General features: G+C 41.5%; 218 protein-coding genes, 1 tRNA gene, 12 pseudogenes, 3 riboswitches and 1 other annotated feature (2 of these 235 running past the window's edge). Of the genes and pseudogenes, 83 read left to right on the forward strand and 148 right to left on the reverse strand.

Annotation, left to right across the window (positions count from 1 at the left end; translation table 11 throughout):
- The 3 genes in view from FNL97_RS13030 to FNL97_RS13040 are tightly spaced (each overlapping or abutting the next) and all read left to right on the forward strand, a layout consistent with a single transcriptional unit that may run on beyond the window.
- On the forward strand, positions 1–509 hold the final stretch of the coding sequence (locus FNL97_RS13030; RefSeq protein ID WP_062753678.1) for a sugar ABC transporter substrate-binding protein. 637 nt of this gene lie to the left of the window's left edge; only the last 509 of its 1,146 coding nucleotides appear in the window; the start codon falls outside the window, past its left edge; the stop codon is at positions 507–509.
- Positions 506–2,053: a sugar ABC transporter ATP-binding protein gene (locus FNL97_RS13035; protein ID WP_143415914.1), complete on the forward strand. Its 1,548-nt coding sequence runs from the start codon at positions 506–508 to the stop codon at positions 2,051–2,053. The genes FNL97_RS13030 and FNL97_RS13035 overlap by 4 nt, the downstream gene beginning before the upstream one ends.
- On the forward strand, positions 1,998–3,008 hold the full coding sequence (locus FNL97_RS13040) for an ABC transporter permease (protein ID WP_143415915.1): 1,011 nt from the start codon (positions 1,998–2,000) through the stop codon (positions 3,006–3,008). Before FNL97_RS13035 ends, FNL97_RS13040 begins: the two co-directional genes overlap by 56 nt.
- Positions 3,009–3,185: 177 nt before the next feature.
- Here FNL97_RS13040 and FNL97_RS13045 read toward each other — a convergent pair whose 3' ends face one another.
- Positions 3,186–3,683: a methylated-DNA--[protein]-cysteine S-methyltransferase gene (locus tag FNL97_RS13045; RefSeq protein WP_062677651.1), complete on the reverse strand. Its 498-nt coding sequence runs from the start codon at positions 3,681–3,683 to the stop codon at positions 3,186–3,188.
- Complete coding sequence (locus tag FNL97_RS13050; RefSeq protein ID WP_143415916.1) at positions 3,658–5,892, reverse strand: PAS domain-containing sensor histidine kinase; 2,235 nt, start codon at positions 5,890–5,892, stop codon at positions 3,658–3,660. The genes FNL97_RS13045 and FNL97_RS13050 overlap by 26 nt, the downstream gene beginning before the upstream one ends.
- A 195-nt stretch (positions 5,893–6,087) precedes the next feature.
- Here FNL97_RS13050 and FNL97_RS13055 point away from each other — a divergent pair, with 195 nt between their 5' ends.
- On the forward strand, positions 6,088–7,860 hold the full coding sequence (locus FNL97_RS13055) for a B12-binding domain-containing radical SAM protein (RefSeq protein ID WP_012749516.1): 1,773 nt from the start codon (positions 6,088–6,090) through the stop codon (positions 7,858–7,860).
- Between the two features lie 9 nt (positions 7,861–7,869).
- Here the strand turns inward: FNL97_RS13055 and FNL97_RS18035 are convergent, their stop codons facing one another.
- The 3 genes from FNL97_RS18035 to FNL97_RS18045 are packed head-to-tail and all read right to left on the reverse strand — an operon-like array spanning position 7,870 to position 8,314.
- Entirely contained in the window at positions 7,870–8,016 is a 147-nt protein-coding gene (locus tag FNL97_RS18035) for a hypothetical protein (RefSeq protein ID WP_172713556.1), read from the reverse strand.
- A complete protein-coding gene (gene ykzP / locus FNL97_RS18040; RefSeq protein WP_012749514.1) occupies positions 8,013–8,174 on the reverse strand; it encodes a protein YkzP in 162 nt (53 codons plus the stop codon). Before ykzP ends, FNL97_RS18035 begins: the two co-directional genes overlap by 4 nt.
- Positions 8,174–8,314 (reverse strand): hypothetical protein, encoded by a 141-nt coding sequence (locus FNL97_RS18045; RefSeq protein ID WP_167317820.1) that lies wholly within the window; start codon positions 8,312–8,314, stop codon positions 8,174–8,176. The genes ykzP and FNL97_RS18045 overlap by 1 nt, the downstream gene beginning before the upstream one ends.
- Before the next feature lie 104 nt (positions 8,315–8,418).
- Between FNL97_RS18045 and FNL97_RS13060 the strand changes: the two are divergent.
- Together FNL97_RS13060 and FNL97_RS13065 are read left to right on the forward strand one after the other, a co-directional pair.
- Positions 8,419–8,586, forward strand: a pseudogene (locus tag FNL97_RS13060) (DUF3905 domain-containing protein); the annotation flags it as partial.
- A 251-nt stretch (positions 8,587–8,837) separates the two neighbouring features.
- Positions 8,838–9,047 carry an alpha/beta-type small acid-soluble spore protein gene (locus FNL97_RS13065; RefSeq protein WP_012749511.1) on the forward strand — a complete coding sequence of 70 codons (210 nt, stop codon included), beginning with the start codon at positions 8,838–8,840 and terminating at the stop codon, positions 9,045–9,047.
- A 37-nt stretch (positions 9,048–9,084) separates the two neighbouring features.
- Here the strand turns inward: FNL97_RS13065 and FNL97_RS13070 are convergent, their stop codons facing one another.
- The 3 genes from FNL97_RS13070 to bcaP form a co-directional block, all read right to left on the reverse strand.
- Positions 9,085–10,341, reverse strand: coding sequence for an anti-sigma factor domain-containing protein (locus FNL97_RS13070; RefSeq protein WP_143415917.1), 1,257 nt, complete (start codon positions 10,339–10,341; stop codon positions 9,085–9,087).
- Entirely contained in the window at positions 10,338–11,084 is a 747-nt protein-coding gene (gene sigI / locus FNL97_RS13075; protein WP_233131633.1) for an RNA polymerase sigma factor SigI, read from the reverse strand. Before sigI ends, FNL97_RS13070 begins: the two co-directional genes overlap by 4 nt.
- 161 nt (positions 11,085–11,245) lie before the next feature.
- Complete coding sequence (gene bcaP / locus FNL97_RS13080; protein ID WP_143415918.1) at positions 11,246–12,676, reverse strand: branched-chain amino acid transporter BcaP; 1,431 nt, start codon at positions 12,674–12,676, stop codon at positions 11,246–11,248.
- Positions 12,677–12,975: 299 nt separating this feature from the next.
- On the opposite strand from bcaP, the gene FNL97_RS13085 reads away from it, so the two are divergent.
- Positions 12,976–13,317, forward strand: a complete 342-nt coding sequence (locus tag FNL97_RS13085) for a DUF485 domain-containing protein (protein WP_143415919.1) — start codon at positions 12,976–12,978, stop codon at positions 13,315–13,317.
- Positions 13,317–14,858, forward strand: coding sequence for a solute symporter family protein (locus FNL97_RS13090; protein ID WP_012749506.1), 1,542 nt, complete (start codon positions 13,317–13,319; stop codon positions 14,856–14,858). Before FNL97_RS13085 ends, FNL97_RS13090 begins: the two co-directional genes overlap by 1 nt.
- 182 nt (positions 14,859–15,040) lie before the next feature.
- On the opposite strand, the gene menC is transcribed toward FNL97_RS13090, so the two are convergent.
- The 11 genes and pseudogenes from menC to FNL97_RS13145 form a co-directional block, all read right to left on the reverse strand.
- The gene (menC, locus tag FNL97_RS13095) at positions 15,041–16,156 is read right to left on the reverse strand and encodes an o-succinylbenzoate synthase (RefSeq protein WP_143415920.1); all 1,116 of its coding nucleotides are present in this window, start codon (positions 16,154–16,156) and stop codon (positions 15,041–15,043) included.
- A 16-nt stretch (positions 16,157–16,172) separates the two neighbouring features.
- Positions 16,173–16,997: a GNAT family N-acetyltransferase gene (locus tag FNL97_RS13100; protein WP_143415921.1), complete on the reverse strand. Its 825-nt coding sequence runs from the start codon at positions 16,995–16,997 to the stop codon at positions 16,173–16,175.
- Entirely contained in the window at positions 16,972–18,141 is a 1,170-nt protein-coding gene (locus FNL97_RS13105; protein ID WP_143415922.1) for a M20 peptidase aminoacylase family protein, read from the reverse strand. The genes FNL97_RS13100 and FNL97_RS13105 overlap by 26 nt, the downstream gene beginning before the upstream one ends.
- Positions 18,142–18,327: 186 nt before the next feature.
- Entirely contained in the window at positions 18,328–18,759 is a 432-nt protein-coding gene (locus tag FNL97_RS13110; RefSeq protein WP_143415923.1) for a threonine/serine exporter family protein, read from the reverse strand.
- An 18-nt stretch (positions 18,760–18,777) separates the two neighbouring features.
- The gene (locus FNL97_RS13115; protein ID WP_143415924.1) at positions 18,778–19,530 is read right to left on the reverse strand and encodes a threonine/serine exporter family protein; all 753 of its coding nucleotides are present in this window, start codon (positions 19,528–19,530) and stop codon (positions 18,778–18,780) included.
- Positions 19,531–19,604: 74 nt separating this feature from the next.
- Positions 19,605–19,964, reverse strand: coding sequence for a fluoride efflux transporter CrcB (gene crcB / locus FNL97_RS13120; protein WP_143415925.1), 360 nt, complete (start codon positions 19,962–19,964; stop codon positions 19,605–19,607).
- A 12-nt stretch (positions 19,965–19,976) separates the two neighbouring features.
- Positions 19,977–20,375, reverse strand: coding sequence for a fluoride efflux transporter CrcB (gene crcB, locus FNL97_RS13125; protein WP_062677664.1), 399 nt, complete (start codon positions 20,373–20,375; stop codon positions 19,977–19,979).
- Positions 20,376–20,433: 58 nt separating this feature from the next.
- Positions 20,434–20,493, reverse strand: a riboswitch (Fluoride riboswitch).
- A 374-nt stretch (positions 20,494–20,867) separates the two neighbouring features.
- Positions 20,868–20,957: pseudogene (locus tag FNL97_RS18755) on the reverse strand (hypothetical protein); the annotation flags it as partial.
- Positions 20,921–22,249 (reverse strand): MFS transporter, encoded by a 1,329-nt coding sequence (locus FNL97_RS13135; protein ID WP_143415926.1) that lies wholly within the window; start codon positions 22,247–22,249, stop codon positions 20,921–20,923. The gene FNL97_RS13135 and the pseudogene FNL97_RS18755, both read right to left, overlap by 37 nt.
- A gap of 104 nt (positions 22,250–22,353) precedes the next feature.
- Complete coding sequence (locus tag FNL97_RS13140) at positions 22,354–22,698, reverse strand: DUF6176 family protein (protein WP_012749497.1); 345 nt, start codon at positions 22,696–22,698, stop codon at positions 22,354–22,356.
- Positions 22,699–22,963: 265 nt separating this feature from the next.
- A complete protein-coding gene (locus FNL97_RS13145; protein ID WP_143415927.1) occupies positions 22,964–23,905 on the reverse strand; it encodes a diacylglycerol/lipid kinase family protein in 942 nt (313 codons plus the stop codon).
- A 357-nt stretch (positions 23,906–24,262) separates the two neighbouring features.
- Between FNL97_RS13145 and FNL97_RS13150 the strand changes: the two genes are divergently transcribed.
- On the forward strand, positions 24,263–25,522 hold the full coding sequence (locus tag FNL97_RS13150) for a Glu/Leu/Phe/Val family dehydrogenase (protein WP_143415928.1): 1,260 nt from the start codon (positions 24,263–24,265) through the stop codon (positions 25,520–25,522).
- 116 nt (positions 25,523–25,638) lie between these two features.
- On the opposite strand, the gene murB is transcribed toward FNL97_RS13150, so the two are convergent.
- Together murB and FNL97_RS13160 are read right to left on the reverse strand one after the other, a co-directional pair.
- Complete coding sequence (gene murB / locus FNL97_RS13155) at positions 25,639–26,571, reverse strand: UDP-N-acetylmuramate dehydrogenase (protein ID WP_012749494.1); 933 nt, start codon at positions 26,569–26,571, stop codon at positions 25,639–25,641.
- Between the two features lie 25 nt (positions 26,572–26,596).
- Positions 26,597–27,049: an OsmC family protein gene (locus FNL97_RS13160; protein WP_143415929.1), complete on the reverse strand. Its 453-nt coding sequence runs from the start codon at positions 27,047–27,049 to the stop codon at positions 26,597–26,599.
- Between the two features lie 676 nt (positions 27,050–27,725).
- On the opposite strand from FNL97_RS13160, the pseudogene FNL97_RS18920 reads away from it, so the two are divergent.
- A pseudogene (locus FNL97_RS18920) lies at positions 27,726–27,986 on the forward strand (transposase); the annotation flags it as partial.
- Between the two features lie 175 nt (positions 27,987–28,161).
- On the opposite strand, the gene FNL97_RS13170 reads toward FNL97_RS18920, so the two are convergent.
- Complete coding sequence (locus FNL97_RS13170; protein WP_143415930.1) at positions 28,162–29,244, reverse strand: RNA-guided endonuclease InsQ/TnpB family protein; 1,083 nt, start codon at positions 29,242–29,244, stop codon at positions 28,162–28,164.
- A 605-nt stretch (positions 29,245–29,849) separates the two neighbouring features.
- Here FNL97_RS13170 and FNL97_RS13175 point away from each other — a divergent pair.
- The 4 genes from FNL97_RS13175 (at position 29,850) to FNL97_RS13190 (ending at position 33,149) form a co-directional block, all read left to right on the forward strand.
- On the forward strand, positions 29,850–30,338 hold the full coding sequence (locus tag FNL97_RS13175) for a PH domain-containing protein (RefSeq protein WP_143415931.1): 489 nt from the start codon (positions 29,850–29,852) through the stop codon (positions 30,336–30,338).
- Positions 30,335–31,822, forward strand: a complete 1,488-nt coding sequence (locus tag FNL97_RS13180; RefSeq protein ID WP_143415932.1) for a PH domain-containing protein — start codon at positions 30,335–30,337, stop codon at positions 31,820–31,822. The genes FNL97_RS13175 and FNL97_RS13180 overlap by 4 nt, the downstream gene beginning before the upstream one ends.
- Positions 31,823–31,973: 151 nt before the next feature.
- Positions 31,974–32,852 carry an IS982 family transposase gene (locus tag FNL97_RS13185; protein WP_143415933.1) on the forward strand — a complete coding sequence of 293 codons (879 nt, stop codon included), beginning with the start codon at positions 31,974–31,976 and terminating at the stop codon, positions 32,850–32,852.
- A 51-nt stretch (positions 32,853–32,903) separates the two neighbouring features.
- Positions 32,904–33,149, forward strand: coding sequence for a hypothetical protein (locus FNL97_RS13190; protein WP_205729471.1), 246 nt, complete (start codon positions 32,904–32,906; stop codon positions 33,147–33,149).
- 305 nt (positions 33,150–33,454) lie between these two features.
- Here FNL97_RS13190 and FNL97_RS13195 read toward each other — a convergent pair whose 3' ends face one another.
- From FNL97_RS13195 to FNL97_RS13205, 3 genes are all read right to left on the reverse strand, one after another.
- A complete protein-coding gene (locus tag FNL97_RS13195; protein WP_502707746.1) occupies positions 33,455–34,765 on the reverse strand; it encodes a PBSX family phage terminase large subunit in 1,311 nt (436 codons plus the stop codon).
- Positions 34,762–35,496 (reverse strand): phage terminase small subunit, encoded by a 735-nt coding sequence (gene terS, locus FNL97_RS13200; protein WP_143415935.1) that lies wholly within the window; start codon positions 35,494–35,496, stop codon positions 34,762–34,764. The genes FNL97_RS13195 and terS overlap by 4 nt, the downstream gene beginning before the upstream one ends.
- Positions 35,497–35,579: 83 nt before the next feature.
- Positions 35,580–35,936 carry a hypothetical protein gene (locus tag FNL97_RS13205; RefSeq protein WP_143415936.1) on the reverse strand — a complete coding sequence of 119 codons (357 nt, stop codon included), beginning with the start codon at positions 35,934–35,936 and terminating at the stop codon, positions 35,580–35,582.
- A gap of 480 nt (positions 35,937–36,416) precedes the next feature.
- Here FNL97_RS13205 and FNL97_RS13210 point away from each other — a divergent pair, with 480 nt between their 5' ends.
- Positions 36,417–37,784, forward strand: coding sequence for an ISLre2-like element ISGsp4 family transposase (locus FNL97_RS13210; protein WP_143415937.1), 1,368 nt, complete (start codon positions 36,417–36,419; stop codon positions 37,782–37,784).
- A 243-nt stretch (positions 37,785–38,027) separates the two neighbouring features.
- Positions 38,028–38,219 carry a DUF1828 domain-containing protein gene (locus FNL97_RS13215; RefSeq protein WP_143415938.1) on the forward strand — a complete coding sequence of 64 codons (192 nt, stop codon included), beginning with the start codon at positions 38,028–38,030 and terminating at the stop codon, positions 38,217–38,219.
- A 56-nt stretch (positions 38,220–38,275) separates the two neighbouring features.
- Here the strand turns inward: FNL97_RS13215 and FNL97_RS13220 are convergent, their stop codons facing one another.
- The gene (locus FNL97_RS13220) at positions 38,276–39,457 is read right to left on the reverse strand and encodes an IS701-like element ISBsm1 family transposase (protein WP_062678816.1); all 1,182 of its coding nucleotides are present in this window, start codon (positions 39,455–39,457) and stop codon (positions 38,276–38,278) included.
- Between the two features lie 156 nt (positions 39,458–39,613).
- Positions 39,614–40,492: an IS982 family transposase gene (locus tag FNL97_RS13225; RefSeq protein ID WP_143415144.1), complete on the reverse strand. Its 879-nt coding sequence runs from the start codon at positions 40,490–40,492 to the stop codon at positions 39,614–39,616.
- A 103-nt stretch (positions 40,493–40,595) separates the two neighbouring features.
- On the opposite strand from FNL97_RS13225, the gene FNL97_RS13230 reads away from it, so the two are divergent.
- The 7 genes and pseudogenes from FNL97_RS13230 (at position 40,596) to FNL97_RS13250 (ending at position 45,402) form a co-directional block, all read left to right on the forward strand.
- Entirely contained in the window at positions 40,596–41,165 is a 570-nt protein-coding gene (locus tag FNL97_RS13230; RefSeq protein WP_143415939.1) for a DUF1829 domain-containing protein, read from the forward strand.
- Between the two features lie 185 nt (positions 41,166–41,350).
- Positions 41,351–41,527 (forward strand): ImmA/IrrE family metallo-endopeptidase, encoded by a 177-nt coding sequence (locus FNL97_RS18760; protein WP_353652916.1) that lies wholly within the window; start codon positions 41,351–41,353, stop codon positions 41,525–41,527.
- A 417-nt stretch (positions 41,528–41,944) separates the two neighbouring features.
- Positions 41,945–42,121: a hypothetical protein gene (locus tag FNL97_RS18050; RefSeq protein ID WP_157778190.1), complete on the forward strand. Its 177-nt coding sequence runs from the start codon at positions 41,945–41,947 to the stop codon at positions 42,119–42,121.
- Positions 42,102–43,319: a site-specific integrase gene (locus FNL97_RS13240; RefSeq protein ID WP_143415940.1), complete on the forward strand. Its 1,218-nt coding sequence runs from the start codon at positions 42,102–42,104 to the stop codon at positions 43,317–43,319. Before FNL97_RS18050 ends, FNL97_RS13240 begins: the two co-directional genes overlap by 20 nt.
- 504 nt (positions 43,320–43,823) lie before the next feature.
- Positions 43,824–44,012, forward strand: a complete 189-nt coding sequence (locus FNL97_RS18160; protein WP_205729472.1) for a hypothetical protein — start codon at positions 43,824–43,826, stop codon at positions 44,010–44,012.
- A pseudogene (locus FNL97_RS18925) lies at positions 43,976–44,179 on the forward strand (hypothetical protein); the annotation flags it as partial. The gene FNL97_RS18160 and the pseudogene FNL97_RS18925, both read left to right, overlap by 37 nt.
- Positions 44,180–44,523: 344 nt before the next feature.
- On the forward strand, positions 44,524–45,402 hold the full coding sequence (locus FNL97_RS13250) for an IS982-like element ISGsp1 family transposase (RefSeq protein ID WP_004439648.1): 879 nt from the start codon (positions 44,524–44,526) through the stop codon (positions 45,400–45,402).
- A gap of 235 nt (positions 45,403–45,637) precedes the next feature.
- Here FNL97_RS13250 and avs4 read toward each other — a convergent pair whose 3' ends face one another.
- The 3 genes from avs4 to FNL97_RS13265 form a co-directional block, all read right to left on the reverse strand.
- A complete protein-coding gene (avs4, locus tag FNL97_RS13255) occupies positions 45,638–50,338 on the reverse strand; it encodes an AVAST type 4 anti-phage nuclease Avs4 (RefSeq protein ID WP_143415941.1) in 4,701 nt (1,566 codons plus the stop codon).
- A 290-nt stretch (positions 50,339–50,628) separates the two neighbouring features.
- Positions 50,629–50,760 (reverse strand): DNA adenine methylase, encoded by a 132-nt coding sequence (locus FNL97_RS13260; RefSeq protein ID WP_143415942.1) that lies wholly within the window; start codon positions 50,758–50,760, stop codon positions 50,629–50,631.
- Positions 50,741–50,845 carry a transposase gene (locus tag FNL97_RS13265; RefSeq protein ID WP_286173378.1) on the reverse strand — a complete coding sequence of 35 codons (105 nt, stop codon included), beginning with the start codon at positions 50,843–50,845 and terminating at the stop codon, positions 50,741–50,743. Before FNL97_RS13265 ends, FNL97_RS13260 begins: the two co-directional genes overlap by 20 nt.
- A gap of 313 nt (positions 50,846–51,158) precedes the next feature.
- Here FNL97_RS13265 and FNL97_RS13270 point away from each other — a divergent pair, with 313 nt between their 5' ends.
- On the forward strand, positions 51,159–52,721 hold the full coding sequence (locus tag FNL97_RS13270) for a helix-turn-helix domain-containing protein (RefSeq protein ID WP_143415943.1): 1,563 nt from the start codon (positions 51,159–51,161) through the stop codon (positions 52,719–52,721).
- A gap of 186 nt (positions 52,722–52,907) precedes the next feature.
- Here FNL97_RS13270 and FNL97_RS13275 read toward each other — a convergent pair whose 3' ends face one another.
- The 3 genes from FNL97_RS13275 to FNL97_RS13285 form a co-directional block, all read right to left on the reverse strand.
- A complete protein-coding gene (locus FNL97_RS13275) occupies positions 52,908–53,162 on the reverse strand; it encodes a helix-turn-helix domain-containing protein (protein ID WP_286173379.1) in 255 nt (84 codons plus the stop codon).
- A gap of 82 nt (positions 53,163–53,244) precedes the next feature.
- Positions 53,245–54,006, reverse strand: a complete 762-nt coding sequence (locus FNL97_RS13280) for an ATP-binding protein (protein WP_143416337.1) — start codon at positions 54,004–54,006, stop codon at positions 53,245–53,247.
- A complete protein-coding gene (locus tag FNL97_RS13285) occupies positions 53,996–55,054 on the reverse strand; it encodes a hypothetical protein (protein WP_143415944.1) in 1,059 nt (352 codons plus the stop codon). Before FNL97_RS13285 ends, FNL97_RS13280 begins: the two co-directional genes overlap by 11 nt.
- Positions 55,055–55,222: 168 nt before the next feature.
- Between FNL97_RS13285 and FNL97_RS13290 the strand changes: the two genes are divergently transcribed.
- Positions 55,223–56,659: a DDE-type integrase/transposase/recombinase gene (locus FNL97_RS13290; protein ID WP_143415945.1), complete on the forward strand. Its 1,437-nt coding sequence runs from the start codon at positions 55,223–55,225 to the stop codon at positions 56,657–56,659.
- 818 nt (positions 56,660–57,477) lie between these two features.
- Complete coding sequence (locus FNL97_RS13295; RefSeq protein WP_286173381.1) at positions 57,478–58,797, forward strand: replicative DNA helicase; 1,320 nt, start codon at positions 57,478–57,480, stop codon at positions 58,795–58,797.
- A gap of 136 nt (positions 58,798–58,933) precedes the next feature.
- Here the strand turns inward: FNL97_RS13295 and FNL97_RS13300 are convergent, their stop codons facing one another.
- On the reverse strand, positions 58,934–59,386 hold the full coding sequence (locus FNL97_RS13300) for a ribbon-helix-helix domain-containing protein (protein WP_172713578.1): 453 nt from the start codon (positions 59,384–59,386) through the stop codon (positions 58,934–58,936).
- Positions 59,387–59,874: 488 nt separating this feature from the next.
- Between FNL97_RS13300 and FNL97_RS13305 the strand changes: the two genes are divergently transcribed.
- Entirely contained in the window at positions 59,875–61,131 is a 1,257-nt protein-coding gene (locus FNL97_RS13305) for a replication-relaxation family protein (RefSeq protein ID WP_143415948.1), read from the forward strand.
- A gap of 193 nt (positions 61,132–61,324) precedes the next feature.
- Here the strand turns inward: FNL97_RS13305 and FNL97_RS13310 are convergent, their stop codons facing one another.
- From FNL97_RS13310 to FNL97_RS18935, 3 genes are all read right to left on the reverse strand, one after another.
- A complete protein-coding gene (locus FNL97_RS13310; protein ID WP_013401412.1) occupies positions 61,325–61,567 on the reverse strand; it encodes a hypothetical protein in 243 nt (80 codons plus the stop codon).
- Positions 61,568–62,368: 801 nt separating this feature from the next.
- Positions 62,369–62,539 carry a hypothetical protein gene (locus FNL97_RS18930; RefSeq protein ID WP_502707751.1) on the reverse strand — a complete coding sequence of 57 codons (171 nt, stop codon included), beginning with the start codon at positions 62,537–62,539 and terminating at the stop codon, positions 62,369–62,371.
- Positions 62,529–62,750 (reverse strand): ATP-binding protein, encoded by a 222-nt coding sequence (locus FNL97_RS18935; protein WP_502707752.1) that lies wholly within the window; start codon positions 62,748–62,750, stop codon positions 62,529–62,531. The genes FNL97_RS18930 and FNL97_RS18935 overlap by 11 nt, the downstream gene beginning before the upstream one ends.
- Positions 62,751–64,579: 1,829 nt before the next feature.
- Between FNL97_RS18935 and FNL97_RS13320 the strand changes: the two genes are divergently transcribed.
- Positions 64,580–64,768, forward strand: a complete 189-nt coding sequence (locus FNL97_RS13320; protein ID WP_047818379.1) for a hypothetical protein — start codon at positions 64,580–64,582, stop codon at positions 64,766–64,768.
- Positions 64,769–65,631: 863 nt separating this feature from the next.
- On the opposite strand, the gene FNL97_RS13325 is transcribed toward FNL97_RS13320, so the two are convergent.
- The 4 genes from FNL97_RS13325 to FNL97_RS13340 all read right to left on the reverse strand — a co-directional run bounded on the left by FNL97_RS13325 (position 65,632) and on the right by FNL97_RS13340 (position 73,438).
- Positions 65,632–68,694 carry a type I restriction endonuclease subunit R gene (locus FNL97_RS13325; protein ID WP_143415949.1) on the reverse strand — a complete coding sequence of 1,021 codons (3,063 nt, stop codon included), beginning with the start codon at positions 68,692–68,694 and terminating at the stop codon, positions 65,632–65,634.
- A gap of 34 nt (positions 68,695–68,728) precedes the next feature.
- Complete coding sequence (locus FNL97_RS13330) at positions 68,729–69,964, reverse strand: restriction endonuclease subunit S (protein ID WP_143415950.1); 1,236 nt, start codon at positions 69,962–69,964, stop codon at positions 68,729–68,731.
- A complete protein-coding gene (locus tag FNL97_RS13335) occupies positions 69,961–71,508 on the reverse strand; it encodes a type I restriction-modification system subunit M (protein WP_143415951.1) in 1,548 nt (515 codons plus the stop codon). The genes FNL97_RS13330 and FNL97_RS13335 overlap by 4 nt, the downstream gene beginning before the upstream one ends.
- Before the next feature lie 232 nt (positions 71,509–71,740).
- Complete coding sequence (locus FNL97_RS13340) at positions 71,741–73,438, reverse strand: phage lytic cycle repressor MrpR family protein (RefSeq protein ID WP_172713579.1); 1,698 nt, start codon at positions 73,436–73,438, stop codon at positions 71,741–71,743.
- A gap of 180 nt (positions 73,439–73,618) precedes the next feature.
- Here FNL97_RS13340 and FNL97_RS13345 point away from each other — a divergent pair, with 180 nt between their 5' ends.
- Positions 73,619–74,809, forward strand: a complete 1,191-nt coding sequence (locus FNL97_RS13345; protein ID WP_143415953.1) for an ISL3 family transposase — start codon at positions 73,619–73,621, stop codon at positions 74,807–74,809.
- Positions 74,810–75,079: 270 nt separating this feature from the next.
- On the opposite strand, the gene FNL97_RS13350 is transcribed toward FNL97_RS13345, so the two are convergent.
- Complete coding sequence (locus tag FNL97_RS13350; RefSeq protein WP_143415954.1) at positions 75,080–75,538, reverse strand: NUDIX hydrolase; 459 nt, start codon at positions 75,536–75,538, stop codon at positions 75,080–75,082.
- A gap of 327 nt (positions 75,539–75,865) precedes the next feature.
- Between FNL97_RS13350 and FNL97_RS13355 the strand changes: the two genes are divergently transcribed.
- Positions 75,866–76,066, forward strand: coding sequence for a helix-turn-helix domain-containing protein (locus FNL97_RS13355; protein ID WP_013401416.1), 201 nt, complete (start codon positions 75,866–75,868; stop codon positions 76,064–76,066).
- A gap of 199 nt (positions 76,067–76,265) precedes the next feature.
- Positions 76,266–77,456, forward strand: a complete 1,191-nt coding sequence (locus tag FNL97_RS13360) for a site-specific integrase (protein WP_143415955.1) — start codon at positions 76,266–76,268, stop codon at positions 77,454–77,456.
- A gap of 562 nt (positions 77,457–78,018) precedes the next feature.
- On the opposite strand, the gene ynzI is transcribed toward FNL97_RS13360, so the two are convergent.
- Positions 78,019–78,183, reverse strand: a complete 165-nt coding sequence (ynzI, locus tag FNL97_RS18055; protein ID WP_013401418.1) for a small membrane protein YnzI — start codon at positions 78,181–78,183, stop codon at positions 78,019–78,021.
- 718 nt (positions 78,184–78,901) lie between these two features.
- Between ynzI and FNL97_RS13370 the strand changes: the two are divergent.
- Positions 78,902–80,038, forward strand: a pseudogene (locus tag FNL97_RS13370) (site-specific integrase).
- A 130-nt stretch (positions 80,039–80,168) separates the two neighbouring features.
- On the opposite strand, the gene FNL97_RS13375 reads toward FNL97_RS13370, so the two are convergent.
- The 3 genes from FNL97_RS13375 to FNL97_RS13385 form a co-directional block, all read right to left on the reverse strand.
- Positions 80,169–80,241, reverse strand: a tRNA-Val gene (locus tag FNL97_RS13375).
- Positions 80,242–80,537: 296 nt separating this feature from the next.
- On the reverse strand, positions 80,538–81,722 hold the full coding sequence (metC, locus tag FNL97_RS13380) for a cystathionine beta-lyase (RefSeq protein ID WP_143415956.1): 1,185 nt from the start codon (positions 81,720–81,722) through the stop codon (positions 80,538–80,540).
- A 4-nt stretch (positions 81,723–81,726) separates the two neighbouring features.
- Complete coding sequence (locus FNL97_RS13385; RefSeq protein WP_143415957.1) at positions 81,727–82,830, reverse strand: methionine biosynthesis PLP-dependent protein; 1,104 nt, start codon at positions 82,828–82,830, stop codon at positions 81,727–81,729.
- A 76-nt stretch (positions 82,831–82,906) separates the two neighbouring features.
- Positions 82,907–83,019, reverse strand: a riboswitch (SAM riboswitch).
- 231 nt (positions 83,020–83,250) lie between these two features.
- Here FNL97_RS13385 and FNL97_RS13390 point away from each other — a divergent pair.
- From FNL97_RS13390 to FNL97_RS13400, 3 genes are all read left to right on the forward strand, one after another.
- Positions 83,251–83,979 (forward strand): GTNG_0744 family esterase, encoded by a 729-nt coding sequence (locus tag FNL97_RS13390; protein WP_062679093.1) that lies wholly within the window; start codon positions 83,251–83,253, stop codon positions 83,977–83,979.
- Positions 83,980–84,043: 64 nt separating this feature from the next.
- Positions 84,044–84,565, forward strand: a complete 522-nt coding sequence (locus FNL97_RS13395; protein WP_012749484.1) for a YjcG family protein — start codon at positions 84,044–84,046, stop codon at positions 84,563–84,565.
- 1 nt (position 84,566) lies between these two features.
- Entirely contained in the window at positions 84,567–84,998 is a 432-nt protein-coding gene (locus FNL97_RS13400) for a GNAT family N-acetyltransferase (protein ID WP_012749483.1), read from the forward strand.
- Between the two features lie 439 nt (positions 84,999–85,437).
- On the opposite strand, the gene spoVIF is transcribed toward FNL97_RS13400, so the two are convergent.
- The 3 genes from spoVIF to FNL97_RS13415 form a co-directional block, all read right to left on the reverse strand.
- On the reverse strand, positions 85,438–85,695 hold the full coding sequence (spoVIF, locus tag FNL97_RS13405; protein WP_012749482.1) for a sporulation-specific transcription regulator SpoVIF: 258 nt from the start codon (positions 85,693–85,695) through the stop codon (positions 85,438–85,440).
- A gap of 119 nt (positions 85,696–85,814) precedes the next feature.
- On the reverse strand, positions 85,815–85,964 hold the full coding sequence (locus tag FNL97_RS13410) for a YjcZ family sporulation protein (RefSeq protein WP_012749481.1): 150 nt from the start codon (positions 85,962–85,964) through the stop codon (positions 85,815–85,817).
- A gap of 76 nt (positions 85,965–86,040) precedes the next feature.
- Positions 86,041–86,280, reverse strand: a complete 240-nt coding sequence (locus FNL97_RS13415; protein ID WP_012749480.1) for a hypothetical protein — start codon at positions 86,278–86,280, stop codon at positions 86,041–86,043.
- Positions 86,281–86,412: 132 nt separating this feature from the next.
- Here FNL97_RS13415 and FNL97_RS13420 point away from each other — a divergent pair, with 132 nt between their 5' ends.
- Entirely contained in the window at positions 86,413–86,733 is a 321-nt protein-coding gene (locus tag FNL97_RS13420; RefSeq protein WP_143415958.1) for a thioredoxin family protein, read from the forward strand.
- Between the two features lie 147 nt (positions 86,734–86,880).
- On the opposite strand, the gene FNL97_RS18060 is transcribed toward FNL97_RS13420, so the two are convergent.
- The 12 genes and pseudogenes from FNL97_RS18060 to FNL97_RS13470 all read right to left on the reverse strand — a co-directional run.
- Positions 86,881–87,042: a hypothetical protein gene (locus tag FNL97_RS18060; RefSeq protein ID WP_172713580.1), complete on the reverse strand. Its 162-nt coding sequence runs from the start codon at positions 87,040–87,042 to the stop codon at positions 86,881–86,883.
- Between the two features lie 16 nt (positions 87,043–87,058).
- Positions 87,059–87,919: a DUF421 domain-containing protein gene (locus FNL97_RS13425; protein WP_062679094.1), complete on the reverse strand. Its 861-nt coding sequence runs from the start codon at positions 87,917–87,919 to the stop codon at positions 87,059–87,061.
- Positions 87,920–87,931: 12 nt separating this feature from the next.
- Entirely contained in the window at positions 87,932–88,138 is a 207-nt protein-coding gene (locus FNL97_RS13430; RefSeq protein ID WP_012749476.1) for a DUF1657 domain-containing protein, read from the reverse strand.
- A gap of 12 nt (positions 88,139–88,150) precedes the next feature.
- Positions 88,151–88,507 carry a stage V sporulation protein AE gene (spoVAE, locus tag FNL97_RS13435; protein ID WP_062679095.1) on the reverse strand — a complete coding sequence of 119 codons (357 nt, stop codon included), beginning with the start codon at positions 88,505–88,507 and terminating at the stop codon, positions 88,151–88,153.
- Positions 88,504–89,520: a stage V sporulation protein AD gene (gene spoVAD / locus FNL97_RS13440; protein ID WP_062679096.1), complete on the reverse strand. Its 1,017-nt coding sequence runs from the start codon at positions 89,518–89,520 to the stop codon at positions 88,504–88,506. The genes spoVAE and spoVAD overlap by 4 nt, the downstream gene beginning before the upstream one ends.
- Positions 89,520–89,999, reverse strand: a complete 480-nt coding sequence (gene spoVAC / locus FNL97_RS13445) for a stage V sporulation protein AC (RefSeq protein WP_062679097.1) — start codon at positions 89,997–89,999, stop codon at positions 89,520–89,522. Before spoVAC ends, spoVAD begins: the two co-directional genes overlap by 1 nt.
- A gap of 11 nt (positions 90,000–90,010) precedes the next feature.
- Entirely contained in the window at positions 90,011–90,478 is a 468-nt protein-coding gene (locus FNL97_RS13450) for a YhcN/YlaJ family sporulation lipoprotein (protein ID WP_286173383.1), read from the reverse strand.
- A 107-nt stretch (positions 90,479–90,585) separates the two neighbouring features.
- A complete protein-coding gene (locus tag FNL97_RS13455) occupies positions 90,586–90,792 on the reverse strand; it encodes a DUF1657 domain-containing protein (RefSeq protein ID WP_012749471.1) in 207 nt (68 codons plus the stop codon).
- A gap of 131 nt (positions 90,793–90,923) precedes the next feature.
- On the reverse strand, positions 90,924–91,127 hold the full coding sequence (locus FNL97_RS13460) for a phage holin family protein (protein WP_012749470.1): 204 nt from the start codon (positions 91,125–91,127) through the stop codon (positions 90,924–90,926).
- A gap of 32 nt (positions 91,128–91,159) precedes the next feature.
- Positions 91,160–91,378, reverse strand: a complete 219-nt coding sequence (locus FNL97_RS13465; RefSeq protein ID WP_012749469.1) for a hypothetical protein — start codon at positions 91,376–91,378, stop codon at positions 91,160–91,162.
- Between the two features lie 81 nt (positions 91,379–91,459).
- Positions 91,460–91,582 carry a hypothetical protein gene (locus tag FNL97_RS18545; RefSeq protein ID WP_286170450.1) on the reverse strand — a complete coding sequence of 41 codons (123 nt, stop codon included), beginning with the start codon at positions 91,580–91,582 and terminating at the stop codon, positions 91,460–91,462.
- A 228-nt stretch (positions 91,583–91,810) separates the two neighbouring features.
- A pseudogene (locus FNL97_RS13470) lies at positions 91,811–92,068 on the reverse strand (DUF1360 domain-containing protein); the annotation flags it as partial.
- A gap of 446 nt (positions 92,069–92,514) precedes the next feature.
- On the opposite strand from FNL97_RS13470, the pseudogene FNL97_RS13480 reads away from it, so the two are divergent.
- Positions 92,515–93,696, forward strand: a pseudogene (locus FNL97_RS13480) (IS701 family transposase).
- 84 nt (positions 93,697–93,780) lie between these two features.
- Here the strand turns inward: FNL97_RS13480 and FNL97_RS13485 are convergent.
- Together FNL97_RS13485 and fabI are read right to left on the reverse strand one after the other, a co-directional pair.
- Positions 93,781–94,206, reverse strand: coding sequence for a CotO family spore coat protein (locus FNL97_RS13485; RefSeq protein WP_012749466.1), 426 nt, complete (start codon positions 94,204–94,206; stop codon positions 93,781–93,783).
- A gap of 194 nt (positions 94,207–94,400) precedes the next feature.
- The gene (fabI, locus tag FNL97_RS13490) at positions 94,401–95,177 is read right to left on the reverse strand and encodes an enoyl-ACP reductase FabI (RefSeq protein ID WP_143415960.1); all 777 of its coding nucleotides are present in this window, start codon (positions 95,175–95,177) and stop codon (positions 94,401–94,403) included.
- Between the two features lie 172 nt (positions 95,178–95,349).
- Here fabI and FNL97_RS13495 point away from each other — a divergent pair, with 172 nt between their 5' ends.
- Both FNL97_RS13495 and prpE read left to right on the forward strand, forming a co-directional pair.
- Positions 95,350–96,522, forward strand: coding sequence for an FtsW/RodA/SpoVE family cell cycle protein (locus tag FNL97_RS13495; RefSeq protein ID WP_012749464.1), 1,173 nt, complete (start codon positions 95,350–95,352; stop codon positions 96,520–96,522).
- Between the two features lie 78 nt (positions 96,523–96,600).
- Positions 96,601–97,338 (forward strand): bis(5'-nucleosyl)-tetraphosphatase PrpE, encoded by a 738-nt coding sequence (gene prpE / locus FNL97_RS13500; RefSeq protein WP_143415961.1) that lies wholly within the window; start codon positions 96,601–96,603, stop codon positions 97,336–97,338.
- Between the two features lie 12 nt (positions 97,339–97,350).
- Here the strand turns inward: prpE and FNL97_RS13505 are convergent, their stop codons facing one another.
- Genes FNL97_RS13505 through FNL97_RS13520 form a run of 4 tightly spaced genes read right to left on the reverse strand, consistent with a single transcriptional unit; the run spans position 97,351 to position 100,148 of the window.
- Positions 97,351–98,247 carry an RluA family pseudouridine synthase gene (locus FNL97_RS13505; RefSeq protein ID WP_143415962.1) on the reverse strand — a complete coding sequence of 299 codons (897 nt, stop codon included), beginning with the start codon at positions 98,245–98,247 and terminating at the stop codon, positions 97,351–97,353.
- A 58-nt stretch (positions 98,248–98,305) separates the two neighbouring features.
- Positions 98,306–99,100: an NAD kinase gene (locus tag FNL97_RS13510; protein WP_285754780.1), complete on the reverse strand. Its 795-nt coding sequence runs from the start codon at positions 99,098–99,100 to the stop codon at positions 98,306–98,308.
- A gap of 23 nt (positions 99,101–99,123) precedes the next feature.
- Positions 99,124–99,756, reverse strand: a complete 633-nt coding sequence (gene yjbM, locus FNL97_RS13515; protein WP_012749460.1) for a GTP diphosphokinase — start codon at positions 99,754–99,756, stop codon at positions 99,124–99,126.
- A 17-nt stretch (positions 99,757–99,773) separates the two neighbouring features.
- The gene (locus FNL97_RS13520) at positions 99,774–100,148 is read right to left on the reverse strand and encodes a UPF0738 family protein (RefSeq protein ID WP_012749459.1); all 375 of its coding nucleotides are present in this window, start codon (positions 100,146–100,148) and stop codon (positions 99,774–99,776) included.
- 128 nt (positions 100,149–100,276) lie between these two features.
- Here FNL97_RS13520 and FNL97_RS13525 point away from each other — a divergent pair, with 128 nt between their 5' ends.
- The 5 genes from FNL97_RS13525 to FNL97_RS13545 all read left to right on the forward strand — a co-directional run bounded on the left by FNL97_RS13525 (position 100,277) and on the right by FNL97_RS13545 (position 103,309).
- The gene (locus tag FNL97_RS13525; protein ID WP_062753735.1) at positions 100,277–100,870 is read left to right on the forward strand and encodes a CYTH domain-containing protein; all 594 of its coding nucleotides are present in this window, start codon (positions 100,277–100,279) and stop codon (positions 100,868–100,870) included.
- Positions 100,867–101,457 (forward strand): lytic transglycosylase domain-containing protein, encoded by a 591-nt coding sequence (locus tag FNL97_RS13530; protein WP_062753737.1) that lies wholly within the window; start codon positions 100,867–100,869, stop codon positions 101,455–101,457. The genes FNL97_RS13525 and FNL97_RS13530 overlap by 4 nt, the downstream gene beginning before the upstream one ends.
- Before the next feature lie 94 nt (positions 101,458–101,551).
- The gene (locus tag FNL97_RS13535) at positions 101,552–101,965 is read left to right on the forward strand and encodes a globin domain-containing protein (RefSeq protein WP_012749456.1); all 414 of its coding nucleotides are present in this window, start codon (positions 101,552–101,554) and stop codon (positions 101,963–101,965) included.
- The gene (gene spxH / locus FNL97_RS13540; protein WP_012749455.1) at positions 101,958–102,851 is read left to right on the forward strand and encodes a ClpXP adapter protein SpxH; all 894 of its coding nucleotides are present in this window, start codon (positions 101,958–101,960) and stop codon (positions 102,849–102,851) included. Before FNL97_RS13535 ends, spxH begins: the two co-directional genes overlap by 8 nt.
- 260 nt (positions 102,852–103,111) lie before the next feature.
- Positions 103,112–103,309 (forward strand): hypothetical protein, encoded by a 198-nt coding sequence (locus FNL97_RS13545; RefSeq protein ID WP_062753739.1) that lies wholly within the window; start codon positions 103,112–103,114, stop codon positions 103,307–103,309.
- 18 nt (positions 103,310–103,327) lie between these two features.
- On the opposite strand, the gene pepF is transcribed toward FNL97_RS13545, so the two are convergent.
- From pepF to mecA, 4 genes are all read right to left on the reverse strand, one after another.
- Entirely contained in the window at positions 103,328–105,142 is a 1,815-nt protein-coding gene (gene pepF, locus FNL97_RS13550; protein WP_143415963.1) for an oligoendopeptidase F, read from the reverse strand.
- A gap of 97 nt (positions 105,143–105,239) precedes the next feature.
- Positions 105,240–106,487 (reverse strand): competence protein CoiA, encoded by a 1,248-nt coding sequence (locus FNL97_RS13555; protein ID WP_286173384.1) that lies wholly within the window; start codon positions 106,485–106,487, stop codon positions 105,240–105,242.
- A 110-nt stretch (positions 106,488–106,597) separates the two neighbouring features.
- The gene (cls, locus tag FNL97_RS13560; protein ID WP_108430284.1) at positions 106,598–108,106 is read right to left on the reverse strand and encodes a cardiolipin synthase; all 1,509 of its coding nucleotides are present in this window, start codon (positions 108,104–108,106) and stop codon (positions 106,598–106,600) included.
- A gap of 73 nt (positions 108,107–108,179) precedes the next feature.
- Positions 108,180–108,866 (reverse strand): adaptor protein MecA, encoded by a 687-nt coding sequence (gene mecA, locus FNL97_RS13565; protein WP_012749450.1) that lies wholly within the window; start codon positions 108,864–108,866, stop codon positions 108,180–108,182.
- A 215-nt stretch (positions 108,867–109,081) separates the two neighbouring features.
- Between mecA and FNL97_RS13570 the strand changes: the two genes are divergently transcribed.
- Complete coding sequence (locus FNL97_RS13570) at positions 109,082–109,753, forward strand: TerC family protein (protein ID WP_012749449.1); 672 nt, start codon at positions 109,082–109,084, stop codon at positions 109,751–109,753.
- A gap of 77 nt (positions 109,754–109,830) precedes the next feature.
- On the opposite strand, the gene spxA is transcribed toward FNL97_RS13570, so the two are convergent.
- Positions 109,831–110,229 (reverse strand): transcriptional regulator SpxA, encoded by a 399-nt coding sequence (gene spxA / locus FNL97_RS13575; RefSeq protein WP_003252337.1) that lies wholly within the window; start codon positions 110,227–110,229, stop codon positions 109,831–109,833.
- Between the two features lie 258 nt (positions 110,230–110,487).
- Between spxA and FNL97_RS13580 the strand changes: the two genes are divergently transcribed.
- Positions 110,488–110,670, forward strand: coding sequence for a hypothetical protein (locus FNL97_RS13580; RefSeq protein ID WP_012749448.1), 183 nt, complete (start codon positions 110,488–110,490; stop codon positions 110,668–110,670).
- A 26-nt stretch (positions 110,671–110,696) separates the two neighbouring features.
- On the opposite strand, the gene FNL97_RS13585 is transcribed toward FNL97_RS13580, so the two are convergent.
- The 4 genes from FNL97_RS13585 to opp3b are packed head-to-tail and all read right to left on the reverse strand — an operon-like array spanning position 110,697 to position 114,656.
- Entirely contained in the window at positions 110,697–111,632 is a 936-nt protein-coding gene (locus FNL97_RS13585) for an ABC transporter ATP-binding protein (protein ID WP_143415964.1), read from the reverse strand.
- Positions 111,625–112,686, reverse strand: coding sequence for an ABC transporter ATP-binding protein (locus FNL97_RS13590; RefSeq protein ID WP_012749446.1), 1,062 nt, complete (start codon positions 112,684–112,686; stop codon positions 111,625–111,627). The genes FNL97_RS13585 and FNL97_RS13590 overlap by 8 nt, the downstream gene beginning before the upstream one ends.
- A gap of 21 nt (positions 112,687–112,707) precedes the next feature.
- Positions 112,708–113,730: an oligopeptide ABC transporter permease gene (gene opp3C / locus FNL97_RS13595; protein WP_502707756.1), complete on the reverse strand. Its 1,023-nt coding sequence runs from the start codon at positions 113,728–113,730 to the stop codon at positions 112,708–112,710.
- Positions 113,727–114,656: an oligopeptide ABC transporter permease gene (opp3b, locus tag FNL97_RS13600; RefSeq protein WP_143415965.1), complete on the reverse strand. Its 930-nt coding sequence runs from the start codon at positions 114,654–114,656 to the stop codon at positions 113,727–113,729. Before opp3b ends, opp3C begins: the two co-directional genes overlap by 4 nt.
- Before the next feature lie 131 nt (positions 114,657–114,787).
- On the opposite strand from opp3b, the gene FNL97_RS13605 reads away from it, so the two are divergent.
- Positions 114,788–115,666 (forward strand): IS982 family transposase, encoded by an 879-nt coding sequence (locus FNL97_RS13605; RefSeq protein WP_143415144.1) that lies wholly within the window; start codon positions 114,788–114,790, stop codon positions 115,664–115,666.
- A gap of 125 nt (positions 115,667–115,791) precedes the next feature.
- Here the strand turns inward: FNL97_RS13605 and FNL97_RS13610 are convergent, their stop codons facing one another.
- Positions 115,792–117,441 carry a peptide ABC transporter substrate-binding protein gene (locus FNL97_RS13610; protein WP_143415966.1) on the reverse strand — a complete coding sequence of 550 codons (1,650 nt, stop codon included), beginning with the start codon at positions 117,439–117,441 and terminating at the stop codon, positions 115,792–115,794.
- 443 nt (positions 117,442–117,884) lie between these two features.
- Here FNL97_RS13610 and FNL97_RS13615 point away from each other — a divergent pair, with 443 nt between their 5' ends.
- The gene (locus tag FNL97_RS13615; protein WP_062679116.1) at positions 117,885–118,256 is read left to right on the forward strand and encodes a DUF3899 domain-containing protein; all 372 of its coding nucleotides are present in this window, start codon (positions 117,885–117,887) and stop codon (positions 118,254–118,256) included.
- A 51-nt stretch (positions 118,257–118,307) separates the two neighbouring features.
- Positions 118,308–118,552: a binding site (T-box leader), on the forward strand.
- Positions 118,553–118,599: 47 nt separating this feature from the next.
- The gene (gene trpS / locus FNL97_RS13620) at positions 118,600–119,586 is read left to right on the forward strand and encodes a tryptophan--tRNA ligase (protein WP_012749441.1); all 987 of its coding nucleotides are present in this window, start codon (positions 118,600–118,602) and stop codon (positions 119,584–119,586) included.
- 118 nt (positions 119,587–119,704) lie between these two features.
- Here the strand turns inward: trpS and FNL97_RS13625 are convergent, their stop codons facing one another.
- From FNL97_RS13625 to FNL97_RS13645, 5 genes are all read right to left on the reverse strand, one after another.
- Complete coding sequence (locus tag FNL97_RS13625) at positions 119,705–120,445, reverse strand: YjbA family protein (RefSeq protein WP_012749440.1); 741 nt, start codon at positions 120,443–120,445, stop codon at positions 119,705–119,707.
- Positions 120,446–120,530: 85 nt separating this feature from the next.
- The gene (locus tag FNL97_RS13630; RefSeq protein WP_012749439.1) at positions 120,531–120,737 is read right to left on the reverse strand and encodes a YuzI family membrane protein; all 207 of its coding nucleotides are present in this window, start codon (positions 120,735–120,737) and stop codon (positions 120,531–120,533) included.
- Positions 120,738–120,808: 71 nt separating this feature from the next.
- Positions 120,809–121,600, reverse strand: a complete 792-nt coding sequence (locus FNL97_RS13635; protein WP_143415967.1) for a DUF2268 domain-containing putative Zn-dependent protease — start codon at positions 121,598–121,600, stop codon at positions 120,809–120,811.
- Positions 121,601–121,697: 97 nt separating this feature from the next.
- Positions 121,698–122,939 carry a beta-ketoacyl-ACP synthase II gene (gene fabF, locus FNL97_RS13640; protein ID WP_012749437.1) on the reverse strand — a complete coding sequence of 414 codons (1,242 nt, stop codon included), beginning with the start codon at positions 122,937–122,939 and terminating at the stop codon, positions 121,698–121,700.
- Positions 122,940–122,974: 35 nt separating this feature from the next.
- On the reverse strand, positions 122,975–123,907 hold the full coding sequence (locus tag FNL97_RS13645) for a beta-ketoacyl-ACP synthase III (RefSeq protein WP_012749436.1): 933 nt from the start codon (positions 123,905–123,907) through the stop codon (positions 122,975–122,977).
- A gap of 172 nt (positions 123,908–124,079) precedes the next feature.
- Between FNL97_RS13645 and FNL97_RS13650 the strand changes: the two genes are divergently transcribed.
- Positions 124,080–124,331 (forward strand): hypothetical protein, encoded by a 252-nt coding sequence (locus FNL97_RS13650; RefSeq protein ID WP_143415968.1) that lies wholly within the window; start codon positions 124,080–124,082, stop codon positions 124,329–124,331.
- 88 nt (positions 124,332–124,419) lie between these two features.
- Here the strand turns inward: FNL97_RS13650 and FNL97_RS13655 are convergent, their stop codons facing one another.
- Positions 124,420–125,151 (reverse strand): alpha/beta fold hydrolase, encoded by a 732-nt coding sequence (locus tag FNL97_RS13655; RefSeq protein ID WP_143415969.1) that lies wholly within the window; start codon positions 125,149–125,151, stop codon positions 124,420–124,422.
- Between the two features lie 141 nt (positions 125,152–125,292).
- Here FNL97_RS13655 and FNL97_RS13660 point away from each other — a divergent pair, with 141 nt between their 5' ends.
- The gene (locus tag FNL97_RS13660; protein WP_012749433.1) at positions 125,293–125,475 is read left to right on the forward strand and encodes a YjzD family protein; all 183 of its coding nucleotides are present in this window, start codon (positions 125,293–125,295) and stop codon (positions 125,473–125,475) included.
- Positions 125,476–125,525: 50 nt separating this feature from the next.
- Here the strand turns inward: FNL97_RS13660 and clpB are convergent, their stop codons facing one another.
- The 14 genes from clpB to FNL97_RS13730 all read right to left on the reverse strand — a co-directional run bounded on the left by clpB (position 125,526) and on the right by FNL97_RS13730 (position 141,676).
- On the reverse strand, positions 125,526–128,120 hold the full coding sequence (gene clpB / locus FNL97_RS13665) for an ATP-dependent chaperone ClpB (protein WP_143415970.1): 2,595 nt from the start codon (positions 128,118–128,120) through the stop codon (positions 125,526–125,528).
- A 378-nt stretch (positions 128,121–128,498) separates the two neighbouring features.
- The gene (locus FNL97_RS13670; RefSeq protein ID WP_062753763.1) at positions 128,499–128,678 is read right to left on the reverse strand and encodes a YjzC family protein; all 180 of its coding nucleotides are present in this window, start codon (positions 128,676–128,678) and stop codon (positions 128,499–128,501) included.
- A gap of 117 nt (positions 128,679–128,795) precedes the next feature.
- Positions 128,796–129,734 (reverse strand): ornithine carbamoyltransferase, encoded by a 939-nt coding sequence (gene argF, locus FNL97_RS13675; RefSeq protein WP_062679121.1) that lies wholly within the window; start codon positions 129,732–129,734, stop codon positions 128,796–128,798.
- Positions 129,731–132,853, reverse strand: a complete 3,123-nt coding sequence (gene carB / locus FNL97_RS13680; protein ID WP_143415971.1) for a carbamoyl-phosphate synthase (glutamine-hydrolyzing) large subunit — start codon at positions 132,851–132,853, stop codon at positions 129,731–129,733. The genes argF and carB overlap by 4 nt, the downstream gene beginning before the upstream one ends.
- Positions 132,846–133,916, reverse strand: a complete 1,071-nt coding sequence (locus FNL97_RS13685; protein ID WP_143415972.1) for a carbamoyl phosphate synthase small subunit — start codon at positions 133,914–133,916, stop codon at positions 132,846–132,848. Before FNL97_RS13685 ends, carB begins: the two co-directional genes overlap by 8 nt.
- Before the next feature lie 80 nt (positions 133,917–133,996).
- On the reverse strand, positions 133,997–135,157 hold the full coding sequence (gene argD, locus FNL97_RS13690; protein ID WP_081189637.1) for an acetylornithine transaminase: 1,161 nt from the start codon (positions 135,155–135,157) through the stop codon (positions 133,997–133,999).
- Positions 135,157–135,930, reverse strand: coding sequence for an acetylglutamate kinase (gene argB / locus FNL97_RS13695; protein WP_062679125.1), 774 nt, complete (start codon positions 135,928–135,930; stop codon positions 135,157–135,159). The genes argD and argB overlap by 1 nt, the downstream gene beginning before the upstream one ends.
- A 15-nt stretch (positions 135,931–135,945) precedes the next feature.
- Positions 135,946–137,187: a bifunctional ornithine acetyltransferase/N-acetylglutamate synthase gene (gene argJ / locus FNL97_RS13700; RefSeq protein WP_062679126.1), complete on the reverse strand. Its 1,242-nt coding sequence runs from the start codon at positions 137,185–137,187 to the stop codon at positions 135,946–135,948.
- A 16-nt stretch (positions 137,188–137,203) separates the two neighbouring features.
- Positions 137,204–138,241 carry an N-acetyl-gamma-glutamyl-phosphate reductase gene (gene argC / locus FNL97_RS13705; RefSeq protein ID WP_143415973.1) on the reverse strand — a complete coding sequence of 346 codons (1,038 nt, stop codon included), beginning with the start codon at positions 138,239–138,241 and terminating at the stop codon, positions 137,204–137,206.
- A 235-nt stretch (positions 138,242–138,476) separates the two neighbouring features.
- Positions 138,477–139,211, reverse strand: a complete 735-nt coding sequence (locus tag FNL97_RS13710; RefSeq protein WP_143415974.1) for a YwiC-like family protein — start codon at positions 139,209–139,211, stop codon at positions 138,477–138,479.
- 5 nt (positions 139,212–139,216) lie between these two features.
- Positions 139,217–139,447 (reverse strand): molybdopterin converting factor subunit 1, encoded by a 231-nt coding sequence (moaD, locus tag FNL97_RS13715; RefSeq protein WP_012749421.1) that lies wholly within the window; start codon positions 139,445–139,447, stop codon positions 139,217–139,219.
- On the reverse strand, positions 139,444–139,914 hold the full coding sequence (locus FNL97_RS13720; protein WP_041269590.1) for a molybdenum cofactor biosynthesis protein MoaE: 471 nt from the start codon (positions 139,912–139,914) through the stop codon (positions 139,444–139,446). The genes moaD and FNL97_RS13720 overlap by 4 nt, the downstream gene beginning before the upstream one ends.
- Positions 139,911–140,420: a molybdopterin-guanine dinucleotide biosynthesis protein B gene (gene mobB / locus FNL97_RS13725; protein WP_143415975.1), complete on the reverse strand. Its 510-nt coding sequence runs from the start codon at positions 140,418–140,420 to the stop codon at positions 139,911–139,913. Before mobB ends, FNL97_RS13720 begins: the two co-directional genes overlap by 4 nt.
- The gene (locus FNL97_RS13730; protein ID WP_143415976.1) at positions 140,417–141,676 is read right to left on the reverse strand and encodes a molybdopterin molybdotransferase MoeA; all 1,260 of its coding nucleotides are present in this window, start codon (positions 141,674–141,676) and stop codon (positions 140,417–140,419) included. Before FNL97_RS13730 ends, mobB begins: the two co-directional genes overlap by 4 nt.
- Positions 141,677–142,119: 443 nt before the next feature.
- Here FNL97_RS13730 and ric point away from each other — a divergent pair, with 443 nt between their 5' ends.
- On the forward strand, positions 142,120–142,830 hold the full coding sequence (gene ric, locus FNL97_RS13735) for an iron-sulfur cluster repair di-iron protein (protein WP_143415977.1): 711 nt from the start codon (positions 142,120–142,122) through the stop codon (positions 142,828–142,830).
- Between the two features lie 50 nt (positions 142,831–142,880).
- On the opposite strand, the gene moaA is transcribed toward ric, so the two are convergent.
- Positions 142,881–143,903, reverse strand: a complete 1,023-nt coding sequence (gene moaA, locus FNL97_RS13740; RefSeq protein ID WP_143415978.1) for a GTP 3',8-cyclase MoaA — start codon at positions 143,901–143,903, stop codon at positions 142,881–142,883.
- A 746-nt stretch (positions 143,904–144,649) separates the two neighbouring features.
- Positions 144,650–146,086, reverse strand: a complete 1,437-nt coding sequence (locus FNL97_RS13750) for a DDE-type integrase/transposase/recombinase (RefSeq protein ID WP_143415979.1) — start codon at positions 146,084–146,086, stop codon at positions 144,650–144,652.
- Positions 146,087–146,253: 167 nt separating this feature from the next.
- On the opposite strand from FNL97_RS13750, the gene FNL97_RS13755 reads away from it, so the two are divergent.
- Positions 146,254–146,703, forward strand: coding sequence for a hypothetical protein (locus FNL97_RS13755; RefSeq protein WP_062753789.1), 450 nt, complete (start codon positions 146,254–146,256; stop codon positions 146,701–146,703).
- Positions 146,704–147,009: 306 nt separating this feature from the next.
- On the opposite strand, the pseudogene FNL97_RS13760 reads toward FNL97_RS13755, so the two are convergent.
- The 5 genes and pseudogenes from FNL97_RS13760 to FNL97_RS13780 form a co-directional block, all read right to left on the reverse strand.
- Positions 147,010–148,067, reverse strand: a pseudogene (locus tag FNL97_RS13760) (multicopper oxidase domain-containing protein).
- 308 nt (positions 148,068–148,375) lie between these two features.
- Positions 148,376–149,551 carry an MFS transporter gene (locus FNL97_RS13765; RefSeq protein WP_143415980.1) on the reverse strand — a complete coding sequence of 392 codons (1,176 nt, stop codon included), beginning with the start codon at positions 149,549–149,551 and terminating at the stop codon, positions 148,376–148,378.
- A 225-nt stretch (positions 149,552–149,776) separates the two neighbouring features.
- Positions 149,777–150,895: a TIGR04053 family radical SAM/SPASM domain-containing protein gene (locus FNL97_RS13770; protein ID WP_143415981.1), complete on the reverse strand. Its 1,119-nt coding sequence runs from the start codon at positions 150,893–150,895 to the stop codon at positions 149,777–149,779.
- Positions 150,896–150,967: 72 nt separating this feature from the next.
- Positions 150,968–151,555: a molybdenum cofactor guanylyltransferase gene (locus FNL97_RS13775; RefSeq protein ID WP_143415982.1), complete on the reverse strand. Its 588-nt coding sequence runs from the start codon at positions 151,553–151,555 to the stop codon at positions 150,968–150,970.
- A 104-nt stretch (positions 151,556–151,659) separates the two neighbouring features.
- Positions 151,660–151,893, reverse strand: a complete 234-nt coding sequence (locus FNL97_RS13780) for a DUF2249 domain-containing protein (RefSeq protein WP_143415983.1) — start codon at positions 151,891–151,893, stop codon at positions 151,660–151,662.
- A gap of 129 nt (positions 151,894–152,022) precedes the next feature.
- On the opposite strand from FNL97_RS13780, the gene FNL97_RS18070 reads away from it, so the two are divergent.
- Positions 152,023–152,169, forward strand: coding sequence for a hypothetical protein (locus FNL97_RS18070; RefSeq protein ID WP_172713582.1), 147 nt, complete (start codon positions 152,023–152,025; stop codon positions 152,167–152,169).
- Positions 152,170–152,245: 76 nt separating this feature from the next.
- Here FNL97_RS18070 and FNL97_RS13785 read toward each other — a convergent pair whose 3' ends face one another.
- Positions 152,246–154,609 (reverse strand): nitric-oxide reductase large subunit, encoded by a 2,364-nt coding sequence (locus FNL97_RS13785; RefSeq protein ID WP_143415984.1) that lies wholly within the window; start codon positions 154,607–154,609, stop codon positions 152,246–152,248.
- A gap of 234 nt (positions 154,610–154,843) precedes the next feature.
- Here FNL97_RS13785 and FNL97_RS13790 point away from each other — a divergent pair, with 234 nt between their 5' ends.
- The 3 genes from FNL97_RS13790 to FNL97_RS13800 all read left to right on the forward strand — a co-directional run bounded on the left by FNL97_RS13790 (position 154,844) and on the right by FNL97_RS13800 (position 156,027).
- Entirely contained in the window at positions 154,844–155,536 is a 693-nt protein-coding gene (locus tag FNL97_RS13790) for a Crp/Fnr family transcriptional regulator (protein ID WP_143415985.1), read from the forward strand.
- Between the two features lie 69 nt (positions 155,537–155,605).
- A complete protein-coding gene (locus tag FNL97_RS13795) occupies positions 155,606–155,845 on the forward strand; it encodes a DUF2249 domain-containing protein (protein ID WP_201030657.1) in 240 nt (79 codons plus the stop codon).
- On the forward strand, positions 155,842–156,027 hold the full coding sequence (locus FNL97_RS13800; protein WP_097354202.1) for a DUF2249 domain-containing protein: 186 nt from the start codon (positions 155,842–155,844) through the stop codon (positions 156,025–156,027). Before FNL97_RS13795 ends, FNL97_RS13800 begins: the two co-directional genes overlap by 4 nt.
- A 30-nt stretch (positions 156,028–156,057) precedes the next feature.
- On the opposite strand, the gene FNL97_RS13805 is transcribed toward FNL97_RS13800, so the two are convergent.
- The gene (locus FNL97_RS13805; protein WP_050367480.1) at positions 156,058–157,305 is read right to left on the reverse strand and encodes an RNA-guided endonuclease InsQ/TnpB family protein; all 1,248 of its coding nucleotides are present in this window, start codon (positions 157,303–157,305) and stop codon (positions 156,058–156,060) included.
- 258 nt (positions 157,306–157,563) lie between these two features.
- Positions 157,564–158,940: an ISLre2-like element ISGsp4 family transposase gene (locus FNL97_RS13810; protein WP_143415986.1), complete on the reverse strand. Its 1,377-nt coding sequence runs from the start codon at positions 158,938–158,940 to the stop codon at positions 157,564–157,566.
- Between the two features lie 283 nt (positions 158,941–159,223).
- Between FNL97_RS13810 and FNL97_RS13815 the strand changes: the two genes are divergently transcribed.
- Positions 159,224–159,526 carry a metal-sulfur cluster assembly factor gene (locus FNL97_RS13815; RefSeq protein ID WP_012749411.1) on the forward strand — a complete coding sequence of 101 codons (303 nt, stop codon included), beginning with the start codon at positions 159,224–159,226 and terminating at the stop codon, positions 159,524–159,526.
- Between the two features lie 82 nt (positions 159,527–159,608).
- Here FNL97_RS13815 and yjfP read toward each other — a convergent pair whose 3' ends face one another.
- On the reverse strand, positions 159,609–160,376 hold the full coding sequence (yjfP, locus tag FNL97_RS13820) for an esterase (protein WP_012749410.1): 768 nt from the start codon (positions 160,374–160,376) through the stop codon (positions 159,609–159,611).
- 177 nt (positions 160,377–160,553) lie between these two features.
- On the opposite strand from yjfP, the gene FNL97_RS13825 reads away from it, so the two are divergent.
- From FNL97_RS13825 to FNL97_RS13840, 5 genes are all read left to right on the forward strand, one after another.
- Positions 160,554–161,360, forward strand: coding sequence for a Cof-type HAD-IIB family hydrolase (locus tag FNL97_RS13825; protein WP_012749409.1), 807 nt, complete (start codon positions 160,554–160,556; stop codon positions 161,358–161,360).
- 88 nt (positions 161,361–161,448) lie between these two features.
- The gene (locus FNL97_RS18075; protein WP_012749408.1) at positions 161,449–161,601 is read left to right on the forward strand and encodes a hypothetical protein; all 153 of its coding nucleotides are present in this window, start codon (positions 161,449–161,451) and stop codon (positions 161,599–161,601) included.
- Between the two features lie 2 nt (positions 161,602–161,603).
- Complete coding sequence (locus FNL97_RS13830; protein WP_012749407.1) at positions 161,604–161,804, forward strand: DUF3813 domain-containing protein; 201 nt, start codon at positions 161,604–161,606, stop codon at positions 161,802–161,804.
- A 111-nt stretch (positions 161,805–161,915) separates the two neighbouring features.
- Positions 161,916–162,818, forward strand: coding sequence for a DegV family protein (locus tag FNL97_RS13835; RefSeq protein WP_143415987.1), 903 nt, complete (start codon positions 161,916–161,918; stop codon positions 162,816–162,818).
- A 25-nt stretch (positions 162,819–162,843) separates the two neighbouring features.
- Positions 162,844–162,975, forward strand: coding sequence for a DUF3941 domain-containing protein (locus FNL97_RS13840; protein WP_012749405.1), 132 nt, complete (start codon positions 162,844–162,846; stop codon positions 162,973–162,975).
- Between the two features lie 246 nt (positions 162,976–163,221).
- On the opposite strand, the gene FNL97_RS13845 is transcribed toward FNL97_RS13840, so the two are convergent.
- The 3 genes and pseudogenes from FNL97_RS13845 to FNL97_RS13855 form a co-directional block, all read right to left on the reverse strand.
- Positions 163,222–163,392 carry a hypothetical protein gene (locus FNL97_RS13845; protein WP_286173385.1) on the reverse strand — a complete coding sequence of 57 codons (171 nt, stop codon included), beginning with the start codon at positions 163,390–163,392 and terminating at the stop codon, positions 163,222–163,224.
- Positions 163,393–163,429: 37 nt separating this feature from the next.
- Positions 163,430–163,951, reverse strand: a pseudogene (locus FNL97_RS13850) (BMP family lipoprotein); the annotation flags it as partial.
- Between the two features lie 157 nt (positions 163,952–164,108).
- Positions 164,109–164,966 (reverse strand): CvfB family protein, encoded by an 858-nt coding sequence (locus FNL97_RS13855; RefSeq protein ID WP_205729473.1) that lies wholly within the window; start codon positions 164,964–164,966, stop codon positions 164,109–164,111.
- A 187-nt stretch (positions 164,967–165,153) separates the two neighbouring features.
- Here FNL97_RS13855 and FNL97_RS13860 point away from each other — a divergent pair, with 187 nt between their 5' ends.
- Complete coding sequence (locus FNL97_RS13860; RefSeq protein WP_143415988.1) at positions 165,154–165,645, forward strand: YajQ family cyclic di-GMP-binding protein; 492 nt, start codon at positions 165,154–165,156, stop codon at positions 165,643–165,645.
- An 85-nt stretch (positions 165,646–165,730) separates the two neighbouring features.
- On the opposite strand, the gene FNL97_RS13865 is transcribed toward FNL97_RS13860, so the two are convergent.
- Complete coding sequence (locus FNL97_RS13865) at positions 165,731–167,239, reverse strand: L-lactate permease (protein ID WP_143415989.1); 1,509 nt, start codon at positions 167,237–167,239, stop codon at positions 165,731–165,733.
- 124 nt (positions 167,240–167,363) lie between these two features.
- On the opposite strand from FNL97_RS13865, the gene FNL97_RS13870 reads away from it, so the two are divergent.
- The 5 genes and pseudogenes from FNL97_RS13870 to FNL97_RS13890 form a co-directional block, all read left to right on the forward strand.
- A complete protein-coding gene (locus FNL97_RS13870) occupies positions 167,364–167,921 on the forward strand; it encodes a helix-turn-helix domain-containing protein (protein WP_062677795.1) in 558 nt (185 codons plus the stop codon).
- 155 nt (positions 167,922–168,076) lie between these two features.
- A riboswitch (SAM riboswitch) is annotated at positions 168,077–168,179 on the forward strand.
- A 76-nt stretch (positions 168,180–168,255) separates the two neighbouring features.
- Positions 168,256–170,106, forward strand: coding sequence for a bifunctional homocysteine S-methyltransferase/methylenetetrahydrofolate reductase (locus FNL97_RS13875; RefSeq protein ID WP_143415990.1), 1,851 nt, complete (start codon positions 168,256–168,258; stop codon positions 170,104–170,106).
- Complete coding sequence (gene metH, locus FNL97_RS13880; protein WP_143415991.1) at positions 170,099–173,509, forward strand: methionine synthase; 3,411 nt, start codon at positions 170,099–170,101, stop codon at positions 173,507–173,509. The genes FNL97_RS13875 and metH overlap by 8 nt, the downstream gene beginning before the upstream one ends.
- Before the next feature lie 128 nt (positions 173,510–173,637).
- Entirely contained in the window at positions 173,638–174,501 is an 864-nt protein-coding gene (locus FNL97_RS13885) for an SDR family oxidoreductase (protein ID WP_143415992.1), read from the forward strand.
- 166 nt (positions 174,502–174,667) lie between these two features.
- A pseudogene (locus tag FNL97_RS13890) lies at positions 174,668–174,784 on the forward strand (zinc-dependent alcohol dehydrogenase); the annotation flags it as partial.
- 46 nt (positions 174,785–174,830) lie between these two features.
- Here the strand turns inward: FNL97_RS13890 and lhgD are convergent.
- The 7 genes from lhgD to FNL97_RS13925 all read right to left on the reverse strand — a co-directional run bounded on the left by lhgD (position 174,831) and on the right by FNL97_RS13925 (position 183,047).
- On the reverse strand, positions 174,831–175,613 hold the full coding sequence (gene lhgD, locus FNL97_RS13895; protein ID WP_143416343.1) for an L-2-hydroxyglutarate dehydrogenase: 783 nt from the start codon (positions 175,611–175,613) through the stop codon (positions 174,831–174,833).
- Positions 175,614–175,854: 241 nt separating this feature from the next.
- Positions 175,855–176,880 carry a LacI family DNA-binding transcriptional regulator gene (locus tag FNL97_RS13900; protein ID WP_062678480.1) on the reverse strand — a complete coding sequence of 342 codons (1,026 nt, stop codon included), beginning with the start codon at positions 176,878–176,880 and terminating at the stop codon, positions 175,855–175,857.
- Positions 176,881–176,995: 115 nt separating this feature from the next.
- On the reverse strand, positions 176,996–178,528 hold the full coding sequence (locus FNL97_RS13905; protein WP_143415993.1) for an alpha-amylase family glycosyl hydrolase: 1,533 nt from the start codon (positions 178,526–178,528) through the stop codon (positions 176,996–176,998).
- 197 nt (positions 178,529–178,725) lie between these two features.
- Positions 178,726–179,541 (reverse strand): carbohydrate ABC transporter permease, encoded by an 816-nt coding sequence (locus tag FNL97_RS13910; RefSeq protein WP_062753852.1) that lies wholly within the window; start codon positions 179,539–179,541, stop codon positions 178,726–178,728.
- Positions 179,541–180,401 (reverse strand): carbohydrate ABC transporter permease, encoded by an 861-nt coding sequence (locus tag FNL97_RS13915; protein ID WP_081189458.1) that lies wholly within the window; start codon positions 180,399–180,401, stop codon positions 179,541–179,543. The genes FNL97_RS13910 and FNL97_RS13915 overlap by 1 nt, the downstream gene beginning before the upstream one ends.
- A gap of 284 nt (positions 180,402–180,685) precedes the next feature.
- The gene (locus tag FNL97_RS13920; protein ID WP_090950155.1) at positions 180,686–181,996 is read right to left on the reverse strand and encodes an ABC transporter substrate-binding protein; all 1,311 of its coding nucleotides are present in this window, start codon (positions 181,994–181,996) and stop codon (positions 180,686–180,688) included.
- Between the two features lie 187 nt (positions 181,997–182,183).
- Positions 182,184–183,047, reverse strand: a complete 864-nt coding sequence (locus tag FNL97_RS13925) for an AraC family transcriptional regulator (protein WP_143415994.1) — start codon at positions 183,045–183,047, stop codon at positions 182,184–182,186.
- 124 nt (positions 183,048–183,171) lie between these two features.
- On the opposite strand from FNL97_RS13925, the gene FNL97_RS13930 reads away from it, so the two are divergent.
- Positions 183,172–184,524, forward strand: coding sequence for an MATE family efflux transporter (locus tag FNL97_RS13930; RefSeq protein ID WP_143415995.1), 1,353 nt, complete (start codon positions 183,172–183,174; stop codon positions 184,522–184,524).
- Positions 184,525–184,552: 28 nt separating this feature from the next.
- Here the strand turns inward: FNL97_RS13930 and asnB are convergent, their stop codons facing one another.
- Positions 184,553–186,400, reverse strand: coding sequence for an asparagine synthase (glutamine-hydrolyzing) (asnB, locus tag FNL97_RS13935; protein WP_143415996.1), 1,848 nt, complete (start codon positions 186,398–186,400; stop codon positions 184,553–184,555).
- 308 nt (positions 186,401–186,708) lie between these two features.
- Here asnB and FNL97_RS13940 point away from each other — a divergent pair, with 308 nt between their 5' ends.
- On the forward strand, positions 186,709–187,257 hold the full coding sequence (locus FNL97_RS13940; RefSeq protein ID WP_143415997.1) for a DUF2777 domain-containing protein: 549 nt from the start codon (positions 186,709–186,711) through the stop codon (positions 187,255–187,257).
- 32 nt (positions 187,258–187,289) lie between these two features.
- On the opposite strand, the gene FNL97_RS13945 is transcribed toward FNL97_RS13940, so the two are convergent.
- Positions 187,290–190,145 carry an EAL domain-containing protein gene (locus FNL97_RS13945; protein WP_143415998.1) on the reverse strand — a complete coding sequence of 952 codons (2,856 nt, stop codon included), beginning with the start codon at positions 190,143–190,145 and terminating at the stop codon, positions 187,290–187,292.
- Positions 190,146–190,263: 118 nt separating this feature from the next.
- Positions 190,264–190,617: a YisL family protein gene (locus FNL97_RS13950; RefSeq protein WP_062678472.1), complete on the reverse strand. Its 354-nt coding sequence runs from the start codon at positions 190,615–190,617 to the stop codon at positions 190,264–190,266.
- 310 nt (positions 190,618–190,927) lie between these two features.
- Here FNL97_RS13950 and FNL97_RS13955 point away from each other — a divergent pair, with 310 nt between their 5' ends.
- Positions 190,928–192,124, forward strand: a complete 1,197-nt coding sequence (locus FNL97_RS13955) for an ornithine--oxo-acid transaminase (protein WP_012749381.1) — start codon at positions 190,928–190,930, stop codon at positions 192,122–192,124.
- 41 nt (positions 192,125–192,165) lie between these two features.
- On the opposite strand, the gene FNL97_RS13960 is transcribed toward FNL97_RS13955, so the two are convergent.
- Together FNL97_RS13960 and FNL97_RS13965 are read right to left on the reverse strand one after the other, a co-directional pair.
- Positions 192,166–193,071 carry a fumarylacetoacetate hydrolase family protein gene (locus FNL97_RS13960; RefSeq protein ID WP_062678471.1) on the reverse strand — a complete coding sequence of 302 codons (906 nt, stop codon included), beginning with the start codon at positions 193,069–193,071 and terminating at the stop codon, positions 192,166–192,168.
- Between the two features lie 296 nt (positions 193,072–193,367).
- On the reverse strand, positions 193,368–194,450 hold the full coding sequence (locus FNL97_RS13965; protein WP_015863580.1) for an RNA-guided endonuclease InsQ/TnpB family protein: 1,083 nt from the start codon (positions 194,448–194,450) through the stop codon (positions 193,368–193,370).
- 141 nt (positions 194,451–194,591) lie between these two features.
- Between FNL97_RS13965 and FNL97_RS13970 the strand changes: the two genes are divergently transcribed.
- Positions 194,592–194,762: an aspartyl-phosphate phosphatase Spo0E family protein gene (locus tag FNL97_RS13970; RefSeq protein ID WP_041269587.1), complete on the forward strand. Its 171-nt coding sequence runs from the start codon at positions 194,592–194,594 to the stop codon at positions 194,760–194,762.
- A gap of 24 nt (positions 194,763–194,786) precedes the next feature.
- Here the strand turns inward: FNL97_RS13970 and FNL97_RS13975 are convergent, their stop codons facing one another.
- From FNL97_RS13975 to FNL97_RS13995, 5 genes and pseudogenes are all read right to left on the reverse strand, one after another.
- On the reverse strand, positions 194,787–195,950 hold the full coding sequence (locus FNL97_RS13975; protein WP_143415999.1) for a DUF418 domain-containing protein: 1,164 nt from the start codon (positions 195,948–195,950) through the stop codon (positions 194,787–194,789).
- Between the two features lie 71 nt (positions 195,951–196,021).
- Positions 196,022–196,702 (reverse strand): annotated as a pseudogene (locus FNL97_RS13980) (AMP-binding enzyme); the annotation flags it as partial.
- 63 nt (positions 196,703–196,765) lie between these two features.
- A complete protein-coding gene (locus tag FNL97_RS13985; protein ID WP_143416000.1) occupies positions 196,766–198,013 on the reverse strand; it encodes an RNA-guided endonuclease InsQ/TnpB family protein in 1,248 nt (415 codons plus the stop codon).
- 139 nt (positions 198,014–198,152) lie between these two features.
- Positions 198,153–198,824 (reverse strand): annotated as a pseudogene (locus FNL97_RS13990) (AMP-binding protein); the annotation flags it as partial.
- A gap of 111 nt (positions 198,825–198,935) precedes the next feature.
- Positions 198,936–199,160, reverse strand: coding sequence for a spore germination protein (locus FNL97_RS13995; protein ID WP_062677224.1), 225 nt, complete (start codon positions 199,158–199,160; stop codon positions 198,936–198,938).
- A 136-nt stretch (positions 199,161–199,296) separates the two neighbouring features.
- Here FNL97_RS13995 and FNL97_RS14000 point away from each other — a divergent pair, with 136 nt between their 5' ends.
- From FNL97_RS14000 to FNL97_RS14030, 7 genes are all read left to right on the forward strand, one after another.
- Positions 199,297–199,521, forward strand: a complete 225-nt coding sequence (locus FNL97_RS14000) for a spore germination protein (protein ID WP_062677223.1) — start codon at positions 199,297–199,299, stop codon at positions 199,519–199,521.
- A gap of 121 nt (positions 199,522–199,642) precedes the next feature.
- Complete coding sequence (locus tag FNL97_RS14005; RefSeq protein WP_062753867.1) at positions 199,643–199,864, forward strand: spore germination protein; 222 nt, start codon at positions 199,643–199,645, stop codon at positions 199,862–199,864.
- 14 nt (positions 199,865–199,878) lie between these two features.
- Complete coding sequence (locus FNL97_RS14010) at positions 199,879–200,106, forward strand: spore germination protein GerPB (protein WP_012749373.1); 228 nt, start codon at positions 199,879–199,881, stop codon at positions 200,104–200,106.
- An 84-nt stretch (positions 200,107–200,190) separates the two neighbouring features.
- Entirely contained in the window at positions 200,191–200,793 is a 603-nt protein-coding gene (locus tag FNL97_RS14015; RefSeq protein WP_041269825.1) for a spore germination protein GerPC, read from the forward strand.
- Complete coding sequence (locus tag FNL97_RS14020; RefSeq protein WP_012749371.1) at positions 200,790–200,972, forward strand: spore germination protein GerPD; 183 nt, start codon at positions 200,790–200,792, stop codon at positions 200,970–200,972. Before FNL97_RS14015 ends, FNL97_RS14020 begins: the two co-directional genes overlap by 4 nt.
- A gap of 2 nt (positions 200,973–200,974) precedes the next feature.
- The gene (locus FNL97_RS14025) at positions 200,975–201,400 is read left to right on the forward strand and encodes a spore germination protein GerPE (RefSeq protein ID WP_062677222.1); all 426 of its coding nucleotides are present in this window, start codon (positions 200,975–200,977) and stop codon (positions 201,398–201,400) included.
- Positions 201,400–201,621 (forward strand): spore germination protein, encoded by a 222-nt coding sequence (locus tag FNL97_RS14030; protein ID WP_012749369.1) that lies wholly within the window; start codon positions 201,400–201,402, stop codon positions 201,619–201,621. The genes FNL97_RS14025 and FNL97_RS14030 overlap by 1 nt, the downstream gene beginning before the upstream one ends.
- A gap of 55 nt (positions 201,622–201,676) precedes the next feature.
- Here the strand turns inward: FNL97_RS14030 and FNL97_RS14035 are convergent, their stop codons facing one another.
- The 10 genes from FNL97_RS14035 to FNL97_RS14080 all read right to left on the reverse strand — a co-directional run bounded on the left by FNL97_RS14035 (position 201,677) and on the right by FNL97_RS14080 (position 218,668).
- The gene (locus FNL97_RS14035) at positions 201,677–205,027 is read right to left on the reverse strand and encodes an AAA family ATPase (protein WP_143416001.1); all 3,351 of its coding nucleotides are present in this window, start codon (positions 205,025–205,027) and stop codon (positions 201,677–201,679) included.
- The gene (locus tag FNL97_RS14040; protein ID WP_062677220.1) at positions 205,024–206,205 is read right to left on the reverse strand and encodes an exonuclease SbcCD subunit D; all 1,182 of its coding nucleotides are present in this window, start codon (positions 206,203–206,205) and stop codon (positions 205,024–205,026) included. The genes FNL97_RS14035 and FNL97_RS14040 overlap by 4 nt, the downstream gene beginning before the upstream one ends.
- A gap of 69 nt (positions 206,206–206,274) precedes the next feature.
- Complete coding sequence (gene addA / locus FNL97_RS14045; RefSeq protein WP_143416002.1) at positions 206,275–210,009, reverse strand: helicase-exonuclease AddAB subunit AddA; 3,735 nt, start codon at positions 210,007–210,009, stop codon at positions 206,275–206,277.
- 1 nt (position 210,010) lies between these two features.
- Positions 210,011–213,511 (reverse strand): helicase-exonuclease AddAB subunit AddB, encoded by a 3,501-nt coding sequence (gene addB / locus FNL97_RS14050; RefSeq protein ID WP_286173386.1) that lies wholly within the window; start codon positions 213,509–213,511, stop codon positions 210,011–210,013.
- Between the two features lie 298 nt (positions 213,512–213,809).
- The gene (gene lepB / locus FNL97_RS14055; protein WP_041269824.1) at positions 213,810–214,358 is read right to left on the reverse strand and encodes a signal peptidase I; all 549 of its coding nucleotides are present in this window, start codon (positions 214,356–214,358) and stop codon (positions 213,810–213,812) included.
- 20 nt (positions 214,359–214,378) lie between these two features.
- Positions 214,379–214,999: a TVP38/TMEM64 family protein gene (locus FNL97_RS14060; RefSeq protein ID WP_143416004.1), complete on the reverse strand. Its 621-nt coding sequence runs from the start codon at positions 214,997–214,999 to the stop codon at positions 214,379–214,381.
- Between the two features lie 336 nt (positions 215,000–215,335).
- Entirely contained in the window at positions 215,336–215,878 is a 543-nt protein-coding gene (locus FNL97_RS14065; protein ID WP_012749362.1) for a competence protein ComK, read from the reverse strand.
- 218 nt (positions 215,879–216,096) lie between these two features.
- Positions 216,097–216,303 (reverse strand): hypothetical protein, encoded by a 207-nt coding sequence (locus FNL97_RS14070; RefSeq protein ID WP_012749361.1) that lies wholly within the window; start codon positions 216,301–216,303, stop codon positions 216,097–216,099.
- Between the two features lie 259 nt (positions 216,304–216,562).
- Positions 216,563–217,849 (reverse strand): isocitrate lyase, encoded by a 1,287-nt coding sequence (gene aceA, locus FNL97_RS14075; protein WP_143416005.1) that lies wholly within the window; start codon positions 217,847–217,849, stop codon positions 216,563–216,565.
- Positions 217,850–217,960: 111 nt separating this feature from the next.
- Positions 217,961–218,668, reverse strand: coding sequence for a M48 family metalloprotease (locus tag FNL97_RS14080; RefSeq protein ID WP_286173387.1), 708 nt, complete (start codon positions 218,666–218,668; stop codon positions 217,961–217,963).
- A 59-nt stretch (positions 218,669–218,727) separates the two neighbouring features.
- Here FNL97_RS14080 and FNL97_RS14085 point away from each other — a divergent pair, with 59 nt between their 5' ends.
- The gene (locus FNL97_RS14085; protein ID WP_143416344.1) at positions 218,728–219,318 is read left to right on the forward strand and encodes an SCO family protein; all 591 of its coding nucleotides are present in this window, start codon (positions 218,728–218,730) and stop codon (positions 219,316–219,318) included.
- Between the two features lie 269 nt (positions 219,319–219,587).
- Here the strand turns inward: FNL97_RS14085 and FNL97_RS14090 are convergent, their stop codons facing one another.
- Both FNL97_RS14090 and FNL97_RS14095 read right to left on the reverse strand, forming a co-directional pair.
- Positions 219,588–219,893 (reverse strand): AzlD domain-containing protein, encoded by a 306-nt coding sequence (locus tag FNL97_RS14090; RefSeq protein WP_012749357.1) that lies wholly within the window; start codon positions 219,891–219,893, stop codon positions 219,588–219,590.
- Positions 219,886–220,605, reverse strand: a complete 720-nt coding sequence (locus tag FNL97_RS14095; protein ID WP_012749356.1) for an AzlC family ABC transporter permease — start codon at positions 220,603–220,605, stop codon at positions 219,886–219,888. The genes FNL97_RS14090 and FNL97_RS14095 overlap by 8 nt, the downstream gene beginning before the upstream one ends.
- A 331-nt stretch (positions 220,606–220,936) precedes the next feature.
- Between FNL97_RS14095 and dat the strand changes: the two genes are divergently transcribed.
- Entirely contained in the window at positions 220,937–221,803 is an 867-nt protein-coding gene (gene dat, locus FNL97_RS14100; protein WP_012749355.1) for a D-amino-acid transaminase, read from the forward strand.
- 30 nt (positions 221,804–221,833) lie between these two features.
- Here the strand turns inward: dat and FNL97_RS14105 are convergent, their stop codons facing one another.
- From FNL97_RS14105 to FNL97_RS14125, 5 genes are all read right to left on the reverse strand, one after another.
- Positions 221,834–222,628 carry an ABC transporter ATP-binding protein gene (locus tag FNL97_RS14105; RefSeq protein ID WP_143416007.1) on the reverse strand — a complete coding sequence of 265 codons (795 nt, stop codon included), beginning with the start codon at positions 222,626–222,628 and terminating at the stop codon, positions 221,834–221,836.
- On the reverse strand, positions 222,594–223,598 hold the full coding sequence (locus FNL97_RS14110) for an ABC transporter permease (protein WP_143416008.1): 1,005 nt from the start codon (positions 223,596–223,598) through the stop codon (positions 222,594–222,596). Before FNL97_RS14110 ends, FNL97_RS14105 begins: the two co-directional genes overlap by 35 nt.
- A 58-nt stretch (positions 223,599–223,656) precedes the next feature.
- Positions 223,657–224,649, reverse strand: a complete 993-nt coding sequence (locus FNL97_RS14115) for an ABC transporter substrate-binding protein (protein ID WP_081188634.1) — start codon at positions 224,647–224,649, stop codon at positions 223,657–223,659.
- A gap of 136 nt (positions 224,650–224,785) precedes the next feature.
- Positions 224,786–226,324: a fatty acid--CoA ligase family protein gene (locus FNL97_RS14120; RefSeq protein WP_081188635.1), complete on the reverse strand. Its 1,539-nt coding sequence runs from the start codon at positions 226,322–226,324 to the stop codon at positions 224,786–224,788.
- A 190-nt stretch (positions 226,325–226,514) separates the two neighbouring features.
- A complete protein-coding gene (locus tag FNL97_RS14125) occupies positions 226,515–227,249 on the reverse strand; it encodes an MBL fold metallo-hydrolase (RefSeq protein WP_012749350.1) in 735 nt (244 codons plus the stop codon).
- Positions 227,250–227,398: 149 nt separating this feature from the next.
- Between FNL97_RS14125 and yhfH the strand changes: the two genes are divergently transcribed.
- On the forward strand, positions 227,399–227,536 hold the full coding sequence (gene yhfH / locus FNL97_RS14130; RefSeq protein WP_012749349.1) for a protein YhfH: 138 nt from the start codon (positions 227,399–227,401) through the stop codon (positions 227,534–227,536).
- A 149-nt stretch (positions 227,537–227,685) separates the two neighbouring features.
- Here yhfH and FNL97_RS14135 read toward each other — a convergent pair whose 3' ends face one another.
- Together FNL97_RS14135 and FNL97_RS14140 are read right to left on the reverse strand one after the other, a co-directional pair.
- The gene (locus FNL97_RS14135) at positions 227,686–230,079 is read right to left on the reverse strand and encodes a YhgE/Pip domain-containing protein (RefSeq protein ID WP_143416009.1); all 2,394 of its coding nucleotides are present in this window, start codon (positions 230,077–230,079) and stop codon (positions 227,686–227,688) included.
- A 71-nt stretch (positions 230,080–230,150) separates the two neighbouring features.
- Positions 230,151–230,686: the 3' portion of a TetR/AcrR family transcriptional regulator gene (locus FNL97_RS14140; protein ID WP_012749347.1), read on the reverse strand. 37 nt of this gene lie beyond the right edge of the window; 536 of the gene's 573 nt are visible here — the last part of the coding sequence; its start codon lies beyond the right edge, outside the window; it ends in the stop codon at positions 230,151–230,153.

The raw sequence follows: 230,686 nt of genomic DNA on the forward strand, positions 1-230,686 counted from the left end.
GCTATCCGAACATCAAAGAAGTGGCGAAATTTGGTACGGCCAGCGCCAATACCGCTTTAGACACACAAACGCAAATGGAAGCGATTTTGAAAAAATATCCGAATAAAGGCGATATTGACGCAGTGTTTGCGACTTGGGATGAATTTGCCAAAGGCGCAACGCGTGCGATCGAGCAAGCAGGACGCAATGAAATTAAAGTATATGGCATCGATTTAAGCGATGAAGATTTGCAAATGATGCAAAAGCCAAACAGCCCTTGGGTCGCTACAACAGCAACGGATCCAGCCGAAGTCGGTCGCGTTCAAGTTCGCTTTGCGTATCAAAAAATTGCTGGCGAGAAAACGCCAAACATTTATTCACTAGAACCGCATTTAGTCAAACGATCCGATTTGCCTAACCAACAAGTTTCGATGAATGAGCTTCATGAATACATTTCCGGCTGGGGGCAATCAAATGTTGCCATTTCCCCTTGGATGAAAACATTGGAAGCACAGGTGAAAAACAAATGAACGGTCTTTATATGAACAATATTTATAAATCGTTTGGCACGGTAAACGTATTAAACGGCGTGAATCTCCATGTACAAAAAGGAGAAGTTCACGCCCTTTTAGGGATGAACGGAGCTGGGAAAAGCACATTGATGAAAATTCTCGCCGGCGCCCTTTTTCCAGACAAAGGCACGATAACAATAGATGGAGAAGAGCGCCGATTTTCTTCTCCTGCTGATGCGAAAAAAGCAGGCATTGGATTAGTTGTTCAAGAGGTCGATACCGCCCTGTTTCCATCGCTGACCGTCTATGAAAATATTGCTGCTAGCGACATCGTTGATACAAAACAAAAGCCTCTTCTTTCATGGAAACAGCAAAAACATCGGGCCGCAAAGCTTTTGCGCCAAGTTGGTCTGTCGATTTCGCCGAACAAGCTTATTCGCGAATGCACCTTGCATGAAAAACAGCTCATCGTTTTAGCAAAAGTGCTCTCCTCATCGGCCCGATACATTATTTTAGATGAGCCGACCGCCGCGCTCAGTGAAACAGAGACGAAGCGGCTGTTTACAATTATCAACGATTTAAAAGCACAGGGAGTTTCATTCATTTATATTTCTCACAAATTGAAAGAGGTAAAAGAGATTTGCGACCGCGTCACCATCTTGCGTGACGGAAACGTCGTCCACCATGGCGATGTTTCCACCCTTTCACTAGAAGAAATGATTCAACATATGGTTGGACGCGTTTATACAACCGTGCAAAAAGAAGCACGCACATACAGTGATGACATTCTTTTCAAAGTGGAACAGCTGCGCATCGCGAAAACAGGCACAACCGTCGATTTGGAAATTCATAAAGGGGAAATCGTCGGCATTGCCGGACTTGCTGGAGCCGGGAAAACCGAACTCGCCGAAAGTCTAATCGCCCATACAAAAGCGACGGGAGAATGGTGGATCAATGGAAAGCGTTATACGTTCTCCTCGCCAAAAGAAGCGATTGCGGCTGGAATCTGCCTTATTCCGGAAGAGCGGAGAAAACAAGGGCTTTTCTTAGATGAAACAGTCCGTACGAATCTTACGGTTCGGCTATTATCATCATTAACAAAGTGGCAATGGGTGTTGCAAAAGAAAGAAACACAAGTTGCTCAACATTTAGTGGATGTATTACGAATTCATCCGCCTTTTCCGCAAGCGGTTGTCAAACAGCTAAGCGGCGGCAATCAACAAAAAGTCGTCATTGGCAAATGGTTAAAGACAAACGCTGATGTATTCATTTTTGATGAACCGACAAAAGGTATTGATGTCAACGCGAAACAAGAGGTATTTTCGATCATCCGCTCCCTCGCCGATGAAGGAAAAGCGATTTTATATTTAACGAGTGAATTTCAAGAACTGCTCGATATCGCTGATACGATTTATATCATGGTAGGCGGACAGCTTGTTAAACGTGTTTCCGCGCGTGATATCACCTATGAACAATTGATTTATTACTGCAGCGGAGGTGATTTGGATGGCACAGCCGGCCGTTTCGATCGCCAAGAAAAAGCAAGCGCCATCTCTTCTTGAATTTTTATATAAGCATGGCACACTGCTTGCCATTCTCGTCGTCATTGCTTATTTTGGCATTACTCTTGATCGGTTTTTTACGTATGAAAATTTCAGCGATATTTTACGGTCTATTTCCATCGTCACACTCGTCGCTATTGGCATCACCTTTTCTCTGATTGTGGATGGATTTGATTTATCTGTTGGTTCGACCGTCAGCCTAGCGACGATCGCAAGCGCCGCGGCACTCGTATTATACCGCCAGGAAATTCTAGTGACGTTGCTTGTTCCGCTTTTACTGGGAGTCGCCGTCGGCTTATTAAACTCGTTATTAATTGTGAAATTAAAATTGCCGGATTTACTGGCTACATTGGCGACGATGTATGCGATTAACGGCGTGCAGCTGACGTACACGAAAGGATTTTCCATTTACAACGACATGCCGCTTCCAGACGGAGGAACGGCGCCGGGCAAATTCATTCCTTCCTTTTTATTTATCGGTCAAGGGGAAGTATTCGGCATTCCGTTTTCTGTTTTATTAATGCTAGTGGTCGTCATTGTTGCTCATCTATTTTTAACATATACCAAACCAGGAAGATTGTTTTATATGACGGGAGAAAATCGGGAAGCAGCACGACTTTCGGGAATCCCTGTCAATCGCTACCGCACTTACGCTTACGTGATCAGCGGATTTTTTGCCGCGCTCGGCGGGATTGTCCTCGCTTCCCGCATCGGAACAGGACAAGTATCAGCAGGAGCCTCCTTTTTAATGGATGGAGTAGCTGCCGCTTATATCGGCTTTTCCGTGTTTGGCGCGGGAAAACCGAACGTCATCGGCACGCTGTTTGGCTCGATTTTAATGGGGGTTCTGCTCAATGGACTAACGATGATGAACGTTCCGTATTACGCTCAGGATATCATTAAAGGGGCTATTTTAGTCGGGGCGCTTGCGTTATCGCACATGCAAAAAAAATAGGAGCGTTTCCCCTTCTTAATCATAAACAAAGCTATCATTGCCGACAGTTGACGAGCGAAAAAAAGATGGCAATGATTAAAAGCCGGCCCAATTGCAAAAAACAAAGTGTACTACATCTAATTTGTTACATCACGCAGGCCGTAAAAAAACTAGAAGCAAGTGCTGCTTCTAGTTTTTTTATATCGTCCGATACCGTCTTTCCAACTGTAATAATCGTTCTTTTACATTTGTCCGGTTGCCAGCATATCCCGTAAGCGAACCATTTTTTCCAACCACTCGATGGCACGGAACGAAAATAGCCAGCTCATTTGCTCGATTTGCCTGTCCAACCGCCCGCACCGCTTTCGGGCGGCCGATTTTTTCAGCAATATCACTGTAGCTGACCGTCGTTCCGTACGGAATTTCACAAAGCGCCTGCCATACTTGTTCCTGAAATTCCGTCCCTTTCCATTTTAAAGGCAAGTGAAATGCTTTCCGTTTGCCATGAAAATATTCGTCAAGCTGTTGTACAGCGTTTTCTAATAAAGGAGAATTGCTTTTTATCATTTCATATTGTTGACGGAGCTGCTGCCAATCTTCCTCAAAAAGTTCAACACTTACAATCGCCTCGCCGTTGGATATAACGTAAATACAGCCAAGCAGATCTGACTTATATATGCTGTATTCCAGTTTCATGTTCATCCTCTTTCTCCACTCGTTCAATCGGAAGTGTGATATGAAACGTCGTACCAACGTCAACTTCACTTTCCACATCAATTTTTCCTTGATGTTCTTCAATAATTTTATAACTAACCATCAATCCAAGTCCAGTACCGCGTTCTTTCGTCGTATAAAACGGTTGGCCAAGCTTTTTGATTTTATCTTGCGGAATACCGCAACCTTGATCTGTAATGGAAATGCGGATATGACTATCATCAAGCCGATTAATTCGAACAGTAACCTCTCCGCCTTTTGGCATCACTTCAATCGCATTTTTTAATATATTAATAAACACTTGCTTCAATTGGTTCGGTTCGCAATAAATGAATGGGACATGCGGCGCGAAATCAGTGACAATTTGCACGTTATGCATCATCGCTTGGGCGCTAATTAAATCGATCGTATCTTGCATGATTTTGCATACATCATTTTGTTGATATTGAATCGCCTGCGGTTTAGCAAGGACAAGAAATTCGGTAATGATCGATTCGATTCGCTTCAGTTCAGACATAATAACATTAAAGTACATGGAATAGTCCTCTTTAATACTTCCTTGTAATAATTGGATAAATCCTTTTAGCGCCGTCATCGGGTTGCGGATCTCATGAGCAATGCCCGCGGCAAGTTCCCCTACAACATTAAGGGTATCAGATTTTCTTAGCTGCAACTCCATTTCTTTTCTTTCAGTAATGTCACGCAGCATAATCATTCCTACACCTGGGATGATTTCCTTCTTTAGTGAAAGCTCTACAATTTTTTGTTTCCCGCCATTTGAAAAATCCATCTCTGCATACGCTTCTCCCAAACGATCACATTGTTGAGCCAATTTATAGAAATGTTTCCGTTCTTTTTCCGGGATAAACGCTGTAATCGGCCGATGAAGCAATTGTTCTTTCGTTGCTTGAAAAATTTCACAAGCGATCGGATTCACATCTAAAATGTGATAACCTTCTCCCCATAATAATATTCCGTTCATAGAATGGTCAAAAATGCTGCGGAATTTTTGTTCACTCTCGCGCAGTTCCCTTTCCATTTTTCTCCGTTCTGTAACGTTGCGGAAAATAGTCAAATGATAGCCATCAATCGCTCCTTGCTTCATCGTAAACTCAAGTTGTTTATCTTGTCCATTTGGCATATGGAATGTTAATTCGTCGCGGATTTCTCCCGTTTTCCGAAATTTTCCAAATACACGCTGTACTTTTTCATCATCGTGGTCAAGAAAATCAAGCAAATTTTTCCGAACAAGTAAATTCAGCGGCAGCTCAAACGTCCGGCTTGCGGCATGATTTGCATTCAAAATATGCCCCTGGTCATCCCAAATCAAAATCGCCTCATGAGCTTGTTCAAAAATGGCACGAAATCTTTCTTCACTTTTTTGCAATTTTATTTCCATATTCTTCCTCTCAGTGACATCTCGCATAATCGCCATGTAAAAACCGCTATATACGTTTGATGTCGTTGTAAGTTCAAACATTTTTACCGTACCGTCAAAACGGACGAGCGACAATTCTCCTTTTGCCGTTCCTTTTTCTTTTAATTCAGCAAGAAGACGCACAAAATCATCGACACATTCTTTAGAGATAAACTGCTGAAACGATAAATTTAGCAGCTTCTCTTTTTCTAAGTTTAAACTCATGCAAAAAGCAGGATTCACATCAATAAAACGGCCAAATTCATCGAAAATCACAATGCAATCTACCGCGCGGTTAAACACATCTTTAAATAGAAACTCATGAATAATCCGCTCTCTCTCAAGTGCTTTGTGAGCGGAAATATCACGCATAATTACTAAATCAAATTCGTTAAACGCGTCTTTTTTCATTGAAAACTCAATATGTTTCACTTTTCCGTTCCTTAGCTTTATGAGCAGCTCATCGCTAAATGAGCCAAATTTATGTAACATTGATTGCTGAAACATTAAAATATCCGGAGGGACTAAGTCAAGAAACATCGTCATCTTTTTTCCAATCAATTCATATTTCTCCATTTCGAATAGTTGACATGCCGCTTCATTCACATCCACAAATTCGCCATTTTTATTAAAAATGACAATCGCATCCAAAGATCGCTCAAAAATAATTGAATAGCCATTTAACCGTTCTTTTAACCGTCTATTTTCTTCTTCTAATGACTTTACATCCACTACCAAGCTTTGTTCTTCACGGGGAGAAAGGCTATTATTCATGTTTATCCCTCCTTCCAAACCATATCAAATTATTATATATTCTCTGCCGAAAAATTTACTCCTTCTGTTTATTCAAAAAATTCCATGAAAATAAATTTTTTCAATGTTCGACAAGTTTTTCTTCTTTTTCTTTTGTCTAAAATATGTTATATTGAAATGTTGTTTTACAATGCTCTCGTAAAGGGGTTTATTTCGATGAATATTATTTGTACGACATTAAACTCGAAATATATTCATACGAATTTAGCGATTCGCTACTTAAAGGCATACGCCCAGCCAGAGTTTGATATAAAGCTTGTCGAATATACGATTAAAGATCCGGCGATGAACATCGTGACCGACCTTTATCGAAGAAAACCAGATATTATCGGATTTAGCTGCTATATTTGGAATATCGAAGAAACCATTAAAGTCGTAAAAATGTTAAAAAAGATCGCTCCTGATATCACCATTGTCGTCGGCGGTCCAGAAGTGTCCTATGACGTGCGCGAATGGATGGAAACCGTGCCGGAGTTTGATTTTATTGTCATCGGTGAAGGGGAAGAAACGTTTAAACAATTTTTGATGGAGATGCATGGAGATCGCAACTTCCACAACGTCCACGGGCTCGCGTTTCGCCATCATGGGGACATCTTTATTAATCCGCAGCGAAATAAAATTCGCTTAGCCGATATGCCATCACCATTTCGTTTTCCAGAAGATATTCCACATTTACCGAAACGCATTACGTATATCGAAACGAGCCGCGGCTGCCCGTTCAGCTGCCAGTTTTGCTTATCATCGATCGAAGTCGGAGTCCGCTATTTCGACCGGGAAAAAATTAAAGAAGATATCCGCTATTTAATGAAGCATGGAGCGCGCACGATTAAATTCGTCGACCGTACGTTTAACATCAGCCGAAGCTATGCGATGGATATGTTTCAATTTCTTATTGATGAACACGTTCCGGGAACCGTATTTCAATTTGAAATTACAGCAGACATTATGCGTCCGGAAGTCATCGAGTTTTTAAACAAAGAAGCACCACCAGGACTGTTCCGCTTTGAAATCGGTGTGCAATCAACAAATGATGAAGTAAACCGGCTTGTCATGCGCAAACAAAATTTTGAAAAATTAACCCGCACTGTGATGATGGTGAAAGAAGGCGGAAAAATTGCTCAACATCTCGATTTAATTGCCGGACTTCCGGAAGAGGACTATACATCATTCCGAAAAACGTTTAACGACGTTTTCGCACTCCGTCCGGAAGAATTGCAGCTAGGCTTTTTAAAAATGCTTCGCGGCACCGGCCTTCGCCTGCGCGCAAAAGACTACGGCTACGTATTTATGGATCACGCACCATATGAAGTATTGCAAAATAATGTGCTTTCTTTTGATGACATCATCCGCATTAAACAAGTAGAAGATGTGTTAGAAAAATATTGGAATGCGCATCGGATGGATGAAACGATCGAATATTTAGTAACAAACGTATTCCCATCGCCATTTGATTTCTTCCAAGAATTTGGCACATACTGGGACGAACGCGGCTGGGCGAAAATCGGGCATCAGCTTGAAGACTTATTCCGCCGTCTACATGAATTTTTGCAGACAAAAAAACTGGATGAACTTCCAATCATTGAAGCGTTAATGAAATATGACTATTTACGCAATCAAAAACATAAGCCGCGCAAACCATGGTGGGAAGAAAAAACGGACAAATCGCTGCGTTCCTCGCTTTATCGCCAGCTGCTCGAACATCCGGAACAATTAGGGAACGAATTCGTCTCACTGGAATTGAATGAAAAAAAATTATTTAAACATACGGTCATGGAAATAATCGAATTTGACATCGGCCATTATCTGAAAACAAAGGAAATACGTCTGACCCCAACGGTGATGATTGCTTATTTTGATCCCGTCCAATTGCAAACGAAAATTTTTTCCGCCCCGCTATCTTCCTTTTCAAATGCCGCAATAAAAAAGTAGGGTTTATCCCTACTTTTTCTCTTTCGCTTTTTTCTGTTGTTTTCTCTCTTCCATTAGCTGAAGCGGCTGATGGGCGTTAAAATCGCCAAATTCAAACGCCATTTCCTCGCGTGCTTCGTTATGTTGGCGTTCTCGTTTTTCTTCTCTCATCTTCATTGTCCATCTCCTTGGCGCGCTTTTTTCGAATTGCGGTTCGCTCCGCGGCTCATGTCTTCTTCTCCCGCATACTGCGCTGCAAATTCTGTATCCGGTAAGCTTTCTGTCGGCGTTTTGTTATTGTTTTTCGCTGCATTAAACTTCACTTTTCGCTTCATTACTTACTCCCCCTCTCATGTTTATAAGCGATTAAGATGATTTCTTCTCCTGTTTCTTCACGCAACCGTTTTTCCAGCTCTTGCACTTTTTTTAACGTCTGCTCTTTCAGGTCAGCAACTGGAAATGAACTGTTTTTCAACGGGCATCACCCTTTGCCATTTTTCTTATTTTCCCTTAAACACTGTACGGTTTATTCATAACCATATATATTTTTGCTCACACTATAATCGAGGTGATATCCACATGGATCAAGTTAAAAAAGTCGAATCGCCAATTCTTGATGAGACAATGCCTCATCAAATCCATGCTCCATCATTTAAGGGAACTGGCATAAAAACACAGCCTCCATTTGTCAATAAATATGGTGTCGTAATCGGCGACAGCAAATATAACTCGCCAAATCTGCCTTTATTTATGTTACACGTTTATGTTTATCATTTCCGTTTTTTCATGAAGCATACAGTGCAAAATATCTTGCCTACAATGAGGTAAGATACATATTCTTCCATTTTCTATAATAATAATCATTTACTCCACACAACTTTCTCATCACAAATTTATACCAAACCTACCCTTAAAAACCTTTAATTCCCATTATACAACTATTCTAATTCCATATACTAAACATGCAACACATTTTAAACATGAGGAGGCTGAAAACAATGGCAAGATCAAGCAATAAATTGCTTGTTCCTGGAATTGAACAAGCGTTAGATCAAATAAAATATGAAATTGCCCAAGAATTTGGCGTACAATTAGGAGCAAATACGGTTTCTCGCGCAAATGGCTCTGTCGGCGGCGAAATTACAAAACGGTTAGTCGCACAAGCACAAAGCCAACTTTCCGGATCTGCTTTCCAAAAAACCGAATAAAATGGCGATTAAAGCCGAGTGAATGGACTCGGCTTTATTAATCGTTTTTCTCATTTTTATGTATATTTTCCTTTTCATGTTTACCACGTTCGAATGATTTTTCGAAGTTCTTGTCATAGTCTCGTTTCCAATGATGCTCGTCCTGTTTATTGTTTTTTTGATGATGTTTCCAATGATGATCATATGAGGATGAATGATTGCGGTGATGCTGGTTCTGGCTATCGCTCTTTTTTGGATAATGTTTCAGGTGGCGATCATCCGATCGGTCGCTGTTATGATATTTATTATTTTTTGCGGATGATTTATGATTTTTGCCATTTTCACCCTGTTCCTTATCGTTACTTTTTTTTTGTTCATCTTTTTCCTCGAATGGATATTTCTTTTCATTACTATTATTTTCTTCCCGTTTCTGTTTATCTTTCTTTTGCAATGAATGGTTGTTCCCTCGATTCTTCTCATCTTTTTCGTTTAATGAATGGTTGTTCCTCCGATGTTCCCCCTTTTGATTACCATTATCTTTATTTTTTTTCTGATTCTTCTCATCTTTTTTGTTTAATGAATGATTGTCCATCGGATATTCATTCTCTCCATCATTTTGTTCCAACGGTTTTTCTAGTTTTTTCGCTTTTGTCGACTCTGGTGAAACCGTCTTCATTTTTTGTTCAATTTGCAGCAGTTTTCCCGTTGTCACTCCCTTTTTTACCGCTTTATTTCGTACTTCCATCGTGCTTTCTTCTGTCTTTACGATAATGTTTTTCTGCTGATACGAATGTTGGATTTTCTTTAATTCTGTAGAAAGCTCCCGTGAAGATGCAGCACGGTGTTTTCTCTCCACCGCTGTAATCAATACTTGACCCCCTTCTTGCAAATATCCTTTTTGCATACTTAATTCAATAATTTCCATGGTAATATCAACAAACTCTTTTTTCTTCCAATGAGAAAGCTGTGAAACAATCCTTTTTCCTTCCTCGTTGTAAGCCTTTAATTTTAACACTTTTAGCTGCTCATCCACTCCAACTTCGATGCTTGGATTAATATCAATCGACATGTAAGCGTACACTTCATTAGAAGGAAAATGAAATAATGTTGTAACTAAAAGTACCACCGCCGCCACCAAGCTTGTTATGACATATCGAAATGAACGACGACGAACAATGGGCCTTTTTATCACCTGCGCTTCAATCTCTTCTCCTATTTCATAATCTCCATCTTTTTTTACTTGAATAAATTCCCCCTCAGTCGTTAATAATGTGACAAACTCTTCGTCTAATTCTAATACGATCCCTTTTTTCACGATGGAAGCACCCCTTTTATATAATCCTTTAAATAAACATAATCCCCAGCTAAAATAATCGCCACCGCAATAATATATTTTCTATTTCTCTCTATCGTTTTTCGGCTTACTTCGGCAATATTTTGCAGTTGTTTAATCGGTAATTGCTTTTTTCGAAAAAGCCATTCGAGCATTTCCTCATCTTCAACTAACAATTTAGCGACATTAATCGCATTTATTCGCGCATCTTTATGTTTTGGCGACTGTTCGATAAGGTCATGAAAATGAATCCCAAATTCCTTTAACACTTGTTGATAATGAATAATTTCTTCGCGACGATGTTCTTGCTCCACTTGCTTGTAAAATTCATCCATGGATAATTTCGTATCCAAGTATGTTTGGGCTGAATTTTCCTCATCTTCATTTGTATGTAAAATAATGTTCTTCTCTTTTGCTTCTTTACGAATGTAATCGATTAAGCGCCTTTTAATAAGCAGTTCGGCAAAAGAAATAAACGAACCTCCTTTATGAGGTGCGTATTTTTCAATGGCTTCATTAAATGCGATTAAACCGATGCTTAGTTCGTCATCCCCTTCGTGAATAAATCGTTTGCACACATTTGAAACCGTCTTGGCAATAAAAGGTTTATATTGTTGAATTAATTGATTATGCAATACTTTATTTCCTTGTTGAATTTCATGAACTGTTTGCTCAATCGTTCTCTCCTTCTTTAATGAAAATAATATGCTAAACATGGATTCCACCCCATTTGTTAAAGAGACGAACTAGCCTCCCTAAGGATATCATTCGTACATGTTAGCGTAATTTTGATCGTCATTCAATCGGAATTTTGTTACATTTTTCTTATTAAGACCCCTTTATTAATAAGAAAAAAAGACCTTTGCCATTAGGGCAAAGGTCCCTCTTAGCCATTTATTATCCTGATTTTTTCCTCTGTTGCTTTTTCTACATTATTCAGCGTGCTATGTTTGCGCCCATACAAGAAGTAAATGACAAGGCCGATTGCAAGCCATGATACAAAACCAATCCACGTCATTGGAGGAAGCTGAAGAACTAAATACCCGCAAAACGCGACGGCCAATAATGGAATAACTGGAACGAACGGAACCCGAAAGGCGCGTTTTAAATGCGGCTGCGTTTTCCGTAAAACAAGTACGCCGACGGAAACGGTAATGAACGCAAACAATGTGCCGATATTTGTCAATTCTGCAAGCTTATTTAAAGGTATCACTCCCGCAAATACCGAAACAATGATTCCTGTAAGCCAAGTGTTCACATATGGCACCTGCCGAACTGGATTCACTCTCGAGAATACTTTCGGAAGCAAACCGTCACGGCTAATTGCGTAAAATAGACGAGTTTGTCCATATAGCATAACAAGCAGCACCGTCGTAATCCCAGCAATCGCTCCTAACGAAATAAAACCGGCAACCCAATCTTGGTTGATATAGCTTAACGCAAAAGCGACAGGATTTTTTACATTTAATTGATCATACGGAACAATTCCTGTCAGTACAAGGGAAACAGCAATATATAACAAAGTACAAATAAATAAAGACGCAATGATTCCTATCGGCATGTTTCGCTGCGGATTACGCACTTCTTCCGCCGCGGTCGAAACCGCGTCAAAACCGATATATGCAAAAAAGACAGTTGCGGCGCCAGTTGCTACTCCGGAAAATCCAAACGGCATAAATGGCGACCAGTTTTCCGGTTTTACATACCATACACCGACAGCGAGGAACAATAATACGACAACGACTTTAATCACAACCATAATCGCATTAAAACGGGCAGATTTTTTTACGCCAAGATTCAACAAAAACGTAATGAAAAGAATAATACAAATTGCAGGTAAATCGATAAATGTTCCCTTTGCCGGATCATATGCGTTTGTCAATGCTTTTGGAAGCTCAATGCCAAATCCGGAAAGCAGTCCTTGGAAGTAACCAGACCATCCAACCGCCACTGCTGAAGATGCCACACCATATTCTAAGATTAAATCCCATCCTAAAATCCAAGCGATTAATTCCCCAAACGTCGCATAACTATATGTGTAAGCGCTGCCAGACACCGGCACTGTTGAAGCGAATTCCGCGTAACAAAGCGCGGCAAAAACGCAGGCAAGACCAGAAAGAATAAAGGAAAGTACAAGTGCAGGACCGGCGTGTTCGGCAGCGGCAACTCCCGTTAATACAAAAATTCCTGTACCAATAATAGCACCAATGCCGAGCATCGTTAAATCAAATGCTCCTAAATCTTTTTTTAAAGAGGCACCTTTTCGGCCAGCTTCGTGTAAAAGCATCTGGATCGATTTTTTTCGAAACAAATTCATAAGATGTCTCTCCTTGTCGCTTTTTGTAGAAATTTGTTGAATAGTACAATACAATAAGGATTTTACGCTATTCAATAATTTTTGTAAAGTTAGAAAATAACAAAAACAGCAAAAAATTTTTGCCATTTTAAGCGTTAAAGTTATAAATTTTTTCGCATCCATAATCCAAAGATATACAAAATTTATAATTTACAAATTTTTCAGATAACTATATAATAAATTTGTGACAATTTTATGAACAATGAAAGGAGGCGCATTGTTTCAATTTATTATCAAATAAGAATTAAGGGGGGATTTTCATGGCTGTGCAAGAGCGTTCTTTCGAAAACCGCTCGGCAATTGATTATAGCCAAATTGCTCAATCTTCATCTTTTCAACATCTCATGCGCGCAAAGAAAAACTTTATTTTGCCAGCAACGCTATTCTTCTTCGTGTTTTACTTTGCCCTTCCGGTTTTAACGTCTTATTCTAACGTGTTAAATTCTTCTGCGATCGGCCCAATTAGCTGGGCATGGGTGTTTGCATTTGCGCAATTTATTATGACATGGGCATTATGCATGCTTTACTCTAAGCGCGCAGCAAAATTTGATGAAATCGTCGAGCAAATGAAACAAGAAGTGAAAGAAGGAGGAAACTTGTAATGCATGGCTTAGCCTTTTTCCTCTTTTTAATCATTGTGGCTCTGACGCTGGTCATCACTTACTTCGCTTCAAAAAGAACAAGAACAACGAGCGAGTTTTACACAGCAGACAGCAGCTTAACAGGCTGGCAAAACGGTTTGGCCATTGCCGGCGACTATATGTCTGCTGCCTCATTCCTAGGAATTGCAGGAATGATTGCATTATTTGGATTTGACGGCTTTTTCTATAGTATTGGCTTCCTTGTTGCCTATTTAGTCGTTCTTTATATTGTCGCCGAACCGCTGCGCAACCTTGGAAAATATACGATGGCTGACATGATTGCAGCAAGGTTTGATGACAAAAAAGTGCGCGGTGTTGCCGCGCTGAATACGATTTCCATCTCCATTTTTTACATGATTGCTCAGCTTGTTGGAGCTGGCGGTCTCATTAAGCTATTATTAGGGATTGATTACGTTTACTCTGTCCTCATTGTTGGCGTACTCATGACGGTTTACGTCGTTTTTGGCGGCATGACGGCGACGAGCTGGGTGCAAATCGTGAAAGCAGTCTTGCTAATGGTTGGTACGTTTATCATTTCGATCATTGTCTTTGCGAAATTTGATTTCAACCTCATAAAAATGTTTAACGAAGTAAAAACAGCCACACCACTGGGCGAAGCATTCCTCAACCCTGGCAATAAATTTAAAGATCCGCTTGATACAATCTCATTAAATTTAGCACTCATCCTAGGAACAGCAGGGCTTCCACACATTTTAATCCGCTTCTTCACAGTAAAAGATGCACCAACTGCTCGCAAATCGGTCGTCTATGCCACATGGATTATCGGAATCTTTTACGTATTAACGATTTTCTTAGGATTTGGGGCCGCGGCCTTCGTTGGTTATGACAAAATTGTCGCCGCAAACCCTGCTGGAAACATGGCAGCTCCATTATTAGCCGAAGTGCTCGGCGGTGATTTCCTATTCGCGTTTGTATCGGCAGTCGCATTTGCCACTATTTTAGCTGTCGTTGCTGGACTTGTCCTATCAGCCGCGTCGGCATTTGCCCATGACTTTTATAGCCACATTCTTCGCCGCGGCGAAGCAACGGAAAAAGAACAGATGGTTGCGGCGCGCTGGGCGTCTGTTGGTGTATCCGTTTTATCCATTCTTTTAGCGTTATTCGCTCAAAAAATGAATGTCGCTTTCCTCGTCTCATTGGCATTTGCTGTTGCCGCGAGCGCCAACTTGCCGATTATCGTATTAACGATTTTCTGGCGCCGTTTTAATACAACAGGAGCTATTGCAGGAATGCTTGTTGGATTATTCAGTGCGTTGTTGCTCGTCTTCTTCAGCCCAAACGTTTGGTCGCCGGAACCAGGAGCTGCTATTCTTGTCGGTGAACCGCTTTTTAAACTTGCAAACCCTGGTATCGTTTCAATACCATTAGGATTCATCGCATCGATTGTTGGCACACTTCTTTCCTCGAAAAACGCCGACAGCAAGAAATTTGATGAAATTCTTGTGAAAGCGAATACAGGAATAAAAGAATTAGCAAACTAACGCAATGAACCATTCTTCTGGATTGGAAAGAGCGCATCCTTTCCAATCCAGCTTCTTTTTACTCTTGCCACTATTTGTGTTCTTATTGCCCTATTTCAGTTATCCGCGGTCTATCCAACAAAGTCTTCTTTAATTTGCAATAAGAAAGCCCGAACACTAAGATTCATGTTCGGGATGAGAAGTTAAGCGTGGTACATCTTAGCATAACTTGTATAAATATCTACTTGCTGCCGATCGACATCATAACCGATGCCCGGCTTTTCCGGTACTGTAATCGTTCCATGATGAACAGTGACTTCAGGAACGATAATATCTTTCGTCCAGTAATGGGAAGAAGCGGCTGTATCACCAGGCAACGTAAAATTATCTAATGTCGTAATGGCAATATTGTGTGCTCTTCCGACACCAGCTTCTAACATGCCGCCGCACCAGACAGGAATATCGTTCTCCTTACAAATATCGTGAATACGCTTCGCCTCCGCCAATCCTCCGACACGGCCAATTTTTATATTGATAATTCGACAACTGCCAAGCTGAATGGCTTTCCTTGCATCTTCAGCGGAATGAATGCTTTCATCTAAACAGATTGGCGTATTTAACTGTGCCTGCAATGTTGCATGATCTACAATATCATCAGGAGCAAGCGGCTGTTCAATCATCATTAGCTGAAACTCATCCAACGCCTTTAATCGATCGATATCTTCTAACGAATAAGCAGAGTTTGCATCGACCATGAGCGGAACATCTGGAAAACGGCGACGAACTTCTTTGACAACCTCAACGTCCCACCCGGGTTTAATTTTTATTTTGATGCGCCGATATTCTTCTTGTATATACCGTTCGATAATACGTAATAAATCATCGATGCTTTTTTGAATGCCAATGCTTACCCCTACTTCAATACGTTTCTTATTTCCACCGAGAGCTTTATGTAACGGCAGTTGTTGTTTTTTGGCAAATAAATCCCATATTGCCCCTTCTATCGCCGCTTTTGCCATTTGATTTTTGCGAATGACGGAGAAACGTTGCTGCAACTCTTCTGGATGAGCAATTGGCGCTTGAAATAAAAGAGGCAATAAAAAATCTTCTATCATATGCCAATTCGTTTTTACGGTTTCTTCATTATACCAAGGTGAAGGGAAGGCCACCGATTCCCCCCATCCTGATATACCATCTTCATCTATCGCTTCCACTAAAATAAACTCCTTCTTCTGAAACGAACCGAAACTTGTGGTAAACGGCGACTTTAGTTCCATTTGCAAGTGGCGCAGTATGACTTGTTTCACTTTGATTTCCATGAAACTTTCCCCCTAATTATAACGGCAATTCATTCCGTTTCACACAAACGTAGTATAAAACAGGTTCATCATCTTTTCGAACGATATGTGCAACCACCCATCCTTCACGGAAGAGGCGAACAAAAACATCACGTGTCTTATAACGCCAATCAAGTGCTAATTCATTATCCGCCTCTTTTAATCGTTGAAACTGAAGGGGAATAGGCACAAGCAAAAACGGCTGGTCATGATGAATAGGTTCCTCTTTCCAAATCGCTTCTGGGTCACCGGTGTTGTTTTGTTTCCAATCAAGCACCATCTTTTCTGGCGACCACTTCAGTCTTGAAAAAAAGCGGCCTCTCTCTTGTAAATATCGGCTCCCTAGAAGCCACTCCACAATAAATCGATCCGACGGTAAATGCTTATTTAGAGCATCATCCATTTCACCGTAACAATTTTCGATATACTGTGAGCAAATCGCTCCTAACTTTGCAATGTTAAGATAGCCGTTTCTGCTTTGGAGCGGATCGTATGTCCAACGAATCGTACGATATCCTTGCTTGATTGCTTCTTGTGCCTGTTTCATTTTTAACATATAACCTATTCCTTGATCACGAAATGGTTCAGCAATCCCGAGCATATGCGAACAAAGATACGTTTCCCCATCTTGATATCCGGGAAAACTATACACAAATCCGACCATTTTTCCATCAATAAAAGCACCGATAATAATGCCGCCGTTTTTCGCCACCGTTAACGTTTGATGGGTAGGAATTGGGCTTGTTCCCCACACTTCCGCTTCTAGTTGCGCCATTTCTTCAAGTTGTTCGATCGTGTCAATTTTTTGTAGTGAGATACGCACTTTCTGTCTCCCCTCGTGGTGCAAAATGCTCAAACGTTTCCATGATGACTCTTGCTAATATTTCAATACCAGATAATAAATCTTCGCGGCGGAACGTCATTTGCGGATGGTGCAATCCCGGTTTTAAATCACAACCAAGCCCTAGCATCGTCGTTTTTAACTGTGGTTTCATCAATGAATAAAAATGGAAATCCTCCCCACCTGAAGTGACTACTGGCGGCAGACATTTTTCTTCTCCTAACGTAGCAACAATGGCACGCTCCATTAATTGCTGTGCTTGTGGATGCGGCCGCGCAGCGGCAATACGAACTCCTGAATAAAGCTGAATATCCGCATCATAAATAGATGCAATCCCTTTCACCACGTGATTCAATCCTTCTACCAACTGTTCCATCGCCTCGTTCGTTTGCGCTCGCAAATCAAGCGAAAATTCCGCATGATCTGGAATGATGTTCGCATTTTTTTCTCCTGCATGAAATCTTGTCATTTTGATCGATGCAGGCACTTGTGGATCAATATGGATTTTGCTCAGCTCTTGTACGATCGCACTCCCAACTTCAATGACATTGACTCCAAGGTGCGGTCTTGCCGCATGCGCGGCAACTCCTTTAATTTCTCCATCAATGCATTGCGCTGCTCCGTGCAAAATCGCGGGAACAGCATAACCGCTTTTTACTTCTTGAATCGGCCGCAAATGAACACCGTATAAAAAGTCAATATCATCGATAACTCCTTTTTCCAAAAACTTCAATGCTCCTGTTCCTTTTTCTTCTGCTGGTTGAAAAAGAAACCTCAATGTTCCAGGCGGCTTATAACCGATGCGATTAAACAGTTTGGCAACCCCTAATACCATTGTCATATGTGCATCATGCCCACATGCATGGTTTGCTTGCCATGCTCCATTTACTTCTTGCCAAAGCGCATCCATATCGCTGCGCAATCCGACCGTAAACGGTCCGCTGCCGATTTCCCCAATCACTCCCGGACAATCGGAAAACGTGTTGGCACGATATCCTTCTTGAATCAGTTGCTGCTTAATAAACTCCGTCGTTTTCCACTCTTCCCAACTAACTTCCGGATGACGATGAAGGTGGTCAAAAATCTCCCATAATTCTTCCTTCATCGCATGAATCATTTGTCTCATTATGCTCTCCCCCGATGATATATTTGCAAACAATGGCGAAACATCAAATGTGCTTCGAAAATAGTTGTTACACATATTATAATATTCAAAAAAAATGTTGCAACCTGTGCAAGTTAATTAACGAACAAAAAACGGTTTATGTTCATAACAGCAGCACAAAAAAATCCTACCTCTCTTTGTAGAGAGTTAGGATTTCCACTTCCGTTTGACAAGCTGATTAATCACTTCAGAAAAAATCAATCCCATGGCAATCGCTCCAGAAATCATAAACGCTTTCGCCGCGAGCGATATCGCCGTATTGTAGTCGTTGAAAACGACGTGGCGCATCGCTTCAAACGCCAGCCCCCCTGGAACAAGCGGAATAATTCCGGAAACACTAAAAATCGTAACTGGCGTCTTATATATTCTTGCAAATATGGTGCTGATCATCGCAACAAAGAAAGCCGCAATAAACGTAGCGGCAACATCATTTAATTGATGTTCGGCAAATAAAAAATAAATCATCCATCCAACCATTCCGACAAATCCGCTATTGATTAACAATTTCTTTGGAATGTTAAAAATAATCCCAAACGCTGCTGAAGCAATAAAACTTGTCAATAATTGTTGTATGATCATCGGCACTTCCCCTTACCATTAACGAATCGATAAAATGAGAGCAATACCGGTACCGATGGCAAACGCTGTTAAAAATGCTTCCGCACCCTTGGACAACCCAGCGAGAAAATGTCCCGCCATTAAATCACGCACCGCGTTCGTAATCACTAGTCCCGGCACTAACGGCATGACAGATCCAATAATGATTTTATCTAAATTCGCCCCCAACCCAATCGCAACAAGAATCATGGCCAATCCGCCGCTGATAAACGATGCAAAAAATTCAGCGAAAAATCGTATTTTTACAAGGCGGTGAATCATCTCAAAACAATAAAATCCCGCTCCTCCGGCAAGAAGCGAAGGAAAAAAGTTGTTCCATCCGCCAAGCATGACGGCAAAACATCCGCTCGCAATCGCCGCCGCTATAACTTGGAGCCAAAGCGGATAGGCAAATTTTTGCGCTTCCACTTCTTTTAGCAGCTTGTATGCCTCATCAAGCGATAACTCCCCATTGCTAATCCGCCGGGAAATATTGTTCACAAGCGCAACTTTTTGCAAGTCGGTCGAACGTTCTATGATGCGAATAAACTGCGTGGAATTCATTCGGTCAATCGAAAAAATAATTCCCGTCGGCGTAACATAACTGTGCGAACGGGGAATGCCAAAGGAAGCAGCAATACGCATCATCGTATCTTCCACGCGATATGTTTCCCCGCCGCTTTCGAGCATAATTTTTCCCGCTAACAGACAAAGATCGACAATATCGTTTGTACGATCAGGGTAAGTCGGCATTCTCTATCTCTCCATCCATACTTTACTTGTGATATTACAAAAAAATATAATGTTAGACAATAGGAGATACTGTTTTACACACTTGCTGCTTTCATGCCAAGAAAAGCAAGAAGCAGACCGAGTATATAGCTTAATGCAAGATACAAAACAAACATTTTCCATTGCTTATGAATATAAAAAGCCATACTTTCTAGCTTGAATGTGGAAAAAGTCGTAAATGCCCCCATAAATCCTGTTCCGAAAAGAAGCTTCCACGAATCATTCCATCCTTTTCCTATAATATATCCAAGCAAAAAAGATCCGATTAAATTGACTAATAATGTAGCAAGCGGAAAAGAAGAAGGATACTTCTGTTTGATCCAATTGCTGATGCCAAAGCGCGCAATCGCGCCGAAAAACCCTCCGATCGCCACCAGTGCGCTGTTCCATAACATAAGATCTCCTCCTTATTCCGCCGCCTCTTTTTGTGCATGCAAGCGGCCGTGTCCAAGGCGAAATCCGATCCATGCCATAAGCAGCCCGCCGCACATGCTGAGGAAAACGTAGAACAACGCTAACTCTAAATGAGACGTGTGAAGCAACTGAACCGTCTCGACGCTGAACGTCGAAAAAGTCGTAAACGATCCTACTAATCCCGTTCCTAGTCCTGTCACAACATAAGGAGGAAGATTGCGCAGCCGAGGCAAATAAGCAGTCAGCCATCCTAACGCAAAACAGCCAATTATATTGGCCAGCCATGTTGCCAAAGGAAACAACCCGTTCCATAAGGCGCCCACAAACAATCCTAAATAATAGCGAAGCAGCGCGCCGACAATGCCGGCAAGACCAACGACGACATAAATCACGAACAATACCCCTTTTCCTTCAATTTATCCAAAAAACAAACTCCTACCAATAATTGATTTACTGGTAGGAGTCATCAGCCCGAACGATAGTTTAGCGAACTCCATCGCCTATTACTCTGTCCGTTATTATAACAAAAAGATATCTCATTGCCAATTTGCGCAGTTTCTCCCTTGGCTGTCTATGTTTTTACCAGCCATCTGTTTTTTTCTTCTTATTCTTCTGCACTGATCACGTATGGAAACATTTATTGTGACAACCCCAAACTTTCGTCATCATCCTTCTTCGTTCATCACCGAACTTATGACTAGTTACTCTCCTTACTTTTCCATCTTTCTATGTCCCTGGAACGATTCTTTTTCCCTTTCTCCTTTTTAGGCAAAAAAGACGGATTTCAATTACGAAAAGGTTTATAAACTATGGCACATAACATGGCTAATATGTGCTTTAAGTTTTTATATTTAGGGCTTGATAAAGACCTCTTCTGCCTTTTATCGCGCCATCGCTCCCGTTCCAATGACCGCAAGCCGGGAAGCGTCACGTCTGGCTAGATATTTCGTGGCAATGGCACTGACTGCTCCTGTACTTCGTTTGTTACATCTTGATCTAAAACCTCATTTTTACGATCGCGCACAACCCAAACAGCGATTAAAGAAATAATCGAGGTAATGATGATATAAAGAGCGACTGGAACATAAGAATCGTCATATTCCGCTAACAGCGCTGTCGCAATAAGCGGAGCCGTTCCGCCCGCAACCGCGGCGCCGATTTGATATCCAAGTGTAATCCCTGTATAGCGCACGTTTGATTTAAATATTTCGGAAAACATCGTCCCTAACACAGCAGTAATCGGCGCCCAAATAATTCCAAGTCCAATTACCGTCGCGATAATCATCAGTGTTACTGAGCCTTGCTGCAGTAACCAAAAGTACGGAAACGCATACAATATCATTAAAATCGTTCCACCGATATAAAGCGGTTTGCGTCCAATTTTATCGGACCAGCTGCCCATGACCGGAATTAAAATCGTCGTGATCACAGTCGCAATCGTTACCGCATTTAATGTAGCGGTTTTCGAAAATCCTAGATACGTTGTCGCATAAGAAACGATAAACGTTCCAAAAATATAGAATGGAGCTGTTTCAACAACTTTTCCTCCCACCGCGATTAACACTTCTTTCCACTGTGTCTTCAACGTCTCCAATAACGGAACTTTCGCAATTTCTCCTTTTTCTTGAACTTTCTTAAATGACGGTGTCTCATCAATCCCTTTGCGAATCCATAATCCAAAAAAGACAAGCAGCGTGCTTAGCAAAAACGGAATCCGCCAGCCCCATGACATAAAGGCATCATTAGGCATCATCGTCATTAATGACATGACAAACGTTCCAAGCAACAGTCCAATCGTCACACCCATTTGTGGAATGCTGCCGAAAAATCCGCGTCTTTCTTTCGGAGCATACTCAACCGCGAGCAACAACGCGCCGCCCCATTCACCGCCAAGGCCGATTCCTTGCACAAGGCGAAGTAAAATTAATAAAATCGGCGCCCATACACCTATTGTTTCATACGTCGGAAGAAGCCCCATCCCCGCGGTTGCGAGTCCCATTAAGCTTAATGTGAAAATCAATGTCTTCTTCCGTCCAATCTTATCGCCAATATGGCTGAACACAACGCCGCCTAACGGGCGAATAAAGAAGGAAAGAGCGAATGATGCATAGGATAAAAGCAGCCCTACGGTCGGATCTTCGCTCGGGAAAAACAACTGATTAAATACAAGCGCAGCGACCGTTCCATACAAGAAATAATCAAACCATTCGATCGAACTCCCGACAAGACTCGCTACTAGCACACGACGTGATACTCCCTTATCCACCGTTATTCCCCCATTCTTTGTTGTCCCTTGACAATAATATTTTATTTTAAATATTAAGAAAATAAAATAAAAAATTAGATTCATGATTAACTTCTCAAACTTGCTTACTCCATCGCCTTACGAATATGCTCTGGAATCATCACTACTTCTGTCGTGATCACAGGTTCGTTATATTCCTCATCAATACACTCATACCAGAACGCCAAATGTTTTTTATCAATTTCGTGTTCGGACTCTTCTACGGAAATCCCGCCTTCTCCCTGAACAGAGAACCAGTAAAGAAACTCTCCTTCCTCATTTCGCTCGCGGAAGATCGCTTCGACATGCATTTTTTCATCTTTGAGCGTCAACAGCACCTCGTTCATATGTGTGTTTAATAATTCCATCCATTCATCCACCCGCTTCGATTTTCCTTCCTTTACGCGAAATTTGCTTAATTCTACTTTCATCTCATGCTTCCACCTTTCTATTTATTGATGAGCTTCAAAATATAGAAAGAAAGCAGTATATCTTGTATGCCATGCCGAAAACGGTGGAGATAAGCGTCGCATAATAGTCATCAATGTGACCGTGCGCCACATGCCAGACAACTAACAGAAAAATGATATAGCATACTACATCGAGCAGCATCCCTTGCTTAGACGTTCGTTTTTCACCTTATCTTTCTACTCTATTTCGCTTCCTATCTATATCATTCCTTCTATAATTTTACACTTAACTAGTTTGCCTTTGCGCGATCACAGACAGCGCATTCTCTTGCACACAAACAGTAACGCTCCCAGAGCCGATATTTTCCCCATCGGCATGCAAAGGAAGAAGAGAGCTAGTATGTATGTGAATGTGTTTCCCGGCAAACACTTTCACTTCCTTCATTTTTATATGCCCTCCCCAAAAAACCGTCACAAATAACAGCAATATTTTTAACCGCGATATTTGATCAACGACAATGATATGGAACAGGCCATCATCTGATTTTGCGGACGGCGCTATTTTCATTCCTCCACCATAATAGGGATGGTTCGATATCGTGACAAGCCAAGTCCGCTCAAATAAATGCTTCTCCCCATCAATCTGCAAAACTACTTTGCCCGGCTGGTAGAAAATTAATTCTTTCATTAAATAGAACACATAGACAAATTTGCCAAGAGAAAGGCGATTGAACAACGACTTTAGTTTGGAGCGATTTACTTTTCGCGAAATTTGCGCATCAAAACCGCAGCCTAAATTGTTCACAAACACCCCTTCTTGTACATGCAGACCTGCAAATCGGCCAATATCACAGGCAGAAAAACAATGGCTTTTCAGTAATAAGAGAATGTGCTCCAACGCTTTTCGAGGATGATTCGGAATGCGGATGCCGCGCGAAAAGTCATTGCCTGTGCCTGCTGGTATATAGCCAACAATACCGTGCTTAAACGGAAAGACACCATTAGCGACTTCATGAACCGTGCCGTCGCCGCCGACAGCAATAATGGCGGCAGTTTCACTCGTACTCTCAACGATTTGCCTGGCGATTTGTTTTCCATCACCTTGTTTTTCTGTAAAAAATACTTCATATGAAATATGTTTTTGGCGAAGAACTTTCTCTAATCTTTTCCATACCTTTTTGCACCGCCCATTTTTCGCCGCTGGGTTGACAATAAAATAAAGTTTCATCCTTTCTCCCCCATAAAAACTCCGTTATCAATTTTTCTCAAGGATGCTGTATGTTTATGTGCATATACATTAAATTAACGCTATTGTACATTATTTCTTTAATTTTAATTTTTATGAAGTAATATCCAACAAATTTACTGCATGCGTGCCATCCTTATCTATCACTTCGAGCCTTTAAATCTAGTTTTGCAATATTCCCATAATAATGTAAAATGATACAATAAACACATAGTTGTTTGATAATTTAAAATTTTAATTGAATAAATATAAAAGTATATGGTAGTATGGTAATAATCTGCTAAACCAATAAGCTACCGTCTATGATCATGCTGCATCATTCATCATCAGAAGGAGGAAATGCCTATGATTGTAACAAAAGAAAACTTAAATCCGTATGAAATCGTCAAAAAACAAATTGAAACAGCGGCAGCGAAACTAGGTTTAGAACCGCACATCATTGAAATTTTAAAAAGACCGATGCGAGTTCTCTCCGTATCATTCCCTGTCAAAATGGACGATGGTTCCATCAGAGTATTCGAAGGATATCGCGCTCAGCATAACGATGCTTTAGGCCCTACTAAAGGAGGTATCCGCTTTCACCCTGATGTTACACTTGATGAAGTAAAGGCATTATCGATGTGGATGTCATTTAAATGCGCTGTCGTCGGACTTCCTTACGGCGGCGGAAAAGGCGGAGTCGTCTGTGACCCGCAAACATTAAGCCGTGGGGAATTAGAACGAGTCAGCCGCGGATTTATCGAAGCCATTTCGCAAATCATCGGTCCGGATAAAGATATTCCTGCACCTGACGTTTATACAAATTCGCAAATTATGGGCTGGATGATGGATACATATAGTCGCATCAATCAATCTTTCTCCCCAGGCGTCATTACAGGAAAACCGCTCATCATTGGGGGATCGAAAGGAAGAAATGAAGCAACCGCACGCGGTTGTGTCATTACGATTCAAGAAGCGATGAAAAAACTCGGACGTCCGTTAAAAGACGCGACCGTCGCGATTCAAGGATTCGGAAACGCGGGAAGAATCGCCGCCAAGCTGCTTGCGGAACTGGGATGCAAAATCGTCGCTGTCAGCGATTCCAAAGGCGCCATTTATGACCCGAACGGATTGGATATAGCGAAAGTGGAATATTTGAAAGATCATCTCACTTTGCTCGACTACGGCGCGGAATATCAAATCGATCCTTCCGCTTTACTGGAACTGAAAGTAGACATTTTAATTCCTGCCGCTTTGGAAAACGCGATCACATCAAAAAACGCCGACCGAGTTCAAGCGAAAATCATCGCCGAAGCGGCAAATGGCCCAATCTCTCCGGAGGCAGACCGCATTCTCACAGAGAAAGGAATTATCGTCATCCCTGATATTCTTGCGAACGCAGGCGGCGTAACCGTATCGTATTTTGAATGGGTGCAAAATTTAATGAACTATTACTGGAGCGAAGAAGAGGTGAACAAAAAATTAGCAAACATCATGGTGCAAAGCTTCCACGCCGTTTATGAAGCAGCGGAAGAACATGAAACCGATTTGCGCACAGCCGCTTACATCATTTCGTTAAAACGAATCACAGAGGCGATGAAAGCGCGCGGCTGGGTATAAAAACTAGAAGCAGTTTTGAAACGAAGCCTCACTTGGGGGCTTTGTTTTTTCTGTCTCTATTATTCTCTTTTCAACAAAAAATCCGAACTCGTTTGTGAGTTCGGACCGAATTTCTGTTATTGTTGTTGCTGTTTTATATCCTCCCCGATAATTTTCACCTCTAATTCAAGATCAACGCCGAATTTCTCTTTTACCGTCTTCCGCACCATTTCAATGGTTGCAATATAGTCGGAAGCGGTGGCGTTGTTTTTATTAATAATGAAACCAGCATGCTTCGTCGATACTTCCGCACCGCCGACTCCTTTTCCTTGCAGGCCGCTGTCTTGAATAAGTTTGCCCGCAAAATAGCCAGGAGGTCGTTTAAATACACTGCCGACAGACGGATACTCAAGCGGCTGTTTTGATTCGCGCTGGAACGTTAAATCGTCCATTTTTTCTTTAATTTTTTGCGGATCGCCTTTTTTAAGCTGAAATACTGCCTCTAACACGATATCATGTGTCTTGCTAATAATGCTTGTTCGATAACCGAGCTGCAAATCATCTTTTTTCAAAATCTTACATTCTCCTGTTTGTGTGATAACCTTCACATGATCAATCACGTCTTTGACTTCTCCGCCGTAGGCGCCCGCATTCATCATAATCGCGCCGCCGATAGATCCCGGAATGCCGCATGCAAACTCGAGTCCCGTTAAGCTATGTTCTAGCGCAAACCGGGAAACGGCTTTAATATCGGCGCCGCTTTGGGCGATGATTTTTTCCCCTTCCACTTTGATTTCTGTAAGATGTTTTAATTGCATCACAATGCCGCGAATGCCGCCGTCACGCACGATGACGTTCGACCCGTTGCCAAGCAGTGTAAAAGGAAGCTGATATTTTTCTTTTAACCGAACGACTTCCATTACTTGCTCATATGTTGTTGGCCAGACAAGGAAATCCGCCTTGCCGCCAATTTTGACTAATGTATGATATTTCAGCGGTTCATCCCGCAAGACATTTTCTTTCCCGCAAATTTGCACTAATTCTTGATAAATCATTTCATTTGTATACATTGCCTTTCCCTCTTTACTTTTTTATTTATTTTGGTGAAATACGTATATCCGATTCTAATTTCGTCTCGACATTTCCTTTTATCGCTTTTGATATCATGCAGCTTTTTTCTGCTTTTTCCGCAAGGAGCGCTGCTTTTTGGACCTCTTTGTCCGTCGCTCCAGCAGCCAATGTGATCGCAGGACGGTGAATGATCGTTTTGTACGTAATTACTCCTCTCTCTACTTCCACAATTCCTTCTGATTCCATTGTAAGTTCATTAACCGGAATGGAAGAACGTTCTAACATCGCCGCAAGCGTAATTAAATAACAGGTTGCTGCTGCGCCTAACAACATTTCGTCTGGATTTGTTCCAATTCCTGGTCCATCCATCTCCGGCGGAATGGATACTTTCGTCTTCAACTGGCCAGCGTCAATAAAGCCGCTGCCATTTCTTCCGCCAGACCAATTTGCTTTTAAGAAAAAATGATGTTGTTCCATTGTAATCCTCCGCACCGTGAAAAATCATCCAACGTCATACGCTAATCCATCGTCCGCGTTTTCACGACGGAACGCCATTTCTATTTTACAATAAACGCTCCATTTTGGTAACGAGCAAAATCTAATAATTCTTCCCGCTCCTTAGCAGCCAGTGAGAATCTATTTTTCGCATGGTAGAATAACGAAAATAACCACACTTTTCTATGTCCATATGCGTAAAATAGATTCATTCCAACGTGCAAATGAAAAAAATTGTTACATCTAAAAAGTAAGCAGGAAATTTGAAATAATGCACAAGCAATAGTAAGATCATTGTCGAAACCGTTTACAACAAGGGGAGGGCATCAACTTGAAACAGTATCTGGAACTAAATAAAAGTTTTATTAATGGTGAGTGGGTTGAAGGATTAGATGATGTATAAAAGTTTGTGTAAAGCATTTTGCTAGAACAAAAGAAAAAAGGTAGGGTATTCTCTGATTGGACCAAAAATCTTAGAGAAAGGAGTACCCTACCTATGTCTAAAAGAAGTATACCGAATGTCGACTGGGCAAATCAACTGGAAAATGCCATTCGTCAGTTTGTAAAAGAAAAATTAGAGCTGATTATGCGGGAAGAAATCAAACATTTCCTCGAAATCGAACAGGCTGGAACACCGAATAGGAGAAATGGCTGCTATCTCCGTTGTGTTCGGAAAAAAGATCAATTCGAAATGGCGGAGGATCTGAAACACATTTATCGTTCTCCGAATAAAGAAATCGAATTGGAGATGTTTCAACAGTTTCAATCCAAATAGTCTCACAAATACCCAAGGGAAGTCCAATCGTGGGCAAATGAGTTGGATGTCCTCCTAACATTTATGGATTATCCAAGCAGTATTCGAAGTGTGATTTATACAACGAATGCCATCGAACGAACGATCAAGGAGATTCGGAAACGCCATGAGTAAACGCTTATGTCATGAAAATCTTTAAACAACTCTGAAAGCTTATACACATCTTCTCATTAGAAGAAAATAATCAAATCACACTTGAAACATTTTCTGCAATAATAATGAGCGAGTGGAATTAATAAGTCAACTACCCAACGGCTAAAGCCGTGGGCTTGCAACTAGCCTAATTGGCTGCCGCGTTCGGCTGGTTGACAGCAGCCCTGCGGATGTTTTCCGCAGCCACGTTGTCGGCAGGGGCAGCGTACCCACAAGCTCGACAACAAAACTGATCCCTTGACGGTCTGTTTTCTTTGGCCACATGTCCGCAAACCGGACAGGTGCGGGAAGTATTTTTTGGATGAACCAATACCACCGGCACGCCAGCGATCGCCGCTTTATACTCAATAAACTTTCTCAACTGATAAAAAGACCAAGAAGAGTGTTGACGACGCTGTTGCTTTTTAACCGTTTTCTCGGTGCGTTGGCGGATGCCCTTTAAATCTTCAAGGGCAATGCCGCATCCGAGTGCCTTTGCCTTTTCAACAATCTTCTTGCTAATGCAGTGGTTCACATCACGGGCAAATAGTTTTTCCTTCTTGGAACGCTTTTTAAGCAGGCGTTTCGCTGACTTGGTGCCTTTCTTTTGGAGTTTGGCGCGAAGTTTCGCATGGCGGCGGCGCAGCCCGTTGACCTTCGAGCCGGAAAATACCTCACCGGTGCTATCGACGGCGATATTAATGATGCCAAGGTCCACACCGATAAATCCGTTTTCGGAATTGGGCTGGTCTTCGGGAACGTCCACCACGAGCAGTAAATAAAAAATACCGTTTTGAAGGACTAAATCGGCTTGACCCCGAACACGGTTGCCGCACAGCAAACCTTGATGGTAGCGGCTAATGACCATAGGGATTTCCATTCTTCCTTGCAAGGTAAGGATGGAAGCATACTCTAACCCTTTAAAGGACAGGATTCTTTCATCATACACGATGGCACCGGTTTCTTTAAAGTTATGCAAGGTTTTTTTATCCAAACGATAGCTTTCCGACACTTTGCCGATGGCACGAACGGTCATTTGGGCAGAGAGGCCAAATTTTTCCCTGACGTCATAGTAGCAAAGCCGCTGGATTTTCGTTTTGGAAAAGGTTCTGGAGCGAAAAGCAATCTCGCTAATATAGTTGCATGCTTGGTTAAACCGTTTCATTGTTTCCAGCAGCGCATGAAACTGTTCAAGAGTTGGCATTAATTTAATCTTGAGAGTGCAGAGCATTCTTGATTCACCTACCTTTCTAAATCCAGTGTACTTATACTGAACGAAAAATTCAATATATACTGAAAATATAAACCCCGCCTTCCTCCCACAGCTAAAGCAGTGGGCTTCCAGCGGATGTTCTCGTGAAAAAATGCAAATACAGAAGAATGACTCAAGGCTCACGTTTAGAAAAAAACGAGAGCCTTGAATCTTTTAATTAATTTCCCTAAAAAAGTCATATATCATTCAATCTTTCTTCAAGAAAATCGCCCGATTGTTGAAGCTTGCTTTTCATCTCATACTCATATACTGTGGCTATGTAAAGTGCAAAAATGCATCTCATAGCACCAAAAACATTTCCTTATTTTTTCCTTCAAAGATCTCTCACTTTTCGAAATATATAGGTTGTAATAAAGAATTTCCGATCTCCATGTCCCGTCTTTATCACCTGACAAGCTGGCACGGTAACAAGAAGAGCGAACAATGCCATGTAAAACAAAATTGCAACTTATATAGATGTTTTACAAAAATTTTAATCACAGTTTATTCAAACGAAACTTTTTTTATCATTCACCGTAAATGAAATTGAATGGATAATTTTCCAACTTAAAGGAGAGAACAGTATGGAAGTACAGTATCAACAAATCTCACCTAGAGCGATGAAGGTACGCAATTTAAACGAACTTATTACATCACTCATTGCCCTTGTCGTTATAACTGGACTTTATTTTTGCACAGATTATTTTAACTGGTGGAGCTGGCTACGGTATGTTTGGATCGCCCTGTTTATCATTACTATCATTGGTATTCCGTGGACCTATTTTGTAAGTTCACCGATATACTATAAAACTTTTCGATACGGGTTAACGGATGATTTTTTATACATTAAAAGCGGGATTTGGACAAAAGTGGAAGTTGTAGTGCCGATGACGAAAATACAATCCATTGAATTGACTCAAGGCATCATTATGCGAAAATATGGTGTCCGCTCCATTGAAATTAAAACTATGCAAGGTGGCGTTACCATTCCACATATTGAGGAAGAAGTTGCTATAAAGCTCCGCGATGATATTTCGAAGCTTGCCCGTTTAAAGGAGCTTGATGAAGTATGACGTTTCGCTATTCCAAGTTAAAAATATTCTATGACCTGCTAGACCTTATCAAAAGCAATCTGTTTATACTTTTCATTTTATTCCTAAATTCGGGTAGTAATTCTATGTTCATGAATATTGTGCAATGGGGTGCGATTGCGGTTTTCGGATTCAGTTTCCTGTTTCGCATCTATGAGACATTATTTACTAAAGTTGTATTTGCCGAAGATGGCATTCATATACATAAGGGCCTATTTTCTAAATCAGAGCAATTTATACCACGTGAAAAATTTGAGAATGTGCAAACGAAGGCAAATGTTTTGCAACGATTATTTGGCGTACAATCGATCACAATGGAAACAGGAGAAGCAACTAGCGATGTGACATTGGAATTTGTAAATAAAGTGGATTGCATCAAGATAGAGGATTATGTTTTACGAAATGGGAATCAAGAGCAGCATGCTGAGGAAGCCATCAATGAATCTGAACGTCAAATTCTTTTCACCACTACCATTCGTGATATTTTGAAAGCTTCCCTATTGTCCTTTAGTTTTTTAGCCATCATTCCTATTGGCTTAAATATATGGTCAGATGTACATCCAGAGAAATACATTAATGTAGATAAGGTTATGTCTCATCTTTCAGGATGGCTGCTCATCTTGCTCGTCTTACTTGCCGTATTAGCAGCTGTCGGTATCGGCGTCTTTAAAACGTTTAATAGCTACTATCAATATACCATTTCAATGGACAATGAACGCATTTATGTACAAAAAGGCTGGCTTTCTAAACAAAGCTTTTCCATTCGTAAAGACAAAGTACAAGCGGTCATTTACAAACAAAACGGCTATCAAAAGTTGCTCGGTGTGACAACCATTAAGCTGATTTCAGCAGGGGAAATTTTGCCGAGTGAGGACCAAAACCTTAATGAATTTTTCCCGTACTTACCGACGGAAAAAGCACATGAATTAATAGCCATCATGCTGCCAGAATTTCAACTGCGTAGCATGACACATTATGCATCCCCTAAGGCAAAAAAGTTGATTTGGCTTCGACCACCAATTTTTGCAAGCCTCGTTGCTGCCATTGGATTTTGGAAACCCATTTTCTTTGTTTTTGGTGCGATTGTGTTGGTGTTTACTTATATCAATCGTATTCGAGAATACCGTAATACAGCGTTTAAGTTAGAAGATGCGCATGTACAGCTTCGCTCAGGTGCCTTTACAGTAGAAACACTCGTAACGAAACGGGCAAAGTTGCTTGAATTGCAATTTGAGCGTTCTTTGCTACAGCGAATTTTTGATGTCATGAGTGTAAAACTAACAAATCGTGCACACCCGGTTCACGTAACAACGTTATTAGATATCGATTCTTCTCTACAGCCGTTGATCACATCTTGGTTTGAAGCGCGCACAAAAGATGTGGAGATTGATCCACATTCACAGTACGATTCTTTAAAGCAAGATGCTTGTCCGATTCCTTCTTACGTTGAAGTTAATAGCAAATAAATAGCATACCAGCAGCATATTCAATTATGCTGAAAAAACATAATTTATATACCCGTGGTGCTAGATAAAATCAGACAAGCATAAAAATAGCCCTTGCATGAGGATCTCCTTAAAATGAAAGTGCGACCAAACATTTAAAAGGAGAATTCACATGCAAGAGCACTTTCATTTTACAACAGATCGAGCCAAACTTCAAAAACAATATGAAGCGATTTTGTTCTTTGTATCGGCTCAACTATCGAGTATCCAGATTCCTCTTCAACGTCGAAATCGTCATTTGTTGAAACAGAAAGACGAAGTCATCATCACCATCCATGTCCTTGGAAAGTTGTTGGGCTTCACTTCCGAACGGGCTTGGCACCGGTTTGTGATTGGGAATTTGTTTTCCAAGGCCTTGTTCCCTGAACGTTCTCGATACAACCGTCGCTGCCGAGCGCTTGGCTTTGCGATCAAGTGGATGCGGCACCAGCTGGCCAAGCGTGGACAACACCATGCGTATGCGGTCGTGGACAGTTTGCCGATCGAGCTGTGTCATTCATCCCGAATGTATCGCGCCAAACGATTCCGTGGAATTGCGGATATTGGCTATTGTGCTTCGAAAAAGATCGCTTTCTATGGGTTGAAACTTCATCTGCAGGCCACCGACCAAGGGCTTCCGATGGGATATGTCGTCACTGAAGCGTCTTGTCACGATCGGGTGGCCGCTGAAACCGTCATGACGCAAATTCCACATCCATATAACCTAGGTGACAAAGGGTATATCAGCCAAAAGCTGCAAAAGAAGCTGTACGAAGAGCACCGAGTCGCTTTTTGGACGCCCGTTCGAAAAAATCAGCGAATTCGCCAATCGGACGCATGGAAACAGTGGATGAAGCGAAAACGTAAAGTGGTGGAAACCGTGTTTTCGATTTTAGTCGATTCGTATCGGATCACCGAGATTCGAGCGAACTCGGTTTCTGGATTTGAAACGGCACTGGATGGTATTTTACTGGCTTACTCGCTTGTTGTTCTTGGGCTAGTTGAGCGTTAAGACTCAAGTAGCACCACGGGTGTTAAAATTTAGATAAAGGATAAAGGGAGGGTGAAAAAAGTGAATTTTTTTTGGGCAGGATTATTATTTTGGTTGTTAATCGGTGTTTCGATTTTCTTTCTCATTTGGGGATTGATTAAAAAAAGGGCAATTCATTTTGTACTTAGTGCTTTACTATTTTCACCTATTGCTTATTATTTCAGTGGAGCAGAGAATGCTTTTAAGTTAATTATGTTTTATCCTATAGTTCCACTATTGCTGGCGGTATTTTTCGTACCAAAAAAAAACGTTAAGTAATTAAAAGGTTGCACTTAAAGATATTTTTGACACCAATCCCATAACAAGAAAATGTAACCAAATAAATGTGAAGGGAACATTTATTTGGAACTTTAAAAAAGCTGCCCCCAAGGGATTTAGTAAATCCACTTTTTGGGGACAGCTTTATTTTTTAGTTAGTTTCGATATCTAAGTCTAATGTTATCCAACTTTCACCCCAGCGTTCCCAATCAACTACATAGCTATATGTTCCATCGTTTTTTGCTGTTATGGAGATAATATGAGTTACTCTTGTTTCTTCATCATCATCTAAAAAGTCATAGTTTCTATAATAGCCATATCCTCCTTTCTCTGTTTGGTCTTTGCCGTACTTTCGGTTTTTCTTTCAAGTCCTCTACCTCATAATCATCTAGTGCATACCAGATGGCCGAAAGAGTATGCGGGTCAATGTTAAACTCGTCTTCGATGATGTTTCCGTTTTTGTCTTTGGCATATGTTAAATCTTTTAATTCAAAAATGGTGTTCGTACATCTATCCGAACAAATGATTTTTTTAAACCTCTTGATTTTCTTAGTGTATTGTAAACGAGAGCCTGGAAACTTTAGTGCTCCTACCATATTGAACCCCTGTTTGCGGTAGTATCGAATGGTTTTTGGTTCCGCACTATCGGCTTTGATAAGCTCCTGCGTTTCTTTAAACTCGGATATCTCCTCGGCCGTTTCATCGTCCGTCATTTGATTCTTGTAATACTCCCAATAGATATAAAGGTATTTTTTATCAGGGTCCACCGCCAAACGTATAACGGCGTTATAAGAATCAACAAAACCAAAGTCCATGCCAACACGCTTTATCGGCTTACGAATGTTTGAAATAGCTTCCATAACTTTATCATGCGGAGCTACTTCAAATTGAGGAAATACCCGAACTCCGTTAACGCCAAAATGACCTTTCCGGGCAACGCGGTAAAGGTCTGGGTCATAGTCTTTTAGTTCTTCCAATTGAGCGATATAACTTTCAGGCAAAAATAAATTATCATCAGCAGTTGAGTGATGATAATAGGTGTCGTTTGTTATGATTGTCCGTTTTTCATAAAGTTCTTCGTCATCCAAAATCAAACGCTTATTTTGTTCATCTTTAAAAAAATGTCGGTAGGTCCAGTTGTTCTTGCTCACTGGATTTGTTGACAGGATCATATGAAGCTTCAATGTTGGATGACGTAAGCGTCCGAGCAGTTCTTTAAAACCTTCATATTTGACTTCGGAACACTCTTCAACCCATATGATTGAGACGTTATGGATTGATTTCAGCTTGGCCGGCTTGTCCATTCCTTTAAAGATGATTTTTGACCCGTTAGGAAAACGAATTTGCATGGGAGATGTCAAACATTCGATTATGTTTTCCAAACCCAAGTCATGGACAATTTCCTCAAGTAACGAATACGTTGAATCCCTATGAGTATCATAGACCTCACGAACAACTAAGGCCGTGCGTTTTTCACTCAATAGTTTTAGAATTAGTTTTAAAGCAATATGATAACTTTTACCGGATCCGTAACCGCCGACAAGAAAGTAAAACTTATGGTTCCAATCAAACAGAAAGTCTTCAAAATGAGGGTTGACTTCTTTTTCAATAATCATGAATCCTCACCCTTGCCTTTCCGCTTGATGAGGATTTCAATCGGCTTGTCGTCGGAACCGGAAGAGATTTTTTCAACCTCCGCCTTCGTTTTCTCGATTCCTAACCGCATTTGCTCAAGTTTCAATCGACGCTCATCATCTTCATGAGCCAGTTCATTAAACTGCTTAATTAAGCTTCTAAGCTCACTCATGGCCCTAGACTGTGCGTTGAGAAAGGTAGCATGACGATCCCAGGCAAATTGGAATTCCCACTCTGTCTCTGAGCTACTTGAATTTTCTCCCCAACTTTCTTTCTCCTTCTTCAATTCTTTAATCATTTCATCCTTCGATTCAACAAACATAATTTTCTGTGCTCGTATAATCGCAGCATATTGAATCATGATCTGATCCCAAATAAGATCAGCAGGACTTTTCTCTTCCAACATCCCCATGATTTCAAGTGTTTCTTGCGGGATGTATTTCGAGAAGAAGCCATGCTTCAATGCGTTCTGGTTGCCTTTTGGAGCCGCACCACCTTTATTTCCCTTTGCATTTATATTCCCTATAGGTGCGCCCCTTTTATTTTTTGTGTGCACACTTTTTTCTTTGTGTGCACCCTTTCCACGCGTCCAACCGTAACGCTTTTTCCATGACTTGACCGTATTTAAAGACACGCCATATTTTTCAGCAATGTCCTTGTATTTCATGCCTTTGACATAATCTTTTTCAGCTTGAATATATTTTTCCGTCACCTGCTACATCACCTGCCACCTCCGACTATTTGTGTTTGTTTTGGAGCAAAAGAAAAGCACCACATTGGGTGCTGAATAATTATTTAACTGATTTCTTTCGGCAAATAGTAGTTCATGTAATATTCTACATCATACAAGAAACTGTATACGTTATTATAAGTTATTCTTCCTACTATAGAAGCAATTGCTTCATGGACAGCTGGCCTATAATAATTAAACAATTTATTATCCTTATACAAATTTTCAATTCTTTTTAAGCTATTATTTTTATATTCTTTTTCTAGTTCACCTCTTATTTTTTTAGCAATTTCAAGACTAGCTTTGGGATCTTTTTTATAAAGCTCCATTCCTTTACGTGCAGTCGTAATGAAATAATTCATTTTTTCTAAAACTTCATCCGTGTTTACATCATGTTTTCCATCAAACAATAACTCCCTCATCGCATTCTCTCCTTTCACCGATTCATTTCGACAAAAGGAGACATTTCCCTGCTACTTTTATCCTAATACGTTGTTTTTCCTCCAAAATAAAAACGCCACCCCGATCGGAGTGACGCCCTGCTTCAACATATCCCACGATATCATCATAACACGTCTAAACAGAAATATTCTGTCTCTTTTCTGCCATTATTCTGCCGCTTTTCTGTCATTTTCATAACTGTAAACTTCGAGCAAATCGTTCATACAAGCTCTCCAGAGTTCTAATGTTCTTCAGTTGGCTAGAAAGTGTGAGTAAAATGTTTGTGGGAAAAATTCTTAGAAGTTCCCCGATGAGGGGGTTGGGAACGTAGGTTCGCAATCCCCCCTCATCGGGGCCACCAAGCGAAGCGCGGTAGGATCCCAAGCAGGAAACATGAAAAAAGGACTCTCTCCCTGGTAAGATGTTCATTGACCACACTACAAACAGGAGGAGAGAGTCCTATGAATATTCAACAACATCTTACCACAAATTCGTTGACATGGAAAGAGATCGAACTTGCTTTGTTTCGAGCCTTGCAAAACGCCTTCGCCGAGCTGTTTACGGCTCTGTTGGAGGACATCGACCGGCAATTGGCAGAGAATCGAGACAAGCGCCGATACCACTTGAAAGACAAACGACGCACCACGATTCAAACCCTGTTTGGCGAAGTCACCTTTGAGCGGAACTACTATTTAGACCGGGAACAAAACCGTTACACGTTTTTGCTTGATTCCTTTTTAGCGTTTGATGGATCGCAGTCAATCAGCCCTTGTCTAGAAGAAACGGCGGTGGGATTGGCGGTGGAGTGCTCTTCCTATCGCAAAGCGGCTCGTACGCTTGCTCAAATGGTCGGGTATCCGGTGATGAGCCATGAGGCGATCCGCCAGTTGGTGCTCGAGGCCGAAGTTCCGCTGCACTGCCCGGTTGACCAGCGATATGGACGGGTGCTGTTTGTGGAGGCCGATGGACTGTTTGTTTCTCGCCAAGGGAAGGGAAAACGGGCCAAGGAAGACAAAATCCTGACCGTTCACGAAGGGTGGAAGCGCAACGGCTCACGGATCGAATTTGTCAATCAGCGCCATTACGTCCATGAGGGCAAGAGGGAGGTGTGGGAAGGCTTCGAGGAATTTTTGATGAACGAATATGCCTATGATCCGTGTCGGGATCTTCTTGTCATCAACGGGGACGGCGCTCCATGGATTACCGCGTGCCGGGAGTATTTCAAGGGACGGGTCTGCTTCCAATTGGATCGATTCCACGTGGCGCGTGAGTTGCGCCAATGCCTCTCGGGCCATCCACGGTGGCAGGCGATTCGGCAAAAGCTGGCGAAGCAGGATGAAGAGGGGTTGCTTGTGGAACGGAACAGCGCCCTCGGCACGCTGGGGGACGAAGCGAAAGAACAACAGCTGGCTGCCTTGATCCACCGGATCGAATCGATGCCGGGATGCATCCGTGATTACCGGGAATGGCTGAAGGAGCAAGGAGTGGACACAACGGGCATGTATCCGATGGGGAGGGCTGAAAGCGTGATGAGCCAGCTGGCGTATCGGGTGAAATACCGCCGCAGTTGGACAGACAAGGGACTCAGGGCGTTTTTCAAGGTAATGATTGCCCGGATGGATGGGATTCGTCTTTTCGGACGTCGTTTAGGAGAAGAATCGTCGCATCCGGCGGAGGAAACGGCATCTACCAAACAGACGATCGTGAACAAGGCGAAACAACGCGTCCGCCGTCTTCTTCCGGAGGTAACGCGGAATAACGTGCCATATTTACAGCAATCGTCCGGGACACCGATCTATCATGCCCTGTCTGAACTCAAGGGATGGTAAAAAAAGGTATACATATCGGTCTGTCATGGCAAGGGATGAGAGTCCGAAAGCGCTTACGGATGAAATTCAAAAAAATGGTTCGCCAATCTATGACTTACACCTGTTTTCAGCGAACCAAAAAAGTTCCCACAAAATCTTGACTGACTCCTAACGATCTAATTGATGTATTAATTGCCTTTTTAGAATATAATAATGTTAAACGAGAAGGTTATTTATTTTATCCGGAAGGGGGGATAGTGCCAGATGATTAATGAGTTAAAAAATGCATATGCTGAATGGATCAAAGAGCAATTTCGATTTCGGGAATTGAATGGCGCTATCGAAATCACTACCCCTTTCCTAGATAAAAACAATGATTTTATACAGCTATATGTCGTTCCTACAGATAATGGTTTTAAGATAACCGACGACGGAAATACAATTAATGAACTGTAGATGAGCAATTTTCATAACAATAATTACCATGTAAAAAGAAACAAACAGGGTACCCCTTATGCCACATGGAGCTGTTTTTTCACGGTATCAATGGGAATATTTTGTTTCGCTGCACAGTAAATGAACTCCACGAGGCTATGTCCTTTTCTCTTGCGCAAGAGATCGAGCCCATCAGAAAAATCGCTGTTCGACTCGAATAGGCTGTATACGTAAGCAAGCTGCACCAAGATCCAGTAGCGTTTCACCGCCCGAACCTGACGAACACGGTACCCATCGAGCTTCAGCTGGTCTTTCGCTTGTCGAAAAAAGCATTCGATCGACCAGCGTTGGGCATAGTGGCGCAAGATGTCTTCATCGCTTAGCTCCCGGTCGGTGCTCAAGACGCAGTGAAGATGTTCCGATGTCATCGGCTGATTGGCTTTCCAAGCGAGCAGCACCACCGCATGGTCGAGACCGTTGAGCGCTCCTTCGTAACGATAGACGCGATAATGCTCTTCTCCCACCGTGACGAGGTGAGTGTCATTCGGTTCGATGGAGCGGGCCAACTGCTTCGCTTGGACGGCAACGCCGTTCGGATAGAGAATCCGGTTCGTCTTGAGCATCGCGATGACGTGGAATCCTTTTTTCAGACAAGCTTCCACGAGCGCTTTCGATGGATACCACGAATCCATCAGCACATAAACGGGACGGCGTACATCCAACGAAGAAAGCATCTCGATCGCGAGTTCCCCTTTGCTTTTTCCCGCCGTCTTGTCGTAGAGGCGGAAGGCAAAGGGAAACGCCTGGGTTGCAGTATGAACCATGAACCAAACAAGAGAATGGCCCCAAATCGATTTTTTCTCTGAGTGAGAGTAGTGCCAATCACATCCCTGAATCGCGTGTGTTGCCCGTGACGAAGGCTTGGTTTTTTGGCAAATCGTATCATCGATCGAAACAAACAAGGGTTGATTCTCCTGTTTGGCGATGCGTTCGACACGACGAAGGATCCACTGCTGGAGTTTGCGAAGCAGTGTCTCTTCCTCCCACGGACTTTTCGTGAAAAAATGGCTGAGTGTCGTGCGGTGGTTCGGATGAAAGCTCCCATGATGAAGATCGGTCAATGTTCCCGAAAAGCCCTTCGTGATCATCGCATCCACGATATGAACGAGATGCTTCATAACAGGTTTTGAAAAATAAAGGGTCAACCCCAACATCGTGAAAAACTTGTGAATTCCTTGATGATGTGCTAATCTATTCATGAGACATGAACCTCCTTGTGAATGGTTTGTTAGCACATCTATTCTAACCAAGGAATCGGGTTCATGTCTCCTTTTTTGTTTCGATGTAAATTTATGTTAGTGATTTTGCTCATCTACAGTTAATGAACTTATGATACCCGTGGTGCTAGTTGAGCTTTAGCGCTCAACTAGCCCAAGTGTAACCAGGGAATAAGCTAACAATATACCGTCTAGTGCCACTTCAAATCCGATAATCGAATTGGCTCGGATCCCCGTGATGCGATAGTGGTCAACCAGAACCGAGAACACCGTCTCGATCACTTTGCGTTTTTGTTGGATCCATTTCTCCCATGCCTCGGACGCACGATGTTTCTGGTTTTTTCGAGACGGAGTCCAAAGCGCCATTTGGTATTCTTCGTACAGCCTTTTTTGCAAGTCACGGCTAATGAATCCTTTGTCCCCAAAGTTATAGGGATGAGGAATTTGAGTCATCACGCTTTCGGCTGCGATTCGATCGTGGCAAGATGCTTCCGTCACCACATACCCCATTGGCAACCCTTGATCGGTCACTTGAAGGTGCAGCTTCAACCCGTAGTACCATTGCTTTTTGGAAGCGCAATACCCGATGTCGGCGATCTCTTGAAACCGTTTGACGCGATGCATTCTTGCCGTATGGCACAATGGGAGCGGCAAGCTGTCCACGACGGCATAGGCATGATGTTGGCCGCGTTTTGCCAGCTCATGGCGGATCCATTTGATAGCGAAGCCAAGCGCCCGGCAGCGGCGGTTATACCGGGAACGTTCGAGAAACGAGCCGTTTGTGAACAAATTTCCCGTGACAAAACGATGCCACGCCCGTTCAGAAGTAAAACCGAGCAGCTTTCCTAAAAGATGAATGGCGATGATGACAGCGTCCTCTTGCTTGACCAAATGGCGATTTCGACGATGAAGATGCACCTGAATGCATGAAAGTTGAGCAGAAACAAAAACGAAAATGGCGGCATATTGCTTTTGAATCTTGGCCCGATCTGTAGTAAAATGAAAGTGCTCTTGCATAGGAATCCTCCTTTTTAATGGTTGGTTGCACTTTCATTTTAAGGGGATCCTCATGCAAGGGCTATTTTTATGCTTGTTTGAGTTTATCTAGCACCACGGGTTTATGATGTCTGGTGTTGAAGTATTCGATTCTCCTAGAAGAATGGATATACTTAACTTCATACTAAACGGATATGGTGTTAAACTAAACGACGAAGAACTATATGTGAATGCTAATATTTCAAATTTCGCTCAAAAAAAACATTCTCTTATCCAAGCTGTATTATCTGTCAACGACATGTTTATGACTACCCGTGAAACGATATCGGGGATATTCTTAGAAGAAGTGCATAATTTTCTAGAAGCAAAGGATGTACGGTTCATACCGAATGTCTCGTTTAGTGGGAAGAGTGGTCTTGTTCATAATTTTGATTTTGTGATTCCGAAGTTTAAGACTGCTCCTGAACGAGTACTAAAAACATTTAATAATCCATCTAAAGAACGGACAGAAGCGCTATTGTTCGCTTGGAACGATACTCGGATGGCACGTGACGAAAATTCAGTATTATATGCATTTCTAAACGATAGCGACAAGAAAATTAGTAATACAATAATTAATGCATTAAAAGAATATGGCGTAAAACCAGTTCTTTGGTCGCAGCGAGAACAATATATTGAAGAACTAATCGCCTAACAATTAGGGCTTTTTCTTTTTATTGCCAAACCAAACGTTTGTTCGTATAATCTCCTTAGGGAGGGATTTTTATGCAATTATGTCACTACTATACTACAGCCCTTGAGGATTGGGTCACGAATCTTTATAAACGATTAGGCATCTTCCATCCTTCTCACATTGATCCATCGTTTATTGCCCGGAAGATGAACATTTTCTTGCGCGAAAAACCTTTTCCATCCACTCATCAAGTTGTGGGTCGCTTTCGCTGTATTGTCGTCGACTCACGACTATCGAAAGAGGAAAAGCGAGAAGCCTTCTTCCATGAGCTATGTCACATTCTCCGTCATGTTGGAGTCCATGATGCCAGAGGCTTTTCGTGAGCTACAGGAACGGGACGCAAGGCTTTTTACGAAGTATGCCGCAATACCATACCATATGCTTAAATTCATTGATTGGAACGACCGATACATAGTTGAACAGATGGCGAATATGTTCAAAGTAACGCCGGAGTTGTGTGAAGAACGATTAACACAGGTTAAAAATCGAAATTTGTACCAGCAAATCTATCTTGCGAAAAATCGGTCACATTCTAAAGGCAAAATGCGATAAATTGTACCCAAAACCATCTGGAAAACGTTTTAACATAACAATATCAGTATCACTCGAAAGGAGTACTAGACAATTAGTGAAGCAGGCAAACTTATGTATTTTTTCAGTTAATGTAGAAAAACCCTTAGCAGGGCTTTTCTTTTAAAAATAATTACGAACATATATTCTATTGTAAGGAGTGATTATTAATGAAAAAAAATCAATCAATTAGAAACTTAAAGAAAGTAGAAAAAACTGTAAAGATACCTGTCCTATCGAATTTACGTATGGTTAATGGCAGACTAATAGCATTAGTGAATGATGTTATAGAAACACCTATTGAATGGTTGAAGGAGGATAAAAATAATGGCAAAGGGGCATGTTAGACCAAGAGGAAATAATAAATGGCAATTAGAAGTTGATTTAGGATCCTACGTTGATCCTAAAACCGGAAAAAAGAAAAGAAATCGAAAATACAAAACAATAACTGCAAAAGGAGCGAGACAAGCAGAGCTAGAACTTGCTAAATTTGTTGCTGAGGTAACCGGAGATGGATACTTTGAACCGGAGAAAATCAATTTTGTTGATTTTGTACAAAACGAATGGATTCCGAAATGCGCTAAAAAACGGTTGGCCCCGACAACTTTTGAAAATTACATGGAATGTGTTAGAAATCGAATATTACCTGCTTTCCAATATTTAAGAATGGACCAGATAAAACCAAAACATATCATAGATTTTTTGGATAACCTTGAGGAAAACGGTATGAGAATGGACGGCAAAGGAGGAAAATTGTCCAGTTCTCGAATTTACTATCATTACCGAATATTAAATAACATTTTTAACTTTGCACAAGAAATTCAAATCATTAAAGAAAATCCTGTGAAAATGGTTAAAAAGCCAAAGGTAGAGTACAAAGAAACAGAGGTATATACGGATGAGGAGGTAGCTCATCTTTTGGAATGTTTGGAATCTGAAACACAAGTACCACACTGGCAGATCATCATTAAACTCGCGATCATAACTGGGATGCGACGATCAGAACTCTGTGGTCTGGAATTTAAACACTTTGATTATGAGAATGGCTTAATCCGCGTCCGCCAAGCTCTCACTTACACAAAAACCAATGGATATGAAATCCACGAAATCAGAAAAGGGAATCGAACGGCCAGACAAAGAGATATCCATATCCCCCTTTCCTTGGCAACCGAAGTCAAAAAGTTGGAACTGCAAAGAAAAAAAGAGCGCTTAGCTGCGGAAAAACTTTGGATGGACGGAAAATACAATTTTATTCTCTGTGATGAAACAGGGAAACCGTTTAATCCAAACTCTCTCAAAAATTGGTGGGAACGATTTATAAAACGTCATAAGCTTAAATATATTAATATTCATGCTCTTCGGCACACGTCGGCAACGTTGCTGATCAATGAAGGTGTGCACGCAAAAATCATCTCTGAACGTTTAGGACATTCCGATATCAAAACGACAATGAATATATATGGACATTCTCTAAAACAGGCTGACAAACTGGCAACAGAAAAATTGGAAAGTGTACTAAAAAGATCAGCAAAAAAATCAATATGAACCATCAAAAAACATTTAATTTTTCCGTTTTGCCGGCAAAAAGTCGGCAAAAACAGATTTTTAAAGAAAAAGCGCGGTTCATGATTTTCTCAAGAACCGCGCTGTATCAAGGACTTTTAATGATGATTCCGACTGGGCTCGAACCAGCGACCTCCACCCTGTCAAAATAGAAAGGGGAAAAACAAGTGAGTTAAATACGCAAAATGAGTTAAATCGAATTAAAATATGTCTTGAAAATACGCGATATTTCAAGGTTTTTCTGTTTAAAAGAGTTAATAAAAATTAAATAAATTAATTGTGTTAAAGTGCCTCTTGTGCAGATTTTGTGCAAGTTTTGTGCAGATTTTTCTTCGGTGTGTAGTATGTGGGGTCCCTTATTGATCATTAAAAAATCTCTAAGATTTTTTAATGAGTATCTAGAGTCATCAGAAAATATCATTAAATACTTGGGAGAACACGAAAATTAATCAGCGTCATCAACTTTCTGAGAAGGAGATCATGGGGTTGGAACAATGTCTCGAAAGTTATCCCAATGTTCACCCCATCTATAAAATGGTTCAAGATTATCGCGAAGGGATTCGTCAAGCAGACTACCATCGTTTTTTACGTTGGCTACGTCATCAGCTTTTGGATTCAAAACAGCCGTTTTTTATCCATATGCTCGCCGCTTGCGCAGCGATTTGCAGGCCGTAAAACATGCTTTTCTTCTCCCATACAGCAATGGTGTTCTGGAAGGGCAAATAAACCGGTTGAAAACTATTAAACGAATGATGTATGGCCGAGCTGGATTAGCTCTGTTAGAAAAACGTGTTCTCTATAGGTATTTTTGGCAATTAAAAAATGTACCAAATGGCAAATAAGAGTATCCGTTTAACTGAATATTAACTCATACACCACGTTACTTGACATGGAGCCTCTGCGGTCATGATTCTACGCAAAAGAGCAAGCCATATCGTTTTGCAGGCAGGAGAGCCTATCATGACCGCCACTCCATATCAAGTTATAATTATACCGATATAGATGCATACGCTTAATTGCCAAACTGTACATTTTCTAATTGCCACTAACACTATAGGCTATAATCATTATTTTAATATTTAACCCGTGGTGCTAGATAAACTTGATCAAGCATAAAAATAGCCCTTGCTGGCGGATCTCCAGTAGAATGAAAGTGTCACCCAACATTCGAAAGGAGAGATCCCCCATGCAAGAGCACTTTCATTTTACTACAGATCCAGCCAAACTTCAAAAACAATATGCCGCTATTTTCTGTTTTGTTTCTGCCCAACTGTCGTTGATTCAAATGTATCTTCATCGCCGCAACCGTCACTTGGTCAAGCAAGAAGACGAAGTGGTCATGGCGGTTCACCTTTTGGGGAAGCTGCTGGGCTTTTCTTCCGAACGAGCCTGGCATCGTTTTGTCACGGGAAATTTGTTCACAAACGGCTCGTTTCTTGAACGCTCCCGATACAACCGCCGCTGCCGGGCGCTTGGTTTCGCCATCAAATGGATCCGTCATGAGCTGGCGAAACGTGGCCAACACCATGCTTATGCGGTCGTCGACAGCTTGCCTCTTCCGTTGTGCCATCCCGCAAGAATGCAGCGCGTCAAGCGGTTTCGAGGGATCGCGGATATGGGGTATTGTGCTTCCAAAAAGCAATGGTACTACGGTTTCAAGCTGCATCTTCAAGTGACCAATCAAGGGCTGGCCATGGGCTATGTCGTGACGGAAGCGTCCTGCCACGACGTCAAAGCCGCTGAAACGGTGATGACTCAAATCCCTCATCCCTACAACTTTGGGGACAAAGGGTACATCAGCCACGCTCTTCGAGAAAAGCTGTACGAAGAACACCAAGCCGCGTTCTGGACACCGTCTCGACACAATCAAAAGCACGGCCCATCCAAGGCATGGGAAGAATGGATCAGGAAAAAACGCAAAGTCATCGAGACGGTGTTTTCGATTCTCGTAGACCAATACCGGATCACCGACATTCGAGCGAATTCCATGGCCGGGTTTGAAGTGGCACTCGATGGCATCTTGTTGGCTTATTCCTTGGTCACACTAGGGCTGGTTGAGCGCTGACACTCAACTAGCACCACGGGTTTTTAATATTTAATAAAACAATAAAAATCCCCAACAGGATGATAGGTAATCACTCACCAAATGAACGTAAGAACCAATTTTAATCGTTATTGACAATAAATAACCAAATGGTAAGAAAAAGAAACAGAGACTACTCTCAAAAGGTCGGTTTAATGACCTTTTGAGACAGCCTCTACTCCAAATTTTTTTGGCATACCTATACCATTACAACTCCTTATAAAATATTTTCTCTAAGCATATATCCAACTACAGATCCTTTGTTTACCATAAAGTCTAAAATCACAAGAACTTCCTGCTTTAATTTCCTTACCTTTTTAATTTTTTCCCTATTGGTATATATATATTTTTTTAAAAGATTTTCGAGATAATACATCGTATTTACTTCTAATTTTTCAACCCATAAATTTTTATTATTTTTTAGCATCATAGAAATCCAAGTAATTCCGTTATTAAGATATATACTTCCAACATAATTTAGCAATTTAGAAATTGAATATAGTACCGAAGGGCAATGTCCCATATCTCTAACAACTTTACTAAAAAACACCTTATCTCGTTCTTTTAATGAATGCCATTCTCTAGCTGTCTCATTCCAATACGGATGCGCAAACAAATAATTTTTTACAATTTTTTCTTTATATAATTGTTTATCTCCATCCTTTACAAGTTCGACTACTTTTTCATAAAACAAATTCCATACTTGCCAAAAGTTATCGTAAGCCACTATTCTATCTTCAATAAAGATAAATTCTTGAAATAAATCTGCAATAGGTTCAGAGCTATTAAAAAAGTCTAGGAAAGGTTTTAAATACTTAGGAATATCTTCTTTTGAAGAACTTAATACAAAAAGCGCATACTTTTCAATAAATGTATGTTCTAAATTATAGTCAATCCTATTTTCTCTATTCCTAAATAATAAAACTTTTGCAAATGTGTCAATTATAGATCGTGCAAATTGCTTTATTTCGACTTTATTTACATTTAACGGCATTAATGAAAAGGCTGTCAATAAAATACTCAAATCTAAATCATCGATCATAGGAACATCTTCAAAACTAACTTTATTTTCTACTACTTTTTGTATATATGATTCATTTTCTTTAACAAACCTATCAAGTAGCTTTCCTTTTGATATAGAGTTGATATAATTTCCAAATATTTTTTTACGTAACTCAACATATTTTGGTTTTAATATTAAATATCCTAAAAGAATTGACTCTGCATCATCAGGACAAACTTCCCATAAAGTAGACTGTATTGCTTTAATAGCGTAATCTGAAAATTTTTTATTCACTCCAATAGGATGGTCATCAAATAATGTCAATAATAAAGTAATTTTAATTTTTTCTTTTTCTTCAGGAAATTCCTTTAATAATATTGGAAGTACAGAAATACATGCATCTACTCCATCACCTATTTGATATCCATAATTATCATTAAATGATGAAGTAGCAGTAGCTAATATTATATTTTTACAATAATCCCTTTCATCCAAGGAAAGAAGCTGAAAATGATCTCTAATTAAAACTGAGCAAACTAAAGCTGGTATTGAATGATTAAATAAGCAAAAATTGTAATCCTTAGTTTCACTCAAAATATGTATTATCTCCTCTATCTCTTTTAAAGTTACAAGTGGATTTTCCTCATATTTAGTATACTTCTTAAATTGTTCATTTTTTTCTAATTTATAAATTGCCCACATCTTTAAAGAAGTATATTTCATTCTTCTTTCGATTTCTTTTTGTGTTGCCTCAGAATAATTTTTAAGTTCAGAGTCTAGTTCTGGATTAAATTCTAATAATATACCGTCTTCTATTTCTTCAAAAGTAGTATTCATTTTTCTTGAGTCCATTCTTGCTAAATAAAGTCTCCATGTTTTATTTGATTTTATTTCTTCGTTTTCTTTTATTTCTTCATAATACTTATCTAAAATTGCCCAAATTGCATTTTGTCTCATTTCTATTTCTTTATAACTAATTTGGCTATTCTTAAATACCTGATAATACAAAACGAGAGATTCTAGTGATTTTTTTCTGTGTTCATCTTCACAAGTTTTTATTCTTTCATTTAAATGAATATTATCTTTATAATTTAATCCATAGCCTATTGAGTAAAGACTTTTTGCTCCACTGTCTTGGACCATTCTACTAGTATCATACTCAAAAAATTCCTTTGTTTTAAATAAAACTAAAGCAACATTAAAAGTCTTTTCAGGATATGCTAAAACAATACTTGTTACCACTGCTGTTATGGATGCAGATTTAGAATTTTTTAATAGATACAATAACCAGCTCTCCAATGTTTTTGAGTCACTATACTTTGCTGCTTCAAGGAAAAATTTTTCCAACGCCATGTGAATTGATTCAAGAAGGTTTGGTGCTGTACTTGTTCCCCTGTACATATTCCAAATTCTGCTGCTAATATATTGTTTTACAGATTTTTCGTCTGTTATAAATACTTGTACCTCCTGAATCTCATTTTTTCCAAATTCGGATGTTGCATAGTTTTCTACAGTTTTATTTGTAAAAGATATGATGAAATCAACTGTATTTTTTAATGAAACCTGTAAAAGCCAATAAATAGGAGTTTGGTAAGCACTTGAAGGATAATAATCAAAATGATTATTATCCAAACCAAAATACTGTTCTAAATCCATTCTTGATAGAAATAAATAATCATCTTCCTGCTTAGGATGGTCATACCAGTATAAATAAGCTAATTGTAAAATATATTCAGGCAAAGCTTTATATACTTCAATACTGTCGAACGTTTTGGTTAAAATTGATTGTATTAAATCATAGTAGGGGTCTAAGTGGTGTTTCCACTTATTCTCTAATACCTTATTAAAAATTAATAAAAGTTCTTCTTTTACTTCAAAAGCACCGTATAAAATTGTTTGAATAATTTTTTCTTTAGTATCGTCATTATGATAAAAATAAATATCCTTCTCCATAAACCATTCATAAAATTTTAATGCAATTAAACTTGATAGTCGCGTTGTTTCACCTTTTTTAATTTTATTGTTCCAATCATGAATAATAGGAAGAATATAATCTAAATTGGATTGATCCTTTAATTTTTCGAAATTCTGATATACAAAATTAATTAGGACTTCCCAACCTTTTCCCATTGGCTTCGTTAAAATTAAATTTAGCGAAAGCAATTCGTTATCCTTTACTCCAAGTTGTCTTAATAAATCTTTATCTACTTCTTTACAAGCAATTCTTAATAAAAAAGATATTTTTTTAAGTAACTGAGCATTATTTTCAAGTATCGTTTCCTCAAATAAATCAAAAAAAACCTCTGAGTAATCAGATAATAATATAGAAACTAGGATTTCATCTCGCCAGAAGGATTCTATTTCCTCATCACCAATAACTTCTTCAATAAATGTTAATATTGAATCATCTTTTAATTGAAGTTTTTCGGATACCCATTGTCTAAAACTTCTACGAATTGGAAGTGATTCTCCAATATTATAGAAGAAGTCTTTATTATCATTTCTCTTAATAAATTCAGTTTCAATTATTTTTTCTAATGCCCATTCTTCATAAATATCATGTGTTATAAAATAACCGGCTGTTTCGTATCCTAAAATCCCATCAGTGACAAGACTATTTAAAGTTGATTCACTCAGATTGGGAGTAACAAAAAATTGCCCTTCATTCGCCCTTTGTAAAGCAATTTGGAGGAAGCATTGTTCTCTAAATGGGCTTGATTTCTTAATAATTTTTTGCCAAAGTATTTCCTTGAAATTTAAATATCCCACTCTTTCATCCTTTTTATAAAATTTAAGATATTCGTTCAAATAAAATGGATTAGTAATTAGATCCAATAATTTCAAGTCTACTGGAAGTTGAAAATTATATTTTTGGGCTATATTCGTTAACTCTTCATTACTTAAATTATCAATTAAGATTTTTGTAGGTTTTATTTGATAAAAATCTAAAAATTGTAATTCTAAATCTAACATATAGCTACTTCTTGCAGTAAGAATAAGTTTCCAATTATTAGTCATTATATTATGAAGGAATTCCTTAAATGGTTCGGTATTTTTTAAGTCTAGTAATTTTTCTGCAGAATCAATTACAATAATTTTTATAGATTCATCTTTATGAGTATTAAGGAAATCTTGCAATGTAAAATTACCAAATAAATTATTTATATCAACTAATTCAAATTCGCTAGCTTTAAAAACATAAATGGGTATATTATTTTCCTCTATTTCTTTATATATTTTTTTTATAACAGCCGTTTTACCAACACCTGCAGCACCGGTTAGAATTAAGAGCTGATTTTGCTTAATTTCTGCTAATATGTATTTAATAATTTCAGTTCTATCAATTTCAATCTTTTCTTTTTCAAAAGCTATTTCAGTATTAATATGACTTAAAATTGATTTTGAATGTGTTCGTTTTTCCTCTATTAAATCAATAATACTTTTACCCAATTTGAAAAAGTGTTGCGCCAATTTTTCATTATCCATTGTCACAAATGGTGATTCAAAAAAGCTAGCAGTTCTCCATTCTATTTTAATCATCAACTCTTTAGCTTTTTTTTCGATTTCTAACTTAGGTAATGGGTCATTTTGTTCTCTTCCTTGTCCCCATTCTTGATTTGAATAAAAAATAATTTTTGAAAGTTCAGGATATCTTTCTTTACTTTTAGTAAGTGTTTCTATCAAGTCATTTTTATGGTCAGATAATGTTGTCTCGTAAAATTTTGCTTGCCAACCTATTACTTCATCATTTATCGTAATAGGATCTGTCTCTATTCCTGCTTGGTTTTTATAACGAAAAATACCTAAAGGTTTGTTAAATTCTCTACAAAAAAGTAAATAACAAAACCATTCAAAACTGTCTTGAGGATTATCACTAAATTTTGCTTTAAAAACATTCCAATCTGGTCTAATCAATCTATGAATCCCCTTTCTAAGAACGATATTTTTATAAAAGCTATGTGAGATAAGGACTTGAAATATAATTGAACTTTTATTTTTGTTTATTCTTATGTACTTTTAGGATAACACCTTAAATTTCCTATATGTAAAATTATACAATTATCAAAAATGTTTTACTACGTGTGATTATGAAAATTAAAAAAGAAACTTTTAGCTTCTCCTTAGCAAAAATTGGTTGTTAACCATAAAATTTCCTAAAATAAAATGAACCATAAAGTTTCCAAACGGAAATTTTATGGTTCATGTCACACTGGAGTAAGTTCGTAATTTCGTTCCCTAACAACATACGGAGGGTCAACATAAAACAGCGTTGTAGGAGAATCATATACACGTATGACTTCTCTAAAGTCACGACAATCAATAATGACATTCTTCATACGCTATGCATTTGATCAATTTTATTTTGTTGTTGATTCCTTCCATTGGACCATTCGAGTAAGAAAAAACGATGCAAGCAAACACCGTGTCTCTTCGGGTGATGAGTGCCTTGGCAATACTGCGTACGACGGCACATTCGCTAAAAAGTACCGGTCAAACCATTGGGTCAAAAGTGATTAAATCTTTGATAAACTGAGATTGCATGCGAAATTTCCTCCATGGTTGATGGTTTGGTCACCTTTACCATACAGGAAATTTCGCTTTTTTTGTACCCTTATGCACAAATAAATGAGGTTGTCAAGTACATTTTGTGGTGAAGAACCTAATTACGAATATTTTTCCTCTTTATGGTACATAATGTCTCCTGTCCATATATTAAAAGGGCAGGTAAGTCTGTATGAATAAAAATCACTATCACACTCTCCAAAAATTTTATATTTACCCCCAATACATAGGAATATATAAGTTCAAAAAACATTTGCATGATATTGAAGGGATATTAAATACTAATCCAGAGGATTTTTCCACCCTAAACCCTAAAACATATTATTTCTTTAAAATGCCATTATGTGGGCATCCACAGAAAATCAGTTTGGTTGAACTAAGAAAACGAATAGAGACCAATGACCCTTTAAAACTTTATTGCCGTATTTGCAAATGGCTAATCAATTCCGGAATCACCTATGAGCAGCTGGCCAAACTTTATTCTGTAAATAATGAGAGACCTTTGAGCGATGTCCACTACCGACACCATCCAGTGATTTTTACATGCCCCGACTGTGGTGACGATACTCCCTATAAAGAAATGCGTTGGGTTTTAGATCATTTAAAAAAAGGGGGAAGTTTCAAAAAACATTGCAAAGGCAAATGCAACTCTGTAGGGATGAAGTATTCCGCCCTCGTTCCCTTATGGGACAAAAAAAGAAATAAGATAAGTATTTTTGCAGTACCTGCAAATGATGACAATTTATATCATCGTAAATGGTACTTCTTATGCGCTGTTTGTGACAAACCGATTGACACTCCAACAACTGTATACAATGCTGCCATTAACATACCAAGATGCATACGACATAAAATCAAATCGGGAACTTCATTTGCCGAAATGGCCATATTCTTTTCATTCGCACGTTGTTTATCAGCTTTCCCTTATATCGAATTGAATCACAGATATAAGTATTATCGCCACCGTGAATTTGATATTTTCGTTAATGTGACGTGCCATGATTCCCACCATTTTTTTGCGGTCGAGGTCGATGGCATACACCATCGAAATACAGCGGACAAAGATGAGGAAAAAAACCAATATGCTGCTAAGAATATGATTCATCTTGAGCGCGTAAGGGATGTAGAACTTGCCAACGTTAATCTTGAAAATTTTAACAACTTGATTCAACGTAAGAGTAGGGACAAAACCGAACTTAATCAAATCATTACCGAACTGTTGAATCGTTTTCTACGCTGGCTCTCCACCCTAAATATGGAAAAGGAGCAATTTCAAGAGTTAAAAGCAGCGATCATAGAAGAAATCCAACACGTTGATGTCATCAGAGATGAAAAAGCTATTTGGAAACAATTGAATCACTTAGGTAAAAAGTTATTGAAAGATGATCCAAAATTAAAACCTATTTTCGAGCAACTGAGGGAGGATGTAAGAAGGGAATTAGGGGACTTCATTACCGTTACAGAGCAAGATATCAAAAGGCCATTTGTTTGCTCAAAATGCGGCAACACTTGGGAACAGTATGTTAAGGCTGTTGTCGCAAATTTCCGCAATTCAAAACGTAAAGCAACAGGCTGTCCAACATGTGCAAACAAAAACAAAGAGCTGAACGCTAAGCTAAAAAAAGAAGCATTTGCTCTAAGAAAAGCGGGGTTTACTCAAAAGAAAATAGCAGAAACGCTGGGAAAACACCCAACAACCATTTCTAGCTGGCTAAAAAAGTTCGAGGCGTTCTAAACTTTTTCAGCATGATTCCACCGATCGGGTGCTTGATTTCAAACTGCGTCATATACTTATTCCTCCTAAAAAAGCTGTTCCTTGGAAAAATTCCTCTCCAAGGAACGGCTTCGATAATATAAGCGTATGAATTATGCGCTAAACTTGAACATGCAGGTTAGATCATGATCCTGTTTACTACTACCGTCAATGATAAAAATTCAATGCCTGCGAAATTTTAAAAAGTGTCTCTATTCTAGGACTTGTAAGTCTTGTAAGCCCTGCTTCAATTCTTCCAATTGTCGATTTGGGAACTCCAATACGATCTGCAAGTTCCTGTTGAAACATATTCAGCTGCTTCCGTCTTGTTTTGATCTGAGCAGCTATCGTTCCTTCTAATTGAAGTTTTTGAACATGCCGCTCGCCTCGAATCGCTGCATATTTCTTAAAAAAATCACTCATTCTTTTTTCCCTCCCCATTGATTAATAAAAGCAAGGATCAAAAGCGCAATAACTTTCATATGCTGATTCAGTAGGCACAATTCTAGTCTGATTTAGACGCTAAAATCATTTGAACAATGCGTTTGTTTTCTTGTTGCGCTAAATAGCCGCGAACATCTTCTTCCGGTAAATGAACCGGTAAAGTCATTTTGTTAAGGCGGCTATCAATTCTTCCCGACCGAAACTTTTCAGATAACTGCTCCATTGAAAGATTAGAAGTAATGATGGTTGGCCTTTTATTAATCATTCGATCATTCAGGATTTTTGTATATATTTCTTCAGACCATTCTGTTGCCTTTTCTACTGCGAAATCATCTATTACAAGCAACTCCACATCCATAAATTGTTGGATAATTTCATAAGCACTATGATTGTCGTCATCAAATTTCTTTTTAATTTCATCTAATAGATTCGGTGTATAAATACCGCGGATATGGTATCTTTTGATAAGAGCATTTAAGATACTTACTGCTAAACGAGTTTTTCCGCTTCCTTTCGTCTCGCTAAATAAATACAACCCTTTCCCCAATTCCTTGAACCTTTTATAATTCTTAACATACTCAATGGCAATTTTCTTTGCAACAGCCGCTCTTACTTGACTTTCTTTCGTCTTGTAAATATCTGTTTGAAATGAATTAACAGTCGCATTTAAAAACTCGATTGGCACTTTCGCCGACTTCATCATGTTAGAAATTTGACGATCATAGCGGCATCTGCATTCTTTCATGTACCTAATCTCTTCATGATCTTGAAATATCCAACCCGTTCCGTCACACTGTCCATAAGGGCATGGGTCAGAAATCACATTCGAGTTCGGTTCGCCATCTTCCCTTTTCAGAAAATTGTTGTTGTAGTTGCTCGTACCAATGTGGGTCTTTATCTCGTTGAGAATTTCCTCCAAACTCTTTCGTTTGTTTTGCATCGTTTGAAACCTCCTGATCATTTTTTTTAAGTAATCCGGCTTGATACGCTTGGTCAAAAAGGTAATTGGCAACATATTTAAACGATCGAATCCGATCTTGCGAATGACGAGGCATAAACTGTTTGAAACAATCCGTCATCCACTGCAGTACTTGCTTCGCGGGCCAACCTTGTTCCGCGACGCGGCGTATACACTCTTTATCCGCATTTGAGACATATTTCTTGCCGCTAAGCTCTTTGAAGTGTTTCGCAATTTCATTTACAGATTCTTCAATGGCTTGATTATTCAAAGAGCGAGGCGCCTCTTCATCTTCTTTATTTGAAGTAATCTTTGTAGTAATCTCTGGTATTGCTCCTGCATGAAGCATCTTCGAACCTGCATCATGCACTCCCGAGACTGCATCATGCATGTCCGAGTCTGTATCTCGCCTTTTTGAACCTGTGCTTTCTTTCCCCGAAGGATGATCTTGGTCGCTTCGAGGATTTTCCTTATGGTCTTCGCTAGACGTAAACCATTCATAGTGTTTGATTGGATACCCTAACCGTTCAAGATCCTTGACGACTTTAACGAGATTCACACGATATTGATAAGTTTTATCCCATTTATACCGTGAGTTTGTTCGTTTAAATAAATATCCTCTTTCCTCTAAAAATTTCAAATGACGCCGAATGGTTGTCTCATGAACACTTAATAACAACTCTCCAGCCAAATCTTTCGCTGTCTTATAAATCCAACCGTATTTTGGCAGTTCCCCATTAGATTCATTTTCATTGTGGAATCGTTGCTTTTCTTCTTCTCGATACAATTCGGCATCCTTTGTATACGTTTCCCAATAAATAAACTGATTTAGTGCTAACGCTCGAATATAGTGGCCTGTTAACATCGAAAATTCTTCTCTTAAAACTACACTCTTTAAGTTTTTCGTAGTCATATCTCCACCTCATTAACCATGTTGGTATTGTCAAAAGTTTACCCTCCACACTCACTGTTTTTCATTGAGTTTCAACGGTTAGAATAAAAAAAGCTTGCCACCCCCGTTGTTTTAGGCCATCATTGAGGTAACCCCACACCCAACACCCAAAACAAAGGAGTGACAAGCTTGTTACCTCAATTATTAGCCTATTTGCTCGAAATAATCAAGTCCCAACATCAAATCATTGTCTATTTAATTGGTGCCTTATTAGGAAAATCCTTAAGCCGCAAAGACATGGACGAACCGGTTCGAAAACCGTACCGAAAACTTCAAGTCGATGACCTTCCCATCATCGATGTCCCAGAAACACTCGACTACCGGCAGCTTTTAGCCGACTACGAAGCCCGGCACGGCCGTCCGTTGCCGCCGATCCAACGCCGGGACAACGCTAAACACCGTGTTCCGGATTCGTTGACGTGTCCCCGTTGCCAGGCGCCGTCATCCTACCTGTACGCCAACAACGGCGGAAAAGGGCAGTACCAATGCAAAGTGTGCCAATGCCGGTTCAACCATCGAAATCGGTTCAAAAAGCAAGCGGTCTTTCGTTGCCCGCACTGCTTCCAAACGCTTGAGAAAATCAAAGAACGCAAGGACTACTACATCTACAAATGCAAGAACAACGACTGCCCGTTTTACCAAAAGAACCTTCGCCGGATGAGCCAAAAAGAACGCCAACGGTTCCAGCAGAACCCTCAAGCCTTCAAGGTGCGGTATCTGTTCCGTGAGTTTTTGTTTGACTTTCAACCATTGGCCCCATCGTCGCCGAAAAAGCCAAAGGTCGATTTGTCTCGTCTGGCGGTGTCGTCGCACACCCTCGGACTCGTGTTGACGTACTACGTTAACTATGGGATGTCCTCCAGACAGACAGCCGGAATCATGAAGGATGTGCATGGCGTGTCGATCTCCCATCAGACGGTACTCAACTACGCCAATAGCGTTGCGCTCATGATTCAGCCGTTTGTCGACCGGTTCCCGTACGAGCTGTCCGGCTCGTTCTGTGGGGACGAGACGTATATTCGCGTGAAAGGACGCTGGCATTACCTGTTTTTTATGTTTGATGCCGTGAAAAAAGTGGTGTTGTCGTATCGCGTCTCGCCCCACCGGGATACGTTGTCGGCCATCCGCGCCATCGATGACGTCCTGCGAAAGCTGCCGTCCATCCCGGACGATTTGTCGTTCGTCGTCGACGGCAATCCCATTTACCTGCTGGCGCAGCACTTTTTTGCCCAGCACGGGATTCCGTTTGACGTCCGCCAAGTGATCGGACTGACCAATGAGGATCCGGTGTCCGAGGAGTTCCGCGCGCTCAAACAAATCATCGAGCGATTCAACCGGACGTTTAAAGGTAACTATCGGCCGACTCACGGATTTGGCGCGGAAGAAGGCTCGGTCTCCTTTGTCACGCTGTTTGTGGCGTATTTCAACTTCCTGCGCCCGCACGGTGCACTCGAAGGCCGGGTTCCTGTCGTCATCCCGGAGCTCGCCGATCTGCCCCATATGCCGGCCCGGTGGACGAAGCTGATCGCCATGGCTCAAGATTTCCTCCAACAAGAGGCAGCCTAACTTTTTTGTCCGCCGGAGCCCATGGATCAGAAGAACAGCCGGATTCGGCGAAGCGAACCCTTGACCAACCGAACCTCGTCAAAGGTAAAATTCGGTAAGGGCAAGGGCGGCTTTCCTATGCCCTCTTTTTTGTCCCCGTCGCCCTTGACGTCCCTTTCACACCTTTGGCGGGTGTTGGTCAAGAGCGAATCCGGCTCCAAGGATGCCTTACGATGCTCCAGGGGATGGCGGATGTGGAGTTTTCATAAAACTTTTGACGCTACCACCATGTTTAAAATAATAAGTACCTAATTTTTAGTTCGCGCAAACAAGAGTTTCATCACTCACCACAACTATCTACCTCCTTCAAACACAAAAACCCCAAACAACAGGTACACTGCACGCACGTGCCAAAAAACAAAGGCACAGCATACCTGACGTTTGGGGTTTTCCCTTATTGTATCCATATTCAGTTTACATTGTATCCATTTCGATTACATAGATTAGTTTAACGCTCATTTTCTAAATGTCAACTGTATTTCTACTTCTCTACAAAAAATTTTTATTCCTTTTTTCTTCTTCGATCATTTCTTGACCGACATGTTCATATTTCTCTGGAAGCTCAAGCAGTGCAAATGAATTGAGTGAGTGGCAGAAAACCCCAACTCATATAAAAATTCAAAAACTACCGTCATGAACTAGAAAACGGACACCGTATCCGCTATTCATCCATCTTTGCAACAAAGAGTAAAAAAATTCTACAAAGTATTCGAATGACGAAAAACGCCTGCTAACATATTTAAGCATCAAAATGATAAAAGGAAGGGGATTGAATGATCATGAATCAAAAAGATTCAAATATCATCTATATAGAAGTAGAACAAGCAATTTTAGGAGCAATTTTAAATGAAGGCGATTTAATTCAAGATTGTACATTTCCTGCCGAATACTTCGGCAAGCGGGAGCATCAATGGATTTACCAAGCAATGCAAGCACTGCAAAAGAAAAATGAAAAAATTGATATCGTGACAGTGGTCACTCAACTGCAGGAAATGAATCAAATCGAAACGGTCGGAGGTGTATCTTATTTATATGACTTAGCCGATGCCGTACCTACAACGGCGAATTTTTCATTTTACGTCCACTCCTTAACGGAAGGATATAAATTAAGAAAAGCTCAGGCTCTTGCTTTGTCGCTTGCTTTATCTCCGACCGTGGAAAAGATCAACGAAGTATATCAACAGTTAGGGGCTTTGCAGGAATTATCCTCATCTTCCATTCGAACCATTCAGGATGGTCTCTTTGACATCTATGAAGATCTTCTTTCCCCACAAGGTGATATCCGAGTTGATACGGGATTAATTGATTTGAACCGTTTAATCGGTGGCTTTCAAAAAAATGACCTGATCATTATTGCAGGAAGACCGTCCACGGGGAAAACCGCCTTTGCTCTCAATATTGCGATGAACCATTTAAAAAACGGCGGAGTGGTCGACTTATTTTCACTCGAAATGTCAGAAGATCAACTGTTAAAACGCATGTTATCCGCGGTTGCAAGAGTCAACAGCAAGCGATGGAGCGATAAAAACTTTTCGAAAGAGGATTATGAAAAGATTGTACAAGCCATCGGAATCATGGGCAACTGGACCGGAGTATTAAAAGACAAACCGGCACAAACCGTTGCAGAAATCCGCTCCACCGTGAGACAGTCGATGAAACAATTTCCTAATCAAACACATTTAATTGTGATTGATTACTTGCAGCTTATTCAACCGGTCGGTTATTTTGAACGTCACGATTTAGCCATCGGAGAGATTACAAAACAATTAAAAAATATCGCAAAAGAATATCATGTCCCAGTTGTTCTCTTATCACAGCTCAATCGCGGTGTTGAGTCACGCGCCGATAAACGGCCGATGATGTCGGATATTCGTGATTCAGGAAGCGTCGAACAAGATGCAGATGTGATTATCAGCTTGTACCGTGACGATTACTATAATCAGCCATCTATCCCAAGTAGTACAAGCATCGTCGAACTGAACGTTTTGAAAAACCGCAATGGCCAAATCGGCAGAGTCGAGGCAGCCTTTCAAAAAGAATTTGGCTTATTTTTGAATCTGATGAAACACAGTGATATGCAAAATGATAGAAAATCGTGATATTATGTCTAGGACGTGCTGTCCTAGACATGATTTACTCATTCCCCCTTCGAAAAAGGTATGCACTATTCATCAATCGTCAAAAGAAAAGGAGTACAAATGTTGAAAAGACATCTGTACTCCTTTTCCTATTGTACTAATGACCAGGATGATACTTATTCAAGAATTCGTATATGGCCAACGCATATAAGTCAGAAAGTCGTAATCGTGTGCGTACGGAAAGCTCCTTCATCCCCTCTAGATATTCAGGTTGAATCGTGATGGTCGTTCTCACCCCCTTTTGTGTTAAATCTAATTGCATTAACGCTTGATGAATATTGGACTCCGTAGAAACATTGACAGCTACTTGAGGACTTGTATAAGCTTTTTTCGGGATAGTCATGCGTTTCTTTGACATAATATCAACATCCTTCGTCTCCTTGTCAGGATCACCAGCATAATACCATTTTCCATCTTGATTAACTTGATATCCAAGTTTCAACAATCTGGAACGCAAAGTCGTCCTACCTAATCCTAACTCTTCACTCAATTCATAAATATTAGCACCCGTTTCATTTAAATAACATACAATTTCTCCTGCCGTCTTCATCGAACCATCTCCTTTATTCATGAAATCATCAATGAATCATCAAATGTCTTTTTGACTGTATAAGCAATATACTCGAAAAATTCCTGTATTCGAAGACTTGATGAACATTTTCATAAAAGTACACACGATCGACTAAGCAGAACACTTTTGTTTTGCGGTTGGTCTTCTGGATGTCGGGAAAGATTGAGGTGATTAGCATATTTTGCAGATAGATAGAGGAAGACACCGAACTTTATCAATCTATTCGAATATGGACGGACACCTGCTATACTATTTCAAACGCCACCGCTTGTACTCACTTAAGCAGTCACTTGATGATTTCGATGACGAGGCGATCACCGACTGATTCACTGATCCATTTTTCAGGTGACAAACAACACCCGACCAAACGACAAGCGGTTTTCGCACCAATTGCTGGAGTGATGGCAAAGAGCATTTTTACAACCCGAACTTCATTACTCAACATCAACTTTCAAAGGAGGATCAAGATGAGCGTCATTAGCGAATATCAGCTGACCCATTGTTCGATGAAACTACTAGAATATCTTTTTTATTATCGTGGCATGACCGCTTTGCAATTGTCCCAAATGTACTATGAATCCGAAAAGCCATTTCCCACACAGAAATCAAGCGTCCACAACTATCTAAGCAAATTGAAGAAACAAAACTTGGTCGCTTCCAAGAAACTAGAAGACAGTATCCGGCCGGGTTCCCTGTATTATTTAACACCAAAAGGATTGGAAGCGGTGAAAGAGATACTGAACATCGAAGTCGGAGCGACAGAGAACGGATTTATCCTGTTAAACGAACAAAAGGGCATCCCGACACAATCCGATTTACCGTATAGCCTGTATCAACCACCGAAGCAGCAAATCCAACATCATTTATTATTGATAGACTTCTTCATTCGTTTACGTATCCATTTTTTTGAAGAAGAATCTGTCGATCACCGACTTTCCATGTATTGCTCAACCCCCTATACGTACAACAACATGGATGGAAAAATCAGACCGGACGCAGAAATCATATTGCCAAACGGCGACTCCTATTGGCTCGAAGTGGATCGATCAACGGAAAGCCACTCCCAATTACTCGCTAAATTTCAAAACTACAAAAACTTTTTATCTTATTTGGAGGAAAACAACTTGCCCATTCCATTTAAGGGAATCATATTCCTCGCCGATGAGAAGCAACAAATGTATGGGATGAATCGACGCTGGATGAACATATTGTCTGCCTATTTAAAGAGTATGGATCCCAATCAAGCAGCAGATATTCGTCTGCTTATGACACCGCTGAATAGGGTGGAAAAAACCCTACGTTTTGAAATGAAGCGTGTGCAATTAAACAAGTCAGCCACGCAACTGCTTCATGAAAAACTTCATCAACGAGGTTATCATCGTATTCTTCCATTCATTAGAAAGTCAGACCAATCATTATTTTATGCCATTGCCATGAATAAAAAATCATATAAAATCTTTTACGTGCATGTGAGCAATGCATATGACTCATCCTTGTACACTAACTTTCATCAATTCATTCAAAGATTAATGAAGATTAATCAAAAGGATGAAGTGAAACAACTGCAGCCAGAGGGAGTTGAACAAATCGTATTTCATCTGGATCAAACTCCGTATATCATCCCTACTTTGCATGGTGATCATGACTTAAAGGACATAGAGGCAGAGTTGGAAATGCTGAGTGAAGATATCACATTTATCCAGTTAGACACGGAGGATGTGTAGGACATATCATCTAAAACATCGATACAATAGTGGATTACAATAAATAACCATCGAAGGAAATGAAAAAAGATGGCTTCTAAACCATTCAGAAGCCTTCAAATCTCCAGATGATATGTAAAAACAAAACAGAAGGCTGTCCTCAAAAGGTCACTTTACGACCTTTTGGAACAGCCTCTTTCCTTCTCTTTTTGCTTTAAGACAATTTATGAATGATTGCCATTCTCCCTCTCGGAAATTTGACTTGATGATCCTCATCAAATGTCAGCGGTCCGTCTGTTTGAAAAATAAAGAACGCTTCACCTTTTTCCATGTTTTCTTTAAACGTTTTATAACGCACTTCAAAAATGGCATTGGCTTCATCCAAAGATAAAGCATCGATTACTGCAAATTCTTCATCTCTCCCCTTCACTCTTCTCACGACATAATACTGATTCATACACAATCCCTCCAACATATTTTGTAAATAAAAAAACATCGGCAAGAATGTTAACGACTGTTTTCGTCATACATCCTTACCGATGATTTTTCACCATTTCTCTGGACCAAAAAGGCCTTCTGTTATATTAATTGTAAAAGGAAAGAAAAGTAAAAAACAAAATCGATTATCTATTATCATTCTATCTTACCTTTTGCCTTTTTTTAACCCATTTCATCGAATTTCTCCCTGTAAAATAACAAATCTGCTTGACAAAAGTGAAGACTGGGTAGATAACATAATGGCCACCTAGGTAGGGAATTCAATATAGAGGCAAGCAAAAGAAACTTAAAGTATATTTGTAGTAATGAAATGAAAAAGAAACGGGAAGAAGTACGAATACATCCAAGAGAAAAATTAATCGAATAATCAAATGACAATGTCCAGATGACAAACAGGAGCGAGAGGAATAGGTGGAAAGTAGTTTTTACATATTTTCCGTACCAGCCATCCCCTTCTTTTTACAAAAATCCCGTACCGGCAAAGCACTTTTTACAAAATTTCCGTACCGAGAAGAGGTTTTTACATATTTTCCGTACCCCGAGTTCGACAGTCCATTTTAGGCAAGGACAATTTAGAAAAAGCCTTTTAAGTCTATACACTAGAAAAATACGTTGATTTTCGTAGGCACACACTTCGTATGTCAAGGTTGATTATATTTTCCCCAAAATCGCCGGTTTAACATTCCCCAGAAAGATCTCATGGAACCCTTTGTTTTTCTTTTTGGATCCTCTTTTCCTGTAATCGATAGCTTTCCCCTCTTTAGGTAATGGAATGACGCAGCAATCGATCTAACATCGCCCGAGTCTCCCACGATTTCTCCCCATTCCCCAGAGCTTTTGTTGGGATATGCTCGTACCGCTGGGTGATCACTAGAAATAAGCAATGAGCGCTGTTCGGATCCAGTTTTAGGTACCCCATTTCATCGATCATGAGAACAGTTGACTTCACAAAGACACGAAGCTTTTTCTCCAACTTTCTGGCCGCCTCTTCTTAACTGAGTGACCAAATCACGGGCGGTAACAAAATACGTTTGATATCCTCTTGCGATTGCCTCCATTCCAATCGAAATCACCAGGTGTGTCTTTCCAATCCCTGGTGGGCAGAGAAAAAGGATATTTTCTTTTCGGTCAATACACGACAACGTAAGCAGTTCTCGAATCCATCACTCATCCAACGAAGGTTGCGCGGTAAAATCAAACGTATGGATCGTCTTGCGATACGGCAGTTTGGACTTTGATGAGCGTTTGGATCGATCGTTCCTGCCTTTTGACGATTTCCGCCTCTAATAAGCGAATAAGCGGAACAAAAACTCCGAATATGGCATATTAAGAGTAACTACGTATTCTACCATGGAGAATCATCGTTCCTCCGTGACAAGCAAATGGAATCGGTGACCATACTCGTGTATTCGTTCTTTCATGATCTTTCCCTTCTCAGGAATGCGTCATAACTCGTAATCATGAACCATTGCTCCTCTTATTGACATTATAGTTCTATTGTAAGTAAGGAATTTTATTCGGCTATATTGGGGATTTTATCATCTGCTTTAACACATTATATATGGAATTTATATACCGCAATGTTCTGCACTTTTTTCTTGTAAAAAACAAATGGTAACGAAAGTGCGTATCGATTCATCGTAGCTATTGGGTTTTCCTTGTCCTGATCCTCCTGCGTTTTTACTCATTTTTTCCTTTTTGTTTCCTATATGCGTTACCACGTCGATCACTTCAGAACAGAATGGTTTGGCGCCATGGCCGCTTGTTGATCCCTAATTGGGACCAACAAAAGAGACGAATCATCGTGCCGAATCAACGTAATGATAAGGTGTTTCCAAATATTGAGCCTAAGAGAGAGAATAGCGCCCGCTGATCTGCAGAAAAGAACATGCGGCATGACATGCAATTACTTGTTCCCCAATGGTCGTGTCGGCGGAAAAATAGAGCCATAGCTAAAAGGACAGGGGGATGGATTAGCGGATTTAGACAAAATAGTGTTGATGGAACCTATCAACTCATAAGGTTAACTGGATATAGAATAACCTATCCAGTTAACTCTATGAACAATTTCATTCCCCTTTTCTTTCCACAACCGCGTCAAATCACGGTTTTTTATAAACAAAATCCCCCTTTCCAAGAAGAGAATTAGGATCTCACAGCTCCAAATCCGCTCCCGATTTTTGAATGCCCCCGACGTTTTATCAAGAGTGTTTCCATTGTAAATTTATGAAGATATTCATCGACAAATGGATGGAATTTTTACGGAGTGTTTCAATGGATGGTCACTATTCCTGTATCAGAACAATCATCAAACTCCCACTCCTTTCATTCATAGACGCAAAGGAATTCTTTGAAAATGGATCATGTATAGGTATCTATTGCTCGTCACGATGATTAGAAATAAAAAATGACGCCTGTCAGAATCACGACAAGCGTCAGCTCGATTGCCCCCTTTTTAACCATTTACTTCGAACTTCTTCCTGCAAAATAATCAATCCACTCCACTTTTTTGATCCGTTGAGCGGGTTTTGTCCGTTATGGTGAAGCTTTCCCCTATAATCAATAGCGGCCGCGTCATCCGCTCCATCCCTCCATCCTCGATGATTTAGACGTATTCCTCTTCCCTCTCGCTTTTATTTTTTGTCTGACATAAAATATCCATAAACATAGGCTTGCCCATTGGCGAACCTCATCCACTCTCAGTCATGACTTTCTTCCTTTTTCACGATATAGTTGAACATCATCACTTGAAAAGAGGTTTGGAGACTTTGTGTGCCGGCTTTACACCCTATGTTCCATGATATGAAAGAGACCTTTTACAACTTTATTTCTCCCCGTTTTCTTCGCCCGATATAAGGCTTGATCGGCTTTCTCCAGAAAACCACTTATCGATCGGATCCTAAGAGTTATGGTATTCTGATTACAAAGATAAAAATAAATCCAAAGCCCAATCGAAAGGAGCAAAAGAAACATGGATGATAGCAAAGAATATTGCCCGTTTTGCGGGGCTGATTTGCAAGGACCACCGATCCCGAAAGAAATCCAGCATCATTACGGCGCTACTCATGGATCCAGAAAAATCGGTATTTACAGTCGGGAAGAAGATCGTGTCATCAAATGGCAATGTCCGGATTGCGGAAAGGAATGGGAGCGGGAGTGAATCCCCTTTTTTCTTTTTTACTTTCAATCCTGACAGTATGAGGTCCAGTGCAAAGCAGATTCAAACAACGTGTTGTAGATTCCGATTTTCCATTCCCTCTACCGTTTCGTTTGGTCGTGGCTGCACCAGCTAGCTCCATCCACTTACCGTTGGCTTCTTGTTTACGGCAAAATAAATGGACAGAGAGCGGATAGGAATTTTCCTATATCACTTGAACGCGGAAGTGTTGGGGTGATTGCTTCTTAGGTAAAACAGCCCTTGATACGGCGCTTTACTACGCCCGCAGCGGCTTCATGTCAAATGGACATTCTCTACACTTTTTACAAAACGCTGCTTTTTTTCTTTACGGTCCACACATGCCTGCAGTATCCTTCAACAAATTGAACATACACTCGAACGGTGGCAAGCACCGTTCTCAGGATTACAAAATTTTACAATAAAAAATAGAAACAATATTATTACCTCTGATATAAATAAAAAACGTGTGATGAGGTGTCCGTTAAATAAAAGAGTTTTTTATGAAAAGGACAAGAAAGGAGTTGAAGTGTCCTCCAACACCTCAACTCCATCAGCGCAGCATATCCGTTAGATAAACGGTCTTTGTAGTACACGGTGAATAATAAAAATCCATCTGAACTTTTTCCCTTTTAATTAAGTGAGTGGTTGTTTAGTGCAAAATGAAAGTACAGAGTTCTGCAACTGAAAAGTGCAGAGCTTTTCATTATATAAAAAAGGCTTGCCAGCCCCTAAAATCCCCTCCGCCACTGTTACGATTGTGAAGAATAAAACAGTGGAGTGATAAAAAGGATGCTGGTCATGCCAAACATTTACGTGACAAAAAAAGCGCGATCCTATTCTCGTTGTCATGCATTCATCGGCCAGTCTTTGTATTGCTGCTCGGCTTGTTCCATGAATTTGTTTGTTAAGAATTGCAATTGTTGGCCGGTAATTTTTTCTTTCATGAGTACTTGCTTGACGGCTAATTTCACTTTAGCGTAAACATCTCGACGGTGAGGACTTGTCCAGTCTACGGCTAATTGTTTCTTTAAGGCTTTGACCACCTTATGGATTAAACTAGCAAGAAACTCGTTTGAGAACGCTTCCTGCTCCATAGCAGTGATCGCTTTGTAAAATTCAATTTCTTCCTCTGACAATCCTAAGTCGTGCCGCTTGCGTATTTCTTCTTCCATTTCTTTGCGCATGTTAATCATAACCCTGACTACATCGGCTGCCTGAATGACACGATTATGATAATCCCTTAACGTTTTCTCTAGAAGTTCGCTTAACGCCTTTGACTGTGGGCTTCCTTGGCTAAATGTCACTTTAATTTGGTCCTCTAAAAGTTTTTTCAGCAACTTTAAGCGCAAGTCTACATGCTCTTTTTTCGTTAAATCCGCCAAGAACGCATCGTCCAATATGCTGATATCTGGGCGTTCAATTCCTGCTATTTGGAAAATGTCAACAGTTTCTTTCGCTAATAGACTATTGTCAATAAGTTCTGATAATCGCTCTTCTAATGTTTTGTTTTCCTTAGATCCCCCAGTTGACGGGCGTAAATGTTTGCGAAGCTGTGCTTTCATCATGAAATAAAGCATGACCTCATCTGCAAGTTCAAGCACTTCCGGCTGATGTTTCACCAACTGATACGATTTTTCAAGTTTGGTGGCTGCTTGGATATATTCCTCGGGATCTCGGTTTAAAAGAATGTTAACAAGATCTGCAATGAAGTCTTCGCGCTCTATCTTTGGTTTTGCGCGCCAGTTTTGCACATCAATCTCACTTGGAATAAATCCTCTTACTGCCTTCAGATGATCCATGAAGATATTAACGGCCTCTGAAATATCATAAGTAGGACTTCCCGTGCCGCCACTTTGCGTATATTTATGAGTTGCTTCTTTCAGGGAAGTGGCGATTCCAATATAATCAACGACTACTCCGCCTTCTTTTCCCGGAAACACACGGTTTACACGGGCAATAGCTTGCATAAGATTGTGACCCTTCATTGGCTTATCGACATAAAGATAGGAAAGCGGTTTAGCGTCCATTCCTGTCAGCCACATATCGACGACAATGACAAATTTCAAAGGGTCTTCTGGATCACGAAGTTTGGCTTTCACTTCTTCTTGCTCTTTTTTCGATTTAATATGCGCATATTTGCTTCCCGGCTGAACTTCGCGCCACTCTTTAGGGTCCTTTGATACATCCCCTGTCATAATCACTTCAACAGGAGGGCATTCCGGAATTTCTCTTAGATAGTTATACAAATCCACCGCAATGCGTCGGCTCATACAAACAATCATCGCTTTTTGAAATGGATTGGCGACTTGGTTAAAATGTGATACGATATCTTTGGCTAAACGACGGAGCCGTTTTGGAGTACCGACGACTTTTTCCAGAGCGGCCCATTTTCTTTTATAGCTCTCTGACTCTTCATCGTCTCCCCCTGCTTCTTCGATAATTTTTCTGTATTTTTCATCAATGTCCCCAGCGGATAAATCAAGCGGAATTAGGCGGCTCTCATAGTAAATGGGCAATGTCGCTTTGTCTTCGACCGCCTGAGCCATATCGTAGCGGTGGATAATATGTCCGAAAATTTCTTCTGTATTGTTATCAACAAAATCGACCGGGGTTCCCGTAAATCCAATATAGGAAGCGTTCGGCAAAGCATAACGCAACTGAGCGGCAAATCCGCCCGCAAAACCGGCTTGGGTGCGATGTGCTTCATCGGCAATCACAACAATGTTTCGTCTTTCCGATAAAACAGGGTGTCGGGTTTCTCCTTCTTTTTTACGGAATTTTTCAATAGTGGAGAAAATAATTTGTCCCGCTTCCCCTCTCAGTAATGTCCGCAGCTGTTCGGTACTTTCCGCGTGATGCACATGGCCGATGTATGATTTCCCTTGCACAAACGTATCATGCAACTGTTCGTCTAAGTCATTACGGTCCACTTGAATGACAATTGATGGATTTTCCATTTCCGGATGGCGAGACAAAATTCCTGCGAAAAATAACATGCTTAGCGATTTGCCCGAACCCGTTGTATGATACATTACCCCGATTTTCCGATCTCCATCCGGCCGTGTCGCACGGATCGCTTCATTGACAGCGAAGTTCACACCGAAAAATTGGTGATATTTTGCGCCAATTTTTGTAATTTTGCTTCCTTCCTCCAAAAAGACAATAAAATTACGAATATAATTTAGCAGACGGTCTTTTGGAAATAATCCTTCAATCAGCGTGCGCATCGTATTGGCGCGGTTGTTATCGACATTTCGCCCATCAATCGATTTCCATGAAGCAAAGAAATCGTAATCAGCAAACGGCATCCCATGCTTCGTTTCCACGTTATCGGAAATGACAACAAAAGCGTTGTAGTTAAATAATTGCGAAATATCATATGTATAGTTTTGAATTTGGGTATATGCATCATAAACAGTCGCCTGCTCGTTGTTCGGATTTTTCAACTCAAATACAATCAGCGGTAAACCATTAATGTATATAACGATATCTGGTCTACGGGACATGCGCCCTTCAATCGGCAATTGATTGACCACTAAAAAATCGTTGTTCTCCGGATGTTCCCAATCGATTGGGAAGACATGAGGCGTGTACGTTTCATCGTTTACCTCATAAGAAAATTCAAGTCCTTTCGTCAACATTTGGTGAAAATGCATATTTCGGTTAATCAATTTTACACCATCTGGCGCTGTTAGTATTTGTGCAAGTCTTTTTATTTCATGTTCAGGTATGGCCGGATAAGCCTTCTTTAAGAAGGCTTCCAACCGACCGTAAAGAACTACCTCGTGAAGACTATCCCGCTCTCCGCGCTGAAACAATTCCTGCGCATGAAGATAGTCATAACCTAACCGTTTTAAACGTTCAATCGTCGTCTCCTCAAATTCCGTTTCACCTAGAGGTCTCGTCATGTTGCTTGCACCTCCTAGTCGAATGTAAGTCTATTTAAAGCACTTCTTCTACTTGTTTTTCTGCTTGAGATACATCAATTTCACCGGATAAAAGGCGGGGGAGAAGGTAATCTTTAATATTAGTTAATTCTTCTATTTCAATTAAATTACTTTCGATTAATTTGAATAGTTTCTCACATTTTTGAGTAAACTCTTCAATATTTTTAGGCTTTAAAATTTTTAACTTTTTAAAGTTTGTTTTACTTACTTCTTTAAAAGTACTGCCGTTTGCAATAGATAATATTAAATCCATATTAGTTTTTAACCAAAAATATAATTGGTACATTGTAAATGTTTCATTTGGAATTAAAGTAATAAATCCTTGATTTGTACATGCTTCTTCTCTGTTAATAGAAATTTCTCCTATCGTCGCTCGACTTGTCATCATAACGCAATAAGGTGGAAATAGTTTGGCCGAACTTTTTTCAAGACCAAGTTTAGTAATTTTCTTTGACGATTTCGAAATAAATAAAGATTTTTGAGTAGTTAAATCAGTAGGAGAGAACCAATTAATATCTCCATTTTCCCAATATTCCTTTACACTAGTCTTTGGTGTACCTCCTCCTAATACAGATACAGCCTCACCAATTTCGATACACTCCCACCCTTCAGGTATCATTCCTAATTCCGACTCCACAAACTCTCCGTCTTGGAATGGTCCAAAATCAACAAACCAATGCTTGTAAAGCGTCATGGCCATTTCTTCGAGGGTTTTGTTCATCTCTACATTGAGTTCGATTTTATCGTCAATAGAACCTAATATTGACGCAATTTTCTCCTGTGTTTCTAAATCTGGGAGTAAGACTATAGCATTTTTTATTGAATCAATACTTACAGCAGGATATGCTGCTCCCTGTTCTTGAGAAACTAGATAATCTGTAAACTTTTGATCAGAAATTAGATAGTATAAATATCTTGAATTTATTTTTTCTGTCGCTCTAAGTACGGCAAAACCAGTCGATACAACTTGATTTTCTTTTGGTTTTTTAAGATATAAAAATGATCTACGATTTGGTCTTACTGTTGAAAGAATAGTGTCCCCAGCTCTAACTAGTCTTTTTGCTCGGCTTGGTGCTTCACTAATCGGATATTGTGTTGTTTCCCGAAGTTCACCTGTTCCAACAGACGAAATATCTATATAATCTATAACATTAAAAGGATAATCTTTAGTTAGTGATTCTGGATTTATTTGTACTACCTCTCCAAGTCGTACTTCCTTCCATTCATTCACAGTAATTCCTCCAAGTCTTTCTTAATCTTCTCTTGAAGGCGATTCGACTCTTCAAACTGTTCTAAAAGACGCTGAGTTAATTCAGCCATTTTTTCTTCAAACGGTACATCGTCTTCATTGGATACTTCCGTCCCAACGTAAATCCCCGGTGTTAATTTGTAGTCATTGGCTCGTACTTCTTCAATTGTGGCAACTTTACAGAACCCGGCAATGTCTTCGTATCCTTCTGTCCCATCGTATTTGTAGGCACGATAAACGGCTGCGATTTTATCAATTTCTTCTTTAGATAACGCTTTTTGCTTACGACTAACGAGGGTTCCCATTTTGCGAGCATCGATAAACAAAATTTCATTTTTTCTTGCCCGGTAGCCGTTTTTGCCGTCACGGTTTTTGCTTAAAAAGAATAAACAACATGGAATGCCTGTGGTAAAAAACAGTTTTTCAGGCAATTGAACAATGCAGTCAATATATCCTTCATCCACTAATTTTTGACGAACCTCTTTCTCCTCTTTCACATTCGTCGTCATCGCTCCGTTTGCCATAACAAATCCTGCTGTACCTGTATCGTTTAAATGATATAGGAAGTGCTGCATCCACATATAGTTCGCATTGCTGTTTGTAACTGGCCCGATTAAGCGCGGGTCATTTTTTGATAAACGGTCTGCTCCCCAGTCTTTTTGGTTAAACGGCGGATTGGCAATCACGTAATCGGCCTTTAAATCAGGGAACTGGTCGTTTAACAGCGAGTCTCCTAAACGAATTTCTGCATTGATGCCATGCAATAAAACGTTCATTTTTCCAAGACGTACGGTCGTTACCACATTTTCTTGCCCGTAAAACGACAGAGCATGTTTGTTCGGAGCATATTCTTCACTTTGTATAAACATTCCGCCGCTGCCGCACGCAGGATCAAACACAATCCCGCTTTTCGGCTCCAGCATGGCAACAAGCAATTTAACGATACTTGACGGTGTAAAGAATTCTCCGCCTCTGTTGCCTTCGGAAGCGGCAAAAGAACTAATAAAATACTCATATGTACGGCCCAATATATCTACACTGTCGTCCGTATTGGCGCTAAATACATCACGGGAAAAAATTTCGATTAATCCCGCCACGTTTTCAGGCGGCAAGTTCGAACCTTGGTAGATTCGCGGCAATATGCCTTCCAGTTCTGGGTTTTCCTCTTCAAGACGCTTCATCGCGTTATCAAGAATTTCTTTAATATTCGGCTGCTTGGCGTTTTTCATAATATAAGACCAACTTGCTTCTTCTGGCACTACAAAGACGTTTTCCGCCTTATATTGGTCCGGGTCGGTGATGATGATTTGCCGCATTTCATCATCTTCCGTATACCAATCGCTGCTTGGATCTTTTACGATTTGCTCTAATTCTTTTCGACGCTGCTCGTACTTATTGGAAAGATAGCGCAAAAATATTAACGGAAGAACATAATGTTTATAATCAGCAGGAGCCACACTCCCGCGCATTTTATTGGCTGCTTCAAATAAATCCTTTTGAAAATCGATGTCTGCTTTTACAGTCATACTTTGCCTCCTGTTTCTTTATCCTTTTTCATATAAGAATATTTTATCATAAACTTATATCCTAGATATTGTTAAATAAAATAAGGGAAAAGAACTTTTCATTATCAAGACCTAAAATCTGAAAATCCTTAAAAAATGAAGGTGAACACATATTAGTCACGTATAATATGTGTTCACCTTTCATCTTTGTCTCACTTCGGTAGCACCGTTGTGTAAACATTCATCCAACCAACTATTGAATGACTTTTTCATAACCATGATTTTGCCGATGTTCTTTTAAAAATACAGGAGAAGGTGCATCCTTAAGAGGTTTTTTAAACTTAATATTCGTTTGTATCCCTTGCTCAACAAAATCAAATTTTTCGGAAAAAAGAATCTCATATTTATCAGATAAAGAAATAAAACCATTTTCAAAAAGGGCATCATGAAGTTTACAAAGCAGAATAGCATTACGAGGATCTACTCTTTCTTCTTGTGTAGAAGCTGCCCATGGTTTTATATGGCTTGCTACAAGCAGTTTGCGATGAGTAATATCACACATCGCACATTGGTGCTGATAATTTTTAAGCAATATTTCTTTTAATTTACGTTGTCCTATACGAGTTTTTAAGACTCGAAAAACATCTTTCCCATCATTTTCATTCATGAGGACATGATAGATTTTTTCAAGCTGCTCTTCGCTTTCCGAATTAAGTTCCTCTAGCTCTTCTTCATTGAATTTTTTGAGATCTTCTGTAATCTGTTTTAACGTTACATCAGACAATTGTCCTCTTTGATTAGCAGGAATACCGTAAAATTTAATAATCTCCTGTGTTTCTTCATTAACAGTTCCATTATGTAAAAATTCATAAATCGCTTTTGCTCGCTCATCAATGGATAACCTTTCAATCGATTTACGTCTCTTCTGATCGGCTTTCTCTATCTTTCTTCTTTCTGTTTTTCTTATAGCCCCAATGTCTATGTCATAGAGTTTGAAAATATTGTTTGGCTCGATAAATTTTTCAAGATAATCGGTATTGTATCCCATAACACCATTATTCATGCTAGGACTAAAACCAAAGTGTTCAGCGATGTCTTCTAAATGCGTTGTTGTTAGTTTACCATCTCTTTTATATAAGTCCACAGCCATTTTAATCATACCTGAATCACGGAGATTTGTAGGGGTTAAGTAGGGTAATTCAAATATCTCCTGTACTGTTTCAATACGTCCATAAATTGTATACTTATTAGCAAAGGCCTTTGTTCTTCCAGTTAATGCGTTTTTAATGATATGATCCGTGTTCATTAATTTAAGTTTATTTCTTCCTCGTTTCCCTTCATTCTGTCCATTTTTAGAATAATAAATTTCTTCAGCGTGGGCTTTTTCAATGAAATCTAAGCATCGAGCGCTAACGTGAATAAAGCGCTCTCTTTCTTCTACACTGTCATATAGCCTTAACCGTTTGTTTTTAAAATCAACATCTTGTTTTTTTAAATTCAATAATTCTGAAAGTTCTGTTCCGTTTACCCCTTCAAAAATTAATCTTAATACTACTTTGTCTTGATAATTTTTTAAGCTTTCCTCTATTTCTATTAACTGTTGTTCAGTAATAAATCGATCTTTATTAATATATACTTCGTAATCTTTTTTATTGAGCTGTGACATGAGATTGGAGCCGCTTTTTTTATGTCCATTAATAATAGCCCATTCAATATATGTATTAACAACAGAAAAACGACTACTAAAATTATTTTCAGTAGTCCCTTTGGCTAGTTTGACTAACAATTCATTGAGTTCATCTTTTTCAAAATCCTTTAAATCCTTCTGGTATTTATACTCAAGATAACAACTATAAGAGAAAACATAGCTGATAGATTTTCTTGTCTCCCCCTTATTATATGTTGATAGAAAAGCTTCTTTTAGTTCTGGATTATACATCTTATTATCCATATTTCTCCACCTGATCATACCTGAAATTTCCATTACAATACCCTGACAATATAGATCATATCTAAATTTGATTTCTGGTTCATCACCAAATTTTGTGATTTAGTGACAAAAAAGAGAAAGCACTGACGAGATCCTGGCAATAATGTTAGCGGTGAAATAAACATTAGGGAGGTCTCGTAAGTGCTTTCTATATCACTAGGATTGCCAGAATTTAAAGTGATTAAACACGAACTTCTTTCCTATGGTTATGCGATTCATGTAGAGAAAACAGAGACACAGGAACGTTGCCCTCATTGTGGGTTTGCCACTTCCTCTGTCCACGACAGACGGACAAGAAAAGTACGGGATTTGGCGATTTTCCATCAACCGGTGTACTTGTTCGTAAAGGTAAAGCGCTATCGGTGCTGGAATTGTTCCCAAGTGTTTTCCGCCTCTTTGGAATCGATTTCACCCAATCAACACTACACCAATCGATTTTGTGAGTACTTGTATGAACTTTGCGAAGGCTCCACCATTCAAGAGGTTAGCCGAAAGCACCGCATCCCATATACAACATTGGAACGCATTTATTACTCCATCGCATCGAAAAAAGCAAAAGAGCGTCAAACAGCGATAGAAGCATCTTCTCAAGAAGGAATGGTGCTTAGTTTAGATGAAATCGCTGTAAAAAAGGGACATCAGTATGAAACTGTATTGATGGATGCCAGAGCCGGATCGGTCATGGGAATGCATGCCGATCGCCAATGTGACTCCGCCATCAACTTGTTGAGCCAAAATATCCTGTCGAAAGAAATGGTCCAAACGGTGATTCTTGACATGTGGGAACCTTATCATAAGGCGGTTCGCGCCCTGTTTCCATCTGCTTCGATTGTCATCGATAAGTACCATGTGGTTCAAAAAGTGACACAAGCCTTGGATCAAGCAAGAAAGGAATTTTCTCCATTGAAAAAGGCTCGATATCTTCTCTTGAAAGGCTGTGAAAAGCTTCGTAAGGACCAACGGCTTCGATTAGACGATATCTTGGAGGAGTATCCGGCACTTTCCATTGCTTATTATCTGAAAGAGTTGTTTCGGGATTTTTACCGAACCGATGGATATAATGAAGCAAAGGAACGCTTGGAAGAATGGATTAAGTTAGCCAAACAGAGCCCTTTTGCTTCTTTTCAGGAAGCAGCCAACACGCTTGAAAGGTGGAAGGAGCCTATTCTTTCCTACTTTTTGTGCCCATATACGAATGCCCGAATTGAGGGGACGAATCACAAGATCAAAAACATCAAACGCCGGGCATATGGCTATCGAAATCTAGAACGGTTTCGTTTGCGTGTATTTCTGGAGTGTACAGGGAACACTACAGGTAGTCAGGCTGCTTAAGCGCTCCCTTCTTCCGCTATCGGTATGATAGTTGGTAGAATGGAACCCGTCAAGGAAAGCACTTGACTGTTTCCATTCTACCAACTTCGTGGTCTGTATGCGGAAGAAGGATCCTGACTGATGAACCTATTTCATCCAGCTAACATGTATCTAGGATTGAGTAGAAATCACAGAAAATGGTGAAGACCCTGATTTCTTATCTTGCAAAAAGGTTGAGAAAAAATCCCTCAAGCTTTTAAAGTTACTGTCACTATTCAACTAAAGCTCTTGTTAGTTCCAACAGTATGTATTGATATATTCCTGTATTATTGGCATATCAGGTGGACTAATGTTTGTTGGAAGTTCACCAAGGTGAAAAAAGCGTAAATCTTGTACTTCATTTTCATCCATCTTTATTTCCCCTTCAAAGTCTGTACATACATAGGCTGCTATTACATTATAAACTTCATCACCATGCGGATATTTATAATAAAATTCTTTTCCCGAAAAAACATTAAATAGTTTTAGCTTTTTTGCAACTAAACCTGTTTCTTCATATAATTCCCTTTTAGCTACTTCTTCTAAAGTTTCTCCAATCTCCAAAGAACCACCAGCTAATCCCCAGCAGTTGTTATCTTTTCTTAGTTGTAATAAAATTCTATTGTTTTTATCTAAAAGAATAACACACGCCCCTGTCATAATGAGTGGGCGACTACCTACTATTTTTCTTAAATCCATAATATAGCTCATTTGCACCCTCCTAAATAAAAGTTTTCTAACTATATTCGAAACTAAATGTGTAACTCCTTCTTATTTCACTAATCTGCACGTTAGCCACCCGTCCAGCGCTTTGCAACACCACAGATAATGGAAGTTGGTCTTTCTTAAATTGTTTAAAGATTGGTCGATTAATCCAAAACTTGATGTTTTAGTTTATTTAAACCACTGAAATAAAAAATAATTTTTTAGTCAAACCTATTCGAAAGAAAAAAATTCGAGGCTATATTATTAACGATTAACCGGTTAATCAAAATTCATGTATTTTAATTCATTTAAATTTAGATGGAGGATTCAAATATGAAATATAAAAATCAAGAAGATTTGCCAATGTTTTTAACGGCAGAAGACATTAAGGAACTATTAAAAATTTCAAAACCAAAAGCATACGAGTTGATGAAGCAGGATGGATTTCCGCTTATACAGTTCGGACGCTCGATGCGGGTTAACCGCGATGAGTTTTTCCTATGGTTATCTCAAAAACAAGGAACCAGCAAATAATGTATGGATTCATTCAGTACCAAAAATGATGGTTGAGCCTTTTAAAGCTTTGCATCCGAATATCGAGATGTCTTTAGACTATTGACGACCAAACAATAACCTGTTTTGAAGACAAATATATTTTGCCTACAAAAGCGGAGTTGTTCGCTCATCTTTACACATGATAAAAATCGAGGCAGATTAGTAAAGGAGATGGGTTATGGACATCGATAGACTAATAAAGAAAAAAACTAGAGGCTACTACTTTCGTATAGATGTTGGAAAGGATCCAATAACCGGCAAGCGTCGACAACAAAGTTTTGGGCCGTTTAAAACAAAAACTGAAGCCAAAAAAGAACTTATCAAAATTAGAACTCAAGTTATGGAAGGAACTTACTTCAAGCCGTCAGCTCAAGATTTTGAATCGTTTATTAATGAATGGTTTGATACTGTATACTGTCAAAATAAAGCAGAAACAACTATTGAAACGAGAAGATATATTATCGATGGACATCTTATTCCTTATTTCAAAAAAATGCCTATTAAAGATATAAATACACGTGTAATTGATACATTTTTTGCAGAGTTACGGAAAAACGGTAGAAATCCACAGAAAAAAGCTGAACATGAAGAAAAAGAGAAAAACGATTTATCAGAATCATATCTTCATATCATTTTCAGTTTGCTTAACCAAGCCTTTAAAAAAGCCGTGGCATGGGGCTTAATTAAGGCAAATCCAATGGAGAACGCTCAAAAAATTTCGGTTAAGAATAATAAAAGTAAAAAAAATAAGGCATGGACGAAAGAAGAGGTAAATATTTTCTTAGAAGTTGCCTCTAAAAAAGGATTGGTCGCTCCATTCTTGGTTGGTGTGGTTACTGGGATTCGAAGAGGAGAACTTTTAGGACTCAAGTGGGAAGATATTGATTTTAAAAATAAAACGATCACAATAAACGGGACATTATACAGACGAAAGGGCGAAGGATTAAAATATAAACCAAAAACGAAAACCGACAGTTCTGACAATCGAGTAATTCCTATCCCTGATGCTATCGTTGAAGTCTTGCGAAAAGAAAAAGCTTTACAAGATAAAACGAGAGAAAAATTAGGGAACAGTTACAATAGCGAAAACTTTGTATTTATTAACGATAAAGGCAAACCTATCGATCCGGATTATTTAACACGCAAGTTTAGGGAAACGGTAAAGACATTAAACGTTAAACAAATTAACTTGCATGGTTTACGGCATACAGCGGCAACGTTGCTAATGAAGCTAGGTGTTCATGTGAAAATTGTTAGTGACATATTAGGTCATTCGCGTGTACAAGTTACATTAGACTATTATTCACACTCTAACGAGGAAATGATGCGTCAATCAACAAATGAACTTGAGCAACATATATTTTCATAATCTGAGATTAAGTGACCTAAATCATAAGGGCGCAAAATCCTCCATCCGAGGATTTGTGTCTATACATAATAAGTGTATCTAAAATTTGGTTCTTCACCACAAAGTGTACTTGACAAAAAACCTTTATCATGATGAAAAAATCAAGAAATGCCGAATTTCCTGCATTTTTACTTTACGTGTCCATTTAGGAGCTTGTATCACATCTATTTGTAAAAATCAAGTACATCTTTTGGTGATGAACCAAAAATTCCTATAATTATATAACCCCCTTCTTACTTCCACATTTATAGATAAAACTCTCAATCACTCACTAAGACTTAACTATTCTCCTGTATCTAATTAGGTTTTCAAAACCTCTGAACAAAACATTTTACCCCATTTTCTCTACTTTTTGGTTCTTCAGATTAAGGGGTGAAAACGTTAATTTCGGAATTATATAAAGTAGACACATAAAGCGTAATAGTAAAAGGAGTTTAGGTGTAGTGCTAACTTGAATTATCTTTTTACTACCGTGCAGTAGAGTGGATAAGAAATATATGTTACCATGAAGATGATCTATGTGTTAAAGAGCTTTGAAAAAAGCATTCAGAAAAATAAATAAAACAACGATAGCAACGACAATAAGTACCTCTGCTTTACTGTTTTTTCCCTCTTCTTTTCTTTGCTGTTTTATCTCTCTGTATTTTTTTTGTACCTGTTTTTGTATTTGTTTCTTTTTATCATTCAATTTTATGCGCACTCCTTTAATTAAAAATGAGTACCAATTAATTATTACAAAAAAACAGTGTAACAAAACACTATTTGAAGATACTAAACCTAATTGTATTTTACTAGATAATCCGAATACCCAAAAAATAATACGTGACACAGTAGACACATACTGCGACATAGGAGGATTTTAAGAATTCTTTTTGATGTTACTGTCCAGCTTCTTTGAGCAATAAAAGCAGAATAAGCCAACAGCTAAACTTAAAAAGGCTGGTACAATGGCATAAACGAAGAAGATTGTCCAAATAAATAGGTATCCACTAATTGCAAATATAAGCCAACTGGTAATAAGTAAAAAACTAGATAAAAATTCTTTCATAAATATCACCGTCCTAAGAATGTAACTTTATTCTATCATAGGACTATCCATAATATTGGAATAACTTGTTGCACAGTTCGAAAAAATAGTGTAACAAAACACTAGAAGATACTAAACCTAAATTGTATTCCACCAGATGATCCGAATACCCCTTTTTTAATAAGTTAAATCCACACTTATAATCTTAGTTATATGGATGTACAGATATATCCCGTTACAAGACCGGAATGTATGCTTTTTCTACTAGTGGATGTCCACCTTTTATAGTTTAACGCTTCCCTAAAAAGTATTATTTTGATAGTATTTACTTAGCCACATACTACACACTATTCCAGTTTCAAACTAGGAATGGGGTGTAATGATGAACTTTGACAAGTTAATCAAGGAAAAGAAAAAAGGATTTTATTTTCGAATCGATGTAGGAAAAGATCCAGCTACTGGTAAGAGAAAGCAAGTGAGTTTCGGACCGTTTCGTACAAAGACTGAAGCGAAGAAAGAACTTCTTAAAATTAAAGCCCAAGTCGATGATGGAAGTTATTTTAAAGAAAGTACAGAAGATTTTTCAATGTTCATGGAGCGGTGGTTTAACACCTCTTACAAAAGAACAGTAGAAATAACTACCGCAAAAAGCAGGGAATATGTAATCAGAAATCATATTATGAAATATTTCCAACATAAAAAAATTAATGAAATTACAACATTTGATATTGACAGTTTTTATGTAGACAAGTTAGACAACGGGTATTCAGGTGCATATATCCGACAAATGCATAATTTGCTCAATCAAGCATTTGATCAAGCGGTAAAATGGTCATTGGTTAAAGTGAACCCTGTAAAGAATGCTAAACCACCCAAAGTGAAAAGTGAAGAAAAAATTACATGGACAGTGGATGAGGTAAATCGATTTCTGAATCTGATTAAAGATAGCTCTATGGAGATCCCTTACCTTCTTGCGATTTTCACAGGAATGCGACGTGGAGAAGTTTTAGGACTAAAATGGGATGACGTGGATTTTGAGAATAAGAAAATCCGCATCAAGCGCAGCTTATGCTTTGTCTCAGGCAAAGGATTAATTTTTAAAGAGCCTAAAACAAAAAAATCGAAAAGACAAATTTCAATTTCTCAACATGTTGTAAATGTATTAAAGAAACATAAACAAAAACAAGAATTTCAGAAGGAGAAATTGGGTGTTCAATACCAAGATAACAATTTAATTGTCTGCACTGATGATGGGAAACCTCTTGATCCACGAAACCTATTACGACAATTTTATCGCTTGATCGAAGAAGCAAATGTACCGCGTATAAGCTTCCATGATTTGCGGCATACACATGCAACCATCTTAATGCAGCAAGGCGAAAATCCAAAAGTGGTCAGCGAGCGGCTGGGACATTCTCGCGTCGGTATAACTTTAGATTTATAATCACATGTCAGTGATGATTTACAAGAGCAAGCGGCAGAGAAATTTGAAAATGCCCTGTTAAAACAGAGTTAAAATCCTTTAGTTGACTAAAGGTGCAAGTTTTGTGCAAGTTTTTAAATCACGGAGATTGCAACACAATTGCCAATAAAACGAAAAAGCTTGAAACCCTTGATACACAAGGATTTCAAGCCTCTCACTCTAGTGATTCCGACTGGGCTCGAACCAGCGACCTCCACCCTGTCAAGGTGGCGCTCTCCCAGCTGAGCTACGGAATCATATTCTGTTGAACACATCTATTATTATATGGATATGCCTGATCTTTGTCAAATACTTTTTTAAAAAATTTTCATCTAGCGATTTTGGGTGTCAATCGCTGTACAGCATTGTCGCGTACAGGCAATAGGGCAAGAACGATCGTAAATCCCCGCTTTCAATACATCATTATGTTATTTAGCGCTCTATATTTATTCCTTTGATCACATGATTATATTATCAGCAGAGACATTTCATTTGACAGAATAAACGAAAAGGTATGCGCGAGGCAGCTTCTTTTGGCGCATACCTTTTTATTTTATCGTGCTGAAACAGTGGATGATGATGTTTCTTTGACATATGACAGTGCTTGCTCGAAATCGGCAATTAGATCGTCAGCGGCTTCAAGGCCAACACTAAGACGTAGCAAGCCGTCCGTGATGCCGCGCCGCTCCCGTTCTTCTTTTGGCATCGCCGCATGCGACATTTTGGCAGGATACGATAAAATCGATTCAACCGCTCCTAAGCTGACGGCAAATACGGGGATGCGGACATGTTTCACAAACGCCCGGACCGCTTCTTCATCGGCAAGGCGGAACGATAATACCGCGCCAAAGCCTGATGCTTGGTAGCGCTGAATCGCATGGCCCGGATGATACGTAAGCCCTGGATAATACACTTCTTCCACTTTTGGATGGTTTGCTAAATAACGGGCGATGGCAAGCGCGGATTGCGACGATTGTTCGAGGCGGACGTGCAGCGTCTTTAATCCGCGCAACACAAGCCATGCGTCTTGGACGCCGAGCACCGCTCCGAAAGAGTTTTGCAATTTGTACAGCTGTTTGGCAAGTTCCTCGTCTTTGACAACAGCAAGCCCGGCAACAACGTCGCTATGCCCCGATAAAAATTTCGTCGCGCTATGAAGGACGACATCGACGCCAAGGTCAAGCGGACGTTGCAGCGCGGGAGTCATAAACGTATTATCTAAAAATGTTAAACAACCGTTTGCTTTTGCTAGCTTCACAATCCCGCGAATATCGGTCACTTTTAAAAGCGGATTCGATGGGGTTTCAACGTAAATGACTTTTGTATTCGGGCGAATATGGGAAGCTACTTCATGCAAATCCGTCATATCAACGAACGTATATTCAATGCCAAAGCGGCTCAATACCTCGGTAATCATGCGGTATGTACCGCCGTAAACGTCTTCCGTCACAAGCACATGATCGCCTTTGGACAAGAGGAGAAAAGCGGTGGAAATCGCCGCCATTCCGGATGAGAAGGCGAAACCGCGCACCCCTCCTTCTAACGCCGCAATCGTCTCTTCCAACGCTTCGCGCGTCGGATTGCCTGAGCGGCTATAATCATATTTGCCGAATGTGTCAAAATCAAATTGATGGAACGTGGAAGCGTGCTGAATCGGCACACTGACCGCTCCCGTTTGAGGATCCATTTTCCATTTATTATGGAGCAGTTTCGTTTGAAAAGATACGTGTTGTTCCATCTCCCTACACCTCTTTCATACTTTTTAACGCTTGCGATAAGTCAGAAATTAAATCTTCGACATGCTCGATGCCGACAGAGAAACGAAGCAGCCGGTTACAGACACCGTTGGCGATTCGGATTTCTTCTGGAATATCGGCATGGGTTTGCGTTGCTGGATACGTAATAAAACTTTCAACTCCACCTAAACTTTCGGCGAATGTAATTAATCGTAAACTTTGCAAAAAGCGGTTGACCCATTTTTCTTCGCGCAAACGAAACGATAACATGCCGCCTCTTCCCGGGTATAATACATCAGTAATATCTTCATGCGCCGCTAAAAATTCACTGATTCGCTTCGCGTTTTCTTCGTGCTGTCGCATCCGAAGCGCCAGCGTCTTCATGCCGCGAATAAGCAGCCATGAATCAAACGGTGAAAGCACAGCGCCAATTGCGTTCTGATATTCCGCAAGCCGCTTGCAAAGTTCCTCCCCCTTCGCAACGACGAGACCTGCCAACACATCGTTATGGCCGCCTAAATATTTTGTCGCACTATGGATGACGATATCGGCTCCTTGCTCGATCGGGCGCTGAATAACTGGCGTGTAAAACGTATTGTCAACAATGAGAATCAGCCCATGTTTTTTCGCCAGTTTTGCCACTTCCGCAATATCTGTCTCCTGCATTAACGGGTTCGTCGGTGTTTCTAAAAAAATCGCTTTTGTTTTTTCAGTGATGTAGTTCTCTACTAATCGTATGTCGCGAAAATCTACATAATGAAAAGACAAGCCGTATTTTCGCCAGCCGCGTTCAAATAAGCGATATGTACCTCCATATAAATCGGAGGAAACGAGAAATTCATCCCCACTTTCAAATAACGCAAGTACCGTCTGAATGGCCGCCATGCCCGAGCTGAACGCGTAGCCTTGGTCTCCTCCTTCTAGCTTTGCGATCGCTTCCTCGACGATTTTCCGCGTCGGATTGCCGGTACGAATGTAGTCAAATCCGGTAGACTTCCCGATTCCTTCATGACGGTACGCGGTCGAAAAATAGACGGGCGGATTGACCGTTCCTGTGACCGTGTCACTGCGGTTTCCGATTTGCGCCAATAACGTTTCCATTTTCTCCATCTGTATCTCTCCCTCTTCTATAAAATAAAAAAAGTCTTCTAAGAAGAAGACTTTTCCATACGTCGATCAGTGCTTCTTCTTATCTGCCGAATTGAAAAAATTCAATTCGCTGGATTTAGCACCTGGCCAAAAATTGGCTGGTTGCTGAAGCTTCATAGGGCCAGTTCCCTCCACTTCTCTTGATAAGAATGCATCCTTCACTATTCATTTTTTCTGATTACTAAAAAATGTACCTCATTTATCGTAAGTTTGCAAGAAATTTTTTAAATTTTTCAAATTGACACGTTGTTTTTATACGTTGGAAAAACTCCCGGCGCTTTTTTATGTAAATATTCATCATAATCTGCTGTGTTTGTTAACATGTTTTTACAAAAATATGGTACAATAACAGGTGAATCTGTTTTTGTTGGAGGATCCATCATGGCATTACAAAAAGGGACAATGCATGATTACACTATTTATAGCGATGAGCTGGATGAGGAAATAACGCTGCTTGCCTATTTGCCAAGTTCGTTTTCCCCGCTTCATAAGTATTCTCTTCTTATCGCTCAGGATGGGAAAGATTATTTTATGTACGGGAAAATAAAAAGCGTTATTGAACAACTGATGGAAAACGGCGAGATTGACCGCACCATTGTCATCGGAATTCCATATCGCGATGTTAAGGACCGCTATGAGAAATATCATCCAAACGGAAAGAAAAACAGCCGTTATTTGCGTTTTTTAGCACATGAGCTCGTTCCGTTTTTAGATCAAACGTTTCCTACGTACCAAATCGGAAAAGGACGCGCGCTCATCGGCGATTCCCTTGGCGGCACTGTATCACTAATGGCAGGATTATTGTATCCGCATACATTTGGAAAAATTGCGATGCAGTCGCCATATATCGATGAAGGAATCATCGAACAAATTTTACAATTTACAGAACCATCATTATTGCAAATTTACCATTCGGTAGGTACAAACGAAACAGCAGTGAAAACGACGGACGGAAATGTGCGCGATTTTATCACTCCAAATCGAAAGGCGCGTGAAGCGTTTATTCAAAAAGGATTTTTGTATGAATACAACGAATTTGATGGCGGTCATGCATGGACATATTGGCAGCCTGACGTTCCGCGTGCAATCGCGCATATCCTTTCTTTGTAAACACTACTATGCTCTTCGGAATTTTGTTATAATTAAGTACTACTTATCATAAGGAGGGGTTTTTATGAAATATGGTATTGCTTTATTTCCTTCGAAGCGAATACAAGATTTTGCCAATTCCTATAGAAAGCGTTACGACAGCCATTACGCCCTCATTCCGCCGCATTTAACCTTAAAAGAGCCTTTTGAAGCTGACGACCAGAAAATTAAAGAAATTGTAAAGGAACTGCGCAAAATCGCTGCTGAAACAGATGTCATTCCGTTAAAAGTGACAAAGTTTAGCTCATTTTATCCAACAAGCAATGTTATTTATTTAAAAGTGGAGCCGAATGAAACGCTCGAGCGTCTCCATGAACGGCTTCACAGCGGAATCCTTGCTGATAAGTCAGAATACGTATTTGTCCCTCATATTACCATCGGCCGTGATTTGCCAAACGCTGAATATGCTGATGTATACGGACAATTACGGATGCAAAACGTTCATTTTGAAGAAACGGTTGACCGCTTCCACCTTCTATATCAACTAGAAAACGGCTCATGGACAGTATATGAAACATTTCTTGTTGGAGGAAAGGAACAAGAGTAATATGAACGTAGCAATCGGAACAAAAAATGATACATCTTTATACAACGATGCCTTGCTTGTTCGACGAATCGTATTTATCGAAGAGCAGCATGTTCCGGAAGAAGAAGAAATTGATGAATTTGAGCAAGAAGCGATGCATTTTGTTTTGTACGATGGGGAAAAACCGATTGGTGCCGGCAGGTTTCGCACGATCGATAACGGTCTAGGCAAGATCGAACGAATTTGCGTTTTGCCGCAATATCGCGGCAGTGGGGCAGGAAAGCTGATTATGGAAGCGATTGAGCAGTTTGCAAAAAAACAAGGTGTCCCAAAAGTAAAACTGAACGCGCAAACACATGCGGAGCCATTTTATCAAAAACTTGGATATCAAACCGTTTCCGATGTGTTTATGGATGCTGGAATCCCTCATGTAACGATGGTAAAATCGCTTTAAGACCGTATCAAACGATGGTACGGTCTCTGCTCATTTTCTGCAATCCATAAAGAATAGTTGCGTACACTGTTGTTACATAAGCGGTTATTGCTATACGATATAGCAGCCAAGAGAAAATACAATTTCATTTCCAATTCATACATAAGCCGTTCGTGACTTAGTCAATCATTTTCGCGCCATATCATATTTTGCTGCACTAGTTTCTTTATATCTTCTGTATATTGTCCATGCCCTACAACAGCACGCTTCATTCGGAATGAAAGCAATCATTGTAACGTCTATTCCTTCGCGCATATTTTATTTCCTTTGTTTACTATTTATATTATAGATTTTCAAGACCGTCTTTTTGTAATTGATTCGCTTTAGTTGCCAATATTCATTTTTTTCTAAGGAATATAAAGAACAAAAGGGAGCTTCGATTCCGAAGACTCCCTTTTGCTTACTTTTTGTTATTCAACATGTTAGCAATCGTACTAAAATCAAGCTGTTTTCCGTTTTGAATGATCGTTTTGACGATTTGGTCTTCTAGCTCTTTTGGCACTTTCCGATTGGCGATTTGCGCGACGCGTTTGATGACGTGACGCACTGTTTTTTCGTCTTTAAAATTGGCATTTTGCAAAGAATTGGCTAATTCGAATACGTCTTTCATATTTACACCTGTTTTCTTTTCGATATTTTTAAAAAACTGATTATCCATTTACCAAATCCTCCTTTTCCTCTTATATCGTATGAATTGAAAACCAATAAGTGCATACATCAGAAAGAAAAAGTACGAGCTGCCCGTCGAATAGAACAGCCCGCACCCATTACATGACATTAGTATACAAACGCAGCACCGACAATAATTAACAAAATGAACAACACAACAATCAACACAAAGCTACTGCCATGGCCGAAACCGCCATAGCCAAAGCCTCCATAGCCGAAGCCTCCGTATCCTCCGAAACCGCAGCATCCAAAGCCCATAATGTTGCACCTCCTTACGCTTTGTTACTTTATCGTATTCATCATGCTTGCAACTGGTATAGGCGTATATGGAAATCTATTCCCCAAATATCCGAAACAGCTTCGAAAACTGGTTTTCTTTTTTCGAAAACCACTTGTTCATATAATCCAAGTTTCCTTGGACGCCTTTTAAAAATTGATTATTTAGCTTCTCGATTTCCTGTATTTTTTTATCGAAGTCTCTTCCCCACTGTTCAAACAACTTAATAAACTGCTCATGTCCCTCTTTTTTAGAATTCGCCCACGTTTCCAGCGCTTTTTCCAACTCGCGGCTCATCCTATCCCCTCCTTCCTTACCATTTGTTTATGCAATTTAGGGGACAATGTGCCAAAGCATATAAATTCTTTTTTTCCACAAAAATGTGATAAAGTATAAGCGGACACTACTTCATTCAAGGGGGAAATTCTATTGAAAGAGCTCCAAACGACAGAACAATTCCAAGAGGTCATTTCGGGGGAAAAACCGGTAATTGTAAAGTTTTATACAACATGGTGCCCAGATTGCACAAGAATAAACATGTTTATCGATGATATTGTTAGCGAATATTCGCAATACGATTGGTTCGAAATTAATCGCGACGATTTTCCAGAGCTTGCTGAAAAGTACCAAGTGATGGGCATTCCAAGTTTGCTCGTCTTCCGAAATGGGGAAAAAATTGCTCATCTCCATAGCGCCAATGCGAAAACACCAGAAGAAGTAAAAGAATTCTTGCAGTCATTAACCGTATAAATTTTTGCAAGCAAAAAAGCCGCTTGTCGGGTGATATTCCCTAGCGGCTTTTTCCTACTTTGCATTTTGCGCTTTTGTTCAAAGAACAGAAACGCTTTTTAATTGCCGATGGCCGTCTTAGAAAAATTTTGCTTTCCAATACGTCTGTTAATACTCAATATCTTCATAATCTTTCGGCTGATGGGGGACATTGTTTTCGTTGTACATAAATTCAATCGATATTTCTTCATCGGTGGTGCTTGCACGGCTGTTTTTCTTTAATTCCAGTTTAATTTCTTCGTCTGTCGTCCGAATACGTTTTTTTTCCATTTAGTATATGCCTCCTTTAGTTTCGTAAAAATGGCTCCACTTTTTGCAATAGTTTCTGCATTTTTTCAGCGTTTGTCTTATATAGTTCTTTTGCTTCCTTTGACTCTGTTTGCAAAGCGAATAATTCAAAGTCTGCCTGCACTTTTTTGATCGCCGCTAGCAGCAGCTTTTTCTCTTGCGGCTCAGGAATTTGGATTTTATCGTCATACAAGTCGAGCGTCAGCTGACCGTAAGAGTCTACTTGGCCTAAAAACACATTCTCGATCGCCACCCCTTGTTTATCCAATTCCTGTTTTAGCCAGCCGCGGTTCAGCCCCATCGTCGCAAGCGGCTCATCTAAAATCATGCCGTCCATAATTACTGTTTGCGGCTCCTTTTCTGACGGAGGGTTTGGAAATACGTCCCCAACGGTTAACGGCTGTTTTTCCCGTTTCAATAACACGTTTAACTCGCCGTTCGGCTCAAGCACCGCAAACTCCACATCTGCCACACGAAACACATCTTTTTTGCGAAGCTGCTCGAGCAATTCATCGACGGTATATTTTTCCCGTTTTAAATTTTCTTCTAACACTTTGCCGTTTTTAATAAAGACCGTCGAATTGCCTTCAACGAAGTTGCGGAATTTTTTATTTCGCAGTGAAAGACGGGAAGTAGCCACCGGGAATAACGCCCAAATTAAAATACTTGTAATTCCTTCCTCCAGACTAATACTCAAATCCATTGACATTGTTCCCGCAATGTCGCCAATGGTAATGCCGACGATATACTCAAAAAACGAAAGTTTTGCTAATTGTTTTTTTCCTAATATCCGTGTAATGATAAACAACCCAATTATAATAAAAACCGAACGAATTGCTACTTCTAACCATACTGGCATCGATCATGCTCCTTACTTTCCATGATATTGGGGCTCCTCCAATTCCAGCTTGCCGATACGCTTTTTTATATCTGCAATAATTTCCTCTGTCATCATCATCGCCTCATGGAACGTTCTCTGCGCCTCTTCATCTTGTGAAATGAGAGCAAGCCCTTGCAGTCCGGCATGAATGCTCTTTAAGCTCGCTAGACTTTGTTTTACTTGCGAGGCAACGGTCATCGCTTTTCCTCCTTATCCTTTTGGTCGGAATAATAGTGCACCGATAAATCCAAATACAATTGCTGCCGAAATACCAGAACTTGTGACTTCAAACATTCCCGTCAGCACTCCAATAATGCCATGTCTGTCCGCCTCTTGAAGCGCCCCATGAACTAGCGAATTCCCAAAACTGGTAATCGGAATTGTTGCACCAGCGCCAGCAAAATCAATGAGCGGCTCATATAAACCGAAACCATCTAAAATGGCGCCAACGACAACCAGCGATGCCAACGTATGGGCAGGAGTCAGTTTGAACACATCCATCAAAATTTGTCCAATAACACAAATAAGCCCACCGACAACAAACGCCCAAAAAAACATCGACATCATGATTCATCACCTCCATACTCGATCGCCACCGCGTGAGCAATGCAAGGAATCGTTTCGTTTTGCTGGAACGAAAGCGGCGATAGAAGGGCGCCGGTTGCAACGACGAGAATTCTTTTCAGCTCTCCTCGTTTCATTCGGTTTAACAAATGCCCGTATACGACAGTGGCAGAACAACCAGCACCGCTCGCTCCCGCTAATACGGGCTGACCTTCTCGGTAAATAATCAATCCACAGTCTTGATAGCGATCTTCCTCTACATTCACTCCATGTTGACGCAATAAATCGAACGATATTTCATGTCCGATCTTTCCTAAATCCCCGGTGACGATCAAGTCATAGTAAGAGGCATCAATTTGCATATCGCGCAAATGTGCTTCGATCGTATCTACTGCCGCAGGTGCCATCGCTCCACCCATATTGAACGGGTCGCTCAATCCCATATCAATGACTCGGCCGATCGTCGCTGATGTAACACGCGGTCCGTCGCCGTGAGAGCTGATAAGCGCTACACCTGCCCCGGTGACTGTCCATTGGGCGGTTGGCGGCTTTTGCCCTCCGTATTCCGTTGGATAACGGAATTGCTTCTCTACCGCCGCATTATGACTTGACGCACCTGTCAATATATAGTCTGCCCCACCGTAATTCACAATAAAAGCACTTAACGCCAATCCTTCCATCGAAGTAGAGCAGGCGCCAAACACCCCTAAATATGGAGCGCCAATCGTTCGTGCCGCAAAACTAGTCGGGGTCATCTGGTTAATAAGATCTCCGGCAATTAGAAACTGCACTTTCTCTTTTTCTATTCCCGCTTTTTCCATCGCTTTGAACATCGCTTCTTCCAGCAGCACTTTGTGTGCCTTTTCATACGATTCCTCACCGAGCCACAAATCTTCATGAAGCAGATCGAAATCATCGGCGATGCGGCCGTTTGCCTCGAACGGCCCTCCAACAGCCGCCGTTGACAAAATAGTCGGTTTGTTTTCAAATACCCATGTCCGATGCCCTTTTAGCATTATAAACCACCCCATTTCGTTGCGATCGTTTTCACTAATGCAACGACAAAGGCGGAAAACGTACCAAATAAAATAACCGACCCTGCCAGCTTAAACATGTTCGAGCCGACCCCAAGCACAAATCCTTCCGTCCGATGCTCAATCGCTGCCGAAATAACGGCATTCCCAAAGCCTGTAACAGGAACAGCGCTGCCAGCCCCAGCAAATTGCGCAATCCGGTCATACACTCCAAGTCCGGTTAAAATCATCGAAATAAATACCATCGTCGCTACGGTCGGATTTCCCACCGTTTGCTCCGTAAAATCAAAAAAGTACATGTAAAGATACGATATCGCTTGCCCAATGGTACAAATTAGCCCGCCAATAAGGAAAGCGCGAACACAGTTTTTCAAGACAGGGCGTTTCGTTTCTCGTTCTTTCTCAAATAAATGATATTCTTGTTGTACGGGAGTAAGTTTTTTTCGTTTCTCGTTTGCCATGGTGCCACCCCTTACGTGAGCTCTTCGCTTAATTGTTTGATCTTTTCTATTTGTTGATCCACTTTCCGTTCATTCCATTTTTTATTTCCTAATTTGCCACGCAGCTCTTCTGTTTTCCAAAATATTTTTAAATCACTCGATGAAACAATTTGATAATTTGGAAATAAACGTATTAACTGACGATCAATTTCTTTTTCGATTTGTTTGCGATAAAATCGATGCATATGCTTTATTTGATAAGCAACGAGCAGTTTTTTGCTTGTGTTTACAGCAACGACATCTTTTATATCATCTCTTTCCTTAAGATGCGCAACTGCTTGTTCTGCCGCTTGCTGATTGATGGCAGCCTGTTGCGCTCCATTTGTATTTATTTCCATGAAATCAGATCCTTGCATCGACTGCTGTTTTACTTTGTTTTCATTCGCACAGCCGCCCATTAATATGCCGATAACAATCGTCATCATCAACCATTTTCTCATTCTCATCAACCCATCCATTTATGTATTTCGTTCGAAAAAAGGTTGGTATATAACCAACCTTTTTTCAACATCTTTGGAAACTCGATCTCGCTGCAAAATAGCATGTGTTATTGTTGTTTATATTGTGGCTCTTCGTTTTGAATTTCTTGCACGCGAGAGTTGACTAAATCAACGATCGCTTGTGTTTGTTGCGCTGCTTGTTGATAAAGTTGTTTTGCTGCTTGGTTTTCCGTTTGTAATGCAAATGTTTCGAAACTTGCTTGAGCTGATTTTAAACCTGCTAATGTTTGTTTTACTTGAGTTGCAACAGTCATGTTTATTCCCTCCCTAATATTGTGGTAGTATCGATTACAATTGTTAGAATGGATTTTTTACGGAAAAATATAATTGTTATTTTTTACAAAAAACGAGCTGTCCATCGAATTGGACAGCTTTTCCCTTATACTTATTTTTCTTTATTCACTTTGTCAAAGTAACCGCGGCCAAGAGATGGGTTGTTAATAATCCCTGCGATGACGAGAATGCTTAAAAATGCTTCATACAGACGCTCGTACTTCCCTAAATCGATATCGATGCCAAATGTTTGCAGCGCCAAAAAGATAAAAGAACCGATGGCAAGCCAAAGACCATAGTTTTTAAAGCGTTCCACTTACGCTTCCCCCATCCATTTTCACCAAATGCTTAAATCCAGGAAAAAGGTCTTCTTTCCTCTTCATGATCATCATGCTTATGATCATCACGCGGTGATTCTTCATGAACATCTTCAATTGCTTCTACATCTTCGCGATGCGGAAATAACCATGGATCGCGAATGCGTCCTTTTGGAACTATTATCACATCGTCAGCATGAATAATTAGCTTATCGACATGGATAACACGAGATTTTTTACGACCAGACATCCCCATTCCTCCTTCCTGTCGACTTGTTGCATTGTTAGACTATGCAACTAGGCAGATGAAGGTATAGGCATTTTTCACAGTTTATCCATTATTTCTTTTTATTGTTCTGCCGCAGCCACATCCTCCTGCCCACTTCGCAGCCGTCTTTTTGGAAGAATACACTCGTTTTGCCTTAATTTGCTGTGGTTGAATTCCTTTTTTCATCGCTATAACCTCCAAGCTGTGTAGTGTATTATTAGTTTATGTGGTGCGGAAAAAATGTGTTTCTCCTTTTTCATCAGGATATAATTGGCATTGGTCAAAAAACTGTTGTCGAAAATCCCGTAAACATTCCATGATGTTGCAATGATTTCTTGCTTTGCGCGTATTAATCGATACTTTATCATAGATACAAGAAAACGAGCGGGAGACCTTTCTTTCCCCCGCTCGTTTTTATGAATCCCATTTTTCCACTGCCCATTCGATGAAAGAGGCGCCCCCAGCAATCGCCAATATCATGAGAAGTGGATGAAATATAATAGGACAGAATATGTTGCCGATATAAAGAATAGCAGCACACCAAATTCCTGTACACCAATAGCAGCTCAGCAGTTCCCCGATCCAATGGCGCAGACCGCTTCCTTTAATATGCAAAAATGATTGTACCGTTCCATCTGGTAATGTTTCTTCCACAATTTCATGAAACGGCTTCCCTGAACCTCCCGATGGCTAAAGCCACGGGGTTCTTGTGTACTATAGAGCTTCTTCCATACCTTCGCATGGATACTGACTCTAATTCCACAAGACTTTCATGGGCAAACACCTCACTGGTGCTTATCGCCCTGTGCGCCCGATTCAAGACGTTGGATTTTTCTTCTCTATAAGAGTAGTATACCATCTTTGACTACGTCAAAGCAATCGGTTCATCCCATGTCTAAAGACGGGCTACACCCTGCATGGGCTTTCTCCGATTGTACTTGTAAAAAAGCAGTAATCGAATCATACATGATCAATCTCGTTAACCGAAATGTCCCTAACTGTAGATGAGCAAATTCGCTAACATAAATTTACAACCAAACAAAAAAAGAGACATGAACCCGATTCCTTGATTAGAATAGATGTGTCACCAAAACTATTCACAAGGAGGTTCATGTCTCATGAATAGATTAGCACATCATCAAGGAATCCACAAGTTTTTCACGATGTTGGGGTTGGCACTTTATTTTTCAAAACCTGTCATGAAGCATCTCGTTCATATCGTGGATGCGCTGACCACCAAAGGATTTGCGGGAACATTGACCGATCTTCATCATTGGAGCTTTCATCCGAACCACCGCACGACACTCAGCCATTTTTTCACGAAAAGCCCTTGGGATGAAGAGACGTTGCTTCGCAAACTTCAACAGTGAATGCTTCGTCGTGTCGAACGCATCGCCAAACAGGAGAATCAACCCCTTTTTGTTTCGATCGATGATACGATTTGCCAAAAAACCAAGCCTTCGTCACAGGCAACGCACGCCATTCAAGGGTGTGATTGGCACTATTCTCACACAGAGAAAAAGTCGATCTGGGGACATTCTCTCGTTTGGCTCATGGTTCATACGATGACCCAGGCTTTTCCCTTTGCGTTCCGCCTCTACGACAAGGCGGCTGGGAAAAGCAAGGGGGAACTCGCGATCGAGATGCTTTCTTCTTTGGATGTACACCGTCCTGTTTATGTGCTGATGGACTCTTGGTATCCATCGCAAACGCTCGTGGAAGCTTGTCTGAAAAAGGGATTCCACGTAATCGCAATGCTCAAGGCCAATCGGCTTCTTTATCCAAAAGGCATTGCGGTTCAGGTGAGGGAGTTTGCCCGCTACATCGAACCGAAAGACACTCACCTCGTCACGGTGGGAGAAGAGCGTTATCGGGTTTATCGCTACGAAGGCTCTCTCAAAGGTCTCGATGATGCCGTGGTGCTACTCGCTTGGAAAGCCGATCAGCCGATGACATCGGAACATCTTCACTGCGTCTTGAGCACCGACCGTGATCTAAGCGATGAAGAGATCTTGCGCTACTATGCCCAGCGTTGGTCGATCGAATGTTTTTTCCGTCAAGCGAAAGACCAGCTGAAACTCGATGGATACCGCGTTCGCGGACGTCGGGCGGTGAAACGCTACTGGATCTTGGTGCAGCTTGCTTACGTGTACAGCATGTTCGAGTCGAACAGCGATTTTTCTGATGGGCTCGATCTTCTGCGCAAGAGAAAAGGACATAGCCTCGTGGAGTTCATTTACCGTGCAGCGAAACAAAATATTCCCATTGATACCGTGAAAAAACAGCTCCACGTGGCATAAGGGGTACCCTGTTTGTCTCTTTTACATGGTAATTATTGTAATTAAAATTGCTCAACTACAGTCCCTAAAATAAAAAGAAAAAGTTCAGTAGCGGTCACGATGTTCTTCTTCTCCCTTCTCAGAAAAACCAATTAACGTAAGGGAAACGACCTCCTTTCTTGGAATCGCAACTTCTCCGAAAGCAGTATCCATGATAATTTCCGTTTTATCATATTCACGGATGATTCCTTCTCTTTCTCCGTCCGTACTAACGAGCTTGCATTTTATATTGGCAAGATGCTCTGGGAGATTGCCTAAAAAGGACAGCTGTTCCTCTAGCGACATTTGTTGAAACTGCTTTTCTTGCTCTTGGACAATTTCTTCATGTCCCCATTCGTTCTCATGCTCCGTTTTTTTCTCGACATCCTTTTTGCTTTTAAACGTTTTCTGCATGTAAGAAACCACACGCTCCAGCTTCGGCTGCACGATATAAAGAAGCGGCTCATTTTCCACCATATCCCGCCGTTTCATCGATAGTCCCCTCCTTTTTCAACTGTTGCCTTATATATGTATGCTGTTTATCATAAGAATTGCCAAGAAGTTACCCAAAAAAAACAAGCTGCTCCTTTTCTAGGAACAGCTAATCCGATTTATATAACGTTTTTTCGATCGCTATCACCATTGCTGGATGGGAATGATCGATAATCCGGCTCTAATTTTTCATTTTAATACCCTAAAATATGGTACCCAGAATCGACGTGGATAATTTCCCCCGTAATGCCGCGTGACAAATCGCTAAATAAAAACAGCGCCGCATCGCCAACTTCTTCTTGCGTCGTCGTGCGGCGAAGCGGAGCGCGTTCTTCGATTTGTTTTAAAATCGAGTTGAAGTCGCTAACCCCTTTTGCCGATAACGTCCGAATCGGTCCTGCTGAAATGGCATTGACACGGATGCCGTATTTTCCTAAATCGTTTGCTAAATATTTTACACTTGCATCAAGCGATGCTTTTGCCACACCCATAATGTTGTAATTTTGTACCACACGTTCACCGCCAAGGTATGTTAATGTGACGATGCTTCCGCCTTCGGTCATCAACTCTTTCGCTTCCCTAGCAACAGCAGTTAATGAATAAGAACTGATGTTGTGGGCAAGCAAAAATCCTTCGCGGCTTACATTCATATATTCTCCGCTTAAATCTTCTTTGTTTGCATATGCAATACAGTGGGCAACCCCATGAATGACGCCAACTTGCTCCTTAATTTGTTGGAAGCATTGGGTAATTTCTTCATCTTTTGTCACATCACATGGCAAAAGAAGAGAGTTTTCATCCTCCAGCGTATCAACAAGAGAGCGAACCTCTTTTTCAAAACGTTCCCCAGCGTATGTAAACACAAGACGAGCCCCCGCTGCGTGCAAAGACCGCGCAATTCCCCATGCAATACTGCGTTTATTCGCCACTCCCATAACCACATATGTACGTCCTTTTAACGATAAATTCATCCGTCATCCTCCTATATCCATTAAAATTAATATTTGTTATTAGTACCTAGTGTTAATTTTATTATATGATAAGTCTCACAGAAAGTAAATGAGTCAAAACTCTTTGCAAAAATATCGTAATTCGTTAATATGGTATATGGCATGTTTTTATCATGATGGAGAGGGTCATAATATGGAACAAGATCGGCTATCACAACCAAAGCTTGATTATAATTTGTTGTTTATTTTGTTTTTAATGGCGATTGTTAGTGCGATCGCTATTCATAGCGCACAACCAACTTTGCCGGAAAAATTGCAGAATGTCAATTTTGCTTATAAACAATTGCAATGGTATGCGATTGGTGGTGTTGTTATCGCATTAACGATGATTATCGACTATGATCGTTTTTTCCAAATCGCGTGGTATTTATATGGATTTGGAATGCTGCTGTTATTGGGTCTTGAACTTAACGTTCCTGGAACAGTTACCATTAAAGGAGCAACGAGCTGGTACTCTCTTCCAGGCGGGAACTTTCAGCCATCTGAATTAATGAAAATTTTTATGATTATCGTTCTTAGCCGCATTATCATTAACCATCGCGAGAAATATCCGGAACCGACCGTAAAAGATGACTTTAGGCTGCTTGGCAAAATCGCCTTAACTGTTTTGCCGCCATTAATATTGCTAATGAAGCAACCGGATTTAGGAATGTCGATGGTGTTTGTTGCCGTTACTGCATCACTTGTGCTCGTTTCTGGCATTCGCTGGCGCATCATTCTCGGAATTGTGTTTGCCGGATTGATGGCCGTCGCTATTCTTGTATTTATTTTCTTCCGATTCCCTGACTTTTTCCACAAATATATTTTAGAGGAATATCAGTTAAACCGTTTTTATGGATGGCTTGCTCCTTATGAATATTCCAATGAACAGGGCTTCCAGCTCATTCGTTCCCTGCTTGCGATTGGATCTGGAGAATTGTATGGAAAAGGATTTGGCAACATTCAAGTATACCTCCCGGAAGCACATACCGACTTCATTTTCGGAATCATCGCCGAACAGTTCGGGTTCATTGGTGCAAGTGTTGTCATTTCACTGTTTTTCCTTCTTATTTACCGCATGGTTCATATTGCTTTAGAAAGCAATGATTTATACGGAAGCTACTTATGCGCCGGGGTCATCGGAATGATTACATTCCAAGTATTTCAAAACGTTGGAATGACCATTGGACTTTTGCCAATCACCGGGCTTCCGCTTCCATTTATCAGTTATGGGGGAAGTTCGCTTGCGACTTATATGTTAGCCATTGGACTTGTTTTGAATGTCCATTCACGCACGAAAAAGTTTATGTTTTCTTCCGAAGAATAAAAAGCCGCATGATCAGCGGCTTTTTATTTTATAATAATCATACGCACTTCATTTTACTAATTAAAGGAGATTGAAACGATGAAAATTGATATCATTGGTGATATTCATGGATGCTACACCGAGTTTGTAAAGCTGACAAAAAAGCTCGGATATGAATGGAATAGCGGCATTCCCGTTCATCCAGACGGGCGGAAACTCGGTTTTGTCGGCGATTTAACAGACCGCGGCCCACAATCCCTGCAAACGGTGGAAGTTGTCTATTCCCTCATCGAACGCAAGTCAGCTTATTATGTCCCTGGGAATCATTGCAACAAGTTGTATCGCTTTTTTTTAGGAAGAAACGTGCAGATTACGCACGGTCTTGAAACAACTGTCGCAGAATATCGCGCATTGCCGCCAAGTGAACAAGCAATGATTCGAAAAAAGTTTATGAGGCTATATGAAGCCGCTCCGTTATACGCGCAGCTAGATAACGGCCGCCTTATTATTGCCCATGCTGGCCTTCGTCGAGACTATATTGGAAGAAATGATAAAAAAGTTCAAACATTCGTTCTTTATGGTGATATTACTGGGGAAACAAATCCCGATGGAACACCTGTCCGGCGAGATTGGGCAAAGCGTTACAAAGGAAGCGCATGGATTGTATACGGTCATACACCGGTGAAACAACCTAGAATCATTAATCGTACGATTAATATTGATACTGGCTGCGTATTCGGCGGAGCGCTGACCGCTTTTCGATATCCTGAAATAGAAACCATATCGGTTCCATCTTCCTTGCCATATGTGCCGGAAAAATTCAGAACGTTCGATTGAAAATGCCGCTTATCAGCTTACCCGTTCCATCAATTGTTTCATATCATCAGGAAGCGGGCAAGAAAACGTATATATTTTCCGCTTGATCGGATGGAAAAAGGAAAGCTCTTTGCTGTGCAACGCCTGGCGGCTAATTGCTTCCCGGCTTCCGCCATACAATTCATCCCCTGCAAGCGGGTGGCCAATATGCGCTAAATGAACACGAATTTGATGCGTGCGGCCTGTCTCTAGCTGGAGCGATACGTATGTATATTCACGAAGCCGCTGTAATACGCGAAAATGAGTAACGGCCCGTTGACCGTCATCGCGTACTTCCCGAGCAATAATGCTATCGCTTTTGCGGGCGATTGGCGCATCAATCGTCCCCTTGTCTTCCGTTAAACATCCGTGACAAATCGCTTCATAACGCCGCGTTACTTTTCCTTGTTGCTGCAGCGTGGATAATAAATGATGAACATGACGATGTTTTGCGACAAGAACAAGGCCGGAAGTATCGCGATCCAGTCTTGTTACAACATGAATCGTCGACTCTAACTGTTGCTTTTGGTAATGATAAAGCAATGCATTAGCAAGCGTGCCGCCCGGATGCTCACGCGATGGAATCGTTGCCATAAACGGCGGTTTATTCACGACTAAAACATATTCATCCTCATATACAATATCAAGCGGAATCGCTTCCGGCATCATCCCTTCACTTGGGGATTCTTTCGGAAATAGTACTCGCAATGTTTCTCCACAACAAAGACGATGACGAACAGTGACTGGCTGTTCATCCACGAAAATGGCCCCTCCATGGAATTTAATGTCTGTTAATGCCGTTTTCGAAATGCCTTGTTCCTTTAAAAATTCCCGGACAAGCTTTCCTTCCCCTTTTTCCGTAATCGTCCAAGTTAGCGTAAAACGCGACAATGTTTTGTACCTTCCTTTACTTCCTATTTATTCTAATCAAACAATGGAGCGAAACGGGTTAATCAGCGATAAATGAATCGCGCACTCGCTTCCAAAATGGAAACGGGCGGAAACGAGCAAAACGAATTTTCTCCTGTGCGACGCGACATTGAATCGATTTAACGTCTTTATGCAAAAGCGATAAATGATCAATCGTAATTTGAAAATCGACATTGTTCACTGGCTTTAATATACATGTATGGTGCGCAGGAAGTACAAGCGGTGATCCAATCGTGCGGAACACCCGGTTATTGATGGACGCCATCTCGGTTACTTGTATCGCTTCGAGTGATGGGTGTAATATCGCGCCGCCTAGCGCTTTATTATAGGCGGTGCTTCCTGTCGGCGTAGAAATGCATAATCCGTCACCGCGAAACGTTTCAAATAAATCGCCTCGGATTTCTACATCGATCACGAGCGTGCCGCTGACGCTTTTTACTGTGCATTCATTTAAAGCGAGATATTTTGCTTCCCGCCCTCCGTTTATATAGCGAATAATCACTTCTAACAACGGATACTCCACCACTTGGTACGGTGTTTTCGCAATCGCGATGACCAGCTTCTCGATTTCTTCAGGCACCCAATCGGCGTAAAATCCTAAATGTCCGGTATGAACCCCGACAAACGCCGTTTTATCTAAGCGGCGACAATAACGATGGAACGCATAAAGCAATGTTCCATCACCGCCGACAGAAATGACAATATCAGGTTTATCTTCATCATACTGTAAATCAAAATCAAGTAAATATGTTTTAATTTTTTGCGTAAGTGCGTTCGATGTCTCATCCCCTTTGGACGTAACGGCAAATTTCATCGGCGCTTGTTTTTCTTTCATCGTTATTCCCCTTTTGCATCCTGTTTTCGCGAAAAAGCTGCTTGCGCTTCTTGAATTTCAAAGCGAATTTTTGACATTTCTTCGTCCAAACGATAAGCTGCTTCTGCAGCGCGCTGCAATCTTACTTTAATATCTTCAGGAAAGCGACCGCTATACTTGTAGTTTAATGAATGTTCAATCGTTGCCCAAAAATTCATCGCGAGCGTCCGAATTTGAATCTCTGCCAAAATTTTCTTTTCTCCGCAAATCGTTTGCACCGGATAGCGGATCACTACATGGTAAGAGCGATAACCGCTTTCTTTTTTTTGGCTGATGTAATCTCGTTCTTCCACAATTTCAAAATCGTTCCGCTTCCGAAGCAATTCGACTACCGTTTTAATATCATCGACAAATTGGCACATCATACGAAGTCCGGCAATATCTTGCATTTGTTCTTCCAATTTATCAAGAGGTATATTTTTCTTTTGCGCTTTATCCAAAATGCTTGCGACTGGCTTTACTCTTCCGGTAACAAATTCTATTGGCGAATGCACCCCTAAAATTTCAAATTGGGCGCGCATTCCTTTTAGTTTTACTTTTAATTCTTCCACCGCTTGTTTGTATGGCGCCAAAAATAAATCCCAATGTTTGACCATCATACCACCACCAATTGTTATGTAAGAAAAATTTCTTTTACCGCCTGTTCCATCTGTTCTCCGTAATTGGCGTTTCCATCAATATTTTCAATTAAATATGTTAGCTCTTCCTTGAAATGGGTCAGTTCCATTTCGATCGTTCCACTTTGCAAAAAGATAGGTGTACCGTCTGTTAATACTTGTTTGATGTCCATCCAAAACTCGGATGGAATCGCAACATAAATAAAATCTTCATCCGTTTCTAATATATAAATAAACGCAATATTGTCTGAATCAACAAGCATATGATTTTTTGGTCTTGCTTGTTCAAGCGAAAATGGAGGATGATCGCAGATTAGCCATAATCGCTCATCTCGTTTTTCTACTTTTTCTACGACTAATTTCTTTTGCATGCCAAATCTCCTTCCACATAAACAGTCCTTTTTTATTTTACCATAATCACCCTATGCATAATAAATAATTGATATTCAACAATAAACATCCGATAATAAAATTGAAATGGATACAAAGGGGAGAAAACATGAACCAAGAAATAGAAATCGAATTTAAAAATTTATTAACAAAAGAAGAATTCGACCGAATTCGCCAAGTGTTTCATATCGATGATCATGCTTTTGAACATCAAGAAAATCATTATTTTGACACACCGCAATTTTTGTTAAAAGACAAACGAGCAGCACTGCGAATTCGCGTAAAAAACGGCAACTACACATTAACGTTGAAACAAACGACAGCACAAGGGGTTTTGCTTGAGACGCATGAACAGCTTACAAAAGAAGAAGCAGACGCCCTCTTAAATGGCACTGCAATGGTTCAAGGCCCGATTGCACAAATTCTTCAAGAAATTGGCGTTCCGCCTGAACAACTACGACATTTTGGCACATTAGCCACCGACCGAGCACAATGGATGTACAAAGGCGGCACACTTTTTCTTGATCATAGTCATTACCTACAAACCGATGATTATGAGTTAGAATATGAGACTAAAGATGCAGAAAGCGGAAAACAACGATTTTTACAGCTGCTTCATTCTTTGCATATCCCAATTCGGCCAACAGCTAATAAAATTCAACGTTTATATATGAAAAAATATAGAGCGGAGGAAGAACGATGAACACTCCTGCACTAAAACTATTGTTGGAACTTCAGGCATTGCAAAATTTATCTACCAATCGTCCAAACATCATAAATCAAAATAACACATGGTCATTTGCGCAGCTATTCCATCAATTGCTGTCAGAGCAGCAACCAATGTTGCAAGTCCCTGAAAATCCAAATGTGTCAACACCATCGGCAGAAAAAACATCTTCCTCTAAACATATGGATGGAAATATTGATACATTAATTGCACAGGCTGCGGAAAAATATGATGTTGATCCAAAGCTCGTTCGCGCTGTCATTCGTCACGAATCTAATTTTAATCCAAATGCGCGCAGCCGCGCCGGTGCGGCTGGACTTATGCAGTTAATGCCAAGCACCGCAAAAATGCTTGGAGTAGAAAACCGTTTTGATCCAGCCCAAAACATCGAGGGCGGGACAAAATATTTACGAATGCTGCTTGACCGCTATAACGGCAATGTCTCGCTTGCACTTGCCGCATATAATGCCGGCCCCGGAAACGTAGATCGTTATGGAGGAATTCCACCATTTGCCGAAACAAGAGCATATGTTGAAAAAGTGCTCAACACATACTACTCATAATATTTATTCAAGTCACTTTGTTTGAGATAAATAAACTTCATTGTTAAAATAGCAGTAAAATAGTCGTACACAATATCTAAAAGGAGTATTCACAATGGCTGAACAATGGCAAACACTTTATGAGGCGGTCGGTGGAGAAAAAACAATTACAAGGCTTGTGGAAGCTTTCTATAAACGTGTTGCTAAACATCCTGATTTAATCCCAATTTTTCCGGATGATTTAACAGAAACGATTAGAAAACAAAAACAATTTTTAACACAATACTTAGGAGGGCCGCCACTTTACACAGAGGAGCACGGACATCCAATGTTGCGGGCACGTCATTTGTCATTTGAAATTACTCCAACTCGCGCTGAGGCATGGCTTTCCTGTATGCGTGCGGCAATGGATGAAATCGGTCTGTCTGGACCGGTGCGCGAACAAATTTATCATCGTCTCGTTTTGACTGCTCATCATATGGTCAATACCCCAGACAATTTGGAAAGAAAGGAGCATTCCCTTGAATGACAAATTAGCTGGGAAGCCGACCCCAGATTGGTGGTATGCTTCCCAGCCTCGCAGCAACGAGACAAAGCCGTTGGAAATTTATTTGTTTATCGATCCTTTATGCCCTGAATGCTGGGGGCTTGAACCTATTATCAAAAAGCTAATCATTGAGTATGGTCGCTTTTTTACATTGAAACACGTGTTAAGCGGAACATTGGCAACGCTGAATATGCGGAAACGCCATAAGCCAGAAACGATCGCCAAAGTGTGGGAGCGGACGGCGTGCCGTTCGGGAATGTCTTGCGATGGAAGCCTATGGCTTGAAAATCCAATTTCTAGCCCATTTGCTCCATCGATCGCCATTAAAGCGGCGGAATTGCAAGGCAAACGCGCAGGGATTCGTTTCTTACGCAAATTACAGGAATTATTGTTTTTGGAAAAACAAAATGTATCCGATATCTCCGTGTTAATTGATTGTGCAATAAGCGTTGGATTGGATGTGGATGAATTTGTTCGTGATTTACAGTCGTCAAGTGCGTCCAAAGCATTTCAATGCGATTTAAAAATTACATCAGAGATGGATGTAAATGAAATTCCAACACTCGTCTTTTTTAACGAAAACATTGAGGACGAAGGAATTAAAATTTCCGGATGTTACCCTTACGAGATTTATGTCGAACTTATTCATGAATTGCTTGGCTTCCATCCAGAACCATCCCCTCCTCCCCCGCTCGAGTCATTTTTAAGCCATTTTAAATTCGTCGCCACAAAGGAAATTGCAGTTGTTTATGATATGACTATAAACGAAGCGGAAAAAGAGATGAAAAAACTGCAGCTGAAACAAAAAGTGGAAAAAGTACCGGTAAAGCATGGAACGTTTTGGCGCTATATCTCAGAAGAAGAATAAATAAGGAAAAGCCCGGCTGAATGCCGGGCTTTTCCTTGTTGCCAAGACAACAAAGGGGATGGGAGAAATTTTTCACGGTCAAACAAAGGGGTATAAGGTTTTTGTGACTTCGTTCACGATATTATCTTAACAAATTAAGGCGAGTGTTGACAACTACTTTGTGCTTTTGTTCACATTATTGTCATAAATATAGAAGAAAGCATGTTTTCCTTTGCTTTGTTCATATAAATGAAATGAATCAAATTAGGAAGGTGAAAAAGGTGAAGAAACACATCACTCTGTTCATTTGGGGATTGGTTGTGCTTATCGCCTTTTGTTTAAATTTGTTTGGTCTTATGCATCTTATTCCACTGTTTATTACGATGCCACTTTTATTTGTTTCCATTTTTGGCTTTTTAGCAACTTGGAACAGCCGCAACCAATTTAAAGGATTTTATCAAAAGCGAATGTGGCAATAACTCCACATTCGCTGTTTTTTACGATAACATCTGTTCCATTTCATCTAGTTTTTCTGCGAATACTTGACAAGCCTGCCGGATCGGTTCCGCGCTCGTCATATCTACTCCCGCTTTTTTCAACACCTCAATTGGATAATCGGAGCTGCCTGCTTTTAAAAACTCAATATAGCGTTTAACAGCCGGTTCCCCTTCTTCTAATATTTGTCTGCTTAATGCGGTGGCTGCGCTAAACCCTGTGGCATATTGATAAACATAATAATTGTAATAAAAATGTGGAATCCGCGCCCATTCTAATCCAATTTCCTTATCGACGACAATATCATCACCGAAATATTTTTTGTTTAATTCGTAATACATGGAAGTCAATGAATCAGCTGTTAACGCTTCGCCTTCCTGCGCCTTCATATGGATCATATGTTCAAACTCTGCAAACATCGTTTGCCGAAAGACCGTGCCACGGAACCCTTCTAAATAATGGTTAAGTAAATATAACCGTTTTTTCTCATCATCGATCGTTTTTAATAAATAATCACTTAATAGCGCTTCGTTGCATGTCGATGCAACTTCAGCAACAAAAATGGAATAATCTCCATACGGATACGGCTGCGTTTTGCGTGTGTAATAACTATGCACAGAGTGGCCAAATTCGTGGACTAACGTAAACAAATTATGGACGTTATCTTGCCAGTTAAGCAAAATATATGGATTTGTTCCATATGAACCTGATGAATAGGCACCGCTTCGTTTCCCTTTATTTTCGCGCACATCTACCCATCGGTTTTCGAGGCCCTCTTTAACGATGCCAATATATTCTTCACCGAGCGGAGCAAGCCCTTTTAACATGTATTCTTTCGCTTCTTCATACGTTACTTCCATTTTTACATCTTGCACAAGCGGAGTATATAAATCATACATATGAAGTTCGTCAAGTCCAAGCGCTTTTTTGCGTAAACGGACATAACGGTGCAACAGCGGCAAATGTTCATGAACCGTTTCGATCAAATTATCGTAAACACTTTCAGGAATATTATTGCTGCTTAATGCCGCTTCTCGCGCTGATTTATAACGGCGAACGCGGGCAAAAAAGTTATCTTTTTTCACCGCTCCGGCGAGAGTGCTAGCAAACGTATTCTTGTACTTTTCGTACGTATCATATACCGCTTTAAACGCATCGCGCCGCACACGGCGGTCTGTGCTTTCCAAAAAGCGAATAAAACGGCCATGTGTCACTTCTACTTCTTCCCCATTTTCATCAATAATCGTTGGGAATGTTAAATCCGCATTATTCAGCATGCCAAATGTAGTCGAAGATGCTTGCATGACTTCCGCAGCTTGGGCAAGGAGCGCCTCCTCCTCGGCAGACAATACATGCGGACGCTGACGGTTAATTTCGTCTAAAGCGTGTTCATACAGCTTTAATTCTTTTTTCTCTTCTAAAAATGAACGCAACTTCGCCTCATCGATCGCTAAAATTTCCGGAACGATAAACGCCATCGCACTAGACGCTTCGCTATAAAGGCTGGTAGCACGGTCATTAAGTCCTTGATAAAAGGCATTTGTCGTATCTTGGTCGTAACGCATATGCGCATATGTATATAGCTTGCCGAGACGCATCGATATCTCATCTTGATATTGCAGCGCTTCGTATAACGTATCTGCTGATTCTCCCAACCGCCCTTGATATTCCGATAATTTCGGAATCATTTTTTTCACTGCTTGGAATTCTTGCTCCCATGCTTCATCCGTTGGGAAAATGTCCTCTAAACGCCATGTTTCTTCTACAGGAATTTCACTTCGTGATGGCAACGATTTTTTTGTTTTCTTTTCTTCCATTTTGCAAACCTCCTTTTGGAAAATTATATCATAAATCATATTCACTTTTTTACTATCATTTCCTTTTTCGAGAAAATAAATGTTTGCCATCACTTTCTTATACAATATTTTTGTTAAGTTCCAATTTATTTATATAATGGTAAAGTGATGGCTCCATTTTCATCTGCTCCATCATTTGTTGATCCTGCTGTATTACTTCATCCATCGTCTTTGGAAAAGTAAATTCCTTTACTAAACGAAGGCTTTTGCGGCTTTCCCATTGAAAATAACCTAACTTCGTAAGCAATTGCAAATACTCATAAACTGCTTGCGTATAGCGTTGTCCCATTGCGAGCGGCAACTGGCGAGCAGCAAGCCGCCCCGCTGCCATTCTTTCATCAATAAAACGATAAATGGAATGTATAGAGACATGTTTGCTTTCTGATTGCATAAATGGGATTAACACATATGTTTGCCAAATAAATGGCGGTGTTTCAAACAAATAGCCGTGCGGCAGCGGCCAGCCTGCTTCCGTAGGAAAAAGGGAAGGAATAATGCCCCATCGATAAAAATCAGAACAAATAAGCCTTGTGATCTTATTCGGATATGACGCAAAAGTGAGACGCCATTGTTTTTTACGGCAAAGCCAATCATTCCAAAACGATGGTGGCAGTGAAACAACCGGAGATGATAGCAAATCGGAAAAAGAAACCGAATGCAGAGGCTTGACAATGGGAATCGCAAATGTATGGCGAACAGAAAACGGAATCAAATGAACGAGGCGGATAAGACGTTTGGTTTCCGAACAATAGTAGAAAAGGAGCGGGCGAGGAACAAACGGAAAATGGTGGGCAAACATCCATTGAAATCGGGGCAATGCCAAGTGGTATATGGTCCGATATCGCAAATGATGTGCTCCAAGAATCCAAATTGGTCGAATTCCTTTTATGCGATAGGAATCATTGCGTTTTTGAAACAACTGTTCACTAATGGTAGAGCATTGATATTCCATCGCATACAGGAGGTGGTTATGCGCAACAAGGATGTCTGGACGTTGTTGAATCGATGGTAAATATGGTTCCAATTTTGCCCGTATGTTTTGACGTTGAAGCCAGGAAAATAGATCTAACTTTCCTGTTAAATGACGTGTTGATTCCGACTCATATTCATATGGACATGCGGTATCTTTTTTATGCGCAAAATGTGGAATGCGGCGACTGCCGAGCTTTAATACCACTTCCCGCTTGCAGGCAGGACAAAAAAACGCTTCCCTCCTCTTTAACTGAACTAATTCCTCCTTTGTCCAAGTCTTAGCCAGTGAAATGAATTCTCCATTCCGCAACAAGGCAACAAGCAAAATGATCACATCCTTTCATCATCCTTTCTAGTTTATTCGACAAAAACAGTCTGGTTTCCTATTTTTTATACAAAATTCCCTAAAAATGATAAACACCCGGTACAATTCCGGGTGAAATTTTATAATAAAGGAGATAATAATCTTGATACAGATTCAACAACACGAATGGATAACGGACGTTGTTGAAATGTTTCATAATCAATTGGACTGGCTTCTTTTAAATCTTCAAGAAAATCAGCAACAAGTTTTTTTGTACTATCCGTATGATATAAAAAAGCGTTTACTTCGAAATTGAGATGAAAGCTGCGCATATCCATATTAGCTGTGCCGATTGATGCTAATTCCCCATCAACGATCATGATTTTACTATGCAAAAATCCTTTTGAATATTCATAAATTTTCACACCTGCTTCCAACAATTCCGGGAAATAGGATCGTGAAGCATAAAAGACAATTTTTTTATCTGGTCGTTTCGGTGCCAAAATGCGGACATCAAGCCCGCTTAAAGCAGCGATTTTTAATGCTGTTAGGATATCTTCATCAGGCACAAAATACGGCGACGCAATCCAAATCGATCGCTGAGCAGACGTAATCATTGCAAAATATAAATGCTTAATGACTTCCCATTTCTGGTCAGGACCACCCGCAATTAACTGAACTCCCCCCTGACCGTCATAATGAACGAGCTCTGGAGATAAATATTCCGGTGTCAATAACGTTTTTCCCGTCATATAATACCAATCTTGCAAAAAAATAAGCTGTAGCGTCCGGACCGCTTCGCCACGAATCCATAAATGCGTATCGCGCCAAAAACCGAAATATTTATCTTTTCCTAAATATTCATCACCGATATTCAGTCCCCCGACAAAGCCAATCGTTCCGTCAATCACAATAATTTTTCGATGATTGCGGAAGTTAATGGTGTTGCTCAAAAACGGCAAACGAACCGGTGAAAAAGGAATCATTTCTACCCCGGCATCGCGCAGCTCTTGAATATACGTTTTGGATAATTTCCAGCTTCCTACAGCATCATAAAGAAAACGGACATGAACCCCTTTTTTTGCTTTTTCTATTAAAATCGTTTTTAGCTTCTGTCCAACTTCATCATGGCGAACAATGTAATATTCTAAATGAATATGGTGTGTCGCTTTTTCCAGTTCTTCAAAAATAGTAGAAAATGTTTCTTCGCCATTCGTCAATACCCTTGTTTCCGTTGCGAGAGAAACCGGGCTTTTTCCAATTCGATGAGCCAGCTGAAGCAGCGGATGTTGGTGTTCTCCAATCGGCATCTGTTCTATCGCCCACTCTCGCTGTCCTTGAAATTTTAAAAATGTTTGTTCATCGAGCATCGCCTTTTTTTGGAAAAGCCTCTGCTTTCGATAATTTCTTCCAAACATTAAATAAAAGAAAAATCCAATTAGCGGGAAGCTTCCGAGCACGACAAGCCACGTGATTGTATGGGCAGGCTTTCTGTTTTCGAGAGAAATAACAAACGCAATGAAAACAACAGAGCAAGAAATTAAAATACTAAGCCCACCAAGCAGCTTCCCTTCCCAATAATCATTGGTCAAAAATAAAAAAGCCGCTACAGCCAGAACAAAAATAATAACCCTTAACGTATTTCGCAATGAAATTCACCTGACCTATTTTCTAAACTTTCCCGCCGAAGAAAACGCCGATTTCAGCAGTTGAAATCGGCGGCTACTTTAATGGAAAATATTGTTTGATCGCCTCTAAAGCATTGTCGCGAATAATCTCTTTTCCATATTCCTCTAAACGGTAAATCGTAACTTGCGAATCCATTCCATATTCTAGAAGCAAGCTCAAAATGTTGTCCATTTCATATTCGGTGTAATCTTCCTCATTAAATTGGACAAATAAGTAATATCGATCTTCAAATTGGAAAAGACGATTGTCAAGTCCTGTAAAGTTAGCACGATGTGCAAGGGCAATCAAATCTTCGATATCTTTAAAACAAATAGTAAACTGAAGGATTTCCTTATCATTATCGTCGGCAAACGATTCATCATTGCGTACAATATGGAAATGATGGTCAAGCAGTTCTTCAATTTTTTCATCAACTGGGACTGGAAAATCGCGCAATTTTTCTTCCGGAAGCGGAAGTTCCAATTTGCTTCCATCTTTCGATAATTGCGCTTTTGTGACAAGCACTTCTAACCCTTTATCCAATGCTTGTACTTGAATCCAAAGAGGGCCCTCAAGCGAAAAATCGCCTTCGCTATGAACCTCATCCATCATTTCCCAAAATAATTCTTCGCTGCGCTCACGGTTATACCAAATTTCTTCCCGGTCAAAACCACGTTCTTCTATATCAACATAAGAAATATAAAACTTTACTGTATGTTCATTAATTCGTTCTATTTCCATATTGCCGAACTCTCCCTTCCTAAAAAAAGAATAAAATTGAAGGGACTTTTACCCCCAAAAATTCTATCTTAAATACAAGATTATGTCTTGTACTTTTATTTTATGATAAAAATCGAAAGATGGGAAATAAAAAAACCAAGTTTTTAAAAATTGGGTATGAAATAAAACATGCCCTACTATAATGATGGTGAAAACAAAAGAAATGAGGGACATGCATGGCTGGCGAATATGTGACATCCATTCTTCTCATCATTGGCATTGATATTATTCTTGGAGGAGATAATGCTGTTGTTATCGCGTTAGCAAGCCGCAAGCTGCCGGAACGAAAACGAAATATCGCAATTTTCGTTGGCACCGCGTTGGCCATTTTCATTCGCATTCTCTTAACAGTAGGGATCGTGATATTATTAAAAATCCCTTTTTTGCAGCTAGTCGGCGGCTGCATTTTGCTTTGGATTTCTTTAAGATTAATGGTTCAAAAAGAGGAAGCGAGTGCATCTATTAAATCGGAAACATCCCTTTGGAAAGCGATATGGACAATTGTGACTGCTGATATTGTGATGGGGTTAGACAATGTTCTTGCGATCGCTGGAGCAGCTCAAGGTCATACTTCTCTCGTTGTGTTTGGTTTTCTTTTTTCCGTTCCCATTATCATTTTAGGCAGTAAACTAATTCTTTATGCGATGGAGCGATACCCTTTCCTCATTTATATTGGCGGAGCTCTGTTAGCCTATACCGCCGGAAAAATGATCAGCGAAGAACAACAAATCCGCTATTTATACGACAGCGCTGCTGCATGGAAACCGATGTTTCCATTTATTACAGCGACATCAGTCGTTTTGCTCGGTTTCATTATCAATCGTAGAAAATTGCATCGTTGGACATAAAAATATGGATCGGCTGCTCAATAAAGAGATGATAAAAAACTTCTACATGGCGGGCCATGTAGAAGTTGGTTCTCCTCTTATTCATTAACGAGACGTTGCGCTTGACGAAGTTGATATGCTCGCACTTTTCGCGGCAAGAAACGGCGAATTTCGTCTTCATTGTAACCGACTTGAAGCCGTTTTTCATCAATAATAATCGGTCTGCGTAAAATTCCCGGATGTTTTTGAATAAGTTCATATAAATCTTGAAGCGGCAACGATTCGAGATTGATGTTCAGCTTTTGGAAAACTTTTGATCTTGTTGAAATAATCTCGTCTGTTCCTGTTTCCGTCATGCGTAGAATTTCTTTAATCTCCTCAATCGTTAACGGTTCGGAGAAAATATTGCGTTCTACATAAGGAATATTATGTTTTTCTAGCCATGCTTTCGCTTTTCGGCATGACGTGCAACTTGGTGAAGTATACAATTTCACCATATTCTCACTCCCTTTCAACAAGGATAACCTAACCTTGCCTTCTATATCAATGGAACGAACTAGCTAAACTCTGCAGCTACAAAACATGGTAATTTGAAATAACTCTAACATAATACATTATACAATAAATATATAAATAAAGATATAGTTTTTCAAAAAAGTCATCTATTTTCTAGGTTTATTTTTCACCGCTTCTTCCAATAAAAAGAAAAATCACTTACAATAAAATTAGAGCGATTGTCTGGGGGGAGAGCGTTCATGACACAATATGTTATGGATTATATCATCGTTTTCGTAATGATTGTTGGCATCACTGCGTTAATGGGAGTCATCGCGAACGGTATTGGCGAAAAAATTTTCGGCGGTTCGAAGCGAAAAGAACATGTAAACGAAACAAAACGTACACAAGCTGGCTGGAATTTAGTCGGCGGCAAAAAATAAAACGATCTCTCAAATCGAGATCGTTTTTATTTATACATCGATACATATCTTTTATATTCTGCTTCCGAACATAATACGAAATGCCCCGGAGTAATTTCACGAAATTCCAATTCTTCTCCTTCTTTATAATTGTGCTGTGACGGATCATAGATAATCCGTTTGCGCGTCCGCTCTGTTTCCGGGTCAGGAAGCGGGATTGCTGACAATAACGCTTTTGTATAAGGATGAATCGGATTGCGGTACAATTCTTCGGCCTCCGCAAGCTCCACCATTTTCCCAAAATACATAACGCCAATACGATCGCTAATATATTTCACCATGGACAAATCATGAGCGATAAACAAATATGTCAAGCCTTTTTCCCGCTGCAACTTTTTCATTAAGTTCACCACTTGCGCCTGAATCGACACATCCAACGCAGAAATCGGCTCATCAGCGATAATAAACTCTGGCTCTACCGCTAGCGCGCGGGCAATCCCGATACGCTGGCGCTGGCCGCCGGAGAACTCATGCGGATAGCGATTGGCATGCTCACGGTTTAAGCCGACTGTCTCAAGCAGCTCATATACGCGCTGCATGCGTTCTTCCTTCGTTTTCGCAAGACCGTGAATATCGATGCCTTCAGCGATAATATCCGCAACGGTCATTCGCGGGTTTAACGAGGCGTATGGGTCTTGGAAAATCATTTGCATTTTTCGCTTTAATTCCTTTAACTCTTTTTTTGATTTTTTTCCATGAACGCTCACTCCGTTAAACAGCACTTCCCCTTCCGTCGCCTCATATAAACCGATAATCGTTCTTCCTGTCGTCGATTTGCCGCACCCGGACTCACCAACAAGCCCAAACGTTTCTCCTTTGTAAATATCAAATGTCACTCCATCTACTGCCTTTACCACTTCCCCTCTGCCAACGCGAAAATATTGTTTTAAATTTCTCACTTCGAGGAGTTTTTGTCTAGCCACGAGGTCCTCCTCCTTTCCGAGCAACAATTTGCGCAAATTTAGCCATGCGGTCGCGCACGATTTGCGGCGGCTCTACTTTTGGCGCATTTTCGTGCAACAGCCATGTCGCTGCATAATGCGTATCAGAAACTTTAAACATTGGCGGTTCTAATTCATAGTCAATTTTCAGCGCATATGGGTTTCTTGGCGCAAACGCATCGCCTTTCGGCGGATTCAATAAATCCGGCGGCGTACCCGGAATCGAGTATAGCTCCATATCTTTATGATCAAGGCTTGGCATCGAAGCAAGCAATCCCCATGTATATGGATGCTTCGGATTATAGAAAATCTCATCGACTGTGCCGATTTCAACAATTTTTCCCGCGTACATGACTGCCACGCGGTCAGCCATATTAGCCACGACACCAAGGTCGTGTGTAATGAAAATAATCGACATTCCCAGTTTCTTTTGAATATCTTTCATTAGTTCTAAAATTTGTGCTTGAATTGTTACATCCAACGCTGTCGTCGGCTCGTCAGCAATTAAAATTTTTGGGTTGCAAGCAAGAGCGATCGCAATCACGACACGCTGGCGCATCCCGCCGGAGAACTGGTGCGGATATTGTTTTATGCGCAGCTCCGCATTTTTGATACCGACAAGCTGCAATAGTTCAACTGCACGCTTGCGCGCTTCTTCTTTCGAGATTTTCTGATGTTTTAAAATTGCTTCCATGACTTGTTTGCCAATGGTCATCGTTGGGTTTAACGATGTCATTGGATCTTGGAAAATCATTGAAATTTTTGCACCGCGAATGTTTTGCATTTCTTTATCGGAAAGCTTCGTTAAGTCTTTTCCTTCAAACAAAATTTCTCCTTGTTTAATTCGGCTTGGTGGAGTTGGCAATAGCCGCATGAGCGCTTTCGAAGTCACCGATTTTCCGGACCCTGATTCACCGACAATGGCCAACGTTTCTCCTTTATATAAATCGAAGCTAACGCCCCGGACCGCCTGCACCTCGCCTGCATGTATGTCGAAGGAGATATGTAAATCTTTTACTTCTAATATTTTCTCCATGTTCTTCTCTCCTTCCGTCCATTATTTGCGCATTTTCGGATCTAACGCGTCACGCAACCCGTCTGCCACTAAGTTAAAGCTCAAAATTAATAAGCTGATGACAATTGCTGGAATGATCATTATATGCGGATATGTTTGAATCGATTTATATCCATCGCTAACTAATGAACCAAGCGATGCTTCAGGCGGACGAATGCCAAGACCGATAAAGCTTAAAAACGCTTCGGTGAAAATCGCGCTTGGAATCGTAAACATTGTTGTTATAATGATTGGACCGATGACGTTCGGGATTAAATGCTTAAAAATCAATCGGGAATTGGATGCTCCTAACGTACGAGCTGCAAGTACATATTCCATATTTTTTAATTTTAACACTTGCCCGCGGACGATCCGCGCCATCGTCGTCCAGCCAGTGATGACCATTGCCAGTGTAATTGAAATGATCCCAGGTTCAAAAATTAAAATAAACAAGATGACGATAATTAAACTCGGAATACCATTTAATATTTCAATAATCCGCTGCATAATATTATCGACGCGGCCGCCGTAATAACCGGAAATGCCGCCATAGGCGATCCCGATAAACAGATCGATTAACGCGGCCAATAACCCAATGTAAAGAGAAATACGCGTTCCGTACCACGTTCTTGTCCATAAATCGCGGCCTAAATCGTCTGTGCCAAACCAATAGTATTCTTTAATGCCCCGCTCTTTATATACGTCAACCCCGTTTGCATCTTTCCCGTCTAAATTAAGCCAGCTAATATGCTCTAAGACCGGAACTTTCGGCGGCAGTTTCGCATGATTTAAATTTTGTTCTTTATACGTGTGCTTGCTCGTCATCGGAGCGATAATCGCCGTGAGTGTTAAAATAATAATCATGATTAATCCAGCTATGGCTGCCTTATTCTTCCGTAAACGAATCCAGGCGTCTTGCCAAAATGTCAAACTTGGGCGGGTAATTTTTTCATGTTCACTGACATTCGGTGAAGCGGGTTGAAACAGATCTGGTGAAAGATTTTCATAGTTTAGTTTAGCCATCATTTTTTCCCTCCCGCTAAACGAATACGTGGATCGACGACACCGTATAGTATATCAACGATAAAAATCGCCAAAATAAGCAATGCAGAGTAGAACAATGTTGTTCCCATAATCACAGGGTAATCGTTTAATGAAATCGAACGGACAAATTGCTCCCCTAATCCAGGAACGGCGAAAATGTTCTCGATAACAAGCGTTCCCGTCATTAAGTTAACGATCATCGGACCAAGAATCGTAATAATCGGAATGAGCGAGTTGCGGATCGCATGTCTCACAATTACCGCTGCATTGCTAATTCCTTTTGCCCTTGCCGTTAAAATATAGTCAGAGCTTAATACTTCCAGCATTTCCGTGCGCATAAAGCGGGCGATATTAGCGATAACGCTAACCGACAACGCAAGCGTTGGCAGAATCGTGTATTCAAATCCTTCCCAAAACGCGACTGGCAGCCATTGCAATTTTACGCCGATAAAGTATTGCAAAAACCCGGCGAGCACAAATGATGGGATGGAGATTCCTAATACGGAAATAACGGTTGCCGTATAATCTCCCCACGTGTTATGGCGAATCGCCGCAAAAATGCCAAGCAACAGTCCAACAACAGTACCAAATACAATCGCCTGAAAACCAAGCTGCGCCGATGGTCCGATTCGTTCCCCGATTAACTCCGTTACAGGGCGGTTATCATACTGGAACGAAACGCCTAAATCCCCTTTTAATAAATTGCCTAAATAGCGGACATATTGCACTGGAACCGGATCGTTTAATCCGTATTTCTCTAAAATAATTTGCCGCTGCTCTGGCGTGAGTTTTTCTTGGTTTTGCAATGGTGAACCGGGAAGCAATTTCATTAAAAAGAACGTCACCGTCGCGATAATAAATAACGTAATGACCATATACACAATCCGTTTGATCACATATCGCGCCATTGGAGCACCTCCTCCAACATAATAATTAGAACCCGTGGTGCTAGATAAACTCAAACAAGCATAAAAATAGCCCTTGCATGAGGATCCCCTTAAAATGAAAGTGCAACCAACCATTAAAAAGGAGGATCCCTATGCAAGAGCACTTTCATTTTACTACAGATCGGGCCAAGATTCAAAAGCAATATGCCGCCATTTTCGTTTTTGTTTCTGCTCAACTTTCATGCATTCAGGTGCATCTTCATCGTCGAAATCGCCATTTGGTCAAGCAAGAGGACGCTGTCATCATCGCCATTCATCTTTTAGGAAAGCTGCTCGGTTTTACTTCTGAACGGGCGTGGCATCGTTTTGTCACGGGAAATTTGTTCACAAACGGCTCGTTTCTCGAACGTTCCCGGTATAACCGCCGCTGCCGGGCGCTTGGCTTCGCTATCAAATGGATCCGCCATGAGCTGGCAAAACGTGGCCAACATCATGCCTATGCCGTCGTGGACAGCTTGCCGCTCCCATTGTGCCATACGGCAAGAATGCATCGCGTCAAACGGTTTCAAGAGATCGCCGACATCGGGTATTGCGCTTCCAAAAAGCAATGGTACTACGGGTTGAAGCTACACCTTCAAGTGACCGATCAAGGGCTGCCAATGGGGTATGTGGTGACGGAAGCATCTTGCCACGATCGAATCGCAGCCGAAAGCGTGATGACCCAAATTCCCCACCCGTATAACTTTGGGGACAAAGGATTCATTAGCCGTGACTTGCAAAAAAGGCTGTACGAAGAATACCAAATGGCGCTTTGGACTCCGTCTCGAAAAAACCAGAAACATCGTGCGTCCGAGGCATGGGAGAAATGGATCCAACAAAAACGCAAAGTGATCGAGACGGTGTTCTCGGTTCTGGTTGACCACTATCGCATCACGGGGATCCGAGCCAATTCGATTATCGGATTTGAAGTGGCACTAGACGGTATATTGTTAGCTTATTCCCTGGTTACACTTGGGCTAGTTGAGCGCTAAAGCTCAACTAGCACCACGGGTAATAATTAGAATCTTCTCCTTTTTTCGACATTTTTCGCCTTTTCAGGCAAAAGGAGAGTATATGCTTTTCACATATACTCTCCTCCGCAATTATTGCAGAACTATTATTCGATATACGCCCATTTAAAGCTGAAATCTCCGCCAAATGGGTGAATAACAATATCTTTTACATACTCGCGTTGCAAGTACGCTCTACCACGCTGATAAAGCGGCGCGATCGGCACTTCTTCAAACAAGAGTTTTTCCGCTTTCAACATTGCATCCCAGCGGGCTTGCAGATCGCTTAGCAACGTTGTTTTTGCATCTTTAACAAGCTTGTCGTATTCTGGGTTAGACCAGCCAGTTTGGTTGTGCGGGCTGTTTGTCACCCAAAGATCGATAAATGTCATTGGGTCTTGATAGTCCGGACCCCAGCCAGAGAAGGATAAATCATACTGCATGTTGCTTTCTAGCTCAAGCTTTTGTTTGAATGGTTGTTGTTTAATATTCACAGTAAGGCCAGGCAAGTTCTTTTCAAGCTGTTCTTTAAGGTATTCGCCGATTTTCTTCGCAACATCATCGTCGTAGTTTAACAATTCAATGGTGAATTTGTCTTTGCCAAGCTCTTTTTTCGCTTGTTCCCATAATTTTTTCGCTTCTTTGACATCTGTTTTTATTAAGTCACCGTTTTCTTCACGGAAATCTTTTCCGTTTGGACCTTGAACAAAATCTTTAGGAACTAGGTAGTTTGCAGGAACTGTACCGTTATTTAAAAGCGTGTTAACAAGCGCTTCTTTGTCAACCGCCATGGCAATCGCTTTACGGGCGTTGACGTTTTTCAACAATTCATTTTTCGTGTTCATGCGCAGCCAGAAAATAGATGGTTCAAGGAATGTATGGAAGTTTTTATCATTTTTGTATTTATCAACAAACTCTGCACTTAGACCAACACGGTCAACTTTTTTCGTTTCATAAAGGTTTACAGCTGTTGCCGTATCTTTTACGACTTTGACATTGATTGTTTCTAGCTTCACATTGTCTTTATCCCAATAGTTCGGATTTTTCTTATATGTCCAGCCTTGTTCATGCTTCCATTCGCTTAATACGAACGGACCGTTGTAAAGCGTCGTGTTTGCTTCCAAGCCATATTTCTCGCCTTGCGATTTAACGAATTTTTCATTTTGCGGCATGAACGAGCCAAATACCGTTAAGCTTACGAAATATGGAACTGGATTTTTCAATTCTACTTGAAGCGTATGGTCATCTAGCGCTTTTACGCCAAGCTGGTCGACTGGCAATTTGCCTTGGTTGATTTCTTCTGCGTTTTTAATGTCATACATAATGTAGGCATATTCGGAAGCTGTTTTCGGATCTAATACTCTTCTCCACGCAAATACAAAGTCATGCGCCGTTACCGGGTCGCCGTTCGACCATTTTGCATCTTTGCGGAGTTTGAATGTGTAAACTTTGCCATCTTCGCTTACTTCATAGCTTTCCGCCACACCTGGAACCGGCTTGTTATCTTTGCCTAAACGGTAAAGGCCTTCCATCACGTTGTTCAACACGATGAACGATACTTGGTCTGTCGCAAGCGCGGAATCAAGCGATGGAATTTCCTGAGTTTCAAGCAAATTCAGCACTTGCTCTTTCTTTTCGTCCGGCTTGTTTGCGGAGCCGTCCTTGTCTTTTGCTGTGTCGTTGTTGCCTCCGCAGGCTGCTAGAAACGTGGTTACAGCCAAAAGAAGCACCAGAAACAATGATAGTTTCTTCTTCACTAAAAAGTCCCCCCTTAATGGTATGTAACTTATTAAAAATCTTCTGAATGTTATGTTTCAGAAGATTTTGCTTACCAACTATTATATATAGTATTAGTATATTTGGAAATAATTTTTTTATTTTTTTGAATAGAAATTTTCTAATTTTTTGTTTTAGGCAACTATACAGTTACTTTGAATTTTAATGATATTTTCACGAAATGTAAACAAAAAATTTTCACCATCTATCTAAGAAAACGCTTACAATATAATGTTTTTCGACAAATTTAGAATTCAAAGTATATGAATATAGGCTTTTTTAAGAATTTATATTCTTTTCTTAATATAATTCCTTTAATAATTTCTTCAAAGTTTATATTTCTAATTGGCTATGGAAACAGAAATCTTCGGAGTTTATTTGTGATACAATTAAACTGAAAATTTAGCTGTTTAGGGGGCATAAAATGAAGGCAATTGCTAGAAGTACATGCCTGCTTACGGCAGCCATGTTAATCATTAGTTTCTTTATCGTTCTATTTCGGGGAGAATGGACGTTTCTTTCTTTTGTCAATGTTACGTTTTTGCTTTCGCTTTTGCCTCTCGTGATCGGCGGGTTTTTATTCGTGTATGAACAGGGTTTTTTTAACGGTTTTGCATATGGGTTTCGGAAGCTGCGCAAAGGCAGTTCGAAAGCGAAACGTTATCTAGCGGAGCTGCAAGGAATATCCGCTGAGCAGCCGGTTCATCCCCAAAAATTCGCCATTACGTATCCTTTCTTGTTTTCAGGACTTATTCTGTTTCTCTTGATGATTGCCGCCGGATATGCCATACGATAAAGTTGCAGCAACTATCGCATTGTTTTATAATATAAAGCAATCAATCATATGAAACATGCGATGAGAAAGAAGAGTACATATTGCGATGCCTTCAGAGAGCTTGTGGGTGGTGCGAACAAGCGGCTAGCAATATGGAATGGGCTTTCGAGCATCCGGCTGAATGAGCAGTTGGCTTTAGTAGGCTTTGGACGTCTGCCTTACGTTATCAAGGCGCCATGCATATAAAAAGCATGGGCAAAGTGATTGCACGTCATGTGCAATAACTAGGGTGGCAACGCGGTCCTATCGTCCCTAACTCTCAGGGGGTAGGGCCTTTTTAAATTGATAAAAAAGGAGTGGTGTTATGAAAACGAGCTTTTCAGGAATTCAGCCAAGCGGCGTCATTACGCTTGGTAACTATATCGGAGCAATGCGGCAATTCGTGGAATTGCAGCATGAATACAACTGCTATTTTTGCATTGTCGATCAACACGCGATTACCGTTCCGCAAGATCCGGAAGAACTGCAAAAAAACATTCGCAGCTTAGCCGCTCTTTACTTGGCGGTCGGCATTGATCCGAATAAAGCTACTTTGTTTATTCAATCGGAAGTTCCTGCCCATGCCCAAGCGGGTTGGATACTGCAATGCATTTCTTATATCGGTGAACTAGAAAGAATGACTCAATTTAAAGATAAATCGGCAGGAAAAGAAGCGGTAAGTGCTGGGCTGCTTACCTATCCTCCATTGATGGCTGCGGATATTCTCTTGTATAAAACCGATATCGTTCCTGTTGGAGAGGACCAAAAACAACATATTGAATTGACGCGCGATTTAGCGGAACGATTTAACAAACGGTATGGAGAGATTTTTACGATTCCAGAACCGCGCATTCCAAAAATCGGTGCACGCATTATGTCACTTACGGATCCAACGAAAAAAATGAGCAAATCGGATCCAAACAAAAAGTCGTTTATTACACTTCTTGATGATGCCAAAACGATTGAAAAGAAAATAAAAAGCGCTGTAACCGATTCTGAAGGCGTCATCCGATATGACAAAGAAAATAAACCGGGAATTTCCAATCTCCTTAACATTTATTCGATTTTAGCCAATAAAACGATTGAAGAACTTGAACAAGAATATGCTGGGAAAGGATATGGCGTATTTAAAGCTGATCTTGCTCAAGTAATTATTGACACCCTTACTCCGATCCAAGAAAAATATTACGACTTGTTGGAAAGCAGCACGCTTGACCAAGTGCTTGACCAAGGAGCAGAAAAAGCAAACAAAGTAGCAACGGAAATGCTTGAAAAAATGGAACAAGCGATAGGGCTTGGAAGAAGACGCTAAAACAATAATAAAAGCAAGCCGAACGATGGCTTGCTTTTTTATATGTTTTATATGCTTATTAAGCTTTCCTATGCTGACTCTGGCAGAAATATCATTCATCATTGCGACTTTATTTTTCTTAATTCACTTTTGGCTCCTGTTCCATTTCCCAAAGCTTTTCAAAAAACGGCTGTCCTTTAATTAATTTTTCGCATAGCTGCTCATGTTTGTCGGACCAGCCGTATTTTGTCTCTTCGTATAAGTGCTGCCATGCCTCTTCAAACGACATTTTTTGAATATCAGGATATTTTTGCGGCGCCCATTCCGTATACCAGTAGCGTACCTCTGCAACGTTTTTCGTCAAATGAAGTTGGTCAAGCGCCATAAATAAAAGTTGTTTAAGCTGTCGTTCCTTTCGTGTAAGTCCCATCATCCATTCAGGGGAGGGCGACAAAATATGATACTCTTTTTCATGAGCAGGCAGCGGATATGGTTCTTCTTGATGTTCAGCGACCATTTCGTATACTAGCTGCTCCTGTCTCGGAATAAGGCGGCTTTTCCGAATCGGAATGTTATAACCAATCGTATCAACAGCAAGAATGCCATAACCGTCTGTAATGACAAAACAATAATCAAGCTGAATGCGTTCATGATTTTTTCGCACATATGCTTTTTGATATACGTCTTCAAGAAGCTGCTTTGGGATTTCCGATAAACTGTTTTCAATATAGTTGAATAGCGCAGAAGACACTTTGAGAAGCGGTACTTGATCGAGCAGTTCCACTTGATCATCTTTCCGCCATTCATGGAAATGACATACGTTGTATCCGTTCTCTTCCCCTTCAAACCAATTGACCCAAACATCATGCAGATACAGCATACGATACCCCTCACTTCTAAACCTATTTGTCCATCAGTATAGGCAGAGGGGGCGAATTTTATTCCATACTACCCTTTTTTATCCATTACTCTTCTCGGTAAGGGAAGTATAAGCTTCCCCACATTAGTAAAAGTCCTATTGGTAATAAATAACATTCTACTCTTGTGCAAATATATGAAAAATATTCGCTCCATCCCCGCTCTGGCGTCATAATGTTTAAATAAGCAATAACGGTTATCCCGCCAATGACAGAAACTCCAAAACCGACTAAATAAATAAATATGCGAATCATCGGGTCCCTCTTCTTTCTCTTAACTTGTCCATCTTATTTTTACATATATGAGCACCCGATGATCATCATGACTATTCCTTTTTTTCTAACGAAGCAAGATGCAACATCTGTTCTGAGTCAATGCCCATTAACTCGGAAAAGCGAGCACCATGTTCAAGGCAACGACGGACTATATAATATCCCACTGCATAACCAAGCATGGCTGGATAAAAACCGAGACCATAGAGAAGTCGAGAATATAACGGATGTCGTGGTAAAATTGACTGATATGGTGAAACATATCGTTTCCAAAAATGATCAAGTTGTTCATCTGAGTAATAGGTCGTCCAGCTTGCTTGATGACTCTTGCCAACATAACGGCCAACAGCATTTTCGGCAAGTCCTTCTAGTATGATCGCGTCTAAAAGTGTAACGCCTTCATCTTCCTTTTTTTGTTTTTTCAGGCGGCAAACATGATTATACTCATGTGTGATCAATGCCTCGATTTCTTTGTCCGAATGATGCGGTAATAAAAAAATAAGCAATTTATCGTGAAAAGCGACTCCGCCTTTACTATTAAACTCACGAGCCAATTTTCGATTATGTGTGTCTGCTGGAAAAAGAAAAAGAGGCACATCTGGACCGTTCCATTCCTTTTTTCGCTTCTCGTAAACCGCCTCGACTCGTTCCCATATGTTTTTTTGTTTCATTTGCTTAATCATTTCTCCGATATTTTTTGACGGTTGATACATACCGTAACGCACAAGATAAAGATAAATATCACGTGCTCTGGCGTTTGGAAAGTAGGAAGTTAGATGTTGGCATAGCCGAATAGGATTGTCATGCCATTCATCGAGCCATTGGTCGGTACGAATAACAGGCATCTTTTTCACCTCTTTTTCCGTTTTTTCTATCGTATGACGGAAAAGAAAAAGAGGTGAAAAAAGGCTATCTCTCTTCTATCGAGATAGCCGTTTTCCATTATTTTGTATATTTTTTGAAAATCAACGTTGCATTATGTCCGCCAAATCCAAGAGAATTGCTTAACACTGCGTTTACTTCTTGCTTTCTTGCCTCATTTGGCACATAGTCCAAATCGCATTCCGGATCAGGAGTTTCATAGTTCATCGTCGGCGGAATCATTCCATCTTTAATCGCTAATACGGAAAATATCGCTTCTACTGCTCCAGCCGCTCCTAACAAATGACCGGTCATCGATTTTGTCGAGCTGATCGCAAGCTTGTATGCATGGTCGCCAAACACTTCTTTAATCGCCATCGTTTCATATTTGTCATTGTATTCCGTACTTGTACCATGGGCATTAATATAATCAATCTCTTCCGGATTCATTCCCGCATCCGCCAACGCTTGGCGCATCGCACGAACACCGCCTTCTCCGCCTGGAGCCGGCGCAGTAATATGATATGCATCCCCTGTCGCACCATAGCCGACAATTTCCGCATAAATCGGCGCACCCCGGCGCAACGCATGCTCTAGCTCTTCTAATACGAGAATGCCGGCGCCTTCACCCATGACAAAGCCATCCCGATTTTTATCAAACGGACGGCTTGCCGTTCTTGGGTCTGGGTTCGTAGATAATGCCGTATTTGCACAAAATCCGGCTAACGCCATTTTCGTAATCGGCGCTTCTGTACCGCCAGTAATCATTACATCGGCATCGCCGCGTTGAATGACCTTAAACGCATCACCAATGGAATTTGTCCCTGTTGCACAAGCAGTGACCGTACAAGAATTGATTCCTTTTGCACCTAGAATAATAGATACTTGCCCTGCTGCCATATCCGGAATCATCATCGGCACAAAAAACGGGCTTACGCGACGGTAGCCGCGTTGTTGGAAAATTTCAAACTGCTGTTCAAACGTTTCCATTCCGCCGATGCCAGATCCGATCCAAACGCCGACTCTTGCCGCATTTTCTTCTGTAATTTCTAATTTTGCATCTTTTACCGCCATCAACGAGGCAGCGACAGCATATTGCGTAAAACGATCCATTTTACGTGCTTCACGTCGATCCATAAAGTCTTCCGGATTGAAATCTTTCACTTCTGCTGCTACTTTCGCCGGGAATTCATCTGGATTGACACGAGTAAGCACCCCTATTCCCGACTTGCCGGCAATAATGTTTTTCCATGTTGTTTCCACATCGTTTCCAAGCGGTGTTACTGCACCAAGACCTGTAACAACGACTCGTCTTTTTTCCATCGCTTCCGTCTCTCCTTTTTATCCGTATTGAGCTGCTAGCGGCCCCAACGTAAAGCGATTGCACCCCACGTTAATCCGCCGCCAAATCCAACCATAATTATGAGATCATCATCTTTGATTTTACCTGCTTCTAATTCTTCGACAATAGAAATCGGAATGGAAGCCGCTGAAGTGTTTCCATATTTTCGAATAGTTGTTGACATTTTCTCCTCCGGCAGTTCAAGACGCTGCCTTGCCGCCTCGACAATGCGAATATTCGCTTGATGTGGAATGAGAAAATCAACGTCGTTTTTCGATAATCCTGCTTTTTCTAAGACGTGAATGCACGATTCACCCATTTGACGAACGGCAAATTTAAACACTTCTCTACCGTTCATTACGATATATTCTTCTTTATATAAATGTTTTCCTCCTGTTCCGTCTGCACCTAATTCAAACGATAAAATACCACGTCCCTCGGAAACAGGCCCCATCACGACCGCACCAGCACCGTCGCCAAATAGCACTGCCGTATTGCGGTCATTCCAATCGATGATTTTGGATAATTTTTCAGCTCCCACTACCAATATATAACGATATGCGCCATTGTCAATAAATTGGCTTGCTGTGACCATTCCATAAATAAAGCCGGCACATGCCGCGCTAATATCCAATGCTGCTGCTTTTACCGCTCCAAGCCGTTCCTGCAGCATGCAGGACACAGATGGAAATGCCCTGTCAGGAGTTACCGTTGCTACTAAAATTAAATCAATATCTTGCGGAGAAATTTTTGCGTCCTCGATCGCTTTTTTCGCTGCAAAATATGCCATATCGGAAGTATCCATATCATCAGTGGCTATTCTTCGTTCTTCAATTCCCGTTCTCGTCCGAATCCATTCATCAGACGTATCCATCATCTTTTCCAAATCAAAATTTGTTAACACCTTTTCCGGCAAATACCGGCCGATTCCAATAATACCTGCTCCCACACTGAACATCTCCTTTAGTAGTATATAACCAATTATTATTACTTGGTACTAATTTTATCGGAAATAGAAAAAACGCGCAATAGAAATATGTAACACATGTGATTTGTCTAGTCACTTCTTAATTTTTTACATACAGTGCTAATAAGAATAAAGAAAAGGAGGCGGTGTTACGATGGATGATAAAGAGCAGTCAAAACAACCTAGCGAGCAGTTAGATCGTTTTTCCCGTTTAATGTTCGGTCCCTTTCCTCCACGGTCTTATCAATCACATGATAATCCAGCTGCTCGTACGGAGTCTTCTTCACAGCAAGACATTGATTTTATGCAGATCATTCAAAATATTGATACGCTGGTCGCTTCGTTTGACCAATTAAAACCATTGATGAAAAAAATTACTTCTTTGGTAGATATGTTTAAAAAATAAGAGGCGTCGTTAGACGGCGCCTCTTTTATTATTAACTCTTAATAACTAACAATAATTCCTCTACCGTTCCGATCATCAATAGAGGAATTCATGGAAGCTCATTATATTGTTGAAAAAATTGATCGATCGCTTTGCCAAATTGGTACCGTTTTTCCGGCAAACAATAAATCACATGAACGTTATGGTTAGTCATCCTCATCCATTGCTCATATTTTCGACAATGTAGAGAGGATGGGTAAGGAGTAATTCCTGATAATTGCCATATTTTTATTGGAACTTGATGCGGAACAAGCAGCAGTGAAGGAACCGCTTTTTCGACATTTGCCTCGTCTATATCGTATGCAAGCGCTATTTCTCTTGCCATTCGCTTATAAAAAAACTTATTTTCCTTTTCATACTCAAGTTGAGCGCGTAAATCTAGACAAGGGCTTAACATCACAATCGCGCGGATTTGCTTTGGCATTGTTTCAAGGAGCTGCAAAGCCACAAGCGCTCCCATTCCTTCCGCAAGAATATAAATACGATTGTTTAATATTTCACTTTTTAATACGCAGTAAATAAGTTGCTTAGCCAAGCGTACGGCTTTAGGACTTCCCCAATGCCGGCCGTATAAATGAGAGTAAAAAATGGTATAACCATATTCGAGCAACTCGCAAAGAAGATGATGGCGTCCTTTGTGCTCTATCCAAAAACTTGTATGTTCATTAACAAAATGATTCGTATCGCCAATAATAAAGACAGCAAATCCGTTTGGGCGCTCTGGCAAATGAATGATACACCACTGATCGTCGAGCTGAAAAAATCGTTGTTGAATCGTCATTGATATCCACCCTTGTTTTTACGATGCATAATTGTACAATATACAGTATGCGGAACGAAAAAAAAAGTACGGGTATATGCCTAAAAGATCAAGTTGTGGTAAGATAAGAAAAGGAAGCTAGAGAGATTGGGGGGAAGAAGCATGCGGCTTTTTTGGACGTTTTTCTGGACGTTCCTTTTAGTGCAAATGGCTACATACGTCATTGGCTCTATGCAAGGAATTCCATATAATTTTTCAACAGGGGCTTTATTAGGGGCGATCTTTACTATTTTGGTTATTATTGTAGCAAGCTTGATTCCTGATGAACCGATAGAACACCACTAAGAAAAACTAACAACAAGGCTGTCCTAAAATGAAGGACAGCCTTGTTTCTATTATTGGACTTCTACAACGATTTGCCCGTTCCGATAATCCACTACAACCGTGCTGTAGTCTTTCACACGTCCGGCGACAATTTCTTTTGCAAGCGGTGTTTCAATTTGCTTTTGCATAAATCGTTTTAACGGACGCGCCCCGTAAACTGGATCAAATCCAGACTCGGCGATATATTCTTTTGCTTTATCTGTCAAAGAAAGCGAAATATGACGGTCGCTAAGCCGTTTCGCTAATTCGTTCGCAAATTTTGTCACGATTCCTTTTATTTCATTCATGGTTAACGGCTTAAATAAAACAATGTCGTCGATTCGGTTTAAAAATTCCGGGCGGAAATGCGCGCGCAATTGCTGTAATACTTGCTTACGCGTCTCTTCTTTAATCTCTCCATTTTCCGTAACTCCTTCTAGCAATAAATGCGACCCGATATTCGATGTCATAATCACAACCGTATTTTTAAAATCAACGGTACGTCCTTGCGAGTCAGTAATACGCCCATCATCCAGCATTTGCAATAAAATATTGAACACTTCTGGATGCGCCTTTTCAATTTCGTCTAACAGGATGACGGAATACGGTTTGCGCCGCACCGCTTCCGTTAGCTGTCCTCCTTCTTCATAGCCGACATAGCCCGGAGGAGCTCCAATCAAGCGAGAAACAGCATGTTTTTCCATATACTCGGACATATCGATGCGGATCATTTGTTCTTCACTGTCAAACAACGCTTGTGCGAGCGTTTTTGCTAGTTCTGTTTTCCCGACTCCTGTCGGTCCTAAAAAGATAAAGGAACCAATCGGACGATTAGGATCTTTAATGCCAGCACGCGCCCGCAACACCGCATCAGCAACAAGTTCAACCGCTTCATCTTGACCGATGACTCGTTCATGCAGCAATTCATGCAGACGCAATAACTTTTCCCGCTCTCCTTCGACTAATTTCGTTAACGGGATTCCCGTCCATCGCGAAACGATTTCCGCAATTTCTTCCTCTGTTACTTCTTCGCGGAGAAGGCGCCCTTCTTTATTATTTTCATTCATTTCTTGTTCAAGCTGCTTTAATTGTTTTTCTAACTGCGGAATGCGGCCGTGACGAAGTTCTGCTGCTTTATTTAAATCGTATTCATTTTCCGCTTCTTCTAATTCCCGCTTTGCTTTTTCAAGCGCTTCGCGAACGTCACGCACGCGCTGAATCGCTTCTTTTTCCTTTTGCCATTGGGCTTTCATGCTGTTCGCTTTTTCCCGTAAGTCAGCCAGCTCTTTGGTGAGCGCTTCAAGACGTTCTTTACTCGCTTCGTCTGTTTCTTTTCGCAATGCTGCTTCTTCGATTTCCAATTGCATGACGCGGCGCATCACTTCATCCAGCTCCGATGGCATGGAATCCATTTCGGTACGGATGGTCGCACATGCTTCATCGACTAAGTCAATCGCTTTGTCAGGCAAAAATCGATCCGAAATGTAGCGATCGGCCAATGTCGCCGCCGCAACAAGGGCACGGTCATGAATTTTTACACCGTGATGAACCTCAAACCGCTCTTTTAAGCCGCGCAAAATCGAAATCGTATCTTCCACGCTCGGTTCTTCGACAAGAACTTGCTGGAAGCGCCGTTCGAGTGCCGGATCTTTCTCAATGTATTGCCGGTATTCGTCAAGTGTGGTTGCACCGATGCAATGCAGCTCGCCGCGCGCCAACATCGGCTTTAACATGTTGCCCGCATCTATCGCTCCTTCTGCCCTTCCGGCACCGACAATCGTATGCAATTCATCGATAAATAAAATAATTCTCCCTTCGCTTTTCTTTATTTCATTCAATACCGCTTTTAGACGTTCTTCAAATTCGCCGCGAAACTTCGCCCCGGCGACGAGCGAGCTCATATCTAAAGCAAAAATCGTCTTATCCTTCAATCCTTCCGGAACATCTTTGCGAACGATGCGTTGCGCCAATCCTTCGACAATCGCTGTTTTCCCAACACCCGGTTCCCCGATAAGCACCGGGTTGTTTTTCGTTTTGCGTGATAAAATGCGAATAACACGGCGAATTTCGCTATCACGACCAATGACAGGATCAATTTTTCCCGCTTTCACTTCAGCGACTAAATCGCGGCCGTATTTTTTTAATGCTTCATATGTAGCTTCTGGATTTGGACTTGTCACGCGCTGATTCCCCCTTATTTCCGTTAATACGTGCAACAATGAAGAACGGTTAATGTTGTAACGATGAAAAAGCCGTCCGATATCATCGGCCTCCGATGTAAAGGCAAGCAGTAAATGCTCAACAGAAATATATTCGTCTTGCATATTTTTTGCTTCTTCTTCCGCTTTTGTCAACAATCGCTGCAGCCGTTGGGACATATAAAGGTTTTCCGCACCAGCCCCAAGCACTTCTGGCTTTTTCTTTAACAACATTTGCAGTTCATGAGTGAATGCGTCTATATTAACTCGAAGCAGTGTGAAGATTCTTCTCGCAAGCCCTTCTTCTTGCTGCAATAATGCGAGCAGCAAGTGTTCGACATCGAGTTGCTGATGATTGTGCCGAATGGCAATCGATTGAGCCTCAAGAAAAGCCTCCTGCACTTTCTCCGTAAACTTATTTGCGTTCATCGACTTTCCCTCTCTTTTGACCTTTTTTGACTTTTAAGTATATTATAGCGGATGCCGACTTTTCTTTTCAAATAGAAAGCCACTCCAATATAGGAATGGCTTTGTAGTGGGGAATATACGGAACCGGGATGGCGACATTTCGCCGTTACCCACAGGACGTGGGCAGCCTTTAGGCGAAATTGGGCCGCCTCCGCTTTTCTTCTTGTCCAGCTCGGCGGCTAGCTCTCTTGTGCGAAATAACCTTCTCCCTTGAAGTGCAAGCACTTCAGCGGTCGAAGAACATTTCGCTTCGGGGGAGCCAGGATGACGACATTTCGCCGTTGCCCACAGGACGTGGGCAGCCTTTAGGCGAAATTGGGCCGCCTCCGCTTTTCTTTATTATGGTTTTCTCTTATATGTCCAGTGGCGATTGTGATTTGATGTTTCCGGGAACGTATCTCCTGCTTTTAGTTTTATTTTTTTTGGATTTTTGACGTTATCGCCTGTTTCGCCAATTTCAATATATATACCGTTGTTCGGCGCTTTGTCGCCTGGTTGGAAATGGCGCTGTTGTCCCATTGCAGCATCCCCCCTTATCCGAAGTATATTTTTATCATTCCCGTCTGTTCATTATTCATAACCATACAAATAATGGCTGCATGAAAAAAGCACCGGCATATCTCCGGTGCGATTTCGTCATAATAACGATAGTAAAATCGCCTTCTGTACGTGAAGCCGATTTCCAGCCTGTTGGAAGACAAACGAATTTGGTCCATCAATCACATCGGCTGTTACTTCTTCATCGCGGTGGGCTGGCAAGCAATGAAGAAACATATAATCAGGTTTTGCATGCTTTGCTAATTCGCAATTGACTTGAAACGGTTGAAACACCGCAAGACGCTGCTCGCTTTCTTGTTCTTGCCCCATGCTCGTCCATACGTCTGTATAAATGATGTCCGCGTTGGTGACCGCTTCGACTGGATTATGCGTGACTGCAACATTCGCTCCTGTTTGTTTTCCAATTTGCATTGCCGCATTTACATACTTCTCTTTTGGCTCATAACCAGCCGGGCAAGCGATCACACAGTCCATGCCAACTTTTGCAGCCGCAATCATAAGCGCGTGTGCGACGTTGTTGCCATCACCGACATAGGCAAGTTTCAATCCTTTTAACGTATTCTTCACTTCATAAATCGTTAATAAGTCAGCCAGCGCTTGACACGGGTGATCATCATCGGTCAGTCCGTTAATAACCGGAATCGTCGCATATTCAGCGAGCTCCTTCAATTTTTGATGAGCGAATGTGCGAATCATAATCGCGTCAACATATTGCGATAATACTCTCGCCGTATCGGCGATCGTTTCTCCTCGTCCAAGCTGCAAATCATTGCTATTTAAATAAAGCGCACTACCACCGAGCTGGGTCATTCCCACCTCAAATGATACTCTCGTGCGGGTGGATGGTTTTTCAAAAATCATCGCTAACGTTTTTCCAACAAGCGGAGTATACAATTGTCCGGCAAGCTGTTTTTGCTTTAATTCCTTGGCAAGTGTCAACAAATAATGAATATCTTCTGTTGAAATGTCCATTAATGTTAAAAAATCTTTTCCTTTTAATGAAACGACTGTTTTCATATAATCACCGCTTTCTCGATTTGTTTTTTCTTTTCAAGCCATTCTTGAATGGATGAAACAGAAAACTTTTTCACACCGACTGCTTGTAAAAAGAGACAGAACGTTTCGATTTCTGTAAACGTCATAATTTGCCGGGACAACGCAAGCATTCTATATTGGCTGTTTCCGTCTTTTTGCAAATCTAAAAACGCTAACGCTTCCTTTCGTTTTATCCATTCGGAAAACGGTATGTCGGAAACAATGATTAATTGTTTTTCCTTTATGATTTGAAGAAGTTCATCGCTTATTTCACCGTTCACATAAATTTCTCGTGCTTTATGTTTTTTTGCTAAATACGAATAAAACGCCTTTGCCGCCGCTTCTTCCATTGTTTTTGCAATGCTGATTCCTTCTCCCGTCGACTTCATTTCTGGTCCAACAAGCGGATCGACTCCCGGCAATTTATATGTCGAAAATACCGGATATTTTAAAACAATATATGGCAAGCTCGCCAAACGCCGCTGTTTTTCGTCAACGACATCGCTTAAACATTTCCCAAGCAATAATTTTGTCGCAATTTGCGCGAGCGGTATGCCTGTTGCCTTGCTGACGATCGGAACGGTCCGGCTTGCGCGCGGGTTCACTTCCAATACGTATACCTGACCGTTGGCAATGACATATTGAATATTCATAATGCCTTTAAATTGTAATTTCTTTACAATTTTTTCGGCGTACGTAATGATTTTGGATTGTTCTTCATCCGTAATCGTTTGCGCTGGCAGCATTGCATAGCTGTCTCCTGAATGTACTCCAGCCTTTTCCACATGTTCGATAATCGTCGGAAGTAAAATATCGTTTCCATCCGCAACAACATCGACTTCTGCTTCTTTTCCGTCTAAATATGCATCGATCAGCACAGGGTACGTAATTATTCGCTGCTCTAGCAGCGCGCATAATTGTTGTTCATTTTTCACAATGAACATTCCTCTGCCGCCAATGACATAAGAAGGACGAAGCAATATCGGATAACCGATTTTTTTGGCGTTCGAAATAAGTTCTTCTTCGTTATTTGCCATCATTCCCGGTACGTGTGGAATGTCCAATTCTTCTAATAGCTGATAAAAACGATCACGATCTTCAAGCTGGTCAATCACATCATAAGTGACGCCGAGAAGAGTGATATTCGCTTCTTCGAGCCCTTTCACGAGATTAATTGCCGTCTGTCCTCCGAACTGAACAATGACTTTTTTAATCTGTTCCGCTTCTATCACGTTCAACACTTCTTCTAAAGTAAGCGGCTCGAAATAGAGACGGTCAGCCACAGCAAAATCAGTGCTGACGGTTTCCGGATTATTGTTCATCAATACCGTTTCATATCCTTCTTCTTGAAGTGCGTACACACTGTGGACAGAGCTGTAATCAAACTCGATTCCTTGCCCGATTCGAATCGGTCCTGCGCCAATAATCAATACTTTCTCTTTATCGCTTTTTTTCCGTTCATCTTCGCCGAAATATGTCGAATAGTAATAATCCGTTTCTGAATGGAATTCTGCCGCGCACGTATCGACCATTTTATATGCCGGAACGATGCCAAGTTGTTTTCGCTTTTCTCTTACGTCTTTTTCCTTCACATTCCATACTTCCGCTAAAAACGCATCAGAAAACCCTTTTTCTTTCAACAGACGGAACGTCGATTCATCAATATGTTCTAAGCTCGTTTCTTTCGCTTTCTTTTCTAATTCGATCAGCTGATAAAACGAATGCAAAAAGAAACGGTCGATTTTTGTTAATTCATATACGGTATCGATCCTTTCTCCGCGACGGAACAATTCGAGAATCGCAAAAAAGCGGCGATCATCTTTTCGAACAAGCAGTTGTTTGAGCTCATCATCTGTATGGGAAGCAAGTTCCGGTAAATACAATCCGTTATTCGCACCTTCTAATGAGTAAACCGCTTTTTGAAACGCTCGTTCCATGTTGCGGTCAATCGCCATCACTTCTCCCGTCGCTTTCATTTGCGTGCCAAGCTGGCGATCGCCGAAAGGAAATTTATCAAACGGCAAGCGCGGAAATTTTACAACGACATAATCGAGTGCTGGTTCAAAGCTTGCGTACGTCGTTTTCGTTACTGGATTAAGAAGTTCCGCCAATGTATAGCCGACTGCTAATTTCGCGGCTATGCGTGCGATCGGGTATCCCGTCGCTTTCGATGCAAGCGCCGATGAACGGCTGACACGCGGATTTACTTCAATTAAATAGTATCGTTTGCTAAACGGATCTAGCGCGAACTGAATGTTGCATCCTCCGATGATACCGAGCGCCGAAATAATTTTGATGGCTGAAGATCGCAACATTTGGTATTCCTCGTCCGTCAACGTTTGCGATGGAGCAACAACGATAGAGTCACCGGTATGGATGCCGACGGGATCGACGTTTTCCATATTGCAAACAGTAATGCACGTATTCGTATGGTCGCGCATTACTTCATATTCAATTTCCTTATATCCAGCTACGCTTCGTTCAACAAGACATTGCGTAATTGGACTTTCCGCGAGTCCTTTTTCGACTAGATCAATAAATTGTTCCATCGTTTCTGCGATTCCCCCGCCCGTTCCTCCGAGTGTATAGGCGGGACGAATAATGATCGGAAATCCGATTTTTTCGGCAAAAGCGACCGCTTCATCGACACTCGTAATAATTTCACTCTCCGGAACTGGTTCGCCTAATTCATACATGAGCGCGCGAAACGCTTCGCGGTCCTCTCCTCTTTTAATCGCTTCAATCGGAGTTCCGAGCAGCTTCACCCCATATTTTTCTAAAATTCCTTCTTCATGAAGCTGAAATGCTAAGTTTAGTCCCGTCTGTCCCCCAAATGTCGCCAATAGCCCGTCTGGTCGCTCTTTCGCGATAATCGCCTCCACGCTATCCACCGTCAACGGCTCAAAGTACACGGCATCGGCATGAACTTCGTCTGTCATAATCGTTGCCGGATTGTTATTCACTAAAATAACGCGGTACCCTTCTTCTTTTAAGGCAATACACGCTTGTGTGCCGGAATAGTCAAACTCCGCCGCCTGTCCGATGACAATCGGACCGGATCCGATGATTAAAATCGATTGCAGCGATGTATCTTTAGGCATATACTTTCTCTCCTTTTACTACCGTTTGCAAAAACTCGCCAAAAATATGGTTCGTATCGCTAGGACCTGGATGCGCCTCCGGATGATATTGCACCGATAAAATTGGTTTGTGGCGGTGTACTATTCCTTCGACGGAACCGTCATTGACGTTTGTAAATCGGATATTAAACGGGGTGTTGGCTAAACTTTCTTTCTTAACCACATAACTATGATTTTGTGATGTCATAAACACTTTTTGTTTTACCGTATCATACACAGGCTGATTTGCTCCCCGATGGCCGAAGCGAAGTTTTTCCGTGTCTGCGCCGTATGAAAGCGCCACTAACTGATGACCTAGACAAATCGCTAACGTTGGATAATGGTCAATAATTTGGCGAATGTTTGCTAACTGCTTGGAAAGTTGTTTTGGATCTCCTGGACCATTGGACAACACGATTCCATTCGGCTTCATTGATTCGATCATTTCAAATGAAGTATGGTACGGAACGACGGTAACCTTGCATCCCCGCGCTACCAATGACTGCAAAATCGATTTTTTGTAGCCAAAATCGATTAATACGAGATGAGGCCCGCCGCTTCCGTATGTTTCGATTTTCGCAGTCGACACATCATGAACAGGAAACAGGTTTTCATGAAATGCCGCCGTGTTACATGACGGTGAAACAGTAAGTTGTGCCATCATCGTCCCTTCATTGCGAATTTCTTTTACTAATGCACGCGTATCAACATGGGAAAGCAACGGAATATTCCATTGCTGCAAGTATTCCTTTAAGCTGTATTTCGCTTCGTAATGATATCCTTTGCTGCTCGCTTCATATACAATAACCGCCTGTACATGCGGACGCTTGCTTTCAAAATCATCTGCGTTAATCCCGTAATTTCCGATTAACGGGTACGTAAACACGATGATTTGATTCTTATAAGAAGGATCGGTTAATACTTCTTGATACCCGGTCATGCCGGTAAAAAAAACGATTTCTCCGCTCACTTCTTCATTTGGAAGCGGCGATTCCAACTGTCCGACAAATGTCTTTCCGTTTGCTAAATGCAAATATGCTTCCATGAATGACACCTCATGCTCGAATTTTTATTTATATTACAGAATTTTTATTCACCTATTAAGGATAAAGACGCAGCTATCGACTACTTCGTAGCTGCGATTTTTTCTTTCTGTATTGTTTGTTTGATAATGCCTACCGCTTGATCTAATTCTTCTTTTGAAACGACTAGCGGCGGCAATAGCCGAATCACATTCGGACCAGCTGTTAATACAAGCAGTCCATTTTTGTGAATAAATGGGATTAGTTTCGTAATGTCCTCATCACATTCAATGCCAACTAATAACCCAAGTCCCCGAACTTCTTTTACTAGCGAAAATTCGCTTAATGCCTCTTGAAGCTTCGTTAAGAAATACGTTCCTTTTTCTTGTACGTCTTGTAAAAAGTCAGGCTGAAAAATCGTTTGCAACGTCGCTTTTGCGGCTGCCATCGCGATTGGATTGCCGCCAAATGTCGAGCCGTGAACCCCCGCGGTAAACGTATCTTTCAAAAACGCTTTGCCAATCATCGCACCAACTGGAATGCCGCTTCCTAACCCTTTCGCACTTGTAATAATATCCGGTTCGATATCAAAATATTGATAGGCAAATGGTTTGCCAGTGCGGCCGATGCCGGTTTGCACTTCATCGACAATCAATAGTGCGCCGTATTGCTTGCAAAGCTCAGCTATTTTTTTCAAAAACGCTTTATCGGCCGGTCTGACTCCACCTTCTCCTTGAACAATTTCCACCATTACCGCCGCAACATCTTCGTTCATTTCGTTTTCCAGTGTTTCGATATCATTAAACGGCAGATGGATAAATTGTGGTAAAAGCGGACCAAACCCTTTGTATACTTTTTCTTGCCCTGTGGCCGACATCGTCGCAAACGTCCGTCCATGAAACGATTGCTGAAATGTAATGACTTTATGTCGCCCCGTATGTTTGCGCGCTAATTTTAATGCCGCTTCGTTCGCTTCCGCGCCGCTATTGCAGAAAAATACATAATCGCCGCAGCTATTTGCCGCAAGAAGTTCCGCTACCTCTTCCTGAAGCGGAATGGTAAATAAATTAGAAACATGCCAAAACCGCTCAAGCTGTTCTTCGATCGCTTTCTGCACCGCAGGATGACGGTGGCCAAGATTACAGACGGCGATCCCGGAAACAAAATCCAAATACTGTTTTCCGTTTATATCGGTAACCGTCGTCCCTTCCGCTGATTGTATACAAATATTCCAACGGTTATATGTCGGAAATAACGCTCCCATTAATAGACCCCCACTTCGTTTCGAATCGTCGTTCCATGCAATTGCCCGTTTTCATAAAACGGTGTTTTCCCGCTTACGATCATCACTTCATGAAGCGATTCCGATAACGCGGCAATCGCTGCTTTTACTTTCGGAATCATTCCTCCTGTAATAATCCCTTCATTCATCATCCGTTCAATCACATCGATCGTTGCCTGTTCAACGATAGAACCGTTTCGCAAAATCCCCGGAACGTCCGTCACAAATAGCAATTGCGCCGCCTTGATCGCTTTCGCTACCGCCCCCGCTGCTGTATCGGCGTTAATATTATATTTTTGGCCATCCTTATCCGCACCGATCGGTGAAATGATCGGAATGTAACGTGATTTTAATAGCTGATGAACAAAATCGGCATTAACATTGACGACTTCCCCAACGTATCCGAGCTTCGCTAAATCGATTGGCGCCGCTTGCAATAAACAGGCGTCTACACCGGAAACGCCCACGGCAGGCAGCCCATGCTGCCGCAGCAATGCCACAAGCTGCTTATTTACCTTTCCTGCTAAAACCATTTCTGCTACTTCTAGTACTTCTTTTGTCGTCTTGCGCAAACCGTTCACAAATTCACTCGGCACGTTTAGCCGTTTTAGCATTTGTCCGATCTCCGGTCCGCCGCCGTGAACGAGAACAATGTTCATACCTTGTGCGTACATCTCTTGTAAACTTGTAAAAAACAACGGCGACAGATCACTTAACACGCTCCCTCCACATTTGATGACAATCGTCTTTCCCATCTTCCTCTCCCCTTATTACGTGCGATAACTCGCATTAATTTTCACATAATCGTACGTTAAGTCACAGCCCCAAGCAACTCCTGTTCCGTTGCCGAGATGAAGATCTACTTCAATGATAATCTCATCATTTTGCAAGTAGGCTCTCGCTTCCTCTTCGGAAAATGGCTGCGGTTCGCTTCCTTTTAGCATGACAATCGGTCCCATCGAAATATCGATATTGTCCGGATTCACCATTGCATCTGCGTAGCCAATTGCACAGATAATTCTTCCCCAGTTTGCGTCAGCACCATAGACCGCCGTTTTTACTAAATTAGAGCCAACGATTTGCTTGGCGATTTTTTTCGCATCCTCGTCCGTTTTCGCCCCGTTCACGCGCACTTCAATGAGCTTCGCCGCCCCTTCGCCATCTTTGGCGATTTGTTTCGCTAAATCCTCACATGTTTTTTTCAGCGCTTCATAAAAGTTTTCCCAGTCTGGATGATCCGGCGTTAATTCCTTATTTCCGGCAAGTCCGCTCGCCATAACAATTACCATATCATTCGTGGATGTATCTCCATCTACCGTAATTTGATTGAAGGATACATCCGTAATGGAACGAAGCGCTTCTTGCAATACCGGCGAAGAAATATTGGCATCGGTCGTCACAAACGCGAGCATGGTTGCCATATTCGGATGAATCATTCCCGAACCTTTCGCCGCGCCTCCGATCGTTACCGTTTTTCCGTCAATCGTTGTCTGATAACAAGCTTTTTTCATGACCGTATCAGTCGTTAAAATCGCTGTTTGAAACGCCTCCGCATTTTCCGGCAAGTCGCCTGGCTCTAATTTTTTCATTCCTTCCCGAATTTTCTCCATCGGCATAAATTCACCGATCACACCAGTGGAGGCGACCGCAACAAGATGCGGGGCAATGCTGAACTGTTGTGCGCATAATTCTCTCATTTCATACGCATCTTTTAATCCTCTTTCTCCCGTACACGCATTCGCGCATGCGCTATTGACGACTACCGCCTGCAATTTTTGCTCGGCCGCGATGCTTTGTTGCGTTACTTTCAGCGGGGCGGCTTGAAAATGGTTTTGTGTATAAACCGCGGCACAAGATGCTGGCACATCGCATACGATAACGCCCAAATCTTTTTTCGCGTAACGCAAACCGGCATGCACGCCTGCCGCTTTAAATCCTTTTGGAGTTACGACCGTTCCTTCCGCAATATAAGAAATTTTCGTTCCATGCTTTTCTTGCTTTGCGATCACCATCGTTTGATCTCCTTCCTTATGGATAAATCGGTGCTAACATAAGCCCGCTTTCTTCATCCCAGCCCATCATCACGTTCAAGTTTTGAATCGCCTGTCCTGCCGCTCCTTTGACAAGATTGTCGATGACGGAAACAACGGTAACTCTTCCCGTACGTTCGTCATAAGCAACTCCGATATCGCAATAGTTGGAGCCATACACTTCTTTTGTGGCTGGGAATTGTCCAGGCTTGCGAACGCGGACAAATTTCGAATCTTCATAACTTGTTTTATATAAATCTAGCAATGTCTCTAACGACAGCTCTTTCTTTGCTTTCGCATAAATCGTTGACATAATTCCTCTTGTCATCGGAATTAAATGTGTGCTAAACGTAATCGGCTGAATGCGTTCATTCCAAGCTTTTAGCATTTGTTCGATTTCTGGAATATGTTGGTGAGAATTTACTTTGTAAATTTTGACATTTTCATTGACTTCTGAAAAATGGGTATTCAGCGAAGCTTTCCGTCCTGCTCCCGACACCCCGGATTTTGCGTCAACAATAATAGAATCTTCTTCAATCAACCGTTCTTTGACAAGCGGGGCCAACCCGAGCAGCGTAGCGGTCGGATAGCATCCCGGATTGGAAAGAAGCTGCGCCTTTTGAATGTCCTCTTTATTCCATTCCGTTAATCCGTATACCGCCTGTTGCAAATAGTGATCGGAAGCCGTTTGTCGCTTATACCACATTTCATATACCGATCTATCTTTCAAGCGAAAATCGCCGGATAAGTCAATCACTTTAACTCCTTTATCAATCAACGTTGGTGCAAGTGTGCTAGAAACGCCTGGCGGAGTAGCAAAAAAGACGACCTCGCATTCATCTGCCATTTGTTCGACATCGATTTTCTGAAGAATCGCTCCCTCTATTTCGCCAACATGCGGGAAGCTTTCGGAAAAATGGATGCCGTCTTGTGAAGAAGAATAAAGCGAACAGTGATGAACATGTGGATGATGCTTTAAAAATCTTAATAATTCTACACCGCCATACCCGGTCGCACCAATGATTGCAATATTCATGACAAGCCTCCTTGAACGAATTATCTTTCATGTAATTACCATTATAATACTGTATAAAAATAAAATCAAATGTATATTTAATTATTTTCTAAATATTTTTTAATCGTTTTTATAACTATTTCCGCAAAACACAATATTTGTTTCATGGAAAAAGTGTATTATACTCGGACACCTGTACATCATCGGACACACTAAATAAAAAAACGAGGTGCGTTCACTTACACACCTCGTTTTTTTATGAGTAAAGGACGATCATGGCAATAAGAAAATAAGCGGCGTTGGCAATTTCTAATATTCCTAATTTCATAATCGGCAGCGATTTTCCATATAAATAAACAGCCCGAACAACACTTGGCACATAGGCAAGAACAAATAACGGGTACCCGATGACAACGAGCGCGATCATTAATATTCCATGGTATCCCCATGACAACCATTTATACATCGGGTTTTTCTTTTCGCGAATCATTGTTTTTACGTAAAAGGTACTTCCGAGGAAAAAGAGAAAACAAAAAGCAGCTAGTTCAAACGCTTCTATCGTTAATTCCCCGCGCCCAACATAAAAGCTGGCAAGACCAGCAACACAAAAAACAATGATTGCCGCAACATCATTCCAAAAAGCACGTTCCTGCTTCCGTTTGGCATAAGAAAGATTAATTAGAAAGAACGGAAGCATCGCCGCTCCAAAATAAAATAAAGATGGCACATACCATAAACAAATAGCTAATATCACAGCGGCAATGGCAGTGTAGCCGTAAAACGACCACATGTACTCTTGTGTGCGTTTTAATTTTACCACCATCAACAACGGATATGTCGCCAAGTATAAGAAAAACCATCCTACAAATAACGGCAGATGAAGCCATGTCAATCCGCCTGCATATGCGCCTAATACAAACGGAATGATCAGCATTGCCCATGCGCCATGTTGTTTCGGAACAATCCACTTTTGTTTTTGTCGGTTTTTCATAGATCTCATCCTCCGCTTACCGGTGGAATAAAGGCAACGATATCACCTGGCTGAAGTGTTTGATCATCGCGGGCATATTCCTCATTCACCGCGACCATCACTTGTTTCAGATCAATGTGATAACGCTTTTCTACTTCCTGCTTTAATGCATTTACCGTTTTGGGCACGTCAGGAAGCACCATACGCTCCTCTCCAATTGCTTCCTGTAAATGCGCAAAAAAGAGAAGTGTGATCATTGTAAATCCTCTCCTTCCGGCTTTCCTGTTGGATACGCTTTCGTCCCTAATTGATTGCCAACCCATTCCATTCCATCTTCCCAATGTTCTTTTTTCCAAATCGGAACAATTTGTTTAATGCGCTCAATCGCATATCGGTTTGCCTCATACGCGTCGTTGCGGTGCGGCGACGAAACGGCGATGGCGACAGCGATATCGCCGATATCCAGCCTGCCGATTCGGTGCGTAATCGCCACTTTCGTTTCTGGCCATTTTTCTCGAATCTCCTCCCCGATTTGTTCTAGCATTTTTTCCGCCATCGATACGTACGCTTCGTATTGTAAAAATAAGGTCCGCTTTCCGTTTGTCCATTCGCGCACCGTTCCCATGAACGTGGTCACCGCTCCGGCTTCGGGGCGCATTACTTTTTTTACCACATTCTCAATGGAAATCGGCTTGTCCGTAATCATAAAAAGGCGTTCCTTCATTCGTTTTTTCTCACCTCATTCATTAACCAATGTAAATAACTTTCCTCATCATTGATGAAAAATAAAGGATATGGAATGAAAGATAGCCGCGAAGAAGATTCCCACGTAATAACGGCAATAATATTAGACAACTGTGACAGCGAATCCCAATCGTCCTCGTTTCGCAGCATCACAACCTTTTTATATGATTCATGTTTGTAGCCTTCGACAAGCACGAAATCAAGCGGCAAAAGTTCATATAATGATAAAATTTGCGCTAGCGGCCATGCAGGCTGCCATGCGTGAAGCTCGAGCAAACCGCCGCCTTCCACTGAAACGGCAACTGCTCCCGCCTGCTCGTGGCGCTTTGAATCCGTATAGGAATCGTTTCTTTCAGGATAACCGCCGTGTCCGTGATGTTTCACTGTTCCGACACGATATCCTTCGGCTGCCGCGATTTTTATCCATTTTTCAATAAGCATCGTTTTGCCACTATTTTTATAGCCAACCACTTGCCAAACGTTCATATGTCACTTCCTTCCTCATCTTCTAGCAGCCATACATCGACGGTATCCCCTTTTGCAAATCCTCGCGTCCCTCCAGGCAGCACCATCAGCGCATTTGCTTTTGCCAGCGATGTGACTATATTCGATTTATCTGTCCCAACAGGCGACACGGTTAACCGGCCATCTTCGACCGCCACATAACTTCTAACAAACCGGGTAAACGGATTCGGTTTAGGAAAGTCTGCCATCAACGTTGCCGTCGCTTTCCGTAAATACGGTTTTGGCGAAAATAGCCGCGTCCGTACGGCCGGACGTACAAACAACTCATATCCAACGTAACATGCCGAAGGGTTGCCAGATAGACCAAACAACAGTTTTCCATTGAGCTGCGCAACCGTCGTCACGCTTCCCGGACGCATCGCGACTTTATTAAATAACACTTCTGCCCCAAGACGTTCATAAATGGCCGGCAAATAATCGTAATCCCCAACCGAAACGCCGCCCGTTGTGATGAGAAAATCAACTTGTGGCAGCGCCTTTTGTATCTCTGTAAAACATGTATCCACATCATCGGCCAATTTTCCAAAATAAACTGGCTCCGCGCCGCTGCGAACCACTTGCGCCTGAATCATATAGGCGTTGCTGTTGCGAATTTTTCCGGGAACAAGCGGCTCGGATACGTCCAAAAGCTCGCTGCCTGTCGCGAAAATGCCAATTCGCGGTTTTCTCGCGACTTTCACCTTGGCATACCCGAATGTTGCTAACAATGCTTGCACACCTGGATTAATAAACGTTCCCTTTTGGACGAGCACCTCTCCTTTTTTCGCATCTTCTCCTTGGAACGAAATGTTATCTTCCGGTTGAAAGGGACGTTTGATCGACATATATGTTTTTCCGTCTCTCTCATATTGTTTCGCTAATTCCAGCATGACAACCGCATCGCATCCATCTGGAATTTGCGCCCCCGTCATAATGCGCACCGCTTGAAATGGTTGAACGGTCTTCGACGCTACTTGTCCCGCTCCAATCGTTTCAATCACTTCAAATTCTACGGGATTGTCAAGCTTTGCCGCAGCGGAGTCAACAGCACGTATCGCAAAGCCGTCATAAGGAGAACGATCAAACGGCGGAACGTCATGATCAGCACGCAATTCTTCCGCCAAATACCGTCCGTATGCCTCTTCTAATGGAACCGTTTCCGCTTCTCCTGTTCCCGCATACTTCATTACTTTTTGAATTGCCTCTGTTACCGGAATAGGAGTTCGTTTTTCCACCATGATTTTATCCCTCTTCCCGCCATATTGATTGCCATTTTTGTAATTCATGCATTCTTTGTTCCAATGTTATTGACATTATCAACCTTTTTCTTCATTTTTTCAACTAATTCTCCCAACACACTATGTTGGCTGTTTACGACTTCATGCTGCTTCATTGTTTCGATGAGCTGTTGTTCTAATTCTTTTATACGTTTTTTCTATTTCAAACTGCCGATGTTGTAGTAACGGAAACATTGCATATCTCCTCTTCCATTCCTTCTTGTTTCCTATTGTACGAAAACGAACAAAAGCTAGTTGTGATGTTAATCACATTTTTTCACTCCATTCGTCATTCGACATCATTTGTTCAAAATCTATTCATATGTGTGATGTACATCACGACATAGAAAAAGGAAAGGAAATATGCTTAAGTTGTAACAATTTATAAATGGAGGTTACCGATCATGGAAAAACGGTTTACAGAACAATCAATCATCGGTGATATCGTAGCACAGTTTCCAAAAGCAAGCGATATTTTCAAAGCATACAAAATTGATTTTTGCTGCGGTGGACAGCGTCCGTTAAAAGAAGCGATACAAGAACGAAACTTAGATGGTGAAGCAGTATTAGAACAACTGAATACGCTTTACACTCAATCGCTTGAAAAAGATGAAAAAAATTGGTCGGAAGTTTCTTATAGTGAACTGATCGACCATATTATCCAAAAACATCACCGTTACTTGGCAGAAGAACTGCCGCAGCTTAGCCCTTATGTAACAAAAGTGCTTCGCGTTCATGGGGCCGATCACCCACATCTAGTACAAGTTCATAAGTTGTTTAACGCGCTGAAAACAGAACTTGAACAGCATACGATCAAAGAGGAAACTTATGCTTTCCCGCTTATTTTGCAATTTGAAAAAACTCCGACCCCAGAAAACAGAGAAACAATGAAACAAGCGATTCGCGAACTTGTCGATGAACATGACGTTGCTGGAGATATGATCAAAACGATTCGTGAAATTACGAATGACTTTACCCCGTCGGAAGATGCATGCCGGACGTACCGGCTTGTCTACAATCGATTAGAAGCTCTTGAGGAAAATTTATTGGAACATATTCATTTGGAAAATAACATTTTATTTCCGCGCATTCTTCATGAAACAGAAACATCCTAATAAATAAACCACAACCGGACTGCTCACGATAACGAGCGAGTCCGGTTTGTTTATCCGCCAATATAAGACATTTCAATTTTTTTCCGCGTTTTTGCTGTTTGCTCCGTCCGTTCATCCGAGTAGCGATCTGTCCGCATGCTCCATGTCGATACAATGATTTTCTTTATTTCCTCTTTATCGGCCCCGGAACGCAGTTTTTCTTTTAACGAAACGCCGCTTGCAGCAAACAAGCACGTATATAGCGTGCCACCGGCGGAAATGCGCGCCCGGGTGCAGCTTTGGCAAAACGATTCTGTCACAGAGGCAATAAAACCGACTTCCACGTTCGTGCCAACATAGCGGTAGCGGCTTGCCACCTCACCGAAATACGACTTTTCTACCGGCTCAAGCGGATGCATTTGTTGCAAGCGTTCATACATTTCTTTTTTGGTGACGACATGGGAAAAATCCCAGCCGTTTGTCGTACCGACATCCATAAATTCAATAAAGCGAAGCGTAATGCCCCGTTCTTTAAAGTAAGCGGCCATCGGGATAATTTGCGAGTCGTTCACGCCTTTTTTAACGACCATGTTCACTTTGACGCCAAGCCCCGCTTCCCGCGCTGCTTCAATCCCTTTTAACACCGGCTTAACCCCGACGCCAACCCCGTTCATCTTTTTAAATACTTCGTCATCTAACGCGTCCAGGCTGACATTGACGCGCTTGAGCCCCGCTTCTTTCAAACGTTTTGCCCATTTCACTAAATGGATTCCATTCGTAGTAAGACCGATATCGCGAAGGCCAGGAATGTGTGTCAGCCGTTCGATGAATAAATCCAAGTCGCATCGCAGCAGCGGTTCTCCTCCTGTAATGCGAATTTTTTCCACTCCAAGTTCTGCAAAAATTTCCGCAAGCATTACCATTTCTTCCACCGTCAATAATTCATCTTCACGCAAAAAACGAAAGTTCGGCCCGAATATTTCTGCCGGCATGCAATATACGCATCGGAAATTGCACTGATCTGTTACAGAAATGCGCAAATCGCGAAGCGGACGGTTCCATTGGTCGGTAATCACCGATTCTCTTTTTCCCATGCCGCCTCCTCCTTTCAATTGAACTTAAAGTTTGTCGCACATAATTAACCATGTAAATACCGCTGTTTTTTCCAAACAGAAAAAAACAATGACCGATGGCGGAATCACAAGTGGAAGCCTCAGCACCGTTTCTATTACGATTTTCCCTTTAAACCGGTTGCATGCCGTGCCATCCATTTCGCGATAACGGTTCCAAGTAGGACCACAATGACTCTGGAGATGAATGCCGCTTTTATCGACAACAAAATCCAGTTATGTTAAAAACCTCTTTCAACAACACTATGACATTTTCCCATTTACTATACAAGAAAGATAAGAGAAATGTTGTGACGTTACTCACATTTTAACATAACAATCATGAAAACGGTTTCAAAAAAATATTTTGTGACATCATTGTGACAATGATCACAAATACAACAAAATGTGATTTTCTTCACAACAAAAACAACCCCTTGTTTCCTACAATGGAAGTAACAACAAACGGTAGCGTCAAAAGTTTTATGAAAACTCCACATCCGCCATCCCATGGAGCATCGTAAGGCATCCTTGGAGCCGGATTCGCTCTTGACCAACACCCGCCAAAGGTGTGAAAGGGACGTCAAGGGCGACGGGGACAAAAAAGAGGGCATAGGAAAGCCGCCCTTGCCCTTACCGAATTTTACCTTTGACGAGGTTCGGTTGGTCAAGGGTTCGCTTCGCCGAATCCGGCTGTTCTTCTGATCCATGGGCTCCGGCGGACAAAAAAGTTAGGCTGCCTCTTGTTGGAGGAAATCTTGAGCCATGGCGATCAGCTTCGTCCACCGGGCCGGCATATGGGGCAGATCGGCGAGCTCCGGGATGACGACAGGAACCCGGCCTTCGAGTGCACCGTGCGGGCGCAGGAAGTTGAAATACGCCACAAACAGCGTGACAAAGGAGACCGAGCCTTCTTCCGCGCCAAATCCGTGAGTCGGCCGATAGTTGCCTTTAAACGTCCGGTTGAATCGCTCGATGATTTGTTTGAGCGCGCGGAACTCTTCGGACACCGGATCCTCATTGGTCAGTCCGATCACTTGGCGGACGTCAAACGGAATCCCGTGCTGGGCAAAAAAGTGCTGCGCCAGCAGGTAAATGGGATTGCCGTCGACGACGAACGACAAATCGTCCGGGATGGACGGCAGCTTTCGCAGGACGTCATCGATGGCGCGGATGGCCGACAACGCATCCCGGTGGGGCGAGACGCGATACGACAACACCACTTTTTTCACGGCATCAAACATAAAAAACAGGTAATGCCAGCGTCCTTTCACGCGAATATACGTCTCGTCCCCACAGAACGAGCCGGACAGCTCGTACGGGAACTGGTCGACAAATGGCTGAATCATGAGCGCGACGCTATTGGCGTAGTTGAGTACCGTCTGATGGGAGATCGACACGCCATGCACATCCTTCATGATTCCGGCTGTCTGTCTGGAGGACATCCCATAGTTAACGTAGTACGTCAACACGAGTCCGAGGGTGTGCGACGACACCGCCAGACGAGACAAATCGACCTTTGGCTTTTTCGGCGACGATGGGGCCAATGGTTGAAAGTCAAACAAAAACTCACGGAACAGATACCGCACCTTGAAGGCTTGAGGGTTCTGCTGGAACCGTTGGCGTTCTTTTTGGCTCATCCGGCGAAGGTTCTTTTGGTAAAACGGGCAGTCGTTGTTCTTGCATTTGTAGATGTAGTAGTCCTTGCGTTCTTTGATTTTCTCAAGAGTTTGGAAGCAGTGCGGGCAACGAAAGACCGCTTGCTTTTTGAACCGATTTCGATGGTTGAACCGGCATTGGCACACTTTGCATTGGTACTGCCCTTTTCCGCCGTTGTTGGCGTACAGGTAGGATGACGGCGCCTGGCAACGGGGACACGTCAACGAATCCGGAACACGGTGTTTAGCGTTGTCCCGGCGTTGGATCGGCGGCAACGGACGGCCGTGCTGGGCTTCGTAGTCGGCTAAAAGCTGCCGGTAGTCGAGTGTTTCCGGGACATCGATGATGGGAAGGTCATCGACTTGAAGTTTTCGGTACGGTTTTCGAACCGGTTCGTCCATGTCTTTGCGGCTTAAGGATTTTCCTAATAAGGCACCAATTAAATAGACAATGATTTGATGTTGGGACTTGATTATTTCGAGCAAATAGGCTAATAATTGAGGTAACAAGCTTGTCACTCCTTTGTTTTGGGTGTTGGGTGTGGGGTTACCTCAATGATGGCCTAAAACAACGGGGGTGGCAAGCTTTTTTTATTCTAACCGTTGAAACTCAATGAAAAACAGTGAGTGTGGAGGATAAACTTTTGACAATACCATGAACCACGAGGGGGGAGTGTATGAAAAAGTTTTTAATTACATTATTAATATTAATTGCGTTAGGCATTGGGGGTTATTTTGTTATTGGACTATTTAGTGCTAAACCACCTTTACCAACCATAACTGTTGGAGAAAAAAAGGTAGAAGTGACACAAGGTTCGTATTGTTGGAATGGATTACTTAATTCTGTTTGTATTGATACAAGTTCTCCGCCAGAACTCATTAAAAATCAAGAACTAAAACCTGTGGTTATACCACCAAATTCCCAATTGAAAATAGAATTCAAAGACGAGCCTAAAGAAAATACATTAGTAGTAAATAGATGGCTTACAAATGAAAAAACAGAAAATGTTCCAATAAATGATAATGTGATACTATTACCAAAAGAAAAAGGTGTATATGTGTATGATGTTTCAGCAAGATGGGAAAAGGGAGATTCAAGTTATGCCTTTGTAATTGAAGTGCGGTAGTAACCTTTTAGTAACAGTCTTAATTGAACAAGTCAATATAATTTTAGTTTAAAACGCTTGGAATAATCCCAAGCGTTTTAATATGCCTTTTACTTTGTTAAATGTGGTTCGAATTTTGTGCTAATTACGCTGTTATTTGTACTGTTTTTTGATTTTGTACTTCTGAACCGAACCCGTTAGTTTTCATCTCTCCTTTTTAATGTTGTGTGATGCACATCACTTATCTTTTTCTATAATCCTTTACAATAGATGAAGGAGCTCTCTTGTAGCGGCATGCCGTTTCTCGTTTGGCAGAACGGGAAACGGTTAGTGTCCGCTTGTTTCTGTACTGTCATCTTCACCGGTCTCCGTTACTTTTAATATCGCTACGGCTCCTTTTTGCGCGTGGTTGAATTGGTGCGTAACGATCGGATACGTTCCCGGGCGTGTGACGGTAAATTCAACGACCGCGCCGCCGCTAGCCGGAAGCATCACTGTCTGCAAACCTTTTAGATGGTTGTTTGGATTACCGTCGATATACACATCATCCAAAACGTTTCCAACGACATGGAATGAGCTGACTTCGTTTGGACCAACGTTAAGGATGTAAATTCTAACTTTGTCGCCGACTTTGGCAACGAGCGGCTTCTCTTTTAGCGTAAATGTATCTCCGTTCGTATTTCGATCGCCTGATTTTAACGCTTTTGTCGAAAAAACAACATAGCTTGGTACCCCGTTTTGGAAATCATCCATATCATTATACTTGTACCACTCGTTTTGGATTAAGACAAATTCGCGGTCCACTTCTTTATCGGTTGGATAGCCGTTTTTCGGCTTGACGATAATCATGCCGTGCATGCCATTGGCAATGTGGGCGAGCACCGGCTTCGTGCCACAATGGTACATAAATACGCCTGGGTTATTCGCTGGGTACGTAAACGTTCCGGACTTATTCGGCATGACGTCGGCAAAATCTTTCGACGGCGAAGCGTGGACGGCGTGGAAATCCACGCTATGGGGCAGCGATGGGTCCATATTTTTTAACGTAAAATGGAGCGTATCTCCTTCATTGACGACATGAGCGGTCCAGGTGCTTGACCGTTGAACGTCCATGCTTTATAGATTTTTCCTTTATCAATTTCGATGTCAGTTACTTGTGCATTCATCTCGATTTTGACATCATGTGGACCGATGCGTTCCATTTTCAATGGAACCGGTTTTTGGTTAAGATCTTTATGGGCAGCGATGACGTTTGAACTTGCGTGATGCTCTGTCTTTACCGTTTCTTTCGTCGCCTCTTTCTCCCCGGCACTTTCGTTTCCACAGGCCGCTAGTAACGCCGATGCTGCTGCTATCGCCATGAATGCGTGAACCTTGCTCGCCATTTTTCTCCCTCCATTTTATTGATTTGCTACACTTCAAGAGTAGTGCATTCTGTTTTTCATCCTAGTGATTCGTATCACGCATCACGACTGATGTTTGAATAGTTTGTGAACTGTTGAACAATATCATATATTAACGATAGAAATCATTTCGGTAGGGAAAATGATGGATTGAGTAATATATGTTTTGTTTGAGGACAGAGAAAACTTAAAAAGGAAATATCCAATTACATTTACTACGTTATTAATCAGGAATCATGGCTTCATATTTAAATAAAAAAACGGATCGCTTGTAACGATCCGCTTTTTTGTTATGATACATATGGATTTGCTGGTTCGCCCACTTTTTTGCCGAAGACAATGCGGTTAAGCAAGAAGCAAATGATGGCAAACAAGCTGAGCAGAATAAAACCGAGCATGTAAGAACCAGTAACGTCTTTCACGATTCCCATCAAAATCGGCGGGAAAAAGCCGCCAAGTCCGCCCCATGCGCCAACAATGCCGGTGACGGCGCCTGTTTCCGCCGGGAATAGCTGCGGGACAAGCTTAAAGACCGCACCGTTTCCTAATCCAGCCATAATTGCGATAAACAAACATGCCGTTGTCATCACGACGATATTTCCCATTCCAAACGCAATGGCAAGCGCTCCAATCGTAATTCCCGCATACACGAACGTCAATACCCGTTCTGCACCGATTTTATCGCCAAGGTTTCCGCCAATCGGCCTTGCAAGTGTCGCAATAATAGTAAATCCAGCAGCGCGAAGCCCGGCATCAACCGGAGTTAAACCATATAAATCAATGAGCAACGATGGCAAATAAATGCCAAATGCCACGAATGCTCCGAATGTCACGAAATAAAATAGTGATAACGTCCACGTATGTTTATATTTCAACACAGATAACGAATCAAGCATCGTTTTTTGCTGCTTAGGCTTTGGCATATCCGGAGTAAAGAACCAAACAAGAAGGAGCATGATGACAACCGGGATAATCATCCCCCAAAACGCCCACTTCACTCCAAAAGCTGCCGCAATCGACGGAACAGAAAAACTTGCGACCGCCGTTCCAATATTGCCCATCGCGTTGATGCCGAGCGCTGTTCCTTGTTTTTCTGGCGGCGTTAAGCGCGATACGAACGTAACGGAAATCGCAAACGATGTTCCTGCCATTCCGATAAAAAACGCCCAAAACATTAACATGGCATATGAATCAGCAAAACCAGCGCCGACTAAGGGAATAATCAGGAACAATAAAAGCAGCGAAAACAATTGTCTGCCTCCGAATCGGTCTGTCCAAATGCCAAGCGGAATTCGCATAACAGAACCAAGCAAAACAGGAATCGCGACTAAAATGCTTTTTTGCGTCGATGTTAGTCCGTACATTTCTTGGAATGTGCTCGCCAACGGAGAAAATACAGCCCATACGGCAAACGCAAACGTCATCGCCAACGTTGTAATCGGCAAAAGAGCTTTTTGCTTATTCATCACGAAAATCCTCCTTTTTGATCGCAGCCATCATCCACTTCTTTTGAGTACATCATACGGAAATGAAAAAAGAATGTTTGTGATGTTTCTCACATTTTTTTGTAGTGTCACATAATTGTAAAAAGTTGATTTCTATCTTTATCAAAAATGTCTAGAAAATCGTTTTAGTAAACTCGTAAATAAAAAAATGGCTCCCTAATAAAAGAGAGCCAGTTACCACTGTGATTAAGATAAATGTTTTTCTTTTTTCCGTAACGCTTTTGGAATGTATACGCAATATGGTTCGCTTTCTAAGTAATCACCCGTAACTGCATACGCCCGCGAGCGTGATCCGCCGCAAACATAGCGGAATTCGCATACGCCGCATTTTCCTTTATATTTATCTGGGTTGCGCAAATCTTGGAAAATCGGCGAATTCCGATAAATTTCCGCGAGCGGCGTTTCCCGGACGTTTCCGGCTTTGACCGGAAGCAGACCGCTTGGATATACGTCACCGATGTGAGAAATAAAAACAAATCCGTTGCCATCATTGACCCCTTTTGGTGCGCGTCCAAGACCATCGACTTGTCCAGTTAATCCCTTCATCAACACGTCTTCATAGTTAATTTCATCGCCCGAGATTTGTTTTTCTCGCATTTTCGCCTGCAACACGACACGGCGGTAATGTTGCCCTGCTGTCGTTTTTATGTCAAACGGGACGCGCTTGCTCGTTTCATAAAGCCAACGAAACACTTTTTCATGTTCCACCGGCGAAATCATGTCAGACTCTTTTCCGCGTCCTGTCGGCACAAGGAAAAAGACGCTCCAAAGCACACATTTTAGTTTTTCAACCAACTCTGCCATTTCATCAAGCACATGGACGTTATATCGGGAGATGACGGTATTAATTTGCACTGGAATATCGAGTTCATGTAAATATTCAATCGCTTTTATAGTCAGCTCAAACGAACCGGATGTCCCACGAAAACGATCATGAATTTCCGCGTTTGGCCCGTCCAAACTAAACGCCCAACGGGAAAGCCCCACTTCTTTCGCTTTCCGAATCGCTTCCTTTGTCACGTTTGGCGTCGCGCTTGGCGTCATCGAAACATGAAGGCCTTTGTCAATCGCGTATTTGGCAAGATCATATACATCCGGACGCATGAGCGGGTCCCCGCCAGTAAACACGAGAAGCGGCTGATCCATCTCATATATATCATCAATTAACTTTTTCCCTTCTTCGAATGTCAATTCGCGCGGATCGCGATGATACTGCGCTTCCGCTCGGCAATGAACACATTTTAACTGACATGCCCTTGTTAGTTCCCAAATCACAATAAACGGATTTTCGTTAAAGTCCCTCACTACTATCCCCCTCCTTGTTCTCATTGTACTGCATTGGAGAGGACACTAATGTGATAAATATCACAAAGTGACTTATGTCACAATATCGTCAAACTCATTCGGCGTGTTTACATTGCGAAAGACGATCTCATCTTCCCAAAAATCTTGCTCGTTCACATAGTGGACATGGCAATGGCGAAAAAGCGATTTCATCCTATTATCTTGTGCCTGTAGAAGTTTTTCGATCTGCTTGCATGTTCGCCGATGATATATGCCAACTAATGGCTGAATTCGGCCGAAATGCGCACAGATAATCGCATCAAACTTCTCGTTCGCATATTTAGCAAGTTTTGCCGCTGCTTCTGGACGCATATACGGCATATCGCACGGAAGCACAAATATCCATTCCGCCTCGCATTCTTTCATGACCGTATAAATTCCGGCAAGCGGCCCTTGGCCACGATACCGTTCATCGTCCATAATCACTTTTTCCGCCGTCTTTTGTCGAAAACAGTCTATTAGCGAAGGATGGCTAACAATATAAATATCCTCTACTACTGCGCGTAACGTTTCCACAGCAATTTCAAAAAAATATTTTCCGTTAAATTTGGCAAACGCTTTCGGGCTGCCAAAACGCCGCGACCGCCCACCGGCAAGAACCACTCCTGCCATTTTGTTCATTCATTTTTCCCCTTTCACCAAAATCTTTGTTTTACTGTACCATGGAAGCAACAAAAAAAAAAGATTCCCGTCATTCTTTCGGGAATCTTTTTTAGCATTCATGTTTATTTTTTGCCGATTGCGACTCGCCAAATTTCTGGTCCTTCTTCCAAGTACTCCCAAGTAAATTGGTCTGGACGTTCCATCATAAACTGATAATGCAACGGACGCGGATCATGGTCATTCGTTAATTCCATCACTTCACCTGGTTTTAAGCTATCGAATAAGCGAAAGATCGCAGGATGTCTCTCTCGCGGTTCATAATCAGGCGCATAAATTTTTGCGGCAAATTTACTCATAATTGTTGCCTCCTTTATAGTATAATGAATTATATATACATCATAATCGCTTTTTTCGTTTGTCGTAGTGATGAACATCACACCTTGCGAATGATCATTTTCAATCGCTTATGAAAGGAGAAATGATGGTTGGAAGAGCTTGTTGGCTTTTGTTCGCAGTGCGGCAAACCGATTCATTGTTTTCATGGTTTCTTAAACGGCGTCATTTGCGACGAAAAAGAAACATTATACTGTTTTCAATGTCACGAGAAAAAAGAAAAAATGCAGAAAACCTAACAATAAACAAGATAGAAAGCGCTATCATAGAAAGATAAAAAGAATCACAGCGATTTGTGCTGTGATTCTTTTTTGTTTATTCTTCTTTTGTCAGATCGACGACCGGAAGCGCTTCTCCCTCGCCGTGTGTCGGTTTACGCAAATGGAATAGCGCTTTTACGCTGAACCCCATAATCACGATGACACCAATTAAGAAAATCGTATCTGGAACAGCACGGATCAGATTCAAGTTTTGCACAATATCTTGTTGTAAAAACTCTGGAGAGCGAGATGCCCAATAGCCTTTTTCAAAAGCTTCTTTAATTTGCAGAATGCCGACTGGCAACAACGTCACTGCAATCATCCCTGCAAGCCCGATATTGAGCATCCAGCATGCAAATTTTAATAATTTATCGTTCCATGCTTCCGGCTTGACAATATTGCGCAGCGAATACAGCAACACTGCGATGCCAAACATGCCGTAAACCCCCATCATTGCTCCATGGCCGTGAGCTGGCGTTAAAAATTGTCCGTGTTCGAAGTAGCTGACTGCCGGCAAGTTGATTAAAAACCCAAGCACGCCAGCTCCAACTAAATTCCAAATCGCAGTAGAAATCAAGAACCAGAATGTCGATTTATAAGGGAAGTTAACTCCGCCGTCGCGCATCATTTTATATTGTTCATATGCTTCTAAAATAAGCAATGTAAGCGGAATGACTTCGAGCGCCGAGAAAACGGCGCCAAGCGCAATCCATATTTCCGCCGAACCGTTGTAATAATAGTGGTGACCAATTCCGATGACCCCGCTGCCAAGCAAAATCGTAAATTGGAAATATAATGCTCTTACTGTAGATTTTTTTGTAACAAGTCTCAATTGCACTAACAAAAAGCCGATCACAACAACCGCAAACACTTCGAAAATTCCTTCTACCCACAAATGGATAATCCACCAGCGCCAGAAATCTGCCATTGTAAAGTTCGTGTCTGGTTTCATAAAGAACGCAAAGATGTAAAAGAACGGCACTGCAATCGCCGAGTAGAACAATAAGTGAATCAATCCGCCTTTATCGCTCTCCCGCTTTAATCCGCTCTTAATACCGCGAAAGACGATAAACAGCCAAATGAGCATGCCCACTACCAGGATGATTTGCCAAATGCGGCCAAGCTCAATGTACTCCCATCCTTGATGGCCAAGCAAGAACCAGCTGTTCCCTAAATATCCGTTCACACCGAGCCATTGACCGATCATGCTGCCGCCGACAAGAACAACGAGCGCCCAGAACAAAATATCAACGAGAAGCCCTTGTTTTTTCGGTTCATGTCCGCCGACAAGCGGTGCGATAAAAATCCCCATACCTAACCATGATGTTGCAATCCAAAAAATTGCTAGTTGCAAATGGTAGCCTTTCACAATGTTAAACGGCAATAAATCGTGAATCCATTTGATGCCGAAAAAGCTGTCTGGTTCTACATAATAATGGGCAAGCAACGCGCCAAACATCGTTTGAACGAAAAACAGCACAGCGACAATCGCAAAGTATTTTCCTGATTTCACTTGCGAAGGGGTTAATGGCTGCTTGCGCAAATCGATAACTGGAAACTGTCCTTCTTTATATGCTTCTTGCATGCTCAATTGATAACGATAGAAGAAGTACAAAATAATCGCAACAAATAAAATTAAGATGGTCACACTTGCACCGCTCCACCACATGGCGGAAAACGTCATTGTATTTCCTGCATCTTCGTAATAAGGCCAGTTGTTGGTGTACGTAATATTGTCACCGATACGCGGAGTGCTTGATAACCAAGCTGTCCAGAAGAAGAAATCGGCAATTTGCTGAATTTGATCGCTGTCCGCAACCCAAGCGCGATTTGTTTTTGGCATATCCGATTCTTTAATCAACCCTTTTTGCAAGCCCCAACCATCACCGTTTGTAAATACATCGCGGTAATAGTCACGAACTTTTTGAAGCCCATATACTTGTGCATCTGTTAACACAAGCACATCGGTAACTGGGTTGTAGCGATTTTTCCGTATTTCTTTAATGACTTTATCTCGAATGATTGTTTTTTCATCTTTGGATAATTGCGAGAACGATTTACCATATAGTTCTTTTGCTTTATACTCTTGCATTCCTTCCGTGTAAATCTTCAATGCCTCTGCTGTATAATCCGGCCCCATGTAAGAACCATGTCCAAGCACTGTACCGTAATCCATTAATCCGTATTTCTGGAACACGGACTGCCCACCGATAATTGTTTCTTTCGTCATTAATACGTCGCCGCTTTCGCTTCGGACCTCTTTCGGTCTTGGCGCCATTTCTTTAAAAATCCAGTATCCGCCGACAAGCAGGACGGTAAAGCTGATTAAAATCGTAAAAATTAATATTGATTTAAGGAAACTATTTTGTGTCCGCCGTTCGGGACGTAAAGACGGACGGACTGATGGGTTCACTTCCATCTATCCTCAACCTCCTAATCTTTGATTCGTCCCCATTGTAACGCTGCAAAAATAAAAAATATGTGAGTCATGACAAACGCATACTATGATTTATGTCACAGCTCGCATATGAAGTAACTCATAAAATGGTAGTATAGAAATAACAGAAAGCTTGTGGTTCCTTTATTCTTGTCAAAGGGAACTCCACTTAGCGAAAGCCACATTTTTGTGAAATTTATGTAAGGAGATGGAATAATGACAAATGATTGGCTGAAAGAGAGACTAAAAAATGTTCCGCTTTTTCGCGAGTTATCCGATCATGAACTGGAGTCGCTCGTATCGATTTCCCATGTACGCGTTTATAAACCGCGGACATTTGTTTTTATGCAAGGGGATCCGTTAGAACGCGTCTATTTCATTCATTCCGGAACGGTAAAAATTTATAAAACCGATATAAGCGGCAAAGAACAAATTGTTTCGATTTTGCAGTCAGGCGAAATGTTTCCACATACCGGTTTTTTCTTAAAAGGTTCGTACCCTGCGCACGCGGAAGTCATCGACGAAGCGACGTTAATTGCGATCCCAATCGCTGACTTCGAACAAACGTTAATTTGCTATCCAGAGGTATGCATTAAATTATTTCGCGTCATGGGCGAAAAAATCGTTGACTTGCAAAAACGTTTAGAAGAACAAATTCTTCATAACACATATGAACAAATTATTATGCTTCTGTTGCGCTTAACAAAAACAAATGCGGTACCGCAAGGGAAATTTTACCGTTTGACTGCTCATGTGACGAATCGAGAGCTTGCCAACATGATCGGCACCTCACGGGAAACGGTAAGCCGAACGCTTAGCCAATTAAAGCGAAAAGGATTGATTGATATTAATGAAGATGGATTTTACCTTATTGATAAAGAAGGATTGGAAAAAGAAATCTTTTTCTAATGGATGTGATAAAAATCACAACGCTTGAAAATGAAAATTACTATCATAAAAAACAAAGGAGGGATTTCATTGGGAAAGATTGTAGAGTTGGATGTCCGCGAAGATTTACAAAAGAAAATCGAACCGTTTGAAAAAATTATGAACACAATTAAACCGCTTCAAGCGGGGGATACGTTTATTCTGCATGCGCCGTTTAAACCGATTCCGCTTTTTCCGATTATGAAAGCAAAAGGATTTACGTATGAAGCGGAACAGATTGGGAAAAAACATTGGAAAGTCACGTTCGTAAAACAGGGGGGAGAACGATGATTCTTGACAATCGCGGGTTAGAGCCGCCGCAACCAATGATGAGAACATTGGCGGCGTTAGGGAAACTGCAGCCTGGAGAAACGTTAACCATCATTAACGACCGCCGCCCGATGTTTTTATACGAACAACTTGATGAGCTTGGCTGTGAACTACCCCCACTTAATTTTCTAGCGAAAATTTGAAGTGGGGGCTTCCAAAGAAGTTTGACTGCTTCAAGCAATCCTTATTCTTTGAGGCGTGTCCACTTCGCCGCTAGAGCATAAGACACTCAGGTCTACAGCTTTACTTTTCTTTAAGATGTTTAATGCGCCATTGACATCAGCATTAATTAGTTTGCCAGACTTTGTTCGATACAAGCCGCGCTTAATACGTTTGCCGCTGAACTTATATTCTTTTGGATTGTCGGCATTATATTCAGGAATCTCATCGCCGTCAAAAAAGCTGGCTTGAGACGTATATGATTCTTCCTGTTTCAAGAATTCAATGCCGTAAAATTTACAAAGATATTCTAGTTTTTCTTTTATGTTACCGAGAGGAATATTGACAAAGTTTTGATTTGTCTTTTTTCCTAGATTAATATTGCGTTGCCATGTTTCCGCATAGCCAATGACAAGTTTGCCAATTTGATTTTCAATACAGTAGTTAATGATGTAACGGCAAGTCTTGTTGATATAATCATTCACTTTATTATTGCGATTCATAGCAAGCAAAGCTTGTTTACGGGTTGTACCTTTGATTTTTTGCTTATCTTTAATGCTTTGAAGTCTGGCATTTTCTTTGTTAAACCATTGATTAATACTTTTTAATCTCCGCCCATCAATGATGAACGATCTGCCGTCTGATGTGACACAAGTGGCAAGATTATTCACTCCTAAATCAATCGCCAGTGCTTTTTGGTCATTTAATTCTCTTTGATCTTCAGGCATTTCATATTTGTACTGAATCTCAAAGAACCTGGCATGATGTTTAGGAATGATTTCAATCTGCTTAATCTTTTTGTCCAGTAACACAGGCGGAATCGTTATCGTGATAGGCTTGTGAGTCTTTTTAAATAGGCGAGAATACGGTATCGTAAATTTGTTGCCGTCTATACGAATTTGACCAATGATTAGTGAATGAAAGCCATCTTTTTTAAGATATTTTGGGATACTGATAGCCTTGTAGTCATATTTGCCTTGTTTGGCTAGTTTTACTAAGCCAAAGAAAGATTTAAAAGCCTCATTAACCTTTTTTAAAATTTGCTGTGCCATGTTGCTGTTTAACAGCTTATAGTTTTCGTTCGTTTTGGCAAGATGATAGTTTTTCTCATAATTAAGAAATTCCTTGTGTTCAAAATAGTATTGTCTGACATTGTACAATCCGACGTTGTACATGTTCTTGGCAATATGGCACAGTTCTCGAAGAGTCAAGTATTCTTCTTTGGTCAAACCATTTAGCTGTTGTTTGATACAAAAATACATTTTTTCACCTCCCATCTAACTATATTATACTATATTTTCACCTCCCATCTAACTATATTATACTATATTTTACTGAATCTATCCTATTTTCAGCAAAATATAATTAAGGCGAGAGTCAGTCAAGACTTTGTGGGAACTTTTTTGATTCCTGAAAACAGATGTAAGTCATAGGTCAGCGAACCATTTTTTTGAATTTCATCCGTAAGCGCTTTCGGACTCTCATCCCTTGCCATGACAGACCGATATGTATACCTTTTTTTACCATCCCTTGAGTTCAGACAGGGCATGATAGATCGGTGTCCCGGACGATTGCTGTAAATATGGCACGTTATTCCGCGTGATCTCCGGCCAAAGACGGCGGACGCGTTGTTTCGCCTTGTTCACGATCGTCTGTTTGGTGGATGCCGTCGACGCCGTTTCCTCCGCCGGCTGCGACGATTCTTCTCCTAAACGACGTCCGAAAAGACGAATCCCATCCATCCGGGCAATCATTGCCTTGAAAAACGCCCTGAGTCCCTTGTCTGTCCAACTGCGGCGGTATTTCACCCGATACGCCAACTGGCTCATCACGCTTTCAGCCCTCCCCATCGGATACATGCCCGTTGTGTCCACTCCTTGCTCCTTCAGCCATTCCCGGTAATCACGGATGCATCCCGGCATCGATTCGATCCGGTGGATCAAGGCAGCCAGCTGTTGTTCTTTCGCTTCGTCCCCCAGCGTGCCGAGGGCGCTGTTCCGTTCCACAAGCAGCCCCTCTTCATCCTGCTTCGCCAGCTTTTGCCGAATCGCCTGCCACCGTGGATGGCCCGAGAGGCATTGGCGCAACTCACGCGCCACGTGGAATCGATCCAATTGGAAGCAGACCCGTCCCTTGAAATACTCCCGACACGCGGTAATCCATGGAGCGCCGTCCCCGTTGATGACAAGAAGATCCCGACACGGATCATAGGCATATTCGTTCATCAAAAATTCCTCGAAGCCTTCCCACACCTCCCTCTTGCCCTCATGGACGTAATGGCGCTGGTTCACGAATTCGATCCGTGAGCCGTTGCGCTTCCACCCTTCGTGAACGGTCAGGATTTTGTCTTCCTTGGCCCGTTTTCCCTTCCCTTGGCGAGAGACAAACAGTCCATCGGCCTCCACAAACAGCACCCGTCCATATCGCTGGTCAACCGGGCAGTGCAGCGGAACTTCGGCCTCGAGCACCAACTGGCGGATCGCCTCATGGCTCATCACCGGATACCCGACCATCTGAGCAAGCGTACGAGCCGCTTTGCGATAGGAAGAGCACTCCACCGCCAATCCCACCGCCGTTTCTTCTAGACAAGGGCTGATTGACTGCGATCCATCAAACGCTAAAAAGGAATCAAGCAAAAACGTGTAACGGTTTTGTTCCCGGTCTAAATAGTAGTTCCGCTCAAAGGTAACTTCGCCAAACAGGGTTTGAATCGTGGTGCGTCGTTTGTCTTTCAAGTGGTATCGGCGCTTGTCTCGATTCTCTGCCAATTGCCGGTCGATGTCCTCCAACAGAGCCGTAAACAGCTCGGCGAAGGCGTTTTGCAAGGCTCGAAACAAATCAAGTTCGATCTCTTTCCATGACAACGAATTTGTGATAAGATGTTGTTGAATATTCATGGGACTCTCTCCTCCTGTTTGATAGTGTGGTCAATGAATATCTTACCAGGGAGAGAGTCCTTTTTTCATGTTTCCTGCTTGGGATCCTACCGCGCTTTGCTTGGTGGCCCCGATGAGGTGGGTTGCGAACCTACGTTCCCAACCCCCTCATCGGGGAATTCTAAGAATTTCTCCCACAAACATTTTACTCACACTTAAGGCGATTCATCTCCCACTTACTCCGCTTCGCTTCGTTGAAGTGGGAGTCTTCTCGCCTAATTAAGATAAAAAGGAGGCTATAATCATGGATATTCGCGAATTGGTACTTCAGCAGCTTCGAACGGTTATTGACCCAGAACTGGGGATCAATGTCGTGGATTTAGGGTTAATTTATGATTTGCAAATTAATGATGGAAACATATATATTTTAATGACGCTTACGACACCGGGCTGCCCGCTTCACGACTCCATCGTCGGCGGTGTGAAACGTGCGCTCGAACATATCGATGGAATCCGCGATGTACAAGTACAAATTACATGGAATCCGCCTTGGACTCCGGAACGAATGAGTGAAGAAGCGCTGCGGCAATTAGGGCATTTTTCATAACTTTTTTGGGAAAATGTCCCGTCCGCTTTTACCCCTCCGATAATGTTGTAACGGCTATGCCATAAGCATAGCCGTTTTTTTCTTACACATGTTTCGTAAACCATTTCACCGTTTCTAAAAACGCTTCCCTTGTCACTTTATGCCCTGCCGTATCATCGGAAATAAACTTCAAATTTTCTTCTTTTCCTTGATAAAGCGGTTTTATTTGTTCATAAAACTCATATGTATAAGAATAAGGGACAACTTGGTCGCACTTTCCATGCCAAATAAGAAGCGGACGGCCCGCTAATTTCTCCGGCTGTCTAGAAAGGTCATATTTCATTAATCGCGCCTTTTCCCGCTTTAGTTGTTCATCGGAAAGCGGAATCGCCACTCCCATTTTTTTGCCTGTTTCAATTAAGGCGTCAAAAAATGCTTCATACATTGGATTTCCCATCAGCGAAACGGCCGCTTTAATCCATGGATACTCGGCAAGTGCGCCAAATGTGACAATCCCCCCCATCGATGTACCGGCAAGTCCTATCCGATCCGGCTGAATGAGATTGCGAAGTTCTAATTCCTCTTTGATTTTTTTAATTTCCGTAATCGTACGCGTCACAATATTCCAGAACGCCAATTGCAGCTCACGCTCAGATAAAGACGAATCTCGTTCACCGTGATGCAGCACATCCGGCAAAATCACGCGGTATCCCGCCTCGGCAAGCAAGTACCCAAAGTGCAAATTATGTTCTTTTGCACTTGTAAATCCATGAATAAACAAAATAAACGGCAATCGTTCTTCCCGCTTTTCTTTTTTTACGACATGAAGCACAGGCACTTGGGCAACGGTTTCTTTTTCAATGATGACCATAATCTCAAAACTCCTTCATTCTTTTTTCTATAGTGTAACATGTAGACAAGAATTTTGGAAAAGAGTTACACTATATTAGAAAAGAGCCAAAAAAAAAACAAAATGATGATAAAAATAGTAGTGACCTTAAAATCATGATCGTATATACTTTAAAAAAACAATGTAAAGGGAGTTATTATGAAACAATATTTAATTGCGTTGGATTTAGATGGTACGTTATTAAAAGATGACAAAACGATTTCCCCATTTACTAAAGAAATGATTTTGCGCGCAAAAGAAGAAGGGCATCTTGTCGTGATTGCAACTGGAAGACCTTATCGCGCCAGCAAAATGTACTATGAAGAGATTGGACTCACAACGCCAATTGTCAACTTTAACGGGGCGTTCGTCCATCACCCTGCCGACCATTCATGGGGGATCCGTCATTTTCCGCTTCCGCTCCAAACCGTAAAAGACATCATTGAAGTAAGTGAAACGTACTCGATTAAAAATATTTTAGCCGAAGTGATGGACGATGTATACTTTCATGAACATGATGAAATACTGCTAGATATTGTCCGGCTTGGCAACCCGGCCATCGAAATCGGCGACTTGCGCTATGCATTAAAAGATGATCCAACGAGCATTCTTATTCATACAGACAAACAACATGCCGACCAAATACAGTCGTACTTATCTGATGTTCATGCGAACGTATTGCATCACCGGCGCTGGACCGAGCCATGGCATATGATTGAAATCGTTCGCGCCGGCGTTCATAAAGCGTTTGGCCTCAAGCAAATCGCTGATTATTTCCATATCCCTAGAGAACGGGTCATCGCTTTTGGAGACGAAGATAACGATTTAGAAATGATCGAATGGGCAGGTCATGGCATCGCGATGGGCAACGCGATTGAGCCCCTCAAACAAATCGCCAACGATGTGACTGCAACGAATGAAGAAGATGGCATCGGTATTTATTTAAAATCAATGTTAAAGCTGTAACGAATTGCCTTATTACAATCCCCCCTATACGGTTACACTATCCATGACGCAATACTGCGTCTTTATTTTTTCAAGGGGGGAATACGTCTTGGGTAAACGAAATAAATCGAAACGCTTCATTCAACAAAGCGTCGATGCGGTAGAAAAACATGACGAACGAATCCCTTACCACATGACATACGCTGAAGCGGAAGAGCGCAAAATGCAAAAAGCGTTTGAAACGTCGCTTGGAGGCGAATAACGATGGGCAATCGATTGTTTCAAGAAGCGCGCAAAGCGGTCATGCAGGCAAAACAAGCAGCAAACGGCCAAGCGGATATCGACTTGGATCGCGCGATCGCCATAGCAAAAAACGCCTTATCTTCTGCCTATGCTCATTCCAGCTTGGCAGAAAAAGCGCAGTTGCGTCAATTCCAGGAAGAACTTGATCAACTCACTCAGTAAGGTTGCGGCCGAGCGCCGCAACCTTTTTATAGGAAAGAAAAATTGTCTTTTTTCATCATAATCGCTACACTAAAAATATATCTTATCTTAACTTTATAAGAGGTGGATGCAGTGTCGATTCAAATTATTACGGACAGTGGCAGCGATCTCCCATATTCTTATTTGCAGAAGCATAACATCGCGTTTCTGCCGCTTCTTGTCCATTTCAATGGCGAAGAATATGAAGACTTTATTACCATTGAACCAAAACAAGTATATGACGCGATGCGCAACGGACAAATCGTGAAAACGGCGCAATCGAATCCGCTAAAAATGAAAGAACTATTTACCAAGTACGCAAAAGAAAACCGCCCTTGTCTATATATCGCGTTTTCCTCGCAATTATCTGGTACATATCAAACCGCGATGGCGATTCGCAGCGAAGTGCTTGAAGAATACCCTGAGTTTCAGCTAACGATTATCGATTCGAAGTGCGCGTCGCTCGGACAAGGACTTGTAGTGATGAAAGCGGCGGAACTCGCAGAAAAAGGAATGCCGTACAACCTATTATGCGAAACGATTGTTTCTTACTGCCGCCATATGGAACATATTTTTACGGTTGACAATTTAGAATTTTTGGCGCGCGGCGGGCGAATTAGCAAAACCGCGGCAATGGTCGGCGGCCTTTTAAACATTAAGCCGCTTCTCCATGTCGAAGACGGCAAACTTATTCCGCTGGAGAAATTACGCGGCCGCAAAAAAGTGTTAAAGCGCATGGTCGAAATCATGGGCGAACGCGGCGACGATTTGCAAAAACAAGTGATCGGCATCAGCCACGGCGACGACGAAGAAGCCGCATTGGAATTAAAGCAGCTTATTGAAAAAACATATGGCTGCACGCGCTTTTTCATCACCGAAATCGGCGGCGCGATCGGCGCGCACGCCGGTCCAGGCACGTTGGCACTCTTCTTCTTAAATAAGCAAATCGAAGCGAAGCATAAAGTCGCTTATTTCGGAAAAACTACTGGCGTATAACTCACATAAAGGAGTGCAGCATGGTATGTCACATACAAGCGATAACGATAAAAAAGCACGAGACAACAACGCGAAACGCCATGAAAAAAACATGTTGCGCGAAAAAAACCGCCAGGCTGGGAAATTTGCGTACTCGAAGAAGACGGATCATTTATAAAATTCGGCTGTCCTTTTATACTGGACAGCCTCTTTTCTTTGCCGAGAAGACCCCCACCTCTAAGCGAAGCGTAGGTGGAGGATGAATCGGCATTTTTTGTTTTTTTAGTAATTTTAATAGTTGAAAAGCGTTCTTCTTCTGTCATAAATGAACGGAGGGGCTTGGGGCCTTTGAACAACAACAGACAAAGGAAACAAAAATCCCCACTTCCACCGGCCTTAGCCGGTAAGTGGGGATAGTTCAATTTCATTCCATCCGAAACTTCACCATCACCTCATGCAGTTCATCCGTCAATTGTCTTAGTTTCGTTACTTTCTCCACCATTTTTTCAAACGCTGTCAGCTGTTCAGCCATCGAAGCGGCAATTTCTTCACTGCCGGCCGCCGACTGTTCGACGACGGCGCTGATGCTTTCCACATTTTGCAATACTTTCTCCTCTAATTGTTTCGATGTGAACGGAGGCGGACGGCTTCACGGCGTGAACCCCTTTTTCGAATCCCGCCGCAAATTTACGAATCAATGGCACATCCGCCCCACCGATAAACCCGAGGCGGTTTGTTTTTGTCACAAGCGCCGCCAACACTCCGGCAAGAAAGCTTCCTTCATCTTCTTTAAACGCAATCGATGTCACGTTTGGCAAATCAGAAACAGAGTCAACTAAAATAAAACGCTGCTTTGGATATTGTTTCGCCACTTTTTCCAAATCCTCTTGCACCATGAAGCCAAGACCGATGACGATATCATTGCCATCTTCCACAAGTTCTTTTAACCCTTGTTCATACGTTTTCGTGTCTTTTAATTCCCGGTAATCAAAAATAATGCCAAGTTCATCCCTAGCCTTCATTAACCCGCGAAACGCCGAATCGCTAAACGATTGATCCCCAAGTCCGACATCTGACAACATAATCCCGACTTTGATCCTGTCTTTCTTTGCCGCTGTTTCTTTCGTCGAACAGCCGGACATCATCATAAACATAGCCAATAGCGCGATAACAAGATGCCATATACGTCTTTGCTGTTTCATTGGTTCGTCCCCTTCTTTTCATGGTGTCCATTATTGTTTATCGGCACGGTTTGGTATTTGTTAAGTTTTATGGCAGAAAAAAAGCAAAGCCGGACTGGCTTCGCCCTCTTCATTCCTTCTTATACGTCCATCCATCTTTTTGATATACTTTGTCTTCTTTCATTAATCGTCCTAATGCTCGTTTAAAGGCGGCCTTGCTCATATGAAAGCGCGCTTGGATATCATCGGGATCGCTTTTGTCGTGGTATGGCATCGCCCCGCCGCGGCTTTCTAAGTACGTATAAATGGCTGCCGCATCTTCGTCGATGCTTTCATGCTTGCGCGGCAGTAAGGAGACATTGACCGTCCCATCCTCTTTGACGGCGATAATCCGCCCTTCCACCACTTCACCAAGGCGCGGCGCGTTTCGCCACTGGGATTCATGGACAAATCCAAGGTAGCCGACATCAGAGATAAGAAACGCTCCCACCTTAATCACGCGGTAGACGCGCCCGCGAATGTTTTGATTGAACGCTGATTCCGGCGCTTTTACGGCGATTTGTTTCATCGTGTCATCATCCGCTAGTTTAGCAAGCAGCCGTCCGCGTTTATCCGTTTTTAGCGAACAATATAATTGATCCCCTCGCTTCGGCCATTGCGAGCGAAGCGGCGGCAAATCATCGATGGACACGAGCATATCTTTGGAAATGCCAATATCAACAAAAACACCCAATTTCGGAACGATGTCGACCACTTCAACCCAGTCGTATTTGTGGTTCGTAATTTTCGGCATTTTCATGGTAGCGCACAGCTGTCCGTCGTGGTCATGATATAAAAATACCGTTGCCTCGTCGTCGACCGCAAGCGTTGTATTCGCTTCTCTTTTATGCAGCATCACTTCCTCCGTGCCGTTCGTCAAAAAGCAGCCAAACGGCATTTCCCGTTTTACCGTTAATGTCATAATTTCTCCAGGAATTAATCGTTTCATTGCAATCTCTTCCTTTGTCTATATTTTCACGCTTATTATTTCCCACTCCAATGGACAATTCTGCATAAAACACAGTTTTTCCCATCATCACAAGAGCACCTCCACGTCGTTCGGCTTCCCCTCCTTTTCTTGTTGTGTTCCTTGCCACATTTTACTATAATAAAATAAAAAATGCTGGAGGTTGTGTATGTCGAAAGAAAGTTCCTTTGATATTGTATCGAAAGTCGACTTATCGGAAGTCACCAATGCGATCAACATCGCACTGAAAGAAATTAAAAACCGCTATGACTTTAAAGGCAGCAAAAGCGACATTTCGCTAGACAAAGACGAACTCATCCTTATTTCCGACGATGAATTTAAATTGGAACAGCTCAAGGACGTGCTAATTGGCAAGCTCATTAGACGAGGCGTGCCGACGAAAAACATTCAATACGGCAAAATTGAGCCGGCTGCTGGAGGAACGGTGCGCCAGCGCGCCAAACTTGTGCAAGGCATCGATAAAGAAAACGCGAAAAAAATCAATACGATCATTAAAAACACTGGCCTGAAAGTGAAAAGCCAAGTACAGGACGATCAAATCCGCGTCAGCGGCAAAAGCAAAGATGACTTGCAAAAGGTCATCGCTGCGATTCGCGAAGCGGACTTGCCGATTGATGTGCAATTTGTCAATTATCGATAAAAACGTGATGCTACGGGCATTAAACGCCCGTAGCATCTTTTTTCATGCTCTTTTCCTCTATTTTCGCATTAAGTTTTAGAAGCAATTATTCAAAGAAAAAACCTAACCCAACAATACTAGACATAATGATCAACAAAGCAACAAAGGCAATCGGAAGAATGTCCCGCACAAATTGCCCTTCCTGTCCAGACTGGTTCGTGATGGCGGCCGCTAAAGCGATTCTCGATGGAGATGCCATGGTCATGTTCGAGGCGGAGACGTTTTGTGCGGTGGCATATAATAGTGCGGGACTATGTAATTGCTCAGCCATCGTGCTTTGAAAATGGGAAAACATGGCGTTAGCCGCGCTGTTGCTGCCGCTCATAAATCCGCTGATCGCACCGATGAGCGGAGAAGCGATGATAAACCACGAACCTACTAACGCGGCAATATTGGCGGCCAGGAAATTCGTCATTCCCGATCCTTCCATCACGCTCGACATCGCGATAAAACCCGTTGTTGCTATTACGGCGGGATATACTTGTTTGATGGTTTTTCCTGCACAGGTTTTTAGTTGAACGCTAGTTAGCCGATATAGCCATATCGCTGTCAGCGAAGCGAGGAACAGGGCAAAACCTGGGCTATACAACAGCTCCAACCGAAAATGATATTCCGGCCATTGAATAACGAGGATGCTTGTAACTATTCTCTTACATGCAGCAGAGAAATGGGAAACGAATATATATATCGTTAAAACGGCATATGGTACCATTGCCTTCCAAAAGTTTCCCCTCCCAATAACTACATGCGTCGTAGCGGCCTTGCCCCTCTTTTGGCTGATTAACGGCTTTAGTTTCCAATAGGCAATGAGCAAAAAAGAGGCAGCTCCTCCCGCCAATACGCCCGCCAGTTCGGTAGATATATACACGCTGGAAGCCCATGTCACAAATGACAGCACGAACGAAACGATAATAATGGAATCAAAATATTGTCTTATCGACTTTTTGCCGCCGCTAATGGCCACAATAATAACCGCATAAAAAAGAAAAAGCGGCATACTTACTATCGCGCTATACTCCCCCAATTGATGCAAAGGAACTCCCGATAACTCCGCATTAATGACCGTACCGATGGCAAGCGCTCCCCACGGCACGGCCGACTGCGTCAATAACGATAACATCATTGTCTTCGTCGCTGAAAATCCTAGCGAAAGATATAATGGGGCAGCAATCACCACAGCAATGCCAAATCCGCTGACCGCTTCTAGAAAAGGACCTAAAGCGGCAGAAATAAGCAGCCCCTGTTCTGCTTTTGAGCGGCAAAAGCGTGATAAACCGTAGGACATCATATTCATCGCTCCGCTTTCATTTAGCAAGTTGTATAAAAGCAGCCCAAACACTAATACATAAATAACCGTACCGGACAACAATATGCCGCGAATAGAGGAATGAAGCAAATCCTGCACCGATGCATCAAAAGAAAAAAAAGCCAATACGAAAGCCAATCCATACGAATAGACAGCGGTGTACATCGCCGGCATTTTCAGCCAAACCAAGCAAATAAGAGCGAATAAAATAGGTAACCCTGCTAATAAGAAATGAATCGCATCATGCATGGAACATTCCCCCTCCCCTTTTATCCACTATAGTGGATATATATATTATTCTCTACAGAAAAACTATAAGTCAAGACAAAATTTCCACTATAGTGTAATATATAATGAGAGGTGAAAGACAGTCATGAATTTTGGAAAAAACGTGCGAGAAGCGAGAAAGCGTAAATCTCTTTCACTCCAGGCATTATCGGAGCGCTGCGGGGTTAGCCGTTCGATGTTATCGCAAATCGAGAGAGGAGAAAAAAATCCAACGATTCAAGTAGCTTGCCAGATCGCTGAAGGGTTAGATATGACTCTTTCACAATTATTAGGGGAAGATGAGCAAAGCGAAGTCATTATCATTAGAAAAGATGAACGATATGTATATAAAGACGAACGGAGCGGCTTTGAGCGGCATCTTTTATCCCCTTCTTTTCCATCAAAAGGAATTGAGTTTGTTTTCAATCGGATTCCGCCAAAACAAGAGTCCGGTATTTTTCCAAAGCATAAAAAAGGAGTAAAAGAGTATATATCTGTAGCTAAAGGTAAGTTAAGGGTCGTGCTCGGAACCCAGTCATATGACCTCGAAGAAGGAGATTCGATGTACTACGAAGCTGATATGGAACATCGTTTCATCAATATCGGGGAGAATGAATGCCACTACTACCTAGTCATTGATTCCAATCATATACGTTCACTATAGTGAACAACACTACTTTTTAAGCATTATGCTTTTTTCTATTGAGGATAGAATATTTTCTTGAAAACGATTCCATTATATTGAATATTTTCAGAAAATGCTTTACATTATATATTAATTATATCGTTGAAGCGTTTGACTATAACTTCATAGCGAATTTCTTATCAAGAGAGGGGGAGGGACTGGCCCGATGAACTCTCAGCAACCTGGCGGAAGTCAAGGTGCTAAATCCAGACAGGCGAAACGCCTGGAAGATAAGAAGAGACGATACATAAAAAGTCTTCTTCTTATAGAAGGCTTTTTTCTTTTACTATCTTCATAGAACGGGGGAATGAGCGTGGGGCTTTTGCAAGACTTAAAAGAACGCATCCTTATCGCCGATGGAGCGATGGGAACGCTATTATACTCGCACGGCGTCGACCGATGTTTTGAAGAACTAAATTTATCAAAACCGGAAGACATCATTCATATTCATGAGGCATATATCGCTGCAGGCGCAGAAGTGATTCAAACAAACACATATGGCGCGAATTATGTGAAACTTGCCCGCTACGGATTGGAAGATGAAGTGCCATCGATTAACCGGGCGGCGGTACGGCTGGCAAAACAAGCGGCCAAAAATAACGCCTATGTGCTTGGAACGATCGGCGGATTACGGAGCATCAATAAAAGCGCCGTTTCCATCGAAGAGGTAAAGCGGACGTTTCGCGAGCAATTGTTTGTGCTGTTAAATGAGGATGTCGACGGCTTGTTGCTCGAGACGTATTACGATTTAGAAGAATTAGAGACGGTTCTTGCGATCGCGCGCAAAGAAACGGATAAGCCGATTATCGCGCACGTCTCCCTCCATGAAGTCGGCGTCTTGCAAGACGGCACTCCCCTTTCTGAAGCGTTGGCGCGCTTGGAGCAGTTGGGAGCCGATGTCATCGGTCTAAATTGCCGTCTCGGTCCATATCATATGATTCGTTCACTCGAGGAAGTACCGCTGCCGAAAAAAGCGTTTCTTTCCGCGTATCCGAACGCAAGCTTGCCGGATTATCGCGACGGACGGCTTATCTATGAAACAAACACCGATTATTTTAAAGAAACAGCGCTTGCCTTCCGTGAGCAAGGCGTGCGCCTGATTGGCGGGTGCTGCGGCACGACGCCGAAACATATCGAAGCGATAGCAAACGCCTTAACCGATCGGACACCGATTACAGAAAAAGTCGTTAAACAACGTCATGTTCCGATTTCTATCCAAACAAACGAACCAAATGCCGCCCCGCCGCTGCAGGATATCGTACGTAAGCGGCGCTCGGTGATCGTCGAGCTTGATCCGCCGAAAAAATTAGGGATCGCGAAATTTTTAGAAGGCGCCAAAGCGCTGAAAGAAGCGAACATTGATGCGTTGACATTGGCCGATAACTCGCTGGCAACTCCACGAATCAGCAACATGGCGCTCGGCTCCATCGTCAAAGAGCAGCTCGGCATCCGCCCGCTTATTCATATTACATGCCGCGACCGCAATTTAATCGGCTTGCAGTCGCACCTGATGGGCTTGCATACGCTCGGCATCACCGATGTGCTCGCCATTACCGGAGACCCATCGAAAATCGGCGATTTTCCTGGTGCTACATCCGTCTATGATTTATCTTCCTTTGATTTAATCCGGCTCATTCGCCAATTTAACGAAGGGCTTTCGTATTCCGGAAAACCGCTCGGGCAAAAAACAAACTTCTCGATTGCCGCGGCCTTTAACCCGAACGTCCGTCATTTAGATAAGGCTGTAGAGCGTCTGGAGAAAAAAATTCAATGCGGCGCCCATTATTTTATCACCCAGCCACTTTATTCCGAGCGGCAAATCGAAGAGGTGTATGAAGCGACGAAGCATCTTGAGACGCCGATTTACATCGGCATTATGCCGCTAGTGAGCGCGCGCAACGCCGATTTCCTTCATCACGAAGTGCCGGGAATTACTCTTTCTGATGAAATCCGCTCCCGCATGGCGGCATGCGCGAACAACCCCGTGCAATCTGCGCGCGAAGGAATCGCAATTGCCAAATCGCTCATTGACGCCGCCTTTGACTTGTTTAACGGCATCTACTTAATTACGCCGTTTTTGCGCTATGAAATGACCGTCGAACTCGTTCGCTACATTCATGAAAAGGAACAAGCCGCACAAGAAAGGAAGGTACTCCATGGGTAACATCACACTTGAGCAACAGCTCGAAAAAAAAATATTAATTATTGACGGCGCAATGGGAACGATGATTCAAAGCGCGAAGCTCTCGGCCGACGATTTCGGCGGAGAAGCATACGAAGGATGCAACGAATATTTGACGCTCACCGCCCCTCATGTGATCGAGCGCATTCATGAAGCATATTTGCAGGCGGGAGCGGATATTATCGAAACAAACACGTTCGGTGCGACAAACGTTGTATTAGATGAATATCATCTTGGCCATTTAGCGCTAGAGTTAAATATCGAATCCGCCAAGCTTGCCCGCAAAGCCGCCGACGCCTACTCTACTCCCGAATGGCCGCGCTTTGTCGCTGGTTCGATGGGGCCGACGACAAAAACGTTATCCGTCACAGGAGGCATTACGTTCGAACAATTAGTTGCCGCTTACGAAGAACAGGCGCGTGGACTATTGCTTGGCGGAGTCGACTTACTTTTATTAGAAACGTGCCAAGACACCTTAAACGTCAAAGCCGGCTTTATCGGCATTTCCAAGGCGTTTGAAGCGGTCGGAAAAAAAGTGCCGATTATGATTTCCGGGACGATTGAACCAATGGGAACAACATTAGCAGGACAAACGATTGAATCGTTTTTCATCTCCGTCCAGCATATGAAGCCGTTCGCGGTCGGATTAAACTGCGCGACCGGCCCCGAGTTTATGACCGACCATTTGCGCGCGCTCGCTTCCTTGGCGAACACTGCTGTAAGCTGCTATCCGAACGCCGGGCTTCCGGATGAAGAAGGATGCTATCACGAGACACCGGAGATGTTAGCGAAAAAAATCCGACGATTCGCTGAAAAAGGATGGATTAACATCGTCGGCGGCTGTTGCGGAACAACCCCGGAACATATTCGCGCCATCGCCGAAGCGGTCCGGGACATTCCACCGCGGCCAATTCCGAAATCTTTTGACGTTCATGCCGTCTCCGGCATCGATCCGCTTATTTACGATGAAACAATGCGTCCGCTGTTTGTCGGCGAGCGCACAAACGTAATCGGTTCGCGCAAATTTAAACGGCTCATCGCCGAAGGAAAATATGAAGAAGCGGCGGAAATTGCCCGCGCGCAAGTAAAAAACGGCGCGCACGTCATCGATATTTGCTTAGCCGACCCGGACCGCAACGAACAAGAAGATATGGAAAAGTTTATCCAACAAGTTGTAAAAAAAGTAAAAGTGCCGCTTGTCATTGATTCGACGGATGAACGCGTTATTGAACGCGCTCTCACTTATTCACAAGGGAAAGCAATCATTAACTCGATTAACTTGGAAGACGGCGAAGAACGGTTTGAAAAAGTCATTCCTCTCCTTCACAAATATGGTGCTGCCGTCGTTGTCGGCACGATTGATGAACAAGGAATGGCTATTCATGCCGAACGGAAGCTGGAAATCGCCTTGCGTTCGTATGACCTGCTTGTCAACAAATACGGGATATCCCCTCATGACATTATTTTCGATCCGCTCGTGTTCCCGGTCGGCACCGGCGATGAACAATACATCGGCTCCGCTAAAGAAACGATCGAAGGCATCCGTCTCATTAAAGAACGGCTTCCGCAATGTTTAACAATACTTGGCATCAGCAATGTCTCGTTCGGGCTTCCGCCGGTCGGGCGGGAAATTTTAAACTCCGTCTTTTTGTACCATTGCACGCAGGCCGGGCTCGATTACGCGATCGTCAACACGGAAAAATTGGAGCGATTCGCTTCGATTCCGGAAGAAGAAGTGCGGTTGGCTGAAGAACTGCTGTTTAACACGAACGAGGAAACGTTAAATGCCTTTATCCAATTTTACCGCGATAAAACGAAAGAACCGAAAAAAATAAAAACCGAGCTTAGCCTTGAAGAGCGGCTCGCGGGCTATGTCGTCGAAGGCACGAAGGAAGGATTGTTCGCCGATTTAGAACAGGCACTGCAAGTTTATCCTGACCCGCTTGACATCATTAACGGACCGCTGATGGAGGGGATGGATGAAGTTGGGCGGCTGTTTAATGACAATCAGCTCATTGTTGCCGAAGTATTGCAAAGCGCGGAAGTGATGAAAGCAGCGGTCGCCTTTTTAGAACCATATATGGAGAAAAAGGAAAACAGTACAAAAGGAAAAGTGCTTCTCGCCACCGTCAAAGGCGATGTGCATGACATCGGCAAAAACTTGGTCGACATTATTTTAAGCAACAACGGCTTTCACGTCATCGACCTAGGCATTAAAGTGGCGCCGCAGCAGCTCATTGAAGCCGTTCAAGCCGAAAAACCGGATATTATCGGTTTATCAGGGCTTCTTGTCAAATCTGCCCAGCAAATGGTCGTCACCGCGCAAGATTTGCGGCAAGCGGGCATTTCGACGCCGATTTTAGTCGGCGGTGCGGCATTATCGCGTAAATTCACGGAAAACAAAATCGCTCCGGAATACGATGGAATCGTATTATACGCAAAAGACGCCATGGAAGGACTGGCGCTGGCAAATCAGCTGCAGCAAAACGAAATCGAATATACAAAAACAAAAAAGCAAGAAACGGAAACAGAAAAAACGACACCAACGGCTATTGCGGCAAAGTCGAACGTCTCAACCGACGTTCCCGTGTTTGTGCCAACAGATTTAGAACGCCATATATTGAAAGATATTTCGCTTTCGCATATTATTCCATACGTCAACTGGCAAATGGTATTAGGACATCACCTTGGGTTAAAAGGAAAAGTAAAACGGCTGCTTGAGGAAAAAGATGAAAAAGCGCTTATGTTAAAGCAAGTCGTCGATGACCTGCTTGACGAGGCCCAGCGCAACAACTGGATTACGCCAGCGGCGGTATATCAATTTTTCCCGGCGCAAAGTGAAGGAAACCGGATTTACATTTACTCGCCAAAAGACAAACGGACCATTATCGAAACATTTGAATTTCCAAGACAGCCAAGAGAGCCATACCTTTGTTTAGCTGATTACTTGAAATCTACAGAAAGCGGACAAATCGACTATGTGGGATTTTTCGCCGTCACCGCCGGAAAAGGCATTCGCGAACTTTCGCAGCGATGGAAAGAAAGCGGCGAATTTTTAAAAAGTCATGCGATTCAAGCGCTGGCGCTCGAAATCGCCGAAGGATTAGCGGAGCTCATCCACCAAGTCATGCGCGACCGCTGGGGCTTTCCGGATGATCCGGATTTCACGATGGAACAGCGCTTTGCCGCGAAATATCAAGGACAGCGTTTCTCGTTTGGCTACCCTGCTTGCCCGAACTTGGAAGACCAAGAAAAGCTCTTCCGTCTATTGAACCCAGAAGAAATCGGCATCCATTTAACGGACGGATATATGATGGAGCCGGAAGCTTCCGTTTCCGCGATTGTCTTTGCCCATCCAGAAGCGCGCTATTTCAATGTGTTATAAAAAGCTGGCCCGATGTGGCCAGCTTTTTTATGCAATGTAGTCATCAATGATTATTTGCCAACATTACATATTTTCCTGCCCATATCCCATACTAACGATGACAAACGATGCACAGGGAGGAATGGACAATGGTCACAAAACAACATGCAACACTGCCGCCGCAGCACCAAAACCGCCAGCCAGGTCTGCAAACAGAAATGAACCCGCAGCCTGTTTCCGTGAGTGAACAATACAAAGCAAGCGGGAAATTACATAATAAAGTTGCCATTATTAGCGGCGGCGACAGCGGCATCGGCCGGGCGGTCGCCATCCATTTCGCAAAAGAAGGTGCGGATGTAGCGATTATTTATTTAAACGAACAGGAAGATGCGGAAGAAACGAAGCGCCAAGTCGAACAAGAAGGAAGAAAATGCTTACTGATTGCCGGCGATGTCGGTGATGAACAGTTTTGCAAACAAGCGGTCAAACAAACCGTGGACCAATTTGGCAAACTAGACATTGTCGTCAACAACGCCGCGGAACAGCATCCGCAAAAAAGCTTGCTTAACATTACCTCGCAGCAGCTGGAAAAAACGTTCCGCACCAACGTCTTCGGCTACTTTTATTTGACGAAAGCGGCGCTCCCCTACTTGCAAAAAGGAAGTTCGATTATTAATACCGCATCCATCACCGCCTACGAAGGCAATGAGCAATTAATTGATTATTCCGCAACGAAAGGAGCGATCGTCGCCTTTACGCGCTCTTTGGCGAAATCTCTCGCCGGGCAAGGCATCCGCGTCAACGGCGTCGCCCCAGGACCGATTTGGACGCCGCTTATACCATCAACATTCACAAGCGATCAAGTCGCCACTTTCGGCTCCAACACTCCGATGAAACGGCCGGGCCAGCCGAGTGAAGTGGCTCCAAGCTATGTATTTTTAGCAAGCGATGAGGCATCCTATATTACGGGGCAAATGATACATGTGAATGGCGGGAAGATTGTAAATGGATAAGAATTATTAAAACGCACTTTAAACTATTAGCGAATAACACGTTATTTCATTGTTGTTGATAATTTTTCTAAATATTAATATTTTCGACAAACATTTTCGACAGCTTTTTGAACTTGTCGTACTGTAGCTTTATATAAAAAGCAGAATTTCTTATGATAATTTACGAGCGGAAGGAAAAGTGAAAACAATTATTGAAACACAACCTCTTGAAAAAATTAACGAAGTGTTTGACAGAATGCTAAAAGGACAAATTAACGGGCGCGTAGTTTTAACGCTTGAATAAGACGGCAAGAGTGTTCTTGCCGTCTTTTTTCTTGCAGCGACACTTTTTATATCGCCAAGCGAAATTCCTCCAGCTGTCGGACAATCTCTTTTCCAATTTCAATCGAAGCGGTAGCGGCAGGTGACGGGGCATTTAAGACGTGAATCGAGCGGCGGCCGTGGACAATATAAAAATCATCTACAAGCGTACCGTCTTCTTTTAATGCTTGCGCTCGCACTCCGGAAGGACCTGGAAGCAAATCATCCTCTTCGATATCCGGCATTAACTGTTGCACGTTTTTCACAAACTGTCTTTTGGAAAAAGACCTTGCCATTTCTTCGATACCCTCTTTCGCATAGCGGGAGGCAAGCTTCCAAAATCCCTTAAAAAACAGAACGTCTTTTGTATCCCTGAAACTGAAGTCCGTTTTTAAGTATCCTTCCCGTTTAAAACTTAAAACGGCATTAGGGCCTACATCGACCGTTCCATCTATCATTCTCGTAAAATGGACTCCTAAAAATGGGAAATTCGGATTTGGCACTGGATAAATTAAGTTTTTTACCAAATATCTTTTCTCCGGCTTTAATTGATAATACTCCCCTCTAAACGGGACAATCCTTAAATCCGTTTGAATGTTGGCAAGTTTTGCTATGCGATCGGAATAAAGCCCGGCGCAATTAATGTAATAAATGCCGGAATGAATCACACCGCTGTTATGTCCTGTTTGATGGGCGGCAACGCTCTTCTCCTTTTCCAAAACAGCAATTGCCGCATTTGGTTTCCAATTTAATATAGCCATCCCAACGGCAAGTCCGACAATTCCTCCGCCGATAATAACGTAATCGTACATCAACAGCTCACATCCTTCCATATGTTGCAACTTCATTTATTGATGTTATTTGCCATTTGATTGACTCTAGGGAATGAATATGGTTTCCTATCCTAAAATAAAATTTATAATAAGATAAGCAAAAAATCGAATAAAATATTCAGAAAATAAAAAATCTATACTCATGATGCATCCATATCGTAAATTCGCCACATAAAAGAATTAGTCTCCAACCACTTTTTAGCGATTGGAGACTAATTTTTCATTTTCGATAATAATCACACGAAAACCGCTTCACAATCCGATGCGGAATAATGATTCGTTTTACCGGTTCGTTCGGGTTGGCGATTTTTTCGATTAAACTTTTTGTTGCTTCATAACCGAGCTGGAAAATGTGGATGTCCACCGATGTCAGCGGCGGACGCGACATTTCCGCCAGCAGCGTGTTGTTGAAGCTGACGATCGAAATGTCATCGGGAACGCGCAGTCCCATTTCATCCAATGTCTTCAGCACGCCTAAGGCCATTAAGTCGTCGGCGACGACAAGCGCGGTCGGCGGATCTGCGAGCGAAAGCAACTCCTTCATCGCTTCCTGACCGCCTTCCTGCAGAAATTCTTCATGCATGATATAGTCTTCCCGATAAGGAAGCCCTGCTCCTTTTAATGCCGCCTCATAGCCGTGCAATCGGTCGACGGTCACTAAATATTTCTTATTTCCGCCGACAAAGGCAATTCGTTCGTGCCCTAACTCAATTAAATGCTGGGCCGCTTCTTTCGCCGCCCGATAGTTATCGTTGTCCACATGGGTGATTTGTTCTTCTTTTTGATGCGGCTTTCCGATAACAACAAACGGAAATTTATTTTTTTGCAAGTATTTCATCAGTTTATCATCGATGCGCGAGTATAATAAAATCACCCCGTCTACGCGGCGGCCTTGCAGCATGTCGATGACTTCTTCATAAATTTCATCTTCTTCTTCTCCCGTCGACATTTGCAGCGCATATTTCTTCTCATGCGCCGCTTTGCTGATGCCGCGAATCACTTCTGGAAAAAACGGGTTTTGCAGCGCTTGTTCGGCAGCGCTCGGCATGACAATTCCGATCACCTGTGTCGCTTGACTCGCCAAACTGCGCGCAATAAAATTCGGATGATAGCCAAGTTCTTTCATTGCCTGTCGCACTTTTCGTTTCGTCTTCTCACTAATTCGCGGACTGTCGGCAATAACGCGGGAAACCGTGGAGGGAGCCACGTTTGCTCGTTTTGCAACATCTTTAATCGTGACGTTCATCTTCACTCCCCCATTTGCTTTTTATCCATAGTATACGTTGTTTATCATGCTAGTCGCGCCTCATTATTCACTTTCAGCGCCTTTGTGCATGTAGAAAGCCATTTTTCTTTTTATTCTACGTCGTTCGTTTCGGCCGCTTTTTGGCAAAATACAAAAACAGGACAAATAATGCGTAAACAGCAACAAGCGCAGCAATAAACGGGATATTTATGCCTGTTTTATCGGCAACAACATAAAATTCCGCCGTTTCGCGATTGATAATAATATCATAGCCTTCTCTGTCGCTCCGCACTAAATCTCCGGCAAGCAGCCCGCGCAATTCTTTGCCAGGTGCAAGCTGTTCATTCGTAATATGCACTTTTTGCGTTTTGCTTGTATTATTAATCGCAATCACGGTTGTTTCCTCTTTATATTGCCGTTTGAATACAGCCATGCCGTCCTTCTCATACAGCAACGTAAAATCGCCTCGTCTTAGTGACGGAAGCTGCTGTCGCAGTTCCCCCAGCTTTTTGATATATTGAATAATTTCATCATCGGCACGGAAATTCATTAAGCGGCGGTTATCGGGGTCTTCTCCCCCGTTCATCGCAATTTCCGTTCCATAATACATAATCGGAATGCCAGGAGCTGAGAATAAATATGATAAAGCAAGCTTTGTTCTGGAAATCGGGTTTTGTTTGTTGTCCAAAGCGAGCTTCGTAAACCGGACCGTATCATGGTTGTCTAAAAATGTTCCCAGCAAATACGGACGGTCGTAAAATGTTTTATTATACTCCCATACGTCATAAAGCGGCCGCAATGATTGATCCCGTTTCGTCAATGTCGTCGTTACCGCATTGTAAAGCGGGTAATCGACGAAACCGTCAATTCCGTATTTTCCGTAATCCGCAATATAGCGCGGATCATCAGCCCATACTTCTCCAAGCAGAAAGAAGTCTTTTTTAACTGATTTTACTTCTTTGGAAAACTCTTTCCAAAATGATTTTGGCACATGGCGAACAGTATCTAAACGATAGCCGTCAATATCGGTCTGTTTGATCCACCACTTTGCCGCATCAATTAAATACCGCTTCACCTCAGGGTTTTCTTGCGCTAAATCAGGCAGTCCGTATATCCATCCATTTTCTAATTGTTTTTGGTCATTCCAGTCGAAAATTTCTTTTTTCTCATGAAACCAATCTTTCTTCGCTGGGTCGTTCAGCCATGGATGGTGGTAGCCGGTATGGTTGGCGACAAAATCCAGAATCACCTTCATGTTGCGTTTATGCGCTTCTTTCACTAACGTTTTTAAATCTTCCATCGTGCCAAAATGTGGATCGACTTTGTAAAAGTCTTGAATCCAATATCCATGATAGCCGCCCGGTTCATTTTTAAAAATCGGTGTCAGCCAAATCGCCGTAAATCCCATATCTTTAATGTAGTCTAGTTTGGCGGTCACTCCTTTTAAATCACCGCCGTGATATCCTTTTGGATCATTGACATTAACGTCTTGGTCATTCGTCGGATCCATGTTGTTGAAGCGGTCGACCATAATAAAATAAATTGCCTCATCTTGCCACGCTCGTTCTTCTTTTTCAGCAGCTTGTACCGGGAACGCATAAAAAAGAAGAAACGGAAGTATAAATAGTGCGAATACTCGATTCCCCATTTCCGTTTCCCCCCTTTAATCGTAGCATTGTTTGCTTTATCGGAAAAGGGTAATACCATTCTTATCATAACGGTTATTACCCTTTTGTTCCACCTAATGAGTATATAAAAAGGGGGAATTTATTATACAGCAATTTCTAAAACGATTACACTAAATGAACAGAAAAATGAAGGAAACGGGGGCGCTTTTTATAAACGTTATTTCACTGCCCCCTCCGACACTCCTTTTATAATCTGTTTTTGCGCAAAGAAATATCCAATAATGACTGGAAGGATTGCAATTGTTAACCCCGCAAGAGCCAAATGCCATTGTTTCGTGTATTCTCCAAAGAAGAAGAACATTTTTAGAGGGATCGTATGCATTCCTTCTTTATTGATCACAAGCGAAGGCAACAAATAATCGTTCCATATCCAAATGGTATTTAAGATTGCAACGGTAACAGTGATCGGTTTAAGCATCGGAAATATAATATGCCAAAACACTTGAAAACGATTAGCCCCATCTATGATTGCCGCTTCATCTAATGACTTTGGAATGCCATTTAATGTCCCATGATAAAGGAAGATAGAAAGACTGCATCCAAACCCTAAATACATGAATATTAATCCAATTCTATTTAACATATCCATCTGCCCAAAAATATAAATCAAAGGGATCATGACGGACTGAAATGGAATGAGCATCGCTCCAACAAAGATGAAAAATAATAAAGAACTCATTTTTCCTTTTCGTCTTGAAAGCGCATAAGCTGCCATGGATGAAAATATAATGATGATGCTGACACTGACAATGGTAATGAGCAAGGAATTAAAAAAAGTTTTCACAAAATCCAGCTCTTGAAAAGCTTCAACATAATTTTCAAATGTAAATGTTTCAGGTAATCGCAAAGTATCTGTAAATATTTCTCTCTTTGTCTTGAAAGAGTTTACAATCATTAAATAAAACGGAGCTAGCCAAACTAGAGCTAAAATAACCCCGAGGATTTCAACAACGTACTTCTGTGCTCTCCTCATTACATCTCCACTTCCCTTTTTTTATTGAAATACACTTGAGTCAAGGAAATTACGGCAACAATCACAAAAAATATCACCGCTTTTGATTGCGCATAAGCCATTTGGTTTTCGCTAAATGCTGTTTTAAAAATCTCCATTGCGATCATCTGTGTGGAGTTATAAGGGCCTCCGCCTGTTAAAGATAAGTTCTGGTCATACAGTTTAAAAGAGTTGGATAATGTTAAAAATAAACTTACGGTAAAAGCTGGCGCTACAAGCGGAAAAGTAATATGGCGAAAACGTTGGAAGCGATTAGCTCCATCGATCTCGGCAGCTTCTAATAACTCTTGCGGGATGCTTTCTAAATATGCAATATAAATAACCATAATGTAGCCTGCCATTTGCCAGCTCATTAAAATAACAAGTCCCCAAAAACCTGTTTCTGGTGTCGATAACCAGCCTTTTAAACTTTCTATGTGCAGGTAATTTCCTACATTAGCAAACACTTTAATAAAAATGAATTGCCAAATAAAACCGAGTATTAAACCTCCTATTAAATTCGGCATAAAAAAGATCGTTCGAAGAATTTTATACGTTTTTATTTTTTGAGTGACAATTAACGCAAGAGTCAATCCAAACAAATTAATAAAGAGCACAGACGCAATAGAAAACTTGGTTGTAAACCAAAGGGAGTGTAAAAATTCCTTGTCTTGAAAAACATTTATATAATGCTTAAATCCTACAAATTCAGTACTTTGAATCCCATTCCAATTAGTGAAAGAGTAGTATAAACCAAAAATAAACGGTATGATTACAACAACGGTTAGCGCTATAAGAACTGGAGCCAAGAACAGCCAGTACCATAATGGTTGTTTTCTCATGGAAAACGCCTCCAATATAACTAAACTGACAAGAAGACTTAAAAAATATAGGTAGATTTCATCAAAAAATTTGAGTGTATTTTCGTTCCGTCTCCCATTTAACAGAGAAATAGAAGAAAACAAAGCAACTTACCATAGTGTTATTTTCTTCTATGCCACAATAATCAATTATTTTACTATTCAAATGAGAGTGGGGCATGCGATACCACATGCCCAGTCGATAGAAAAGCCATTTGAAGGACCGATCGTAACTGGTTTTTATTAGTTAAATCAACACGCCTGATTTATTTATTTCTTGCTTCTTCCCATTCTTTTTTAGAATTTGCAATTAATTCATCCCATTTCATCTTTCCGCTTACATATTTTTGGATATTTACACCTAACTTCTCCATGCCCCATCCTGTTGGATATCCCATGAATACCCAACCAATCGTTTTTCCTTGTTGAGCATAATCATAAATTTCTTTAGATAGTGGGTCAGAAATTTCCGAAGAATCATATCCATCATACGCCGGAATAAATTTAAATTCATTCAAAATAATTTCTTTTCCTTCATCAGATGTGTATAACCAATCTAAGAATTTTTTCGATTCTTTTACTACTTTTTCATCTTTATTTTTGTTTACTGCCCAATACATCGGAACACCGACTGGAATGACATCCTCTTTATATCCTTCAATTGGTATTGGCAAAATGCCGATATTTTTCTCTGCTAATTCTGGATCGATATCTGCGATTGAGTTATATACCCAGTTCCCCTGTTGAATGATCGCTACACGTCCCGTAGAAAATAATTCTTCCACTTGCTGCGAATAATCTAGACTTACAGTAGGCTGCACAGAATATTTATTTTGTAAATCAATGAATTTTTTCATTGCATCGCCGTACTTAAATTCAACGGTTTTTGCATTAAATGCGTTTACAACATTTGAATCAAATTCAGGCGCTAAAAATACATTAGATAGGTGAAGCCCAGTTACCCAAGTTTCTTTGGCAGGAAAAGCAAAAACAGCATCAATGCCTAAAGATTTTTTTTCTTTGTCCAGTTTTTTGACTGCATTTTCTAAATCAGAAAAAGACTTAATATTTTTTGGATCAATACCCGCTTTTTTAAATATTTCTTTATTATAAATTAGTCCATATCCTTCTTGGTTATATGGAAGTCCTAAAATTTGATCGCCTTTCTTAACCCCATCAAGCGTTCCTTCAAGAGCTAGGGATGCAGCTTTTGTATCTGACAAATCAGCCAATTTATCTAACCAATCTTCCACATCTTGCGGACCACCGACGTTAAAAATCGCCGGTTCATCTCCTGAAGCAAATTTTGATTTAAGTGCAGCACCGTAGTCTTCACCGCCACCGACTGTCGTAATATTAATTTTGACACCCGGATGCTCTTTTTCATATTGTTTTGCTACTTTTTCAAATTGATCTTTAAATTCCACTTTAAATTGGAAAATGTCAATTGTCACTTGATCATCTGAGCTTTTGTTCCCAGAATCATTAGATGAATTAGATGAAGAACATCCAAATAACGCTACACTTAACAACAAAAATAATGAAAGAGCAGCTAAAAAGACCTTTTTTGCTTTCATTTTTCGTTTCCCCTCCAAATAAATTTTCGGAAACCGTTTGCACAAAATAGCACAAAAAGAAAACGGTTGCACTTTTATTTTCATTATACAACACTTGTTTTATTTATCAAGCATTTTTTCAAATTAACTCTTTATAAAAATTTTCATCTTCCTAAATAATCTTGAAATGCGCAAACGATTTCTCTTTTTACATCCGATGCACAGTACGGCGATATTCTGTCGGTGTAACTCCTTCTATTTTTTTGAATAGTCTTGAAAAATAGGCGCCATCTTCAATTCCTGCTCTCTTGGCAATCGCTTCAATCGTTTCATTCGTTTCTGCCAACCATTTTTTTGCTTTTGACAAACGATAATAATTCAAATATTGCACAAAACTCATGCCAATTGTTTTTTGCATGCAACGGGTAATGTAGTCAGGATGAAATCGTAAGGATTGGGCGAGCTGCTGAATCGTAATCGGTTCAGCATAATGCCGTTCGATGTAAGCAACCGCTTCGGCACACACTTTTTCAGAAGCGCTTGGAATATGCAGCTCCTGTTTTTGCAATTGCCAAAGGAATTCAACAAAATAGAGTAATTGCTTTAATGAACGATCTGGATCTCTTTCCTCATTCAGCTCGACTAATTGTTGAAGCAATTGTTCGATGCGTTCCCTTTGCTTTACTTTCGCATATTGCCGTATCCAAAAACGATATTGGACCGACTCGACATATGTTGCTTCCCTCTCAATGACATTTTGCCAGCTTAACGACTGTTTTGGAACGACGTCATATCCTCCTTCGATCGTAAAATGAAGCCAAACCAGTTGTGTTTCTTCCGTGCAAGGATAATGCCCGTAATGCTCTCTTCCCGGAATAAGAATAAGATATTCTCCTTCTTTTACAGCAAATTCCTTGTTTTCTTCTGTCATATATAAGCATCCCTTTTTCACATATAACAAATCAAACACAGAAAACGTCCGTCGAAAATGTTTTTGTCCTTTTGGAAATACGCTTTCTGCCCCTTTAATAAAAATCGGAAACGGCGGAAAAGAAAATGTTATGTATTCCATTCCAAACATCCTTTCACATGTCGGAAATATACAAATCAAATCGCTCTTTTCTCTTCTTATTATGCAATAAACTAGATAAACTTGATATAGTTTTAAAGTCGGAATGATTAAAGGAGTTGTCTTGATGAACACCGATCAGAAAAAGCTTTCCTTATTTGCGCTGACATGGCCGATTTTTATTGAAACGCTATTATATATGGTCATGGGAAATGCCGATACATTGATGCTAAGCCAGTATTCGGATCACTCTGTTGCCGCTGTCGGCGTAGCGAATCAAATTATTGCTGTGATTATTGTCATGTTTAATTTTATTGCCTTAGCCACTGCCGTCTTAGTGGCGCAATATTTGGGGGCTGAAAGAAAGCAGCATGCAGTGGAAGTTTCGCTCATCTCTATCGCTGTTAACTTTTTGTTCGGCCTTGTACTTAGCAGTGTGCTATTCTTTTTCGGAAAGCCAATTTTATATACGATGAAACTATCGAACCATTTGCTTACAGAGGCGAACGACTATTTAATGATCGTCGGCGGATTTTTATTTATTCAAGCGCTCATTATGACCATTGGAGCTATATTAAAAAGCTATGGTTTTACCCGTGAAACGATGTACGTAACCATCGGCATGAACATACTGAATGTGATTGGCAACTACTTATTTATTTTTGGACCGTTCGATTTTCCAGTATTAGGAGTAAAAGGGGTGGCAATCTCGACAACCGTCAGCCGTCTCATCGGATTGATCGTTATCTTTTCTTTATTATTGAAACGGACAAAAATGCCATTTTCATTATCCGTTCTTCGTTCTTTGCCATTTCATCATATCCGGGATCTATTGAAAATCGGAATTCCATCCGCTGGAGAACACTTGGCGTACAATACGGCGCAAATGCTTATTACGTATTTTATTACTTGGCTTGGAGCAGAAGCGTTGACAACGAGAGTATATACGCAAAATATTATGATGTTTGTTTTTTTATTTGGCATTGCGATAAGTCAAGGGACGCAAATTCTTGTCGGCCATCTCGTCGGGGCCGGACGCTATACAGAAGCATATACACGTTGTTTAAAAAGTTTGCGCAGCGCCATCGCCATCTCGATCACGATGGCATCGATTAGTTTCATTTTCTCAAGACAGCTGCTTTCATTGTTTACAGATAATGAACAAATTATCGAAACAGGCCGATTGCTTCTCTTATTGACAATAGTATTAGAGCCCGGACGTTCGTTTAATCTCGTTATCATTAGTTCACTGCGGGCAGCTGGAGATGTTAAATTTCCAGTATATATGGGGATATTGTCCATGTGGGGCGTTAGTGTTGCCATTTCCTATTTTCTCGGTATTGAGGCTGGTTTAGGACTGATTGGGGTATGGATTTCCTTTATTGCTGATGAATGGCTGCGTGGATTGCTGATGTTATGGCGTTGGCGTTCGAAAGTGTGGATGAGAAAATCACTTATACCAAGCATAGAAACTGCATAGACAAAAAGAGCTGCGACAAAGGCAGCTCTTATTCTTTTATAGTAATGCCGTATTTTTGGAACCAAACATGCACTTGGCCAAGATACGCCAATAGTTGTGGTCCTGTCATTAACTGTCCAAACCAAGGCGCTTGGAATGATTTTCCTTCTGTTTCCACTAACTCTTCTAATTTTTTCGCATCAAAAAATTCATAAAGAATCGATGAGCGGTCGTGCAATAATTCTTTTACCCAATTTTTTACTAGCTTCGTATAAAGCGGATGGTGGGTTTTCGGATACGGGCTTTTTTTGCGATATAACACTTCCTCTGGTAAAATTCCTTCCAATGCCTTGCGCAAAATGCCTTTTTCGCGGTTGCCGTACATTTTCATCTCCCAAGGAATATTCCAAACATATTCTACTAACCGATGATCGGCAAACGGCACGCGAACTTCCAAACTCGCGCCCATACTCATGCGGTCTTTTCGATCCAAAAGCGTTGTCATAAACCAAATCATGTTCAAATAAAACAATTCGCGCCGCTTCGCATCTTCCGCACTTTCCCCTTCCAGTCTTGGAACCTCCGCGATCGTTTCACCAAAGCGCTTTTGTACATATTCATCCAGCTGCAATTTCTTTCTCCAATCTTCTTTTAATAAATCCATCCGTGCCTCTGTCGAACGCATCCAAGGGAATCCGTTCCGCGCTAAATCGTCAGGACGGTGAAACCATGGGTAGCCGCCAAAAATTTCGTCCGCACATTCCCCGGATAAACTAACGACAAAATCTTTTCTTATTTCTTTGCAAAACCATAGCAACGAAGAGTCCACATCCGCCATGCCCGGGACATCACGGACGATCACCGCTTCCTGTAAATGATGAAACAAATCTTCCTGACTAATGACACAATGATGATGGACGGTTTGGAATGTTTTTGACATTAGTTCAATCCAAGGCGCATCGGCATTTGGCTGAAAATCATTTGCTTTGAAATATTGGTCGTTCCCTTCATAATCAATCGAATACGTATGAAGTCGCCCTTTTCCTTCCTTTTCAAATGCCATTGCGGCAATGGCAGTAATGGAACTGGAATCAACCCCTCCTGATAAAAACGTACAAACAGGCACATCAGAAACAAGTTGGCGCGTAACAGCATCGATAAGAAGAAAACGGAGTTTTTCTACCGTTTCACCGAACGAATCTCTATGCACATCGCTTTGAACATTCCAGTAACGCCATACTTTTATTCCTTTACGGGAAAACGTTAGAGCATGCGCTGGGCGCAATTCTTTCATTCCGCGAAACACGCCATGCCCTGGTGTCCGTGACGGACCTAATCCAAACACTTCTGCTAGTCCTTCATAGTCCACTTCTGCTTTTACTTCCGGATGTGCCAAAATTGCTTTCATTTCTGAGCCAAACAAAAGACTATCATGGACATGCCGATAAAAAAGCGGCTTCACGCCAAGTCGGTCCCGCGCTAAAAATAGCTGTTCGCGCTGTTCATCCCAAATCGCAAAAGCAAAAATTCCGTTAAAATAATTAACACAGTGCTCTTTCCACTCTATATAAGCGTTTAATAATACTTCCGTATCCGAATGCCCTTGGAATGTATACCCCTTTTTTAATAGTTCTTTACGAATGTCTTCTGTATTATATAATTCTCCGTTATAACAAACGGTATAACGATACCCATTTTTCATTCTTGTCATCGGCTGTTTGCCGCCTGCTGGGTCGACCACGATAAGCCGCTTATGTCCAAATGCGGCATGTTCGCTAAACCAAGCATTTGTATCGTCAGGTCCACGTTTCGCTAATGTTTCTGTCATTTTAGAGATAATCTCTTTTTCCATTCGCAAGTCGCGCTGAAAATCAACCCAACCGGTGATACCACACATACGAACCAATCCTTTCTTGATAGATAACAAAAAAGCTATTTTTAACATAACACGTCTCGAACGCCATACCTTTTCTTTTCCTTAGCTAAGCCAAGCTATCTCGCGCTTGAGGGATTTTATCATAGTTCTTCCCGCCTTCGCTTTCTTTTTAACCTTCGCTTTCTTTTTAATTTGGCATTCTCCGTATTGGCATGATTCCATTTTATGCAGCACCTCTCATTTCGATGAATTGTCCGATTGTAAGAACGATGTGAATAAATGGAAGACAATTTGGCAAAACAGGAAATAAAGGAGGAGGAGGAGGAAAAGTGAACATCGAACATCGTCTTCAATGCATAAATGAACAAAAACGCGCTTATATACAAGGAACGATTGAATTCGTAAACGGCGAGTGGATCTTTTTTGATGAAAAAGATGAGGAAGCATCATTACTTGAGGAAATGACAGAAGGAAATATAGAGATTTTCCGCCATGGTCATTGGATGTGCGGCCAATTACAAAAAGACGGGATGGTCGATATAGGGATCGAAGTTTTCCCGCTTCAAAGCGGCGAACACGTCCGTTTTCGAAAGCGGCTTCCATACGCTTATCAACAATGGCTCGAATCGCTTTCCGATAAAACGTTTTTTCATTTTGTACAGTGGCTAAATGAACTCGGCTTTTCTTTATACGATTGTTTATACTGCTATAATGGATTGTTATTTAAAAAATATTCTGGTGTTAATTTTATTATTTATGATAATACTGAATTCATTAGCAACGTCCAACATTACTATGAGCGTGGAGATACATATAAAGACCGCTTTGAAATCACATTTAATACCGGAAAACGGTTTATTTGCGCGCACATCGGATAATGGGGAAAGAGTTGTTTTCTTTCCCCAATTCTCTATTTGTGGCTTACCGTCATATATGTTGACAATTCTTCCGCGGTTACCGGACGATACAATGCATATCCTTGTGCGTGATGGCAATGCAGCATTTTTAACAATTCCAGCTGCTCGACCGTTTCCACCCCTTCAGCTACTGTTTTTAGCCCTAATCCGTGCCCCATCGTAATAATTGCCTTTACGATCGCGATATCCGAAGAATTTGTATGCATTTGCTCAACAAATGAACGATCAATTTTTAATATGTTTACTGGTAAATTTTTTAAATAACTAAAAGAAGCGTATCCACTTCCAAAATCATCAATAGCAATACCGACACCGAGCTGCTGTAATTCTTTCATTACTTGAATACTGTAATGAAGATTACGAAGCATAGAGTTCTCCGTTAATTCTAAATGTAAGCAATTTGGGGAGAGCTGCGATTGCTCTAGCGCCTGTTTTACATCATCAATAAAGCCTTCATGCTGAAATTGTCTCGCCGACACATTCACAGAAACGAAGAGTTGTTGATTCCATAATTGCTGCCATTTTTTTGTTTGTTTGCAAGCCGTTACTAATACCCATCTTCCAATTTCATGAATGAGCCCCGTCTCTTCTGCTAGTGAAATAAATTCATTCGGTCTAACAAGTCCTAGCTTGGGATGGCGCCAACGAATTAATGCTTCGTTTCCGACAATAACACCTTTATGTATATCAATAATCGGCTGATAGCATAGAAAAAATTCTTGATTTTCCAGTGCTTTTCGCAAATATCTCTCCATCTCTAAACGGTATAACGTTTCTTCATTCATTTTTGCAGAATAAAATTGTATTCGATTTCCCCCACTCTGTTTTGCTCTATTTAGGGCGATATCAGCATTTTTGAGCAATGAATGTTTATCCACACCATCGTTTGGATAGAAGCTGATTCCAATACTTATAGTGATAAAAAATTCTTTGTTTTCATATACAATCGGCTTCATCACTTCTTTTGAAATGTGCGCTGCTGTTTTAAACACTCCTTCTGAATCGGTGCGCTCTGTTAAAAGTAAACAAAACTTATCACCATGAAACCTTCCTAAATACGCTCCAGCTGGCAAAACATGCTGAATGCGCTGAACGACTTGTTTTAAAATTTCATCTCCCGCATAATGCCCTATACTATCGTTAACTAGCTTAAAACGGTCTAAATCGATGAATACGACTGCTAGCTTCCTATTTTTTTGCTTCGCCTTTTCTAACTGTTCATCGATGATTTCCATAAACTTTGTCCGGTTTGGAAGATGGGTATCCGGGTCATAATACGCTAAATATGAAATTTTTTCTTCCGCTTTTTTTTGTTCGGTAATATCTCTTCCAATCCCGTAAATGCCTACTTTTTTCCCATCAACGATAATTGGAACGTTTTTAATTTGGAATAATAATGTTTCTCCTGATTTTGTAGGAATCTCCAAATTATAATATTGAATTTTTCCACGCAAAGCTCGATAAAAATGTCTGCTAACACGAGGTACATCATTCGGATGCATGTATTTTAAAGCGTTCGTATGTAAAATTTCCTCTTTTGTGTAACCTAGAATTTTCTCGAAAGCGGGATTCACGTTCGTAAAATTCCCATGTAAATCAGTAGAATATACAATATCTGTATTATGTTCAAAAAGTGATTGTGATATTTGTACATGAACGCGAAGCCTCTCCATTTCTCGAGAGGAGGTGGACATTAAATTCGCTAGCGTCATCACCCCTTGAAACATCTCAGGAATAGATAAAGAAACGGAAGCACTGCTATTCTCTCCGTTCTGATTTCCCTCCGATAACGCAAGCATGCTAAAAGTGGCTGAACGTATATCTCTATCCTTGATCACCAGTTCTACAAATATAAATGGCGTAAAAGTAGGAGCAACTTGCTCCAGCGTTGTCGTTATTTGCTCTAGCACTGGATATGCATAGCCTTGTACGGCGATGCTACGATAGAAAAAAATCGCTTCCGTGTATTTTTTCGTCAATTTGTTTAATTCATCGGATATAGTCCAAACCAATGACGTTAAATGAACGTAGCTAAACTTAACCTTCTCCCCTTGATGGACGTAACCGTTTAGTTCAATAGAACCATCCTCATTTGCTTTCACGATGGATAAACATTCTTTATGGCCATTTTTCTCAATAATGAACGGAAATTCCGCTCCTGAAAAAGGCAATCGATCGATAAATTCCTTTCCTAAATAACGTTGCAGCAATTTTATTGCTTTTTTTCCATCAAGCTCGTATAACTTATTTCCGCTGCATTTCGTTATTCGAAAAGCAGTGCCAACTGGTTCCCATAAAAACGGATGTGATGATTGAACACGAAAAGCAGAACCGTTAAAACTAATTGCCAGCATACCGCCAGTGACAAATCCTTCATGCGAAAACAAACGCTCTCCTTCATTAATTCGCCCGGCAATCACAACCGTTTTTTCATTTGCTAGTGGTATATGGCGAATAAGGGAATGAAGATTGCTATTCTGGTCAGTAAATAAAAGAAGAAGATTTGTTTCTTCCGTTATAAGCGTATCCGAAATATATGTTACAAGCTCAAGTTCATTTGCAAATTCTTCGTATGATAATAAAACAGAGTGAACGCTAACTTTTTCGAACACAGTAAAACATATAAAAAATTTGTCATCGAAACCAAAATGTTCGCCGTATGTGACGCCAAATAGCTGCGCTTGTGGAAGATAACGCTGAAGCAACCCAATCATTTTCCGAAGTTCAAGCTGATCGACTTTATTGGCTGCAACTTGTACAAAAATATGTTCATATTGGGCAAGGTGGTGCTGTGCGATAAAGTCATACAATTCTTCTGTATTATGACAATGTAGACGGTACATGTTCATTCATTTTCACCACTCTTATGCGAATATTTAGAAAATTTACAAAAACCCTCTCTCTACTAACATATCATATTTTTTCTATCAGAAAAAGCGGCAACTCCACATGGAATTGCCGCTTATTTCAAAAGAGATCAAACCCCAGCGGTAACATGAATCCTAAAAATAGAACGAGCACGAATGCGACGATCCATTGAATCCATGCAACATTCGTATTTTTTCCTTTTTTCATGCCGCTTAAAACCATCTCCATTGCCCCGATTAACCATAGGCCAACAATAGCTTTGATGATGTATAATATGTAAATCGAAGCAATGCTATGTAATAAAAGCCCCCCTGTTATCACGGTGAAGATGTAAAACAAACGAAGTGCCATTTGTACAATTTTTGCTTTCGAAGCCCCCGAGCGTTGCAATGAAACGGCGATAAAAAACAATATAACGGTAATTAACCAACTTGTAATATGTGCATGTGTCATGCCATTTCCTCCTTTTTCACATATTCATCCCCATCATAGCATGCATCAATCAGAAAAAACAAACTTTATATTAATCAAAAACTATTTATCTCCCCTGCTCTAGGAGGAAAGTCAACAGGTTCCTGTGTGCTACAGAGCTTCTGCCTTCGCATAAACACTCGCTCTAATTCCACAAGACTTTCATGAGCAAGGAATCCCTCCGCTCTCCCGGTTTAAGACTCTTTTCATCATTTACATCGTTTAACATCCCTTTTTTTGTTATAATAAAAAATAGCGCAAAAATTCCATAAATCACTAGGGAGGAACACGCATGAGCAAAACCACTGAAATTATCCGCTTAACAGAGCAATACGGCGCGAACAACTATCATCCGCTTCCGGTTGTTCTTACTAAAGGAGAAGGGGTATGGGTAGAAGACCCGGAAGGCAATCGTTATATGGATATGTTAAGCGCTTACTCAGCCGTCAACCAAGGGCATCGCCACCCGAAAATTATTCAAGCACTAAAAGAGCAAGCAGATCGCATCACATTAACTTCGCGCGCGTTCCATAATGATCAGCTAGGCCCTTGGTATGAAAAAGTCGCGAAATTAACCGGTAAAGACATGGTTTTACCGATGAATACAGGTGCAGAAGCGGTAGAAACCGCTTTTAAAGCGGCGCGGCGCTGGGCGTACGACGTTAAAGGCGTAGAAAAAGATAAAGCGGAAATTATCGTTTGTGAAAACAATTTCCATGGCCGAACGATGGCAGCGGTATCAATGTCCTCTAGCGAAGAGTATAAACGCGGTTTCGGACCGATGCTCCCAGGCATTAAAATCATCCCATACGGCGATGTGGAAGCATTAAAGAAAGCGATTACACCAAATACGGCAGCTTTTATTTTTGAGCCGATTCAAGGCGAAGCAGGGATTAATATCCCGCCGGAAGGCTTTTTGAAAGAAGCGTACAATGTATGTAAAGAAAACAATGTTCTTTATATTGCGGATGAAATTCAATCTGGCCTCGGCCGTTCTGGAAAAATGTTTGCTTGCGACTGGGAAAATGTCGTTCCAGATATGTACATCCTCGGTAAAGCATTAGGAGGCGGCGTATTCCCTATCTCTTGCGTAGCAGCAAACCGCGACATTCTCGGCGTGTTTAATCCTGGCTCCCACGGCTCCACATTTGGCGGAAACCCACTTGCATGCGCGGTATCCATCGCGGCGCTTGATGTCATTATCGAAGAAAAATTGCCGGAACGTTCGTTGGAATTAGGGAACTATTTCATCGAAAAACTGCGTGAAATTCAACATCCAGACATTAAAGAAGTGCGCGGAAGAGGACTGTTTATTGGTGTGGAACTTCATACTTCCGCCCGTCCATATTGTGAAAAATTAAAACAAGAAGGGCTGTTGTGCAAAGAAACGCACGATACCGTCATTCGTTTTGCTCCACCGCTCGTTATTACAAAAGAAGAATTGGATTGGGCAATAGAGCGGGTGAAAAAAGTGTTTGCTGGGGTATAACAGTGAAACGGGGCTGGTGAATAGAAACGCCCCGTTTTTTCTTACTCTCCAATTTTATTTCTTAACGTTCCGATTCCTTCGATCGTAATTTCCACAACATCTCCCGCTTGTAAAAAGCGCGGCGGCTTCATTCCTTTTCCGACTCCCGCCGGCGTTCCGGTAGCGATAATGTCTCCTGGTTCCAGCGTGATTCCGCGAGAAATGGTTTCAATAATCGTTTCGACGTTAAAAATAAATTGCTCTGTGCTCGCTTTTTGTCTTATTTCTCCATTCACTTTCGTCTCTATTTGCAGCTTATTTGGATTTTCAATAAGTGATTGATGGACAATCCATGGTCCCATTGGACAGAATGTATCCAAACTTTTTCCAAGCAAATATTGTTGATGCCGTTCCTGCAAATCACGTGCCGTAATATCATTGATAATGGTATAACCAAATACATAATCAAGTGCCTCTTCTTTGCGAATCGCCTTTCCGCGTTTGCCGATCACAACAGCAAGTTCTCCTTCGTAATCCAATTCGTCTGTCACATCAGCGTGGCGCAAAACCGTTTCCTCATGTCCGATCACCGTTGTCGGCGCTTTCGAAAATACAATAAGGTGCTGCGGGATATCCGACTTTCCTCCTAGTTCGATAGCATGATCTGCGTAGTTTTTTCCAATGCAAAAAATATTTTTGGATGGGCGCGGAATCGGTGCCAGCAAACGAACATCGTGTAAATCATACATATATTGTGTAGACGGGTTTTCTTTTACCCATGCTGCAATTTCATTTACTCTATTAAGAAACTCATCTCCTAACGCGATACACTCCAACAATGACGACGGAAGCGTCATGCGCTTTTGCATCGCCTGCTCGGCAAGGTGTAAATGAACGACCTTCTCACTTTCTTGTTCAACCACACCGACAAATGTTTCATTGTTACGCTGTGCTGTAACAAATCTCATCATAAATCTCCCTTTCTGTTTTATTTTTTATAAAAAAACCTACTATCTGTTGAATTTTGTCTAAATTAGTAAAATTACTACTTATTTTAGCGAACGCCTTTCTTTTTTCGTCGCTATATGTATAATAATGTTTAGCTTCTTTTCTTCCATTCACATTCATGGCTTTCGTCGTAGGTAAAAAGAATTGATCATGGCGCTTAAGTAGTTTTTTCTTAAAAGCTTCATTACAAAAATGAATCGAAAAACATGATCTTAGTCAACTACCCAACGGCTAAAGCCGTGGGCTTGCAACTAGCCTAATTGGCTGCCGCGTTCGGCTGGTTGACAGCAGCCCTGCGGATGTTTTCCGCAGCCACGTTGTCGGCAGGGGCAGCGTACCCACAAGCTCGACAACAAAACTGATCCCTTGACGGTCTGTTTTCTTTGGCCACATGTCCGCAAACCGGACAGGTGCGGGAAGTATTTTTTGGATGAACCAATACCACCGGCACGCCAGCGATCGCCGCTTTATACTCAATAAACTTTCTCAACTGATAAAAAGACCAAGAAGAGTGTTGACGACGCTGTTGCTTTTTAACCGTTTTCTCGGTGCGTTGGCGGATGCCCTTTAAATCTTCAAGGGCAATGCCGCATCCGAGTGCCTTTGCCTTTTCAACAATCTTCTTGCTAATGCAGTGGTTCACATCACGGGCAAATAGTTTTTCCTTCTTGGAACGCTTTTTAAGCAGGCGTTTCGCTGACTTGGTGCCTTTCTTTTGGAGTTTGGCGCGAAGTTTCGCATGGCGGCGGCGCAGCCCGTTGACCTTCGAGCCGGAAAATACCTCACCGGTGCTATCGACGGCGATATTAATGATGCCAAGGTCCACACCGATAAATCCGTTTTCGGAATTGGGCTGGCCTTCGGGAACGTCCACCACGAGCAGTAAATAAAAAATACCGTTTTGAAGGACTAAATCGGCTTGACCCCGAACACGGTTGCCGCACAGCAAACCTTGATGGTAGCGGCTAATGACCATAGGGATTTCCATTCTTCCTTGCAAGGTAAGGATGGAAGCATACTCTAACCCTTTAAAGGACAGGATTCTTTCATCATACACGATGGCACCGGTTTCTTTAAAGTTATGCAAGGTTTTTTTATCCAAACGATAGCTTTCCGACACTTTGCCGATGGCACGAACGGTCATTTGGGCAGAGAGGCCAAATTTTTCCCTGACGTCATAGTAGCAAAGCCGCTGGATTTTCGTTTTGGAAAAGGTTCTGGAGCGAAAAGCAATCTCGCTAATATAGTTGCATGCTTGGTTAAACCGTTTCATTGTTTCCAGCAGCGCATGAAACTGTTCAAGAGTTGGCATTAATTTAATCTTGAGAGTGCAGAGCATTCTTGATTCACCTACCTTTCTAAATCCAGTGTACTTATATTGAACGAAAAAATTCAATATATACTAAAAATATAAACCCCGCCTTCCTTCCACAGCTAAAGCAGTGGGCTTCCGGCGGATGTTCTCGTGACGGTGAATGCAATGGTGATTTTAATTGAGGAAAAGCGGCAACAAATGATCGAATTAGCATTGACATATGGATTTACCGCCAAAGAAACGATCGAGTGCAGTCAAGAACTAGATGAACTGATTAATCGTTATTTGCGGGAAACGGCGCCGATAGAACACTCTTCCTCACCTGTCCCTCAGTAATGCTTCGGCATGCAGAGGGACTTTTTATTTACGAAAAGGCTGCTTTTTCCCATAAGTTACAGACCGCCATATCCATTCGATCGGACCGATCCGAAAAAACTGAAGCCACTTTTGGCTTCCTATCAGCTGCACACCATAAATAAGAAATGCAAGCATGCTTCCAGAAAATATGCCAATACGTCCATACCATCCAAGCCCATAACCATAAAACAGCAGTGTACAACATACCGATTGAAACAAATAGTTTGTGAGCGACATCTTCCCTATATATTGGAAAATAATTAGTTTTCGCCGCCATTTTTCCTTTTGAAATAATAGAATAATAGCTGTGCCATAAAAACATGCTAGCGCTGTTCCTCCAAATATATTTTGAATATACTCGGTGAAATAATTTTTCACCGTAAAGTATGGCAACAGCTTTAGAAATATTCCTAATAGAAGTGACCATAATGCAATTTTTTTAATTACGGAAATGTAACGTTCTGCTTCCTCCACCCATCGTTTTTGTGCAACATATCCCCCGAACAAACAAAGAGGCAACACCGTAAGAACCGTAAATAATAATCCTCCTGAACCATTGGCGTACATCCAGTCATTCCAGCGTTGCAAAAAAATATCGGACATAGACCCGCTTTGATAATTGCGCATCGCTTCCATCGCCAGCTGGATGCTGCCATTTCCTGTTTCTTTTGTTCCTTCTAAAAACATAAGCATTCCAAATAACAGCGCCATAAATAAGTGAGGAATCAAAAAGCAAACGAACGCTCCAATCATCCATGTGCGCGGCCGTGCTTGAGAAAACAGAAGCAATATTCCTCCAGCGATGGCGTATGAAATTAAAATATCGCCAAACCAAATCAAAAAAGCATGAACAATCCCGAACATAAGCAGCATAGCCAGCCGGCGTAAAAATGTTTGAATAAATGGAAGCTGTTTTTTACGCAGCCGATCACGAAACAGTATCATGCTAAAGCCAAATAAAAATGCAAATAACGGATAAAAACTTGCCTCGCAAAAAACGTCAATGGCCGCCATGGTCCAATCATCGAGCCGGCTATTTGTCTTCATGTTTCCATACATAACCGGTGATGAAAAATGAGGCATGTTCGCCATCAAAATTCCTAATAGGGCAAAGCCGCGCAGTACATCAATAACCAAGATCCGCTCGTGATTTGCCTGTTTGTCCATTTTTTCTCCTTTCTTTTCACATCGACCGTTTGACAGAAAAAAGGCTCCGCATATGCGGACGCCATTTTTCTTTAATTAACATAACGGCCTGTTTTCCCAACAGAATCCCAATACTGTTTACGTAAATGCACTTTTTGAATTTTTCCTGATGCCGTTTTTGGCAATGCATCGACAAACGTTACACCAGTAATCGCCTTAAAATGCGCCAATTTTTCCCGTGAGAAGGCAATCAATTCCTCTTCCGTCACTTCATGGCCAGGCCGAACGACAACAAACGCGTGAGGCGTTTCTCCCCATTTTTCATGCGGCGCAGCGATTACTGCCGCTTCCAACACCGCCGGATGTTCATATAAAACGCCTTCTACTTCAATGGAAGAAATATTTTCCCCACCGCTAATAATAATATCTTTTTTCCGGTCGACAATGTCAATATATCCATATTCATCTACTGTTCCCATATCACCAGTATATAACCAGCCATTGCGGATTGCCTCCATCGTTGCCTCTGGATTTTTCCAATACCCTTTCATCACATTGTTGCTTCTTATAATGACTTCACCGATCGTTTTTCCATCATACGGCACTTCATCACCATACTCATTCACTACCTTTACTTCACAACCGATCATCGAATACCCCGCTTTTGCTTTCAGGCGATATTGTTTTTCTAACGGCAAATCACGCAAATGGGAGCGGATCGTGGAAATCGTGTTAAGCGGTGAAGACTCTGTCATGCCATACACTTGGGTGAACTACCCCCACTTAATTTTCTAGCGAAAATTTGAAGTGGGGGCTTCCAAAGAAGTTTGACTGCTTCAAGCAATCCTTATTCTTTGAGGCGTGTCCACTTCGCCGCTAGAGCATAAGACACTCAGGTCTACAGCTTTACTTTTCTTTAAGATGTTTAATGCGCCATTGACATCAGCATTAATTAGTTTGCCAGACTTTGTTCGATACAAGCCGCGCTTAATACGTTTGCCGCTGAACTTATATTCTTTTGGATTGTCGGCATTATATTCAGGAATCTCATCCCCGTCAAAAAAGCTGGCTTTAGACGTATATGACTCTTCCTGTTTGAAGAATTTAATGCCGTAAAATTTACAAAGATACTCTAGTTTTTCTTTTATATTACCGAGAGGAATATTGACAAAGTTTTGATTTGTCTTTTTTCCTAGATTCATATTGCGCTGCAATGTTTCCGCATAGCCAATGACAAGTTTGCCAATTTGATTTTCAATACAGTAGTTTATGATGTAACGGCAAGTCTTGTTGATATAATCATTCACTTTATTATTGCGATTCATAGCAAGCAAAGCCTGTTTACGGGTTGTACCTTTGATTTTTTGCTTATCTTTCATGCTTTGAAGTCTGGCATTTTCTTTGTTAAACCATTGATTAATACTTTTTAATCTCCGCCCATCAATGATGAATGATCTGCCGTCTGATGTGACACAAGTGGCAAGATTATTCACTCCTAAATCAATCGCCAGTGCTTTTTGGTCATTTAATTCTCTTTGATCTTCAGGCATTTCATATTTGTACTGAATCTCAAAGAACCTGGCATGATGTTTAGGAATGATTTCAATCTGCTTAATCTTTTTGTCCAGTAACACAGGCGGAATCGTTATCGTGATAGGCTTATGAGTCTTTTTAAATAGGCGAGAATACGGTATCGTGAATTTGTTGCCGTCTATACGAATTTGACCAATGATTAGTGAATGAAAGCCATCTTTTTTAAGATATTTTGGGATACTGATAGCCTTGTAGTCATATTTGCCTTGTTTGGCTAGTTTTACTAATCCAAAGAAAGATTTAAAAGCCTCATTAACCTTTTTTAAAATTTGCTGTGCCATGTTGCTGTTCAACAGCTTATAGTTTTCGTTCGTTTTTGCAAGATGATAGTTTTTCTCATAATTAAGAAATTCCTTGTGTTCAAAATAGTATTGTCTGACATTGTACAATCCGACGTTGTACATGTTCTTGGCAATATGGCACAGTTCTCGAAGAGTCAAGTATTCTTCTTTGGTCAAACCATTTAGCTGTTGTTTGATACAAAAATACATTTTTTCACCTCCCATCTAACTATATGATACTATATTTTACTGAATCTATCCTATTTTCAGCAAAATATAGTTAAGGCGATTCATCTCCCACTTACTCCGCTTCGCTTCGTTGAAGTGGGAGTCTTCTCGCCTAATTAAGATAAAACGGCGCTCCCCATCCGTTCACATGAAACATCGGCAATATATGCAAATACGTATCTTGGTCGGAAACGCGGAGATGATGCATCGATACTAACGCGTGAAGATAATTATTGCGATGCGTCAACATGACACCTTTCGGGTTTCCCGTCGTTCCGCTTGTATATAAAAGACTGCATACATCGTTTTCATCTATATCCGGACGATCAAACGGCGTGCTAGGATGCTGCGCTAACCATTTGTCGTAATCGATTTCATCTGTTTCGACATTTTTTTGATGAACAATAATCGTCTTTACGGTCTGCAGCTGCTCCTTAATTGGCACGATGAAATGATATAAATCTTGGTCGACAAACAACACTTTGCTTTCGCTATGATTTAAAATAAACAAATAATCATCCGGCTTAAGGCGAGTATTCAGCGGAACCATGACCGCCCCAAGCTGAAATACACCGTAAAATCCTTCTAACATTTCAAGCGTATTTGGCGCCAAATACGCCACCCGATCTCCTTTTTCTACCCCCAATTGCTTTAAACCGTGAGAAAGCTGATTCACACGCTCATTTAATTGTTTGTATGTAAGCGCGCGGCCAGAACAAATCATTGCCGTTTTGTCTCCGTACAGTGAAACAGCCCTATCTAAAAATTGTGTTAATACTAATGGTACGTTCATTATCCCATCCCCCACAAAATATTTTTGAAAATTCACAATTATATTATACATAATTTTTTAAGATTTACACTATATAAAAGAAAAAGATGGTCTTTTTTTCATTGCGACCATCTATTTATTTTTGCGTACCTCTGAATCTTTTACATCAGGGTCAAACGTATTTGTTACACTGCAAAATGTATTTGTCTGCAAAAAATCGCCTGTATTTGCTCCCCCCGCTCCTGAGTTCGTTTTCGCTGTACTTTTTGGAGCGATTTGCAGCACATCTCCCATATTTACTGTCCCGTTTCCGCTTACACTCGTCACTTTAACTCCCCCGATAATCGTCGCCGGCATATCCATTCTCCTTTTTATATTTTTATATATCATATGACAAAAAAATCGATTCGTCTGGACATCCATCGTGCGTTTAACTGTTTTGTCGCTTTTTCATACACTAACAGTAAGCATATAAAATAAGGAGGTAGAGCGCATGCCATCCTTTATTGGCGGCCCAATTAAAATTACTCACGTTAGTGGTGACGGAACGGTTAATTTTGGGGACGTGTTACAAATTGCACCAAAAAGTACACTTAAATCAAATACTGGCTCTGGCGGCAGCAATAATGGCGACTTTTTACAAACAAATACGTTCGTCAGCTTTACAAACACCAGCGATCCTGATGTGAATGACTCCAATACTACCGCAAATAAATGAATCTCTCCCACCTTCATTCCATTTAGAGGTGGGAGACTTTTTGGGAAAAATCTTAAAACGCTCACGTTTTTGCCGCCGCGCCCATACATTATCATAAGAACAAGAGAAAGGTGCATGCGTTATGCCAGCATTTGTCGGAGTCGTTAAGTTAAACAGTATCGGAAGCAGCGGCGTGTTTCACATTGGAGACGTGTTTGCGATTTCACCACACAGTGTTGCCAAAACATTTGCCGGTGCCGGTTCATTTAATACAGGAGATGGCTTGCATATTTATAACTATTACAGCAATACGAATATAAACGATGCGGACATCGCGGATGAAAATGTAGTAGCTAACGCCTAAAAGGGGGAGAACCAATGAATTTTTATATTAGCCAAAGTATATGCATTTATCAATTGAAAATAGGTTCTGTTATGAACTCATCCGTACTGCAAATCGGCAGCGCTGGCAGCATCCAAGCGCTTTCTACACTAACAAACACAGGAGGATTCACGAAGCCTGCTCCACACGCTACCGCCATCGTTCCATTGGCAGGTGGAGCATCTAGCAGTCCTCTAGTCCCGCTTCATTCAGCAACTCGCTAAAAAAGCATGAAAATAGTGATGACAACAAAAGGCCGTCCATATATTGAAGTAAGAAGGGACTTTGGAGAGGATGATTTCAACATTATGTTCCTATATGACTATTTTGCGAAACTGCGGCGCTATCTGTCATGGCAAACAAAAAAAATACAATCGTTAGAACAGCGGCTTCTCCTCCTTGAAAAACAGCTAATAGAACTTCAACAACAACCGCGTACAACCATTGAACGAATCGAATATAAATTTGACCAATTAAAAGTAGAAACATTGGAAGGGACATTAAATATTGGCATTACTCCCAACGGTGTTGGCAACACTATCGAAGATTTTGCCGTTCAACCTGAAAAAACAATAGTTCCAAAGCCGGAACCAGTCTTATTCCGCACCATTCAAGAAAAAGTTCATGCTTATTTAGAAAAGGAAGCAAAGGAAACGTTAAAGAAATTGGAAGAACAATATGCACTTCGTCTTGATGACACGTATCGACATTTTATTTTGCAAGACATCGCTCGACAAGTGGACGAACGAATCCATTTTTATTTACAGCAAAAAATGAATAACGGATACGTCCCTGCATCGGACAATGATAAATCGGTCGAAAACGAAATTTTTCAAAAAGTAAAGATGGATATTGAACAATCGCTTGACCTTTTTCTAAAACATTTACCAAAACAAGGGGGAGAACAATGAACTATACAGTGATTAACCGCGATATCCATGTTGGCGATATTCACTTAACAGCTATAACAAGCTCCGCCATTTTTTTAGTTGGAGATGCAGATGTTATTAATCTCGCTTCCACTTTCGACACACCGCCGGAATCGTTAATTATCGGTCCATTCGTCCCACTCGCTCCAAGAGGAGAATAATCATGAAACGAACATCGATGGTAGAATATTTTCATGGAGAAACAGTTGTTTATAGTTCTGTTTTACAAATCGGTGATTCACGGGAAATTACTTCGCGTTCTCGCGTTTTAGCGGTTCAACGACAATATGAATTATTTTTCGGGGGCGAAGGAGAAGAAATTTTTCCTATCTTTACAAGACCAATTCCCAAATTGCAGCCAAACAGCAATGATATTTTCATTCAAACCCTTCATCAATCTCCCGTTATTTCCGTTCGCTCCATTCGTATGTTAGCGGTTTCCACTTCTTCCGTTGTTCATATTGGATCGACTTCTACTGTTGATGCGGAAGCAAGAATTAAACATATTCGTCAGCTTGCTCCGGATTCTTCATTGCCTTCTATGACAAATACAGAAACCACTTCATCAATAACAAAGGATGAGAAATAATGCCTTCTGTCGTCGGACCCATTAAAATTAATACTGTCAGCAGTGGAGCAGTTGTGCAAATGGGGGATTGTCTTTATATCGCTCCAAAAGTAGCCACAAAAACAATGGCTGGTTCAGGAGGATTTAATACTGGGGATTTTATCATTACAAACAACGGCATCAGTTTAACAAACACGTTTGACTCCGATACGTTTGACAGCAATGTTGCTGCAAACAATTAGCAAAGCAGCCACTCCTTTTCAGGAAATGGCTGCTTTGCATTTTTATTAGTAAAAGTTACATGACTTCTAATCTAACTCTTGTTCCTCGCCCAGACGGTTCCGCCGGCTCAACAATAAGCCGCTTCGGCAGGCGGGAGCGAATTTCTTGCACATGACTGATTACCCCGACAGAAAGCCGCTGCGAATGAAGCTTTTCCAGTGCAGAAATAACCGTATCAAGAAGTTCCGCATCAAGCGTGCCAAACCCTTCGTCCAAGAAGAAAAACTGAAGCGGATATTCCCCACGCAATTGAATTTGTGCTGATAACGCCAATGCGAGCGATAATGATGTTAAAAACGTTTCTCCTCCTGATAATGTTGTCACTGGACGCTTTACCCCGCCATTGGCATCATCGCGAATGAGAAACCCTCCTTGTGAGTCGACTTCCAATGAATAGCGCTGTCTTGTCAACGAACTTAATCGCTCGGAAGCCATTCTTGTCACTTGAATGAGTTGTTCTTCCGCCATAAATTCGACAAAGCTGTTTCCCTTTAAAATCGACTGCAAATGTTTATAACGATCCATAAGAGCGGCTAACTCTTGTTGTTTTTTCTCTAATTCCGTAAACCGTTTATGTTTTTCCGTTAATTCTTCCACTTTGTTTTGCGCGGCACCCACTTGCTGCATGGCTTCATCTACTTGTTGTTTTATTTGTTCATATACAGTCTGCAATTGTTCCCATTGTTGTTGATCAATCATTTCCCCACCGATCGCTTCGGTCAGCTGCTGAAGACGATGCTGGGCATGTTGCACTTTCTGCCAATAATGTTTGATTTGCTGTTCCCACTCGAGGCGTAATTCTTCTGCCGCCTTTGCTTCTTTCACTTCGTTTTCATCGGCAAATGTTGTTTTTTTCAATTCATTAAGCCAACGCAATTTCGCTTCTTCGTACCGTTCTTTTCCTTCTTCCAACGACTGCTGTATCGCTTTTGCTTCCGTTTCTAAAGCTTGGTATTGTTTTTGTGCCTGCAGCCATCTTTGATATGCTTCTTCTTCTTCTTTTTTTAAGTAAAGCAGCTGTTTTTCCACTTGAAGAAGTTGCTCTTCTACTTGCTTTCCACCTGCTTTTTCCATTAACTGCTGTTTATAGTCATCTGCCAGTTGTTGTTTAGCCTTCCACAAAGAAACAAGGCGGACTTTTTCCGTTTCCAGCTCTCGCTGCTGTTGGGCTAATCGCTCTTTTTCATTTAATTTAGTTTCAAGAAACGGAATGCTGTCATCGATTCGTTTTTGCAATTTCCGAACGATTTCTTCATGTTTTCGCATTTGGTTGCGGAGCGCTTCGATCGTATCAAAAGAAAAATCGGTATATTTTTCACGCCAGCTTGCTTCTAATTGATTGTATTCATTGAAACGATATTCCCGCTCCGTTTGTAATTCTTGTACATCTTTTTCTAGCAATCTTAATTCTTGCTCGATGGCTTGCTGTGACGATTCGGCATCACGCCACTTTTGCAGCGCCTGCTGAAGGGCTTCTTTTAATTGCAAACAATCTTGTTGAAGTGCTTTCACTTCCACGGCAATATCGATATCTTCTTCAACCTTTAATTTACTTACATCGAATCGTTGGAACGTCCACTCATTTCCAATAAATTGCGCCAATTGTTCAAGCTGTGCTTTTAATGTGTGCAACACTTGCATATAAGTTTGTCCTTGTTTTACCTGCTGTTCCAATATAGCGATTTTCCCGCTGCTAACGTTATTGTGCTCATATACATACGGATTCGGATGTTCGCATGACCCGCAGACAGGACATGGTTCTCCTTGGCGAAGTTGTCTAGCAAGAATTGCTGCCATCTCTGCAGTTTGCGCCTGCTCCGCTTTTTCGCGTTCTTGCTCGAGCTGTTGTTCATACCGATACAACCGTTTTTCTAACTGCCATTGTCTCTCACAGACAGAATGATAGACTTTCTCTATTTTTTGGAACAAAACGTGCAATTTTTCTTTTGCCGTCTCTGCGCGCTGCTTTCTTTTTTCTCGTTCCTTATTGGCCTGCTGTTGCGCTTTTTGTTTTTGTGCCAGCCGTTGTTGAATATCTTGAAGCGCATCTGTTATTCTTTCAATTTGCTGTTTTTCATCGTATGCTCGCTCAACCACTTCCTTTTGCTCTATAGAAGCTGCATATTTTTGCAGCTCTGCCTTTAACATTTGTTGTTTTTCCAGCCCGCGTTCATACAACTTTGCTGCTTCCTGCCATTCGACAAGCTTTTTCCGTTCTTCTTCTTCTAGCAAATGAATTTGTTTCCTCATTTCGTTTAATTCTGTTTCTAACGCATGGATTTGAGCCGCTAACTGTTTTGCCTGGGTGAGCTGTTCTTTTTTTGCTAATAAATGAGGTTCGGAAGCGGCCTTTTCTTGCCGAATACGTTCATAACGATGCATCGCTTTTTCATAAAGTTCTTTAGCTTGTACGAGTTTTTTCTGTAATTCCTTTTGTTTCTCCTCTGCATTGATCACAAACCGGCGCGCTTCTTCATACTGTTCGAGATATGGCCACATTCGTTCCGCTTGTTCCGCGCGTTCTTTTCTATTCTCTAATAAGCGAATATGTGATTCTTCACTGGCAAGGCGCGCTAGTTCGGCTTCAAGTTCTTCTTTTTCCCTTTGCCATGCCCATAACTGTTTCGTTCGTTCCATCGTTACTTCCATATCATGTAATTCTGCTTTTCGCTTTTGCAGTAAATCCCAAAGTGTCTCTAACTCTTGTTTCGCGCGTTCAAGCGCTTCTTCCGATGCATCTCCTAAACCTGTCTTCTCAGCGATCACTTCATTTAATTCATTAGAAATGGCAGCGAGTTTTTCTTTCAATTTTTTATTTAACTTGTCTCCATATGGTTCCAAATGAAAAAGGCGCTGTAGCATCTGCCGTCGTTCGGCGCCTTTCAATGATAAAAATTCGGCGAATTTCCCTTGCGGCAGCACGACGGCGCGCGTAAAATCTTTCATCGTTAAACCAAGCAATTGCTCTATCGCTTTATTGACTTCCGTCAACTTATCCGCCAACACAACGGTTTCTGCGCCAACTTCGATAAGCCGGCATATTCCGCTTTTTAACCGCCATTCATCGCCACGTTTAAAGCTGCGCTCTACCGTATATCGCTTCGTGCATGTGGCATTTTCTAATTCAAACGTAAAAGAAACGAACAGTTCATTTTCCGCATGATTCATAATTCCTTGCGTATGGTTTGGCGCACGTTCCACACTGCCAAATAACGCAAGTGTAATCGCGTCTAAAATCGTTGATTTCCCGCTTCCAGTTGGGCCGAAAATGCCAAAGACACCACCTTCGCATAATGATTGAAAATCAATCGTTTGTTTCTCGCGAAAACTGTGCAAACCCGCTATCGTTAATGAAATCGGCTTCACTCTTCCGTCTCCCCCTCTTCTTCCTGTTCCGCCACCAGTTCTAAAAATAATCGGACAAGCTCGTCGTCCGCCTTGCCGCCGCCTGTCTGGCGCTCATAAAAACGGCGGAACATTTCTTCTAATGATAATCGCTCTTGCTTCCGATTCTCTATATGCTCTTCTTTTTCTGGAAAGACAGGACGGATATGCACAAAACCAGAATGAAGCTTGCGCAATCGATAAATTTCCTCCATGGATAACGGCTGTGAAAGGTGAATTTCCAAATCAATCCATGCAGATGGATCTTTTCCTTCTTCACACCAGCGATATACTTGGGCAATTCCTTCGGTTGCTTGCCACCTTACTAACGGTTTGCCAGAGGACAACGGTATTTCGGAAACTATCGCTTTTTCCCCTGGTTTTACATCGACAATCGTAACAGATTTAGCGTATCCCGCTTCAGAAAAGCTATATGCAAGCGGTGAACCAGAGTAACGCGCCGCCGTTTCAGCACGTTTTACATCTTGCGGCCGATGCAAATGGCCAAGCGCGACATATTGAGCTTGTTTTGGCAAACTAGTAGCAGCTACTGTGTAAGCACCACCGACTTCAATCGGCCGTTCCGAATCGGATGTACTTCCTCCTGCCACATAAATATGACTCATTGCGATGTTTACCGTCTTTTCCGAAAACGAAGCGGACATCGCTGCAAATAGATGGCGAATGCGCTCGTCGTATCGGTCACGCAAAGAAATTTCGGAATGTTCTTTGGACAGCAATTCTGCTAAACGCGATTCAGAAGGATACGGGAGCGGAGCGAGCATCATCGTTTCATTTCGCGCTGGCACTTCAATGCGATAGACGGTCGTGTCCGGCCACCCTAGCAAAAGGATGCCGTAATCGGCTACTAATTTCCTAGCAGCGCTAATCCGCTCCGGATGGTCATGGTTACCGGCAATAACAGCAACCGGACGTTTTCCTTTATCTGAAAGGCGGGCAAGACTTTCGTAAAACAATTGTTCAGCTGCTGCCGGCGGATTAACAGAATCAAACACATCTCCCGCCATTAACACGACATCAATTTTTTCTTTTTCCACGATGTCGACAAGCTCATCAATAAATTGTTCCTGTTCCGGCAGACGGCTTCTTCCTTCCAGCGTTCTTCCTAAATGCCAGTCGGCTGTATGTAAAATGCGCATACGCTTTCCGTTCCTTTCTTTCTAGAAAGTATTCGGAAAAGAGGAGATCCTCTTTTCCGTTTCTAGTTTCTATATGGAAATAAGATGTGAGCCATCAAATAAATATAAATAACATTCATCTACATTGATTTTCCAAATTTGTTCTACAGCGCGACGGTATAACTGCATTTGTGTTTTATAGCGGGATATTATCACCTGTTTTGCTTCATGCCAACCTCCTGCGAACCGATTAGTTACGGTGTCTGTTTTAAAGTCGATTAATACAAGTCCTTTTTCGTCAGCAAATAAACAATCAATGACGCCTTGAACAAGAACTTTTCTTTCTTCGCCAACACCGTCTTCATATACTTCTTTTGCCGGCAGCGCCAAGCTAAACGGCACTTCACGATACACTTCGTCTGCGGCACGTAGGCGCTTGCCGATTTCTGTGTCGAAAAACGCAACAACGCTCGAAATATCGATCGCTTCCGCCTGTTCGTGTGTTAGCAGCTCCATTTGAACTAATTTGGCTATTTGTTCACGAACCGTCTCTTCCGTAATTGGTGCTGTCAAATCGACTTGCTGCATCACAATATGCATTGCCGTTCCTTTTTCTGCCGGTGTCAATGTTTTCTCACTCATAAACATTGGACGCTCAAACAGCGGTGTGGAAAATGAATGGAGCGGCATTCGGTCGGCATTTTCCCCAAAAATTTCACGATGTCGTTTTAACTCAGATACCGTTTGCTTCGCACGGACAAGCATTTCTTTTTCATATGCGTATTCCCACGAAAGAAGGCGATCAACCTCTTCCTTCCATTCCCCCGCGTTCGGAACACGCTCTCCTCGTTTTAACGCGGTGATTATTTGCTCATCCATCTGCTCGGCTTCTTTATCCACGTCATACAATTGGCTCGCCGGAATGACTTCCATATGCCAAATAGACGGATGGGAAGCGATTTTCTCACATACATAGGACAAATCACCGAAGTTTCGCCCGTCACGATGGCGGATGAGCGCTCTTCCGATCCAATCTAAGTAACAACGCGCAGAAGCACGGACATCATCCGGCAAAAGCCACTCTTCTTCCATCGCAGTGCTTTTCCATTTTGCTACTTCTTTTTCCGCATCTTTCACCGCTGCGATTAAATATAGTTTCTCTTTTGCCCTTGTTAACGCAACATATAAAATTCGCATTTCTTCCGCTAAAAAATCGAGCCGTTTCTTCTGTTTTATCGCGATTTGCGGCAATGTCGGATAGCTGATGCGCAGCTTTGGATCTACAAATCTCGCCGCAAACCCGAGTTCTTTATCAAGCAAATACGATTCATATAAGTCTCGCGTATTAAACGGACGCGATAGCCCTGCAATAAAAACGATTGGAAATTCAAGCCCTTTGCTACTATGAATCGTCATAATGCGGACAACATCTTCTTGTTCGCCAAGAGCACGTGCCGCTCCTAAATCGTCCCCGCGATTTTGCAGGCGTTCAATAAACCGTAAAAAGCGAAACAATCCTCGAAATGACGTCGTTTCATATTGCCGAGCTCGGTCATAAAGCGCGCGCAAATTCGCTTGTCGTTGTTTCCCGCCAGGCAAACCACCGACAAAATCGTAAAATTGCGTATCCCGATATAGCTGCCAAATAATATCCGCCAACGAACGCTGACGCGCCATTGTCCGCCAATGTTTTAGCTGTTCGTAAAACAGGCGCAATTTTTGTTGCAACGCTGCTTCTTCTTTGTCATCCACCGTTTTAGTCAAAAATGACACCATTGCCTCATAAAACGTGCCTTTCTTCTCATGAATGCGGATAAGCGCTAATTCATTTTCATTCAAACCGACAATTGGAGAACGCAAAACCGATGCAAGCGGTATGTCTTGATATGGATTATCGATCACTTTTAACAGCGACAGCATGATAGATATTTCTGTCGCTTGGAAATATCCAGAAGATAGATCCGCATACACCGGAATGCCTTGCGCGCGAAATTCTTCCATTATTTGCGGAGCGGCCGTCATGGAACGGAGAAGAATAACGATGTCTCGATACATGGCGCGGCGCATTCGTTTTGCTTTGCGATCGTAAACGTGAAACGGCTCGGAGACGATTTCCTTTATTTTTTTTGCCATCATGCGCGCTTCCAGCTGTGCTGCTGCTAGATCATTCGTGTCAAACTCCCCGGTTTCTTCGTCGTCTTTGCTATTTCGGTCAATAATGATCAATTCCGGCGCTGCCTGCTCATTGTCCGGATAGTCAACGGCGCCATATTTTAATTCCGCCGCTTCGTCATATTCCATCTCCCCGACTGTTTCGCTCATAATTTGTTTAAAAATAAAGTTCGTTCCATGCAAAATTTCCGCGCGGCTGCGAAAGTTATTGGATAAGTCAATTTTCATTCCCGATTGCTTACCGTCTGCCGTAAACCGTTTATATTTGCTTAAAAATAACATCGGCTCCGCCAAGCGAAAGCGGTAAATGGATTGTTTTACGTCACCTACCATAAATAAATTTCCGGTATGTTCATTTCCTTTTGTCACAAGCCGCAATATCGCTTCTTGCACCATGTTCGTATCTTGATATTCGTCAACAAGCACTTCAACAAATTGAGCGCGATAATCCAAAGCAGCGTCAGACGGAAGCCATTGTCCGTCAGCTGAATTCGGATGGCGCAAAATTTGCAAACAATAATGCTCCAAATCCGAAAAATCGACGATTCCTTTTTCACGCTTGCGTGCTTGAAACATTTCCGTAAATTGTTTTACTAACCGAACAATCGTTTCAACGACCGGTTTCATCTCCCGCATATGTCGAAGCCATGTAGTCGGGCGGAGAGAAAATACATTGTCCCGTAACGATTCCAATTTCTTTTTCGCTTGATCGCGCAATGATTTTGCTTCTTCCACGAGCTGCGGATCGTATTCGTCGCCGCGGCACGATTTTAAACGCGATAACGACAACGACTTCATCGCTTCATATAGCTCGTCCCATGAGCGGTCTAACAATGCTTCAAAATGGGCGATAAGCTGCAAATCATCGCGATAATTTTCAGCTCGCGGCAACGGCCCTCCAGGCAAATGAGCCAGTTGTAAAGCTCTTGCAATAAGGCGTTTTGCCGCTGCCAATTCCATCTCTACATATTTTCTTAAGTAAGAAATATACGGAAGCTGCGTTAATGGAGTATCCTCGTCTATGTCATACATCGCAACAAGTTGGTCAAGCCATCTATACGGTTCCGGATGCGACCGGGAAAATTCATAGATAGACAAAATCATTTCTTGCAGTTCAGCGTCGCTCCGGTCCCCTGTATAACGGTCCACCACTTCGAAAAACAGCTCGTTATCGGCTTTTCCGTACTCTTCTTCCAAGAGTTCTTCCATCACTTCTTCTTTCAGCAATTCCATTTCCGTATCATCAGCAATGCGAAATACGGGATCAATATCGATCAAATAGTAATATTTGCGAATAACGTCCAAACAAAAGGAGTGAATTGTTGAAATCGAAGCACGATTCAACAAACTAAGCTGTCTGCGCAAATGGAGCGAGTTTGGCTGTTTATCCAGCTCGCGTTCGATCGCCTCGGCAATTCTCGTTTTCATTTCGGCCGCAGAAGCGTTGGTAAACGTCACAACAAGAAGCCGGTCGACATCAATCGGGTCTTCTTTCGCCGTAATTTTTTGGATAATCCGTTCGACAAGCACCGCTGTTTTCCCTGATCCTGCCGCCGCTGCCACTAAAATGTCTTGGCCATCCGCAACAATAGCCTTCCATTGTTCATCCGTCCACTGACTTTCCTTCGGTTTCGGACGAAAAACGATATTCATTTCAGTCCTTCCCTTCTGAAAATTTTTGAACAATTTCGCGGTTTTCTTCCGGAACTAACAAGCGATAGCGATTATTTGAAAACGATTCATCAAACTGACAAACCGACTTAAATGCACAAAACTCGCAAGGCGTCTGTTCATTTAACTTGTATGGCGAAATGTCGACGATTCCGTCGACGATTTGAATGCCAATGGTTTGAAACAGCTGGCGGATATGTTGGCGAAGACGCGAAAAATCTTCTTCACTGACCACCGATGAGCTGGAATGAATAGCGCCTTTTTTCGTAATTTGGGCTGGAACGATTAACGACCATTTTCCTTCCTCCATTTGCGTGTCCATCAAGCGGATTGCTTCCACATCCCCGAGCAAAAGCCCGCGCATTTTAAATTGTTCCAACAGCTTTCGTTCCACTTCTTTTTCATCATAAAGGAGCTGATCGCTTTTAATAATTGGATTGTGCACATGGAAATAAAGAATCCCGGCCGGAAAAGCTTCCTTGCCGACTAGCTGTTCTGCATAAGTGAGCACAATGTCCAAGTAAGTGAGCATTTGCAGCGCAAGGCCGTAATATACTTCCGTTAAATTCAGCGTTTTGGCGCTAGATTTATAGTCAATGACGCGCAATAGCACTCCCCTTGAACTTTCCGCTTTATCAACGCGGTCAATTCGTCCGACAAGCTCCATCACCGTACCGTCCGGAAGCCGGAACGTAAGCGGTGGAAGCACGCCATTTGGTCCAAACTCCAACTCAAGGCCAATCGGCACAAAACTGCTTGCTTTCGCGTGCTCGCTTAATACATTCGTTGTCCGCGCAATAACGTTTTGCAGCTTTCGTTTCATATAATAGTAGCGATTGGAACTAAGCAATATTTGCTGCTGAATGAGCGGTGCGATTTGTTCCACCGCTTCCATTGACAGCTGCTCACACTGCTGTTTGGACAAATGGCGCCAATCAATTTTTGCTTCGCGAAGGCGGTCGGAAATAATTTTCAGCGCAGAGTGAAATAGTTGTCCAATGTCAGGAGCATCGAGCCGAAAAACAGCCCGTTCCTTTAACCGTAAGCCATGGGAAACAAAATGGGAAAACGGGCATTTTTGAAATTGCTCCATGCGCGATACGCTCGCCTGAATTTTTTTGCCGTACAATCGCTTGCTAATTTCTTTTTTCAACGGCGTTGCCTCATTCGTATAAAATACCCCTGCAATCGCTTTGCGCGCGTGACTTCTCCATTGTTGATCACTTACGTAAAAGTTATATACATCCCACCAAAGCGGCGCAATCGAGTAATTCCGTTTCCATGCTTGCAGTTGTGTTACAAGATATGTTAACGTCGCACGCGGAACAGTGACAAATTCATGTTGTTCCGCAAACGGCGCATCAAGCGGATCATTTCCGCAGACACGCTTTTGCAAATTCGGGAATAAATCAGTAAGATGCTTAATAATGATCGAAGGAGAGAGCGCTTTTCCTTCTTCATTTGCCAGCGGATAGGTCACATATAGCCGCTCGCTTGGACTCGTTAATGCTAAATAAATGAAAAACGGTTCATAAAATAATTGTTCTCTTCCTCCTGGAGCAACTCTCGTTCCAAACTGCTGTAAAAGTTCCCGTTCCGTTTCCGCCAGCAATCCGTCTTCTTTTGCTTTCGCCGGAATGATACCTTCATTTACGCCAATAATAAATGCGCATTTTACATCAATAAGACGAGAACGGTCTAATTGGGCAATAATCACTTGGTCCATCGCGGGTGGAACAAGCGAAAATTCGAGACGGTCAAGCCCTGTTTCGATGATTTTCGCAAACTCTGCTACCGGTATCGATTCATCTCCTAACATTTCTACATATTGGTTTAATAAATCAATCACCGCATTCCATACTTGCTCATGCTGTCTTGCTTCCATCAACCTGCCTTGTTCTTCCGCTTCTTTGCTCATTTTTTCTAGTTTTCTAGGAATTTGCAATTCTTCTAAGAATAAATAAATCGCTTCACAAAGGCTTCTGCCGCCTTTCGCTCTACGCATTCGGCGCTCTAGCTTAGAGAGCGGAGCTGCAATTATATCACGCCATTCGTTTAACTTTTCTTCGTATTGCTTTTCCTCATCTGTTTGCGGGATGGATAATCCTTCTAATGCCTGGTAGCGGCGGTATGTCCAACGTTCACCATTTGTCCATTTTTCTCCTTTAATTCCGTATGCGAGAACATAATTTTCTAGCTGGTCCATCGCTTCTCGCAACGCAACGATATCTTCTTCCACTGGAAATAATAAATCGGTTTTAATGGCGCGAAATACCGATTCATAACGCCAGCGCGATGTAATAATTTCCATGCTGGCCCGCAGCAATTCAATAAGTGGGTGATGATGCATCGGCTCTTTTTCATCCATAAAATAAGGAATATGAAAATCATAAAAAATGGTTTTCACTAAATCGCGATAATCTTCCGTATTGCGAACAATCAAAGCAATATCACGATAACGATATCCTTTGTCACGCACAAGATGAACGATTTCTCGAGCAATCGCTTCGATTTCCGCGCGGCGGTTTGCCGCTTCATACACATTAACCGCCTCTGTCTCTTCTGAATAGACAACCGCGGGGCGCTCATGATAATACGCTTCAAGATGAGCAAGTGCTTTTTCTTGATGGCGCATATTTCTATCTAAAATCATGGTTTCTTCGATGGCAACATCATTTAAGAGCGCCATTTGGCGAATATCATGATAAGTTTTTGCCGTTAAATAAAATAAATGCAATTCATTTGGCAATCGGTCATCGTAAGGCGCATCTACTGTTAATGCCACAGTAACACGTTTACAATGAATAAGCAGCTGTTCAAGCACCATATACTCCTGTGGTGTAAATTGGTGGAACCCATCAATATAGATTTCTGCATTACGCAAATAGCGGGATTGCGGGATTTTTTCGGAAAGCAACCGCAAATAATCCTCCGAATCTATGTAATGGTTCAATAAACTTCTCTCTAGTTCCTCATAAATGATGGATATATCGTTTAATTTATCGGCTAACACCTTTTCAGCCGGCTTTTTTCCTTGTTCCGTCAGCGCTTTTACATGTTCGCGAAGATGCTGTGGAGTAACACAATAACGTTTACATTCTGTAATCATGTCGTGAAGCTGTTTGATAAAGCCTGTTTTATCAACGGCGCGGCCAAATAATTTCAATTGTTGTTTCTTTTGTTCGACAATTTTTCGAATCATCATCTGCATTCCGATATCATTCACATGGTATCGACTCATTCCGCCAGTTTCCTGCAAAATACGCCATGCTAACCGTGTAAAGCTAAAAACTTGCGCCCGGATCATTCCACCTAATCCTGGTGTATGTATTAACGCATATTCTGATTGAAACGTCATTTGCTCTGGAACAAGATAAATAATCGGATTCCCTTTTGGCTCTTCTTTTAATTTACGACGAATTTCATTTAAGCACGTTGTTGTTTTTCCACTTCCCGATCTTCCTAAAAGAAATCGAAGCGACATCGATATCACCTTCATTTTCTATTATTTCCTTCATTTTAGCACATATGTTCGTATTCTGGAAGAAAAAATAGTATTCACGAGCTATACCGCATCGATGAATACCTTTTACGCGAACTACCCGCCACTTCACTTCGTTTGAACTTAAGCGATTTGAAGTTTTCGCCAAGCGATAAACTAAAAAACCGTTTTACACTTCCCCTCGTTCCAAAGGCGTCCGTTCTTCTATCATTTTATAGCCATGCGTTTACTGCCGCAAATAGAAATTCATTTCCACTCCAAACAAAATTTTTAAACTATATCAAAATCGGACAGAAAATTGTTGAACAGGCCAATAGCGCAAATCAACTTTTCCTACTACTTGACTTATTTTCACGAATCCGAAATGCCGGCTGTCCCAGCTGCTTAACCGGTTATCGCCAAGGACAAAAATATATCCTTCCGGCACTCTCTTTTTCCCTGTAAGTTCTTCCAGCGTAAAATCTCCCGTCAACTTTCCGCCAATCAATTTTTGTTTATACGGTTGTAAATACGGTTCATTGGTTTTTTTTCCGTTAATATATAGCACATCATTTTTATATTCAATTTGATCACCAGGCAGTCCGATCACGCGTTTTACGTAATCTTCCTTTTCGTTCGCATGAAAGACGACAACATCAAACCGATGAATATCGCCAATTTGATAACTTAGTTTATTTACAATCAACAAATTTCCTTCTTGCAATGTCGGCATCATCGATTTCCCCTCCACCATATAGTTGGTGAAGCAAAGAAACCGTAATACCAAAATAAAAGTGAGTGCACCTCCGAAAAGAAATGACCTGCGCCACCGCCGTCTCTTCTCCCCCATGTTCCAATCGCCACCTGCCATTATCCATCTCCCTCATTATACCGTTTTTCAGTTATCGAAAACTTCGCTTCCACTTTCTTTCCAGCATACCATAACATTGCGATAACAACCGCTATCGCGACTGTACGCAACGGCTGTTTCACAAGCGCGGCAATATCATATCCAATAAAACTAATTGTAAAAATCATTACCATCTTTCCCAATAATACGGCTAAAATAAATTGCTGCTGGCTTATCCGCGACAACCCTGCAACAACATTGACGACCGCTGATGGAGTAAACGGAAAACAATATATTAAAAACACTGGGCCAAAACCATGACGCTCAATCCAGTGCATAAACTGCCTGACTTTTCGATGGCGGCTTACAAAACGAAAAAAACGCTTTTGTCCAATTTTTCGTGTAAGCCAAAAAACGAGAATGGAACCGAGACAGGCGCCGATCCACGAAATAAGGAAACCTTTCCACAAACCAAATGCTGCCGCATTTGCCATAACGAAAACAAACATTGGTAAAACAGGAAAAAACGATTCCAACAACGTTGCTGCAATTCCTGGGAACACTCCAAAGGAGCGATACTGCTCCAGCTTGGATAGTGCGTTGTCAAGGGTAAACCATTGTTTGATTGCTTCGATGTCCATTTATACTCCCCATTCATATTATATGCTATATATTTATTTTACACACTTCTAAGGGGAATTTGAACTAATCTTTATGGATATGAATGATCAAAACAATGGAAAATGATTAAATATATAAGTTGCAATTTTGTTTTACATGGCATTGTTCGCTCTTCTTGTTACCGTGCCAGCTTGTCAGGTGATAAAGACGGGACATGGAGATCGGAAATTCTTTATTACAACCTATATAGTAATAATAGTAATGAAAAAATAACAGCTGCAAGAGCCGTTTTTCTCCCACTTACTTGCGATGAAGAAAATCCGCTGAAGTGGGAGATTTTTCGGCTTTTTAAAAAACTATTGCTGCAACCACCCTTTAGAATGATTCATCCGAAACACATACTGCAGTTTACGTTCTCTTGCTTCCATTCGCTCTGTTAGTTTCGTTCTGAGCTGTGCCGTACGATAAAGTTGATTGACAAAAGAGTGGTAGGAAACATCAAGTAAAATACTTTTTTCGTTGGTAAAATAGACGATTGTTTGATCATTTTTTGTGGGCTCATATTTATATACGTGAATGTGTGATAGCCAAACACAGCGGGAATCACTAGGGGAAATCGTTGGGAAAACGTAAATTTCGTTGAGCGGTTCGATTGCGATCGGCGCTTTATGCGTAATGCCGATGACAGCTCGGGTGCCTTCTTTTCTGCCTCGAAAACTAGAACCATAATAGTCGCAGCTGCGTTTAATAATATCAATTGGCCTCATTTTAACAATATACTCGCCATCTTCTTCCACAACTTTTGCGTAGAAATTACCATGTAAGTGATGCGGTAAAACCGCCATGGTATAGCGGCTAATAATAAATTTATTCAGGACGATAAACTCATTTACTTTCATTACAAATTTCTCTCCTCTCTTATACATTGTACCTAATTCCATCATATCATTAATAGTTATATTTTTCTATATTTTCAAAAAACAATGAACAATTTTTATGATGAAAATCACGTTAAATAATAAATCCCATGACCAAAGTCATGGGAGAAAGGTGTTTTTAGAATGGCTAATCTCTCGCGAACTCTTCCACTTATTAATGGAATGAAAGCGGAAGAGGTTCATGAATTATGAAATGTTTGCCGAATTTCTTCTTCCGCTAAATATTCATTTGCTTGTTCAATAGCTGTATGCTCGCCAATCGAACCTCCAGCATATGTTTCCTCATTCAAAAATGCCTGCTGAAAATGAAAATCTGTACTTATGCGAAACTCTGGATGCAACGTTGGCTCAAATGGCATTTCTCTTTTTTCATTTTCCTTTTGCATATGATAATCGCCTCCCATGTTTAGGATGTGTTAGTATTTCCAAATTATACAAAACTAGAAGGAATGTTGTTATTTTGTAATATTTCATTGGGAAGGCAACCATAAAAAGCGATCATATGATCTTCTAGCATATTTTTACAGGAATATGTATACTTTCTTGTCTAATTTTATCATTTCTATATATCATCTCGATAACAAAAGGGCACGCTTATGTCAAGCATGCCCTTGTTTCTTCTATATGAAATCCCCCATTTTTCCCTTATGCTGTCGTAAATTGTTCTTCTTCTGTCGAACCTTTCAACGCAACTGTCGATGATTGACCGCCGGAAATCACTTGCGCTACTTCATCGAAGTAACCAGTACCCACTTCGCGTTGATGTCTTGTTGCCGTGTAGCCATATTTTTCTGCGGCAAATTCTGCTTGTTGCAATTCTGCATATGCCGCCATGCCGCGCTCTTTGTATCCGCGTGCCAATTCGAACATGCTGTAGTTTAATGTATGGAAACCAGCGAGTGTAACGAATTGGAATTTGTAGCCCATTTTTGCGAGTTCTTTTTGGAAGTTTGCAATCGTTTCGTCATCCAATTTTTTCTTCCAGTTAAATGATGGCGAGCAGTTGTAAGCGAGCATTTTGCCTGGGAATTTTTCATGAATCGCTTCTGCGAAACGACGCGCTTCTTCTAAGTTTGGCTCGCTTGTTTCGCACCAGATTAAATCCGCATACGGCGCATACGCTAAGCCGCGAGCAATCGCTTGGTCAAGCCCTGCTCTCGTGCGGTAAAATCCTTCCGGTGTCCGTTCACCAGTAATAAATTCTTGGTCACGAGAGTCGATATCGCTCGTAATTAAATCCGCCGCATTCGCATCTGTACGTGCAATCAACACAGTCGGTACACCCATGACATCTGCTGCAAGACGTGCCGCAATTAGGTTACGTACCGCTGTTTGCGTTGGAAGCAACACTTTTCCGCCTAAGTGACCGCATTTTTTCTCCGAAGAAAGCTGGTCTTCGAAGTGAACACCTGCTGCACCTGCTTCAATCATCGCTTTCATCAATTCAAACACATTTAATTGACCGCCAAAACCAGCTTCTGCATCCGCAACAATCGGTACGAAATAATCGATATCTCCGCTTTGTTCCAAATATTGAATTTGATCGGCGCGCTGCAGCGCTTGATTAATCCGTTTCACCACATGAGGTACGCTATTGGACGGATATAAGCTTTGGTCTGGATACATTTGCCCTGCAAGGTTTGCATCTGCCGCTACTTGCCATCCGCTTAAATAAATTGCTTTTAAACCGGCTTTCACTTGCTGAACTGCTTGGTTTCCAGTTAACGCCCCAAGAGCATTGATGTAATCTTCCGTATTTAACAATTTCCAAAGTTTCTCTGCTCCGCGACGAGCTAATGTATATTCAATATCAATCGAGCCGCGCAATTTAATGACATCTTCTGCGCTATAAGGACGAACAATCCCTTTCCAACGCTCTTCATTTTTCCAACTTTCTTCCAATTGTTTTACGCGTTCTTCAAAACTAGCCATTTCTCTTCCCCCATCTCTATTGTTATAATACATTATCGTTTTGTACGTTGTTATTATATAACAGAATCACAAAAAAGAAAACAGTTTTTTTGAAATTTTTTAAAAAGAATTTCAAAAAGGAAATCTTTTTTGCTTTGTCACTGTTTTTTCCGTAAACCGGCTGAATGAACATAAAAAAATCATAAATGGCACGCATAACACCCACGCATACAGCCACCAGCGCCTTTCAAAGCGGCGAAGGAGCCAATACAATACTGTTGCAATCAACATAAACAGCACCGTATCAACAAAAAAATTGGTCAGCTCATCCTTCAACCAACTTGATACCGATTGCGTGCTAATGCCATATGCGCGGGAAAGATGATAGCCGACAAAATTTAGAGGAAGCGAAAATGCCGCCACAATGAGGGATAACCAAAATACATATAGGACGGATCGAAGCGTAAACCACTTTGTTGCTCGCTCCACCCACGTTTGCAACGCTTTAGCAACACCGAGCGCCAAGAGACAAAAATAAATTAGCCATTCGTACGGAACGGCGAGAAAAAATAAAAGATCCTTCCACCTCGAATATTCTTCGCTTAACATTTGCTCTCTTGATGTTAAAAATGTCGACGGATCGGCGCTCGTTCCTTTCCACTCTGGCGGAATCGATGTATCAGCAACAAATAAATACCATGCCATTCCTATTCCATACAGCACATAAATGAAGAGTATCCAACGAACGACTTTTTCATTACTTGCAACCTCCTTTTTAGCAACCAACACTGCTTTAGTGTAGTCAACTTCGCCATAATTAGAACGCCAAAGAACTGTCACAAATATCATCCGTATAAATGACTATTTTCCTTTATGATAAACATAGGAGAGTGATAATGGTGAAAAAATTGTATTTATCGCTAACCATCTTGTTTATTCTTTGTGTTGGTGCCGGAGCATTTTATTTCACCGTATATCGGCAGGCAAAGATGGAACTGCCTAGCGATGTTGTAATGGAAACAGCATGGGAGGATGAATATCGTTTTAGTGATATGAAACCGAAAGTTCGCTTGCTTGAATTTATGTATACAAATTGCCCGGACGTTTGTCCGAATACGACATTTCAAATGACAAAATTACGCGCAAAACTAGAAAAAGAGCACGTGTTTGGGAAAAATGTCGAGTTTATTACGATTACCATCGATCCGAAGCGGGATACTCCGGAAAAGCTGCAAGCATATGCGAAATCGTACGGAGTCACCAACGGCAATGAAGGCTGGCTGTTTTTGCGGGGAAATGAAGCAGATACAAAAAAAGTCGCCGATGCTTTTGATTTCCAATATCGCGACCCTGGAAACGGCATGCTTGTCCATACGACGTTAACCTACTTATTAGATGAAAACGGGCGCGTTATTGAACAATTTGGCATGGGAAAAGAACGATTTAACGTACAGGAAGTTTATGAGACGATTATGGACGAAATAAAATAAAACAAGGATCATCCTAGTAAAAAGCTTCAGTCTTGTGATGAGCTGAAGCTTTTTATTTTATATATCAAACTGTTCACAAGACGATTGCTTGTTTCCTGCGCTCTCTGCTTTTATCAACATATGAGTGTCAACCGAAGCACTCTTATTCTGTTGCCGCCACTCCCACTCCATCTGCCTTTCCATTTTAGCAATAAAAAAGGTAAGCACATATTAGGAACAGAAATATGTTTGGCTTACCTTTTTACTGCGTTCATCATTCTATTGACCATTTATGCAAGCAGCGCATAAATGCTCAACACCGCCACAGATACGAGAACGACAATGATAACGTTCGCGCCGAGCCATGCCGCCACAAATGCGCTTATAAAGCCAAGAATGCCAAACCAAATATCTTCATGGATGAAAAAGATTCCTGGAACGATAAGCGCACCTAACGTCGCATACGGAACGTTTTTCAAGACACCTTGCCAAAACAGCGGCAGCTTGACGCGCTGAAACACGACAAGCGGAAGCATACGCGGAATATATGTCACAAGCCCCATACCGATAATCATCCAAACGATCGCGCTATTCATCTTGTTCCGCCTCACTTTCTTTCGCGAAACATTGCACGGCAATTGCTGCCGCTAATGTCGCAATCACAATTGACCACCCTTTGGAAATATGCAAGAGAAGCATGCATAGCGAATTGATGACTGCGGCCATTCCCGCAAGCAAAATGATTTTTCGCTGCTTTTTCAACGCTGGAACGAGCAAACCGATAAACATCGCATATAGAGCGACCGACATGCTTTTTTGCAAGCTTTGCGGCAAGCTGTCGCCGACAAGATAACCGATGCCCGAATTCACCACCCAGCTGCCGTATGACATCAAAATAAGTCCAAACATATAAGAGGCGGTCACGGTCCCTTCTTTCATCGCCGCCACGGAAAACGTTTCGTCCGTAATGCCAAATGCATAGAGCGCCTTTTTCCAAAGAACGTCCGGTTCCGCTTTTTCATTTAACGAAGCCGACATAAGAAAATGGCGAATGTTTAAAATAAACGTTGTCAACACAATTTCAAACATTCCCGTGCCAATGGAAAGCAAGTTTAACGCAATGTACTGGGAAGCTCCAGCAAACACAATAACGCTCATCAGCACCGTTTCCGCGGGCGTTAATCCCGTTGTTTTCGCGAGAAACCCAAACATCAGCGCAATCGGCATATAGCCAATCGCAATCGTCACCCCTGCTTGCACGCCTTGGCGAAACGGCGATGATTTTCCCGCTGCCAATGTCGTTTCCACGATGAATCCCCCGTTTCTGTCTAGCTTTACGTAATATTATCTAAAAATTGTTTATTTTTTGCAATAATCAGTTCATCATGATTCGACGGGGATATATTAGAACTGCGATCTCTCCTTCACAGATTCCCAATCTCTTGTTAAATAACGAAAAAGCATCAATCAAAACGGCGGCATGTCTTTCTATATTCCAGCAATGTTTTATAGGGGACATATTGATGAAGATGGGTATCACCTTAGTAAAAAAAGAATTGCTATAAGCTGCTCTTTTTTGTTCGTGATATACTGATAATAAATTGAATTTTCACACTTCTGAAAAAAGGAGCTGGAACCGATGACGTTAAAGCGGTACGTACTAACGGAAAAACAATTTCTTCCCCGTCATGAAGTAACCTATCCAATGGAAGAACGGGGGCTGCAGTTTGGCGATGGGGTTTATGAAGTCGCGCGCATCTATCAAGGAACGTATTTTTTGCTTGAGGAGCATATCGACCGCCTATACCGTTCTGCGGCGGCGATTCGCCTTTCTGTTCCTTTTGACAAAGATGTGCTGATGGAAAAGCTGGAACTGCTGCGGGAAATGAACAATGTGAAAGAAGACGCGATTCTCTATCTTCAGGTGACAAGAGGGAGCTTCCCACGCAACCACGCGTTTCCGGCCGAGAATCGTCCGAATTTGTACGCCTATATTCGGGAAATGCCAAGAAAAATACGAGAAATCGAAAATGGAGTGCGTACGATTTTAACAAGGGATGTCCGCTGGGAATATTGCTATATTAAGAGTTTAAATCTTCTACCGAACGTGCTGGCAAAACAAGAAGCAACGGAACGCGGGGCGTTTGAGGCAATCTTTTACCGAGACGGAGATATTACCGAAGGCAGCTCCTCAAATATTTTCCTTGTCAAAGACGGAAAAGTTTACACCCACCCAGCGACAGAGCGCATTTTAAACGGCATTATCCGCATGAAAGTGAAAGAATTTTGCGATTTATTTCACATTCCATTCGTCGAAGAAGCGTTTTCCATCGAAGATATTGCCCAAGCGGATGAAATGTTTTTAACAAGCACCACATCAAGCATTATTCCAATCATCCAAGTCGAAGAGCAACTCATTGCCGACGGGAAGCCAGGAGAGGTTACAAGAAAACTTCAAGCGGCATATGAAAAAGCGGCGGGGCTTGCTGTTAAAAACGCAAAATAACAAAGCGGGGAATCGTTCCCCGCTTTTCTATTATCCTAGCACGGCGCGGTCGCTAGCGAATTGGCTTCCGCGGATGCGCTGAAATTCTTGTAATAGACGTTCAACCGTCAATGATTGCTTTTCTTTGCCGCTCGCTTCGAAAATAATTTGCCCACGGTCCATCATAATCAGACGGTTGCCCAAGCGAAGCGCTTGTTCCATATTGTGCGTAACCATTAATGTCGTCAGTTTATATTTTTCTACGATTTCTTTCGTCAGCTCCGTAATTAACTCTGCACGCGCTGGATCAAGCGCCGCCGTATGCTCATCCAAAAGGAGCAAATCCGGTTTCGTAAATGTGGCCATTAAAAGCGACAACGCTTGGCGTTCTCCTCCAGACAATAGCCCGACTTTCGCGGTTAAGCGGTTTTCCAAACCAAGGTGGAGCGCCTCTAGCGTCTCACGGAAAAAATCGCGCCGTTTTTTCGTCACCCCGAATTTGAGCGTTCGCCGCTTCGTGCGATTATAGGCAAGCGCCAAATTTTCTTCAATCGTCATATTCGGCGCCGTACCGGCGAGCGGGTCTTGAAACACGCGGCCGATATAGCGGGCGCGTTCATGTTCCCTCAGTGCCGTTACATCCTTTCCATTAATCCAGACAGAACCAGTGTCGGGGAAGAGCCGGCCAGAAATAATGTTCATCATCGTCGATTTTCCCGCGCCATTGCTTCCGATGATCGTGACGAAATCACCGGGAGCTAATGTTAAGTTAATCGGCTGCAACGCTACTTTTTCATCAATCGTTCCCTCGTTAAATACTTTTGTAATCTGTTTGAGCTTCAGCAACGCGCTCCCCCCTCTCTTGTGCTTGTGTTTTGCGCTTTTTGCTCCGTTTTTCTTTTTGCGCTGCGACAATGTTTGGAACAATGAGAGCAACTATTACAATAACCGCCGTAATGAGCTTTACGTCTCCGGTTTCCAAAAACTGCACACGCAAGGCAAGCGCTAAAATGACGCGGTATACAATCGCTCCACCGATGACCGCTAATGTCGCACGCGCAATCGTACGCGCTCCGAACAACGCTTCCCCGATAATGACCGAAGCAAGCCCGATGACAATCATGCCGATTCCCATACCGACATCGCTAAACCCTCCATATTGCGCGACAAGCGCTCCCGAAAAAGCAACGAGCGCATTAGATAAGCCAAGTCCAAAAATCGTCAGCCAATCGGTATTGGCGGAGAAGCTAGAAACCATTTGCTTATTGTCGCCCGTTGCGCGCAGTGCTAAGCCAATTTCCGTTTTCAGCAACTGATCAAGAAGCAGTTTGATAACTATGGCAACAAAAGCCATCGTCACGAAAATCGCCCATGTGCGCGGTACAAACCCGGCAAAAGAGATCATGCTGTTGATCGCTTTGTCTAGCCCTGCATTTTGCCATGCTTCCGTCATCGCCGTCATTACCGTGTCTTGCTGTAAAAGCGGAACGTTCGAACGCCCCATAATCCGCAGATTGATAGAATAAAGTGCAATCATCATTAAAATTCCCGATAATAGCGGATTAATCTTCCCTTTCGTATGCAATATTCCGGTGATCGAACCAGCAGCAAACCCGACTAACAACGCGGCGGCAGAGGCAAGAAACGGATTCGTTCCGTTAATAATAAGCACAGACGCCACCGCCGCCCCGGTCACAAAGCTTCCATCTACCGTTAAATCAGGAAAATCTAAAATACGAAACGATAAATACACTCCTAACGCCATAATCGCATAAATAAATCCTGCTTCAATCGCACTAAAAATCGCTGTTGACATAATGCTCCCGTCCTTTGAAAGTACATCCCTCCTTAAAGGAGGGATGCACTATATTTATTTATTCAATATATTCTGCAATGGAATCCCATTCTGGGTTAAGCTCGATGCCCATATCTTTTGCCGCTTTTTTGTTAATAAGCAGCTTCAACTTCTTCGGATATTGCACAGGCAGATCAGATGGTTTTTTGTCATCTTTAAGAATTTGTACAGCCATCTCTCCTGCTTCATATCCAATGTCATAATAGTCAAACCCGTAAGCGGCAAACCCGCCGCGTTTCACCGAATCTAATTCACCGGCAAACAATGGAATATCATGGTCGCTTGCTACTTGGATCACCGACTCGAGCGCGGAAACAACCGTATTATCCGTAATGATGTAAATGCAGTCCGCTTTGCCGACAAGTGATTCCGCTGCTTGTTTCACCTCAGCCGTTGTCGATACAGAAACAGGAACAATTTTTAAATCTGTTCCTTTCATCGCCTTTTTGACGGTTTCGACTTGCGCCACTGAATTTTGCTCTCCAGAGTTATAAATCATGCCAACGCGATTTCCTTTTACGTATTTATCAATAAACTGCACTGTTTTCGGAATCGCATCAGGATGCGTATCGGTCGTTCCAGTGACGTTCCCTCCAGGTTTTTCTATTGATTGTACAAGCTGTGCTCCAACCGGGTCAGTAACAGAAGTAAACACAATCGGAATATCTTTTGTCGCATTCAACGCTGCTTGAGCGCTTGGAGTGGAGTTAGCAAAAATTAAATCAACTTGATCGGAAACAAAATTATTGGCAATCGTTTGGTTATTGTTCATATCTCCTTGGGCAATTTGTACATCATAGGAAACGGAAAGCCCCTTATCTTTCAACGCTTGCTTAAATCCTTTTAACGCCTCGTCCAATGATGGATGCTCCACAATTTGTGTTACCCCGATGCGATATGTTTTCTCTTTGTTTCCTTCACTTTTACTTGTTTCTTTCGCACCGCACCCGCTCAATAATAAAAAACTTGCCGAACATAACATTGCGATTTGTTGAATCCTTTTTTTCATCATCCCATCCCCCTAGCAAACAATACTTTATCGCTTTTATACTTTTTAGCTTTTATGCATTAAATTATATAAATTTATTATTCTATTTTCAACTATATATTTTAAGAAAAAAATAAAAGTACCGAAAATTCGGTACTTTTTACAACTTGGATGAGAGTTCTTTTAATGCACGCCGCAAAATTTTTCCTGTTGTATTTTTCGGCAATTCATCTAAAAACTCAATGGAGCTTGGAACTTTATATTTTGCTAGATGCTTGCGGCAGTATTCGATGAGCATTTCCTCCGTTAATTGCGGATTTTTCGAAACGACAAAACATTTCACCGTTTCTCCATAATCTGGATCAGGCGCGCCAACTACAGCCGCTTCCACTACATCTGGATGACCGTATAGAACTTCTTCTACTTCACGCGGATATACGTTATAGCCGCCAACGATAATCATATCTTTTTTCCGATCGACAATGTAGAAATATCCTTCTTCATCCATTCTTGCTAAATCTCCTGTATAAAGCCAACCGTCACGAAGCGCATGGGCTGTTTCTTCCGGCATTTTGTAGTAACCTTTCATGACGTTCGGACCGCGGACAACTAGTTCGCCGACTTCTCCGACTGGCACTTCTTCGCCAAATTCGTTCACTACTTTGTTTTCGACATTCATAATGCTTGTTCCAATCGATCCAGGTTTTCGCGGACGATCGAGCGGGTTAAAGCATGTTACGGGAGATGCTTCCGACAATCCGTATCCTTCCGAAACGATCACTTTGAATTTTTTCTCAAAGTTTTTCAATAACGCCACCGGCATCGAAGAACCGCCCGAGATGCAGAGACGAAGCGTACGGAAATCGTCCGCGCTTCCGCCTTCATATTGGTACAGGAAGTTATACATCGTCGGTACACCTGCAAAAATCGTTGCTTTTTGCTCCCGAGCAATGTTGAAAATTTTCGCTGGACTAAACTTTGGAACAATAATCACCGTTCCGCCATTCATTAGCGGTGCATTCAGCGCGACGGTTAGACAAAAGACATGAAACATCGGCAATGTCGCAATAACACGATCGTTTTCATTGATTTTTAAATAATTGGCAATATCTTGAGCGTTGCTATATAAGTTTTTATGGGTTAACATTGCTCCTTTTGGTTTTCCTGTCGTCCCCGATGTATACAAAATTACCGCGGTATCATCATCCGCCAACTTCGGTCCTTGGAAGTTCACATCACCAGATCGAAGTACATCTGTAAACGATTTCATTTGTTCCGGCAAAGAAATTCCTTTTTCTTTTCCTTGCGGAGTTTCGCAAATAATCACATGTTCTAGCAGCGGCAAGCGTCCTTGCATTTGTATAAACAACGGAACGAGTAAGTCCAAGGCAATAACCGCCTTTGCATCTCCATTCATCAAAATATAGCTGATTTCATCGGGTGTATAAATCGGATTAATCGGAATAACGGTTGCTCCTAACCGCAACGCTCCGTATAATCCAATCACGAAATATGGTGAGTTTCCGATTAACAAGGCGATGTGGTCACCTTGTCGAATTCCCATGTTATACAGGCCGCTAGAAAACTTGGAAATCGCCGCATCTAACTCTCCATATGTACAACTTTCACCTTCAAACCAATACGCTTCCTTATTCGGCAATTGATCTGCTACCTCTGCCAGCCGCGATGATAAATTCACCAAAATCCCTCCCCCATAAAAGATACTGAATGAATTATCATTCATTTTATAATTTAAAAAATTCTAACTAGATTTTATTATAAGAAAAAAGAAAAAAGAGAGCAAGAAAAAGCTTGCTCTCCTAATTGAGTCACTGTCGTTTGTTTTTCCAGAAAACATTTTGATTGGCTGAATGGGGGATAAACTTTTTCTATTTTTCCCACACTAGTCCTGTTTTCGCTAACTGCACTTTGCCGGAAAACACTGCATTTGCCTCGCTGACAAGCTGCGTATGCTCTCCAAAATGCGGCAAATGGGTTAACCATAGTTCCGTTACGTTTGCATCACGGGCAATCATTGCTGCTTCTTCGCTCGTCATATGGCCGGCGGGAGCGGCGTTTTGCCCGGCGTAAAAATTGCATTCACAAATAAGCAAATCCGCATTTTCGGCAAATGGCGCAAACTCCGGTAAATAGCTAGAATCAGCCGTATAAACGACCGTTGCATCTCCTGCTGTAATTCGCATCGCATAACAAGTAACTGGATGCACTGTCTTCATAAAGGTAATGTGAAACGGTCCGACTTGAAGCGATCGTTCCGGATCATAAGCAACCGCTTCGGTAATCCCCTCATGCGCTAGACGGGCAAATTCCCCTTGATCAAATGGGTGCCCGTAAATCGGAAGCACTGGCAATTGTACTCCAAGATTCTTTTTGATCAGCCGCGCATATTGCAATGGACCGATATCCGCGACATGGTCATGATGATAATGAGATACGATTACCGCATTTAATTTTTCGACAGATACATAATTTTGCAATTTCGAAAGCACGCCGCTTCCACAATCCACTAACAAGCGAAATTCGTCATGCTCAAACAAATATCCGGAGGTTGCTTCATTCGCTGCTGGAAAACCTCCCCAATAGCCAATAACCGTAACTTTCATCGTACTCCTCCTTATGTACTCATCTGTTATCATCATACATAAATTTAGTGGACTTTGCATCTTTGGTGAAATTTGTTTTAAAACAGTTATTGACAAATCGCATTCTGTTATAATACAATATAAGTAACAAAACAACGGAGGCGATCGCAATGTTAGTAAAAGTGTTAGAATTTTTCAAAAACCTACCGCCAAAAAAATGTGTGCAATGCGGCAAAGAAATAGAAGAACAGCATGAATGCTACGGAAACACATGCACTAATTGTTTAGGCGTCGTTTATCATCAATAACACGAAAAACGTTTCTGTCTATATACGTAAAGGTGCTTCTCTCTAGAGGCATCTTTAATTTTTTTTGTATGGATCGTCATTGAATCTATATGTGTCCGCGCTGCTTCATTCATAAACGTTGAACGTAGATGAAAAAAGCTTCCAAAGCATTACGCTTCGGAAGCTTCGTTCATCTGTTTATCAAACTGACGTTTATGCTGTGCAATAAAGTATAAAATTGTTCCTACCATGAAAATGGCAATAAACAAGGCTAAAACAGCTGCGTTATGCCACATAAACGCAAAATCTCCACTAGAAATAACCGCTTTAAATCCAAGCACCGAATATGTCATCGGCAACCAAGCATTGAAGTATTGCAATACGTCTGGAATCAATTCAAGCGGGAACGTTCCAGCACTTGTTGTAAGTTGCAAAATTAATACAACAATCGCAATAAAACGCCCCGGATCTGCCAACGTCGTCACTAGGAATTGAATTAACGCAATAAACGTAATGCTTGTGATCATCGTAAATAGTATAAATCTAGGAACACTTTGGACATGAATGTCTAATGCTCCAAGTAATAAGGCATCTGCCAGCAATGATTGGATAATCCCAACAATTACTAAAATACCAAATTTCCCAATAAACCAGCTAAATCCTGATTTTGGCACGTCCGCTGGTTCACGCAATGGAAACACAATGGACAAAACAAGGGCGCCGACAAACAATCCTAGCGATAAGAAGTATGGTGTAAATCCGGTACCATAGTTTGGCACATGATTCATTTTTTCATTTTTCTTTTTCACTGGATCGGCAAACATTTTATAAGTATCATCATTTGCTTTGACATCACTCGCTTTTTTCGCGCCATCAGCTAGTTTATCTGCCAACTCATTCGATCCATCCTCTAATTTTTTCATTCCACTTACAAGCTGATCAGAACCGTTAGCAAGTTGATTCATGCCGTTGGAAAGCGACACAGTGCCATTTTCAAGGTCATTCATGCCATCGGCAAGCTTTCCGGATCCATCCGCAAGCTGATGGGCGCCATCTTTTAATTTGTTTGATCCTTGGGCTAGCTGATGCAAGCCAGAAGACAATCGATCACTTCCCGCGACTAACTGATCAACACCATTTTTTCCTTCTTGTAATTTTTTTCCAAACACTGTTAATCCTTGCACTACTTCCGACTGGCCGGCAACAAGCGCGTCAGCACCGCTTGCTAATTGTTGCTGGCCTGCTAAAAGCTTTTCGACTCCTTCGCTTAACGCAAGCTGGCCATTATGGAGCCTAGAAGCTCCCGCAGCAAGCTGATCCGCACCTGTTTTTAATTGGCTGGCACTATTCGATAACTGTTCCATTCCTTGAGCAACTTGTTTGCTTCCTTCCGATAGAGGAAGCAATTGTTCTTTCAAAGTTTGTAATAGCGCTTTTTCCTTTGGATCTGTTGCTTGTGCTGCTAACGCGTCCAATTGGGCTACCGCTTTCTCCAATCCTTGGCTTACTTGGACAGCTCCTTTATTTGTCTTCTCAGCCCCTTGCTTCCATTGTTCCATCGATGCGGAAAGCTTTTGTGCTCCATTTTGTAAATTCTGCGATCCTTGTGTCAATGACGGAATGTTTCCTTTCATTTGTTGCATTCCATCAAGCGATTGATGAAGACCGCCGGACAGTTGTTTCGCACCATTCTCCACTTGTTTCGCGCCAGCTAATAGTCGTGAATGGCCGTCCTGCATTTTTGTAAAACCATTTTGCAGCTGATAGAGCCCGGCGTTTAGCTGATTAGCGCCTTCGCTAGCCGATTGCAATCCATTTTCAAACGTAAGCGATTTTTCAGCGAGCAGTTTTAAGTTTTTATAAAGCTCATTAGCACCATTTTTTGCCGCATGCGCTCCTTTCGCTAATTTTCCGCTTCCTTCTTTCGCAGAATGCAGACCGCTTTGCAGCGAGACACCGCCATCATTTGCTTTGTGAATGCCGTCATGCAGCTGTTTTGCACCTTCGCTAGCCCGATCAAGTCCTTTCGCCATCTCGCGGATATTTTCAAACATCGCTTCCGCATACGTTTCTGTCACCGTATTGGAAACTTCTTCTTTAATCTTCTCTACGGCACTATCGCCAATTTGCGCCGATAGGAAGTTAAATCCTTCGTTTGGCTTATAGATGAGTTTCATCGGTTTTGGATGTTCATTCTGTAAAGTCGTAGCATTTTCCGAGAAATCTTCCGGAATTTCAATGGCCATATAATACTTTTGATGTTGCAATCCTTTTTCCGCTTCTTTTTCAGAAACAAAATGCCAATCAAATTTCTTGTTTTCTTTCAGCTTTTCTACTAACTTATCGCCAATTTCCAATTTTTCACCGTTCATCGCTGCTCCTTTGTCGTTGTTCACCACGGCAACAGGCAATTTATCCAGATGAGCGTATGGATCCCAAAACGCCCATAAAAACATTCCACTATATAATATCGGAATGCATATAACAGCAATAATCGATATCAATGTCTTTCGATTACGAAAAATCGCATGCGCCTCTTTCCATAATAATGAGAGTCCTCGCATTTTCTCCCTCCTCTATACAATTGACCAATTTGTCCATTTAGTCATTTTTAAGTAAAAAAGAGAAGGACTATCTATTTCGACAATCCTTTCAAAAAATAAAGCTCAAATAGTTCAGCAATTTTTTCTTTCGGCAGCGGATCATGATCTTGCTCCCAATCGACAATTAATGCGATATATACTTTTAACATTAAAAACGCTGTAATTTCAGCATCGCAGTCGCGAATTTCTCCTTTTTTTATAGCGATTTCGATTTTCTCACGAATGTAATCGATAATGGCCCAATCTAATTTTTTCATCACTTCTTGGACTGCCGCCGTTCCGACATTGCGCACCTCTTGAAGAAGCTTCGCCGTTAATTGATGCTGCTGGCGAAACTCTAAAATGCGATACAGGGCGCGATGCACGTTTTCCGAAAAGGGACGATTGGGATTCATCGCTTGCTCCGCTGACTTTTTTATTTCTAAAATAAGTGAAGAGATAATTGCATCCAATAAGTCTTCTTTGTTTTTAAAAAACGTATAAATCGTGCCTTTTCCGACATTGGCGAGCTTCGCTATTTGCTCCATCGTTGTTGCCTTGTAACCAAATAACGAAAACGATTTAGTAG

This window comes from Geobacillus sp. E263 (assembly GCF_007197795.1).
Taxonomy (GTDB): Bacteria; Bacillota; Bacilli; order Bacillales; family Anoxybacillaceae; genus Parageobacillus_B; species Parageobacillus_B toebii.

Excerpts from the sequence above, each read along its gene's own strand:
- FNL97_RS13525 (WP_062753735.1), top strand. The coding sequence starts at position 100,277 with ATGAACCAAGAAATAGAAATCGAATTTAAAAATTTATTAACAAAAGAA.
- FNL97_RS13210 (WP_143415937.1), top strand. The coding sequence starts at position 36,417 with ATGAATATTCAACAACATCTTACCACAAATTCGTTGACATGGAAAGAG.
- FNL97_RS13530 (WP_062753737.1), top strand. The coding sequence starts at position 100,867 with ATGAACACTCCTGCACTAAAACTATTGTTGGAACTTCAGGCATTGCAA.
- FNL97_RS13355 (WP_013401416.1), top strand. The coding sequence starts at position 75,866 with ATGAAATATAAAAATCAAGAAGATTTGCCAATGTTTTTAACGGCAGAA.
- FNL97_RS13535 (WP_012749456.1), top strand. The coding sequence starts at position 101,552 with ATGGCTGAACAATGGCAAACACTTTATGAGGCGGTCGGTGGAGAAAAA.
- FNL97_RS13825 (WP_012749409.1), top strand. The coding sequence starts at position 160,554 with ATGAAACAATATTTAATTGCGTTGGATTTAGATGGTACGTTATTAAAA.
- lepB (WP_041269824.1), bottom strand. The coding sequence starts at position 214,358 with ATGGGGGAGAAGAGACGGCGGTGGCGCAGGTCATTTCTTTTCGGAGGT.
- FNL97_RS13685 (WP_143415972.1), bottom strand. The coding sequence starts at position 133,916 with ATGGAAGCATATTTGCATTTAGCAAACGGAAAGACATTTGTCGGACAG.
- FNL97_RS14135 (WP_143416009.1), bottom strand. The coding sequence starts at position 230,079 with ATGCGAGGACTCTCATTATTATGGAAAGAGGCGCATGCGATTTTTCGT.
- FNL97_RS18050 (WP_157778190.1), top strand. The coding sequence starts at position 41,945 with ATGAAAAAAAATCAATCAATTAGAAACTTAAAGAAAGTAGAAAAAACT.
- FNL97_RS13205 (WP_143415936.1), bottom strand. The coding sequence starts at position 35,936 with ATGAGGGAGTTATTGTTTGATGGAAAACATGATGTAAACACGGATGAA.
- FNL97_RS13400 (WP_012749483.1), top strand. The coding sequence starts at position 84,567 with ATGAACGTAGCAATCGGAACAAAAAATGATACATCTTTATACAACGAT.
- FNL97_RS13930 (WP_143415995.1), top strand. The coding sequence starts at position 183,172 with ATGAACACCGATCAGAAAAAGCTTTCCTTATTTGCGCTGACATGGCCG.
- FNL97_RS14025 (WP_062677222.1), top strand. The coding sequence starts at position 200,975 with ATGAAACGAACATCGATGGTAGAATATTTTCATGGAGAAACAGTTGTT.
- FNL97_RS13195 (WP_502707746.1), bottom strand. The coding sequence starts at position 34,765 with ATGATTATTGAAAAAGAAGTCAACCCTCATTTTGAAGACTTTCTGTTT.
- FNL97_RS14015 (WP_041269825.1), top strand. The coding sequence starts at position 200,191 with ATGTTCCTATATGACTATTTTGCGAAACTGCGGCGCTATCTGTCATGG.
- FNL97_RS13175 (WP_143415931.1), top strand. The coding sequence starts at position 29,850 with ATGGAAGTACAGTATCAACAAATCTCACCTAGAGCGATGAAGGTACGC.
- FNL97_RS13790 (WP_143415985.1), top strand. The coding sequence starts at position 154,844 with ATGACAAATGATTGGCTGAAAGAGAGACTAAAAAATGTTCCGCTTTTT.
- FNL97_RS13780 (WP_143415983.1), bottom strand. The coding sequence starts at position 151,893 with ATGAGTAAATTTGCCGCAAAAATTTATGCGCCTGATTATGAACCGCGA.
- FNL97_RS13995 (WP_062677224.1), bottom strand. The coding sequence starts at position 199,160 with ATGCCGGCGACGATTATCGGGGGAGTTAAAGTGACGAGTGTAAGCGGA.
- FNL97_RS13465 (WP_012749469.1), bottom strand. The coding sequence starts at position 91,378 with ATGTCTGGTCGTAAAAAATCTCGTGTTATCCATGTCGATAAGCTAATT.
- dat (WP_012749355.1), top strand. The coding sequence starts at position 220,937 with ATGACGTTAAAGCGGTACGTACTAACGGAAAAACAATTTCTTCCCCGT.
- FNL97_RS13455 (WP_012749471.1), bottom strand. The coding sequence starts at position 90,792 with ATGACTGTTGCAACTCAAGTAAAACAAACATTAGCAGGTTTAAAATCA.
- FNL97_RS13180 (WP_143415932.1), top strand. The coding sequence starts at position 30,335 with ATGACGTTTCGCTATTCCAAGTTAAAAATATTCTATGACCTGCTAGAC.
- carB (WP_143415971.1), bottom strand. The coding sequence starts at position 132,853 with ATGCCTAAAGATACATCGCTGCAATCGATTTTAATCATCGGATCCGGT.
- FNL97_RS13085 (WP_143415919.1), top strand. The coding sequence starts at position 12,976 with ATGGCTGTGCAAGAGCGTTCTTTCGAAAACCGCTCGGCAATTGATTAT.
- FNL97_RS14110 (WP_143416008.1), bottom strand. The coding sequence starts at position 223,598 with ATGTCAACAGCGATTTTTAGTGCGATTGAAGCAGGATTTATTTATGCG.
- FNL97_RS13485 (WP_012749466.1), bottom strand. The coding sequence starts at position 94,206 with ATGAAACGGCGGGATATGGTGGAAAATGAGCCGCTTCTTTATATCGTG.
- FNL97_RS13160 (WP_143415929.1), bottom strand. The coding sequence starts at position 27,049 with ATGGAACAACATCATTTTTTCTTAAAAGCAAATTGGTCTGGCGGAAGA.
- yjbM (WP_012749460.1), bottom strand. The coding sequence starts at position 99,756 with ATGGTCAAACATTGGGATTTATTTTTGGCGCCATACAAACAAGCGGTG.
- FNL97_RS13105 (WP_143415922.1), bottom strand. The coding sequence starts at position 18,141 with ATGAGACAAATGATTCATGCGATGAAGGAAGAATTATGGGAGATTTTT.
- FNL97_RS13730 (WP_143415976.1), bottom strand. The coding sequence starts at position 141,676 with ATGGTGGAAAAACGAACTCCTATTCCGGTAACAGAGGCAATTCAAAAA.
- lhgD (WP_143416343.1), bottom strand. The coding sequence starts at position 175,613 with ATGTACGATTACGTTATTATCGGCGGAGGAATTGTCGGACTTGCCGTT.
- FNL97_RS13580 (WP_012749448.1), top strand. The coding sequence starts at position 110,488 with ATGACACAATATGTTATGGATTATATCATCGTTTTCGTAATGATTGTT.
- FNL97_RS13625 (WP_012749440.1), bottom strand. The coding sequence starts at position 120,445 with ATGCTGTATCTGCATGATGTTTGGGTCAATTGGTTTGAAGGGGAAGAG.
- FNL97_RS13425 (WP_062679094.1), bottom strand. The coding sequence starts at position 87,919 with ATGCCAGTATGGTTAGAAGTAGCAATTCGTTCGGTTTTTATTATAATT.
- FNL97_RS13300 (WP_172713578.1), bottom strand. The coding sequence starts at position 59,386 with ATGAAGACGGCAGGAGAAATTGTATGTTATTTAAATGAAACGGGTGCT.
- FNL97_RS13905 (WP_143415993.1), bottom strand. The coding sequence starts at position 178,528 with ATGGGGAATCGAGTATTCGCACTATTTATACTTCCGTTTCTTCTTTTT.
- FNL97_RS13225 (WP_143415144.1), bottom strand. The coding sequence starts at position 40,492 with ATGCAAGAGCACTTTCATTTTACTACAGATCGGGCCAAGATTCAAAAG.
- FNL97_RS13765 (WP_143415980.1), bottom strand. The coding sequence starts at position 149,551 with ATGAATAAGCAAAAAGCTCTTTTGCCGATTACAACGTTGGCGATGACG.
- FNL97_RS13035 (WP_143415914.1), top strand. The coding sequence starts at position 506 with ATGAACGGTCTTTATATGAACAATATTTATAAATCGTTTGGCACGGTA.
- argC (WP_143415973.1), bottom strand. The coding sequence starts at position 138,241 with ATGAATATTGCAATCATTGGTGCGACCGGGTATGGCGGTGTAGAATTA.
- FNL97_RS18760 (WP_353652916.1), top strand. The coding sequence starts at position 41,351 with ATGAACATTTTCTTGCGCGAAAAACCTTTTCCATCCACTCATCAAGTT.
- FNL97_RS13655 (WP_143415969.1), bottom strand. The coding sequence starts at position 125,151 with ATGACGATTCAACAACGATTTTTTCAGCTCGACGATCAGTGGTGTATC.
- FNL97_RS13870 (WP_062677795.1), top strand. The coding sequence starts at position 167,364 with ATGAATTTTGGAAAAAACGTGCGAGAAGCGAGAAAGCGTAAATCTCTT.
- FNL97_RS13960 (WP_062678471.1), bottom strand. The coding sequence starts at position 193,071 with ATGAGATTTGTTACAGCACAGCGTAACAATGAAACATTTGTCGGTGTG.
- FNL97_RS13140 (WP_012749497.1), bottom strand. The coding sequence starts at position 22,698 with ATGAAAGTAGAATTAAGCAAATTTCGCGTAAAGGAAGGAAAATCGAAG.
- FNL97_RS13450 (WP_286173383.1), bottom strand. The coding sequence starts at position 90,478 with ATGAGAAAATGGTTGATGATGACGATTGTTATCGGCATATTAATGGGC.
- FNL97_RS14060 (WP_143416004.1), bottom strand. The coding sequence starts at position 214,999 with ATGGACATCGAAGCAATCAAACAATGGTTTACCCTTGACAACGCACTA.
- opp3b (WP_143415965.1), bottom strand. The coding sequence starts at position 114,656 with ATGGCGCGATATGTGATCAAACGGATTGTGTATATGGTCATTACGTTA.
- FNL97_RS13340 (WP_172713579.1), bottom strand. The coding sequence starts at position 73,438 with ATGGATAATAAGATGTATAATCCAGAACTAAAAGAAGCTTTTCTATCA.
- FNL97_RS13170 (WP_143415930.1), bottom strand. The coding sequence starts at position 29,244 with ATGCTCTGCACTCTCAAGATTAAATTAATGCCAACTCTTGAACAGTTT.
- FNL97_RS14040 (WP_062677220.1), bottom strand. The coding sequence starts at position 206,205 with ATGCGCATTTTACATACAGCCGACTGGCATTTAGGAAGAACGCTGGAA.
- metH (WP_143415991.1), top strand. The coding sequence starts at position 170,099 with ATGGGTAACATCACACTTGAGCAACAGCTCGAAAAAAAAATATTAATT.
- ykzP (WP_012749514.1), bottom strand. The coding sequence starts at position 8,174 with ATGAAGCGAAAAGTGAAGTTTAATGCAGCGAAAAACAATAACAAAACG.
- moaD (WP_012749421.1), bottom strand. The coding sequence starts at position 139,447 with ATGATCACACTTCTCTTTTTTGCGCATTTACAGGAAGCAATTGGAGAG.
- mobB (WP_143415975.1), bottom strand. The coding sequence starts at position 140,420 with ATGAACGTTTGGCAAGTGGTTGGCTATAAAAATAGTGGCAAAACGATG.
- FNL97_RS13510 (WP_285754780.1), bottom strand. The coding sequence starts at position 99,100 with ATGAAATTTGCCGTTACGTCCAAAGGGGATGAGACATCGAACGCACTT.
- FNL97_RS13520 (WP_012749459.1), bottom strand. The coding sequence starts at position 100,148 with ATGCAAAAGAAATTAGTCGTAGAAAAAGTAGAAAAACGAGATGAGCGA.
- asnB (WP_143415996.1), bottom strand. The coding sequence starts at position 186,400 with ATGTGTGGTATCACCGGTTGGGTTGATTTTCAGCGCGACTTGCGAATG.
- FNL97_RS13115 (WP_143415924.1), bottom strand. The coding sequence starts at position 19,530 with ATGCCGACTTACCCTGATCGTACAAACGATATTGTCGATCTTTGTCTG.
- FNL97_RS13915 (WP_081189458.1), bottom strand. The coding sequence starts at position 180,401 with ATGAGAAAACAACCATTATGGTACTGGCTGTTCTTGGCTCCAGTTCTT.
- FNL97_RS13615 (WP_062679116.1), top strand. The coding sequence starts at position 117,885 with ATGAAGGCAATTGCTAGAAGTACATGCCTGCTTACGGCAGCCATGTTA.
- FNL97_RS13040 (WP_143415915.1), top strand. The coding sequence starts at position 1,998 with ATGGCACAGCCGGCCGTTTCGATCGCCAAGAAAAAGCAAGCGCCATCT.
- spoVIF (WP_012749482.1), bottom strand. The coding sequence starts at position 85,695 with ATGGATAATCAGTTTTTTAAAAATATCGAAAAGAAAACAGGTGTAAAT.
- FNL97_RS13350 (WP_143415954.1), bottom strand. The coding sequence starts at position 75,538 with ATGAGCTATATTATGGATTTAAGAAAAATAGTAGGTAGTCGCCCACTC.
- FNL97_RS13720 (WP_041269590.1), bottom strand. The coding sequence starts at position 139,914 with ATGAAGGAACGCCTTTTTATGATTACGGACAAGCCGATTTCCATTGAG.
- pepF (WP_143415963.1), bottom strand. The coding sequence starts at position 105,142 with ATGGAAGAAAAGAAAACAAAAAAATCGTTGCCATCACGAAGTGAAATT.
- FNL97_RS13985 (WP_143416000.1), bottom strand. The coding sequence starts at position 198,013 with ATGTATTTTTGTATCAAACAACAGCTAAATGGTTTGACCAAAGAAGAA.
- FNL97_RS13110 (WP_143415923.1), bottom strand. The coding sequence starts at position 18,759 with ATGATCATACAACAATTATTGACAAGTTTTATTGCTTCAGCAGCGTTT.
- FNL97_RS13650 (WP_143415968.1), top strand. The coding sequence starts at position 124,080 with ATGGATGATAAAGAGCAGTCAAAACAACCTAGCGAGCAGTTAGATCGT.
- FNL97_RS14010 (WP_012749373.1), top strand. The coding sequence starts at position 199,879 with ATGAATTTTTATATTAGCCAAAGTATATGCATTTATCAATTGAAAATA.
- FNL97_RS13945 (WP_143415998.1), bottom strand. The coding sequence starts at position 190,145 with ATGAACATGTACCGTCTACATTGTCATAATACAGAAGAATTGTATGAC.
- FNL97_RS13390 (WP_062679093.1), top strand. The coding sequence starts at position 83,251 with ATGGCATTACAAAAAGGGACAATGCATGATTACACTATTTATAGCGAT.
- FNL97_RS18930 (WP_502707751.1), bottom strand. The coding sequence starts at position 62,539 with ATGATCGATGAAATGGGGTACCTAAAACTGGATCCGAACAGCGCTCAT.
- FNL97_RS13605 (WP_143415144.1), top strand. The coding sequence starts at position 114,788 with ATGCAAGAGCACTTTCATTTTACTACAGATCGGGCCAAGATTCAAAAG.
- menC (WP_143415920.1), bottom strand. The coding sequence starts at position 16,156 with ATGGAAATCAAAGTGAAACAAGTCATACTGCGCCACTTGCAAATGGAA.
- argD (WP_081189637.1), bottom strand. The coding sequence starts at position 135,157 with ATGGGAGCGTTATTTCCGACATATAACCGTTGGAATATTTGTATACAA.
- FNL97_RS13045 (WP_062677651.1), bottom strand. The coding sequence starts at position 3,683 with ATGAAACTGGAATACAGCATATATAAGTCAGATCTGCTTGGCTGTATT.
- prpE (WP_143415961.1), top strand. The coding sequence starts at position 96,601 with ATGAAAATTGATATCATTGGTGATATTCATGGATGCTACACCGAGTTT.
- FNL97_RS13805 (WP_050367480.1), bottom strand. The coding sequence starts at position 157,305 with ATGTATTTTTGTATCAAACAACAGCTAAATGGTTTGACCAAAGAAGAA.
- FNL97_RS13285 (WP_143415944.1), bottom strand. The coding sequence starts at position 55,054 with ATGACTACGAAAAACTTAAAGAGTGTAGTTTTAAGAGAAGAATTTTCG.
- FNL97_RS13900 (WP_062678480.1), bottom strand. The coding sequence starts at position 176,880 with ATGAACGTCACGATTAAAGATGTTGCAAAACGAGCAAACGTGGCTCCC.
- aceA (WP_143416005.1), bottom strand. The coding sequence starts at position 217,849 with ATGGCTAGTTTTGAAGAACGCGTAAAACAATTGGAAGAAAGTTGGAAA.
- trpS (WP_012749441.1), top strand. The coding sequence starts at position 118,600 with ATGAAAACGAGCTTTTCAGGAATTCAGCCAAGCGGCGTCATTACGCTT.
- ric (WP_143415977.1), top strand. The coding sequence starts at position 142,120 with ATGGAAAAACGGTTTACAGAACAATCAATCATCGGTGATATCGTAGCA.
- FNL97_RS14090 (WP_012749357.1), bottom strand. The coding sequence starts at position 219,893 with ATGAATAGCGCGATCGTTTGGATGATTATCGGTATGGGGCTTGTGACA.
- murB (WP_012749494.1), bottom strand. The coding sequence starts at position 26,571 with ATGTATACAAATGAAATGATTTATCAAGAATTAGTGCAAATTTGCGGG.
- FNL97_RS13050 (WP_143415916.1), bottom strand. The coding sequence starts at position 5,892 with ATGAATAATAGCCTTTCTCCCCGTGAAGAACAAAGCTTGGTAGTGGAT.
- FNL97_RS13885 (WP_143415992.1), top strand. The coding sequence starts at position 173,638 with ATGGTCACAAAACAACATGCAACACTGCCGCCGCAGCACCAAAACCGC.
- mecA (WP_012749450.1), bottom strand. The coding sequence starts at position 108,866 with ATGGAAATAGAACGAATTAATGAACATACAGTAAAGTTTTATATTTCT.
- FNL97_RS13090 (WP_012749506.1), top strand. The coding sequence starts at position 13,317 with ATGCATGGCTTAGCCTTTTTCCTCTTTTTAATCATTGTGGCTCTGACG.
- FNL97_RS13410 (WP_012749481.1), bottom strand. The coding sequence starts at position 85,964 with ATGGGCTTTGGATGCTGCGGTTTCGGAGGATACGGAGGCTTCGGCTAT.
- moaA (WP_143415978.1), bottom strand. The coding sequence starts at position 143,903 with ATGGGAAAAAGAGAATCGGTGATTACCGACCAATGGAACCGTCCGCTT.
- spxA (WP_003252337.1), bottom strand. The coding sequence starts at position 110,229 with ATGGTGAAATTGTATACTTCACCAAGTTGCACGTCATGCCGAAAAGCG.
- FNL97_RS14030 (WP_012749369.1), top strand. The coding sequence starts at position 201,400 with ATGCCTTCTGTCGTCGGACCCATTAAAATTAATACTGTCAGCAGTGGA.
- FNL97_RS13670 (WP_062753763.1), bottom strand. The coding sequence starts at position 128,678 with ATGGGACAACAGCGCCATTTCCAACCAGGCGACAAAGCGCCGAACAAC.
- FNL97_RS14115 (WP_081188634.1), bottom strand. The coding sequence starts at position 224,649 with ATGATGAAAAAAAGGATTCAACAAATCGCAATGTTATGTTCGGCAAGT.
- FNL97_RS13710 (WP_143415974.1), bottom strand. The coding sequence starts at position 139,211 with ATGAAAAACCGACAAAAACAAAAGTGGATTGTTCCGAAACAACATGGC.
- FNL97_RS13755 (WP_062753789.1), top strand. The coding sequence starts at position 146,254 with ATGAAAAAGTTTTTAATTACATTATTAATATTAATTGCGTTAGGCATT.
- FNL97_RS13305 (WP_143415948.1), top strand. The coding sequence starts at position 59,875 with ATGAGCGTCATTAGCGAATATCAGCTGACCCATTGTTCGATGAAACTA.
- crcB (WP_143415925.1), bottom strand. The coding sequence starts at position 19,964 with ATGTTATGGAACAGCGCACTGGTGGCGATCGGAGGGTTTTTCGGCGCG.
- FNL97_RS14125 (WP_012749350.1), bottom strand. The coding sequence starts at position 227,249 with ATGAAAGTTACGGTTATTGGCTATTGGGGAGGTTTTCCAGCAGCGAAT.
- FNL97_RS13360 (WP_143415955.1), top strand. The coding sequence starts at position 76,266 with ATGGACATCGATAGACTAATAAAGAAAAAAACTAGAGGCTACTACTTT.
- FNL97_RS13495 (WP_012749464.1), top strand. The coding sequence starts at position 95,350 with ATGGAACAAGATCGGCTATCACAACCAAAGCTTGATTATAATTTGTTG.
- FNL97_RS13925 (WP_143415994.1), bottom strand. The coding sequence starts at position 183,047 with ATGGAATACATAACATTTTCTTTTCCGCCGTTTCCGATTTTTATTAAA.
- clpB (WP_143415970.1), bottom strand. The coding sequence starts at position 128,120 with ATGAACGCAAATAAGTTTACGGAGAAAGTGCAGGAGGCTTTTCTTGAG.
- FNL97_RS13295 (WP_286173381.1), top strand. The coding sequence starts at position 57,478 with ATGAATCAAAAAGATTCAAATATCATCTATATAGAAGTAGAACAAGCA.
- FNL97_RS13965 (WP_015863580.1), bottom strand. The coding sequence starts at position 194,450 with ATGCTCTGCACTCTCAAGATTAAATTAATGCCAACTCTTGAACAGTTT.
- FNL97_RS13660 (WP_012749433.1), top strand. The coding sequence starts at position 125,293 with ATGCGGCTTTTTTGGACGTTTTTCTGGACGTTCCTTTTAGTGCAAATG.
- FNL97_RS14065 (WP_012749362.1), bottom strand. The coding sequence starts at position 215,878 with ATGAAAGTAAATGAGTTTATCGTCCTGAATAAATTTATTATTAGCCGC.
- FNL97_RS13860 (WP_143415988.1), top strand. The coding sequence starts at position 165,154 with ATGTCGAAAGAAAGTTCCTTTGATATTGTATCGAAAGTCGACTTATCG.
- FNL97_RS13815 (WP_012749411.1), top strand. The coding sequence starts at position 159,224 with ATGGATATTCGCGAATTGGTACTTCAGCAGCTTCGAACGGTTATTGAC.
- argJ (WP_062679126.1), bottom strand. The coding sequence starts at position 137,187 with ATGGTGATCGCAAAGCAAGAAAAGCATGGAACGAAAATTTCTTATATT.
- FNL97_RS13630 (WP_012749439.1), bottom strand. The coding sequence starts at position 120,737 with ATGATTCGCATATTTATTTATTTAGTCGGTTTTGGAGTTTCTGTCATT.
- bcaP (WP_143415918.1), bottom strand. The coding sequence starts at position 12,676 with ATGAATTTGTTTCGAAAAAAATCGATCCAGATGCTTTTACACGAAGCT.
- FNL97_RS13775 (WP_143415982.1), bottom strand. The coding sequence starts at position 151,555 with ATGAACAAAATGGCAGGAGTGGTTCTTGCCGGTGGGCGGTCGCGGCGT.
- spoVAD (WP_062679096.1), bottom strand. The coding sequence starts at position 89,520 with ATGCTAAAAGGGCATCGGACATGGGTATTTGAAAACAAACCGACTATT.
- FNL97_RS13970 (WP_041269587.1), top strand. The coding sequence starts at position 194,592 with ATGGTGATTTTAATTGAGGAAAAGCGGCAACAAATGATCGAATTAGCA.
- spoVAE (WP_062679095.1), bottom strand. The coding sequence starts at position 88,507 with ATGATGTCGATGTTTTTTTGGGCGTTTGTTGTCGGTGGGCTTATTTGT.
- FNL97_RS13240 (WP_143415940.1), top strand. The coding sequence starts at position 42,102 with ATGGCAAAGGGGCATGTTAGACCAAGAGGAAATAATAAATGGCAATTA.
- FNL97_RS13185 (WP_143415933.1), top strand. The coding sequence starts at position 31,974 with ATGCAAGAGCACTTTCATTTTACAACAGATCGAGCCAAACTTCAAAAA.
- FNL97_RS13230 (WP_143415939.1), top strand. The coding sequence starts at position 40,596 with ATGATGTCTGGTGTTGAAGTATTCGATTCTCCTAGAAGAATGGATATA.
- yjfP (WP_012749410.1), bottom strand. The coding sequence starts at position 160,376 with ATGGTCATCATTGAAAAAGAAACCGTTGCCCAAGTGCCTGTGCTTCAT.
- opp3C (WP_502707756.1), bottom strand. The coding sequence starts at position 113,730 with ATGATGGCTAAACTAAACTATGAAAATCTTTCACCAGATCTGTTTCAA.
- FNL97_RS18035 (WP_172713556.1), bottom strand. The coding sequence starts at position 8,016 with ATGAAGATGAGAGAAGAAAAACGAGAACGCCAACATAACGAAGCACGC.
- FNL97_RS13840 (WP_012749405.1), top strand. The coding sequence starts at position 162,844 with ATGTCACATACAAGCGATAACGATAAAAAAGCACGAGACAACAACGCG.
- FNL97_RS13270 (WP_143415943.1), top strand. The coding sequence starts at position 51,159 with ATGAATAAAAATCACTATCACACTCTCCAAAAATTTTATATTTACCCC.
- FNL97_RS13275 (WP_286173379.1), bottom strand. The coding sequence starts at position 53,162 with ATGAGTGATTTTTTTAAGAAATATGCAGCGATTCGAGGCGAGCGGCAT.
- FNL97_RS18060 (WP_172713580.1), bottom strand. The coding sequence starts at position 87,042 with ATGGAAAAAAAACGTATTCGGACGACAGACGAAGAAATTAAACTGGAA.
- FNL97_RS13145 (WP_143415927.1), bottom strand. The coding sequence starts at position 23,905 with ATGAAACTTTATTTTATTGTCAACCCAGCGGCGAAAAATGGGCGGTGC.
- FNL97_RS13590 (WP_012749446.1), bottom strand. The coding sequence starts at position 112,686 with ATGGAGAAAATATTAGAAGTAAAAGATTTACATATCTCCTTCGACATA.
- FNL97_RS13920 (WP_090950155.1), bottom strand. The coding sequence starts at position 181,996 with ATGAAAGCAAAAAAGGTCTTTTTAGCTGCTCTTTCATTATTTTTGTTG.
- argF (WP_062679121.1), bottom strand. The coding sequence starts at position 129,734 with ATGAAAACAGTCGTTTCATTAAAAGGAAAAGATTTTTTAACATTAATG.
- FNL97_RS14000 (WP_062677223.1), top strand. The coding sequence starts at position 199,297 with ATGCCATCCTTTATTGGCGGCCCAATTAAAATTACTCACGTTAGTGGT.
- FNL97_RS13250 (WP_004439648.1), top strand. The coding sequence starts at position 44,524 with ATGCAAGAGCACTTTCATTTTACTACAGATCCAGCCAAACTTCAAAAA.
- FNL97_RS13055 (WP_012749516.1), top strand. The coding sequence starts at position 6,088 with ATGAATATTATTTGTACGACATTAAACTCGAAATATATTCATACGAAT.
- FNL97_RS13800 (WP_097354202.1), top strand. The coding sequence starts at position 155,842 with ATGATTCTTGACAATCGCGGGTTAGAGCCGCCGCAACCAATGATGAGA.
- FNL97_RS13910 (WP_062753852.1), bottom strand. The coding sequence starts at position 179,541 with ATGAGGAGAGCACAGAAGTACGTTGTTGAAATCCTCGGGGTTATTTTA.
- FNL97_RS13950 (WP_062678472.1), bottom strand. The coding sequence starts at position 190,617 with ATGACACATGCACATATTACAAGTTGGTTAATTACCGTTATATTGTTT.
- fabI (WP_143415960.1), bottom strand. The coding sequence starts at position 95,177 with ATGAATTTATCGTTAAAAGGACGTACATATGTGGTTATGGGAGTGGCG.
- argB (WP_062679125.1), bottom strand. The coding sequence starts at position 135,930 with ATGGGAAAGACGATTGTCATCAAATGTGGAGGGAGCGTGTTAAGTGAT.
- FNL97_RS13635 (WP_143415967.1), bottom strand. The coding sequence starts at position 121,600 with ATGCCTGTTATTCGTACCGACCAATGGCTCGATGAATGGCATGACAAT.
- FNL97_RS13260 (WP_143415942.1), bottom strand. The coding sequence starts at position 50,760 with ATGAAGAATGTCATTATTGATTGTCGTGACTTTAGAGAAGTCATACGT.
- FNL97_RS13150 (WP_143415928.1), top strand. The coding sequence starts at position 24,263 with ATGCCTATGATTGTAACAAAAGAAAACTTAAATCCGTATGAAATCGTC.
- addA (WP_143416002.1), bottom strand. The coding sequence starts at position 210,009 with ATGAATATCGTTTTTCGTCCGAAACCGAAGGAAAGTCAGTGGACGGAT.
- FNL97_RS13810 (WP_143415986.1), bottom strand. The coding sequence starts at position 158,940 with ATGAATATTCAACAACATCTTATCACAAATTCGTTGTCATGGAAAGAG.
- FNL97_RS13430 (WP_012749476.1), bottom strand. The coding sequence starts at position 88,138 with ATGACCGTTGCCTCGCAAGTAAAACAAAGTCTAGCGAGCTTAAAGAGC.
- FNL97_RS13335 (WP_143415951.1), bottom strand. The coding sequence starts at position 71,508 with ATGACTGTAAAAGCAGACATCGATTTTCAAAAGGATTTATTTGAAGCA.
- FNL97_RS13220 (WP_062678816.1), bottom strand. The coding sequence starts at position 39,457 with ATGAATAGATTAGCACATCATCAAGGAATTCACAAGTTTTTCACGATG.
- FNL97_RS13215 (WP_143415938.1), top strand. The coding sequence starts at position 38,028 with ATGATTAATGAGTTAAAAAATGCATATGCTGAATGGATCAAAGAGCAA.
- spoVAC (WP_062679097.1), bottom strand. The coding sequence starts at position 89,999 with ATGGCAAACGAGAAACGAAAAAAACTTACTCCCGTACAACAAGAATAT.
- FNL97_RS13320 (WP_047818379.1), top strand. The coding sequence starts at position 64,580 with ATGGATGATAGCAAAGAATATTGCCCGTTTTGCGGGGCTGATTTGCAA.
- addB (WP_286173386.1), bottom strand. The coding sequence starts at position 213,511 with ATGTCGCTTCGATTTCTTTTAGGAAGATCGGGAAGTGGAAAAACAACA.
- FNL97_RS13570 (WP_012749449.1), top strand. The coding sequence starts at position 109,082 with ATGGCTGGCGAATATGTGACATCCATTCTTCTCATCATTGGCATTGAT.
- FNL97_RS13830 (WP_012749407.1), top strand. The coding sequence starts at position 161,604 with ATGGGCAATCGATTGTTTCAAGAAGCGCGCAAAGCGGTCATGCAGGCA.
- FNL97_RS13065 (WP_012749511.1), top strand. The coding sequence starts at position 8,838 with ATGGCAAGATCAAGCAATAAATTGCTTGTTCCTGGAATTGAACAAGCG.
- fabF (WP_012749437.1), bottom strand. The coding sequence starts at position 122,939 with ATGGAAAAAAGACGAGTCGTTGTTACAGGTCTTGGTGCAGTAACACCG.
- metC (WP_143415956.1), bottom strand. The coding sequence starts at position 81,722 with ATGGAACAACACGTATCTTTTCAAACGAAACTGCTCCATAATAAATGG.
- FNL97_RS13385 (WP_143415957.1), bottom strand. The coding sequence starts at position 82,830 with ATGGAGAAAATGGAAACGTTATTGGCGCAAATCGGAAACCGCAGTGAC.
- FNL97_RS13955 (WP_012749381.1), top strand. The coding sequence starts at position 190,928 with ATGAGCAAAACCACTGAAATTATCCGCTTAACAGAGCAATACGGCGCG.
- FNL97_RS13415 (WP_012749480.1), bottom strand. The coding sequence starts at position 86,280 with ATGAGCCGCGAGTTGGAAAAAGCGCTGGAAACGTGGGCGAATTCTAAA.
- FNL97_RS13310 (WP_013401412.1), bottom strand. The coding sequence starts at position 61,567 with ATGAATCAGTATTATGTCGTGAGAAGAGTGAAGGGGAGAGATGAAGAA.
- FNL97_RS13785 (WP_143415984.1), bottom strand. The coding sequence starts at position 154,609 with ATGGAAGTGAACCCATCAGTCCGTCCGTCTTTACGTCCCGAACGGCGG.
- FNL97_RS14020 (WP_012749371.1), top strand. The coding sequence starts at position 200,790 with ATGAACTATACAGTGATTAACCGCGATATCCATGTTGGCGATATTCAC.
- FNL97_RS18545 (WP_286170450.1), bottom strand. The coding sequence starts at position 91,582 with ATGAAAAAAGGAATTCAACCACAGCAAATTAAGGCAAAACGAGTGTAT.
- FNL97_RS13855 (WP_205729473.1), bottom strand. The coding sequence starts at position 164,966 with ATGAAACGATTAATTCCTGGAGAAATTATGACATTAACGGTAAAACGG.
- yhfH (WP_012749349.1), top strand. The coding sequence starts at position 227,399 with ATGTTAGTAAAAGTGTTAGAATTTTTCAAAAACCTACCGCCAAAAAAA.
- FNL97_RS13975 (WP_143415999.1), bottom strand. The coding sequence starts at position 195,950 with ATGGACAAACAGGCAAATCACGAGCGGATCTTGGTTATTGATGTACTG.
- FNL97_RS13865 (WP_143415989.1), bottom strand. The coding sequence starts at position 167,239 with ATGCATGATGCGATTCATTTCTTATTAGCAGGGTTACCTATTTTATTC.
- FNL97_RS13325 (WP_143415949.1), bottom strand. The coding sequence starts at position 68,694 with ATGACGAGACCTCTAGGTGAAACGGAATTTGAGGAGACGACGATTGAA.
- FNL97_RS14070 (WP_012749361.1), bottom strand. The coding sequence starts at position 216,303 with ATGCAAAAGGAAAATGAAAAAAGAGAAATGCCATTTGAGCCAACGTTG.
- FNL97_RS13395 (WP_012749484.1), top strand. The coding sequence starts at position 84,044 with ATGAAATATGGTATTGCTTTATTTCCTTCGAAGCGAATACAAGATTTT.
- FNL97_RS14005 (WP_062753867.1), top strand. The coding sequence starts at position 199,643 with ATGCCAGCATTTGTCGGAGTCGTTAAGTTAAACAGTATCGGAAGCAGC.